We start from the raw sequence: 230686 nt of genomic DNA on the forward strand, positions 1-230686 counted from the left end.
CAACTAGCTAATGCGCCGCAGGCCCATCTATAAGCCACAGATTGCTCCGTGTTTCATGACTCTCTCATGCGAGAAAACCAGTTATCCGGTCTTAGCTATCGTTTCCGATAGTTATCCCAGTCTTATAGGCAGGTTGCCTACGTGTTACTCACCCGTCCGCCGCTAAGCACCGAAGTGCTCCGCTCGACTTGCATGTATTAGGCACGCCGCCAGCGTTCGTCCTGAGCCAGGATCAAACTCTCCATAATAGAAAAGCTGATTGTACTCATTGACTTGCTAGCGAGATTTTGCAATCTCATTTATAGTCGATTACTCGACTGTGCTTACTCACTCGTTGTTCAGTTTTCAAAGATCAAGAACTCTTGTCCTATCCGCTCTCTTTCGAAAGCCGGAAGTTCAATATACCATACTAACTTTAGTTTTGCAACTTGTTTTTCTCAAGTTACTCGTTATTCCCGCATGTCTCAGCGGCAACTTTTATAAGATAACATAGATGCCGCTTCCGAGTCAACCCATATGACAACTGTATTTTCCTTCCACCTATAACAAGGTCAGTTTTAATCCAACAAGCAGAAGAACACCCGGTACACCTAGCACCGTTACTGTTCCTAGTGTAGCTGTATTAATCGGCAAATCCACCTGTGTATAGGTGCTCAGCAAATTTAAAGCATATAGCAGGAAGGCTGCTACAACAACATTTAACGTCAGACCAGACAATAATCTGCCAGCCCCTCTGTTACGCAATACGGTAACCAGCAGCAATAGTGAGGATAGTATGAGTAATCCCCATACCGCATATTTAATATACACGTCTACACCTCCAGTAATCGATCAGTGTCAATCATGCTCAGATTTAGCCTTTTAGCCTGCTTGATGAGCATTTCAAATCTCTTCTCAGCCGCCTCCATCGCATAGATGGCATAGTCAATCTGATCCTTGTCCAAGGCAAACTCAAAATGCGCCTGAGCTGCCACCCAATTCGCATGTGCCGAACGGATCTCTTGCAGCAGCAATTGCTTGTCCCGCAGAAGTTCCTCTTTTGCCCCTTTTTTCGTCTGTGGATTCTTCCTTCCGTGCATACCTAACAGAGCTGGTCTCATCAGCAAACCTCCATGACCCCAAATACGGGTTAATCTACCCTTATGCTTATGGGGGAAATAGAGCAAATAGAACTATGCACTTCTTTTCGCGAAACAAAAAAAGAGAGCTCTGCAGCTCCCTTTTGCATGATTAACGGGTATTTATAATTCCCTGCGGCCTTCCATGGCTTTGGACAGTGTTACTTCATCGGCATATTCCAAATCTCCGCCAACAGGCAGTCCGTGCGCGATACGCGTAACCTTCAGGCCAAACGGCTTCACTAACCGAGACAGGTACATGGCTGTAGCTTCACCTTCAATATTCGGGTTCGTGGCCAAAATTAATTCCTGTACGGTTTCATCCCCTAACCGCTTGAGTAACTCGGCGATATGAATTTGATCGGGTCCGATCCCTTCCATAGGGGAAATTGCCCCATGCAGGACATGATAATAGCCTTCGAATTCTTTGGTGCGTTCCAAAGCAACCAAGTCCTTAGGCTCCTGTACGACGCAAATGACAGAACCATCCCTGTTCTTATCTTGACAGATCCGGCAAGGATCGACATCGGTAATGTTGCAGCAGACGGAACAGTAGTGGAGGTTTCTTTTTACGTTGACGAGCGCCTTCGCAAAATCAATCACATCTTCTTCTTTCATACGAAGTACATGAAAAGCAAGGCGTCCCGCCGTCTTGGGGCCTACCCCCGGCAGGCGGGAGAAAGCGTCGATTAACTTAGAAATCGGTTCGGGGTAGTACAAAGGAAGTTCTCCCTCATCTTTCAGAATCGTAGCTCATGGTTGTGATTAGAACAAACCAGGGATGTTCATGCCACCTGTGAATTTGCCCATATCTTTGTTCGCGATTTCTTCCGCTTTGGTCATCGCGTCATTGACAGCTGTAAGCACAAGGTCTTGCAGCATTTCAACATCATCCGGATCAACCGCTTCAGGCTTGATTGTGATGCTTTGTACTTTCTTGTGTCCATTCACTGTACAAGTAACAACGCCGCCGCCAGCTGTGCCTTCAATGATTTTCGTGCCCAGTTCTTCTTGAGCCTTCATCATTTGCTCTTGCATTTTCTTCACTTGTTTCATCATTTGGTTCATGTTATTCATTTTGTTTGCTCCTTTGTATTTAGTTTAGTCTTCTTTAATGGTCACTAAATCTTCGCCAAACAGTTGAATTGCTTCTGAGATCCACTCCTCTTTGGGAGGAGATCCCGGGCTGCCTTCTTCCGCCACAAGCTCCAGAACTTCAGGCGCGCTGGTAGTCGCATCACTCTTGGCGTCGTCCCACTCCTTGCGCATAACCGTAAGCAAGCGCATGGACTTGCCGAATACTGAGCTGAGCACTTGCTCGATAATGAGTTTGTTCTCCGGTTTCTCTGTGGTGTTACGGTGCATTTCATTCTTGAACGCAACCAATACCACATCATCGAGCATCGAGACCAGATCACCGTTCACAAACCAAGCATGGACAGTAATCTTTTTCTCCTTGACCAGACCCAGTACTTGACTCCATTTCATTAGAGCTGCCTTGGTATCCGGACCTTCCGAGGCCTTCAGGTACCCATCGAGCTTAATCCCTGACTTCTTGGACGGCGCAGAGGCCACCGGCATTTTGGGAGCTGGTTTCGTTTCAACGGCCGCACCCGATACTCCCGATTTTAACAGTCCTGCTATCTGATCTTCAAGTTGTTTGAGCTTCTGGGTCATTTGAGCAAAAAGATCGCCTTGCGGCATCCGGCTTCCCGGATCTGCCCCTGCGCTGACAGCCGTATGTCCTTCGCCGCTATGACCGCCGCACATTTTCATAATTGAAATCTCGAGCAGGGTTTGGGGCTGGACGGAATACTTCATCTCACTCTGATAGTGATTCAGTATTTCTATCATGCCCATCATTTCGTTTGGCGTAAAATGGCTGGCAATTTCACTGAGCTCGCGCATATCGAACACGCGTTCTGTAATGACCGGCGAATTCGGCACCATACGAACCATGAGCAAATCGCGGAAATAATTAATCAAATTCTCGATGCATTTGTCTGCGCTTTTACCTTCCTGCATGAACGTATCAATTAGCTCTAGCGCGGCGCCAAGGTTCTTGTCTTTGATACAAAGCACGAGCTTCTTGAATTGATCGGAAGCCACCCCGCCGGTGATGGACAATATGTCCGAGAGCTGCACTTCCCCTGTTGCAAAGGAGGTCGCTTGATCCAGAAGGCTGAGCGCATCGCGCATCCCGCCATCGGACAATCTCGCAATATAATGGAGCGCTTCCTCGTTAATGGAAATCTGCTCCTGATCACAAATATATTTCAGCCGCTGCACCTGATCATCCATCGAAACACGGCGAAAATCAAAGCGCTGACAGCGAGAAATAATCGTTGCCGGAATCTTATGCGGCTCCGTCGTCGCTAGTATGAACATCACATGGGCCGGCGGCTCTTCAAGTGTTTTGAGCAGTGCGTTGAAAGCCTCTGTAGTCAGCATGTGCACTTCATCGATGATATAGACCTTCTGTCTGACTTCGGTAGGAGCATACTTGACTTTATCCCGAATATCCCGAATTTCTTCAACACCGCGGTTAGAAGCAGCGTCAATCTCAACGACATCCATGACAGCGCCATCCGTGATGCGTTCACAGGCAGAGCAAGCATTGCACGGCTCTTCAGCTGGACCGTTTAAGCAGTTAACTGCTTTGGCTAATATTTTGGCCGTACTTGTCTTCCCTGTTCCCCGTGGTCCGTTGAACAAATAAGCATGGGTAAGGCGATTTTCTCGCAAAGAATTCTGCAGTGTCTGCGTGATATGTTTCTGACCGACAACCTCACGAAACGTCTGAGACCTCCACGTTCGATATAGAGCAATATGTGCCATAGTGTTCCTCTCCATTAATCCCTGCGTGGAATGCTGAATCCATTATACTATATCGCAACAGGGGATGAAATAGAGGATCAAACATGGAATCCAGATCTGATGCGGATAGACAAAATAAAAAACGCCTCAAAAGAAGGCGTCCAAGTTCAAAGTCATATGAGATTACATTATAAACCGTGCACCTGTTATTGATAAAGTGATACAAGCGAACTCTTATCGTTAGCTCAAGTCAGGCAGCCCCTCGGCACATGAAACATCTCACTTACGGCTGCTTCCTTCCAGACCTGACCGGGTTCATGAGCATTCATTGCGAAGGACCCAACTCTCAACACCACGTGTAAGAGCCAGACCTCACATCACAGTACCGCTAACAGGAATTCAACCCCGCTACAGCGGATTGCGAGTTACAGGGCACCGCTACCTCCCCGTCTAGCACAGTAAAAATAGTATAGCTGATTCACCTGTAAATAGCAACTAAGGGGGAAAATATACCTGATCGCCTTGATCACCTCGACATTTTCACCGTTGTTTTGTAACGCGGCATATTGGTATCAAAAGCGTTTTGCACTTGAGAGCGAAGCTCTTCAACTTGTGCCGCCGTCAAGTTCGGCTTTGCTTTTATTTTCACACGAGCATTAGGTCCGTTGATGGCAATATTGGACTTCTCGATTCCTTGAAACTGTGCGAGCACATTTTTCATTAAATTCGAATCATCCTCGTAGTGATGATACGTAGGATTCAGCGGGTCGTTTGGATTCACATTGGTGATGCCCAAATACCCGTCCCGCTTGTAATTTTGCGCTTTATAATTGCCCGTATCCGTCTGCGGCGGGTTTTTGTTACTCGAATTGATGCCGCACCCGGCCAAGCTCATGGTAAGCAGGATGGCTAAGGTTATTCTTCGCATACCTTTGAACATAAAAACACCTCCCATTGGACTCTAAGTCTAAACTTAGGATGACCAAGGGAGGACGTCTTATGCTGATTGGCAGCAAAGTAATTGATACCAATTAGATTCCGTATTTCTTTTTGAACTTGTCGACACGGCCGCCTACATCGATAAACTTTTGTTTACCAGTGTAGAAAGGATGGCAATTGGAGCAAATCTCAACGCGAAGATTTTGCTTGATTGAACCCGTTTCGAACACATTACCACAAGCGCAAGTCACTGTGGTTGCATGATAAGTAGGATGAATACCTGCTTTCATGTTGGTTCACCTCTTTCCGCCCTGAATCATTTGCTGAATCAGAGTTAATGGACGTACCTTAGGTACTTTTGCATTGTAGCATATTCGCAAGTTCGAATGCAATGGAAAAACGAGTGGAAACCCCTAACTTAGAGAACCATTGTCGTATTTCTGTCGCTGGCGTAGAACTTTGGCGTATGCGAGTAAGATCCAAGCACAACATCCGGCAATTCCTGCTCGAAAATCTCAATCATTTGCTTCATGCCAAGCAGCTCGCCCCGAGCCTTAGGGATAATCCCCAAATAACTTTCAGGGTCAATATTCAGGTTGCGCAATTGAATTAATTTTAATCCCGTTCTTCGCACGAATTCGATCATAGCCTCAATCTCTTCTTCCCGATCCGTTACTCCAGGGAAAACAAGATAATTGATGGAAGTAATGACACCTTTGTCCGTTGCATAGCGAAGAGATTTCTCTACATTTTTCAGCGTATAAGCTCTAGGCTTGTAATAGGCGTTGTAGTGATCGTCCAAAGCACTGATCGTACTCACACGCATCAGGTCAAGCCCGGCGTCTACGATGCCACGGATATGGTCTGTCAGCCCTGCATTCGTGTTGATGTTGATGTAGCCCATCTTCGTTTGCTCACGAACCTGCTTGATAGCCGGAATAATAAGCGCCGCTTGTGTACTAGGCTCACCTTCACACCCTTGTCCGAAGGAGATGATGCTATCAGGCGTGCGTAGATGCTCCAGCATGATTTGCGTGATCTCTTCGATCTGAGGCTTAAAATTCATACGCGTCTGCGGAGCCACAAAGCCGCTCTCATCCGGTTGTTCCGATATACATCCGAAGCAGCCTGCGTTACAGGAATAGGAGACCGGAACAGCGCCTTCCCAACGCTGCAGGAAGGTATTCGAAGCGGTCAGGCACTCATAACCGAGTGCGCAGTTGGATAAGTGCGCGTACAAGCGGTTTTCCGGATACTTGGCCGTCAAGGTTTTGACCTGGGACTCCAGCTCCGTCACATCGCAATGAATCGGATTCCAGAAGTAGGGATTATCCGATAGTCGAGCAGCTACATAGAAGGCATCATCCTTCCATACAACAGCCGTATAACCGAACAGCGGCAGCGCCTTGGTCTTGTCGGATTTGACGTAACCAGGAAGCAGCAGGCGGGTAAACCCCTGCGGCAACAGTGCACCCACAGCATGATAATCGCCTGGCACCAGCTTCATATCGCCAGTCTCAGCATCTATGCCTACTGGCCGTGTAAAAGGAAGACTGACAAGCGTCGCCCCTTCGGGCAGCGGAATCAATTCGTCTTCCATAATTTCTGTTATCATTTCAGCATTTCGACCAAGCGCCAAAAAATCCGGGTGGTCAAAAACGTTTCCTTGTGAGTCTGAATAAACCAAATTCATAACGGTACTCCTCTTTATGCGTTAACGCATCTTCCGCATCTCCTTAAGATGCTGAGTTTTTCACTTTTCCTTTGCTTGCCCCTGTTGACGTTGAAGCGCCTGTCGATGGAGAAGCCAAAGAATCCAGGAACTCTTGATTCGTTTTCGTTTCGGCAAGTTTTTTGATGAAGGACTCGGTGTATTCGTGCGAATCGTTCATGCCTTTGCGGAGCGCCCATACCTTCTCGAGTTCGTCTTTGCTCAGCAACGCCTCTTCGCGGCGCGTACCGGATCTGCGAATATCGATAGCAGGGAAAATACGGCGTTCCGCCATTTTACGATCCAGATGCAGCTCAAGATTACCTGTCCCTTTAAATTCCTCGTAGATGACGTCGTCCATACGCGAACCCGTCTCCACAAGTGCTGTAGCGAGAATTGTTAAGCTGCCGCCTTCCTCGATATTACGGGCAGCACCGAAGAAACGCTTCGGACGATGAAATGCGCCAGGATCAATACCACCGGATAGTGTCCGGCCTGTTGGCGGAACTACAAGGTTGTAAGCCCTAGCCAAACGAGTGATGCTGTCCAGCAAAATAACAACGTCTTTCTTATGTTCAACTAAACGCATAGCGCGTTCCAGGACTAATTCAGCAACTTTAATATGATTCTCAGGCAGCTCGTCAAAAGTAGAAGCAACAACTTCTCCTTTCACAGAACGCTGCATGTCCGTAACTTCCTCCGGACGCTCATCGATCAACAGAACGAAAAGCTCAATGTCAGGGTAGTTCGTAGAAATACTGTTGGCAATTTCTTTGAGCAGCAATGTTTTACCTGCTTTGGGAGGCGCAACAATCAATCCACGCTGGCCTAAACCTACAGGCGCAAGCAAATCCATGATGCGCATGGAAACTTTGTTAGGCTCTGTTTCAAGCGTAATACGCGTATCCGGATAGAGTGGCGTCAAGGCCGGGAAATGAAGCCGCTCAGCAGCTGTTTCCGGTTTCTCGCCATTAACCGCTTCAACCTGAAGAAGCCCGAAATAGCGCTCATTCTCTTTAGGAGGACGGCATTTGCCTGAAACAATATCCCCGGAGCGCAAATCAAATTTGCGAATCTGGGAAGCAGAAATATAAATGTCTTCTGAGCTTGGAAGATAGTTAATTGGACGCAAGAAACCAAAGCCCTCTTGAAGGATTTCGAGGACACCTTGCATAAACATTAGACCACTTTCAGCAGCTTGTGCACGTAAAATTGCAAAGATGAGTTCTTTTTTCTTCAGCGTACCGTAATATGGAATCTGATGTTTCTTAGCTAGTTTATATAATTCAGTAAGCTTGAGTACTTCAAGCTCAGCAAGCTGCATGCTCATGATTCAACCACCAAACTATTAAATTTTCAATTGGATTCTAGCATTGCCTGTTGTCTGGAACTTTATTCCTTACTCCTCGCTCTCGCGCCAAACCTCGGCACCCAGTGAAGATAAATTGAAGACTAAGTTCTCATACCCACGGTCAATAAACTCTACCCCGGACACCTCAGTGATACCGCCAGTTCTTACGCTAAGACCGGCAAGCACTAGGGATGCTCCTGCTCGCAAATCCGTTGCCCGAACCTTCGCCGAGCTAAGCTCGGAGCCTTCGATAATGGCGGAGCGCCCCTCGACCTTCATCTTAGCGCCCATCCGCACGAGCTCAGGAATGTGCTTGAAACGATTGCTGTAAACATGATCCGTTAGTATACTAACTCCTCTAGCTTGGCACAATAGGCTTGCCATTGGAGATTGCAAATCTGTTGCAAACCCTGGGTAAATTAATGCTTTTACATCGACGCTAGAATACTCAGGCTGACCTACTACACGAATGGATTCATCCATCTCATAGATATGTACACCCATTTCTTGAAGTTTCGCTGTTAATGCTTCCATATGTTTAGGAATGACGTTATCTACAGTCACATCGCCGCGCGTAGCAGCTGCTGCAATCATATACGTTCCCGCTTGAATCCGGTCAGGAATGATGGAATGGCGGCAGCCATGCATCTCCGTTACCCCTTCGATCCGAATGGTATCGGTACCAGCACCCTTGATTCTTGCACCCATCGAGTTCAACAATGTAGCTACATCTATAATTTCAGGCTCTTTCGCCGCATTTTCAATAATTGTATTGCCCTTGGCACGTGAAGCCGCCAACATAATGTTGATCGTAGCCCCTACGCTCGCCATATCCAAGTAAATCTTAGCTCCACGCAGCTCTTTGGCCCGAATTCTTAATGCGCCATTCTCATTGCTTACTTCAGCCCCTAAAGCCTCAAAACCTTTGATATGCAAATCGATTGGACGTGGTTCAAAATTGCATCCGCCCGGCAAACCGATATTCGCTTCCCCGAACCTTCCGAGCAGCGCTCCCATCAAATAATAGGAAGCTCTTAACTTCTTAACTTTTCCATTAGGCATTGGAAGAGACTTCATTCTGCTAGGATCGATCGTCATCCGATCTTCGTTCCAGTCGATGGTAGCCCCTAAATCCGTCAAAATTTCTGTATATGTAGCCACATCGCTTAAATGCGGCAGATTATCCAACGTTACCGGCGTTTCAGCAAGAATCGCAGCTGGAATAAGTGCAACCGCACTATTCTTAGCTCCGCTAATTTGAACAGTCCCTCGTAGTGGACGTCCCCCGACCACCATTAATTTCTCCAACATGATTCTCCCCCTAAATCCAGGTGCCTTCCTGTAACGCAAACTCCTCAACCTAAACGCGAATTGCAACCAAAATTGTATCACAATCTACTCAAATGAACATGAACAAATAAAAGGAAAAAAGGATATCCATAAGAAAAACGCTTACAGTCCTAGTAACAACTGAAGACAAAAAATAGAAGAAGGAAACGCCCGCAAGCATGCAAACGGCGGACATTTCGCATCCTCCGTTTGCGTCTTGCGGCATTTCCCACTGCATCTATACAATTATAATTAAGCTTGGTTGCTGCTTCCGAACAATTGAATTTTGGATTTTACAACTTCGACCATTGCGTTACGAGCTGGGGTTAGATATTTACGAGGATCATAAATTTTTGCGTCCTTGTTCAGAACTGCGCGGATCGTTTCTGTGCATGCTACTTGGTTCTCTGTGTTAACATTGATTTTACCAACGCCTGCAGCGATCGATTTACGAATCATTTCGTCAGGAACACCCGAACCACCGTGCAATACAACTGGAACTGGGATTGCTTTGGAAACTTGCTCGATAATGTCAAAATGGATGTTAGGCTCGCCAGCGTACATACCATGTGCTGTACCTACTGCGATTGCCAAACAGTCAACGCCTGTCTCTTCGTAGAAGCGGATAGCTTCTTCAGGTTTTGCAAGGTTAGCGTGCTCTTCGTCTACGGAGATGTCATCCTCAACACCACCGATTGTTCCAAGCTCACCTTCAACGGATACGCCCATTGCACGAGCCGCTTTAACAACTTCTTTCGTCAAACGGATGTTTTCTTCGAAAGAGTAGTGTGAACCGTCGAACATAACGGAGCTGAATCCTGCGCGGATACATTTCATTGCTACTTCAAAGGAGCTGCCGTGATCCAAGTGCAAAGCGATCGGCAGACCGGATTTTTTGGCTGCAGCTTCAGCAATTGCTACTGTAAATTCGATACCCATATATTTCAGTGCGCCTTCGCTAACACCGTAAATGAAAGGGGATTTCAGTTCGATTGCAGCATCCACAATCGCTTGAGCGAACTCAAGGTTGTTCATGTTAAATTGACCCACCGCGAATTTGTTCGCTTTTGCTTTAGGTAAAAACTCATTCATTGAAACCAATGCCATGTTTCTCTTCCTCCTAGAACCTTTTTGTAGTTTTGCGTAGACCGCTCTTGTCATACCTGAGTTATTATAGCACATATACTTTCAAATGATAACCAAGCCCACGCTTCTCAGCCACAAAAAAAGACCCTATGACTAGGATCCCACGGCAAAACCACTGCTTGACTCATTATTTAACTGCATATTAACCGCCATCCGCAACTCATCAATGTCAAAAGGCTTCGTGAAATGCATGATAGCACCCAGGTCCGTCGCTTCTTTAATCATATCCAGCTCACCATAAGCTGTCATCATGATCACTTTGATCGAGGCATCGATTGCTTTAACGTGCTTGAGAATATCTAGGCCATCCATACCGGGAATTTTCATGTCCAGTAATAGTAGGTCCGGCGAAGAATTTTTGACGATTTCTAAAGCCAATTTACCATTAGAGGCTTGATAAGTATCGTATCCTTCGTTGCTAAAAACCTCCATTAGCAGTACGCGAATTCCATTTTGATCATCGACAATCAGTACCTTTTTCTTCATCCGCCTAGTTCCCTCCCGAAAACGAATAACAAATCCCCTGCACTTCACAGATACATAACGTATTCGCTATTCATTTCCGTTTTCCTTCACGAGAGAGAACCAAATTGAAAACTTTTACAAATAAGTTGTTTTACAGGAGGTAGTTCACATAGCGAGTTAGCTACGCGCAATTCCTTGAGCAGCCTTCACGAATTCACGGAATAGCGGCTGTGGACGGTTCGGACGGGATGTGAATTCCGGATGGAACTGTACCGCCAAGAACCAAGGGTGGCCTGGAAGCTCCACCATTTCGACCAAACGGCCGTCCGGGGACGTACCGGAAATGCGCAAACCAGCGGATTCGATCAATTCGCGGTATTCATTGTTGAACTCATACCGGTGACGATGTCTCTCGTAAACAAGTTCATCATTGTAGCATTTCTCCGCCAATGAACCTGGAACAATTTTGCATGGATATAGTCCAAGGCGCATAGTACCGCCCAAATTCTCAATATCCTTCTGTTCTGGAAGAAGATCGATAACCGGATAAGCTGTAGTCGGATTAATCTCGGAGGAATTCGCTCCATCCAAACCTGAAACAGAACGCGCATACTCAATAACAGCCACCTGCATACCCAAGCAAATGCCGAAGAAAGGAATTTTCTTCTCGCGAGCATAACGAATAGCAGATACTTTACCTTCAATACCACGATCGCCGAAACCGCCTGGCACCAAGATACCTTGTACGCCGGAAAGCAGATCATCCACGTTGTGGTCATAAATTTCTTCCGCATTTACCCAACGAATGTTGATCTCGGAGTCGTTATCAATGCCGGCATGTCCAAGCGCTTCAACAATGCTCAAATAAGCATCATGCAAAGCAACATATTTCCCGACAATGGCGATTTCTGTCTTCTTCGTCAAGGATTTCACTTTACGAACAAGACTTTCCCACTCGGTCATGTCCGGTTCATTCGTTTTGAGCTTCAAATGGTTAACGACATAATCGTCAAGTCCTTGTTCGCGAAGCATCATTGGCACTTCGTAAAGTGTTTCTGCATCTTTACACTCGATCACAGCGGCTGGATCAATGTCACAGAATAAGGCAAGCTTACGCTTCATATCTTCTGTCAAAGAATGCTCAGTACGGCAAACAATAACGTGAGGCTGAATGCCTAAGCCGCGCAGTTCTTTCACACTGTGCTGTGTCGGTTTTGTTTTCACTTCACCTGCAGCTTTGATATAAGGAATCAGCGTAACGTGAATATACATCACATTCTCGCGGCCGATATCATTTTTCATTTGACGGATAGCTTCCAAGAAAGGAAGGCTCTCGATATCGCCAACGGTTCCGCCGATTTCAGTAATAACAACGTCGGATTGTGCCTCACGGCCCGCTCGCAATACACGATCTTTGATTTCATTCGTAATGTGTGGAATAACTTGAACCGTACCCCCGAGATATTCCCCTCTACGCTCTTTGGTAATAACGGAAGAGTACACCTTGCCTGAAGTCACGTTCGAGCTTTTGGACAGGTTGATATCGATGAAACGCTCATAATGGCCTAAATCCAAATCCGTTTCAGCTCCGTCATCGGTTACGAAAACTTCACCATGCTGATAAGGACTCATTGTCCCTGGATCCACGTTGATGTACGGATCAAACTTTTGAATCGTAACTTTCAGACCTCTGTTCTTCAGCAATCTTCCTAAGGAAGCTGCAGTAATTCCTTTGCCAAGGGATGAAACTACGCCCCCCGTAACGAAAATGTATTTTGTCACTATGTACGCCTCCTAATAGTTTTTTAGTTGAAAAATTGCAACGTACGCATACGTTTAGTAGTGCCAGATCACCGGCCTGTGTCTTTCTATGCAAAAAGCTTACAGCGTAAGCATTCGCTATCGTTGTCGTGGTGCCACTGCCTCAAATTTAGTGTCTACTAAATGAGGGTTTTCATGAAAATCTGGTGAAAAAAACAGCCTGAAAACAAAAAAAAGTGACACCCGTGAGTAGACGGGGCACTTTTTGAACGCTTGCGCGATTTGTTAAGATTCTTTTAAAGCCCATGCAATAGTTTACTCTGAACGGGCTGCGGCTGTCAAGACAAGTTATTTGTCGTCGTCATCCTCGTCATCCAGATCGGATTCATCCTCATCCAAATCGGAATCTTCGTCGAGATCGTCCTCATCCTCGTCATCAGACTCCTCGATACCTTCTTCGCCAAGATCCTCTTCGATCTCTTCATCCTCAAAGAATTCTGTATCTTCTTCCGCTTCTTCCTCTTCGGATTCCGTACCAAACGCATCGTACTCGTCTTCCTCTGCGTATGTATCTTCTTCCTCCGCGTAGATGTCCTCATCCAGATCGTCGTCTTCATCATTGATGATTCTTGGACGCTTCGCGTTACCAACCGCATCATCCGATTTCTCGACAGGGTACCAACGCTTAAGGCCCCATAGATTTGTACCTACGCAAGCAAAACGTCCATCGATGTTGATTTCCGTATATAGTTGGGCAATCACTTGCATCACATGCTGCTCGGATAACCCTTTAATTTTTGCAATTTCTGCCATCAAGTCACGGTAATAAAACGGCGTATTCGCCGATTTCAATAATTCAAACGCCAAATCCACCATCGGCATTTCGCGTGCTTGTTCTGTGGTGATTTTGAGTGTGTATTCGCTACTCATCTAAGGCACATCCCTTTCGACCGTCTTCTTCACTTCTTCTATCTACCTTATCCAATATCTTCATTAAGTAAAACCTATTTTTTCTAAAATTGCAACTACCCGCAAAAAACCTTTCGGACAGGCCCCCCCTAAAATGAATACAAGCGAAGGTCCCCCTCCGCTTGCGACTGTATCCTAAGGAAGCGGTATGAGCGAGTCACAGCCGTTTCCAGTACCTGAGGAAGAGACACTCCTGCTCGCGCCTCTCTATTTATCCTATGTAAAACCAGCACATCTGACACGGCTTCGCACCCATTTATTTCTATAAAGGCTATCACACGGTCAGAAGGGGTGACCTGTACATAGGATAGGGAGACTCGATTATTAGCTGTCATGGGGGGATGGCACGTATGGATATAGCCACCTTTCTTCATTCGCTTCATGAGGAAATCGGACTCACCAAGCAATCAGGGAAGAAGCATTTGATCCGTTTCTCATCAGCCAAGGACTACTACGCATGCAAATCCGAGCTGAAGCGAATGAGATCCCGCCTGGCCAACCTGTCCAAGGTTCGCACGATCGACATTATTCACGCCTTCTCCTGCACGCTCCGTCCCGACTCGAAACTCAAGCAGTTCACAGGCAATCCGGTCATCGAAGAGGATACCAAAGTTACCGTTCACCAATCGGTCGGAAGCAGAACCCTCATCAAACGTGCAACCACGCTATCTGGCTCCGGCTCCCACACCATCCCCTGGGGCGTTGATCAAATTGGCGCTCCTGAAGTTTGGAGCAAGTCGCTAGGCCAAAACATCCATGTAGGCGTCATCGACACAGGCATCGACTACAATCACCCAGACTTACGCAATTCAATCTCGCGGGGAATCAATTTATTAAATCGCAGCATGCTCCCCTATGATGATAATGGCCACGGCACGCACATTGCAGGCACTATTGCTGCGACTGGCCGCAATTCGGGAATCGTCGGTGTCGCACCCAGATCGATTATTCACCCTGTCAAGGCATTTGACCACAGTGGAAGCGCTTATGTCTCAGACATTATTGCCGGAATCGACTGGTGCGTAAACAATGATCTCGATATTATCAACATGAGCTTCGGCATGAAGTCATACAACCGTGCGCTGGAGCAGGCTGTTTTGAACGCGTATTACAGAGGAAAAGTCATTGTCGCTTCATCCGGTAATGACGGCAAACGGAAAACGATTGATTATCCTGCTCGCTTCTCCCAGGTCGTTTCCGTTGGAGCCACAACACGGCTAGGCCGAATAGCTCCCTTCAGCAATCGCGGCAAACAAATTGACATCTATGCACCAGGTGAACGAGTTTACTCGTCCTGGCTTCACGGCAAATACAATGAGCTTAGCGGCACATCCATGGCCACGGCTCACGTCAGCGGCGTTATCGCGCTGATGCTGGCCATCAAGCCCTTGTCGCCGCAGCAGATCAAAACCGCGCTGCGCCGGTGCGCGCTGGGCATTAACAAGCGCGAAAGCACACGCTGGCAGCCAGGGCACCTGAATGCCAGACGGGCTTTGCGGGCTGCGAGGCAGATCAGAGACTCGCAATGAAAAAGGAGTTAAGCGGCTCATGGCTGCTTAACTCCTTTTTTGGGTGGAGCGGTGAATTACATCCGCTCCGGTGCGGATACGCCGACTACGCGAAGCGTGTTGGCAAGGGTCGTGCGCAGTGCGCCAAGCAAGGCAAGGCGCGCTTGCGTCAAGGCCGCGTCATCCGTGATGACGTAGTGGCCTCTGTAATAGCTATGGAACTGGCTGGCCAGTTCGTAGACATAGCGGATCATCCGATGCGGCGCGTACTGTTCCGCCGCAATCGCGATCTCTTCCGGAAGCTCGCCGATCTTGCGCAGCAAGTCGAACTCCGCTTCCGAGGAAAGCTGGGCAAGGTCAACCTGCTCCAGCGGGAGCACCGCGATGCCTTGCTCCTCCGCCTGGCGGAAGATGGAGCAGATCCGTGCATGTGCGTACTGCACATAGTAAACCGGGTTCTCATTGGACTGAGAAACCGCCAAGTCCATGTCAAAGTCCAGATGCGAGTCCATGCTGCGCATCGCGAAGAAATAACGGATCGGGTCGACGCCGACCTCATCCATGAGATCCTCCATCGTAACCGCTTTGCCGGTACGTTTGGACATTTTGACCTTTTCCCCGTTTTGGAAAAGGCTCACCATTTGCGCGATCAACACGACGAGTCGATCCGCTTCGAAGCCCAGCGCCGTCATGGCCGCTTTCATCCGCGGGATGTAGCCGTGGTGGTCGGCGCCCCAAATGTTGATCAAGCGCTCAAAGCCGCGCCCGAACTTATTACGGTGGTAAGCGATGTCCGGCGTCAGGTACGTGAAGGAGCCGTCATTTTTGATCAAAACGCGGTTCTTGTCGTCACCCAGTGGTGTCGTGTTCAACCAAGTTGCGCCTTCTTCTTCATAGATATGTCCATTGTCGCGCAGTTCTTGTAGAACGGGTGGAATCAAGTTATCTTCATAAATCGACGTCTCGGAGAACCAGTTGTCGAAACGTACACCAAAGCGGCCTAAGTCGCGTTTGATTTTGTCGAGTTCTTTTTTCAAGCCATACGTACGGAAAAAAGCACGGCGCTCATCGTCCGGCAAGCTCAACAGGCGATCTCCCTCTTCTGCGGCAAGATCAGCCGCAAAGCCTTTGATATCTTCCCCGAAGTAGCCGTCTTCCGGCATTTCGGCATCTTGTCCAAGCGCTTGCAAATAGCGAGCTTCAATGGATTTGGCCAGATTCACGACTTGGTTCCCCGCATCGTTGATGTAGTACTCCCGAGATACGTCGTACCCTGCAAGGTCCAGCACGTTACACAGCACATCTCCCACAGCTGCGCCGCGGGCATGTCCGAGATGCAAGGAACCTGTCGGGTTGGCGCTGACAAACTCAACTTGCACTTTCAGCCCTTGACCCACGTTCCTTGCCCCGTAACGTTCACCCTGTGCGAGCACGTCCGCGATAACAGGATAAAGGTAAACCTTGTTCATTTTAAAATTAATAAAGCCCGGTCCGGCAATCTCTGCTTCCGCGATATTCGCTTTATCTTTCTGCAGGTTCGCAATGATCTGTTCGGCGATTTGTCTTGGATTCTGCTTGGCAATACGGGTCAATTGCATCGCAATGTTCGTTGCGAAATCCCCGTGTGTTTTTTCCTTCGGTACTTCCAGAATGATTTCCGGCAACTGCGCGGCATCCACAATGCCAGCAGCAGCAACTGCATCTGCTATCGCTTGCTTCACGATGACTTTGACTTCGTTTAATACGTCCATTCTTCTTACTCCTCCTGAATTAACAACTTAATCCTGTATGTCCCCGCATGCGTGCCGGATGCATATAAATCGTATTTCCATCGCGTGATTCCGATGCCCTGTTCCGCTTCGCTTGTCAGCTCGTGCGTCTCGATTTCGAGTTCCAGGCGACCTTGCGGCGTATGATAAAATCCGAGTCGTTTCTCGCCAGGCACAAACGTTTGCTCCGCTTGTACATCTCCTTGGCGGACGATGCGGATCTGATTCTCTTCCAGCTTAATAAGCGTCACTGTTCGTCCAAGTTCGCTGCGCTCTTCTTCATAGCGGATGTAGGTGTGATTGCCTTTGCGGTACAGGTCTCCCCGCGCCTTCTGCACAGTTGTCTCGCTCCCGCTCCGGCTCTCAATGCGAATGCGCACACGCGCTTTATCCGTCATGATTCGTCATTCTCCTATTCTGCAGGTCCTCTTTGCACCTTATGTCAAGATAAGGCAAGTTAGGTATTAGTTTATATGAAAGGTTCGACGAATTCAATGTATCACTGCGATCAGCGTTCAGGAATGATGTCGAAGACAGCTCTTTCTCATGCCAAAAAGCCCCAAATCTCACGAATACGTGAAATCTGAGGCTTTCCTTGGCGTGCTTTGTCGTTATTAAATGGCTGGAATTGGCATCCCAATGTTTGCCCACTGCTCTTTAGAAGGACCATAGGCTCCGATGACAGGCACGCCTGCTTGGCGCATCAAAATCGTGAGCTGTCCACGGTGATGGATTTCATGCTTAAGGAACGCGAACAGCGTTTCGCCGATTGTCCACTGCTGGCCGAACATGTTCACGACTTCCAGCATTTTTGCGTCTGTTAACTGTGTGCGGGCAGCTTCCAGGATCCCGGCTGTTGTTGAGCGGTAAGCATCCGCTACGGTTGCAGCCTCTGATGGCGGGCTGATGGCGGCAGAAGGCGCATCGAATTTGAGCCCGGCTACGAGCAGCATACCGCGGTCATTGTGCACCAAGTGCCACGCGATAAAACCTAGCGGTCTATAGCCTTCGGCTTGCGGCTGTTGTAGGGAGGCGTCTGTTAAAGCGTCGAGCAGTTGCTGTGTTGTGGCGGATTCGCGTTGGTATTCGTTAATAAAGCTATCTACGGTAGTGAACATAGGAATTACCTCCATGGTTGTGTGATTTCATACTTCATGTACTTAGTATAGTGGAGTGTGACTGACAACAGTATGGCAGTGTTGTGGAGGTCGGCGGAATTATTTTTGGTGGTACTTGGGAGTCCTCTGCGAGCACTACTTCTCGGCTAACGGACTGAGGGGACTCTATTCGCCGCTTTTGGGACAAGTTTAGCTTCTAACGGACTCACGTGCCTTTATTTGCCATGAAATGGCCCAAAACAGCGACAAAAGAGTTAAATAACGGCTCCTCAGTCCGATAGAACCTCAAATTCGCTGAATTTCGCAGAATAACGGCTTCTGAGTCCGTTACAGAACATTGGCTACTTGGGAGGGCTGGCGAATGAGTTGCTATTGGTGGGTTTCATGGTACTTTGACTAGCTGGCTTCTACTGGTGGGTTCCATGGTACTTAACTAGCTTGCACTTATTGGTGGATTTTTGTTACTTTGACCGCCAGTTTCCCCCTGCGAGCACTTTCTATTGGGGTTGGGGTTGTACTTGCACTTGCACTTGCATTTGCATTTGCATTTGCATTTGCATTTGCATTTGCATTTGCACTTGCACTTGCATTTGCACTTGCATTTGCACTCGCACCTGCACTCACAACCCCCACAAACAAAAAAGCCGCCTCCCTCTCACAAGGGATGACGGCTTGTTCGCTTATTTAATCAAATCTTCAACAAATTTAGGCAACACGAATGCTGCTTGGTGTAGGCGTGCTGTATAGTACTTCGTCGGGAATTCCGGAATGGAAGCTTCCTCGACTTGAAGAGGGTCATGCTTTTTGCTGCCCATTGTGAAGGTCCAGAGACCGCTTGGGTACGTTGGGATATTCGCGCTGTATACGCGTACGATCGGGAAGATTTCTTTGACGTCACGGTTAACGGTTTGGATCAGATCTGCTTTGAACCAAGGGTTGTCCGTTTGTGCAACGAAGATTCCGTCTTCTTTTAAAGCATCATAAATGCCTTGGTAGAAACCTTTGGTGAACAATTCAACCGCGGGGCCAACTGGCTCCGTGGAATCGACCATGATAACGTCGTATGTATTTTTGTGATCATGAATGTGCATGTAGCCATCGTTTACGATCACTTCAACGCGCGGGTTGTCCAATTCACCGGCAATGGTAGGCAGGTACTTTTTGGAGTACTCGATTACTTTACCGTCGATGTCGACCAGAACGGCTTTTTTCACTTTCGGGTGCTTCATGATCTCACGGATTACGCCGCCGTCGCCGCCGCCCACAACAAGAACTTGCTCAGGGTTCGGGTGAGTCACAAGTGCAGGGTGAGCAACCATTTCATGGTAAACGAACTCATCTCTTACCGTTGTCATGACCATGCCGTCCAGGGTAAGCATCGTTCCCCACTCTTCGGTTTCGATCATCGACAGATCTTGGAAATCCGTTTGCTCTCTTACGTAAGTCTCTTTTACTTTCGCTGTAATGCCGAAGCTATCTGTCTGTTTCTCTGTGTACCACAAATCCATGTTCATACCTTCTTTCGCTTCTATATTGGATGAATAATTACTGACATTGGTTATCTCTAACAGTGTTCCACCGGTCCAAAATGTCATGCAAAGTCGGCTAAAATTTCCCGTCCCTTCACACGCACAAATTGTATTATAGTTCATTACCCCCAAATTGCAATAATTTCCTAGGCCTTTTCCCGAATTCGCAAAAAATATTTACAATTTATTGAATACGGAAACCCATGCTTTTCCATACTGGTTAATACGTCCTTAGGGCGAAGCAAGAAAGGAGGTAGGAATCGATGTCCGAAAATGAAAACAATCGTCAGCCCTCTTCAGGCACTCCGCAAAAACAAAGGGAGCAAGAGGTGCCTGCGTCCATGCGATGGATGCGCCGTATTAAAAAAATGTTCTCCTTCTTCTTCACTACCTGTGTGTTCATGCTCATTGCTGCGGCCATCTTTTTCGTATATTTACGCTCGCAAACGCTGCCTGTCACGAAGATGCTGCAAACTTCCCAAATGTTTGATACACACGGCGAACTCATCGACACATTCTATTCCGGGCAAAATCGGCAGGTCGTTCCATTAAATGAAATCTCCCCATACCTTATCAAAGCTACACTTGCCGTGGAGGATCAACATTTCTATGATCATTTCGGTGTCGATGTGAAAGCTGTTGCCCGTGCAGCGATTGTCAATGTGAAAGCGATGGCGAAAGTGCAGGGCGCAGGTACCATCACGCAGCAACTGGCGCGAAATTTGTATTTGACGCATGACCGTACCTGGGCGCGTAAAATTAAAGAAACGATGTATGCCGTTCAATTGGAGATGCAGCTAAGCAAGGATGAAATTCTTGCGGATTATTTAAATCAAATTTACTACGGTCATTCGACCTATGGCATAGAAACAGCTTCAGAACTATTCTTCGGCAAACACGCCAGTGAATTGACGTTAGCCGAGAGCGCCTTGATTGCCGGTGTCCCGAAGGGGCCACGTTACTACTCCCCTTATTATGATATGAAAAATGCGCTGGACCGGCAAAAAATCGTGCTCCAAACGATGGTCCGCAGCGGATTCATCACGCAAGATGCCGCAGACGCTGCCGGCAAAGAGAAGCTGACCATCCAACCGCTGACGAAGAAAAAGCCGGCAGCCGCCCCCTATTTCAGAGATTATGTACGGACGCTGGCCACAGAAAAGCTCGGGATCCCTGAGGAGCAATTCGACGAAGGCGGCATTCGCATATACACGACGCTCGACAAGAAAGCGCAGGAAATTGCCGAAAATGTCGTCAACCAACAGTTAATCGGCAAAACAGAGCTGCAGGCAGCTCTCGTCGCCATTGATCCGCGAACCGGTGAGATTAAAGCGATGGTCGGCGGACGCGACTATTCAGAAAATCAATTCAATCGAGCTTTGTCGAATACAAGGCAGCCGGGGTCCTCTTTTAAACCAATTGTGTATATGGTAGCTCTGCAAAATGGGTATACCCCCGTCACACAGGTGAAAAGTGAACCGACGGTGTTCACGTATGACGAAGGGCGGCAACGTTATACGCCGAGAAACTTCAACGATCAATATGTAAACGCGAATATCGATATGCGGCAGGCGATCTCCAAATCCGATAACATCTATGCGGTTCATACGATTCTGGACGTTGGCCCTGCGAAGGTAATTGATCTGGCCCACAAGCTGGGCATTGACTCACCGATGAAGCCTCTGCCTTCACTGGCGCTCGGTTCCTTCCCTGTTAGCCCACTAGAAATGGCGTCCGCTTTCGGAACAATTGCGAATCAGGGTCTGCATAAGGAAGCGACAGCGATTGTGCGGATTGAGGATGCGAATGGTCAAATTTTATATCAAGCAGCCCCGAAAGAGGAGCAGGTAATTGACCCTGCGGTTGCTTATGTGATGACGAGTCTCATGGAGAGTGTGTTCGAGGAAGGCGGTACGGGTAACCGTGTTGCCAGTACCATCAAACGACCGATTGCCGGTAAAACCGGAACGACCGATACGGATGCTTGGCTGGTCGGCTTCACACCGGAGCTCGCTACTGCGGTATGGGTCGGCTATGATAAGGACCGGGACATCTCTACCGTCGAGTCTCATCTGGCATCGCCGATTTTTGCAGAATTCACGGAGCAAACGCTGGAGGCCATTCCCCCCAAGCTTTTCCAAATTCCAGAAGGCGTAGCCAATGTCTATATTGATCCTGTGAGCGGAAAGCTGTCCAACGAGGATTGCCCGAACGCTCATCTTGAGGCTTTTCTCGCCGGCACGGAGCCAACGACTTACTGTACGGGCAAACCCGCCAAACCCGCTTCGGGCGATGATAAAAAGGACGCGCCAAAAGGCCAAAACGGCTCTTGGTGGAACGACCTCAAACGCTGGTGGAACGACTGATTTCCAGCCTCCACGCGGCTTTCCGAGAACACAAAAAGGCAGAACTAAGCGCGTCTTAGTCTGCCTTTTTGCTGTCCTAGTATATGAGGTAACATACACTAGGGTCTAGTATACTCGGTTCACATGAACGTAACAATGGATGACACATAATGTTCATAACTTCCAATTATGGCTTGGTACAATTACGAAAGGGCATCTTTCAGCACTTGATCCGAGCGGTTCCACCATTCTTCGTTATGGCTGATCAGCTGTTTTTTCAAGGCTGCACGCTCGCTGTCGGACAAGCCATCCAGGATGAATTTACGCTTCATGGCTCCATCCATCTTGTTTACATGATCGGCCAGAATCTTCCATCCTCGGCGCGCCTCCGTATCAATCAGCATCTCGCAAGCAGACATGCCGGCATAATACGCTCCCTCTTCGGTGCGGTCGACGGCAACCCATACGATCCACGCCTTGCGTCCGTTCGGCACATCCTCTTTGTTCGTCGAAAATTTAATGCCTTTCTCGATTTTACTCTTGGCATGCAGTGTGCCCTCATCGAGATAGGCTTCATCTCCATCGATAATTACTCCTGATACATTGCTAAGATCGATTGCTCCAGCGCCGAATCCTTTGTGATTGACTTTGGAGCTTACTATATTTAAGGCCAGCTTCTTTTTATCCGCTTCCATCGTTGCACCTTCCACTCATCGTAATGTTAAAATGATACCTTTGCTTTTATTGTAGCTAAAGTAATCCATGAGAACAAGAGCAGAGAACCGGGGCTTGGCCAGCGCCTATTTCAGCCGTGTTAACAAATCTTTTCCACTCACAGAAATATTCCCTAGGTTGTCTACATATACATGCTGTAGATGCTTGTTAGGCGGGGTGAATCTATTGAGTGTTTTATTCAAAAACCGAAAGCTACAATGGTTCGTTGTCATGCTCCTTGCAGCAGGCACTGTCTTGCTGTCTGAAACTTTGCTCCCATCTGCAAGTAAACTGACGGTGCCCGTCGTCTCTAAGGAGGAACCGTCAGCTCCGGCGCCGGACATGCAGCCTGCTGATCGCGGCAAATCTTCGGACAAACAAACGCAGGAACCGCTGAGCTACCGCATTGCGGAGTATCACATGAATGTTGCCTATACGCCGGAAACAAGGCAGCTCAAAGGGCAGCAAGCGTTATCGTGGGAAAATCCGGGAACGGTTCCTGTGCAAGAGATTTATCTGCATTTATATCCGAATGCATTCGCATCTAAGAAAACCACGTTTATGCGGGAGTCCGGCGGCAAGCTAAGGCAGGATGAAGCTACGGCGGATAGTACCGGTTGGATGGACTTGCTTTCCGTAAAAACGGAAGATGGCGAGGACCTTACGCCACGCATGTCGTTTGTACAACCTGATGACGGCAATAAAGACGACCACACGCTGATCAAAATACCGCTGTCAAAGCCGGTGGGAGCCGGCGAACGAGTCACACTCAAGACGGAATTTCTCGTCAAGCTGCCCCAGGCCTTCGCCAGAATGGGCTATGTGGACGACTTCGTGATGGCTGGGCAATGGTTCCCTAAGGTCGCCGCTTATGAACGGGCGGGCACAAGGGGACGTACCGAGCCAGGTTGGAATCTCCACCAATACCATGGGAATTCGGAGTTTTATGCGGATTTCGGCTTGTATGACGTGAAAATTCAAGTGCCGGCGAATTACACGGTTGCCGCGACAGGGTTCCCTGTGAAACCGGCGGTGACGGAGAACGGGACGAAAACGTACCAATTTTATGCCGATGATGTGCATGATTTCGCATGGTCAGCTTCGCCTCACTTCGTGTATGTGGAAGAACCCTTCTCTACGCCGCAAATACCAGGTGTGAAGATCAAGCTCTATCTGGATCCCAATCATCAGGATTTGAAAGACCGTTATATGTACGCTGCCAAAAAAGCGCTATCCCGCTATAGCCAGTGGTACGGATCGTATCCTTACTCGACTTTGTCTATCGTTGTACCTCCTCCCGGAGGCAGCGGCGCAGGCGGAATGGAGTATCCTACGCTCATCACCGCTTGGGGCGCGGACGACAAGACGCCGGATCAGGAATTGGAACGCGTTGTTGTGCACGAGATCGGACACCAATATTTCTATGGCCTCGTGGCGAGCAATGAGTTTGAAGAGGCTTGGCTGGATGAGGGCTTTACCTCCTACGCCGAGGATAAAGTGATGGAGGCCGACTTCGGAGCGACCCCTAATTTGCCGGTCGAGTCCAGCTACATTACTTCTCCGAACGCCCTGCGACAAAACGCATGGGCCTATACCGGACATGATCAATACGCAGAAAATGTGTATACCAGAGGCAAGCTCGTGCTGAAAGCAATCGAGAAACAGGTCGGCACCAAAAACATGGATCGTATCATGCGGACTTATTTTCAAAAATGGCAATTCAAACATCCCTCCACCAAGGACTTTCAAAATGTGGTCGAGGATATAACCAAAACGAAGTGGGACGACTTCTTCAATGAATATGTCTACGGCTCAATGATGGTTGACTATTCGGTTGAAAGCATTCATGTGAAAGCCACTGGCAGCAAAGGAACCGGCCCTTACGAGAGCACGATCCTCATCTCCAAGCGCGGCGGCAATTCACCTGAAGTGCCGATTCAGTTCCATTTCGCCGACGGTACGATGCTCGACAAAACATGGGACGGCAAAGAGAGCAGCATTGAGTACAAATTAACCCACACGACGCCTATAGACTGGGTTCGTATCGATCCGAACTACTCGCTCATTCTGGAGAACAAACACATTAATAACTTTATGCAAGCAGAAGTGGACACCAAGTGGAAACTCCGCCTGAATCTCGGCATTATTCAATTCCTGCAAGCTATTTTCGGGTGGGTGGCCTGGTAGGCGCCCACTCTACAAGGCAAGTTTGCCTTCAGAAAACAACGCTTAGGAGGGACACCGGTGACAACCTATCTCAAATCCGGCTTCAGGGCGGCGCTACGGCAACCCTTCGCTACGATTGTCTTGTTCATCTACCAAATGTGCTGGGGGATGCTTCTATATAAGCTTGTACAAGGGGTGTTAGTGCCCCTCATGCACCGGTTTCCCGGCGGCGACCAGCCGAAGCAAGCACTCCAGCTTTTTCTGGCCGAAAGTCAGTTTCAGTTATTCAAAACGGATCTTAGCCATTCTTACTTGTGGTGGCTGGCCGGCCTGCTCCTGGCGCGCATGTTCCTTACCCCGATGCTGAACGGCGGTGTCTATTATTCGCTCACCCATTCCGATCAAAATGCCGGCTATCGCTTCGTTCGAGGCATCAAGGAGCTCACGCTCCCCTTCTTCGCCGTGTATTTGATTCGAATCGCTTTGTCTCTGCTGCCGCTCATCTGGGTGCTGCCCAAAGCGCAGAAGGTGTTCGCTCACAGCACATCTTATGAACAAGCTTCCCTCGATTTACTGCCTTGGCTGCTTGGAATGCTGGTGTACGGCTTTCTGCTGCATCTGCTCTTCATGTATGTGCAGTTCGCCATCGCGGCACGTCTCGGTATAGTCTCCACGGTTCTAACGTTCATGCGGTACTCTTTTCCGATTATTGGCCTCTCTCTGATACTTTTGCTGAGCTCGGGACTTTTGGCAGGGATCACGGTAACAACGACCTATATCTGGGCAGGTCTGGTAGCGCTAATCATTTATCAACTTTTCCCGCTCTTCCATATTTTCATGCAAATGTGGTCCATTACGTCGCAATTCCAGCTTCTTTCCGCCAAATTAAGCCGTTAAAAAGCAATAAATAAAACCATAAATGGTTTAGATTTGTTCAATCCCCTTGCAAAAGGGGATTTTTTTGTCTGTAAAGCGAACCTTTACACATTTTTTCAGACCCAATTGCACGAAAAAGGAGGAATTTCGATGTTTATGACGAATTTAAGAGACTAGCATTAAAAAACCAAATATTTCATGCCGAATTCCTCATTTCTTGGGGAAACGGGGGAACCATACCGGGTGAATTGATCTTGCAAGACAGGGATCATAGGGAACCTTCAACCGAACCCTCCAGCTAACCTCGTAGGCACCGGAAGGAGACAAGCAGTTGAAAAAGGTTGTTGCTCTTCTTTTTAGTCTTGTTTTGTTTTTGAGTGTAGCTTTAGGGAGTGTGTCTGCGTCAGAATCCACATTGGACTCAACGGTTGACGAATTGATGGGAGTACCGTACCGCGATGCGGGAACGACAACAAGAGGCTTTGATTGCTCTGGTTTCACCGCGTACGTATTCAACAAATTCGGCATTGACCTTCCTCATAGTTCAGCAGCTCAAAATAAAGAGGGCTACTGGATCGACAAAAGTGATCTTCGCAAAGGTGATCTTGTGTTCTTCGACACAGGGGGCAAAGGCATTTCTCACGTTGGTATCTACTTGGGTAACGGTGAATTTATTCATTCCGCATCCAATGAAGGTATCGTGAAAAACAAGCTAAGCGAATCTTATTATGCGAAAAGATACGTATCCGCTAGACGTGTTCTGTGGGATGATATCTACAATCAACTAACTGCTGAATCCAAGTAATTTTCTTGTTTCATCATGAATAAAGCCCAGACAAGCGTTAGCTCGAATGAGCCGCTTCTCAGGGCTTTTATTCATTTCTTGTGGCTATTTTGTAACTTGACATAGCGTGTAAGCCGTCCTATAATTACGGCATCATGTTTCTAGGGTTCCGTGGTGCTGCAGCGCCAGTCTGGTCCGAGAGAAAACACACAGCGAATACGCTGTGATCACGGAGGGGAAAAAGCCCGGGAGTCTTATCGCAACAGCGATACTGCTTCCAGGCTTTTTCTTTTTGCCGCGGTCAGATAGGCATCTTCGCATATTCTTTCTTAAGGAGTGATTCACAGATGGCATGGCTTTACTTGGTCATTGCAGGTGTTTTTGAAGTAGTTTGGGCAATCTCACTAAAGTTCTCCAACGGTTTTACACGGCTGGTTCCGTCCAGCATCACCATTGTCGGTATGATCATCAGTTTTTATTTTCTGGCGGTAGCTACAAAAACTCTTCCCATCGGCACAGCTTACGCGGCTTGGACGGGAATTGGCGCTGTAGGCGCAATTATCATCGGCACCCTATTTCTGAACGAGCCCGTTAGTTTACTGCGTATCCTATTCATGATCCTCATTCTGGTCGGTGTTCTCGGCCTTAAATTCACATCCGGACATTAAGCCAAGCGCTTCCTTCTTTACTATGGTCGATGATTCCTAAGCCACGATGTAGCTAACATACCAGAAGGAGCTGCCGACAAATATTCGCAGGTGCTCCGACAGCGGCTTAAAGATTTCATTCAACTCTTCGTACGAATAGTAGTTTTTAATAATTTCATGCTTGGAGCCATCGGCCAGCTCCCTTCTTTTGTACGTATCTTCGCTATGTTCACTCGTAATCAGCTCGCCGCCTCTTCCCGGGACATACACATTATCCGCAATGAACACGCGGGCTCCCCGACCAAGCCGCTCGTGAAATCCTTGCAGGAACGAATCCAGTCGATTTTTCGGGATATGCGAAAACCAGAAGTTGGCGAGTCCATAGTCAAAATCCCCTTGTACTTCCGAAAGCCGGTAAGCGTCCCCTTCGACGAAAGAGGTATTATGCAGCGGCCAAGATTTAGCTGCAGCAATTTGCAGCACCTCCGGTCGAACGTCCACCCCAACGATGTGTTTGGCTGTCTCCGCCATGAACTGCGTCCAATATCCCGTACCGCAAGCCACCTCCAGGACACGGCTCCCAGCGACCTGCTTCTTCACGATATCCGCCAGCATCGCAAGCTCTTGCTGATAGTCCGCATCTTCGCGGGCATAAATCCGTTCATATTCAGCTGCTCGCGCGCCGTAGTAATCCTGCATGCCTTCTTTCTCTTCATTTAAAAGCCGCTGCCTATCCTTCACCTCGTGAACGATCCGCTGTTTAGCTGCCAATAAGTCGGCGAAAATAGCTCCGCCGTGCGAAGCATAATTCGCGAGAAGACCATGCGTCGCCATCACAATAAGCTGTGTCATCGACAAGCCAGTTTCCTCAGCCATGCGCTCCAGATCGGTCTTCACCTTTTCAGGCAAGTAGACGGAAAGTCTTTTGGTCTTATCATTTTTATCGTCCATGGGGAGATTCCTCCTTTGCATTTTTATTATTTTAACATATATTATGTGTCATTAAAACACATTAATTGTACTTTTCATACTATAAAGGGAATTTAGGCTGCATGAAAAAGGCAACACTAGCCACACACCCTCGCAAATCCCTCTAGTAAACATAGAATACAAAGCAAGTATATTCATATGTTGATAGGAGATGGAGAAATGATTCCCAAACAACGAATGGCTGGAAAACCGAGCAAAATTATTCGGCTCCCCAAGAGCGCAGGCCTGCCAAGAAGCAAAGCCATGCTGCTGTACCGCACACAGCTTAGAAAGTATCATAAACCCGGTTCGGGTCGCTTTCTAAGCCAACGCACGGTTTCGATCGGCACCGACAACTCGTGGTTTAATGCGCAAATCATTCCTCGCGACCCTGCGTGGGTGCCTGTTACTAATGCCAACTACGTTTGGTATTCCGGCAACTTGAACAGTGAGAATGCGATCATTTCGACACGTTTCACGCTTTCTGAACGTAGAGCCATTCTCGGCGCTTCTCTCTTCCTATCTGTCGACAATTATGCCGTTGTCATCATCAACGGCGTGCCGCTCCTCTTTGACGGACCGCAGAATACGCCTTCCTTCTACAATCCGGGGCGCACTTTCGACATTCGCCGATTTGTAAGGCGCGGACGCAATGATGTCGTCATCATCGCCTTTAACCTTGGCGGGCAGCGCACCGCGGAAAACCCTGCCGGCGTTGCCGCCAGGCTCGATTTTCGACTCAGCAACTTGCAGTAAAAGATCATCTGCATACAAGGACAACCGACTTCGTCGTCCTGCTAGGACGAGCGCGTTTGTCAAGGTAGATGCGAAGCTAAAGTATAAAACTTATACTTTCTTATCTACTGAAAAGGCCGGGCCTCCATCCTTAGATGGAACCCGACCTTTTTTTTACATGAACTGTCGTTCGTTCCCGTAACGGCGCTTCAATTGACTCAAGAAGAACTGGAGCGAGAGGAATAACAAGGCAAAGCTGGTTCCTACGCTCAAAATAATCCAAGGATGCAGCCTAATATATCTGGAGCCGTACGCGATAAGGGACAACCATTCGCCCGATGTCGTAATGGTAATGGAGTAGCCGGCGTCGCTGTCGCCAATTGTTTCCGTACCGCCAAGTACGATATTAAAGACGGCCAATTGCCCCAGCAGGAAGAGCACTTGCATGAATTCGCTAAGGAACATGAACGTCATTTCATTCCTCATACAGGGGATTAAATGCCGGACCGTGCGATGAAAAACAGAGCCTCCCATTAAACGCGAAGCTTCAATAAATAATTTATCATTAAAATAACGCGTCCGTTCAGCGATCTGATGCGCTAGGGGAAATACGCCGATGAATGTGACGAGAATGACAAAGGTGGCGGAGAAAAGCATCTTGTAGTGCGCGTCCGCTTTCGCCCACTGATCGAGCCTCAGCCCGAAATACATCCCGGCTAATGGCGGGAATAAAAATACAAACGCAGGCACGGAAGCCACTACCCACTGCATGGCTTTTAGAACACCCCACCCTCGGCCGGTGGTCCCGCTCCACAATCCCCAAGGCAGCGCGATAACAAAACGAAGCAGCGTTAGAACTAAAGTCGTCCCCAGCGTATACTTCAAACCGTTAAGCAGCAGGCTCAACATGTCAAAGCCCCGGTGATCCGTCCCCAACAAGAACGTGCTGTTCGGTGAAAACGGCGGAATGTTGTAGCGTGTTTTCCCATCTTGTTGATACTGAATCATGTTGATTTTGTCCTCCGGCGCGATGCCGTGCGGCTTCAACCATGTACCAAATATCGCAACAAGAAGAATAAGCACAATAAGAGCAATAGAGAGATAGAATGCGATAGATGAACGTTTGATCATTGTGAGGCGACCTCCCCTGTGCGAACGACAAACTTTTTACGCAGCAAGGCATACAGCACGTGAAAAGCCATCGCGAGCAGCACGAGCATCATGCAAATGACGGACATCGATGTGACGCTTTGCATGGCAGGCGAGGTAATGAAGCCGCCCAGGCCGAAAATGCCGCAGATCGCCTCCGCAACCGCCATACTCGCCAGTGCTAGCGTCGTCGCCTTCGGCAGAATCGAGAGCAAGTCGAGCATGACGTTGCGCAATACATGAGAGATCAGCACCTCACCGCGGGTCAATCCTTTGGCTTGTGCGGTAACGACATAATCCTGACCCAGCTCCCTCGCAATCGCGACCCGCATTGTACCGTAAATCGTAACCGATGGGATTAGCGCGATGGTGAGAAATGGGATGAGGAACGGCGTTTTATCACCAACTTGCACGATCAGCAGCACATAATGGCCTAGAAACTTCGTCGCATAGATTGCGCCTAATTGAATAAGAACAATTAAGAAGAAATCGGGTAAGCCCACAAGCAGAGCCTGCGCGCCATCTAGTACAAGACCTAAGCGGCGCCACAATGACGCCGACATCGCCATGAGCATGCTAAGCACAATTGCCAGCAGCAAGCCTGGGATGAAATATGTACAAGTGCGAAGCAGCATATGGGGAAGCTCTCCGATGACAGAGAGTTCATTGCGGTTGTACGGGCTGCGGAATTTACCGAAATCGCCATGGAAAAATCCTTGAATTTGGTCTTTCACAGAATAGCCGTAATACCGCCATGAGATAATGGGACGCTCCAATGGAACCGCTGACGCGCGGTAAATGCCCTTGACCGTCAACGCCTTGCTGACGTATTCCCATGACTCGCCATAGGGAACGGACAACAAGCCCGTTTTGTCATTGAGGACGCGGCTTCCCGGCAGTTGATCGCTAATTTTCTGAATGCTTGTATCCGGTCCGAGCGTGACCCGAATTTGATCTGGCTGGGTAGATAAGAAGGCATTTCGGATGTTGCTCAGAAAGAAGATGCATACCAGTGTAAACACCCCGAGCAGCAGCCACCGAATCGTTGACTTCAAAACTGGTCACCTCATTCTATTATTCACCGTTGGTAGATAACTATTTCATAGTTTACCATGATTCATTTGGGAGTACTATCCATTTATATGGCATTCTTCCTTAGGCGAAGGGAACTACAGGGCCCTATTCTTGCTAAATCAGCTCAATTCAGCTGCTGGAGGGAACTACGGGATTCTATTTCCTCGAGAAAGCCGGAATTTAGGCAGATATCTGTAAAATAGAGGACGGTAGTTCCCCTCCAGTTACGTACATATCGATTCCTGGCAAAATAAAGGACCGGTGTTCCCTTACGCTTGGTGCATGTACCAGTGTTGTATCGGTGTTGTATCGGTGTTGTATCGGTGCTGCAATCGGTGCTGTACCGCTCCGGTCCTTCCCTGCTGCACTAGGTGGCGCCAAAACAAAAAACCTGGCACGCGATCACAAAGATCGCTGCCAGGTTTTTTTCACGAGCTAAACTGCGCTTGATGCAGACGGCTGTAAACGCCGCCCACTGCGATAAGCTCCTCGTGACCGCCTTGCTCCGTGATGCCTTGCTCCGTCACAACGACGATACGGTCGGCATTCTTGATCGTCGCCAGACGGTGGGCGATCACAAGCGTGGTCCGGCCCTGCGACAGCTCAGCGAGCGACTGCTGAATCGCCGCCTCGGTCTCGGTGTCGAGCGCTGACGTCGCCTCATCGAGGATGAGAATCGGCGGATTCTTCAAGAACATCCGCGCGATCGCGAGGCGCTGCTTCTGTCCGCCCGAGAGCTTGACGCCGCGCTCGCCAACGACCGTGTCCAGTCCCTTCGGCTGGGACTGGATGTATCCTTCCAGCTGCGCACGCCGTGCAGCTTCCCAGATCTCGGCATCCGTCGCGCCCAGCTTGCCGTAAGCAATGTTCTCCCGCAGCGTGCCGGAGAACAAGAACACATCCTGCTGCACGATGCCAATTTGCCGGCGCAGCGATTCCAGCTGGATACTTCGTATATCCATGCCGTCTATGGAAATGCTGCCTTCGTTTACATCGTAGAATCTCGGCAGCAAGCTGCAGATCGTTGTTTTGCCTGCACCGGAAGGGCCTACGAACGCAACGGTTTCTCCTGCCCGAATGGTTAAGGAGATATCATTCAAAACCCGGTCTTCCTGCCCGTATCCGAAGGAGACTGAATCAAATGATATTTGGCCGACCAGATGGTCGACTTTCACGGCGTCAGGACGATCCGACACTTCGGCCTCGGTATCCATCACTTCGCAATACCGCTTAAACCCGGCAATACCTTTGGGATAACTCTCAATGACGTTATTAATTTTCTGAATCGGACCCAGAAACACATTGGTCAAAAGAACGAAGGCAATAAATTCCCCATAAGAAATTTGCTTATCAATCACGAACCAAGTTCCGCAAATCAACACGAACACCGTCACCAAACGCATGAGAATATAGCTTAAGGAGACATTCCATGCCATGATTTTATATGAAAGCAGCTTTGTGATCCGAAACCGCCCATTGTTATCCTCAAACAGTTTTTTCTCGTGCGACTCATTCGCAAAAGCCTGAACTACACGAATACCGCCAATGTTATCTTCGACTCTGGCATTAATGTCGGCGAGATCGCCCATCATCCGGCGGAACGTTTTGGTCATTTTTTGATTAAAATACACGGCGATCCAGAGCAGCACAGGCACAATCACAAAAGTTAGCAGTGCCAACTTCACATTAATGCTCAACATCAGTAACAGCGCGCCGATTAGCGTCATTACCGCAATAAACAGATCCTCAGGACCATGATGCGCTACTTCGCCAATCTCCAGCAAATCATTCGCCATACGCGACATTAATTGGCCTGTTTTGTTATTGTCATAGAACCGGAAGGAAAGCTTCTGCAGATGGTCAAACATTTTTTTCCGCATATCCGTCTCAATATTAATCCCCAGCTTATGCCCCCAGTACGTAACGACAAAATTCAACACGGTATTCAGCCCGTAGACGGCAAGCAGCCCTGCACAAGCCCAAAGAATCCAAGCCCAATTCCCGGCAGGCAGCAATTTATCGACCACTTGATTAACGGCTAGCGGAAAACCAAGCTCCAGAAGCCCAGCTACAACCGCGCAGGTAAAATCCAAAATAAATAAGTGCTTATACGGCCTATAGTACGAAAAGAAACGTTTCAACACGTTAGTTCACACCTCCATCGATTATTATACATCAAAGAAAATGAATGAGGAAAAAAATAGGCGGTTACCGGACGACAGCTGTCCACAATTCTCATATATATAGTTGAACAGCATTCTGTGTGTGGAGGAACGGACAATGCTTATCAACACTTTGGACACACGAACCGCGATCTTCCTTGCCGCTATGTGCAGTCAGAGCTACGGGCTGTTTGCGAATGGTCCGGAAAGCGTCATTTTACCACGCAATTATCGGATGGTTGCTTCCTTTACGGCCACCTCGGTTTTTAGCAATAAAGAATTATTCGGTTTTATTGCAGAGTCTGATACGCAAATTGTGATTGTTTTTAGAGGCACGAGCTCGACATCAGACTGGATTTCCGATGCGATAGCCAGACAGACGGCATACCCCTACGCCAAAGACGGAGGCCTTATCCACAAAGGCTTTCTCGACATCTACAATAGCGCACGCAAGCAGATTATAGCCGTCATGTCCAAACTCTCCCCGCGCAAAACCCTTTACCTCACTGGACACAGTCTTGGAGGATGTCTCGCCAATTTGTGCGCCCTCGATCTTACGGCTAACACGAGATTTAAGGAGCCCTCTGTCTATACCTATGGTTCACCGCGCGTTGGAAATCCGGCATTTTCCAGCCTTTTCAACCGCAGAACCGGGCCTCGTTATCGCATATATAATACCAATGACGTCGTCCCGGAGCTTCCGCCTTTCATCTATCGATCTCCCCGAACCGACCAAGTCTACCACTATCTGCATGTCAAAAAAGGCGTCGAGCTCACCTACCAAGCCGGCTCCGTATCCGCGAACCACGCAATTAGCGGCTACTTTGCCGAATTGGCAAAGCTGGATCCCCGCTATGCGGAACAATTGCAAAATCGAACTCCGGGATTTTGTCCGTGATCCTTGATCCATAATTCGAGACCCGTGAACCCGTGACGTACCCGCAAGGTTTAAACAGCACAATAACGGCAAGGATAGAGGTTGATGCTTATTTTCATACAAAAGGGGTGCTCAGCCTTGGTCCTGGTTTATTTCCTTGTTTTAACTTGGTACTGCCTGCATGTGTTAGTTACACTGCCCAAAAAACTGCCGCTCATTACGAATGTGCTGCTCTATATGCTTTTGTCCATCATTGACATTAATCGCATGACATTATTCAGTGTAAGTCTAAACTTGTACCACTTTAGCAAACAAATTCCTGAATTCCTTTCGGTTGTCCTATATCGAGATTTTATCTATTGTTTTACGCTGCTTACTTTTGCCAATGTGTATCTCACAACTTCTAGATTTCTTACAAAAGTGCTTATTTCTCTCTATGCCTTCCTCTTCCTCCTTATGTGCTGCTTCATCCTCAAGTGGACAGGTGCCATAATCCCTCTGACATGGAACGCCTATTATGACAGTATAACGCTGCTGATCATGTTGGTTGTGACGTATGGTCTAGGTCGATGGCTGCTGCACTTCACGCGGAAGGAGCGAAAAGCATGAATGATGAAGTTTATTACGACAACCACTTTAATGCGAATGAGTGGTTTGTTATCGCTATGATCGTTCTCGGGCTGCTAACCGTTGTGATATTGCCAAAAAAATTCACCCCTGTACAAACCCTGTTCACTTTACTGATTGGGATTGTATTTGGTCTTATTTTTGATCATACAATTGGACTGCCTCCCTTTGATCTCTACGATGTCGGAGATGATTCCAATTACCACTGGTTCGATATCTTTTCCTATGCCATGTACGCTCCGTTCGGCTACCTCTTCATTTATCTATACAAATGGCTGGGTCTAAAAGGTTTTTACATTATTCCTTACATAGTAATCTGGTCACTCCTGAGTGTAGGCATCGAATGGCTGAGCTTGTTGGTTGGCGTCTTTCATTACAAAAATGGATACCGGCTCATGTTCTCCTTCCCTATTTACTTGTTTCTGCAGTCGATTCATTACCTGCTGTTTCAGACACTGCTCGTGAATAAAAGCAGCGTAAACGAAAATAAAAATGCGTAAAAAACAAAAGGTCCCCTTCCACTCAACATCGAGCTGGATGGGGATCTTTCTTCATTTTTATACGTTTTCCTTCACAGCAAAATGTTTCTGAATCAATGAAATCTGACCGGCATGGATACCTGTGTGATACATCAAGCGCCCCACCGCTTCCAAAGGCGTCGATGTCCCAATGGCCGTCTCAACGGGGATATGCCATTTTTCCTCCGGTAATTCACGCATAGCTTCAATTAAGTAAGCGTTGGACGCGGCCAGGAGGTCGATCAGTTCCTCCTTGTTCGTAAAGACGGCTTTGCTGGCGGAAGGGCCTCCGCTCGTTTGCAGCTTAAGCCCCTCTGGAAAGCTTCGACCAAAAAACCAGTTGGCGAACATATATTCCACTTCCGCATTATGTCGAAGCATATAGCCAATCGAAGCAGAACCCAATTCAAGGGTCAGGTCGGCCTCCGGCAACTTTCTCATTGAGGCGTGGAAACGGTCTTGAATCGCATTCCAAATCGGTAATACGGTTGCAAAACTCATAGTGATTACACTCCCTTTTTCGAATAAATTATGAGGACTTTGGTTGCTGATGGCCATCTCTTGCTACATGATCAAATTGCTCCGCCGTTAAGTCGATATCATAGGCTTGACCAAAACCTGCCACATACCGGCCCTGCAGAGTTGTCAGTTCAAACAGTGAGAAGTCCAGCGTCTTCAGCATATTGATCGTCGGCTTGCCGAATGCTTCACCGAAGAGTTCAAAAATGTCTTCATGCCCCTCATTGCCGATGTTTGTGGCTTGGCATACAAAGCGCGCCCGTTGTCTGGCGAACAAATTCTCAGTGGAAGTTTCATCTTCAATCAGCATGACATCCACGGAGGGATTGGACTCCATATAGCGGTAATGGTTGGCAATCCGGCTGAGATAGATGTACAACTTGCCCTCTTTTTTAACAAAAGGGGCATACGAAATAAAAGGCTTGCCCTGCTCATCGACTGTGCTCAACATCAGGGATTTCAGGCTGTCGGTAAATTTTAAATACTGAAGTTTCATACTTTCTTTGTCCAATTGTTTCATAAGGAGTTCCTCCGCATTTCTTTAAGTTATGTACGATAAAGCTTACTTTCATTGAGGCAGTTTCACTTCATGTTCCCCACTTAATAGATGATAATGGTTTTCATTATCATTATATTGATAATGAAAACCATTATCAATAGCGAAATGAACTTTTGGTCAATTTATTATTTATCGACGTAATTCGCCCAGATTTCTGGCAAAGGTTTACAAATATCTTGTTTTAATTTACAATTTTCAACAGGAAGATTACTTATTCGACATAAACCTACAGAAGACAAATTTTGATAGGGGCCTTTATACAAATGGAACTTTTAATAAGCGAGAATCGCTGTCAAAGAAATACGATAGCCTTGCGATTATTGCTGCTAAATTTCACGATTATCATCCTTGTCATCACTTTTGCTTACATAAGGCTTGGGTTAACTGCTCCCCATTATTTGTGCATGGCTGCCGCCAATGTCTTGACCCTTTCAACCTATGTCATCTTCTATTCCTATCGCAAGGATTCCGGTTGGATTGGTTATATCCCTATTGGGGGACAGTTTCTCAACACAATGCTACTCATGATGTTTGTGCCTGCCGTAACGAATACTTTTAGCAGTATTTACATCGTTGTTATAGCCGCTGTTTTTATGCGCAGAAAAGTGATGTTTGTCGCCATTTCACTTGTGTTGGCAGCGGACGCCTACTTCTTCTTTTTTGTAGAAGCCAAGAACTTCGTGCTGTCGTCTCAAATCCTTGCAGGCATTCTTACGTGGTCACTGCTCATTATCATCAGCTTGCTCCTGGTTTCCAGCAATAACAGAAAGCTTATGGAACGCTTTTTCACGCTTCAGAAAGATACGCTGGATAAAGCCGAGCAGATCAAGCATATGGCTTCCACGGATCGATTAACGCTACTTCCAAACCGGTTCTCCGCTTATGAATTTTTGGAACAGGCGATCCAGCAAGCAAGTGCTGTTAATGGCCGAGTTTGTGTGATTTGGGTGAATATCGATAACTTCCAAATGATTAATGATTCTGTGGGGTATGCCACAGGCGATCAATACTTGCGTTTTTTTGCCCGTAAAATGGTACATATGTTCACTCCCGGCATGCATGTTTCGAGATCAGGGGGAGATGAGTTTAACCTCATTATGGATGTAGGCGACAAAGATACGGATTTCATAAATACAGTTCATGCCATCTGGAAAGCCTGCCAATCCCCTTTTCAAGTTGCCGGCGTTTCCTTCCCGCTCAAAGTAAGTATGGGGGTCGCCCTGTATCCGGATCATGGGCAAACGGCCGAGCAGCTGCTCAAGTCTGCCGATGTCGCTATGCGTAAGGCCAAAGCCGGCGGGAAGCACCAGTTCCGTATTTTTGATGAAACGATGCGATTAGATCAGCTTTATAAGCGGAAGCTGGAAGATGCGCTGCAGGGCGCATTGGCACAGAATCAGTTTACGCTGCATTTTCAGAAGCAAATTCATGTGCCCAGTGGAGAGGTCAAAGGATATGAGGCTTTACTGCGTTGGCAACAGCCCGATGGGGTGTACATTCCCCCTAGTGAATGGATTCAGCTGGCCGAAGAGACCGGGCTCATTGTGCCGATCGGTTATTGGGTGCTGCAAACAGCTTGCCATACAGCTAGGAAGTGGCAGATTGCCTCGCAGATGTCTTTTACCATATCCGTCAATATCTCTGCGCTTCAATTGATGCAGTATGACTTTGCGGATCAGGTTCTGGCCATATTGGAGGAGACTGGACTGGACCCCCGCCACCTTGTGCTTGAACTTACAGAGACTTTGCTTATTCAATCGCTCGAAACATCGACCAACCACCTCAACCTCCTGAGGGATAAAGGGGTGCGCATTGCGCTCGACGACTTCGGCAAGGGTTTCTCTTCCCTTAGTTATATTAAGCAATTGCCTGCTGATATTATCAAAATTGATAAATCCTTCATTGATCATATTGACGATTCAACCGTAGATCGGGTGATTATGGAGTCGATTATCTCCCTCGTTCAGCGAATTGATAAAGAGGTCGTTGCCGAGGGTGTAGAGAAGCAGGAGCAGCTGCTCATTCTGCAAGCGGTCGGCTGTGATTTTGTACAGGGGTACTATTTCAGCAAACCGCTGCCTGAGCATCAAGCTTTTCATGCACTCGTTCAAGTTTAACGACAGAAAACCGCTCCCAAGTCGGGGGCGGTATTTTTTTATGTGAAGTAACATCTCCCTTATTCGTCAAAAAGTGCCGTAGATAAATACCGCTCCCCGGTATCCGGGAGGATGACCACGATCGTCTTCCCTTTATTCTCTGGCCTTTTGGCGATTTCCGTCGCCGCATAAGCAGCTGCACCGGATGAGATGCCGACCAGCAGACCCTCGGTCTTCGCCAGAGCGCGAGCCGTCGCGAAAGCATCCTCGTCGGATACGCTGAAGACTTCATCGACGAGGGAGGCGTCGTAATTATCCGGCACGAAACCGGCGCCGATGCCTTGAATTTGGTGCGCGCCACGCTGGCCGCCCAGCAGAACCGGTGAATTGGCCGGTTCTACGGCGATGACTTGCACGGATGGGTTCCTTTTCTTCAAAACATCTCCCACACCCGTAATCGTCCCACCCGAACCTACGCCTGCAATAAAAATATCGACATTCCCGTCTGTATCCCGCCAAATTTCCTCTGCCGTCGTCTTTCTGTGTACCTCAGGATTAGCTGGATTGCTGAATTGCTGCGGAATGAAAGCATTCGGCAGCTTCGCTGCGAGCTCCTCTGCTCTCTTCATCGCTCCCATCATTCCTTCTGAAGCAGGCGTAAGCACCACTTCCGCACCTAGCGCTTTCAGTAATTTCGTGCGTTCCATACTGAACGATTCTGGAATTGTAATGATTAAGCGGTATCCTAATGCCGCTGCTGCGAACGCAAGGCCTATCCCTGTATTCCCGCTGGTTGGCTCTATAATAACGGTATCCGGTTTGATTTGGCCGGATTTCTCGGCTTCTTTGATCATGGCGAAACCGATACGATCTTTGACACTTCCGGCCGGATTAAAATACTCCAACTTCGCCATGATCTTGGCTTCAAGAGCCTGCCGTTTATTGTAATTCCAGAGCTCTAGCAGCGGCGTGTTGCCGATTAGCTCTGTCAAATTATTGTATATGGTCGCCATCTCGTATGACCTCGCCTTCTATATATTTATTAAACCCATGAACTTACTCGGATAATAAAAGATAAGAAAAGTATAGCTTGGAAATGGCGAAAAATGAAATCAGTAATGTTGATAAGGGAGTGCGGTATTTTCTTATATATGAGGATTTGGTATACTTATCCAGACGAAGAACGTCCTTATGCCTCGCGGCACTAGGGCGTTTTTTTATTTTATCAGCACTGAGGAGGTTGAGAATATTGGATTTTGAAAGGTTACATGCTTCATTTATTACGAATCACACAGCTTTACGGAGCGGCGAACGAAAGGGGCGGTTAGTGAGGGGACATGCGTATGCGGAGAAGCTTTTTCTGCAGATGGTGTGGATGCCGTTGTTCGGAAATTTCGACAACTTGCACCCAGAGTATGAAATCTACGATTGGAACCGTAAATCTCAGTTTCTCGATTTCGCGTACATGACACCTTTTGGGAAGTTCGGTATTGAATGTGACGGCTTTCAGACCCATGTCAAAGAGATGGACCGCGAGAAGTTCAGCTATGCGCTGAATCGGGAAACTTTCCTGACTGCTTTGGGCTGGAAAATGATGCACTTCTCCTTCGACGATATCCAGAGTCGCCCCGAGATCTGTCGGATGCTTCTACAAATGGTAGTCGGACCTTGCATGCTCCGAAACGACGCCGCTGCTCCAGTACCTGTCATGGAGAAAGAAGTGTTGCGGCTGGCTTGGATGCTCGGCCGGGCGATACGCCCACAGGACGTCATCCAGCAATTCGACGTTGATTTCCGCACTGCGCGCAAGTGGCTGCGTGGCTTGGTCGAGAAGGGATGCTTGTCACCCATTACTACGGGGAATAGCGTCCGTTCCTACGAGCTGAAGGAGGGATCTTGGGAGCATCTGTGATGTCCGGATGCTTCGTAACCCTCTTTGGAGAGAGGTGCATTGGATGAAATCCAATGCAGGGGCTGCTACAGAGGTCGAATGAGCGATTTCATTGGATGAAATCCAGTGGGAGCACCTGATTCGAGGTTAAAAAGGGGAGTTCTGGCTGCCTTCATTGGAAATCATCCAATCGGATGGCTGATTTGAAGGTGAATCTCTGTCTTTCATTGGATTTCATCCAACGGGGGGGGCCTAAATCCCTCTCTCAAACCGCTCACTTAATGTAGCAGTAAAGATCTTATGTTACACTGTGATGAGAAATCATCGCGAATGTTAGGAGAAATTGACGAATGAAACTGGTATCGTGGAATGTGAATGGGCTGCGCGCATGCGTGAATAAAGGCTTCGTAGATTACGTCAAGCAAACGGACGCCGATATTGTCTGTGTTCAGGAGACGAAGTTGCAAGAGGGACAAATTTCCCTCGAACTTGGCGAAGATTACAAGCAGTACTGGAACTACGCCGTTAAAAAAGGCTACTCCGGCACGGCTGTTTTCACGAAGCTCGAGCCGCTTTCCGTACGCTACGGCATGGAGGAAGATGAAGAGCCCGAGGGGCGGATTATCACGCTCGAGTTCGAGGATTTTTATCTGGTGACGGTGTATACCCCGAACGCCAAACGGGATCTTTCCAGGCTGGACTACCGCCTGGAGTGGGAGGACCGCTTCCGCAGCTATCTCGGTCAGCTGGACGCGAAGAAGCCGGTCATTGCCTGCGGCGATTTGAACGTCGCTCACCAGGAGATCGACCTCAAGAACGCCAAAGGCAACCACAACAACTCCGGCTTCACCCTGGAGGAGCGCGGGAAAATGACCGAGCTGCTAGGGGCAGGCTTCATCGACACTTTCCGGCATCTCTACCCGGACCGTACCGACGTCTACAGCTGGTGGTCCAATATGCCCGGCGTGCGAGCGCGGAATGTCGGATGGCGCATCGACTATTTTATCGCTTCTTCGAGGCTGGGCACCAACATCGTCGCTGCCGACATTGACTGTGAAATTTTGGGCAGCGATCATTGCCCTGTTCGTTTGGAAGTAGGCTTTTAACCTCCCCAAAGTGAAAAACCAAAAAGCGCTCTCTCACCATCCGGTGGGAGAACGCTTTTTAGCTAGGAATAATCATATGTTAGGTCACGTCGCTGACGAACGAAGGTTATGATGCATCTATACAAGTAGATCAGAAGCACAAACATCTCAAGCCCCCAAATGATATAGGTCGACGTCTCGCTCACTTCAATTTGCAAATAGTTAAAATCTGCAAACTGTTTGCGCACGAATTGGTCCGCCACCATTTGAGCCACATGATTTACAATCGGCACGAAGTCTTTACCATACCCTTGCTCTGTTATATAATCTTGAACTTCCAGCTTGAGCATATCAACTTCACTCCATGAGAATGCATGCACCCACTTCATAGAGCCATCCGAAGCTGGACTAAAGCTGACGATGAAATCGTTCTTGTTGCCGTTCTTCCATTTATCCTGAAGGGCATAGCCATACGCTTGCGGCAGATCCGTTCCCATATTCACAAAAATGAGATTGACCTGCTTCCACGACTTCATCTCCCCAGGATGATCCGGATCAGGCACCGCTTTGTTCAACTCAGTATTCCATGCTGCCAACGCCGCCAAGGCATTTTGCCTGTTCGGGACATTACCTACGATTCTATCAACATGAAGCACCTCCGAGACGAAACTCGGATATTCAGGCAGATCAGGATAATCTTTCAGATCAATGTCGCTATGTTTAAAAAGACTGTAAGAACCTCTCACCTTATTCACATACAGATGCACGGAGGCTGAAGGTGTCCCAGGAGGAAAATATTTGGCCAACTCGGCTGCCGAATTGGGTGATCTGTCCGTAAACCTGGTCCTTCCGTCCATGGACCTGCTCACCTCAAACCATCCGTTATCCGATGTTTTAAGTTTGTTTACCGCCTCTTGGTGCTCGTAGTGGCCGGGCTCTTTGGTACAACTCTTGCGGCCTCGGCTGTCCGTAGAGCATTCTTCGCTGCCCGCGATCCATTCGTCCCACTCTTCTTTGTGCTCCCAGTCCGTAACCGACCCGGACCAGACCTCCGTATCGACCGTCCTCAGAAAAAAATCACTGGCTACTACTCCCGCGAATAGGATGACTGCGAGCACTGAAGTCAGTACATATCGCCACCATTTGCGGCCCGTTATAAGCTCAATAGCAAAACCCACAATCAGAACGAGGAATAACGCTGCCCAATACGCCATCTGCTACCTCAGCTTCACTTCGTTATCTTTGCCTGTTTGATACGCATCGCTCGTGCGGTCTGAAGTAATAATAAATTTCTCCGCGTCCATCATTTGGAAATGGAAAATCGCATTCATCAGCACATGCTTCCGAATATGCGTGTTGTACTCGCGGACTTGATCGGCAATTTTCTTCTGATTTCGATCAAATTCGGTACGCGTCGATGATATTTCATTTTGCAGCTTCGTGTACAAATCCTTACTCATATGCGGGTTCTGCTCCTGCACCACTTTGAAAAGCACCTGCGTATCCGTGTAACGGCCTGCAATGAGGTCGGTATATACCTTTTTGATATCATCTGCCTGCATATCGGTGACTTGGGCCATTTCCTTAAACCTTTTCCACATGTTATCGTAGTTTGACTTATTCGCGACGTGTTGCGACTTGATTTGTTCATCCAGCGCAATCGCCGTTCCCCGTTGCCCCCATACAACAGCTGCTGTAATGATTGCAATTAACACTAGTAAGCCGATAAAACCAAGGCAACCTACCATGAAAATCCCACTCTTGTTCCTCATCAACAAACCCCTCTGCATATAATTTCCATCTGTTTCTCTTATTCTAGCACATCTGGACGACATAATAGGTCAAGATTTTACAAAATTTATGGGCAGCAGATAGAATTATGGTAATTGCAAAAGCGCCGGAATGTTTTCAGGAAAAGCCGTGACTTGTATATGAAGGTTATAGTCTCCTATTTGAAAATGAAGTCTATCTTTTTCCAGGGTGTACGGGATGTTTTTACCCTCTAAATTATTACTAATTCTGTTCAACACTTGGACATTTGGAGCCCCGAACGTAACTTTCATAGCAGGCTGCAGGGCCGTCATGGCAATAGGAAGCCATTTTCTCTTTTTCGAAACAACAACGACATGTGCGGTTCCCCCAATAGCAAAAGTAAAGTTGTCTTCCACGTTATCCAATTTAAAGTCAAAAAGCTCCACAAACAGCTCTCTGATTGCAAACACGTTGTCAACCGGAAAGCCGATTTCTCTCAAAAACAGGATCTTTAGATAACCGCTAGGAGGAAGGACTCCCTCTTGTACATAGGTATGCGCAAGAATTTCTAACAAATTGCCATCACCGTCCCGAAAATAAACATTTTTACCGGTTTCGAACTCGTCGACAGATCTGCCGTCAGACCATTGCAGAAGCGTTACCCCGGCTTTTTGAAGGAGGTTCACTATGTCATCAAACGCTGTGAAAGGAACCTCAAACGCCATATGAGCAGGACATAACGGCTGGCCGCCCTCTTTAAAAACCAACTTACAGTGTTCTGAAGGTTGAAGGTGTATTTCATCCACAGCTTCGAAACTGATGGGAAATTGGAGCTGGTTGCCATAAAATTGTTTCACGCCCTGAATGGATACGGTATTCAACTCTACTCTAGCAAAATGTGTGATCATGGTAGGCGCACCTCCCTATCTGTTGTGTATGAAACAACATATGCATAAGAATCGCCATGGTAGAGGGCAGTTTCGTCCCATATTTTAGAATGGCTCAGTTAGAGGGACAGCGGCTTCGCCGTTCGCGACGGACGAATAGTGTCGGAATTGGTAAGGGGATAATAATTGACAGTAACCGTGTTCTTATCTAAAATAATATAGACAGACCTGTCTCTTTTTTTCATTAATAGACATTCTTTTTTAACATATAGAAAAATATCTTTGGGTAGGTGAATTTCAGATGGAGAAGAAAGAAACAGCCAAGGAGCGCATTTTGCGAGTTGCCGATGAGTTGTTTTATCGTGAGGGTGTGCGTGCGGTCGGCATCGATCGGATCATTCATGAATCCGGTGTGGCCAAAGCCAGCTTCTATCGAAGCTTCGCGACCAAAGATGAGTTAGTAGCTGCGTACTTAGAGCTGCGTCGCCTCCAGTTTCTAGGGAATATCGAGCATGCACGGAAGGAGCATCCGGAGTCCAAGCTCGAGCAGCTCCTTTTTTTGATGGACTATTTAGCTGAACGTATGAAACGCCCTACGTATCGGGGGTGTTCCTTCATGAATACAATCGTGGAGTTCCCTGAACCTGCGCACCCCAACCATGCCAAAGCACTTGAGAGCAGAAGCGACATTTGGGATGAGGTAACATTATTGGCCGAGGAGGCTGGTCTTCCCAATCCCCGTGACCTCTCCGAGCAGATTCGGATGTTATGGAGCGGCGCCGCTATGGTAGCTTATATAAACAAGGCTGATTTCAAACCAGAGTTGTTCTCTGTTGCAGCTAAGACGCTAATAAACAGCCATCGCGTTGCGGCAGTATGAGGAATCGCGATGGCTTTAGCGTGCGATGACACGGCATGGCGAAAAAAGCCCGACTCCCATTAAAGGGAATCAGGCTTTTTTGTTTGTTCGCTGAGTCTGCTAGGCTTACTCTTATTCCTCACCCGTCGCAATCGGGTTATCTTCCCAACTGATCCAGTCGCTCCAGCTTCCGCTGTAGAGCTTCACGTTGTCAAAACCCGCTTCGCTCAGGCCCAGCACGTTCGGGCAAGCCGTCACGCCGGAGCCGCAATAGACGATGATTTCATCGGCATCGCGCAAGCCGGCAAAATGCTGCTCCTGCTTGGCCGCAGGCAGCCAACCGCCATCAGCACCGAGCACGCCTTTCCAGAAGTAGTTCCGTGCGCCGGGAATGTGACCGGCTACTCTATCAATCGGCTCTTCCAAGCCGAGGTAGCGGCGCTCCTCACGCGAGTCCACAAGTACAACGCCCGGGCGGCCGAGCTTGTCCTTGACCTCATCCATGGAAGCCAGCATGGTGCGCTGCACTTTCGGCGAGAAGGTCCGCGGGTACGTGGCAGGCGCTTCATCTGTAACAGGGTAGCCCGCCGCTTTCCATGCGGTATATCCTTGGTCGAGCACGTACACCTCGGAGTGCCCGAGGAATTTCAGCATCCACCATAGGCGCGAAGCCATGGCTCCGCCTTGATCGTCGTAGGCGACGACGGTTTTGGTACTGTCGATCCCGAGGCTGCCCACGAGGATGGAGAATGCACCGAGATCAGGAAGCGGGTGCCTGCCTCCGTGCGCCATAATGGCACCGGACAGGTCCTTTTCCAAATCCACGTATACAGCTCCCGTTATATGATCTTGTTCATAAAGTTTTCTGCCAGATTCAGGTTGTCCTAACGCAAAACGGCAATCCGCAATGACGATATTGGCATCGCCCAGTTGTCCGAGCAGCCATGATTGACTTACTATATTTTCCACAGATTATGCCACCTTTCCCTACCTGCAATTAATTCCAGTTACCTCTACTTATTTTATCGTAAAAATGTTGCGCACGGAAGTTATGTTTCGGACATACAAAAAAGACCGTCGAGGCGTTAGCCTGACAGTCCGACCAGTCGAGACGACCGGGGGTAACGTTTGCCTGGGAGGAGACAGTCCAAGAGGCCGAGACGACCGAGAGCAACGATTGCCTGAGATCGGCGATAGTTTATGCAATCTCGAGGTGCAGGAGCGGTGACCTTTTGCTGCCTCCATAGAAATAGAGGAACTACGGTCCTCTATTTCTGCAATTCTCGCGCATTCCACTTCCTCAGCGGAACTACAGGGCTCTATTTGCCCCAGCAGCTCCACATTTCCGCCAAATCCGGCCGGCGAAATAGCGGCTCATAGTTCCCCTTCATCCATCAGAGGGGCAACTATCGCGCGAATAGCGGACCGTAGTTCCCTCACCCTCGGCGGCAACCATCCATCCGTCACTGCCCACCAGGCAACAGCCAGACGCAGCAAGCTACAATTAATCCCCGATACCAATCGTGGGATTCACAGAATAGGTGAGCCAATCGCTGCGATCTCCGCCCATTTTATCGTAAAAAGCCTGCGCACGCAGGTTATCCGTAGCCGTGGTCCATGAAAGATTCGCGTAGCCATGTCTGGCCGCATACCCTTTGCAGGCGGCGAAAAGCTTCGCGGCCGCGCCCTGACCGCGTTCCGCTTCAATAACGTAGAGATCGTTCATCACCGCTACTTTGGAGGCACGCAGTGTACTGAAGGTAAAATACAAGGTCGCAAAACCGACCAATTTCCCCTCTTCCGATTCCGCTACAAATTGGATGCCGTCCTTTTGCTCCAACAGATGGTGAATCAATCCGTTCAACTTCTCATCCTCTGGCTGGCGATATTGGTAAAAGTCCACGATATAAGCGATCATTAACGTTTTTAACTGGGAAATATCTTGTATAGCAGCTTCACGAACTGTAACTTGGGCCATGGAAATGACCTCCTCATCCAAATAAAATCGTTATCGTTATTGTATCCAAAATCCCCAAAATTTGTTTCTCACTGCTCCTCCATCTCCTTGCGATACAGCAGGTAAATCATCCAGGCTAACACGAGGCAAAATCCCGCAGCCCAATAGAAAATGGACGCCACATGCATGGATACGCCATAATAAGCAGAGGAATAAAGAATAAACGCAGTCAAAAGAGCAGGAAAAAACACATGATTCCGGGGACGCCACGGTTGATTAGCATGTTTGGCATCATTACGTTCCAGCCGCATCGTGAAACCTAATCGGTTCTTGTTCAAGAGCAATGCCGTCAGGCACGCAAGCAGTGCGGCATAGATTTTCAGAGGACGATACCAGGAATCCAGACTGTCAAAATAATCGTAAACGGGAACATCCGTTACTAGCGCCACCCCGATTAGAACAATGAATAAATAAATCGTATAGCCTACAGCTCCAAGCAATACGATCATGAGTGCATGCAGCTTGCGCAATCGCAATACATAGTGAACACAGATGGCTTCCAGCACGATAGCAAGCATCGGACTCCAAGACTTCGTGTCCACAAGGAACGTAAATAGTTCGACCAAACAGGAGATAACCAAGGTGAAGATGAGCACAAGTGGCCATTTCTTATTCACAGAAATTCGAAATGTATGTAATCCCAGCATGAGCATAGAAAACAGAATACAGGCAGTAAATGGAATATGTAAAAGCCAAAGCCAACCCATGCGATCCTCCAACCAATAAATGAAAAGGTGATAATAATAGTGGTAAAAGCAAGCTTACCCTGGCGAGTTGTACCGTTAACTAACGCGCAATGCGAGGAGTTATGTACGTGGAAATATCCGTCTCCCTACGAGCTGTACAATTGGCCCTCTTGGGAAACCATGCTACGGGAGCAAACCGAATTCGCTGACCCGCACATTCGGGCGGAACAGTACCGAGCCGTCGTCGATGATAGTGGCAGGCTATCCGGCTTCGTCCAGTTCTTCCCGATTGTCGGCGTCACGCGCTTAGGTCTGGGACTCCGTCCGGATCTCTGCGGGAAAGGCAGCGGAATTGGCGTCCAATTCGTGCAGCTCCTGACCCGTGAAGCGCTAAAGCACGCCCCCGGGCAGGAGGTCGACCTTGAAGTGCTTGTCTGGAATGAGCGCGCCATCCGCACTTATGAGCGTGCTGGTTTCACCATCACGGATACCTATGAAAAGCAGACGCCTACAGGCGTATCGAATTTTCACTGCATGGTGTACGACGAGAGCTTATCTAATTAAGCTTCGCCGGAACCCGCAATAACCTCTTCAAATGCTTGATCAAACCTGGCAGCAGATTGAAAATCCAACTCTGTCAAACCGCCTGCATGCCATGAGGTAAGCCGCAAGGTCACCATTTTATAATCAATGGCGATCATGGGATGGTGGTTATCCGCTTCAGCAATACGGGCGACATGATTCACAAAAGAAATGCCCAGCATGAACTCCGCGAAACGGTATTTTCGCAAAATCCATTTATGATCGTCCGTCGTCCAGCCGGTGAGCGCCCCAAGCCTTTGATCAATCTCGCTATTCTCAAGTTTCACGTTCTTCCGCCCCTCCCAGCCTTACTCGTTCTCCCGGATTCCCCTACTAATCCCTCACTTACCCATTACTCAAAATCATAAGCGACCGCCTCGACTTCGCTCTCACCTGCATATGTGCGCAGCAGATCAAGGAACGGCTTCCCGTAATTGCGGTATTTGACCTCGCCGACACCCTTGATTCGCAGCATCGCAGATTCCGAGGTCGGACAGCTTTCACTCATCTCACGCAGCGTGCTGTCGGAGAATATGATATACGGCGGCACTTTCTCGCGTGCGGCAATTTCCCGGCGAAGCAAACGCAGCTGCTCGAACAACGTATTGTCGATAGCAGCCGCTTTAACCGGCTGTTTGCGCACCTTTTGGTACACAGGCAGCTTCCCTTGAAGCACTTCCGCTGCGGGCTGCATTAATCGGACTACCGGGTACTGGCCTTCGGACAGCTGCAAGAACCCCTCCGAGATCAGCACATTAATCAGATCGGAAATTTCTTTTTCCGGCAAATCCCGCATAATGCCATGCGTCGGCAGTTTGTCGAACCGATATTCGACAATTTTCTTCGCTTTCGAGCCCTTCAGGACTGAAGCAACCATCGAAATCCCGAAACGTTCATTCATGCGGCGGATGCAGGAAAAAATTTTCTGCGCTTCAACCGTAATATCCACGGTATCGCGATCGTCTTTGCACGAGCTGCAGTTGCCGCAGGTGTCTTTCACATTCCGCTCATCAAAATAATGCAAAATAACATTCCGCAGACATCTTGGTGAATAGCAGTAATCGATCATCGTCTGCAGCTTTTTGTATTCGTTGGCTTTGCGCTCAGGCGAAAGCTGGTTCTGCTCAATGAGGAACTTCTGCGTCATAATATCCTGTGCGCTGAACAGCAGAATGCACTCGCTCGGCTCCCCGTCACGTCCTGCGCGACCGGCTTCCTGATAATAAGCCTCCATATTTTTCGGCATATTGTAGTGGATGACATAACGCACGTTCGATTTATCGATGCCCATCCCGAAGGCATTCGTGGCAATCATCACCCGAATATCGTCATAGAGAAACGCTTCTTGCATGTAGGAGCGCTCATCGTCGGTTAATCCGGCGTGGTACTTGCCTGCGGCGTAGCCTTTTTTCCGCAATGACTCGTACAGCTCCTCCACATCCTTGCGGGTAGCGGCATAGATAATGCCCGGCTGGTGCGTATGCTCTTTTACATAATTGTGAATGTAATCCCGCTTGTTCTCTCCTCGAAGAATTGTCAGCTCCAGATTATCCCGCGAGAAACCGTTCACAAAGATGCCCGCATCCGACAGGTCGAGCAGCCTTGCAATATCCGCCGTCACTTCGGCTGTCGCTGTAGCGGTAAAGGCCGCGACGATCGGGCGATTCGGGAGCTCGCGAATAAACGGAGCGATCGAGACATAGCTGGGACGGAAGTCATGCCCCCACTGGGACACACAATGCGCCTCGTCAATAGCCACAAAGGGAAGATTCAACGCCGACATCCGCGCGCGAAACCGCTCTGACTCCAGCCGCTCGGGCGCGATATACAGCAGCTTGTATTTGCCCTGCATCGCGCCTTGCATCCTCTGTTCCACTTCTCTGGCTTCCAGAGTGCTATTAATGAACGTCGCAGGAACTCCGAGCACGCCTAGGGCATCCACTTGGTCCTTCATCAAGGAAATCAGCGGAGAGATGACGAGGGTCACGCCCTCCATCAGCATCGCAGGAACCTGATAGCAGATCGATTTACCGCCGCCCGTTGGCATAATGCCAAGCGTATCCTTCCCCTCAAGCAGGTTGGAAATGATATTTTTCTGCCCCTCACGGAATTCCGGGTACCCGTAAACTTGTTGTAAAACCTTCCTTGCCCCATCCAGCATAGCTTTTATACACCTTTCTTTAGCTCACTCAAAAATCAGACCAAATAGATAACGGAAACGAGCTTTTCCCCGTCGTGAACCTTCAACACGTGATTACTCGGATCATGGCGAACCGAGCCTGCACCAACATGCATGACAGGGCTGTTGCCCAATCCATAGAAAATATCGTCAGCCAGCGTACGCAGGCACTCTTCCTGTTCTTCAGGCTCAAGCTCCTCCCAATCGTCCGCACTCATCTCCAGCAGCTCGTAGAAACCATTCACCATCTCAATGCCACGTACAAAATCAGTGACAATATCCTTATATTCTCTTCCGAATTTAATACCCATTGTAAAGTCTCCCTTCGGTAGCTAACCTTCTAGCTTCACTTTATCATATTATAGGTTTGAATGCAGGGTTAACCGTTTTTCCCCCGGATAAAAAATTACCCTTTGGCATAAACTGTGGAAATGGGCAATTTCGGAAAAAATCTGTTACTATGGAAGAAGGAATGTACCGCTCGGAGGGTAGGAAAGCACACATGCTGAAACTGCAGATTCCCAAAAATCGAATGAACTACCTAATCAAGCAAATCCCGCTGCATTTTGATGCTGCCGTACTGGAGCAGGGCTGGGAGTACTATCATAAAGGCCGCGTGGCGGATGTCGATCTGAAGGGCACAAGCATTCAGTCGACGGTTGCAGGCAAGAGACTGCACAACACGACGGTGAACTTAGAGAATTTTCAGGACAGCTCATGCAGCTGCTCCTTCGATGGTTTTTGCCAGCATATCGGTGCTACGTTCTTCAGCTTATACGCTCCCTATGGACGGCCCGAACTGCTTCTGCAACAATTAAAGCAACAAATATTCGCCCGCAAAAAACCTTTGCGAGGCGCCTCCCCGGCACAGGAACGCAAAGAAGCCGCCAAGGCCACTAAACCCGAAGAAACGGCTTTGCCTGCTGATTGGCATCGTTTTTTTGAGGGGAGATTTCATGGGTTCTCGATTTCGCATCAGCACTCCATTGAAACGTTTTATGACTCTGCGTTAGAGTCTTTGCCTGGCTTTGCCGCCGATTGGAAAAGCTCGATGCGCGAGATCTATATGCTTCATATCGTGCTGTTCATGATGCGTAAGATCGAACAATTTTATCAAGAGACCAAAAGCTCTTACTTGTCTTATTATCACGAAAACGGGTGCAAAATCGCCGCAAAAAACTGTGAGGATAAGCTCGCCCAGCTTACACAAGGGATGGATCTGAATGCCTCCTTCGTGGCTGAACCCAAACATATGCTGGCTACGCTCAAAATGCTCGGTGAATTCGCGCTGCAAGGAAAAGACAGCCCGATTGACTGGCTTTTCGTGTATCGATTCATCTGGTGGAAGCTGTCCGCGCAAACAGCCGCGCAGAAAGAGGAGATTCAGCGCCTCGACGCCCTTCTGTCCAAGAAAGATCAGCCTGCTAAGAGAAAAGATGCGCTGATTGCGGCTAGAGCCCATTTTCACATTATTCAGGGAGATACAGACAGTGCCTTCAAGCTGCTGGAACTTTTGGCTCATCCTCATGCTAAGGATTACTTCCTGTACCTGAATTATTATTACAACGATCAGCAGTGGAACGACATGCTAGTCTGGCTCCGCTGGTTGTTCAAATCGATTGCCCAGGCCAATCACGATGATTTCCGGACCTTTTGCCAATACTGGCTTGATACAACCAAGCATTTGGAATCCGACAGCGAATGGGTACAGGTCATGGAGTCTCTGCTGCCTCGCTCTTACTACTATTACACAGCCTATTTGCTGCAGACCAAAAGGTATCGGCAATGGGTGGATTTGCAGCTGGCAAACCGTATTTCGCCTTTAAATCTGTACACGTTGGAGCTAAAAGCAATCGAAGAGCACGATGCCGCTTTGCTGCTCCCTCTGTATCATCAAGCGGCGGAACGTGCGGTTTTGGAGAAAAACAGAGCTTCCTACAAAACAGCTGTCCGGCTTCTAAAGAAGCTGCACAGCTTATACAAACAATTAGGCCAGAACGATCGCTGGGAGCACTATGTGTATCGTTTAGCGGATAAATTCTCACGCTTGCGTGCCTTCCAAGAAGAGCTTAAGAAAGGAAAATGGATTCGATGATCGAAACCAGCGCGCTGACGGTTCATGTAAGCTCCCTCCCCAGCGGCTCCTTGTTTCTATGGGGATCCCGCGAGAACGGCGGTATTTGGGACGCCCTTGATTTGAAAAATATGCTTTTTGCCTGGCACCGTGCTTCCTTCTATGGCACTTTCATGGAACCCAGCGAATGGCAAAATCGCGAAGGCATTGAGCTGCAGCCACTTGAGGCGCTCGAATATTTCAGCGATCCGCAGCCTGTGCAGCATTTGCAGCTTAGCTGGCATCAGGACTCCGCGGATTTCATCCGCTTGGCCCCTGCGGTTCGCGAGGCATTAGCCACCGGAAGCTTCATGCCGGATTACGAGAAATGGAAGGCCGGCGAAATGGGCTGGAAGCTGCAGCTCCCTGAAGAGTTGCAGTCTCTGGAATCACCAGCCGTTTCCCGCTGGATTCATGCGCTTATCCCCGAATGGGTGGACGCAGACGGCATCATGAAAGACAATCTGCGCAAGCTGGAGGCGGCATACCCGCTCATGCGGCGAGGCGAAATCGCCGCCGACCTCTGGCTCGACGAGGAAGACTGGCTCGTCGCCATCGGCTGGCGCCAAGACCGGTCGCCGATGCGCACGTGCCTGCAGCTCGCAGAGCCGGACCTGGCGCATGGCGCAGGCTGGCAGCTGCGGGTGCTGCTGCAGGACCGGCTGGCGCCGGACGTGCTGCGCACGGTGACGCCCACCGGCGAGCCGGTGGCGGGCGAACTGCCGCTGCCGGAGGCGTGGCAGCCGGAGCTGAGCCGCGTCGAACGTGACGCGGCCAAATGGCTGCGCATCCTGCCTTGGCTGGATGCGGGCGAAAGCACCCTCCGTCAAACGTTGACGGAGGAAGAGGCTTGGCGCTTCCTCGCAGAGGGAAGCGTGCGGCTCGTGGAGGCCGGGACCAGTGTGTTCCTCCCGGCCTGGTGGGATCGCATCCGCAAGATGAAGCCGAAGCTGCGCGCGAAGATCAAGTCTTCCGTCGGTTCCGGACGGGAGACGATGTTCGGGCTCACTCAGCTGATGCAGTTCGACTGGAAGCTGGCTGTGGGTGATCTGGAGCTGACCGAAGAAGAATTCCGGCTGCTGCTGGAAGAAAAGCGCAAGCTGATCCAGATTCGCGGCAATTGGATTCAGCTCGATCCGAAGTTCATGGCGCAGGTCGAGCAGATCATGAAGCAGGTGCAGAAGAAGCAGGGCCTCTCCTTCCGCGACGTGCTGGAGCTGCACTTCGCAGGCGATGCCGCCGGGCTGCTGCCTGCGGAAGATGATCCCGATGCGATGCGCTACATCGAGATGGAAGTCGAGCTGAACGAGCAGCTGCGCCACATGGTCGATCAGCTGACTCAAACGGCGGCGATTCCTACCGTGGAACCACCGCCAAGCTTCCAAGGCTCGCTGCGCCACTATCAAGTGGACGGCATCTCTTGGCTGTTGTTCTTGCGCCGTTTCGGCCTTGGCGGCTGTTTGGCCGATGATATGGGTCTCGGTAAAACGATCCAGTGGATCACCTACCTGCTCACCGTCAAAGAGACTGAGCAGCCTGCGGCGCCTTCTCTGCTGATCTGTCCTACTTCTGTTCTTGGCAACTGGCAGATGGAGCTGAAGCGTTTTGCCCCTTCACTCAAGGTACATCTGCATTACGGACCTCAACGGTTCAAAGGAGCTGCGTTCACGGAAGCTGTCGGCAAAGTTGATTTAGTGTTAACTTCTTATACGCTGTCCCATCTGGATGAAGCGGAGCTGGGTGAAATCACTTGGAACTCCATCTGTCTGGACGAAGCGCAAAATATAAAAAATGCTTATACCAAGCAAGCCTCGGCGATTCGCCGTTTGAACGCTTTCCATCGCATTGCTTTGACGGGTACTCCGATCGAGAATCGGCTCACGGAATTATGGTCGATCTTCGACTTCGCGAATCCCGGCTATCTGGGCACAGTGCGCGAGTTTACACATCGTTACGTGAATGCGATCGAGAAAACGCGCGATGTTGAGATCATTAATAAGGTTCAAAAATTGATCCGTCCCTTCCTGCTGCGCCGCGAGAAGAAAGATCCCGCGATTCAGCTCGATCTGCCGGAAAAAAACGAGTCCAAAACGTTCATCTCACTGACCGCCGAGCAAGGCTCGTTATACGAAAACTACATCCAGGACATGTTCGACCGGTTGGATACGCTCTCCGCCATGGAGCGGCGCGGACTCATTCTCGCCGCTCTGACGAAGCTCAAGCAGGTGTGCAACCACCCTGCTTTGCTGCTCAAGGAAGGCCTGACCGCTCCATGGAGCGGTCGTTCGAACAAGCTCGAGCGCCTGCTCGAGATGGTGCAGGAGCTGCGCCAAGAAGGCGACAAATGCTTGATTTTCACGCAGTTTGTCGAGACCGGCAACCTGCTGCAGCATGTGCTGCAGCAGGAGCTGGGTGAGACCGTGTTGTTCCTGCATGGCGGAACAACCAAAGCGGGTCGCGATGAGATGATCGCGAACTTCCAGGACAATGCTGAGCGGCCGGCAGAGGAGCAGCGAAATGTGTTTATTCTTTCGCTGAAGGCCGGCGGCATCGGGCTCAATCTGACGGCGGCGAATCATGTGTTCCACTATGATCGCTGGTGGAATCCCGCCGTCGAGAACCAAGCGACGGACCGCGCCTTCCGCATCGGGCAGACGCGCCATGTGCAGGTGCACAAGTTCGTCACGCTCGGCACGCTCGAAGAGCGCATCGACGAGATGATCGAGCGCAAGCTCGGCCTGAGCCAGCAGATCGTCGGCACGGGTGAGAACTGGATCACCGAGCTGTCGACTGACGAGCTGCGCGACTTGTTCTCGCTGCGGCGCGAGTGGGTCGAGGCTTAGAAGGCGCGACTCATTCTCCAGAGGATGCGCGCATTGTTTGTCGCAATATAAGGGAACCATAGGCCACTATTTAGACTAAAATGGAGTTTTCAAAATTTCAGGGGAACTACGTGGCCTTATTTCAGTGAAGTCGGCGCGTTTCTCACCGAAATGGAGCAAATAGAGGAACGTAGTTCCCCTACGTTTGCTCACATGGCTATTTTAGGTAAAATAACGCCCTGTAGTTCCCCTGTACTGCGAGGGGACTCCTATCCACACAAAAAGACCGTCTAGGCCAAAGTGCCAGACGGTCTTTTCTATCTCACCTAGATCAGTAAATCCAAAAACAAATAATACCCATCACCCAGCGCACAGGAATAGGTCTGAATCTGATGCGAGGTATCCAGATCTGTGTATACTTGTGATAAGATCCCCTGCTTTTGCAGGTTCATCATGAGGATGTTGGAGATGAAATAAGGGCGCCACGTCCAGTTCGCCCCGCGATAACTGTCGTCTTTGTTCCATGCATCCTCTTTGCGTATGTAGTTGGATGAAATTTGATAACCATCCTCCATGCAGATGTAGATCCGTATGCAGTTTTCAGTCACAGTTGTCGTCGTATGTTCAATAAGCTGATCCGCGTCTTCTGCCGTTAGAATGCGAATAGCCGATTGAGTGACTGCCTCCAGGCTTTGATGAATGACGGAGAGATGGCGGTTCCGCTGAAATTCCCCTTGGCTGAAGAGGCCCATCTCTTCTTTCAGCATGGGTTTAAACCCATCCTTATGCTGCAAATATGGCTCCGCCTTCGAAAAGAGATAACCCTGCACATATCTAGCACCAACTTGCAATGCGCTGTGCAGCTCTTGCTTCGTTTCAATGCCCTCGACCAGCAGGGAGGCGCCCATTTGAGCCGCCAAGATGGAAAAAGATTGCATCAATGCTTTGTAACCCGCATGAATCGCGCTTTTTTTCAGTATATTAAGATCGATTTTCAATATTTTTGGCTGCAAACTGGCGATGCGATCGAAATTGCTGAACCCGCTGCCTACATCGTCTATCGCGATAATGCAGCCGAATTGCCGATATAACTCTACAATTTGGGTAAGCTCTTGCAGCTTTCCTGTAAATTCTTCTTCGGTAACCTCTATCACGATACGCGCAGGATTGATGTCATATTTCCGCAATAGTTCAATCGTCGGCAGCACGCCTGTGCGCTTATAAGTCCGATAGATCCATGAAGGTTTTAAGTTAATGAATAGTAAACTTTCATCTTGCGTAGAGGCAAGCTGTTCAATAGCCCGCTCTCTTAAGTGTCGATCAATGAGAAGCTGCACATCTTCCGGAATGTCAGGATTTTTGAAAAAAGGCCCCAAGCTTTCGACAATATCCTCCCTAATTCGCCTTCCCAACGTCTCATAGCCGATGATTTCCTGCGTCTGAAGCGAGAGTATAGGCTGGAAGAATGGACGTACTTCATGTCTCAGCGGAATCCTGCTGTCTTTAACCTGCACGGTGTGCGCCCTCCTCCTGTGAAACCTTCATGTAGTTAAATGTCACATAAACTATGTAATGTATAGTATTGTAAACGACATTGTCGCTTCTTGCAATGAATTCATGGAAGAAAACATAACATGATTGATTTTTAGAGGAATATTGTTGAGCCTTGTCGAATTTCAAACGATTCCCATTCATTTTATTCTATGTAGAATTCAGGTGACCTAAGTGGCAATGAAAACATTCACGAGATCGCGAATCTCCATGTTATACGTCATTTTAATCGTGGCATTACTTGCTTTTGTCAGTGTATCGAACTATATTGCTTCCCGTAATATGGAAAGTGAGAGCAATGCGATCGTGAATGATGCCATTCCGATCTCCAAGACCACGAACAGCCTGCTGACCGACCTGATTAATCAGGAAACCAGCATTCGCGGTTTTGAATTAACGGGCAATGAACAATATTTGAACCCCTATACCGCAGGCAAAAAACAGTTGGAAGATGATCTGAACAACATCCGTATTTATGATAAAAAATATCCGACTCTCCAACTCATTATGGATACGCAGGCCATACCGGCGATCACCAATCTGCAGCGCTTTTTTGACAGTCAGTTGGAACTCATTCGCGCAGGCAAAACGGATGAGGCTCGAACCCGGATTAACTCAGGCAAAACGATGATGGATCGTTACCGTGTCATCCACTCCAGTATTGAGAAGACGATTGTACAAATCACAGAAGACGCCTACAACTCCTCTCTCAAAGCTGGCCAAAACTCTCGTACGATTACCATGGTTAGTGGCATTATTGCACTCATTGCAGGTGTGATGTCCATCTTCATCTCCTTCCGGGCTATTCATGCCGAAGAGGAGCTTCGTAAAAGCGAAGAAACCTACCGATATATGGCCGAGAGCCTCGAAACCCAGAACGAGGAAATCATTGCACAACAGGAAGAGCAGCAAGTCACTTTGGCCAAATTGTCCGAAAGAGAACGGGATCTTGAGCTGATTTCTTCTTACCAAGAGAAACTGACCGGTTACGTGGAGCTCAAGGATTTCTTGAAGCACACGCTGCCTGCTCTGCTGAATTCGCTTCTGCAGGATGCGGCTCTCGTTGTTATGAAACGTGACGCCGAGCCTGGCAATGGCGATACTGGCGGCACTGGCAGTACTGGCAATCCCACCTACGAAGTCATCCATTCTATCGGATACCCGAAGGAACATATTCGGGTTCATCAGGACGAGTTATTTGGACCGGCAAGGCGTGTTTTTGAAGAAGGCACGAACCTTGTGCACACTCGGGATGTAACCGGGCATGAGAAGGGCGTCCATGGCGGGATGATGCATGCCGTCGATCATTACGTTCCTCTGCTTGACGACAAACAGACGGTTATCGGCTTCTTGCTCCTAACGAGCTACCAAAGCTCCGTGTTCCAAGAAAACAACCAACGCCTGACGAAGGGCTTGGTCCGTCAGTTCGGCTTGGCCTTTTTCGCTCAAGTGATGAATGACGAGAGAGTGAAGCAAGCCGCTCATTTGGCGGAATTGAACGACGAGCTAATTGCCGAGAAGCTCTTAATTGAAGGGCAGCGCGACTTGATTCAAAATATTTTGGAATCGGCGCACGAAGGTATGATGATGTGTGATTCCGAGGGGACGATCCTTTTCGCGAACCATCGAATGAGCCGCTATTTTGGCTTAAATGCGCGCATCGGCGAGAATTTGGTAGCTGGCTGCCACGAGATTGCAGCTGAAACGCCGAGCTTCTTCGGCGCAGCTTCATCAATCGAAGCGCTGATTAACGGAACGCATACGCATCTGACACAGCGATTTGGCTTTGTATTGGATGATCAGCCTCAGCATGCTGAGCTTTATGCGACTGTCGTCAGTGAAGATACGGAGCAGCAGGGTTATCTCTTCGTTTTCCGTGACCGAACGGAAGAAGAGCGCGTTGATGAAATGAAAAACGAGTTCATTTCCATCGTCTCCCATGAGCTCCGGACTCCTCTGGCGAGCGTGCTTGGCTTCATTGAGATTTTGCTCCATCGTGAGCTGCCGCAGGATAAACAGAAGAAATACATGGAGACCATTTATAAGGAAGCTCATCGCCTCTCGAATTTGATTAATGATTTCCTTGATTTGCAGCGCATGGAGTCCGGGCGGCAGCTATACCACTTCTCCCCGATCAACTTGCTGCCGACCGTTCAGGACATCGTTGATCAGTGGCAGGATAAGCAAAACCACAACATCGTCATCCATCGGCAGGAATCGGAACTATGGGTGCGGGCTGATGCGGATCGGATTCGGCAAGTTTTCCACAACCTGATCAGCAACGCAATTAAGTATTCTCCGGGCGCAGAACGGATCGACATTTATTTATCCGCAACGAACGGCAAAGTTGTTGCTTCCGTGCAGGATTACGGGCTCGGCATCCCTGAGGAAGCGCATGATCAGATGTTCTCCAAGTTCTTCCGTGTCGATAACTCCGACCGACGTCAAATTGGCGGAACCGGCTTAGGGCTAGCCATCGTGAAAGAGATCGTTGAAGGGCACAACGGACAAATTTCTTACGAGTCTCAGATGGGTGCCGGCACTACCTTCCGGATTGAATTCGATCAGTATGAGCTATCTTCCATGGAGGGGAAAATCGTTATTTTCGAAGATGATGATGACCTCGCCAAGCTGATCCAAATTGCGTTGAATAAGCTGGATCTGCCTTCCATCCAATTGCGCTCTGCCGAAGAGGGAATTATCGCTTTGAACCGTTGCAAGGGTGAACCGATTCTGTTCATCGTGGATATCCATCTCGAAGGTGTAAAAAACGGATGGGATTTCATCGCTGACTTATCCAGGCACCCGTTGTACTACCAGACTCCGGTTATTGTCTCTACCGCACTGGATCAACCGCATGATTTCCATGAGAAAGAAATTCAGAAATATCTCAAAAAACCTTTCTCCATGGAGCGTCTAGTCCAAGTAGCGAAAAATTTGCTCGATAATAAGAAAAGCAATGCGTACGTTTTTCCGGCTCAAGACAAAGATTCTCTCTCTACTACTTTGCAGCGCAACGGCATCGACGTGGTTGAGATGAAGGAAAATATGGATATGATTGAGGTCGAAATCAAAAGGCCTTCTAGCTAGCCTGCCATCTCTCCTCCTCCTTGTTGAGGTTGGGGAGATTTTTTTATTGTAAAGCAACAGGGATTTCTCTGCCCGGCAGCCAATATACTAGAGAAACTAAGTCATTTACGCAGGAAGGGTGACCCTGGTGGCAAAGCTTGAACCCGCTTCCAATCCCATGCAGACACGCAGCGTTTGGACACTGTTCTTCTCCTTACCGATATTCGCTTGGGCCATGTACGATTTCGCGAACACCATCTTCTCCTCCAATATCGTGACGGTCTTTTACCCTTTTTATTTAAAAGAAACGTTAGGAAAAAGCGAAGAGTTGAATCAGATAGCCAGTACTTTCATCACGTATTCCAATGCTTTATCCAGCTTTTTTCTCGTCCTGCTTTCGCCTTTATTCGGGGTGTGGATCGATCGCACGGGTAAAAAGAAGGCCTACCTTGTCCCCTTTACGCTCATTGCCGTCGTGGCGACTCTGCTTATGGGCGCTTCGGCCATCTGGCATACCGATCAACAGTGGATGGGGCTTAACACCTCTATTCTAGGTGTGATTTTCTTTTTCATGATCGCCAAATTCTTTTATAATTCCAGCTTAATCTTCTACGACTCCATGATTTCGGATCTGGGCAGCGAGCGTGAAATCCCCATCATTTCCGGTGTAGGCGTAGCCGTTGGTTATGTAGGCACGCTAGTCGGACTTGTCGTTTTCCCTTTAATTAACGGCAATCATTATGAAAACACATTTATTCCTAGTGCGCTTATGTTCTTACTATTCTCCCTGCCGATTATGTTTCTCTACAAAGAGAAACCTTCCAAGCCGGTAAGCGAAAAAAAGACGCTTCTGAGCGGCTACCGCGAGATTTGGGCAACATTCAAGGAGGCGCGAAAATATCAAGCCGCTTTCTTGTTCATGATCGCTTACTTTTTCTTTAATGACGCCATTGCTACAGCCATTGCTGTCATGGCGATTTATGCGAATACGGTGATGGGCTTCACAACGGGGCAATTTATTCTCCTCTACTTGGTTTCTACCGTATCCAGCATTATCGGCTCCTTCCTCTTCGGCTATGTCACCCGCAGTGTCGGGCCTAAAAGAGCCGTCACGATCGTTGCCTTCGTACTTATCGTCGCGATCGCCATCGCGGCCTTAGCGACCAGCCAAAGCCTGTTCTGGGCTGCCGGCAGTCTCTATGGTGTATCAATGGGCGCCATGTGGGTAACGTCCCGAACCATGATCGTGCAGTTGACGCCTGTAGAGAAACGCGGCCAGTTTTTCGGCCTTTTCGCTTTCTCCGGCAAGGTATCCTCGATTGTTGGGCCTGCTCTGTACGGATCCATTACCTTGGCGCTCGCCTCCACAGGGAACTTCGCCAGCCGCGTCGCGCTTGGCTCGCTTCTGCTGCTAGTCGTGATCGGACTCATCGTGCATATGCGGGTTCCGCAGAAATTGCATTCTTCCACATAGTTCGTGTACAATAGCTTTTAATCATAAGCGGAAAGGAGTGGGGAATATGAAGGGTCCTGTGATCGTGCAGCAACAGCATCGTTTCCTATTTCTCATTTCTATTAAACACTAAAGCATTCGTTGCTTTAGTGTTTTTTTTCGCTCTGAAGCCGTCCTGATCTCACGGGCAGCGTTGATTTTGCAACAGCACAAGGATAGGAAGAGAAACCAATTGTCTGATGGGAGGAGAGATCCATATGCGGTACAAACGAGTCCTCATTAAGCTAAGCGGCGGGGCTGTTGCGGGAGAAAGCGAGTTCGGTTTCGATCCGAAACAACTGGATCATATTGCCAATGAAATTATGACGGTTGTTCAGTTAGGTGTCGAAGTGTGTCTTGTGATTGGCGGGGGCAATATCTTCCGCGGCAATATGGGCGAGAGCTGGGGCATTGAGAAAGCAGAGGCCGACAATATCGGAACTCTCGCTACCGTAATCAACAGCTTAATGCTGCGCGGTGTGCTGAAGGCGAAGACCGACGCGGAAGTGCGCGTCATGACAGCCATTCCGATCGCCTCCGTGGCGGAGCCTTTTATCCGGCTTAGAGCCATTCATCATTTGGAAAAAGGGTACATCGTTATTTTCGCAGGGGGTAATGGACAGCCTTTCGTCACGACAGACTACCCATCGGTCCAAAGAGCTATCGAAGTGAACTGCGAAGCGATCCTCGTTGCGAAGCAAGGCGTTGACGGCGTGTTCGACAAGGACCCTAAACATCATAAAGAGGCTCTCCAATACAAATCTCTCCACTACAACGACGTCATCCACCACAATCTGAAGGTCATGGATCAGTCTGCCTTTATTCTGGCGCGGGATTATCACATTCCCATCCATGTATTCAATTTCGACAAACCCGGCTCCATGAAAGAAATATGCGCAGGGCAAAATACAGGTACAATCATCAGCGGCTCCTCGGAGCTTATTTATCAGCAGGGCTAATAGAATTTGTATTTTCGACGAAATAGCGCCCTGTAGTTCCGCTCACCAAGCACTACGAGACGCACAAAAGGATAGAGCACAGTATCTAGCAACTGCCGCTCTATCCTTCTTTATATTTACTCGCTTTGATCTAGCATCAACACATAGTAATCATTCGCATTCTTTGTTCTAAAGCCGCAAGATTCGTACAAACCCAGCGCCTTCTCATTTTCGACCGAAACTTCGAGTTTGATCAACCCCGCCCGATGCTTCATCTTCAGCTCCCCGATAGTCTGACTCAAGATCACACGTCCATAACCCTGGCCCCGACGCTCCGGCAGTACACAAAAGCCGTAGATGAATCCGCTGGCATCCGTCTCAATCATGGCTCCGATTTTACCAATCGGCACTTTCTGTTCTCCGTGCCCAAGCTCTGCGATCCAGGTTTTTTCCTTGTCGCCGGTAATCGTTTGGTTCACGTATTCTCTCGTATCCGCTTCGGGCATATTAAAGCCAGACATGTTCAGTTGAACGAGCAGCTCGGTATCCTCTACATTGGCGGAGCGCAGAGTCAGTAGTTCTTCACCGTTTTGTGCCACTACTTCCGCCCCCTCTTGAAGCTCCATCACGTATTCAGAGAACTGATAGTCCGCACCTAGCTTCGTCAAAAAAGCCTTCCCGCTCGCCGATCCCCGTTCATTGATGAAAATGGCCTTCGGCACCCCTCGGCTTCTGCACGTTTCCAGCGCTGTCTGGACCAATTGCCCAAAGATACCTTGGTTTCGTGCCTCCGGGTGTACCATTCCGCTAATTTCCACTTCCGTGGACAGAAAAGAATATATCGCGAGAAATCCGACAATCCGGTCATCCCGGTAAAATAAAAAGTCATTCGTCACACCCGGCGGACGATCCGATAATGTCCCCCAGTTTAGTTTAATCTCGATATGGTCATGGCGGTTACATGTCTCCCATAGATCCCTAACTTCCTTCAGCTCCTGTGGAGACAGTCCTGCCCTTGCAAATATGCCTTGTTTCAATAGATTGTCCTCCATACCTACTTAGTTGCTTGCCTACTGTCATTATACATGTCTGTTCTTCAGCGTGGTAAGCTAATAAATGATTTTACATAAAGTTTCGTGCACCGTGAACGATTGATCCCTGTTGTTCGTACTATCTAAGAATTCAGGCAGAGAGGGTGACCCTTGACTTGGAAGAGCAAGATTGGCTTGATCGGGCAACGCGGGGAGATCGCACCGCTCTGTCCCAACTGTTACAGCAGCATTATGATTTTGTTTACAAATATTTGTTGAAAATAACGCTCAATCCGTCCATGGCGGAGGACCTGACGCAAGATACCATGATTCGATGCATCGAGAAAATAAACTTATACAACGCAAAATCCAAGTTCTCCTCTTGGCTGATCACGATAGCCACCCGTTTGATGATTGATCAGGCGCGGCGGCGCAAACGCGAAAAGAAGTGGCAGGAGGAACAGCAGGTGCAGGCCCTGCGTCAGATGCAGTGGCACGCCGAAAGCCGGAACGAGGATTGGCCCGATGTGCTGAACACCTTGGCTGAAATGCCTGAGGAAAGCCGCATTCCGGTTATTCTCAAGCATTACTACGGCTACACCTATGAAGAAATCGGTCAAATCCTTGCCATCGCGGAAGGGACTGCCAAATCAAGAGTGCATAACGCTTTGAAACATTTGCGAAAGGAGCTCGTGTAGATGGACGACTTTCAGGACGCTAATCATAAAAAGCCTCAGCTGAGCGGATCTTCAGAAGATCAGACCGACGCTTCTGCTAATGAGGCTGACGTTCTTAGGCTGCAGCAGGGGCTAGACGCGTTAGACGGCTTATTCCCTGCCTCGCGTCCAAACAGCGCTTGGTTCGATCAACAAATCGCAGCCGTACAGAGAAAGCAGCGTTCGCGGCTGCTCGGTGATCTGCTCAAGCTGTGGGGCACCGCCCTGCTGCTGTTCTATCTCCTTTTCATGGTCGCAGCTTCACAGCCGGTTACCTTCATTACCTTCCAAGCTTTGGCGATCATTGCGCCGCTAGCTTGGCTACTCCTCAGAAAGCAGGTGGATTCACATGAAACATGAAAATTGGGATGCACTACCTATATGGGCTTGGATTGGCATCGCCCTTATTCTGCTCGTGCAAAGCACATGGCTATTCGTTGATGCGCGCAAGAGGAGTGCTCGATATCCTTGGTTTTGGGGGATTTGGGGCATCCTTCAGGCACCGACGCCGCTCATCGTGTACTTGTTTGCGGTACGCAAGATTCACCGTACCTTCTCGGGCAAGGGGAATTGAATAGCCTTTAACAGAAGAGCCAGCCCACTTATAGGCTGGCTCTTTTCACTATTACTGCGCCTGCCGGGCATATTCATCCGGCGTCTGGCCGATAATGGACTTGAAATCCTTAATAAAATGCGACTGGTCGTGATATCCCAAATCCATCGACAGCTTGGACCAGTTCGGCCTGACGCTCACATCCGTCATTTCCGCCGCATTCTGAATGCGGGCCAGCTTAATGACCCACTTTGGCGTAACGCCAACGTAGTGGTCGAAAAGCCGCTGCAGCGTCCTTTTGTTCACATGGAAGTGCTCGCAGAGACTGTCTACCTTCGTGATATCCGGCTGCTTGTTAATATAATCAATGATCTCATTGATAAAAGTTACCTGCTCATCTTGTTCCGGCAGCTTAGGCCGGATCATTCGTTCAATCAGCGCTACCATTTGCGGTTCATCCGTCTGCGCAAACATGTCGGTCTCTAACCTTAGCGGATCGGCATCAAATACACTCTGAACGCTCAGCGGGCCCGCCTGCATGCCGGATACCGGCTGCTTGAAGAACGGGTAGAAACCGCCAGGTTTAAATTTTACGCCAAATACACAGCCCTGACCCTCCAAATGGTGGCCGTATTTCTCTTTTCCCGGACCGTAAATCGCCGATTGACCGGGCTCAACCACCAAGTTGACGCAAGGATTCGGAATGACGTGCTGGGTATATGGCTCTTGTCCTCTTAAATCCCACCGAATAATCCAATAATGACGAATTAAAAAAGCCAGATCCTCCGAGGGAGCCACCCTGGAAAGCTGAAATTTCCGTACAGTTTGCTGCAGATTCATAATGCCTAGACTGGGCTTGATAAGGTCTGACATGACGCCGATCACTCCTTGTCGCGTTTTTACAATACTTGGAGCGTACAAACTTCTATCATAAACTTAACACATGCCGAGGGAGTGAGTTTAAGTTGGAATTAAAATACGAATTTTATATTGGTGCAACTTGCAAAGAAGTGTGGGATATTCTGGTGACACCGGAGGGGACGCGTAAAATTCTTTTCGGCAGCGTACTGGAGAGCACGTTCGAGATCGGCTCTGACTTCAGGTACATTGGGCCAGGCAATGACGGTGATGAAACGGTTCATGTCTATGGCACGATTCTCGCCTATGAACCGGAGAAACTTCTCTCCTGCATCGAGCATGCAGGCCCGTCCTATAATCCGAATCATGCGGATTTTCAGTCACGGATGACGTTTACGTTAGAAACAGTCGGCAGCTGTACCAAAATGACGCTCATCAATGATGAATGGACACCAAACCACCCTAGTTTCGAGAGAACGAAAGCAAGCTGGTGGATGATTTTAAGCAATATTAAGACACTAGCGGAGACTGGCAAAACGTTGGACTTCGGTTGGTAAAAAAGCGGCTATCTCAAAGAGTCAACACGCCTTGAGATAGCCTTTTCTCCATTTACAAAGGTAATAGTGCAAGCGATGCTTTCCCCTCAAGCCCCTCAACCATGGCATGCCAAGCCTGCGGTTTATTCGCAAGAACGGCATAGTAACGGCGTAGGAACGTCGCAACCAGCTTCGCGCTGATCTCCTCCGCATCCTCATCCGTCGGAAGGAAGCAAAGATCCAGCTCTTCCACCGCTTCCCCGTTGTTTTCCCATGAAGGATGCACGTACGGGAAATCAATCCGCTTGTAACCGAGATGCGACAAGACTTCTCGCCGTACATAAGGGTCCATCGGCTTTACGCCGCCGAACGGATGCCCTTCGATCCGATATGGATCGTAGATTTCAGCGAACATCCCCAGCATCGGCTTGCCCGACTCAGCCGCCAGAGCCACCAAGTCATTCCAACGTTTACGCGCCAGAAAACGGCCAATGCCAAGTCCTGCTTGACCAATAATCGTGAAGTCCGTCATCGCCACTTGAAAATCGTCATAATAGCGATACTCTGTCGTACCAACGACCTTCCCTTCGTGCACAGCGACGAACACCCGAATACCCGGGTCCTCCAACGGTTCTTTCCACAGGGCATATTCCAGCACCTCTTCCGGTGGAAATACCTCCTTCATCAGATCATGCATTGCACGAAACAAAGGGTTGTCTATACTTGTTATCCGTATGTATTCCATTAGTTCTTCAAGCTCCTTTACGTCCTATTTCGAAATGGATTCCGCCACTCCATCAAAAGCGCATAGTTCAGTGACTCCTCGTCCTGCAAATAATCCGGCACAACCTGCACCGGCGTTCTCCCGCAGCGCAGCAGGAACGTTATCACCGGGTCCTTGCAAACTCCTGCCATGACCGCTTTCACATACTCCTCCACAGTCATCGCTTCAGCCTGCTTATGGTACCCCGGCATGCGCCCGCCTCCAAGCAATCTGCGCAGCCCCAAATGCACAACGACCTCATACATAGACTGCATCATCCACTTGCCAAGACCGAACTTGCGGTATGCGGGCATCACGCAGATATCCACAATATACAGGGTATCGCCGTCTGGCCGGTGCGTACGGATGTAGCCATCGTCGGTTAGCGTCGACCAGCTGTGATCAGCAGCGTGCTCTTCGTCATAATCGACAAGCAATCCCGTGATGGAGCCGACAATACTCCCTTCCACCTCTACACAGAGTGCACCTTGGGGGAATCTGGTAATGTGCTCCATGAGCTGCTCCTCATTCCACCATAACTCCGACGGAAAAGGCGGTGGAAAACTTTCCTGTTGAACGCGAATCAGCGCGTTAATATCCGCTTTTTCATAATTGCGTATAACTGCCTCAATGGGCTTGTCGCCGTCGAAGACGTACAACTTTTTCGCGTATAATTTGTTCGCATTCGTATCCACCATGCTAGGCATACCTCCTCGCCCTGATTAGGACCAATCGGTGTACAGATCTGTCCTGCGGTCACGCCATGTGGTGACAGAGCCTTTTTCGCGGACAAGGGTTAACAAATCCAGATCCAAATCGGCTGTGACCACCATATCACCGTTGATTTCACCTTCGACCATAATCCCTTTTGGCGGGAAAGGCACATCATTCGGAGTAAGCACCGCGGCTTGCCCGAAATTCGCCCTCATGAAATCAACTGTTGGCAGAGCGCCGACCGTACCCGTCGTAACGACGTAGATTTGATTCTCAATTGTTCGTGCATGACAGGTGTAACGCACTCGGTGGAACCCGTGCCGGTCATCCGTACACGAAGGAGCAAACAGCACATCAGCGCCGCGGGCTCTAGCCATTCGGACGATTTCAGGGAATTCTACGTCATAGCAGACGAGTATCGCGATGCGGCCTTTGTCCGTGTCAAAAACCTGCAGGGAATCCCCAGCCCCCATATTCCATTCCTTCACCTCGGTCGGGGTGATATGCAGCTTTTTCTGCTCGCCGACACGTCCGTCCGGATAAAATAAGAAGGCCGTGTTATACAGCTTGCCCTCCTCGGAGGTAATGTGCGTGCCGCCAATGATGTGCATGCCCGTTTGCTTCGCCAGCCCTTGAAAAAGCGTCCGATAAGCCTCTGTAAACGACGGCAGTGCCTCAATCGGCAGCGCTTTGCCATGCTCATCGCCAATGGACATCAACTGTGTCGTGAACAGTTCAGGAAACAGCACAAAATCCGCCTCAAACTCCTGCGCCACCTTCACATAATGTTCCACCTGCGCAGCGAACTCTTCAAAATTGTGTATCGTGTGCAGATGGTACTGCACCGCCGAAACTCGCATTTTCAACGTCATCTCTCCCAACTTGTCTTCATTTCTATAGACCAGGGTTACAAGCTAACAAGCACTCGCCCTTTCACTTTCCCGTCCAAAACCTCTTGCGTCGCCTGGACAACCCCGTCTAATGTCACTTCTTTGTACATCATGCGCTCAAGCAGCTGCGGTTTTAATTCCCCAGCCATCCGCTCCCACAGGGATCTCCGAATCTCGGATGGGCAATACACCGAATCAATGCCCAACAGGTTCACTCCTCGCAGTATAAAAGGAAACACTGTCGCGGCAAACTCACCGCCACCTGTCACTCCACTCAGCGCTACAGACCCGCCGTATTTCATCCGGCTCAACACATAGGCAAGGGATTCGCCTCCTACCGGATCGACGCAGCCCGCCCAATATTCCTTGTCCAGCGGTTTCCTGACGGATGGAGCTAACTCCTCCCGAGGCACTACACGCTCCGCGCCCAATTCGAGCAAATACGCATGATCGGCGGACTTGCCTGTACTGGCTTCCACCTCATAACCGAGCGCGGCCAGCATCGATACACTGTTACTGCCTACACCGCCGGTTGCGCCGCGGACGAGGATAGGCCCCTTCTCCTTGCTCAGCCCGTTCTCCTCCATACGCTGAATCGAAAGCGCTGCTGTAAAGCCCGCCGTTCCCAGGATCATCGCTTCACGATGGGACAGTCCCTTCGGCAAAGGCACCACCCAGTCGGCTGGGACGCGCGCATAGTCGCTAAACCCGCCGTAATGTCCCGTTCCCAGCTCATAGCTGGTCACAAGCACCTCATCGCCCTCGCGAAAGCGCGGGTCTGAAGAAGCCGCAACTGTACCTGCCAGATCGATTCCTGGCACGATGGGGTACTTCCGCACAACGCGACCGTTCGGCGTGCAAGCCAACGCATCTTTATAATTAATACCCGAGTAGCGCACGCGGATCGTCACTTCACCCGGGGGTAAATCTTCTATTCGTAGCTCTTTCACTTGGGTGGAAAAATGCTCCTCCGTCTTCTCCACCACTAACGCCTTAAAGCTATCCATGCTGGTTTAGCCTCCTCGGTCCTCATAGGATTCAATCAAGTGAATTTTCCATCTACTACCCATCTAGTTTACTAAAATCGTGTTCAGTATTCAAAGGTTTCGACGCTTCGATGAAAATTCTAAGGCGGCGGTTGCGCGTGGGGAACTACGGGAGACCTTATTCCGCGAGAATCACCTATTTGTGGGTTCAGGTGGAACTACAGGGCTTTATTCACGCTCCAATCAGCTTAGTTCCACCAAAATTGGCAAAATAGTGGACTGTAGTTCCCCCTCGCCGGCTCCATGCGCTGTTCCCATTGAAATAGCGCATTGTAGTTCATCTACTGCACGCGGAGTGGGAGTGCTCCTCCTCCCACCACAAATCGCAAAAAACTCCCCGGTCCACGTGACCAGGGAGTTCCTCTTATTACTGCTGCTGCGCAAAGCCAGCAGCTATCAAAAACCGTTCAAAAGCCGCTTGCCCGGCTTCATCCCGCTTGAACACGCCGGCGTCGAGCAGCACGTTCATGAACTTGCTGCCGACTTCCTCCTGCAGCACCGCTTTCGCGTTGTCTGCCGTCAGCGCAGCGCCGTGCTTCGCAATCATCGCCTCGATCCAAGCCGCATGCTTATGCAGCGGATGAGAGGCCTCGTCGCGGATTGCGCTGCCGAAGTCGGCTTCGCCTGTGAGGATCTTGGCGATATCCGCCAGCTCCTCCTGCAAACGGCCTGGCAGTACCGCCAGCCCCATTACCTCAATCAAGCCGATGTTCTCCTTCTTGATGTGGTGCAAGTGCTGATGCGGATGGAAGATACCATCCGGATGCTCGGCGCTGGTGCGGTTATTCCGCAGCACCAGATCAAGCTCGTATTCGCCCCGTGCGTTGTTGCGGGCGATTGGGGTGATCGTGTTATGCGGGATCCGCTGTCCGTCCTTCTCGCTGAAGGCGAGGACATCCGCTTCCGCATCGCTGTAGGCGCGCCAGTCTTCGAGCAGCTTGCTCGCCAGCTTGTAGAGCTGCTGCTTGTTATGGCCGCTCAAGCGAATGACCGACATCGGCCATTTCACGATGGCCGCTTTCACGCCAGCGAACTCAGCGTTCGCGAATGTTTGCTCACTTGGAGCTTTCTCCATCGGGAACTGATGGCGTCCGCCCTGGAAGTGGTCGTGGTTCAGAATTGAACCGCCCACGATCGGCAGATCCGCGTTGGAACCGATGAAGTAATGCGGGAATTGATCGATGAAATCGAGCAAACGATAAAACGTATTCGGCGTTGTTTTCATCGGAATATGTTTCTCATGGAAAATAATGCTGTGCTCGTTGTAATACACGTAAGGCGAGTACTGGAAATACCATTTCTCGTTATCCAGCTCTAAGGGAATGAACCGTAGATTTTGCCTTGCCGGGTGATTCACACGTCCTGCATACCCTAAGTTGTCTGCGCAGAGCAAACAGGCTGGGTAGCTGCTTTGCGGCAGCGTTTTGAGCAGGGCAATTTCCTTCGGATCCTTCTCCGGCTTGGAGAGATTGATCGTAATCTCAAGATCACCGTAAGCGGTGCCCGCCAGCCAGTATTCATTTTTCTGAATACGATCCATCCGAATATAATTGGAATCAATCGATTGTTTATAAAAATAATTCGTTGCCGCCTCTACCCCACTGGTCTTCGCCGTGTTCCAGAATTGATTCACAACCTCGGAAGGACGGGGCATAAGCAGCCCCATAATCCGTGCGTCCAACAGATCCCGGTACGTCGCTGTGTTCTCTTCCAGGAGGCCTGCCTCGAAAGCTGCATCCAGCAGATCTTCCAACAGGGATACAGGGCTGCTTAACTTCTCATCCGGTACTTCTCCTGCGTAAGGCTCAGCAAGTCCGAATAAATCAAGCAATGCATTTCGTGAAGTATAGACATCCAATTGCTCGATGAGTCCATTTTGCTTTGCAAACTGAAGGAGCCTCTCTATGGTCAATGCCGTTAACTGCGATGCTTCAACTGTCCGTTCCATGTGCTTCATTCCTTTCTAAACCAGCTTACTCCGCGTAACCGCTCGGGTTATTTTGGTGCCAATTCCATGCGCTCTCAATGATGGATTCCAAAGAATCGCGGCTAGGCTTCCAGCCTAGTTCCGTTCTTGCACGCTCAGAGGAGGCGATCAAGGTAGCAGGGTCACCTGCTCTGCGCGGCTCGATTACTGCTGGGATCGCATGGCCCGTTACTTTGCGGGCGATATCAATCACTTGTTTAACCGAGAAGCCTGTGCCATTGCCCAGGTTATAAATATTGCTTTCTGCTCCGCCGCGGAGCTTCTCTACCGCAAGTACGTGGGCGCTCGCCAAATCGCTAACGTGGATATAGTCGCGCACGCAAGTGCCGTCTTCCGTTGCATAGTCATCGCCATAGATGGAGATATGCGCTCTCTGACCAAGGGCTACTTGCAAAATAATTGGAATCAAGTGCGTCTCCGGGCTGTGATCCTCGCCGATTTTGCCGCCGGCGTGAGCGCCCGCTGCATTAAAATAACGAAGGGATACATATTTGATGCCATGGGCCGTGTCGAACCATTTCATCATTTTTTCCATTGCCAACTTCGTTTCGCCATACGTATTCGTCGGCAGGGTACGATCGCTTTCCAGGATCGGAATGTTCTCAGGCTCGCCGTACGTCGCTGCTGTCGATGAGAACACGATATTTTTCACGCCGTATTGATTCATTTTTTCAAGCAGGCAAAGCGTTCCGTACACGTTATTGTGATAGTATTTGGCAGGATTCGTCATGCTCTCGCCAACTAGCGAATTTGCTGCGAAATGGATGATAGCGTCAATGCTGTTTTCCGAAAAAACAGTATCCAGAAACGCGCTGTCACGCAAATCGCCGACATACAGTTTGCCACCTAGCACGGCATCTCTATGCCCTTGCTGCAAGTTATCGACAATAACAACCTCTTCCCCTTTTTCCAGCAGCTCAGCCACTGCATGCGAACCAATATACCCAGCTCCACCCGTTACTAGAATCGCCATTTACAATACCTCCCCGATTTGTTCGACGCCGTTCCCGATATCACATACATAGAAACTTGGTGTCAATCCTGTTTTTTCCGTATATTCTTTGCCAACTTGATCGATAAATGTTTGTACGCTGTCTTCGTGAACCAAGGAAACTGTACATCCGCCGAAGCCTGCGCCAGTCATACGAGCACCTAGCACACCTGGAACCTTCAGCGCTGCCTCAACCATCGTATCCAGCTCAACGCCTGTTACTTCATAGAGATCACGCAGTGAGTTATGGGAGCCAATCATCAACTGGCCAAAAGCTTCAAGATCATTCTGTTCCAGAACCTCGATCGACTTGAGCACACGATCAATTTCTTCTACAACGTGCTGCGCTCTGCGGCGAACAGTTTCGTCCGGGATCAAGTGTTTGAATTCGTTGAACTGATCCAGGTTTAACTGACCAAGCAATGTGAGGGATGGGAATTGCTTTTGCAAGTAAGTAACCGCCTGCTCACATTGGCTTCTTCTTTCGTTGTAAGCGGAGTCGACGAGGCCTCTGCGTTTGTTCGTGTTTCCGATCACCAGCTTGTAGCTGCCGCTATGGAACGGCACATGGCGGTACTCCAGCGTATCGCACATGAGCAGGATCGCGTGATCCTTTTTCCCATTGGCTACTGCAAATTGGTCCATGATCCCGCAGTTCACGCCAACGAATTGATTCTCTGTTTTTTGCGCCAGAAGGGCGATTTTCACCGTATCAATCGGATACTTCTCAAGCGTCTCCAGGGCGTAGGCCGTCACTACCTCGATGGAAGCCGAAGAGGAAAGTCCAGCGCCGTTCGGAATTTCACCGTGGAACAAAAGATCATAACCTTTCGTAACCGGCATACCTTCTTTGGCTAAGTGGGCAAAGATTCCTTTCGGATAGTTGATCCAGTTATCTTCCTCTTGATAGGTCAAGTCATCTATGGAAATTTGTTTGCGAAGAGCCAGATTGGTCGATGCAAATCCGATGACACGGTCTTGTCTTGGACGGATCAGCAGTGTCGTTCCGAACGTTAATGCAGCAGGGAATACATAACCGCCGTTATAATCCGTATGCTCACCGATCAGGTTAACCCGGCCTGGAGCATGGAACGCTGAAATTGGTGCTGCGGATTCCCCGTAAATTTCAATAAACGTGTCTTTTAAAGCTTGCAAATCTGCCATTCTGGCACCGCCTTTAGTTTTTTATGAGTATGATGTAGGAGCAAGTTTGTAACTTCAGTATAAGAGAAGAATCCAGTGTTGGCTATGGAAGCATGTTATTTCCACATGGAAAAATGTGATTTCACCATTTCTACTTAGATGCTAAGTATGGTAAATTAAAAGGAGCATAAGGACATATCAACGGAGCTGAAGAAAGCCATGCCCAAGCAGGAAAGCTATTATGTCGTTTCGAACCCACTGCCATCCTCAGAGAGCGCTTTGACCGTGCTCTTTGCTGGAGAAAGCCAGACTAAGCCCGTGCATCGGTTAGGCCCTAAAGTGTACGATTACTACTTAATTCACTATGTCATTTCAGGGAGAGGCGTATTTTCCACACAAGGGGAAGAGTATGCGCTAGGCGCCGGAGACAGCTTCATCATCGAGCCGGAGCAGCTTATCAGCTATGTTTCGGATGACAACGATCCGTGGCACTACTGTTGGATTGCCTTTACAGGCGAACAAGCTCCCTCTTTGGTAACTTCAACAGGCATCAATCCCTTGCAGCCTATCCTGCACAACAAACGGAATCGGCATATCCCCGTCTTGTTTCGCCATATTCAGCAAGCTTTGCGAGCCAAGAAAGTGAGTGCACAGCTGAAGTCTATCGGCTATTTACTCCTTCTATTAGGCGAGTACTGCGAAGCTCTCTCCGCGTCCACAACAGCCGGCGTCATAGCAGACGCGGAGAGCGACCGGATCGTGCAGCAGGCCATTCACTACTTGTCCACCCAATATGCCGAGCCAATTACCATTGAAATGATGGCTGAGAGCTTGGGCTATAACCGCGCCTATTTATCTCGCCTCTTCAAGCGCCACACCAAGGTCACGCCCGTGACATTTCTGCTCAAGCTTCGTGTGGATAAAGCACGTCAACTGCTGCGCGAACGGCTGGAACTGACGATTGAGCAGATCGCAGCTTCTGTCGGCTTTTATGATCCGTTATATTTTTCCAAACAATTCCGCCGCTTATACGGCGTTTCTCCGAGTGAGTACCGAAATCAGATCAAATCGCTGTGAAGATGCGTGATTGGTGTCTGTTTAGGGAGCTCGCGGGGGTTCCGGGGGCGAGGGGCGAGGGTCGGGGGTTTGGGGTTTGGGAGGGTGGGTTACGGTTCGGGATTCAAGGGGGCGGCGGCGGTTCGAAATTCGAGGTTCGCGATTGAGAGGTCGCGGTTGCGGGCTGTGTGCGGACTGCGGACTTGCGGATTTGAGGACTTGCAGCACCACAGGCTGCCCGAGCCACTCAAAGGGAACTACAGTCCCTTATTTCACAAGAACCCCCCCCATCATCCGTCCCTGAAAGGAACTACGATCTTTTATTTTGCTGATTTTGGTCGAACCAGCCAGATTCATGCGCGAATAGGACCCTGTAGTTCCGCCCGCCACCTCAAATCGGCTCATTTCGCCGAAATAAGGCCCTCTAGTTCCCTACACACAAAAAAACACCCCTTAGAATCCATAGAATCTACCCCAAGGGGTATTTTCAATGTCTTTTCTAAGAGGTGTTTCATAAGTCTTATCGTTTACCCGGATCGTAAGGCTCGCCAAGAGCCGATGGCGCTTTCGCCCGGCCTACTGCGCCTGCCAGAACCAAGATCGTTAACACATAAGGCAGCATGTAGAGGAACTCCTGCGGGATGTTCTTGGAGAAGTCGAACAACCGCATGAAGTTGTTGAGCGCCTGCGCCATACCGAAGAAAACGGCAGCGCCAAGTGCGCCAAACGGATGCCACTTGCCGAAGATCATCGCAGCCATCGCAATAAAGCCTTGGCCGGAAATCGTACTATGAGAGAAGGTGCTTGTTGTCGTCAATGTGATGGTTGCGCCGCCAAGGCCACCAAGCAGGCCGCTGATCAAAACAGCGATATAACGCACGCGCTTAACCTTAATCCCAACGGTATCTGCGGCACTTGGGTGCTCACCGACGGAGCGAAGGCGCAGACCGAATGGTGTTTTGAACAGCACATAATACGTAACAGCAACGAGAATTAGAGCAATATAGGTTGTCGGATAAGCAGTAAAGAAAGCATATCCGATATAAGGAATTTTCGACAAAAGCGGAAACTCCCATTTTGAAAATACATCATTTAACGTTTCCGTTTGACCAGCGCCATTGAATAACACTTTAACCAGGAACAGCGTGACGCCTGCAGCCAAGAAGTTAATCACGACACCGCTGATAACTTGATTCGCTTTAAAGGTAATGGTCGCTACGGCATGGATGAGCGCGAAGATCAGAGCAAAGAGCATGGCCGTCAGCAAGCCAATCCACGGGGACCAAACGCCCATGTTCGCCTCTTCCGCATAGTAAGCGCCAACCGCGGATGCGAAGGCTCCGGAGACCATAAGCCCTTCAATTCCGATATTCACCACGCCGGAGCGCTCCGAGAAAATACCGCCAAGAGCACCGAAAATCAGCGCTGTCGAGTATACGAGCGTTGTGTTAATAAGTTCACTGAATTTCGTGAAAAACGCGTTAAGCATTGTGAGCAGGTCCATGTTACGACGCCCTCTCTTTCTTGCGTTTGCTATAGAACGGGATGAGCACCCATTTGACGATGCCTTGTGTGGCTACGAAGAATATCACCGAGCCGATAACGATGCGGATAATTTCCGGCGGCACGTCGGCCCCGAAGCTCATTCCCGCCGAGCCGTAGGATAATCCGCCGAACAGCGCGGCCCCTAGGACAATCCCAAGCGGATTGTTAGCGCCCAGCAAGGATACTGCAATCCCATCAAAGCCGTAACCAGGCGAAGCTGCCGCAACGACTTGATAATGAAACACACCGAGAATTTCAAATACGCCGCCAAGGCCGGCAAAAATACCCGAGATAAACATCGCTTTAACAATGTTGCGATTCACGTTCATGCCCGCATACTTCGCAGCATCAATATTATGGCCTACGGCACGCAGTTCATAGCCTTGTCTTGTTTTCCAAAGAATGATATAGAAGACGATGGCCGCGAGGATCGCAATCACGGTGCCCCAGTGAATCCTGGCATGGTTCATTAGTTCCGATAACCAAGTAATGCTAAGCGAAGCCGAGTCCTGAATCATATAAGAACGCTGCTGCTTCGGCTCCAATAAAAATGTATTCACGATATAGTTCGACAGGAATAACGCGATCCAATTGAGCATGATCGTTGTGATAACCTCGTTAACTCCACGTTTTGCTTTCAGGTAACCCGCGATAGCTCCCCAGAGTCCGCCAACAAGCGCTCCGACGATAACGGCCAACGGCGCATGAATAATCCATGGAAGGCCTGTCACTTTCACACCGATAAAAGTAGCCCCCGTCATTCCCATGACGAACTGCCCCTCAGCTCCGATGTTGAATAGGCCTGTCCGGAATGCAAAGGCAACGGATAACCCCGTCAAAATCAAAGGCGTAATCGCACGAATCGATTCCCCGATGTCATACGAATTTCCGAAAACACGGGCGAATAATGCTCCGTAGGCAGCAATCGGATTATAGCCGCCTGCCAGCATGACAAGCGCTCCGAATAACAGCCCGAGCACAATCGCCACGATGGGATTCACCGCAGATTCACTTGTAAAAATACGAGCAACCTTATTCATGAGCCGCTCCTTTCCCTGTGCGCTTACTGCCAGCCATCAGAAGTCCGATCTCTTGATCGTTCGTCTCTTGTGGCAGCACTTCTCCCACAATCTGTCCTTCGTAGATAACGGCAATACGGTCCGATACGTTCATAATTTCATCCAACTCAAAAGAAATCAACAAAACTGCTTTGCCCTTGTTGCGCTGCTCGATCAGTTGACGATGCACGAATTCAATCGCTCCTACGTCCAATCCGCGCGTAGGTTGAGCAGCAATGAGCAGGTTCGGATTCTTGTGTATTTCCCTGGCAATAATTGCTTTCTGTTGGTTTCCTCCCGACAAAGAGCGAGCCTTATTGTAAATGCTTGGCGTCCTTACGTCGAACTGCTTGATCAGCGCTTCCGCATGGCGGTCGATCGCCTCGTAGTTGAGGAAGCCCGCTTTGTTATAGGCAGGATGGAAATAAGTTTCCAACACCATGTTCTCACTCATGGAGAAATCAAGCACGAGTCCATGCTTATGCCTGTCCTCCGGAATATGCGACAAGCCTGCCTCCGAGATCTCTCTCGGCGTATGGTTCGTAATGTCGCTTCCTGTTAGCAGGACCTGCCCGCTATCAATAGATCGCAGACCTGTTAGCGCCTCGATCAATTCACTTTGGCCATTGCCGTCTACACCCGCAATACCCAGAATTTCTCCGGCTCTCACTTCGATATTAAGTTCTTTCAATGCAGCCAGTCCCTGTTGATTCCGAACAACCAGGTTCTTAACCTGGAGAACAGGTTCCCCAAGCTTCACATCTTTTTTATCCACTTTAAAGGAGACATCGCGCCCGACCATTTTCTCAGCCAAAATTTGCGGATTCGCGTCTTTGCTTGCAATGGAATCGATCACTTTCCCGCGGCGAATGATGGTTACGGTATCAGCAATCTCCATGATTTCTTTCAGCTTATGTGTAATGAGAATGATGGATTTGCCCTCTTTCACAAGATTGCGCATGATGACCATCAATTCACTAATTTCTTGCGGCGTCAGTACAGCTGTTGGTTCGTCAAAAATGAGAATATCGGCGCCGCGATACAGCGTTTTCAATATTTCTACGCGCTGCTGCATGCCGACGGAAATATCTTCAATTCTTGCTTTCGGATCAACGCGAAGCCCATATTGTTCAGATAGCTTGCGCACCTTCTCTTGCGCTGTTCTAATATCGACATTGAGCCCTTTTTTCGGCTCCATGCCCAGGATAATGTTCTCCGTTACGGTAAACGGCTGTACAAGCTTAAAATGCTGATGCACCATCCCGATGCCCAGCTCAATCGCCCGATTCGGACTATCAATGGAAACCTCGTTGCCCTGCACTTTTATAAAACCCTCGTCCGGTTGATACAACCCGAACAAAATATTCATCAATGTGGATTTACCCGCACCATTTTCGCCCAGCAAGGCATGGATTTCACCCTTCATCAGCTTCAAGCTGATCGCATCATTCGCCACGATGCCCGGAAACCTCTTCGTAATGTTGTTAAGCTCAACAACAGGGACTATTTCACTCATCAGATCACCCTAAGGATCAATTTTTTTTAAAACCCTCAAAACTAAGAACAAGGCTAGTTATTGTAACTAGCCTTGTTTGAACAAAAGAAACCTATCGTTCGTAACCGCTATGCTTATTATACCCGTATTATGGAGTTTCTGGGACTTTAATTTCGCCGCTGATGATTTTTGCTTTGTACTCGTCAACTTTTTTCAAGATATCCGGAGTTACGTTTTTCTTGGAAGTTTCCGGAAGGCCTACACCGTCATCTTTCAGACCAAGTGTAACGTTTTTGCCACCTTGGAATTTGTTGTCGATAACGTCTTTGGAAACACGAGCAACCGCGTTGTCAACACGCTTCAACATGGAAGTCAGTGTCACTTCATCGCCGAACTCGAGGGATTGGTCTTTATCTACACCGATAACCCAAACTTTTTTACCGTTTTTCACACGGTCTTTTGCTTCGTTGAATACACCGTTACCTGTGGAACCAGCTGCGTGGAAAATGATGTCTGCGCCATCGTTGTAGATGGTTGCTGCCGCTGCTTTACCAAGGTCAGGCTTATCGAACGCGCCTGTATAGTTGATTTGAATTTTCGCATTCGGATTAACTGCTTTCACGCCGGCTACGAAACCAGCCTCAAAGCGTTTGATAACCGGGATGTCGATACCGCCAACGAAACCGATTTTGTTGGATTTTGTCGTAAGACCTGCAACCACACCTACAAGGTAAGAACCTTCTTGCTCGGAGAATGTTACGGATTCTACGTTTGGAGCTTCTACAACGTTATCAATGATCGCTAGTTTTGCATTCGGGTTTTGAGTTGCAACCGTTTTAAGCGCGTCACCCATCAAGAAGCCAATACCCCAAGTCAGGTTATAGCCGTCTTTTACGAATTGGTTCAAGTTCGGCGTGTAGTCTGCATCGCTTTTACTCTCTAGGTTCTTAACGTTTGCGCCAGTTGATTTTTTCAATTGTTGCAAACCTTCCCATGCGCTTTGGTTAAAAGATTTATCATTTACGCCGCCAATGTCTGTGACCATGCCGATTTTGAAATCTTTACCGCTGTTGTTGCTTGGTGCTGCGGATGCTGCGCTACTTGCAGCTGGTGAAGCGGAAGCGGCCGGTTTAGTTTCTTCTTTTTTAGCACCGCAACCTGTCAAAGCAACTGCGGACACAGTGACAGCCATTAACGCTGTTGTGAATACTTTTTTCATCATCTTTACCCCCAAAAATAAATTTAAAATTGTACCTTAAATCCCACATTCTAGGTTGACCAGAATCAGTTAAAATATGTATGTCTGATCATAGACCGAGTGTATCACTTTGGTACTTCAGTGAAAAGCAATCCTACGGCAAATGATCATAATTCGTGATGTTAACCAAGTTGACATGGTCTTTTTGTATAGCCCCACAATATAGGTTTTAAGCCCCAATTATTTATTATACTACCGCCGGTCAATAAAATCTAGATGACCAATTTTAATTTTTTTTGGTCATCAATGTGAGGAATTGTCCCGAGGATAGTGGACTGCTGAACAGTTTTCCTTGCACCTCCGTACATTGCAGAAATTTCAGGTATTCGAATTGCTCTTCCGTTTCGACACCTTTCGCGATTAACTTCAATCCTAATCGGTGGGCCATCCGAACGATAGCAGCTGCAAGCAGTTGATTCTCGTCATCATCGACTAGGTCTCTGATCAGCGTGCTGTCCAGTTTCACACTATCCAGCGGCATACCTTCCATCCCGCTTCGCGTAAATAGGCCCGTACACAAGTCATCCATGGCAATGCGTACGCCAAGCTTTTTCAGCATCGTCAGCTTCTTGCTTGCTTCCTGCACGTTGGAAGACGTGATGCTTTCCGTAAGGTCCAACTCGACCAGGCAAGGATCGATACCCGTTTCTTGCAGCACATCCGCTATATGTGCAATAAAATGATCATCTTTAAACTGTGAAGATTTAATGGTGAACGTCATTCTGATCGGCTCTTGGCCAGCATTCTGCCAGTCTCTCATCTGCCGGCATGCGGCCTGAAACGCCCACTTGCCAATAGGGACCATGAATCCCAGTTCATCGGCAGCCTTCCGCCAATCCATGAGCTTGCTCAGCTGCTTAGACCCCTTCTCCCAGTGGAGGCTGACCTCTGTGCCGATAAGCTTACGGTCTGCGATTTCATATTGCGGCTGATACCGTAATTCGAACTGTTCCTGCTCCAGAGCCAAGCGCAGCTCATTCTCCATGTGAGCTTTGCTCTTCACCATCGTATCAATATCTGAGGCATAAAATTGGAAGCGGTTATTCTCATGGTTTTTGGCCTCGTACATCGCTTCATCCGCACGCTGAAGAAGCTGTTCGGGCTTAGTTCCATCGAGCGGATATAGCGCAATCCCCATACTAGCGGTTATCGTAACGGTTTTTCCATCCAGGATAAAAGGTTCATCCAGCACATTTTGAATGCGTATAGCTACGGCTCTGACGTCTTCCGGCTTGGTAAAAGATTCAAGCAAAATAATAAACTCGTCGCCGCCCTGCCGATACACCGTATCCGAACCACGCAGACAGCCCAGCAATCTCTCCGCAGCCAAACGAATGAGCTGATCGCCAGAGGCATGGCCGTAAGAGTCATTAATCTCTTTGAATCTGTCCATATCGAGAAATACAACTGCCGCAAGCTGGTCATAACGCTGAGCATGAAGAAGCACACGCTTTAAGCGGTCCTCGAACAACCGTCGATTCGGCAAGCCTGTTAATGTATCATGGTAGGCCAAGTAAGCCAGCTGCTTACTCTTCTCCTCCTGTTCGATACTGTTAAGCCGCAAGTGACGGATGCGAATGGCAAAAAAGAAGCAAATGAGTGCTTGAATGAGAACGAACAAGATCATCTTCGGGGTAAATGTAAAAGAAGCAGCAGCAAGTAGATTAGCCGTCAGCAGAAAGAAACCAAGGATGCCCACATAGCGCAGCTCCTGATCTTTCATCTGTTGAATCCACTTTATAAAAAGGCTTCTCATTCGGGGGGAACCTCCATTCCGGTCATCAAAAAAGGCTATTCCATTTGGAATAGCCGTAGGCATACCTGTATCGGTAAACTGCTCCTCTCGGCAGCCCAGCCGTCATCGTTGCGGCGGCAACCTTAGACCCGGAGCTTTGCGTCCTTACCTTTCGGCAAGTTTGCCTTTTACAATATTCAGGTAAACAAAGAAAAAGCAGGACTATTTAACTATATCATAATTTTTTCTACTCTGGCTATTATTAGTTAAATTAGCAAATTAAAAAGTTTAGGATCTTTATTGATCTCGATGTAATCATAGTCCTTGCGGGACAAACGCTCAATAAGGCCCTCATAATCATCTTTATTCTTCAACTCGATGCCGACTAGTGCTGGAGCATCATCCCGATTATTCTTTTTCGTATACTCAAACCGGGTAATATCATCTGTCGGCCCCAAAACTTCCTCCAGAAATTCACGCAAAGCGCCTGCACGCTGAGGGAAATTGAGGATGAAATAGTGTTTCAAGCCCTCGTACACGAGCGATCTTTCTTTGATTTGCTGCATCCGGTCTATGTCATTATTACCACCACTGATGATGCAAACCACGTTTTTGCCGCGAATTTGATCCCGGTAAGCATCAAGCGCCGCAACAGGCAGAGCCCCTGCAGGCTCGATTACGATGGCATTGTTGTTGTAGAGTTCTAGAATCGTCGTGCATTCCTTACCTGAAGGAATAACAACGATATCATCGAGCTTTTCTTTACAAATATCAAAGGTTAACTCGCCTACCTGCTTCACGGCTGCGCCGTCTACAAATTTCTCAATCGTAGACAAGGTCACGACTTTTCCCTGCTTGAGCGACTCCTGCATACTTGCAGCGCCCTCTGGCTCAACGCCAATAATCTTGGTACGAGGAGAAACGCTGTCCACATAAGTCGCCACACCGGCTACAAGACCGCCGCCTCCGATGGTTGCAAAGATAAAGTCAGGCGTATCGGACATCTGATTCATGATTTCCAGACCGACAGTCCCTTGTCCCGCGATCGTGCGAATATCATCGAAGGGGTGAATAAACACCTTGTTCTCTTTGGCGCAGTAGGCTTTGGCGTGATTGGAGGAATCATCGAAAGAATCCCCTGTCAGAATTACTTCTACAAAAGAGCCGCCAAATAATTTCACCTGCGAAATTTTTTGCCTTGGCGTCGTCGTTGGCATGAAAATTTTCCCTTCAATCCCTAACTGCTTACAAGAGTAAGCAACGCCTTGCGCGTGATTGCCGGCGCTTGCGCACACGACTCCCGCTTCGCGTTCTTCCGGCGTCAAGCTTTGGATCACATTGTACGCTCCGCGAATTTTAAAAGAACGAACGACCTGCATATCTTCACGTTTCAAATAAACGTTACATTCATACAAGGTAGAGAGCAGCTCATTGCGTTGCAGAGGCGATGGTTCGATCACCTTGCTGAGCACATGATTGGCCCTAATAATTTCTTCCAAACCTACTTTTCCGGAAACAACCATTTTCTCTTACTTCCTTTCTCTCCAATATGCGTAATAAATTTTAAAGATTATTGTAGCATACTGAGGAGCGCCTGTAAGAAAATATTATTGGAACATTTTATGAATGCTGATGTTTCACTCCAAAATATGGTGGGTATTAACTAGCAAGATACTTATAAGGGAGTGATTGCTATGTCAACACCACCACGAAATATTGAGATTGAAGAACGCCATGTGGAGAAAAAATCGGATTCCAGCTTAGTAGCCTCCACCTTCATCAAGTATGCTGCTTACATTATTATCATCTTCGGAGTTCTATATTTCTTAGTGCACTATGTATTTCCAAAGTTTTAGAACATGAATAAGCGCGTGAAGAAAGGGCTATCTTGCGGGTCTATGACCTGTAAGATAGCCTTTTTTTCAGTGTACACGTTAATGGCCACGCGAATCTCGCGCTATTGGGGAACTGGGGTGACACGAGATTCACATGCCTTTCATCCGGCTTCGCACTACTCACGCCGACTCCATACCCGCTTCCTAGTAGTAGTAATGCGGTTGATCTTGAAGCTCCGCCCGTTTCTGCAAAAAGCGGTAAAATGCGCTTGCCGCTTGGGCTTTTGACACTTCTTGCTGCGGCGCAAACTTGCCATCGTTAAGGGACATAATGTTAAGCCCCACTACAATCGCAGTGGTACCTACTTGCTTAACTTCAGCGGCATCCGCGAATTGGCTGTTGAACACGCCGTCGAATTTCGCCAAGTTTTTGTACCCAAGTGCCTTAACGATCAATTGTGCCATCTCTTCGCGACTTAGCGTAGCCTCTGGGTTGAAATCAGCGCCAACGTCCAGCAAACCGCGGTCAACCGCATTTTCGACATAGGCAAAATAAGGGGAAGCGTTGCTCACATCCGCAAAGGAAGCTTTGCGGTCCGCTCCGTAGTAGATGCCGCCGTTCCCGCCATTCATCGCGATAACCAGCATTTTGACCAGCTCGCCCCGCTTAATCAATTGATCAGGATTAACCTTGCCATCCTGCACATCAAGCGCTTGATAGTCCAGCATCAGCTGAAGCTCGTTCTTAGCCCAGTGATTGTCAATGTCACTGACATTCACTTTATCCAGGGACGTAACCTCACCTGTTTGGCTGTTTCTCCATTTTCCAGTTTGCGCGTCAAGCAGGAAGGGTTCCCGGTTGAGCTTTGGAATAAGCGTGTAGACAAGCTTAGCTTCAAATTTCTCATTTGCGTTGGTGACTGCTGCAGTTGGAGGAATTTCTCCCGCAGCGATCATCAGGTTGTATTTCTCGATAGGTATTACGCCATTGGATCCGCCATATTCGAGCACATAGTTCAGTTTAATGTCGAACTGGGAAAGCCACAGCTCCTTCGCCTTGTCGAGCGCCAGAATCTCCGGCTTTTGCTTCGGATAAGGCATGTCGCTGAGCCCGAATTGATAGTTCATGATTTGGCCTGTCACGCGATCGATGCTGATTGTTACACCCTCACCACCTGCACTAACACCATCAATGACGCGATTAAAGCGAATATCCCAATTCCGCATATGCTTCAGCTGCTCTTCCGAGTAATCCTTGCGGATGGCTGGCTGAGCACCAACTGGTCGGTGTAAGAAGGAATCTGCGCTTTCACGAAATCTACGCTTTTAGCAACAGCATCCTCCAAGGAAACTTTACCTTCGATGTCTTTATTGTTATCAGGGCTGTATGGCACATAGCTGTTAAAATTGGTGATTTCTCCGGTTTTGCTATTTACATTTGCCCAGACTCCGCTTCCAGCTATCTTGCCAGTCGGGTCCTTCTCAGAAACGGTGTTCCAGCTTAAGTTCCAATTCGAGTTGGTTTCCCCGGTTTCAGGGTTCGTCCCTTCATTGTAGGTAGCCTCTTGGAGCTTGTAGTCCGAGGAAAGATTGAACACCGTGATGACTTTCTTCACGGCTTCCTCCTTCGTCAGGTTCAAAGCAGCCGATGGACGTTCAGCCAGCGGTTTGTCCGTTAAAGGCTTGGAATCCTCCGTATGCGGAACCGGGTTCCATACTTCTCCGGTTAGCGCATTCAGCGAAAACGCTCCCATCATGTAAGAAATAATCGGTAATTTCTTGCCTTTAGTACCATATGGAATCTGATAGAGCAGCGAGAGATCTGCTTTATCGTGGAATAATTGAGCAGCTTTTTCTTTCGTAATAGGCCCGGTATTCGCTTGGAAAGTGACGTCATCAGACCAATTGTAATTATAATTCGTTACTTGACCATCGCCATTCACACCGACCGAAATACCATTCGCAGAAAAAGGAACACCGTCAACCGAACGATCGAAGCGGATGTTGTACTGATAATTCCCGTTTAACGGTGTACGGAACGCTTTCTCTTCCGAATCGTCGTAAAGCAGCTCTTTCTGCTTGTCTGGATTCACTTTAGCAATAAAGGCGGAAGCGACATCTTTGGCTGCAGCGAAGTCAACCTTCGGCGGATACGCCGGTTTATGATCCGGATCACTGTCATTCATTGAATAAGCCGTCAGCGTTCCATCCAGGCCATTAATCGATACGTTCAAATAACCGTAGGTCTGATCTTTTACTTTTTTCACATAATTAATGTTCCACGTAGGAGTATTTCTGCCATTCATGCCATAGTAAGCATTTAAGCTAATCGATTGGAAGGTGAAGCCTTCAGGCAGCGTGATATACGCTTTGGCCCGCTCTATCGCTTGTTCTTTCGTAATTTTGGCATCTAACATCTTGTTGTCGACGACGCCAGGATAGGCAGGCACTGCAATTGTCTTGCTGTCTACACTCACTTCATTGGCCCAAACGGCCGGAGCAGCCGTGAGCAGCAAACTTGAAGCTAGTACCAACGTTCCTGCTTGTTTGACTAATTTCAAAGTCCTCTTCCTCCTTTGGGAAATAAAAATTGCCATAATAACCCTTGACGCTGAAGAGAAGGAAAAAGTTGCTTTAAACATACAAAAATTTAAAAATAAAAAACACATCTTCAAGCCCCCTTCAAAGAGGCATGAACATGTGCTGATGTTTTAATTGCCGTTAGGCAGCTTGCTCGTTTTGGCGTTTTCTTGGCTAAGGGTGTGCATGAGATCTTTCATTTCACCTTGCGTCAAATCGCGCCATTTGCCTACCTTTAAGCTCCCCAGATGAATATGCATAATCCGAACGCGCTGCAGGCGCACCACCCGATAACCGAACGCTTCGCACATACGACGAATTTGCCGATTAAGCCCCTGAGTCAGGATGATGCGAAAAACACGATCGCCCACCGGATAAATTTCGCATGGCTTCGTTACCGTGCCCAGAATGCGCACTCCGCTAGCCATTCCCTTTAGAAACATCGGCGTAATGGACTTGTTCACCGTCACGATGTACTCTTTGTCATGATTATTTTCTGCGCGTAAAATCTGGTTCACAATGTCTCCGTTATTCGTTAAAAGGATGAGACCTTCCGAATCCTTATCCAGTCTGCCGATCGGGAAAATACGTTCCGAATGCCCAACAAAGTCAACAATGTTGCCTCTGATATGAGCTTCCGTCGTACTGGTGATTCCTACTGGTTTATTGAGCGCAATATAGACATGTTCCTTCTTCTCGCCAATCGGTTTGCCATCGATTCGAACTTCATCGCCAGGACCTACAACGCTTCCAAGCCCGGCAACCTCGCCGTTGATCGTAATACGTTTCGCTTCTACCCACTTGTCCGCTTCCCGCCTGGAGCAAACTCCTGTCTCGCTAATAAATTTATTGATTCTCATGCTTGGGAAATCCCTTCTATGCCGTAATCCTACTTTTCTGATATCCCCTATTATGATGGATTCCCTAATTTCGTTCAAGTCAGGTGTCACATGGCAAATAGAAAAAGAAAATCGCCCTCCATCCTGTGAACGGGAGCGATCTAACAGTGATCTATTTTTTGGGCATAGCGCGAACGCTACGCACCAATTTGCGTTGTGCCACCGTCAATGGCCGCGTAAAAGCATAGTTGCCTTTCGGCGCAGGGTTAATGGCCGCACCGCTTTTGAAAGTGCCTGTTCCCGCAAGAACGGCTACTCGAATATTGAATGTATTCATTACGCTAGCAATCGGTGTCGAGATAGAACGAGGACCGCTACCTGCGAAGTTCAAAGCCGCTGCAAATTGTCCTCTCATCCATACAGACCCGGAGTCGCCAGGCAGAGAGATGTTCGTAGGAGCCGTGAGGATCGTCTGATTGCGGAACTGCAGCGTAGCGCCACCCAACTCGGGATAAGGTCCGATATTAATTTGAACGCCGATACTCTCCACCGTGCCGATAACAAACCCTGTGGTACGTCCTGATTTAAAGAAACGGTCACCCACACGGTAGCTGAGCAAATGACCTTGCGGATTCACGAATTGCCCTGTATTACTGACCAAATATCTCGGAGTGAGCAAGCTGTTGTTAAAAGGTATCGCCGTTGCAGCATCCATGAAGTTCGGTCCTGTTAGATTAAAAGGAACAAACCGGAATGCTGTACCGACACGATCTGTTACATTGACGCCACCGTCCAGGTTCCCCGGTTGAACAATATTCGCGCCGAATCTGTTCGCTTCAATAAGCACATGGTTGTTGCTCAACATCAACAGTTGGCCATTCTGGATTACGATCAGACCGCAAGTCCCTGTTCCCCGATTCTCTCGGCCAATGCTAACGCCGCCCGGAACGGGACGATGTTTGCCGCGGAATTGCGTGGCTCTGAAACGTTTCACCGGAGGTTTCACAGACCGTGACATCTTTTTCGGTGCCGCTACAGAATTGGGTCTGAAGGGAGCTCCGGCAATATAGCGGACGGGGATGCTAGTGCCGACAACCTTTGCGATGTTTTTACCGATGGCTGTCGTAACCGCGCCTTTGCGCGTGTACACGATAATCGCCGCACCGCTTCCAGGTTTATCCGGGTCGGCATAACCAACACCAGTACCCAGAACACCCGGCATTTGCAGCGTTGCGAAAAGCCTGTCATTTTGCCTTAAAGCCTCATAAAAGGTCGCCATGTGCATTCTCCTTTGTAAGGGGATGCATTCAACTTATGCTAGCCTGTGTGAGTTTGTCTCCTCTACAAACCTATCTTTAAATAAAAAGATGAATTACTCTTAGACGCTTGTACCAAGAGCATTTCTCTATGGAAAGCAAGAAGCGTATAATAGAATTCACAACGTTTGAAACTTGGAGGCTTGTTATGCATTTTCTTCTATTAGGAGCAACAGGAAGAGTCGGAACTCGCGTTTTGGAGCGAGCTTTGGCAGACAATCATAAAGTAACTGCACTGGTACGCAACCCGCAAAAGGTCAACCAGCGCTCAGAACAGCTTACCCTACTGCAAGGTGACGCCTGCAATCCCGATGACATTCGTCGCTCCTTGGAGAGCGTAGACGTTGTCATCAGCTGCCTCAATACCGATGGCGGTACGGTCCTGACGGAGTCTACGCCTCTTCTCATCGAAGCCATGAAGGCGCAAGGCGTAAACAGGGTCGTCACCATCGGCACAGCCGGCATCCTGCAAAGCCAAGAGCACCCCGGCCTGCTGCGCTACGAGACGCCGGATACCAGGCGTTCCTCTACGCGAGCCGCCGAGGAGCATCGCAAGGCCTGGGAGCTGCTGCAAGCCTCCGGTCTCTCTTGGACGGTCGTCTGCCCAACCTACCTGCCAGACGGCGAGGCGCTCGGCACCTACCGTGTCGCGCGCGATTTCCTGCCGGAGGATAGCAAGTCGATCTCCGTGGGCGATACGGCGGATTTTACCTACAGCGTTGCGTGTTCGCAAGAGTATGTTGGCTGCCGCGTAGGATTGGCTTACTAATGGAAAAGAGGCTTTCCCAAAGTCATCCACTGACCGAGGGAGAGCCTCTTTTTGCCTTTTAATAACGTCATCTTCTTTCTTTGGCCAAAGCAGCAATGTTCAGCCATGAGATCACGATACCGACAACGCGGAACACGTACCCCGCAACCGGGATAAAGCTCAAAAACGCCATAATGATGTTAATGACTGTCTTGGTCGTCGTTCCATTATGGGTGAGGATCGCAAAGACCAAGTTCACAAACACGAGCGGAATTACCCAAGTGTACGACCACAGGTAAACGAATGGGATCAAGCCTAGCAAATATCCCACAGCGATCGCGATTTCCGACAGCAGCTGAAGCAAATTCAGTAATCGAAGTGTATCTGTACGCATACAACCCCTCCATTTCAGTGAGGAAATGATTTTATTGCTGTTATTGTAGCATAGGCAGCGCAAAAAAACCGCCCAGGCAACATGGCCTGACGGTTTTTTCTCGATTGCGCCTGAAAAGCCGCCTACAAGCCGCTCCGCACTCCGTCCTCGTCGGCGGCTGCCGTCTCCGGATGGCCCTGCTGCAGCTGGTACATCTGGTAGTAACGCCCGAGGTGCGCCATCAGCTCCTCGTGGTTGCCGCGCTCGACGATTTCGCCATGGTCGAGCACAAGGATCTGGTCGGCGTTTTTGATCGTCGACAGCCTGTGGGCAATGATGAAGGTGGTCCGCCCCTTCGACAGCACCTCGAGTGCCGCCTGAATGACGGCCTCGGTCTCCGTATCGATGGAGGCTGTCGCCTCATCGAGAATCAGGATCGCCGGGTCGAACGCCAACGCCCGAGCGAAAGAGATCAGCTGCCGCTGTCCGGCCGACAGCGTGCTGCCCTTCTCGATCACGGGCTCGTCGATGCCGTGCGGCAGGCTTTGAAACATAGCCGCTGCGCCGACCTCACGCAGCGCCGCCTCGACCCGTTCCCGGGTGATAGACGGATCATCCAACGATACGTTGGATGCAATCGTCCCTGTGAACAGGAACGGATCTTGCAGGACGATGCCCATATGCTGCCTAAGCAGCTGTTTGGGCATCTCGCGCACATCGCGGCCGTCGACCGTGATACGGCCCTTGTTCACATCGTAGAAGCGGAACAGCAGATTCAAGATGGAGCTTTTGCCTGAGCCGGTGTGCCCGACAAGCGCAACGGTCTGCCCTTGTTTGGCCTCGAACGTGATGTCCTTCAACACGTCTTCGCCTTCTTTGTAAGCAAAACGAACATGCTCGAACTTCACGTTGCCCAGATAACGCTCCGATTTCTCAGTCGCCACAGGAATGCCCTGCTCATCCAGCAGTTCAAATACACGATCGGCCGATACAATGGCTCGTTCCAGGTTCGGCAGCTGATTCACGATCCCCACCATGGGGTGGAACATCCGGTTCAAGTAATCAACGAATGCGTATAGCACACCAACCGTAATTAACGAATGTAAGGAGCTTCCCCCGACGTACCAGATGAGACCGAAAAAGAACAAATTCCGCACAACGTTCATCAGGTTATGGGAGGTCAGCGAGTTCAGGCTGAGCAATTTATTTTGATAATGCGTGTATTCCTCGTTCAATTGCTCGAATTCTTCCGTCGTTTCCTTTTGTCTGCGGAAAGCTTGAATGATCGTCATGCCTTGAATCGCCTCATTGATCATCCCGTTAATAGAACCGATCCGTTCACGAATCTCATGATTATAGTGCGAGGCATATTTACGGTAAACGATAATCCACACATAAAGCAGAGGAAGCACCGGCAGCGTGAATAAAGCCAAACGATAGTCTAGTATGAACAAAGCTACAATAATACCAACGATATAAATCGCCCCTGTAAAAAAGTTCGCCAACACCTGAACGTACAGGTCTTTGACAGACTCCGTGTCGTTGGTGATCCGAGAAACAATTTTACCTGCAGGCTGATTGTCAAAATAATTGATTGGCAGCCGCTGAATTTGCGCAAACACATCGCTCCGCATGCGCTGAATGATCCGATTCGCCGCGGACTGCAGCAGATACCGCTGACCATAGGTAAAACCGGCGCCAATGAGAATTAACACGAAGTAGACACCTGCCAGCTTCATCAAACTGAAAAATTCAGGCTCATAAAACGTGTAAAGTTCCTGCATGCTGAGCTTTCTAGCCGGATACTCCGCTTGGTCTGCGCCCTGCGTGATCGTCAACTTCCCATCTTCCGTCAACTTACGGACGCCGTCAAAGACGAGCGGTTGATCCACCCATACAAACTGGGTGCCCACCTGCAGAATCCGAATTTCATGCCCCTTCGGCTCCCCTTCCGCAAAATGATCGCTCCGTTTATAAAAGCCTCCGTTCATCGGAACTGCATTCTCGGTTTTCGTTGCCGATGTAGTCTCGAACCACGGCTTCTCAATACCGAGAATGTGCGTGTCGATCATCTTCTTGGCGATGAAGGGACCTGCCAGCTCCGTCGCAACTGCGACTGATAAGCATAGCAGTGCGATCAGCAGAGGTTTTTTAAACAATGCTGCATATTGAAATAATCGCTTGCTTGTATGTTTCATTAGGGTTTTCACCTTCTTTTCATGAGATCATCGATTTATCCGTTCAACCAACCTGCTGCTCCTCTAACTGCTGACGGTCGTACTGCTCTTTATACCAGCCGCCGAGCGCGAGAAGTTCCTCATGCGTACCTTCTTCCACGATGTACCCTTCATCGAGCACGAGAATCCGATCAGCATGTTGAACCGCAGACAGGCGGTGCGTTGTGATGAGTGTTGTTTTGCCGGCGCGCTCGGAGCGAATCCCGCGGATAATTTCGGCCTCTGTCTTGGCATCCACGGCAGAAAGCGCGTCATCCAGCATGAGGATTTCCGGATCTACATAAAGCGCCCGCGCGATGGATACGCGCTGCTTTTGACCGCCGGATAAAGCCACGCCTCGCTCGCCAACCAAGGTTTCCAAACCTTCCGGCAGGAACTCCACGTCCTTACGGAAAGCGGCCAGTTCAAGCGCTTGAATGAGCTGTTCTTCCGTGCCTTGGCTGGCGCCGAACTTAATGTTTTCCTTCACCGTTTTGGAGAAAAGAATCGGTTCCTGTGGCACATATCCGATCCATCCATGTACAGTGTCGATCGTCAACTGCTCTATCGGCGTATCGGAAATGGCAATCGTGCCTTTGCCAGGCGGATATTCGCGCAGCAGTTGTTTGAGCAGCGTCGTTTTGCCGCTTCCGGTCCGCCCTACAATGCCTAGCGTCTGTCCGCGCTTTAGCTCAAAAGAGATATTAACGAGATTGTCGATAGAAGATGACGGATAACGGAAGGTGACTGCTTGGAAGCTAATCGAATTGGGCAGCAGCATGGTTGTTGCATTCGGTTCGTCTGTGACATCCGGTTTGTAGCCCAGGGTCTCATTCACCCGATCCAGCGAGGCATTGCCGCGCTGCATGATGTTCATGAGTTCTCCGATTGCGAACATCGGCCATATCAACATGCCGAGGAACGTATTGAAGGAAACGAGTTCCCCAAGTGTCAATTCACTATGAAACACCATGTATCCGCCGTAACATAATCCAATTAAATACGAGATGCCGACCAGGATTTTGACCGTTGGTTCGAATAGCGCATCGATAAGTGCGACGGCAATATTTTTACGAAAAACATCGTCTGTCATCGTTTTAAAACTTTGTTCACTAGCTTTTTCCTGTACAAAAGCACGTATGACACGCACGCCGGCGATCGTTTCAAGCACCCGGTCATTCATTTGACCGAAAGCATCTTGAGCGAGAATGAATCTTTCGTGAATACGTCCGCCGTAAATGGTGATCGCAGCAGCCATGAAAGGCAGTGGAAGGATTGAAGCAAGCGTCAGCTTCCAGCTAATGAAGAAGCCCATCATGCTCAGAATAGTCAGCATAAACAACGTGGAGTCTACGAAGGTTAAAATCCCGAAGCCCGCTGTCGTCGACACCGCTTGCAGGTCGTTCGTAGCTCTAGCCATGAGATCGCCCGTGCGGTTGCGTTCATAGAACGTTGGCGTCATGCGCAGCAGCTGCCTCATCAAACGGGAGCGGAGCACGCGCTCCAGGACGAAGGCGCCCCCAAACAGCTGATACAGCCAAACATACGACAAGCCATAGCCGGCTACAATCAGCGTCCCCCAGAAGGCGAGCAGCTGGAACAGCTTGCTGCCTGTTAAAGTCCCCATGTGTATACCATCAATCGCATAGCCGATCAGCTTCGGAGGTATCACATCAATAATGCCGACGATAATGAGCAGCCCAATCGCCAGCGTATATCGCTTCCAATTCATGCGGAAGAACCAGCCTAATTTTTTCAATACGATAAACATTGCTTTCATCACTCCTTTACTTTACTTATCCACGCAAAAAGGCACACCGCACGCAGCGATATGCCTTTTCTTTTCAAAAATCAGAAAAGCGCTCGTTACGAACTTCTTCGTAACCCGCGCTCTTCTTCATTAGCGTATATGAAGCGGTGCAGCCGCCGAACAAACACCATCAAGGCGTTGCAGTATCGGCTAACAGGCGGGTTACTCCGTATGAATTTGTATGGTCGTTATCTTCGTGCTCAAAATGCGCGTTTGGATCCAGAACCAACTTAATCATCTTGAAACCCTCCTTCTCTACCGCAAACCAACTTGCGTCCTTAATCATTTTCCAAAAGTTGTATAACTGCGCTTACAGAGGTGATCTTAACACCCTTTTCAAGCCCCTGTCAATCGGAGAAAAAGACTATAAAAGAACTATCTTTCCCACATAATTTCAGATCAGAATACTTGCTTTTTCCCCTTGTGCGATTGTCACACATGTTTCAAAATCTCGCGGCATATTCATTACATATGAGTTCATATCGCGCAGGGGAGTGGATGGGCATGGTCGATCAAGTGTTTGCCTTGTTAGGATGGATTGCCGCATTCGGAGTCGTAATTGGAGGCGTTGTTGCACTCATTGCCAGGTTCGTTTCGCGCGATTCGACGAAGTACGATATGATTTTTCTGTGGGATAATCGGTATACGCTGGAGGAGTTAGAGTTGGACGAGCCTGTATGAGGATTAGACAAAAACAGGGCTATCTCAACGGGTCTGAATCGGCCTGATGGATAGCCCTGTGTTTATTGTGCTACAGACGATGACGCTGGGCCCTTAGCTCCTTGAGCTCCAGGTCCTTGCCCATTTGGCTCACCTTGCCCGCCAGGTACTTGTCCACCTGGTGCTCCGCCTCCTGGCGCCATGGCCGGGGCATTCATGGGTCTATGTACCATTTGACCGCCAAGATGGCCTGTATAACTGACGAGGATCACCGCCGCGAGCGAGCCGATCAAATACATCGGATGCCGGCCGGTGTCTTTCTTTTTCCAAATAAGCAAGCCAACACGAACGACCGCAAGAACAATCGCTGCAAGCATAGTTAATTTCGCATAGAATTCATGAGGGACAACCAGGGGATTACGCCAAGGAGACGGGCCCGTCATGACAGCGGCAACCGCGCCAAGCGCACCTACCACAAGGCAAAGCATGCCGGCAGAGTGCCACTCCCGTTTTTTCATGATCATCGCAATGATATCAAAAACAAAACTGAAAATAAGAAGTGCGATAGGGACATGCGTCACTATGAAGTGCAGATTTTTCAAGATATAATCCATTAATCTCTCTCCTCACTCATCTATTTTGTTTACACTACAAAGTGTAGTGTTAAATAAATGGAAAGTCAAGCCATGCCAATCAGGGCTCTAAATGAGCCCCATCAGCAGGATAACGATGAGCAGGGATACCGCTATTCGAAGCCGTGGCCACGGTAGTAACAAGGTCATTTGCGGGTCAAGAATATGTTTGATACGAACATTCATGGATGTTTCTGCGAAAGAGGCGTGAGATAAGGATAGATTCGGTGCCGGTGATTGTAGTTTAAGGAGTTTGAGGAGAGCGCTGCCCAAATCGGCAGGTTGATTCATTTGACCAATGGCATACTTATCTGCCCTTAGTTCAATCATAATGGGGTATTTCTTAGCCAGCCATGCAAAGATCGGGATATACCACAGCGCTTTAGACATGATGGAAAGCAGGAAAATAGCGAGCGGATCGCGATGCTTCATATGGCATTTCTCATGGTCGATAACGGCATGAAGCTCTGTAGGGTCCAACATGTCGAGCAACCCCGTCGATAAGATGATTTGCGGCTTCCGAAAGCCTATCGTCATGGCGGTTGGCGCTTTGGAAGAAATAATGCGCAGTTGATGCTCAGCAAGCTGGTACATGCCGCGGTATTGCAAGGTAAGCGTAGCATCCTGGTGTTTGGCAACCAGCTTCTTGGCTTTCATCGCTTGAAAGACTTGACGTGTGATTAGCAAAAGGACCGCGCTAAGGGTATAAAGGATCACAACATTCACCAAATTAAGCGCAATGGGTGCAGGGATATGAAGATTTTTGAATAAGATGACGCACAAATCAAAGATGTTATAGCGTGCATGCCATTTGAAGAGATGCTGTCCCACAAAAAGCAGCATTTGTCCCAAGACAAGCCCCGATAAGGCTAAAGAAGCAGCGTACAGCCATTTCAATCGCTTTTCCATCATCGTTATCGATCCTTTTTCATTTCTTTGATTTTTTGCTCCAATTGGTCGAGCAGACCGGGATCTACTTTATCCAGCGCATCCACCATATGCGTCACCGCCAAGGAGCCGAACTCTTCAATCAGATCAAGCGTGAGCTCTTTGGACTGAGCTTCCATGAAGGCTTCTCTTGTAACAACCGGTTTGTACTGGTACGAGCGGGCAAGCGCCTTTTTCTGCAAAATACCTTTGTCCACCAAGCGGTTCATCACTGTCATGACGGTGTTAAAATTGTTTGCTTTGCTGTCGTTGTCGAGCTTCTGTTGAACATCTTTAATCGTCATTTCTTCGACGCTGTTCCAAAGAATCTCCATGATCTTGGCCTCTAAGGGACCAAAAAAACGGTTAAGCCCGCTTCCTTCATATTTAAAATTTTGCATTTTCATGATAGACACACTCCTTACACTACAAATTGTAGTAGGAGTCGTGCAGCGAAGTCAAGATATGCTGTTAAAAGAGTGGGATTTCACTTTACATTTCGTTAAAAGAGATCTATAATACTTACATATAGTAAGTAATTAATTATTTTAAAGCAAAGGAGCGATTCTTATGCATATACAAATATTTTCGGCTGATCAACAAGGTGTTGGGGCGTTTGACGGCGGCAAATTTATCGAGCAGCGTGCCATTAGCTTTCCGCGTGAGAAAACGGCGGTAGATCGTGTTGGCCCTTTATTCTACTGGGCTTGGGGGCACGCAACCGATGTTGCTGAAATCGGCATGCATCCGCATAAAGCGTTCGAAATCGTCACTTATGTGATTGAAGGTCTCGTGGAGCACCGCGATTCTCTTGGTTCTTTAGAGACTGTTTCTGACGGCGGCGCTCAAGTCATTCAAGCCGGATCCGGCGTCTCACATGCGGAAGCCTTCCGCACCGCTGGCACCGAAGGCATGCAAATCTGGTTCGAGCCTCACCTTAGTCAATCGGTGAAAAAGCCCGCCACCTACAATCAATACGAACATGAGCAATTCCCGGTCGTCCAACAAGATGGCGTGACGGTGAAAAGCGTTATTGGCGGAGAGGCTCCGATTCAGTTGGATACAGACGCTAACATGTTTGACTGGAACCTTGAGCCGGGTGCATCGTTCACGTACTCCCTCCATTCGAATCGGCAGCTTGCTTTCCTCGCTATTCGAGGACAAGGCAGCAGCGAGGCCGCCGCGGACGGCAACGGTCCTCAGGCTTTGTCTCATAAAGATTTCGTCGTTGTCCAAAATGACAAACAAGCGGATGAAGTCCTGCTGTTGAAGGCGGATGACGAGCAGGGTCTGCGTATCATCGCGATTGAGGTTCCGGTAGATCCGGGCTATGCGTTGTACCATAAATAATACGATGATGTTGCAGTCGGTAGGGCTATCTGAGTAGATCAGGAATGATCTGGCGGATGGCCTTTTCAGCTTGGGTGGTGGGGAGTGGCTTAAGTGCTGAGATATCAGGAGTCAGAATGGCTTGGGTGGAGTCGAACTACGATCCCTTATTCTGTGATCATACGCCCCATCAGCTAGCGGATGGGAACTACGGACCTCTATTTTGCCACTTCGCCGCCAAATGTGAGCTTTTCGGGGCAAATAAGGCCCTGTAGTTCCGTCTAACCCTGAGAACTGCCTATTTACCCAAAATAGCGCCCTGCAGTTCCTCCTACGCACAAACTACCGCAGAAAACCAAAGGAGCTACCCCAAGTAGTTGAACTACTTACAGGATAGCTCCCTTGAATGCTATTCCAACGATTGAAGCCTAGCTTCGTCCTCGCTGAGCGATTCAGCAGCTTGCTGCACGGCCGGCGCGTCAGATTGATCGGTTGCCTGATCCAGCGCGTTCTCGGCTTTACCGATAGCGTTCCGGGCCTCTTGCAACGTCTGAGGTGTTGGATGGGACATCGCATGATTCACCGCTTGATGGACATTATCGGCTGAATTTTGCGCGGAAGAAATCGGATTCTGTGACTGTAGACTTGAATCGGTCTTGGTCATCGTTTCAATGAGCCTCCTCAAATTAAAAATCATTACATGGGCTATATTGAGACAATTGGTCACATTTTATACCCTGTATTTCATTTCAACCTGATCTGAAGCGTTCCATCGGAGGAAAGCCGCAAAAATCCAATAGGCCAGACTCGCCCCAAATATGTTCAAAATCAAATCATCCACATCCAAACTCCCCACTCTGAGCAGCATTTGCAACACTTCCAAGCCTACCAACGGGCAACCAAAAAGCAGTAGAAACACCCAGTACCGTCTCGCCACCCTAAACAAATAAGGCAGGATAAACCCATATGGCATGAAGACGCCTACATTACCAAATAAATTGATCACCCATGTCCGCATCGAAAATAAATGAGCATGAAGCATATACATCCCAATGGTCCTGAAAGGAACTATGTTGTAGTTATACTCAAAATTCCCCCCGCTTCGCAGGCTCTCCCGCCCGAATCCCCAAAACATCCAATACAGCAAACAGCCCGTATAACCGATAAAAAGCAGCCACACGAGCCCCCGGATAAGCCTCTTCCTCATGATGATCGCCCTCGCCCTCCCTGCTCTCTTTGCATTCCCCGCCCTGCTCTCCCAATAAAGAACCCTCCCTTCAGTCACGACTGATGAGAGGGTCATTAATTCCCTGCTGATTCCGCAGGCTATTTGTTCACGGCATCCAAAAATTTGAGAGAGCCAAAAGCTTTTTTCAAACGAGCTTCATTAGCCTCTGTTCGAACCGCTTCGTCCATGCGCAGCGTAACGGTATAGGTCATTTGATTTTGGCTGAAAATGTACGTCGTTTCTTTGTAAGGCACCTTGGCGCTCACATAATTAACTTCGTATTTCTTCGCCTTCACGCCGCCAAGCACTGTCGTTTCCTCGTCGGTATAGGCATATTCGCTATCGCTATCGTGACTCTTCTTCTGCGCAGCGTCCTCTTCTTTTACCGCATCCTCATAAGGTGTGATGGTATCTGCGTTGATCGTCAAGTAGCCTCCGGTGAAAAGGAAGGACTTGCTCACTTGGTCTTTGTTGTCGTAGGACTTGCTGCTTGTCCACATTTCAGGAATTTGCAGGGTGTATTTATATTTCTCATTCTTGTAGGTAATGGTACGATTCGGATCCATCAGTTCGTCCAGATCTTGAATGAAACCAAGCTCTTGGTCCATATGGTCTTTATCCACTTCGATCGTGGTGGTTAAGGTGTGCAAGAGATCATTGATCTCAGCCCCCTCCTCCTCCTGCGGATAGCTGACTTCAACCTCATACTTATATTTATCCTTAATGAAAAAGAGGGAGTACCCCGCGGTCCATTTGTTGCCCAGTGTTTCGGCATGAGCTGTCTTTAAAGCTGGAACGCCGGCCAAAGTAAGCTCCTCAGGGGCGCTGATCTTACGATATTTCTGCACATACTGCGCTTCAAGCTGCTTGCGCTCACGATCCGCCCACGCGGCTAACGTTTCGCCGGATGAAGCCGACGTCACCTCAACCTGCAGCGATTGGGAATAATCAGAATTAAAGAAGGAGGAGTTTCCGGTATAACTGCTTTTCTGCCAGCTAGAAGGCAGGGCAAATGATAAGCCATACTCATTCGTGTAGGTCGTATTGCCATTAGAATAGACCGAAATATCTTTGAGCGATTCATCTTGCGCATTAAAGGAAAGCTTAAATGAATCAAGTAAATCATTATAGCTATTTTGTTTAAAATCGTTATTATAGTGATCTTTCATTACAAATAATTGCACTTTATACAGGCGCCCTTGGTGAAGATAACCACGCGTTTGAATGTAGCCGTCATCTCCGGAGCGGCCAACAATTTTGGCAAACGGACCGCCTTCGCGCTTGACATACTGGCGCTCCAGAATCGTGGATGCCGCCATATCACTGTAGTCATCCTCTTCGTTACCGGTCAATTTGTTCAAAAGCGCCGACGGAGACAGCTCATCGCTCTCGTTATCCACTTGGATGGACAAGGAGAACTCCCCTTTGGCATCCACGAAGCTAACCGAGTCACCCTCCTCGGATTGGTGCCCTTTTACCAAACCTGCCGGGTATTTCATCGACCAGCCAAAATGGCTGTCGCCGATCTTGGTTTTACCGCGGTCCGCGTCCAAATCAGACCCCTCCGCGTCTTCTTTCCACTTCGTTTCGGGATGCAGCACTTCGCCAAGCGTAACAGACTTCGTCACGGACGCACCCTCTGACTGAATGGTGATATCCACTTTTTCATCCGGCAAATACTTCTTAATCGCCTCATTGTAGTCGACCAGCGTCTTCACCTTGTTCGCCCCGATGGAAACGACCAGATCGTCCTGCTCAATTCCAGCTGCGGCAGCCGGTGAGTCAGGGTCGACGTAAGCAACACGAAGTCCTGTTGAGCTAGGTAAACCAACGACAGCCTCCCAGCTTTCTTCGAGCTCCAGCCCTAAATAAGGGCGTTCCACTTTCCCATACAGTTGAAAATGCTTCAACACATACTTGACGGTGTCTACCGGAATGGCAAAGCCGAGATTTTCAACCCCGAAATCGGCATATTTCATCGTATTAATACCGATAACCTCACCGTTCATGTTAATCAATGCGCCCCCGCTGTTGCCAGGATTGATCGCCGCATCTGTTTGAATAAGCTGATATTGCGAACTAACCGAGCGGTCAAGTCCGCTGACAATCCCTACGGTAACGGAATTTCGCAAAGCGAAAGAAATCGGCGTCCCAATCGCCGCGACGGTTTCCCCTACTTTAATGTCCGAGGAAGAAGCGAAAGTCGCGGGCGTTAGGCCGGTGGCGTCGATTTTGACTAACGCCAAGTCGCTCTCCTCATCGATATTCGTGGCATGCCCGTTATAAGTAGTGCCGTCCGATGTAACAACGACGATATTTTTCATATCTTTGACTACATGTGCATTCGTCACGATGACGCCATTGGACTCGACGATCACACCTGTGCCATGCGCAAGATTAAAACGATTTTTCTCTAGCGTTTTATCTGAATCGTAGGATGGCTTGCCGATAATCGCAACAACCGACGGCGAGGCTTTCTCAATCACTTTAGGAACCTCGGCATTTATTTCGGCTGCATAAGAAGGTGACGGCCCCTGCAGGGATACAAGCAAGAAGGCGGCCAATAGCGCTGTTGCCCCTTTTTTAGCAACGGTATTCCAATTCCCCATGACGGTCTTCCTCTCTTAACAAAATATGACAGTGACTAGAATCTAGCATATTTGTGATAGAGAGACAATACAAATTTTCCCACATAAAAAGGGGTTTATCGACATTCCGTTATACGCTGCGGGTGGGTGTAGACCGTTAAATGGTCCCTTCGGATGAAGCCGACGACCGTAATCCCTAGGTCCTGCGCCAATCTAAGCGCCAAGTCCGTTGGAGCAGATTTCGACAGCAAAATACCGACTCCGATTTTGGCAACCTTGAGCACCACCTCGGAAGAGACCCTCCCGCTGAAGGCAATCACTTTATCCCGAACGGATATTCGCTGCCTCAGGGCATGACCGTATATTTTATCCAAAGCATTATGCCGTCCGATATCCGACCTGCTCAAAAGCAGCTCATTCGCCGTGCACAATGCTGCATTATGCAGCCCCCCCGTAGCCCGAAAGTCCGCCGACTGCTCCTGCATGAGGTTCATAAGATGAAAACACTGCTGAATCGTAATCTGGAGCTTCGTAGAAACGGTTTTGGCCGTTCGAGCGTCATTGTGAAAATAAAACTGACGGCTTTTGCCGCAGCAGGAGCCGATGAATCGTTTGGACACCATTTGTTTACTTAGCTGGTGCAAGTGCCGCAACTTCACGTGGGCGAAGCCGCGCTCCTCCTCCAAGGTGAGGGACTCGATCTGATCGACGAATCGAATCAAGCCTTCAGAAGCAAGAAAGCCGGTAACCAGATCAACCGAATCCGTTGGTGTGTACACCAGCGTAGCGAATTCCTCGCCATCTACCTTGATCGTCAACGGCGTCTCCGTCGCGATCGTGTCCTCTTGAGGAACAATTTCCGTGCCATTATAGCGGTAAATGTTCCATGTTGTCGTCGAAGAAAGTCCTGGCCCAACCTGATCTTGTTCGTTTTCCATCGTCCTCACCCCGCCTCGATCTCCAGCTCTTCAATCCGCTTCTCGACGTATCGCGTGTCTTTGTGGGCATGGTACGTTTCTGCCTTCTCCACAATAACCGCTGTATTATATTCCGGGATGCCGGCATGCGGCTCGTAAACGCCCTTCGGGATCAAGCTGTTCCCTTCTGGCCAGTGGACTTCGATATTACCGGTTTTGATCTCGGCAAACTTCACCCTGCCGTGCATGCTGCCGAACCGGTTGTAGACCACAATCGCCTCCCCTTCGCTTAGAGCAAGAGGCGCCGCGTCCCCGGGATGGATCAGCACATCGTAACGATCCGCTTCGTTGAACGGATCGATGTCGCTGTAGATCATCGAGTTGAACTGTTTGCCGCGCCGCGTCGTTACGGCAAAGTGACCCTCCGGCTTCCGCAGCTGCGGAAGCTCAATCGGCAGCAGCGCGCCGCGACCATCCGGCGTCGGACAGACGCCGTCCTCGCACAGCCAAGCGCCGCCGTATTGAAACACATCACCGCGCTCACGCAGGTGCTGAATGCCGTTGTAGCTTGGTGCGGCCAGCGCAATCTCCTCGCGGATGGCCGCGGCGCTGCCGCAGCCGAGATGGCGGGCGGCGTCTTCGGGCTTCACGCGGCGGGCCAAATCGGCGTAGATTGCCCACTCCGCGCGGGCTTCGCCGATCCGCGGGCCGGCGATCTCGGGCGAAAAGTACACCATCCGCTCCGTCGAGGTGGACGTGCCTCCCCCGGGCTGCTCGTAGCGCGTCATCGCTGGCAGCACCACCACGGCCTCCCGCGCATCCAGCAGCGTGGAGGTGTTTAGGATGATGTCCTGGTGAACACGGACATCGACAGCGGTTAGCGCTTCACGGACGAATGCCGGATCAGGCATCGTCTCCAGGAAGTTGCCTCCGGATGTGTAAAACAGCCGGAGCTTCCGCTCCTGCTCCTCAGGCAGGAGCGCGTTCTCTAGGGTGACACCAACGATGTCACCCTGCCAGCTCGGCAGCGCGAAGCCCCAGAGCTGCTCGATGCGGCTGCGGTCGGCGGCATTACTGATGTCGCCACCGGGTAAAGAGAAGGGATCCGCGCCCATTTCGCCGGAGCCCTGCACGCCGCTATGGCCGCGGATGGGCATCAGCCCGCAGTGTTCGCGGCCAAGGAAGCCGCGCAGGAGGGCGAGATTCGCCACCTGCGAGATGTTGTCCGTGCCGAAGCGGTGCTGTGTGAGCCCCATGCTCCACACGAAAACCGCGGACGCGGCACGCGCCAGCAGCTGAGCGAACTCGCGCATGCGTTCGCGGGAGAGCCCGGACGACTGCTCAAGCGTCGTCCAGTCCTGCTGCGCCACGTGGTCGCGCAGCTGCTCGTAGCCGTTCGTGTGCGCCTGTACGAACGCGTGGTCGATGGCGGAGCCGGGTGCAGCCTCCTCCATCTCGAACCAGACCTTCATGACGCCGTTCATGAAGGCAATATCTCCGCCGATGTTCACTTGGTACACATCGTCGGCAAGCTTGGTCCCGAATAATGCCGATTCGGGAATCGAAGGGATCCAGTACTGCTCCATAGAGGGCTCATAGTACGGGTTAATAACAATAATCTTCGTCCCTTTGCGCTTGGCCGCATACATATACTTTGTCGAGACCGGCTGATTGTTCGCGGCCACACTGCCCCAGAACACAAGGACGTCCGTTCCGATCCAGTCCTTGTAATTACATGTCGAAGCGCCGACACCGACGGAGCGCTTCAAAGCCGTTTTCGACGGCGAGTGACAGATGCGCGAGGCGTTGTCGATATTGTTCGTACCCAGCAGCCTCGCCACCTTGGCCGCCGCATAATACGACTCGTTCGTGATCCCTCTGGCCGTCAGATAAAAAGCCATCCCCTTCGGGTCAATCGCCCTCGCCTTCGCCGCAATCGTGTCCATCGCCTCATCCCATGTGGCGCGGCTGAATTTCCGCTCCCCCTGCCGCCGTATGAGCGGATAGGGAATACGCCCGAGCTGCCTTAGCTCCGTACTGCTCATGCGGCTCAGCTCGTCGATGTCCGCATGGAGCAGCTCCTCGCGGATCGCCGGCATCGTATTCAGCCGGAGCACGTTCAGCCGTGTCGTGCAGAGATGCGGCCCTGCCAGCGTCTGGTCGTACAGCCCCGACACGCCTAAAGCACAGCCGTCGCATACGCCTTGCGTCAGTATCCGATAGGCATAAGGAAGATTATCCCGGTTCTGCCAAGCAATTTTGGCTGTTTCCCGAATATGCTGCGGCTTTACTTTGCCTAGCCCGAACGGCACTTTGCTGACCCACAGCTTCGGATCGGGTTTGGACGGCAGCGTGATCGGTCCTGTGTGCTTTGTTTTTCCCATTATAAGCAGCTCCTTTATAGCTGGATTGAATTGGTATGATGCAAAAAACCACCGCAAAACACGCCCTGCAAACTTCCTTTTTCGAAAGTTACAAGCGATGTTCTACAGTGGTTAGTCTCCGGCAGGTTCGCTACCAAGTGCCAAGCACTTTTAATATGTATATGCCGCACTCGTGTAATCTAGCTGGCATTCTTTTCTTTAAGTAGTTTTCGGGATCAAGCCCTTTAGTGGGGACTGTTGCTGCTACTGTTGCTCTAGCTCCTGCTGAGTCTAACGGACTGAGCTGCCTCTATTCGCGCCATTTTAGGTGAAAATAGAATCTAACGGACGCCAGCGACGCTATTTACCATGAAATGACCTAAATCGGCCATTATTCAAGTAAATAACGGCTCCTCAGTCCGATAGCCCCTTCTATTTCGTCCAAAAGTCGAAAATAAGTTGTCCGTACGTCCGTTACATTCTGCGAGATCAACCTCAACGGTTCACTGTCAGTCGCCGTGGTTAGATGGTTGGTGTTTCGGCAGCCTACTTCCCACCAAACTTCTTCTCCAAATCTTGATCAAAAACGAATACGGACATCCCCAAGTCCTGCTCAATGTCGATGTCAACGAACAGTTGGACGAATTTCGCGCCGAGCAGTTCTTCCATCTCCACAGGGGGATGGTCGCGATACATCTCTTTGACCATTTCCGTGCGAGCCGTGCGGAGCATTTGTCTGCCATCGCCCGTCTTCGCCATAAACTTCTCCACCGGTGATAGGTTGCCTGCCATTTCGCAGATTGCCCAGCACTTGCAAAATGTCGTCGTGACGCGCTCTGGCCCTTTGCCCATATGCCTTTTGCGATAGGCCTTGACCAGGTTACTGAATTCGGCCTCCATTCGGTTCATCGGCCAGCCACCTTTATGTTTGCTCCTTCAATCATAGCAAGAAAGCGCATACCTGACTAGGGGGAGGTTACGCCTGCGGGCTGCTCTCCTCAATCGCGATCCTCTTCATCCCATCGGCGGGAGTACGCCTTCCGAGTTACCCAGAACGTCGCTCCAAGTATGATAACAAGGGCAATTACGCCCAAAATAATAGCGCCGGTCATTTCCTTCCACTCTCCTTTTATGCCTTATCTATACAATACCTGAAATGTGTGGAGCCGTGCAAAGAGCATTTTACAAGGAGCGAAGTAGTGAAATCGTGTATTGACAGGATCGAAAGACGTATCTAAGATATTAATTAGTCACCTAACAAAAAGGAGGATATCCGTTGTCGCGTCACCATAATCCTGAATCACTCACACATATGATGTCTCATTTGCTGAAAATGCACCGCCGAACGATCGATCAAATCATTCATCCGTATGACGTCTATCCCGGACAACCGCCGTTGCTCCTTGCCCTGTCCGCCGAAGACGGACTCAGTCAGCGCGAACTTGCTGCGCGCATCCACAATAAGCCGGCAACATTGACGGTTATGGTGGACCGCATGGAGAAAACAGGCCTTGTTGAACGCCGTCCAGACCCCACGGATCAGAGGGTTACCCGCGTTTATTTAACCGATAAAGGCAGGGAAGTCACTATCCATGTCAAGGAAGCTATTAAGGCGACTGATGAGCTGACCTTTTCGCATTTTCTGCCTGAGGAAATCCTTCTATTTCGCCGTCTCTTGCTTCAAATGCAGGCGAATTTGCGTCCGAAAGAGGAAGAAAATTAGTTAGCCACCAAACAAAAGAAAGGACTTCTTGCGATGTGGAAACTACGATCATTTGTTAAACCTTACTGGCTGATCACTCTGCTTGCCCCCTTGCTCATGGTGATGGAGGTCTGCATGGATCTGACTCAGCCTCGCCTCATGGCGGCTATTGTAAACCACGGCGTAGCCGAGGGTAATCTCGCGTTGGTTTGGTCAACAGGCTTGCACATGTTAGGCGTTGCTTTTCTCGGCCTTATCGGCGGGGTAGGCTGTACGTTTTTTACTGTGAAAGCCGCACAAAACTTTGGGGCCGACCTAAGGCTCAGCGTTTTTGAGAAGGTGCAATCATTTTCGTTCCGGCAGTTGGATACTTTTTCAACCGGGTCGCTGATTACTCGCTTGACTGGCGATGTGATGCAAATGCTGAACATCCTGCAAATTCTGCTGCGCCAATTTACACGTGAGGCTTCACTGCTTATTGGCAGCATTATCATGGCGATTGTTATTTCGCCAAGGCTTTCTTTGATTTTGCTGGCTGTCGTTCCGATTCAATTTCTTATTTTATTTGTGTTGATGAGACGCTCTACGCCACTTTTTCGGCTGATGCAGGCGAGGCTCGATCGCGTTAACACCGTTATGCAGGAAAGCACCTCAGGCATTCGGGTGATCAAAGCTTTCGTTCGCGCCGCCTTCGAGCGAACCCGCTTCGGCAAAGCGAACACCGCCTTGCTAGACGCAAGCCTCAGCTCCGCCCGCGCTCTGGCGACTAGCGGACCGCTGATGACATTGATTTTGAACATCAGCATTGTTGCGGTTCTATGGTTCGGCGGCGGGCAGACCTGGAGCGGTTCTATGGCGATTGGCGATTTGGCCGCTTTTATCATTTATATCACTCAAGTGCTCTTCTCGCTGGTTTCAATCAGCAATACGCTGATGAATATTTCCCGTGCTCAAGTGTCCGCTGAGCGAATCCGTGAAGTATTGGATACAGAACCGGATATGAACGAACCTGTGCAGGAACGCAGCGAAGTACATACAGAGCGGAATTCACTTGTGGCCGGCTGTGAGTTGGAGTTCGATCAGGTATCCTTCGTGTATGATTCGGCTCCCAATCAGCCTGTCCTTGAGAATATTTCTTTCAAGGCGCTGCCTGGTCAAACGATCGGGATTCTCGGGGCGACCGGCTCCGGTAAATCTACGCTCGTCAGCTTAATTCCACGGCTTTATGACGCAACGAAGGGCCGCATTCTTTTAGGTGGCGTTGATATTAAGGAAATGCCCGTCGAACAGCTTCGCAGTCAAATCGGCATTGTGCTGCAGCAGTCCATCTTGTTTAGCGGGACCATTCGCGAGAACCTTCTTTTCGGCAGGCCGGGGGCTACTGCGGCCGAGATTGAGGAAGCCGCCAAGGCTGCGGAAGCGGATGGCTTCATTCGCCAGTTACCCGAAGGGTACGAGGCGAAGCTGGGACAACGCGGGGTGAATCTGTCCGGCGGCCAGAAACAGCGCATAGCGATTGCGCGAGCTCTGCTCCTGCGCTCACCGCTGCTTGTCCTGGATGACAGCACCAGCGCCATCGATCTTGGCACGGAGAAGCGCATCCAGCGATCCCTGCAGCAGTTGATGGCCGGCAGCACACGCATCATCATCGCGCAGCGCGTCACATCGGTGCTGCACGCCGATCAAATTCTTGTCCTGGATGAGGGCCGCATCGCCGCACGGGGAACTCACGAGGAGCTGCTGGCGACAAGCGCGATCTATCAAGACATTTACCTCTCGCAGCAAGGAAAGGAGACCGCCCTTCATGGCTAAAAAGCAGACACCGGCGCAAAAGCCGCGCGCCAAGCACATCGGTGCAACCCTCCTTCGCATGTGGGGTTATCTTCAGCAGCAGCGCATCGGGCTGATCACGGTTATTATCCTTACTGTTGTCGGCAGCGGTCTTGCACTGCTCGGGCCTTATTTGATAGGCGTCGCGATCGATGACTATATCGTACCGCGAGACCGCAGCGGACTGCTTGGACTCTGCCTTCTTTTGCTTGGCTGTTATTTGTTCAGCGGTGCCGCTACTTGGATTCAATCCTATGTGATGGCAGGGGTATCTCAGCGAACAGTTTGGGAAATGAGACAGGATCTGTTTCGCCACCTGCACAAGCTGCCGATCAGTTATTTTGACAAGACTTCTCACGGTGAACTTATGAGCCGCACGACGAATGACGTCGATAACGTAGCAACTACGCTCAGTCAAAACTTAACGCAGATCATTACAAGTATCGTTATGATTGTCGGTTCTTTTATTATGATGATTACTTTGAATATTTGGCTTACTCTCATTACATTGATTACAGTTCCTATCGTTCTATTCACAACCAAAAAGATTACGCGGCATACCCAACGCCTGTTCAAAGAACAACAGCAGCGGCTCGGCGAGCTCAATGGCTTGATCGAGGAAACCATTTCCGGGCAAAAAGTAGTCAAAACGTTCCGCCGTGAAGCCGCGACGGTCCGCCAGCTGGGTGCGATTAACAAACAGCTCCGCACAGCCGGTACAGGCGCCCAGCAGCTTTCGGGTATGATGGGACCAAGTATGAACATGATCAATCATTTCAGCTTTATTCTGCTGGCTGCCATAGGTGGCTGGATGGTGCTCAAAGGTTGGACGATGGTTGGCGTTATTATCAGCTTTCTCAACTATTCCAGGCAGTTCAGCCGCCCCATCAACGATCTCGCGAATCAGTATAATATGATTCAGTCCGGCATCGCGGGTGCTGAGCGTGTGTTTGAAGTGATGGATCGCGAGACGGAATACGATCCTGGCACAAGTTCCGAGCAGCTAACCGATGTGAAAGGTGAGGTTGTTTTTCAAAACGTCTCCTTCCGCTATACCGACGATGTGCCTACGCTGAACGATGTTACGTTCGCCGCAGAGCCCGGCGATTTGATCGCCCTGGTTGGCCCGACGGGCGCCGGCAAAACGACGATCATCAACCTGCTGACCCGCTTCTACGATGTCGGCGAAGGCTCTATCACCATCGACGGCCGCGATATTCGCAGCCTCGATAAAGACAGTTTGCGCAGCCGCCTAGGCATCGTGCTGCAGGATGTGTACCTTTTCTCGGATACAATCCGAGAAAATATCCGCTTCGGCCGTCTGGACGCGACGGACGAAGAAGTCGAAGCCGCCGCGAAGCTTGCCAACGCGGACGGGTTCATTCGCAAGCTGCCTAATGGCTATGACGCCATGTTGACCGCCGGAGGCGGCAACCTGAGTCAAGGCCAGCGGCAGCTGCTCACGATCGCGCGGGCGATTCTCGCCGACCCCGCGATCCTTGTACTCGACGAAGCGACGAGCTCCGTCGACACGCGCACGGAGCTGCACATCCAGCAGGCGATGGGCGTTCTGATGAAAGGGCGTACGAGCTTCGTGATCGCCCACCGGCTCAGCACGATCCGCGAAGCGAGTGCGATTCTGGTCATCCACGGCGGCGAGATCGTGGAACGGGGCACGCACGAGGAGCTGCTGGCGCTCCGCGGGCATTATTATGAATTGTATGCTAATCAATTCAGCCAGGTTAGCTCGCTTTGAGGAGCCGTTACGGTTGAAGGCTGCCTCCATGGCTGAGGCGGTCAAGCTGTCCGCTATCTCTCTAATTATTTAACGGACCTCATTGACGTTATATTCGTTTATTTCCCTATTTTTCAAACGTAACGGACACCAGAGACGTTAATAGTTACTAAAACAAGCAAAACGCACAATTTTGGTGTGAATAGCGGCTTTGGAGTCCGTTAGAATTTGAAAATGCCCCAAATTCATTGAATAAAGGCTGCTCTGTCCGTTAGAAATGCAAAAAGGGGGTTCCCATTAAACTGGGGCCCTCTTTTTTTTCGTATTTTCAACCGAGATGCTTAATATTTGGTATTATATGGTTTAATAGGGAAACTAAAACTATATCTTTACTCACCATATTTCTAATCGTGAACATCATTAGTTTGATATTCAATTACGTTAAAAGAGCAAAAAAGTAAAACTGCCAACAGCGCGAAAGAAGTGCTAGTATAACGCCCTATTGGGTTGCAGCTGAGTGAATTATTTCCATTCACTTAAGTAGGTGCATCCTAATAGGGCTTTTTTATGCTTTGATTCAGGGCACCCTACCCCTAACACGAATTATCTTCAGCTGTAGTTATCCATCTTAAATCTTAGTTATATCAACACCCTACAGGATTCAGGTACTCTTAGAGATGTAAACACAGTCATTTCTAAGTACATGGGAGGTCACATATTAGATGAAAAAATCACTCAAACAATGGATTGGCGTTGGCACGACGGCTGTTATGGCTGCAACGGTATTAGCAGGCTGCGGAAGTACAGCGAACACGGCTCAGCCATCTACGCAGCCAAGCGCCGGTGCTGCTGCAACCGCTAATGCAAAGCCGTTCGCAGGTAAAACGATCTCGCTCGTCACAGCCAACCACCCTTGGGCAGACGCGATCAAACCTTTGCTGCCGGATTTCGAGAAGGAAACAGGCATCAAAGTGAATGTGGAAAGCTTTTTCGAGGATCAGCTCACACAAAAACTGACGGTTCAGTTCACATCCGGCTCCGCAACGCCTGACGTTTTCATGTACCGACCGCTTCAGGAGGGTAAGCTTTTTTACAAAAACGGCTGGGTACAGCCTTTAGATGACTATGCGCAAAAAGCGAAGGATTACGATTTCAACGATTTCTCCAAATCAGCCATCGGCTCCACAACGGTTGAATCCAAATTAGCGGGCATTCCGATTATTACGGAGCAAGAGATTTTGTACTACCGCAAGGACTTACTGCAAAAGGCCGGCATAGCCGTACCGAAAACATTAGATGAGCTTAATGCTGCGGTGAAAAAACTGCATGATCCGAAAAACGAAATGTATGGATTCGTCGCAAGGGGCCAGCGCTCACCGCTCGTCACGCAGGTGTCGTCCTTCCTGTATTCGGAAGGCGCGGACTTCACGACAAGCGAGAAAGCCAGTATCAATACGCCTGAGGCGATCAAAGCTTTTACCACATACGGTACGCTGCTGAAAGACTATGCGCCTCCAGGTGTGCTTAACATGTCCTGGCCGCAAGCCTTTGGTATTTTCGCACAAGGAAAGGTTGCTTTCTTAACGGATGCCAACTCCTTGTACCAGAACGCCACGGATCCTGCCAAATCTAAAGTAGCTGATCAAGTAGGTTTCGCTGTATTCCCTGGCGGTAAAGCAGGCTCCAAGCCTTACAGCATCACATCTTGGGGACTTGCCATGAATGCCAAATCCGGCAATAAAGATGCGACTTGGGCTTTCATTCAATGGGCAACAAGCAAAGATGTCGTGTTGAAAACGCAGCAAAAAGGCAACCCCGGTGCCCGCGCTTCGGTATGGGATAAACCTGAAGGTACGACCGGATTCCCTGCAGAGCTGGTTCCGATCATCAAGGAAAGCGCCAAAACAGGTGTTGACCACGACCGCCCAACGGTTATCAGTGTAGGTGAGGCTCGTGATGCAGTTGGTGAAATCGTGCAGAAGGTGATGTCCGGCGAAACGAACCTCCAACCGGTTGCCGATAAAGCTAACCAAGCGCTGCAAACAATCATCGATAAAGATAAAACGAGATAAATAGATGTTTGATGGGTGAAAAGGGTCATCTGATGGCCCTTTTTCCTTTCAATCTTTCATACGGCTTCTATACGAAACATCAGAAAGGGTGACTTCAGGTGCAATACAGCTGGTTTAACCGCAACTTAAAATGGATTTATACCCTTCCGGCCGTCATCTTCGTCCTGCTAATGATGCTGTTTCCCATCATCTACACGGTGCGCATCAGCTTTTACGAGTGGAGCATGTCCGCTACGACGCCACCCCTGTGGGTGGGCTTATCCAACTACGCAGCTTTACTAAAAGACGAGCGCTTCTGGCATGCCGCAGGTTCGACGTTTTATTTTACCTTTGCAGCACTCGCCTTGGAGGTTATTCTTGGCATCGCTATCGCTTTACTGCTCTCTAGAGAATTTCGTGGAAAGAACCTCGTCAAAACGGTTTTCCTGCTCCCGATGGTTGCGACACCGGTCGCCATGGGCTTGGTCTGGATGCTGATTTATGAGCCAACAATCGGCGTCGCCAACATGATGCTCAAATCATTAGGGCTAGAACCCTTGCTATGGCTGGCTTCTCCCAATCAGGTCATTCCGTCTCTGGTCATCGTAGATGTCTGGGAATGGACACCGATGATCGCGCTTATCATCATGGCCGGGTTGGCTACACTGCCAACTGACCCCTATGAAGCCGCTGATGTGGACGGCGCAAGTACATGGAGAAAGTTCGTTTCCATCACACTTCCGCTTTTAAGACCAACGATTATTGTGGCAGCTATGCTTCGTTTGATCGACGTTTTGAAAACATTCGACATTATCTACGCAACAACCCAAGGCGGACCGAACTTTGCCTCGGAGACGCTCAATCTGTACGGTTATGTACTCGGCTTCCAATACTTCAAGCTCGGTATGGCGTCGTCCCTGCTTGTCATTTTCTTCGCGCTGGTGATGGGCCTTACGTTATTTATGATTTGGATGCGTAAACGAATGGAGGGAGCAACTTCATGAAGAAAAAAAGAGGTTCACGCTTACTGCAAACCCTGCTCACCTTCATCGTGCTGATTGTTTTTGCATTCCCGTTTGTCTGGATGCTGCTCGCTTCCTTTAAAACACAATCGCAAATTTTGTCGACCGGCCAATTGTTTATTTTCAAACCAACTTTTCATAACTATGTCAGTGTGTTCAAGGAATACGATTTCTTAAAATTCATCTGGAACAGCTTCCTTGTTGCTTTCGGTTCGACGCTGCTGTCCCTTATTCTCGGCCTTCCGGCAGCCTATGCAATTGCAAGACATCACCTGCAAAAGCTCGGACTTCTCATTCTAGTCGCGAGAATCATTCCAGGGATTACGTTCCTGATTCCTTGGTTCATTTTATTTTCCAAAATTCACTTGGTGGACACGTATACAGCCCTCATTTTAAGCCATATGCTCGTCGGTTTACCTTTTATTATCTGGATCATGATCTCCTTCTTCGAGGCTCTGCCAACGGAAATTGAAGAATCCGGCCTTATTGACGGCTGTACGCATCATCAGGTTTTCCTGCGGATTATTCTGCCAATCTCCGGACCTGGCGTGATTACGGCGTCTCTGCTTTCATTTATCTTCTCGTGGAACAATTTCATGTTCTCTGTCATTCTGGCCGGGGACAAAACGAAGACGCTGCCAATCGCCGTATTTAACTTCATGTCTTATTCAGAGATTAACTGGGGCGCTCTTATGGCCGCAGCCTGCATCATTACGCTTCCGGTGCTGATTATCGCCTTAGTCTCGCAGCGCTATGTTGTCAGCGGGCTTTCCGCAGGTGCTGTAAAAGGTTAATTCCGAAGGGGTATCCCTGGATACAATTACGTTAGAGGTTTTTCCCTTCATTTGGAGGACTTCTCTCGTAGGCGTATACTCTAAGGTATAACGCTTAGCGGACCCGGAAGGTGATTTGGCATGCCCTATAAACTTAATATTTTCAGCAAAATCTTAATCATGTTGATCTTACTGCTCATTCCTATCGTGCTGCTGTACAGCTATACGAACCGGATTACGAATAACGTTGTGCAGGATCAGATTCAATCTTCGAATTTAAATCAGCTCTCTTTCTTCATGCATCAGTTGGATGCGGATGTGGAGCGGTTGGCCATGTCCCCCGTCATTCTCGGGAGCGATCCTTATATGAGGGAATACATCAACCGGAGCGATTCACCGGACTATGATGTGCTGAAGGAACAATCGCGAATGATTCAAAAGCTCAGCTTGCAAAGCGTTTCCAGCGGCTGGGTCAATGAACTCACGGTTGCCATACCCAAAGGAAAGCAGGTGCTTTCTTCCAGTATTTTCGTCAACGGCACGGATGTATGGCCTTGGCATCGAGCCATTCAGCGCACTTGGACCTATGAGGTACGGGAGGGCGACAAAGGGATTGGGTCGTTCATCCGGGAAATTAGCGAGCCGATTCGTGCGCAGACGGTGGATCAAGCGAATGTGCTTTATCAGGTAAGGTTCAGCGTACAGAATATGGTGAATCTCATGGACGTGTACAAGCAGGATAAGCGCAGCGACCCTTTTTTGGTGGACGGCAAGAACGCACTGATTGATAACAGCTCTTCCAATCAGCAGATTACGAATGCCATTAGAGAGCGCCTTACCCTGGATGGAGATCTTCCCAACTCCGGTCAAATTCAGTTTGAGATCGATCGCCAGCAGTATTTGATCAGCTATGTGAAATCCACGCAGCTAGGCTGGTATTTAGTTGATTATGTGCCTGTAGAAAAAATACTTTCACCCATTACCATGACGCGCAAATTATTCTACACCACCATCGGACTTCTGCTCGTCATGAGCGTGCTTGCTTCTTTCATGCTGTACCGGAACGTGCAAATACCGATTGGCAAAATGATGCAAAGTGTGCAAAAGGTAAAACGCGGCGATTTATCCGCCCGCATCCACTATAAAGCCAAAAATGAATTTGATTTCCTCATTCAGCGGTTCAATGAAATGGCAGAGCAAATTCAAGTGCTGGTCGAAGATGTCTATGCCGAGAAAATCCGGTCTCGCGAGGCGACCTTGAAGCAGCTGCAATCACAGATTCATCCGCACTTTCTGTATAACTCCTTGTTCTTCATCATTAATTCGGCTGAGATGGAGGATAAGGAATCTGTCGTGGCTATGGCGCAAAATTTGGCCGAATTCTACCGCTATACGACCAGGGTTGAAAAGCAGGCCGTTAAACTGTCAGATGAGCTTGATCTGGTCGGCCATTACCTGAATATTCAGCACCTGCGTATCCATCGTTTGAAATACGATATTTCCGTTCCTGCGGATATGCTGGATGAATGGGTTCCGCGGCTGATCCTCCAGCCTTTGGTGGAGAATGCCATCCTGCACGGCATCGAACGGAGCGTGAAAGGCGATCTTATCACCATAACCGGTGAGCAGGATGAGAATTGGAACCGCGTCATCGTTGAAGATAACGGCGCAGGGCTTAATGAGGCGGGACTGGCCCGGCTGCTGGAACAGCTGCATTCCCCAATGTCGGATGACATTGGCTGCGGCACTTGGAATGTTCACCACCGGCTGTATTACCAGTTCGGAGAAGGATCAGGGCTTACTTTTTATCCCGGTGAAAAAGGAGGCTTGAAGGCTGTGTTAACTTGGAAGCGCGGTGCGCAGATGAACCTTCCGGAAGCTGGTGGGGAGAGCAAACGATGATTCAACTTTTGATTGTCGATGACGAAGCGCATGTCGTAGATCGGCTTCATGCCACGATTGACTGGGCATCCATTGGGATTGAACAAGTATTCAAAGCCTACTCAGGCAAAGAAGCGTTAGAGCTCCTGGAGCAATTCTCCATCGATATTGTCCTTACCGACATTCAGATGCCGGGCATATCGGGCTTGCAGCTCATTGCTGAGATTAACCGCAGATGGCAAAAAACAAAATGCATTCTCTTATCGGGTTACTCCGATTTCAACTATGCCAAGGAAGCGATTCTTCAAGGCACGGAAGATTATCTGCTTAAACCCGTGACCGAACCGGATTTACTGGCTGCTGTCGGGCGGGTCATGGAGAAGCTTCAGAGCGAGTGGCAAGAAGTTTTCTCGAAGCAACGACTCAGCTATACAGTGAAGGAAAACCTCCCTCTGCTGCGAGGGAATTTACTGAGCGACCTTCTTCAGGGGCGCAAACTTACCGAGCAATCTCTCCGGGACAAAATGCAGATGCTGGAGCTTCCGGATTTCCATGAACACCCCTGCGTGCTCATGATGATTCGGCTCGAGTCGGATTTCCTGGAGTACGATATGAGCCGTCTATCCCTTATGGAGTATGCCATCAGCAACATGGTCGAGGAGCTGTTCGCGGAAAAATTCGATAGCTGGCACACGAAAGATGCGCATGATTATTTGATTTTTGTGATGAAAAAGAAGCCGCTGGCCACGGATCAAGAAGACTCCTCCTGGCTCGAGAGAACCGCTTCCGTCCTGCAATCTGCCGTGAAAAATTATTTGAAGGGCAAAATCTCCATCCTGCTGAGCAGTTGGGGGCAATTTCCCAGTGAGGTTACAACGCTGTATAACGCCTCTTTGAGTGCTTTTCGCAAACAAATTGGCAGTGAACATGAGCTGTTGATGCGGCTCGGCGACGAATCCGTTCAGCCGGAGCTTTCCGCGCTGCAAAGACTGTACGAACCTCCTACGCTCAATCATCTTTTGGAAGCCGCCCGTTGGGAGGATACGGAGGATAAGCTCACTTTGATTTTCGATGAAATGGAAGCGAAATTCTCCGAATCTCAGGAGCATTTGCTGGAGGTTTACTTCTCTGTAGCGTCTGCTTTTGCCTATATTGCTCATAAAAATGGCCGGCCTCTGCACCAACTCATCGGCGGTGATTACGACCGGATGACCGAGGGCATCCCGTTTCGTACGGTCAATCAGCTGCGTGAATGGACGATTCGCTCCTTGCATCGGATGAGAGAAGACATGGATCAAGAGCGGAAAGACAGCCGAGTCACCTTGATTAATGACATCAGGTCCTTTATCGATCAGCATCTCGCCAGCGATGTCTCCTTGCAGTCCATTGCCGATCATGTCTTTTTGCACCCCGTGTACGTGTCTAAAATTTATAAGCTGGAAACCGGCGATAACCTCAGTGATTATGTCAATCGCGTACGAATGGATCGAGCCGCCTATCTGCTGAAGAACGGTCACGATAAAATTTACGAAATCGCTACACAGCTTGGGTACCAACGTCCCCACTCCTTTAACCATGCCTTCAAAAAACATTACGGCATGACCCCGCAGGAGTACCGTGATCAATATTCATAGCAAAGGAGGATGTACGCTATGTCGTTGGAAGTTTTGCAGCAGTTGAAAAAATCAAAGGTCATTGCCATCATTCGCGGCATTGAGCCCTCTCAGGCGCAGCCTCTTTTTGAGGCGCTTGAGAGCGGCGGCATCACACTGGCCGAAGTGACACTGAATACGCCAAATGCGCTGCAAATCATCCAGATGATGCGTAAAAAGTATGAGGGCCGCATGGTGATTGGTGCCGGAACCGTGCTGAACGCCGCTTATGCAGATGAAGCCATTCGGGCAGGCGCCCAGTTCCTGATATCCCCGAATGTGGATCAGGGCATGATTGAAAAGGCTTTGGCTAGCGAGGTGCTTCCGATTCCGGGAGCCCTTACTCCAACGGAAATTGTCCAGGCCATGAACTTCGGTGCATCCACGGTGAAATTATTCCCTTGCTCCAGCTTGGGACCTTCTTATCTGAAAGAGATCAAAGGGCCTCTGAACGATGTGAACCTGCTCGCCGTTGGCGGAATTACGAAGGACAATGCTGCCGCTTATCTCGAAGCAGGCGCTTTTTCCGTCGGCGTGGGAGGAAGTTTGGTCTCACTTAGCGAAATTCAAAGAGGGAATTATAAAGCGATTACAACATATGCCGAGCAGCTCATGGCGGCAGTAAACCAGTAAGACATTCTAGGTTATGGGAGAGGAAATTTACCATGAAGATTACGAAGTTAGAACTGTTTAAAGTGCCGCCAAGATGGTTGTTTTTGAAAATCGAAACCGATGAAGGCATTACGGGTTGGGGCGAGCCAATCGTCGAAGGGAAAGCGGATACAGTCGCAGCCGCTGTCATGGAGATGAGCGAGCACATCATCGGCCAAGATCCAATGCGGATTGAAGATATGTTTCAGGTCTTGTACCGCGGCGGTTTCTATCGCGGAGGCCCTATCCTAACAAGCGCGATCTCCGGCATCGAGCAAGCGCTTTGGGACATTAAGGGGAAATTCTACAATGCCCCTATTTATGATTTGCTGGGCGGTGCGTGCCGTGAGCGCACACGTGTGTATTCATGGATCGGCGGCGACCGTCCGAGCGACGTTGGGTTGGCGGCCAAACAGCAGGTGGCCGCGGGGTTTACAGCCGTGAAGATGAATGCCACGGAAGAAATGCATTACATCGACTCGCTCAGCAAAGTGGACGAGGCTATCGCTCGTATTGCCGCTGTCCGCGAAGCCGTCGGCCGAGATGTCGGCATTGGTATCGACTTCCACGGACGCATTCATAAGTCCATGGCCAAAATCCTCGTCAAAGAACTGGAGCCGTACCGGCCGATGTTCATTGAAGAGCCTGTTCTGCCGGAAAATAATGAGGCGCTTCGGGAGATCGCCCGCCACACCTCATGCCCGATCGCAACCGGCGAGCGCATGTACACACGCTGGGGCTTCAAAGATCTGCTCGCGCAAGGTTATGTAGACATTATCCAGCCGGATCTTTCCCATGCGGGAGGCATTCTGGAGACTCGCAAAATCGCCGCGATGGCGGAAGCCTACGACGTTGCAGTGGCGCCGCATTGCCCGCTAGGCCCTATTGCTTTGGCCTCCTGCTTGCAGCTGGACACGTGCTCCCCGAACGCTTTCATTCAGGAGCAAAGCTTGGGTATTCACTACAATCAGGGCAGCGACTTGCTTGATTATTTGAAGAATCCAGCGGTGTTCCAATACGAAGACGGCTTTGTCAAAAACCTGACCGCACCAGGTCTCGGCATCGAAATCAACGAGGACAAAGTTCGTGAAATGGCCGCTATCGGGCACACTTGGAAAAACCCCGTTTGGCGCCAAGCGGATGGTACGGTGGCGGAGTGGTAGGATCGTAGAAAGAATAATGAGGCTGCTCCCGAAGGTCTGTGAGGACCGGTGGGACAGCCTTTTTTTGCGAGTTAGCACGCATGCAGCCACTCTTCTGTAACGGACTCAGCAGCCGTTATTCTGCCAAATTCGGCTGATTTCCCGCGCTAACAGAATCTCAGTCCGTTAGCGACGACAGCTAGCGCTCGCAACACCCTCGAACAAATCAAAAACGGAGCCACGCAAATTTTGCGGGCTCCGTTTTCATCGTAATGATTATTTCAATTCTGTAATAAATCTGTCCATGTCACCATTCGGTGTAGTCACCGATTCGTAGACTCTGATGGACACGTTATTTTGAACTTGGTTTTGAGTCAAATTGCTGAAGCTCAGCGATTGCGAGCCGCTCACCAAGCGATTTGTTCCACTGAAAGGGAACGAACTCGAGCCTAAGGAGCTGCCGGAACCATCCACCAATTCAAATTTCAATTTGGAGAAGTTATTATCTACCAGGACTTCAGGGTCACGTGTAATGTCCAAATCAAGATTTAATTTGTAGGAATAAGATAAGGACGGAGTCGTGATCGTCAGCTGAGATAATGTCCAGCTTTTGAAGTTCAACTTGAATGGATATAAGGAAACATTGTTATGATCATTGTCGCTTTGCGTGCTGACCGTGTAGCTGGCAATGGTGGATTTATAACCCGTTTGGCCTTGCGAAGCTCCTGCAAGGACGCCTTGCACATTCAATTTGTACTGATCACTTTGGTCTGTCGTTGGAATCGTATAGCCATAGCTAACTACAACTCCAGTTCCTGGAGCGATATCCGAAGTACCCAATGTTTGACGGCTTCCCGTATACGTGAAACCATCTTTCCCTGTTAAATCCGCGGCAAGTGCCGGTACTGGAATCGGCTTATCACCTTTATTGACCAGCTTGAACTTCGCTAATCCCGTTTTATTTCCGGTTTCTTCGTTATTCGTCACATGCAATTCTTCCAACGATACAGCCAGATTGGGATTGATGAACTCATTCCCTTGCTCGAATACCATCGGTGTACCAAAGGTATAGTTGCCTCCGGAAGGAACTGTGCTTGTTTCTGTTCCTCCATTAGCCGGAAGTCCGAATCCGATGCGTCCTGTATAGTATTGAAGAGTCGTTGTTTGGCCTTGTTTCAAGAAACTTTCAGGTGTAAGAACATAGAAAGCATTCAATTGCGTACTTGCTTCCGTCGTAACCGCAAAATGGATATATTTCTGTTCTCCCGCATTCAGAGTTATTGGGGATTCCTCAACTCTTTTTCCAATAAAGGATTGCCCATTCGATTTCCCGCTAAGCGTAAAATCCGGAATGGTTTCCGCATAACTTCCCGAATTCTGAACTTTCACTTGTACGATATAGGTTGGCGATTGCCCCGAGAACTGCTTGGACAGACTTGTCGCCGAATATTTCAAAGATGAAGTCACGCCTGGAATGGAGAAGGTCGCTCCCCACTCTCCCATGAGCGAAGCGTCATTGATCACCGCATCATTACCGCGCCATACAATCGATCCAACAGGAGAATCCGCAAGCAGCGTTTCCTGCTTAGGATATACTTTTGTATCCACATCGATCCAAAGAACATCTGTTAAACTTACGTCCGATTTCACATTAATATCGGTCATATAACTTAGTGTCACATCACTCTGAGGCAAAATCGAACGAGCATTGCTTGCGCTTGGCACTAACGTGTAGTCCGTGCCGTCTGACGTTCTGACACGCAATTCGTAATCAGGAACACGTATCGTGGAATTCGACGAATTGGTTAATTTAACGACGGTTCCGACTCTCCAGCCATCCGTTGTTTTTTCCTGCAGGACGCTCTTGACTTGAGCCTGTGAACCTCCTGGAAGACTGTAGGCTTTCAAATCTTCTGCATGGATTTCCGAATGCTGTCCGGAAGATATACTCCCAGGTACAAATTGCTGCTTCGCTGCATAAGAGGAAGTAACCAACAGGTCACGTGTCGCAGGTTGAATTCCCCCGAATGTACCGTCAGTTTGATTGCTGAGCAGGTTCAATTGAATAGCCAACGCGGCATAACCTTTGGCCCAACTTGAGACGGTGTTATCATTAACCCCTGTAGTCCCTTTAGCTTGGGCATCTTTACTTAATCCCCGAATTAGGAAGGCGGCCAGCTGCTCTTTCGTCACTTCGCCTGCCGGGTTGTAGGTGCCTTGGCCAAAGCCGTCGGTAAGGTTAGCAGCTTTCAGCGCTTCGATGTAAGGAAGGGCATAACCATTAGCCGGATCTGAACTGCTCACATCGCTGAAACTGGATACCTGCAAAGTTGAATCTACCTTCAATCCGAAGATTAAAGCCGCCACTTTGGCGAATTGCGCACGGTTCATTTTATCATGAAGGCCAAAAACGCCATTGCTTACTCCATCAAAAATACCTGCTGAAATCATTGCATCAAATTTAGCTTTGGTTCCCGCATCAAGCCCACTTAAATCACTGAAATCCGCTGAGGATTTAGCGCCAGTCGCACCTAGAGCTACAGAGGAAAACAAAGTAACGGCCATAGCTGCGCTCACGATAACGGATAAACTTTTTTTCATTTTCGTACTCCTCTCAAAAGCTGGATATGAATCTGGATATCATAAAATCATTTACTTTTTAACCTCGGTTGGTGCCTTTTTTCTCTGAATAAAGAAAAGGACAAAAGGGATACATATGAAGGCAGGGATTGCAGAAATATAGAACGTATCGGCGATTGACCTGACCAATGACTCTTTTTGCATGATGCCGGCCAGATAGCTAGCCGCAGTTCCTGAGGCTGTTGCCATATCTACCGACCAGGAATAAATGGAGCCTGAAAGCATAGATACCGTATTATTCGCAGTAACCGAATCAACCGGCACATTATCGCTGATGTGTTGATAGTGTTGAATTTGACGATTGCTCATAAGCGCTGTAAAGATGGCAATCCCCAGGGAACCAGCTACTTGACGCACGACGTTAGAAAGTGGCGAAGCATTCCCTACTTGCTGTGGAGAAACCGCACGCATACCCGCTGTGGTTAGTGGCATCATACAAAGCCCAATTCCGATACCACGGATCGTTAATACGGTATTTAGCCAATGGTTAGGCGTATCCGTCGTGAGATGGTGCAGATCCACTGTCGTGACACCTAAGATGGTAAGACCCGTGATACACAAAGGGACAATCCCGAATTTGTCGGCGAGCTTGCCACTGATCGGCATCATAAGCGCCATCGCGATGGACTGCGGCATCATCACAAGCCCGGTCTGCATGGCGGAGAGCCCTTGAATATTTTGCAAATATAAAGGGGTCAAGAACGTACCGCCCATCATACCCATCATAACTAAACTACCCGCAATAACGCTAATGGCAAATTTTAAATTCTTAAAAAGCTTCAAGTCAAGCACAGGCTGTTCGACTCCGAGCTCTACCCAGATCAAGAGTAGTAAACTGAAGAAGGCAACAAACAGCAAACTAATGATGAATAAGGAAGTCCATCCTTGCTGCTGGCCTTTACTTAGCGCCAATAGCAGGCTTCCAAAGAAGACCATGGACAGAATAGCCCCGGTTAAGTCGAATTTCAATCCTTCTCTTCGCGGAGATTCTTTCAGCAAGACCTTCCCAAGTATGACGGCAAGAATCCCGATAGGTACATTGATGAAAAAAAGTAATCTCCAGCTGTAATTCTGGATTAGATATCCGCCGAACGTCGGCCCGAGTGCAGGGGCACACATCGCCGCTACCCCCCACAGGCCAATCGCTGTACCGGTTTTCTCCCGGGGAAACGTGGTATAAATAATGGACATCCCGATTGGCATAATAAATCCGCCGGCAAAACCTTGAATGATTCGGAATAAGATCATTGTACTAGAGCTCCAAGCCAAACCGCAAACTACGGAAAATATGGTAAACCCGGCTACAGAGTAAATAAATATATTTTTATTTCCGAATTTGGCACCGAGAAAGCCGCTCATCGGAATAACCATCGCAGATGCCAAGGTATATCCCGTAATGACCCACTGCATCGTATTAATGTCCGAGCCGAATACGGCAACGAACTTGTTCATAGCTACATTCATTAAGCTGCTGTTCAAAACGGCAACGAAGGTACCCATGACGATGGCGATAAGCGACAGCCACATTTTACCGGAGCCTTCTGATTCTTGTTGTTTCACTGCCGATGCATCGGCCATAGCTGCGCCTCCTATTCGGCTTTTACCTTCGTGCCTTCCGCAATCTTGTCTGCAGGATTCACGACAATTTGTTCATTAGCCTTTAATTTATCCGTAGGCAGCACGTACGACCAATCCTGGTTTTTTTCCTCTGTTTTTACTTCAACGAGGTGGGCTGTGTTGTCGGTTACGGTGAATACATATTCTTTTTGATCTTTTTTAATAATTGCGCTTTTCGGAACTTCCAAACGGCTCTCTTGAGCTGCGTTCAGTTTAACTTCGGCCACCATACCTGCAAAAAGTGAACCGTCTTTATTGTCAACCTTCACTTTGACAGGGAACGTATTGCTATTCGCGTTAGCAACAGGACTTACGAAAGAAATCTCGCCTTTAAAGGTTTGATTCGGCAAATTTTGAATCGCAACATCTACTTGCATGCCCGTTTTCACTTGCGTGATTTGGCTGTCAGACACACTCAGTTCTACTTGAACTTGATCCATGTTCACCAGAGAGAGGATCTGCACGCCCGGTTGAGCGAGTTCACCCACGGAAATGCTTTTTTTGACAATAAGTCCGTCGATTGGCGCGGTAACTGTCGCATTGCTCAAACCGCTGTTAGCAAGCTCTAAACCTGCATTCAAACGGTCAACATCAGCCTGAAGCGCTGAAATCGTATTATCCGTTGGTCCTACTTTAGCCAATTGCAGCTTGGCCTCTGCTCCTTGGAGTTGTGCTTCAGCCGCTTTTTGGGCTCCTTGTGCTTGTTCAGAGGCAGCTTTCGCTTTCTCAAAATCAAGTGTTCCTTTGTCCAAATCTTCTTGCGTTACACCGGAATTACTGTCGTATGAATTTCTTAAACGGTTATAAGTGCTTGTGGCGAGATCGAGTCCTGCTTTGGCTTGCTCCATCGCGGCGGTTGCCTGTTGATAGGCCCCTTGAGCTGCACTAACTGCGCTTTGAAGCCCTTGAATTTCCTGGGAACGGGCACCTGCTTTGGTATCGACAAGTTTCGCCTGCGCTGCAACAAGGGCAGATTCCGCTTGTTTCACTTGCTGCGTCAGATCGCTTGTTTCCAGTTGAACCAGCACATCGCCTTGTTTGACTTTACTACCTTCTTGCACGTTTACGCTGGCAACTTTACCAGCAACTTTGGATACAATTTTAATATCCTGATCCGGAATAACTTTACCGCTTAACCCTGCTGTTGCAGGTTGACCCACTTTAATGACTTGAATCGGTACGGCTGCAGAATCCGCTTGTCCTGAAACTTTGGCGCCACATCCAGGAAGGATCGCAATAGCTGCCAATATGAGAATCGCTGGAACGATTATTTGTTTTCGTATATGCATCGTCGACTAACTCCTCTTGTTTTAGTTGCCCTTCAAATGAATTTTGATTGAAGTGCTGATTCCGGGTGATAATTCAAGCCCCTGATTGTCATCAATCGAAATTTTGATAGGGATACGTTGGGTGACTTTTGTAAAGTTCCCGCTAGTATTCGTAGCAGGCAGCAGCGAAAAGGTCGACGCAGTGGCTTTACTAATTTCTTGCACTTTGCCTAGCAGCACTTTGCCCGGGAAATTGTCCAAATTGATTTCTACGACTTCGCCTTCCTTGACCTTATGAATCTCTGTTTCCTCCACATTGGCCGACACGTACAACTTGTTCGTATCTACGACCATCGCTACCGTTTGACCTGGTGAGGAGACTTCTCCGGCTTTCACCAATGTTTTGATGACAGTTCCTTCAATTGGTGATCGTAGTGCCGCTTGATCGAGGCTGCTTGTGGGCAAATTATTGTTGTCTTGCTGCCCAATGATCTGATCGGCCAACACATGATCTCCTTCGCTAACTTGTAACGAAGTCACTTTTCCGGTAATCCGCGGCATTACTTTGTAGATGTCTCCGGCAAGCCTGGAATCATCCGTAGTTAGGTAGTTTTGGCCTTCATACCAAAAATAACCGCCGATTCCTCCACCGACAACGACCAAAGCGGTCAATATGATATACAACATTACTTTACGCTTCATGATTTCTCCTCAACCTTCTTTTCCAAATGTCTTGTAATCAAATCAAAAGAATTATGAATGGTGACTAATTCTTCTTCTGAGAATCCATTTAAAAACTTAGAATAATTAGCTTCTTGAAAAAAAGAATTTTCTTCAAACCTAGCCAGTTTCTTCTCAGACATATAAATCCAAGTCACGCGGCGATCCACTTCGTCTTTCACACGTTCAAGCCAACCATCGCGTTCAAGCCGATCTATGATACCCGACACGGTACTGTAAGATAAATCAACAGCGTCGACAATCTGCCCAATCGTCTTGGGCTCCTTCTTAATTTGACACAACGTCATGAATTGGGGAGGTGTTAAACCCAAACAATTAATCCTTTTAGCTAACGACTCTTTATGGTATCTCGTCAATTGCCTCAGAAGTTTAGCAATATTGGTTTCAAGATACATCCACACACCTCATTTCAGACGAATAGAATTGAAGAGCGACATTGACTCCCCCAAAAACAAGTTGTATCATAAAACTACATTGTTGTATTATACAACTTTATAGAGGGTTGTCAATCATCATTTTCAGCCTCTTTTCAGATTCAAAATTGGAGTTGGGTATGTTACCATAGTTCATATAGCTAATGAGGTGAAGAAGTATGAAAATAGATTCATTGGAGATTATAGAACTTGAAATGGCCATATTCGTTCGCCGCCTCACGTCCTTGTCATCGGATAAGAAATTCGGAAATATCGATCGCTCTGCTTATCTGTTGCTGCACCAAATATCGGCTCATGGCTGTGCTGGCGTAAAAGCATTGGCGGATATTTTTCAATTGGATATTTCCACCGTCAGTAGACAAGCATCTTCATTAGAGCAGAAGGAATACGTGTACAGAATCCCTGACCCCCAAGACCGAAGAGCATACACTTTGCAAATAACGGATTTGGGCAAACATGAATTAGATGAATATAAAAAGGCAAGGTCGGTTCGATTTAAGGAAGTACTCAAAGAGTGGTCAGATGAAGAATGCCAAACATTCGCACAATTGTTACGAAAATTCAATATTACGATCAATGAAAGTCGTGCCAAAGAGCCCAGCTAGTATTAGTTGGGCCAAAAAAAGAGGTCAACCAGACAGAAAAGATCCGGTGACCTCATACAAAGTGAAACCTTTAAAACAAATCCAGCTGCCTCGGCGCCAGCCCTTCATAATCAAGCCCCAGCATCGCCATCAACTGCTTGGCATTCCCAGCCGCGTGTCCGCCCGAGTTGTTATTGAACACCACACAGACTTCCCGTGTTTGCTCCTGAAGTTGCAGAAGCCAATCCTTCCATTCCAATAATTCCTGTTGATTGTAGTTGTATAAATATCGCACATCGCGCCAATTTGCCTCGTTGTTTTGCACCCATCCGCTGACATTTCGTCCGTGGAATCTTACCATTGTCATATCGGGATGCGTGACCTCTAGCACGGTAGGAACGGAGCCCAATCCCACTTGCGGCTCGTCACAGATGCTATGCATCCAACCTTCGCGCTTCATGAAAGTGAGCGTCTTCTCCTGCATATCCTCCTTGAACCAACTCTGATGGCGGAATTCCAGAGCTACAGGCACATCACCCATTCGCTCTCTCGCATCGCGCAGCACATCCACATTTGCTTTATTGCAATCGAACCAAGGTGGGTACTGGAACAGCACCGTCTTCAGTTTACCAGCTTCTTGAACGGGTCGAATCGATTGCAAGAAAGTCTCAAACATCTCTCCGATCCCACCGGCAAAAGGATTCGCCCCCCGCAAATGCCCCGTCATTCCCTGGTACGCCTTAATGATGAAACCGAATCCTTCCGGTGTCTCTTGATTCCACTTCATGTAGTTGCGTTCTGGCTGAATCGCGTAAAACGAAGTGTCCACCTCCACAACCGGAAAGTGTGCGCCGTACTCCCGCAGCTTCCCTCTGCTGCCGCCCAGCTCGTGATCGCCCCATCCGGCAAGTCCGATATTGATCATTGTAAGTTCCCCTTACATCGCTGATTTTCTTTTATTGTAGCTTTTTGAAGGGGAGTTGGACAACTGAGGGGGCGCCCAGCTAATCCAGCTCGAGAAGAGCTATCATCTCTTCTCCTTTTCTCATTGCCCGCTACGTAGTCGCCTAGAAATTTAAAGCTATCTCTTTATCTTTCATGCGAAGGTAAAGACTAAAATCGAGTACATAAGATATTCATCCAAATCTATTGGTATCTGTGTGATCTGTCCTAGCGTAGTCCTAAATCAGCTGCAGCAAGGCAAGCTTTGATTGATAGTGTCCAATAACAAAGGAAAAAGGGGTGGTCAGCAGCTTGAAAAAAGCTGCTGACCACCCCTTTTTCTAATTTGCTGAATCTATTCAGCCAGTGGATTAGCATGATAGATTTTTAGAAATTAATTAGATATACAAAAAATAAAATTTCCATAAAACGGAACTATTTCCCTATTCTTGGTGTCTATTCTATTGAGATTAAAAATCTACTAATTATTAGGAGGATTGTTGAATGTTTAGAATATTCGTTAAGAAAACAGTATTTATTCTTTAGTTTTATCTGCACAATCAGAACTTATCTAAAAAAAATAGGAGGAATAATTCTATGAATCTTTTATCTCGTGCTTTGTTAAGAACTGGTGGAGTATTGGCCCTTGTATGTGTGTTGGGTTTGTCAGTAACAAATGGCAGTGCATTTGCTCAAAATAAGGTGGACGAAAGATATTCAATCGTAACAGTTGATGGGAAAGAGGTCATTCGTGACTCGGTTGATAGGGTTTACATATCTAGCCCTGTTTTATCGGATGGTACTCAAATAACTTTACACAATTATAAGAGTATCCTCGAAGAATCCGATATAGTCCAGAAGAATATAGAACAAGAAAAAGCAATTACAGCTAAAAGCGGAACAGAAGATTCACTAACTAAAGACTTCTCAGCAGCAAGTCTTATTACGATTCCTTCTTACGATGAAGATTTAGGTTGGCAGGCAACTGGAACTAAAGTTCAAGTTTCAGCATGGGTACAGTGTCCAGCGGGTACAACGGCTTGTACGATTCAATCTACAAACCAGAAGACGATCTCTCACTCTTTTTCTACAAATGTTGAAAGTGGCTGGAAGGAATACATTCGTATTGGTGCGTCTTATCAATTTCAATATCAATTGGCCACTTCGACCTCTTACACATTGCCTATAGACCCAGGCAAAACAGGATATATGTCATTTAGACCTTGGATCAATTACACACGCGGCGTTGTAACTGTAAAGTATTATACAAATGGTTGGTACAGCGGATCGACAACGAGTGGTATGGTATATGCTAACGGACCAGATAAATTATCGAACGGTGAAGCTAATGGTATATATGCAGTTGAATACCCATACTAATAAATGTAAAATGTAACTAATAAGGGAAAGGTTTACACAACATAGTTTGTGTAGATCTTTTTTTCAAAAAAGGAGGTTGGATAATGATTCAGGCATTAAGATGGGTACTAGTCGCTTCCGGATCTTTCTTACTAGGACTAGCTGGATTAGAAAGGATAATTCTATTTTCAGCGGTTTTTAATAAGACACATGCAATGGATAAAGAAGCAATACTCCTCAATATTCCTAAATATTTTTGGAATATAACGAATTATACATTTTACTTCGGCTTGATAATGCTAGTGACAGGTATTGCAGTAGTTGTATATTCGAAAGTTAAAAGCACGCACTAATTAATTTTTTAAACAGAGACTGTCCTGCCTACTGTTGACCAGGGATAGTCTTTTTTATTTAACAAATTAAAAAATGAATCCTACTCAGTATAATTATGAATGATTTGCATTAAAACCAGCAGCTCTAGCATTTTTAAGAAAATCGCCGCTTTATTTCTTAAAGGCCTTGCGGCGTTTTTATGTGAAACTCTTCTCCTAAAACGAAACATCAAACATCTTCATCCAGAATACCGTCAGAACTGCCGACAAAGCATAGGCGAGAAGCGGTTTGACGGAGAACAGCTTGAGCATAGGAAACATGATGATATTAAAAATAATCGACCATCCTAAAGACCAGCCGTATTGATACTCGATTCTACCCGTCAGGGAGTAAATGTACTCCACTCCTCCATAGATGAGCACCCATTGGACATAGTGAAAAAAGACCTTCATCCGGCCCTTCGGGAAATTCGTCAGAAACAGGAGTGCCGTGGCGGGGAAAGTGAGAAAGGTGTAAATCAATTCCGTGAGGCCTGTATCCCCGAACCAGTCGGGAGTCAGCGTCCAGAGCATACGCTCAGCGCATAAATAATTGTATAATAAATTACCTATAGCGAAATACATCATCGTAGGTTGATACTTCTGCCAGTTCCGCCAATCGCCCCATCGATACGAAGCCCAAACACTAAAAATAGCCACAAATAAGTGCATAACGACATATCTCCTTCTCGTTGTATCTATTATACAAACAATTTACAATTATATACAAATAAGTTACAGAATTATACATTATGAGCCTTGCAGCATTCCTGACATAACGCTGTCAGTGAGCTTGCTGTATTGTGGAATAAAAGCGTGTAGGAGGCCTATGCATGACTGAACATACGGATAAAATCTTCAGCCGCCGCGACCTCAACCGGGCCCTCCTGGCCCGGCAGCTGCTGCTGCGGCGATCGGACATGCCGGTCCTCGCGGCGGTCCGGCATCTCGTCGGGCTGCAGGCGCAAGCTCCCAACCCACCCTACGTGGGGTTGTGGACCCGCCTGCAAAGCTTTCACCATGAGCAGCTGTCGCAGCTCATCCTGGATCGAAGCATCGTGCGCATCGCCTTGATGCGCTCGACGATCCACCTCGTCACGGCAGACGACTGCGTGACGCTGCGCCCGATCCTGCAAGCCGTGCAGGATCGCGGCTTGCAAGGCGCGTTCGGCAAGAAGCTTGCCGAACTGGACCTGGACGCGCTTGCCGCCGCCGGGCGAGCGCTGCTGGAGGCACAGCCGCTCACGCTGGGTGAGCTCGGCAAGCGCCTCGGGGCCCAGTGGCCGCAGCGCGACGCCACGGCCTTGGCGCAAGCGGTGCGCTGCCGCTTGCCGCTGGTTCAGGTGCCTCCGCGAGGCATCTGGGGCGCCGCCGGGCAGGCGGCCCACACGACCGCGGAGGCGTGGCTTGGCCGCCCGCTGGCGGAGGCGGCCAGTGTGGAAGCCATGTTGCTGCGCTACTTGGCGGCATTTGGGCCTGCATCCGTGAAGGATATGCAGGTATGGTCCGGGCTGACCCGGCTGCGCGAGGTCATGGAGCGGCTGCGCCCCAGCCTGCTCGTCTTCCGCGACGAGCACGGCAATGAGCTGTTCGATTTGCCGGAGACGCCACGACCGGACGGAACTACGCCTGCTCCCCCGCGCTTCTTGGGGGAGTTCGACAACATGCTGCTGTCCTACGACGACCGCTCCCGCATTATGGCCGAGGAGCTGAAGCAACGTGTGTTTACGGATAACGGCATCATTCGTGCAGCGCTGCTTATTGACGGTTTTGTCAGTGGCATTTGGTCCATTGTGATGCACAAACGAAAAGTGTGCGTGTTAACAATTACGTTATTTCGGGAGATATCTGAGGTCGAACGTGCTAGTGTTGAAGCCGAAGCAGAGGGGCTCTGTGCTTTTCATTTTCCTGAGGCTGAATCCGTGGAAATCTGCTATAACTAAAAAGGCTGCCCCACACGGTCGGAAACAACCTTTGAGACAGCCTTCTGGGCTATATGAGTAGTTATCTTGGGGGTGGAGGGGAACTGTGGTCCACTATTTTCCAATATATACGCAATTATTTGGATGGAAGGGACTACGTTCTGCTATTTTATCAGATTCAACCTAAATGCCGCTTAATCACACCAGATAGCGCCCCGTAGTTCCGTCTCACCTCGAAATGAGCCTCACTGGGCTCAATTAAGACCCTGTACTTCCCCTATACCGCGTTGCTGACCATCATGTCACACATAAAACGCGCAACCGGCCTATTTCGCAGTTTTTTCAGCCCATTTCGCCTTCAATGCGCTTTCAACTTCCGCAAGAATCTGATCGGCTGTCTTACCGTCCGTAGAAATACCCAGCTTCTCAGCACGTTTATTTAATGCTGTGGCTTTTTTCGCATCTTTACCTGCTGAGAGAGCTGTACGAAGCTCTTTCGCTGTTTTGCCGTCTGTTGCAATACCCGCCACTGCAGCTTTCGCCTGCAGTTTCGTCAACTCAGCTGCCTTCAGCGCCTCTCTCAGCTCTTTATTCGTCTTCCCATCCGTGCTAATCCCCAACTTCGTCGCTCTCGCTTGCAGTTTCGTCAACTCGGCTGCTTTCAATGCCTCTCTCAGCTCTTTGTTCGTCTTCCCATCCGTGCTAATCCCCAACTTCGTCGCTCTCGCTTGCAACTTCGTCAACTCCGCCGCCTTCAATGCCTCTCTCAGCTCTTTATTGGTCTTCCCATCTGTGCTGATCCCGAGCTTCGTCGCTTTCGCCTGCAACTTCGTCAACTCCGCCGCCTTCAATGCCTCTCTCAGCTCTTTATTCGTCTTCCCATCCGTGCTGATGCCCAGTTTTGCTGCGGCTTTGTTCAAGCGCTCTGTGTTTTGGGCAGCATTTGCTGTTTTCAGTTCATCTTTGATCTGTTTGTTCGTTTTACCGTCTGTCGATATGCCAAAAGCTTGCGCTTTATCCAGTAATAATTGTTTAAGCGGATGAAACGTGCTGCTCTGCGATTCTGCCGCGAAAGCCGCCACCGGAACGGTTAATGCGATTGCGCCTACCAAAGCTAGTCCTGTTAATTTTTTCAACATAAGTATCACTCCTTGATTGGTCTATGGTTATGTTTACCTTACGAACCCTATCTTAGCGGATAATTATGTCATAAGTTTGTCATGGTGCGCAGCTTAGGCAGCCGGTAAAAATATTTTAAAAACCGTCCCCGCCCCAATCTTCGACTCAACTCGAATGGAGCCTCCGTGGGCTTCAATGATATGTTTACAGATCGTCAGCCCGAGGCCTGCGCCGGAGCGATTGCGGCTTTCATCCGCTTTATAGAAGCGATCAAACAGATGCGGCAGCTTCTCCTCCGCAATGCCCTGGCCGTTATCCCAGACTTCGATCCAGCGCTCATTTCTGACGGTTTTCACCCGAATGCCCGCCTCTGATCCCTCTGGAATATGATTAATCGCGTTATCCAGCAAATTGATGAAAACCTGCCTCAGACGATCGGCATCCCCCTGCACCCTGTAGGAAGTTTCAGCTTCCGAACTCAGCCCGATCCCTTTGGACTTGGCTTTCATCTTCAACTGGGTGACCACGTGGGTAATGACATCGGATACATCCATAGGTTGAAAACTCAACTTCACCTGCTTCTCCTCAAAAGACGATAGCTCCATCAAATCATCCACCAAACTGCTCAGTCGCAGCGTCTCTTGGAGAGAAACTTGAATGAACTCCTTGGCATCCTCCGGCTCCACAACACCGTCTGTTATCCCCTGCAGGGAGGCTCGAATCGTCGTCAGCGGCGTCCGCAGCTCATGTGAAATTTCAGAGAGAAACCTTTTGCGCCCCTCTTCCACCTTCTGCAGCTTGCCTGCCATACGATTCAGCGATCCCGACAGCGATGCAATCTCGTCTTTCCCACGAACGGGGACCCGTCCGCTAAAATCCCCCAAGGCCAGCGCTTCCGCTGTCTTGCTCATGAGCTGAATCGGCTTCACAAAATGCCGTGAAACAAAATACAGCACAGCCATCGCCAGCAGCGCCACCGAGACGGCCGAGATATAGATCGCTCGATTGATATCGTTGATCGTTCCCTGGATATTCTCAATTGGCGTATACAGAAAAATTGCCCCAACCACACGGCTGTCCTGCACCACAGGGCGTCCGACAATCAACATTTTCACCGTACTATTCTGGGTAAAATTGCTTCGCACCGTCACCTGATTCCCTGCCAGCACTTTATCCAGCCATTCCTTGCGTGCCGGGGACTCGCCGATGGACTGGAGTTTGTCCGCATTCACTTTTGGATGCTTGATCAGAGCCACGCTAACGTTGGACGATTTCTCTATCGCACTTATTTGTTTGCGGAAATCCTTCTGCAAGGTGGCCCCATCGAATAGTTCTTTGGCTAACTCATCGACCTGTTCAACTTTCTCCAGCAAAAGTTTTTCGCTGCGGTCATATGTCTTCTGTTTCATGGAATAACCGATCGTTCCTGAAATCGCAAGAATAGACACCACCGTGATGGACATGTAGATAAATAAAAGCTTGCGGTAAAAAGAGTTCAGCATGTCTCAGGCCCCTCGAACTTGTAGCCAATGCCCCACACGGTTCGAATGCTCCAGTCTATTTTTCTTTCCGTATGGGCCGATAGCTTCTGTCTTAGACGTTTTATGTATAAGTCAACGACACGATCTTCCCCCTCAAAATCCCAACCCCAGATCTTGGCGATGAGATCTTCGCGAGTGAATACCTGATTCGGATTGCGCACAAAAAACAGCAGGAGCTCGTACTCCTTCTTAGGCAAAGCGACCAGTTGACCCTCTACGGTGACATCGTGGGACAGAGCGTCTACCTTCAGGCTGCCGACTTCATAAATGTTGGAGGGCGCCGACGCTTCCGTGCGAATCAGCGTTCTGCGAAGTATCGTCGTCACGCGAGCGACCAGCTCGTTCGGGTCAAAGGGCTTGACCAGATAATCGTCTGCCCCCATTTGCAACCCTTCGATTCGCTCCTCCACGTGAGCTCTGGCTGTCAGCATCAAGATCGGTACGTCGCTCATCGCGCGAATCTTCTGGCACACGGACCAGCCGTCCCGCTTCGGCAGCATAATGTCGAGCACGATGAAGTCGGGCTGCAGCTCTTCGAACTGCGTGAGGGCCTGCTCGCCGTCATTTGCGGTCATCACCGCATAGCCGCTTTTTTCTAAGTAAAGCTTCGTAATGCGGCAAATATTCAGATCATCGTCTACCACCAAAACGGTTTTCACAAGGCACACTCCCCTGAAGTTAGGTTCTATGACACCATCATACTGGATATTTGTGAATAAAAAATTTATTATTGGCGGATTGCCACCGCTTCCCCCGTTGCCGAGACGGCTTTTTGGGGCGCCTCACTTCGCTTCCGCCACCTTCTCGCTGCCGAATCGGCCTTTTTGGCTCTCTCGCACCAAATCCAGCCTGTCACGCGTGGGTTTCTCACTCGAGAAGGCTTTTTAGGCCGGCTCACTTCGCTTCCACCACCTTCTCGCTGCCGAGTCGGCCTTTTTGGCTCTCTCGCGCCAAATCCAGCCTGTCACGCGTGGGCTTCTCACTCGAGACGGCTTTTTAGGCCGGCTCACTTCGCTTCCACCACCTTCTCGCTGCCGAGTCGGCCTTTTTGGCTCTCTCGCGCCAAATCCAGCCTGTCACTCGTGGGTTTCTCACTCGAGAAGGCTTTTTGGGGCGACTCACTTCGCTTCCGCCACCTTCTCCCTGCCGAATCGGCCTTTTTGGCTCTCTCGCGCCAAATCCAGCCTGTCACGCGTGGGTTTCTCACTCGAGACGGCTTTTTAGGCCGGCTCACTTCGCTTCCACCACCTTCTCGCTGCCGAATCGGCCTTTTTGGCTCTCTCGCGCCAAATCCAGCCTGTCACGCGTGGGTTTCTCACTCGAGACGGCTTTTTGGGGCGCCTCACTTCGCTTCCGCCACCTTTTCGCTGCCGAGTCGGCCTTTTTGGCTCTCTCGCACCAAATCCAGCCTGTCACGCGTGGGTTTCTCACTCGAGACGGCTTTTTAGACCGGCTCACTTCGCTTCCACCACCTTCTCGCTGCCGAGTCGGCCTTTTTGGCTCTCTCGCGCCAAATCCAGCCTGTCACGCGTGGGTTTCTCACTCGAGACGGCTTTTTGGGGCGGCTCATTTCGCTTCCGCCACCTTTTCGCTGCCGAGTTAGTGTTGCCGAGCACCAAACAAATCAAAAAAAAATCCTAGCCTAAGCTAGGATTTTTAAAATTACACTTCAAAAGAGCTTTTCAGCGAAACAATCAGGTTGAACACCAGTTTGTCGTTAGTTGTATGCTTCGGATCCACGTTGAAATAACCGTGACGGAAGAATTGGAACTTATCATGAGGCTTCGCTTCTTTCATACCCGCTTCCACGAAACCTTGTACGATTTGCAGGGAGTTCGGGTTCAGGTTTTCTAAGAAGGAGGCATTTTCGTCTTCTTGGTCATCCAAGATAAGCGGTTCGTACAAGCGGAACTCCGCAGGTACAGCGCTTTTCGCATCGACCCAGTGAATCGTGCCTTTGACTTTACGGCCTGTAAAGCCGCTGCCGCTTTTCGTTTCGACGTCGTACGTACAGTGGAGCTCGATCACTTTGCCGCTGTCGTCTTTGACGAAATCGTTGCATTTGATGAAGTAAGCATTTTTCAGGCGCACTTCATTGCCGGGAAATAAGCGGAAATATTTGTTCGGCGGATTTTCCATGAAATCCTCTTGCTCGATGTAGATCTCACGGGAGAATGGAATTTGGCGGTTGCCCATTTCCGGGTTCTCCGAGTTATTCTCGGCATCCAGCAGCTCAACGCTATCCTCCGGATAGTTGGTGATGACGACTTTCAGCGGATTGAGAATACCCATCGTGCGGAGCGCCTTCAATTTCAAATCTTCGCGGATAAAATGATCCAGCATTTTCGCATCAACCGTGCTGTTACTGCGGGCAACGCCGATTTCACGGGCAAAAGTGCGAATCGCTTCCGGTGTAAACCCTCTGCGTCGCAGTCCGGAAATGGTTGGCATCCGCGGATCATCCCAACCGTCAACAGCCTTCTCGTCTACGAGTTGTTTCAGCTTTCTTTTACTCATCACAGTGTTCGTGAGGTTCAAACGTGCAAATTCGTACTGTCTCGGCACATTTGGCATTTCGCACTCGCGGATGACCCAGTCGTAGAAAGGTCGTTGATCCTCGAACTCCAAGGTACAGATGGAATGCGTGACACCCTCGATCGCGTCCTCAATCGGATGCGCATACGCGTACATCGGGTAGATGCACCAAGCGTCACCCGTATTGTGGTGGTGAGCATGAACCACACGGTAGATCACCGGATCGCGGAAGTTAATGTTCGGCGAGGACATGTCGATCTTCGCGCGCAGCACGCGCTCGCCATCTTTGAACTCACCGGCGCGCATGCGCTCGAACAAGCTGAGATTTTCTTCCACGCTGCGATCACGGTGCGGACTGTTCGTACCAGGGGCAGTCAAGGTACCGCGACTTTCACGGATTTGATCCGCTGTTTGATCGTCAACGTAAGCCAAACCTTTACGAATCAGAATCACAGCGCGGTTGTACATTTCCTCGAAATAATTCGAAGCAAAAAAGAGACCGTCCCATTTAAATCCGAGCCACTCGACATCAGCTTTAATGGATTCCACATACTCTGTATCTTCCTTAACGGGATTCGTATCGTCAAAGCGGAGGTTCGTTAGCCCTTTGAACTCATCCGCCAATTCAAAATTAAGAACAATTGACTTCGCATGTCCTATATGAAGGTATCCGTTCGGCTCTGGGGGAAAACGGGTGACCACCTGGCTGACTTTGCCTGAATTCAAATCTTCGATTACAATATTCTTAATGAAATTGGACGGGGTGCTCGTTGGAGTCTTCGTTTCCATATTGCGCCAGCCTTTCTCCCAATGGTTAAAGTTTTATTTTCTATCATACACTAAAAGTTACTAAAATATAAAGGAGCCCGAGCGATGGAAACATTCGATCATTATCTGGATAAATACGCAGAACTCGCAATTCGTGTAGGATTAAACGTACAGAAGGACCAAACCGTCGTCATCATGACGCCAATTTCATGTGCAGAATTCGTGCGCAAGCTGACTAAAAAAGCCTATGAGGCAGGCGCGAAAGACGTTGTAATCGACTGGGATGACGATGAAGTAAAAGCGCTGCGCCTTAAACATGCGCCTGAGTCAACACTTCGTGAATACCCGATGTGGCGCGCCAACGGCCTGGAAGAAATGGCGAAAAACGACGCTGCATTTTTGCAAATTTACGCACCGAATTCCGACTTGCTTAAAGATGTAGACCCTGAGCGTGTTGCTATTTCCAGCAAAACAGCAGCTACAGCGCGGGAAGGCTTCCTCAACTACATGCGCAACAATCAAGTCAGTTGGTTGATGGTCTCTTACCCGACGGCCGAATGGTCCGCTAAGGTATTCCCGAATTTGAGCGAAGCTGAGCGTGTTAAGAAGCTTTGGGAGCAAATTTTCAAACTTACTCGCGTGGATAAAGAAGATCCTGTTGCTGCATGGAATGAACACATTGAGACTTTGACAGGTAAACAGAACATGCTGAACAGCAAGAAATATAAGCAGCTTCATTTCAAGGCAGAAGGCACTGATCTGTACATTGAGCTTGCGCCTAAGCACCAATGGGTTGCTGCAGGAAGCGAAACCGAGAAAGGTGTTTTCTTCATTCCAAACATCCCAACGGAAGAAGTGTTCACCATGCCTGCCAAAACAGGCACGAACGGAACGGTGCGCAGCACGCTGCCACTGAGCTATCAAGGTTCTCTTATCGATGGCTTCTCGCTTACTTTCGAGAACGGCAAAGTGGTAAAAGCAACCGCCGAAGTAGGGCAAGAAGTATTAAACAAAATGCTGGATATGGATGAAGGAGCCCGCTATTTGGGGGAAGTGGCACTTGTGCCGTATGATTCGCCGATTTCCAACTCCGGATTGATCTACTACAATACATTATTTGATGAAAATGCCTCCTGCCACATCGCGTTGGGTAATTCGTATCCTTTCACGATTGAAGGCGGAACGTCGATGAGTCTCGAAGAGCTTAACCAGAATGGTTTTAATAAAAGCTTAATCCACGTCGATTTCATGATTGGTTCAGCCGACATGGCTATCGATGGCTTATCGGAAGATGGCACTCGCGAGCCTTTGTTCCGCAATGGCAACTGGGTGTAAGAATAACAAGCCATCCTCTCTCAACAAGAAGACCGCCAAATCTGGAGCATGAGCCCCTTAACTTGGCGGTCTTTCTTCAATGGCTGTGATAGTTTTTGACGACAGCAGACTCTTTTAATACCCATCTGGCTTTCTTCCATTGCCACAAAGAGGTGGCGTAACCAAGCGTATCGGCGTTCGCAATGCCGGTAATACGCTGCACTCCTCTCAAATCACACTTCCCGCTTCCAGCCTTATCAACAGGCTTCAAGAGGCTGTATGCACCCACATCCACGATAATCGGCTTCACAACCTTACCGTCTTTGTACACGCCGAACTGTTCGTAATCGTCTTTCCGGTCTTTGATATCGATGTTAAACGATTTACCGCTCTCTTCGATCTTCATTTTCACCACATAGTTGTTCTTAAAAGTTGCATAAACGCGGAGTGGTGCAGGCAGCGGGATGGCGGTCGGCACATTATCTTTCAGTGAATAGAGGTAAAAGGTCGATAATCCGCCGCTTCCCCCATTTTCCGCGGAAACATAAATCTGAGGCAGCTTCTCGCCGATAAAATCGCAGAACTGCATGTTCGGATTGTATCCGCCTTGCAGAGGGATGACGACTTGCGTTTGCCCAGGGCTCATCACAACAATGAACAGCTGGTCATAATAGGGACTGTTCATGTCCAGCTTCGTACCGGAAAGAGCCACCTGATCCAGCACGCCGTCGCCTGTCACATCGATGTCGCGCGTCTGAATGAGCTGCGCTTGTCTAAGCTGTCCGGGCTGCTGCTGAGACGATGGCGGCGCTGGAAGGTCTTCGTTGTTCACCGCTTGAGCCACAATCGTGCCCTGGCCCCCAAGGGATAGGCACCCCAGAAGCAAGCCTACTACCGCTGTTTGCAGCGCTATTTTAGCGCTTTTTTGAAACATGTGAATCATCAGACTCCCTTTGACTTGGATTTGAATTCGGCTTATTGTTTCAAATTTTTCCAAGTTGTATGCGGGAATCTGGCGTTTTACAGATTAGGAGGCCGACGATATTTCGTTGCCAGCTCAAAGGCATACCCCAAAGCCAATAGCTTCCCTTCACTGAACGCTCCAGCGGAAAACATCACGCCCATTGGCCCCTCAGCGGTATAACCGGCAGGCACGTTGAGCAGCGGATAGCCGGCACGAGCTGCAATGTCATAGCCCTCATCGCCAGGAAAAAACAGCGCATCCAGCTGATGCTCCTCAAGCACATGATCAATGCCGCGAGAACGCGTAAGCTCCTGATATTTGGCTAAATTGCGGTGATATTCATCCTCTGTCAATGTACCGCTCGTTTCATCCGACCAAATCAGTGTATTTTGACCATACACCAACGCCTTCTCTGCATGCTCGTGATTGAACGCAATAACCTCCTGCAAAGTATGTACAGGAACGGAGGCATCGAGCTTGGACAGATAGTCGTTAAGGTCTTTTTTAAATTCATATCGAAGTACGTCCGAATTCCACTCCGCCTGCTCGCATGGAAGCGACACGGGGTCAATCACAACGGCGCCCTGCTCGCGCAGCACTTGGATGGCGTTTTCAGCAATACGTTGCTCTTCCTCGTTCAAATCTTTGTAGAACCATCGAGGAATGCCAATTCTAGCCCCTTGAAGGCTATTTGCGTCCAGAAAGGTTGTATAATCCTTCTCTCTTGGACTGTTCCCTTCGCTGGCAAGACTCAAAGGGTCACGTGCATCCACGCCAGTCAGCGCTCCGAGAAGCAGCGCCGCGTCCATAACTGTCCGTGTCATCGGTCCTGGGGTATCCTGCGAGTGAGAGATGGGAATGATGCCAATACGGCTAAGTAATCCTACCGTAGGCTTCAGACCGACCAAACTGTTATGATGCGCAGGGTTCACGATAGAACCGGACGTTTCCGTCCCGATAGCCGCTGCTGCAAAGCCGGCTGCGGTTGCTGCGCCGGATCCTGAGCTGGACCCGCCAACCTCAAACCGTCCCGGACCGTAAGGGTTCAGGACTTGTCCACCTCTGGAACTATAGCCTGACGGCATCGGTCCGGACATGAAATTGGCCCATTCGGTCATATTCACTTTCCCTAATAACACAGCCCCGGATTCCCGCAGTTTGGCGGCGATAAAAGCATCCTCAGCTGCAAATGATTGCGCTAAGGCCATAGAACCGGCACTCGTATGCATGCGGTCACCCGTATCTATATTATCTTTAAGCAGGATCGGAATGCCGTGCAGCGGGCCTCGGCTTCCCTGCTTTTGACGCTCATCATCAAGCGCTTGTGCGATTTGGAGGGCATCCGGATTGATTTCCAGCACGGCATTGATAATCTTATTACATTTTTCAATTCTTTTTACATAGAAAGCAACCAGATCGACGGCACGAATTTCGCCCGCTTCCATAGCTTCTTGCAATGTTTTGATATCGGCTTCTACAATCCATTTATCCGGTTTTTCAGACAAATTTGATCGCCTCCTGTAAGTTTCGAGACATGACTGCCTAAGTTATACTATACTCTTGGTGTGGGTATTTTTGGAATGCATTCCAGCGGGTATTTTCCGCTCTTCAAATAAGGCAGGTGATCCTCGTGCAAATGATCAAACGAATAACAGACAGCGATATGTTGGGCGGCGATCCTGTATTGATAGACCGCGTTTCCCGCTATTCATCCCGGGGCATTCTCATTGACGGCTTGATGAACATTGCGATGATGTATTTATCAGAATCAGATCTGTACAAACTGCCTGGCGGCGGGATTGAGGACAACGAGCTGCCGAAGGCTGCTTTTTTACGGGAAATCAAGGAAGAGACCGGCTATGAGGCGGAAATTACGCACGAATTAGGCGTTATCGAGGAGCATAAGAACCGCAATCATTTTATGCAGCTTTCCTACTGTTACATTGCCAAAGCGCACCACCCTTCCAGCGCCCCTTCACTAACCGAAAATGAATTGAGGCTGGGGATGTCCGTGGCCTGGATGACACTCGATGAAGCTTTGGACGTGATGGCTGCCTCCCTGCACAAATGTCAGCGTTATTCGGCCAAATTCATGCTTTTACGCGATAGAATCATTCTGGAACATGCCGTTAATTTTTTAACCGGACAAGACCGGGCGAAAGGAACGTATTTTTAATCCGTGAGGTGTTTTTTTGAAAATCGACCGTTTACTAGCGATCACCATGCTGCTGTTGAACCGCCGAAGAATAAGCGCGAAGGAGCTTTCGGAGCGTTTTGAAGTGTCTCTGCGAACCGTTTATCGGGACGTGGAAGCCATTAACCAAGCGGGTATCCCTATCGTGTCATTTGCCGGGTTGAGCGGCGGGTATGAAATTATGGACCAGTACCGATTGGAGCGCCAATTCCTCTCCCTGGAAGAGCTGCAATCCATCATCGTCGGGTTAAAAGGAATTCGTTCCACGGTCGGCGACCAGGAAATCGGCAACCTGCTCGATAAAGTCGGCGCACTTGTAGCGAAGTCGGAACAAAACACCGCCGCCCGATTGGACGACCAGCTCATCATTGATATGAATCCATGGCGACGAGGCGGCGAGGATAAAGAGAAGCTGAATATGCTGCGATCCGCCATTAAGGAATCGAGACAGATCTCCTTTCAATATATCTCTTCACAAAGCGAGCAGTCCATTCGCACAGCGGAGCCTATGAGCATCGTCGCCAAAGGGTTTGGCTGGTACTTGTACGGCTACTGCCTGCTTCGTCAGGATTTTCGGATTTTTCGGCTAAACCGCATGAAGGAAATTGAAGTGCTCCCGGAGACGTTTGAACGCCGCGCTGAGGTGAAGGAACCGTTTCAATATGGTTGGGGCAAAAGAGACCCTTCCACATTGATTAATATGGTTTTGCATGCTCAGCAAAGCATCCAGGCGCAAATTGAGGACTATTTTCAGCCTCAGCAAATCGCTTATCAGACGGATGGCTCTATGATTATTACGGCCAGACAGCCGGACGAACCCTGGCTGCACAGCCTTCTGCTCGGTTATGGGCCTAGTGTGCGAGTTCTCGAACCCGCCCATCTCGCAGTCACCATCAAAGAAAAAGCTAAAAAAATTGTTCAGCTCTATTCCTAACACTGACATTATGCTGTCAGTCATGGTTGTCTATACTTAGGGTATATCCAATCTAAGGAGGCTTTCCTCATGTTTAGATCAATTCAAGATTTCGTGAACGAATGGAAAGAAGAATCTACAGCGACACAACGCGTACTAGACACACTTACAGATGCATCCCTGAAGCAGCAAATCGTGCCGGACTTCCGCACACTCGGACAGCTAGCTTGGCATATCGCCACAACCATCCATGAAATGTTATCTCGCGTAGGACTCGAATTCGAAGCGCCGGAAGGGGATGAGCATGCCCCTGCCTCAGCCAAAACCATAGCCGATGCTTACCGCGCTACATCAGCGGCACTGACAAGTGCCATCCAGTCCCAGTGGACAGATGCCAAGCTTACAGAATCCACCGACATGTACGGCCAAATGTGGCTGAATGCAACAACGTTGCGTATCCTGATCTCACACGAAATCCACCACCGTGGCGAAATGATCGTTTTGATGCGTCAAGCCGGTCTACGCGTTCCGGATATTTACGGACCCACGCGCGAAGATTGGTTGGAAAGAGGCATGCAGCCGTTAGTCTAATTGACAACTCGAGTCTTGTGACCCTCCATGAGCTATAATAGAAAAAAAGCCCAAGGAGTGGTCTCACTTGCACAATCAAACCGTTATCGTTACCGGCGCTAATTCCGGAATGGGACTTGCAACAACCGTGGAGCTCGCCCGTAAGGGGGCTTACGTGATCATGCTGTGCCGCAGTCAGCCAAGAGGCGAGCTGGCGCTTGCCGAAGCCCGCCGCCAGAGCGGGTCAGAGCACATCGAGCTCATGCTTTGCGATCTTGGCTCTCTCGCCAGCATTCGTGCGTTCGCTGAAGCCTTCCTCGCCAAACATCAAGTGCTGGACGTGCTTGTGAACAACGCAGGCGTGGTCACCGTGAAACGGCAAACAACGTCCGACGGTTACGAAGCGATGCTCGGCGTGAACCATCTGGGCCACTTCCTGCTGACCCAGCTGCTGCTCAAAGCCCTGGTTCGCGCCCCGCAGGGGCGGATCGTCAATGTCTCCTCAGGCGCCCACAAGATCGGGCGCTTTGACTTCAACAACCCTCACCTGACCCGAGGGTTCAGTGTTTGGAGAGGCTATTCGCAATCCAAGATTGCGAATATTTGGTTTACACGCCAGCTGGCCAAGCGCCTTGCGGGCACAGCCGTGACGGCGAACGCGCTGCATCCCGGCGCGGTCGGTACAAATATCGGTGTCGATCGGGACACCGGTTTCGGGAAGGCCGTTCACCGCATGCTGCGGCCTTTTTTCCTAACGCCGGCACAGGGCGCGGAGACAGCCATTTATTTGGCGTCCAGTCCGGATGTGTGCTCAGTTAGCGGCGAATATTTTTATAAGAAGAAGATTGTGCCTGTCTCCGAGAAGGCCCGAGATGATGAATTCGCGGAACGATTCTGGGCATGGAGCGAGCGGGAAGTTGGATTAAATCTTGGAAAATAAGGGGAGAATAATCGAGGTTTACGATTCTGATACACGGAGTGTGGCTTCGATTGGACTTCTTTCATAGCCAGGAATCCTTAACTGCGTTTGAATGGATGATGAGAGCTGTTGTGGGCTACTTTTTCCTGCTCATTGCCGCTAAATTGCTCGGACAGCGCTCCATTTCTCAGCTTAGATTCCTGGATTTCATCATTGCATTAATTTTGGGAAATATTATTGCCCACCCTCTCTCAGATGAGCGTTTATCGTTGACCGGCTCTATGATTTCCACCACCGTACTTGTAGTCTTGTACATCTTGACATCCTGGTTAAGCCTGAAGTGGAACGTGCTTAAGCATTTTCTGGATCCGGCGCCTTTGACGTTAATCAAGCACGGGAATATAGTCATGAAAAACTTGCGCAAAGCGCGCATTTCGGTAGACCATCTCTTTTCTGAACTGCGGAAGCAACAGATTGAGGATATTGATAAGGTGGCTCTTGCTTTATGGGAGCCAGGGGGAACGATTTCCGTATTCCTTGAGCCGCAGTACCAACCGGTTACGCCCAAAGACATGCACCTTCCTACCTCCTCCTTCTCATTGGTGAAGCCGATTATTGTTGAAGGTACGATGAATGAGAAACAGCTAACCCAGCAAGGAAAAAACAGAAAATGGCTGGAAGCCCAGATTCATGCTAATCTGGTTGATTGGGACGATGTCGTGCTGGCCACCATGGATGATCAAGCTCAAATACGGGTATATACAGAAGCCGATATGACCGAAAAAAATGAACGAACGACTTCCTGAGAAGCGTCCGTTCATTTTTAATTAATGACTAAAACGTTTCTCGATTCTCTTACTAATCACCATCGAAGCCCCTACGAATAGAACGACATAGATCAGACGGGACGGATTCTCGATAAACCGGTGAATATCATAGCCGATAAAAGAAACCGACATCACCATAACCGCTTTGCCGGCAAGCACAGCAACCAGAAAGGAACGGAATCTCATTCCGACTAACCCTGCCGCCATATTAATGACGACGAACGGTCCTACGGGAAAGAGACTCAGCAGAAACACATAATTAAAAGCCTGCCGGCGAGCCCATACCAGACTTTTCTGCACCTTCGGTTTCTGCGACCACCGCACTAAATAGGGGTGCCCGGCCACTTTTTTCACAATCGCGAACGTCACCAAACAGCCGCCTACGATTCCGATCCATGAGTACAAAAATCCGAGCCATAGCCCGTATACAGCCGCATTTACGCTAATAATGACTAGTGTCGGCAGAGGCGGGATGAATGATTTCATAAAAGGCAGAAGAAGACCCGGCAACGGGCCCAGCGATCTGTATTTATCGACCAGCATGGCCAAGTTCTCTTCCGTCATATAAGACAGAAGCTCTGATAATCCCATTGGGAAACACCTACTTTGCTTGCAAGAATGAATGGCGGAAGCGCCGCCGTCTATAGGCATGATAGCATATTTTACGAGATTGGAGCACGTTTTGGGGCGAGTGCAGACAACGAAAACAGGGCCGTCTCAACATGTCAGGAATGACCAGTTGGATAGCCCCTTTCCAATTCAGGATATTCGGACAAAAAAAGCCCACCGAGCCGTGTAAACGGTTACGATAGACTTTACGTGTTCTTCTCCCTGGCTTTCTTGCGATCAACTACACACTGTTCCCACTTCTCCTCTACTTCCTTGATCATAGGATGCAGCATATCGTACATCGCAGCCAGCAACGAAAATCTTTGGGAAAAATGCTCCAGCGATTCTTTCTGCTCGGAACTGCAAGTTTCGATGTTGGGGATTTCTTGTACGGTTTTCTCCGCCCATTTATGAAATAATTCCAAATCCTGCACGATTTTGCGAACGTGATTCAGACTATAACTTTCAGAAACATAGTAATAATCTCTTCGATCATTACTAGAAGGCATCTTCTTGCACATGCCCATTCTTTCCATATTGCGTATTTGAATGCTTACAGCAGCTTTGGTAACGCCAAGCTGTTCCACAATATCCTGCAAACTAAGAGGACAAGTAGCGAACATAAGCTGTGCGAATATTTTCCCAACAAGCGGACTAAAGCCTTTTTTTTCGTAATTCAGTGACATAAAATCGCTAATTGTTTGCTTCCACTCAGAGAAAGTCTGTTCATGTTGATCCATCGCTACTCTCCTCCTCTGTGAAAAATTAAGATGATAATGATAATTGTAGTCAAAAAAAAACAGCCAGTCAACTTTAATGTCGAAATATTGACAAAAATCGATATTGTGAACATTGTGTAACATTTCACAATCCGGAATTGACAATACCCGTCAGCGGACTTATATTATGATCATTAACAACGTTGTTAACGATAAATACTAACGCAATACAGTTAGTAATATTTTATAGATATACGAGGGAGATGTTTCGAGTGAAGAAACCATTCAAAATTTTATCAACAGGCACACTTGCTGCCGCAATTCTACTTTCAGGCTCTGCTCTTACTGCAGGTAAAGCATTCGCTGACGAAGCTGTTCCAGCAGCAAAATCAACTTTGGAAGCAAATTCATTTGCAAGCCAACTTATCAACTATCACCTTTCTATCCTTGCTAAGGATGCCGCTCAAGCCACAGGCAAAGACGAAGACGATATTAGAGACGCTCTTGCTGTTGGTGACACGCTGCCTGAAGCTACTGGAATTAGCAACGCTGATCTGCTTTCTGATTTAACACCCATCATTACCTTTGATTTACATAAGGCAAGCAGCTACGGCATCATTTCAGCTGACGAATTGTTAGCTAGCGAAGCCGCTGTTGCTGAACAACTGGGGGCCATCTTGGAAACAAAAGGCGATAAGCTTCCTACTGCTGACAGCAACGCAATTCTAGCTCATCTTGTGATGAATCGATTGGACAGCGTCGTACGTGATACAGCCAGCTTTGCAAGAAAAGATCAAAATGACATTTCCGAAGCTCTTCGCCAAGGGAATACACTTGTTCAATCCGCAACATCTTTAGATCCAGGCGAGTTAAAAGATGATTTGCTGGGCTTGCTTAAACAAGATCTGCAATTCCAGGTCTCTACGTACGGAGTGTCTCAAGCTGATGCCGATCGTTTCTACGCCCTAGGCGCAGGTAAACTTTCCGAAATCATGAATACATCCGGCTACAATCCAGATAGCGTGAAATGGGCAGCTAAAGATTTAAGTAAACTTGTTGCTAGTCGCATTAACCATGTTATTACCGACACAGCTTTCTTCGCTAGAAAAGATGAGAAAGACGTTCGTGAGGATTTGCTACAAGGCAAAACACTTGTCGCTTCGGCAGCTAATTTAGATCCAGGCGAACTAAAAGAAAAAATTTCAAATGTCATTCGACAAGATCTTGATTTCGTAGTCGCTATGGGTCAAGCTACTCAAGAAGATGCTAACAAGTCTTATGCAGAAGCAGTTTCCAAAATTGCGGATATCATTAATACACCTGGTTACACGCCTGAGACTGCCGCGGTTCAAGCGGATCTGCAAAAGGTCATTCAAGCTCGTATCGATCGCGTGATCAATGATGCAGCTGTTTTCGGTAAAAAAGAAGAGCGCGATGTTCGCGAGGACCTTCGTCAAGGTAAATCACTTGTTGCCTCTGCAGCAAGATTGGATCCAGGCGAATTCAAAGAAAAAGTTTTGAACCTTCTGAGACAGGATCTTGATTTCCAAGTATCTTTGAATCGCGCAACACAAGCAGATGCTAATAAATATTATTCCGAAGGTGCAGCGAAGCTTACCGACATTATCAACACACCTGGTTACACACCTGAATCTGTTACAACTCAGGCCGATCTAGAAAAGGTCATTCAAACCCGTATCGATCGCGTAATCAACGACACCGCCGTTTTCGGTAAAAGAGAAGAGAAAGACGTGCTTGAGGATCTTCGCCAAGGTAAAACCCTTGCAGCTTCTGCGGCTAACCTAGATCCAGGCGAACTGAAAGAAAAGGTTCTGAAAGTCCTTAGACAAGACCTTGATTTCCAAGTTTCCATGCACCGGGCAACACAAGCAGATGCCGATAAGTACTACTCCGAAGGCGCTTTGAAGCTCTCAGAAATTATCAACACACCTGGTTACACACCAAGCAAAGCGTAATCGTTAATTGAAAAAGAGCTGTCTCATAGGTCAATCCTGACCTTTTGAGACAGCTCTTTTTTTTGCTTCTATTATAGTTGAGCAAATACTCGCCATCTTACATCATCCGCGAGCCGTTGAACTTCCCGCTCGAGCTCAAGCCTCGAGCGGGTTCACCGCCTCATGGAGCAGCTGCTCCAACTCGGCGGTGTAGGCCGCCTGCTGCGCTTCGTTCCAGCCGAAGCGCTCCGCCATGAAGGCGATGGCCGGCGCCTTCCACTGCCGTGCCCACGCGATATCGAAGAAGAGGGCCCCCGTACGGCGGATGAAGAAATCCGCCGGCTTCACAGCCATCTCGCACTCGATCGCGTACACGAGCGAAGCGAGCACAGCGGCGGGCATCTTCCGGCACTCCGCCTCATTCCAGTACTGCGCCACCAAGGCAAACACGGCATCCACATTGGAGCCGTAACGGCGCGCCAGCAGCGCAGCCTCAGGACTCGTCAGCCCAAGCCGCTGGCCTTGGCTGATCTTGCTCTGCAAGAACGACTCCAGCTTCGCGGAGCCGCCAACCTCGCCGCCGGAAATCGGCAGCGTGCGGGTACGGCTCGGCGACAACGCCGTCGCCGAAACCAGGCCCTCCGCCACCAGCATGGCGGCGATCTTGTCTACGACCGTCTCCGCCATTTTGCGGTAGCCGGTCAGCTTGCCCCCGGCCATCGAAATAAGGCCGGAGTCCGACACGAAGATTTCATCGCGGCGCGAAATCTCCGAAGGATCTTTGCCCTCCTGATGGATCAGCGGGCGCAGCCCGGTCCAGCTCGACTCCACGTCCGCTTCCGTCAAACCGAGGGTCGGGAACATCTCATTCGCGGCGCGCAGCACATACGCGCGGTCCGCCACGGTGATTCGGGGATTCACGATATCCCCTTTATAATTCGTATCCGTCGTCCCGACGTAAGTTTTGCCGTCACGCGGAATCGCAAACACCATGCGTCCATCCGGCGTATCAAAATAAATCGCCTGACGCAGCGGGAATTTGCTCTGATCAAACACCAAATGTACCCCTTTGGTCAGATGGAGCGTTTTGCCTTTCTTGGAGTGGTCCATTTCACGCAGCGTATCCACCCAAGGTCCAGCTGCATTCACAATCTTGCTCGCAAATAGCGAGTAGGACGATTTCTCGCCGTCACCACCCAGCTGATCCGCCACCCGAACGCCAACTAATTTGTCGTTTTTCATCAGCAGCTCTTCTACTTTGGCATAATTCACAGCTTGTGCGCCAAGCTCCACAGCCTTTTTCATAACTTCAATTGTCAGACGCGCATCATCCGTGCGATATTCCACATAGTAGCCGCCGCCTCGCAGATCTTTCTTTTTCAATAGCGGTTCATGCCCCAGCGTCTCCTGTGGACGGAACATTTTACGGCGCTCCGCTCGTTTCACTCCCGCTAAGAAATCGTAGACCCTTAAACCAAGAGACGTAGACAGCTTGCCGAACGTGCCCCCTTTATAAAAAGGCAGCAGCATCCACTCCGGCGTCGTGACGTGAGGACCATTTTCATACACAATCGCGCGCTCTTTGCCCACTTCAGCGACAACCTTCACATCCAGCTGTTTCAAATACCGCAGCCCTCCGTGCACAAGCTTCGTCGACCGGCTCGACGTTCCCGCAGCATAATCCTGCATATCAATCAGCGCCGTGCGCAGCCCTCTGCTCTGGGCATCAAGCGCGATGCCTGCGCCAGTAATTCCCCCGCCGATTACGATTAAATCAAAAGTCGTCTCCGACATGTTTTGCAGCATTTCTTGTCTTTTTAACCCGCTAAAGCTATGTGTCACTTCTCGCATCTCCGTCATTACAGTCATCTTAATTATCTCCCTTCGTATATGAAAAATAAAAAGCCGCAACAAACCTAACACGCTATCACGTGCAGGCCGCTGTGGCTTCTCCCTAGTCTCCAACCAAATTATTAACTTGTTATAAGTATATCATAGCATTGCCCAAATTATTTAAAAGCCATCGCGGCTCCAACTGCTTTTTTCCAACCACTGTACAATTGTTCTTGGCGTTCTGCCTCCATCACAGGCTTGAAAGCCTCATCCACCTGCCACTGTGCCGCAATCTCCGCTTGATCTTGCCAAAAACCTACAGCCAGCCCAGCCAAGAAGGCTGCCCCAAGCGCTGTCGTTTCACTGATAACCGGACGCTCCACCGTGACGCCAAGCATGTCGCTTTGGAACTGCATGAGGAAGTTATTCCTCACGGCGCCGCCATCAACCCGCAGCTTCGTGAGCTGAATACCGGAATCGTCTTCCATCGCCTGCAGCACATCTTTCGTCTGATAAGCAAGGGATTCAAGCGTTGCCCGGATAAAATGCTCCTTGGACGTCCCCCGCGTCAATCCGAAAATCGCGCCTCGAACGTCGCTATCCCAATAGGGCGTACCCAAACCAACAAAAGCCGGAACGACATACACGCCGTCCGTCGACTCTACACGCTGGGCATAAGCCTCCGTGTCCTGCGCCATTTTGATCATCCGCAGCCCGTCACGCAGCCACTGAATTGCAGAACCCGCAACGAAAATACTGCCTTCCAGCGCATACTCCACTTTCCCGTTCAGTCCCCAAGCAATCGTGGTCAAAAGCCCGCTGCGCGAAGGAATCGCATGATTGCCTGTGTTCATCAGCATAAAGCAGCCGGTGCCATAGGTGTTCTTGGCCATCCCTTTTTCAAAACATGCCTGCCCGAACAAGGCCGCCTGCTGATCACCCGCCGCACCCGCAATCGGGATCGCCGAGCCGAACAAGAGATTTTCCTGCGTATGGCCGTACACTTCCGAAGAAGAACGCACCTCTGGCAGCATGGAAGCCGGAATGTCCAGATAACCTAACAGCTCTTCATCCCACTTCAGCTCATGGATATTATAGAGCAACGTTCGCGAAGCGTTGGAGTAGTCCGTCACATGCGCCTTGCCGCCGGTCAGCTTCCAAATCAGCCAAGTGTCCATCGTGCCAAACAGTAAATCTCCACGCTCCGCTTTCTCTCGCGCGCCATCCACGTGATCCAGAATCCATTTGATCTTGGTCCCCGAGAAGTAAGCGTCAATTAAAAGCCCCGTGCGCTCGCGAAAAATATCATTAAGCCCTTGCGCCTTAAGCGCTTCGCAAATATCTGCTGTCTGGCGAGACTGCCATACAATGGCATGATACACCGGCATTCCCGTATGCCGATCCCAAACAACCGCCGTTTCACGTTGGTTCGTGATGCCAATACCTGCGATCTCCGCCGGCTGAATGCCGGATTCCGACAAAACCGCCGCGATGACTCCCTGAATCGATAGCCATATTTCATTCGCATCATGCTCTACCCAGCCCGGCTTCGGGAAATGCTGCTTAAACTCCTGCTGGGCCGTGTGCACGATGCTCCCTTTTTGATTAAATAAAATCGCTCTGGAACTTGTCGTTCCCTGATCCAGCGAAAGAATATAGGAAGAGGCTTCTGCCATTGTTCTACCTCCAAAAGTTAGGATCGTTGATGATACTGCTGCCACAGCTCTGTGTTCGACGTCGTCACGGCTGTCGCTCCAGCTCCTAATGCCTGCTCCACATCGCCTACAGAACGAATGAGTCCTCCTGCAAAAATAGGAATACCCGAACGTTCCTTCACTTCCTTAATAATGTGCGGAATAATGCCAGGAAGGACCTCGATGTAATCTGGCTGCGTTCGTTCCAAGAGCGTATAGCTCTTTTCAAGTGCGCTGCTATCCAGAAGAAAAAGGCGCTGAATGGCGATGAGCCCATTCTGTTTCGTCTTCGTGATGACCGTGCCCCGTGTAGAAATGATCCCGGCAGGACGAATGCTCTGACACAGGAACTCCGCTGCATACTCGTCATTTTTCAGCCCTTCAATCAAATCCGCGTGCAGCAGCAGCTTTTTGCCGTTTGCCCGGCCCAGATCCACGATGTTTTTCAACTGTCCAACATGGCTGTCCAGCAGCACAATATAGGTATAAGAAGTTTTTAGCAGCTTCTCTAAATCCTTCATTTTGCGAATCGCCGGTAAAATTCGTTGCTCCTGCAAAGACAAGCTCATCATCTCCGTTCACACGTTCCTATGCACGCCCCTGAGGGATGACAACAAAAAAACTCACCAAAAGATATGCCCATTCCTATGAAAATGGCAATCCCCTGTGAGTCTCCTGTTCTCCGTCACATGTTATTAACTTACTTCCCATTGTACTGACACCTGCTCCACCTGTCAATGAGAACCGCGCCCATTCTAAATCATGTTGATAACGCCTTGCGTACGGCTAAAATGTATTTGGATTGATCGAGAGGATTCACGCCTCGCCGCTTCCGCTCCGCGTGCACATCCGGTGGACTCGGCTGGTAGCCCCCGAACGACGAAGTGATAACCCCCCTGCCTCCGGACATCGCACTAAGCTTCACTGGATAGTCCAGAGAAGTAGCCACGGGCAGCCGGCCTTCAACGACAAATCGATCACCGCTCAGCTGCGGCGGATCAAAACTCGCCCGCATTTGCACCAAATCGCTCAGCACCTTGCCTCCGTAAACCTCTGGAACGGTAATCCGCACTTGCAGCATCGGCTCAAGCAGCGTAGTTCCCGTTTGTACCAAACCCTGCATGAGCCCCATCGGTGTCGCAACAGCAAAATCAAGCGGGTGCGTATGCCATACATGATGCTCACCCTCCACGAGCGTTACCTTGAGATCGGTAACTTCCCAACCGAGCAGCCCTTGTTGCAGCGCTTCCGGCACTCGGCGCTCCACTTCGCTTTGGTACTGCGCCAACAATTGATCGGCGCGTACCTGCGACGAATACACGAGTCCGCTGCCAGGCGCCCCGGGCTCGATGCGGAAGCGCAGTATGGCCCAGCACGGCTTGGGCATCGTATAAGCAATGAAGCCTTCACCTGGCTGAGAAGGCGTTTCTTTGTAGATCACGGAAGGCTGATCGAACCTTGCTTGCAGCCCGAATCGCGAAGCCAGCAGACTGGTCAGAATCTCAAGCTGGATAGCACCCATCACCTTCACATGCAGCTCACGTTCCTCTTGCAGCCATTGGAGATCAAGCAGCGGATCCTCGTCCGTAAGCTCCTGCAGCGCGGCAACGAGTGCTGGGTACTGCGCGTCGCTCTCCGCATGCACCTGCACGGTCAACAGCGGCACGGCAAGCCGTGGAGCCGGCGGCACCGCATCAGGCCGGCCCAGCACGTCGCCGATGCGCACCTGCGTCAAGCCACAGATAGCCGCGATGTCGCCTGCCGCTACATAACCGATATCTTCGGCGCGGCGGCCGTCAATTTTGCGAATCTGGGTCACCTTCTCCTCCACGCCCCGCGTGGCATTGAGCACGGTGTCCCGGTTGCGGATCGCCCCCTCGTAGAGGCGGACGTACGCCATTCTCCCCATGGTCTTGTCCCGCTCGACCTTGAACACCACGGCCGATAGCGGCTGCTCCGCGCTGCCGCTCGGCCCGGGCAAATAATCGAGGATGGCTTCCATCAGCTCCTCGATCCCCAACCCTTTGCTCGATGCTCCAACGAGCAAAGGAAAGGCCTGCCCCTGCCGCGCATAGCGCTGCAGGGTTGCTTTTACATCGCGTGCCGGGATGGGCACGCCTTCGATGTAGCTCGTGAGCAGCTGCTCATCGAGCTCGGACAGCTTTTCGACCGCTGCCGCGAGGTCGAAGCCGGGCGCGCCTGACGCGCCCTTGACCAGCACGTTCTCCGCACCGCGGAACGTGTCTTCGACGCCGAGCGGTGCATAGATCGGCACCGCCATACCCGTGAGCTGCTTCTCTATGTCGCGCAGCACTCTGTCCGCGTCCGCGCCAACGCGGTCCATTTTATTCACATAGAGTAGAGTTGGGATTTGGAGTGACTGCAGCGCATGCCAAATCATCTCGGTCTGTGACTGGACCCCTTCAACGGCAGATACAATCAAAATCGCACCATCCATCACGCGCAGAGAACGCTCCACCTCGGATAGAAAATCTACGTGTCCAGGAGTGTCTACCAGATTAATAGAAGTTTCTTTCCATGTAAAAGTGGTTGTCGCACTGCGCACCGAAATGCCGCGCTCCCGTTCCACATCCATAGAATCCGTTTGCGCCGTGCCGCTATCCACACTGCCTAGGGCGCGGATTCGCCCGCTATGATAAAGCAAATGCTCGGTTGTCGTCGTTTTGCCCGCGTCCACGTGAGCGAAAATGCCCACATTTCTTCGCGGAATAGCTTGATCCTTGCCCATTTCGTCGGTCATTGAAGTGCTCTGCTCCTTCTATTTACCAGCCTTTGTCTCCCTATTATACTTGAAGAACAGACACCTACGTACATTTACCCGTAAACTTTTGAGGAGGTAAGCGGCTATGTTGGATATTGATCCCTCTAACTCTGATTCTAACTCCAATGAACAAAAGCCAACCGTTTCATCGCGTACAACGATCCTGCTGCATCAAAAGCATCCTGCTATCCTGGCGCTTTCTGAGGCTGACCACCGTTTAGCCTGCCTTATTCGCCTGGTTGGCGAGCTGACTTTGACACCGAGTGCCTCCCCTTTCGAATCGCTGGCGATGTCAATTATCTCCCAGCAGCTATCCACCAAAGCGGCAGGTACCATTAAAGCCAGAGTGAAAGAAATCGTTCCCGAATTCACTCCGGAGCTTGTGCTCGCCGCGGATGAGAATGCTATCCGGCAATGCGGAGTCTCTTTTCCCAAGATTCGCTATATTCGCGATCTTAGCATGAAAGTCATAGCCGGAGATCTGCGACTGGACGCCTTGCATGAGCTGGATAACGAGGAGCTTCTGAAGCAGCTTACAAGTGTCAAGGGCATTGGAACTTGGACAGCAGAAATGTTCATGATGTTTGCTTTGTGCCGGCAAGATATCATGTCCGTCGGTGATGCCGGTCTCCAGCGCGCTGCCCGCTGGCTGCACCAATTGGAGGAGCGCAAGGACGGCAACTACTTGGGGCAGATCGCCCCGGCATGGTCCCCGTATCGGACCTTCGCCTCGCTGTATTTATGGCGTGCCGTCGATATGGGCTTCGTAGATTCCGGGCTTTCGGTGGAAGCCTGTCTGGATTCGTCGGTGATTGTGGACGAGACGTGAAGTAGAAGCAGATCAGCTTCATTGGACAATTTCCAATGAAAACACCAATCAAACACCCATATTGCTCATTTCGCTGGACATAATCCAATGAGACTATAAGATCCGGCGTTATAGAAGCTTGATTAACCTACTTCATTGGATTTCGTCCAATAGAATCACAAATTAAGCCTTCATATCACTATGTTCATTGGATTTCATCCAATAGAATCACAACTTTACCAACTTTTATCCTCTTATGCGTGCCAGTTCTGTTTGTAGCGTGATAGAATGGCGCAGGATTGGTAAAGTAGCTAAAAGCAAAGCCTGACGGATCACTTTCTCCGTCAGGCTTTATGATGTCGCTTGCTATGTTGCACTTTCTGCCGTCCGCAGTCCCCTCAAATAAGTCTGAAGCAGCCGCCTCAAGCTCTCATCACGCTCAAGCCCCATGCGGAACCCATTCCTGTGCTCAAGCGACGCGAAGCCATGCACCATACTCCGAAAGCCGCGCACTACATGCAGCGCATCCTCCTCACTGAGTCCATACGGTTCAAGAATCCGCAGTAAAAAGAACACAACATCATTGCCCGCCTCCTTCAACTCCGGATCTTCATAATCAGGCAAGATGGAAATAGCCTCATATAATCCCGGATGTTTCCGGGCAAAATCCACATAAGCAAAACCTACAGCTAACAAAGCATCGTCTTTCGCTTTGCCAATTACCGCATCGACCATGGCGGCTTTGATGAGCATCAGTCCACGCCGCGAAAGCTGCCTCCGCAGGTCTGGCAAGCCTTTAATATGATTATAAAGCGATGGCGTTTTTACGTTTAATTTTGCTGCTAATGCTGCTAATGTCAGCCCCTCGACACCCTGTGTATCTGCCATTTCTACAGCTGCTTGAAGCACGTTTTCTGCGTCTAGTCCTTGTCGTTGCGCCATTGATGTCCCGTCCCTTTTATCTAAATGTTTGCCGCTGTCATCTGAAATTTCTGAGCTGCCTCCGCAATGGCGCGATCAATCACCGCCAGCGGCTGTTCAATCATTACCCCGTGCCCGACCGCAAGAAGGCTTGGAGACAGCTGTCTCAATTTGCGTGCGCTCTCCAGCGACACTTCTTTGTTCCATGTGGCCATGGCCGGGAATGGAAACCAGAACTTCATCAAACCGGAAACTGCCACCCCACCGCGAACTTGAAAAGCATCACCGGCAATCAACGCACGGCTGCGTACATCCAGAAATGCCATCGATCCCGGTGTATGTCCTGGAGCCGAAATAGCTTGAAGCGAGCCTACGCTATCGCCATCTTTTAACAACACATCCGGCTTGGTCTGCACCGACTTCGGAACGTCCCCTTTGATCGGGTAATTCGGCTCACCGGCCTCCAGTTCCTTGCTTCCCACCAGCAGTTTGGCATCTCTTCGCGAAATATACACCTTCGCCTGCGGCAGGACTTTTTTCAAACCATCCAATGCGCCAATATGATCGCCATGTGCGTGCGTAAGCACGATGCGAGTAATGGGTTTCCCGATGCTCTCTGCAGCCTGAAGAATGCCTTTCACACTGAATGGCAAAGCCGCATCAACCAGCGTCAATTCATTCTCTTCCTCCACCAAATAACAATTTACCGGAAAAAATCTCGGCATAAAAGACACCTGATACAAAAAACCTATTTTCGTTACTTTCATTTTGAACGCCTCCCGCTTGTTATCTATATAAGTATAATAACTAATGTCGTTAGTTTTGTAAAGCTGTCTTTGGCCTAAATCTCATTTATTTTTCTAATATGATAAAATAACAGTTATCGCACTACCTAATCATGTAAAAAAGTGAGGATTTCCCATGAACACTGAAACGTTAGAGCTTTTTCGTACATTGACTGAACTCCAGGCAGCTCCTGGCTTCGAACGGGACATCCGTAAGTTTGTCCGTGGTGAAATGGAGAAATACACCGACGAGTTCGTCCAAGATGGCCTCGGCAGCTTGTTCGGTATCCTGCGCGGCGATGAGGCCGGTCCGAAAATCATGGTTGCCGGTCACTTCGACGAGGTTGGCTTCCTGGTTAGCGGCATCACCGAGCACGGCACCATCAAATTCCAGCCCCTCGGCGGCTGGTTCAGTCAAGTGCTGCCCGCCCAGCGCGTGCAGATCATGACCGAGCAAGGGCCGATCATCGGCGTGATCGGCTCGGTGCCCGTGCACTTGCTGGACGAGGCGGCACGCAGCAAGCCCGCAGACATCAAGACGATGTACATTGACATCGGCGCAGAAGATAAAGCCGATGCCCTCGCCATCGGCATCAAGCTCGGGCAGCAGATTGTTCCCATCTGCCCGTTCACGCCCCTGGCCAATCCGAAGCGGATTATGGCCAAAGCTTGGGACAATCGCTACGGCGTAGGCCTCGCGATTGAGCTGCTGAAGGAGCTTCACGGCGGGCCGAAGCTCCCGAATGTCCTGTACGCGGGCGCTACCGTACAGGAAGAGGTTGGCGTGCGCGGTGGACGCACGGCGGCGAATCTCATCCAGCCGGACTTGTTCTACGCGCTGGATGCCAGTGCCGCTGGAGACATGACCGGCGACCGCAATGCTTTTGGGCAGCTGGGACGCGGAGCGCTGCTGCGCATCTTTGACCCTACGATGATTACGCATCGCGGCATGGTTGAGTTCATTCTGGATACGGCGGAGACGCACAAGATCCCGTATCAATATTTTATTTCAGCCGGCGGCACTGACGCCGGACTGGTTCACGTGCAGGGTACAGGCATTCCTTCTGCCGTAATCGGTGTCTGCGCGCGTTATATCCATACTTCCGCGTCGATTCTTCACGTGGATGACTATGCCGCAGCGAAAGAACTGCTCATTAAGCTCGTGCAAGCGAGCGACCGTACGACGTTAAACACGATCCATGCGCAAGCGTAATTCGTGCTCAAGACTATTACCCCGCCCTTCGGCGGGTTTTTTTTATGCAAATGTAGAACTTATGTTCCAATATATGGTATAATTAGCAGAATCATAGGATCATAGAAAGAAGGCCCGTAATGACGTATATCATTCGAGAAGCAAACCCCCAAGATACGAAAGAAATCAGCAATTTTGTTTCCAAGCGGACAGGCAAGATGATTTCCCCTTTGCACATTGAAAATAGGCTGCATTTTATGCGTGACAATCCCGATGAATCCCTCTATGTGTACGAAGAAGAGAACCAAATACTTGGCACTCTAGGGTTTCGTATTCGTCAAGCGGATGATGCCGTTGTGAAGTTTAGCGAAGTCTCCGTGATATCTATGGAAGAAACAGACAGCAGCCAAGCAGCAGCCGATAAGCTGAAAAGCTATGCAGAGCAGCTGGCCCAAGAGCACGCTTGCTCCGGGATGTGGTGGATCACAGGTTCGGAGAACCATGGGGATAGCCGGAAAGCGCAGCAACCGCTTGGGTTTCATGAAACCGGATATCGATTCGTCAAAAGATTCCTCTAAAAAAGTCCGCGAATGAACTACGAAACTTTGAGGAGTGATTATTATGTCAACAGGCTTCAACACAGGAGCCTTTCCTAATCAGGGCAGTGCAGGCCTTTTTATGTTTATTTTTACAATTGTGGCGGTGCTTATTGGCGGCTTTATTTTATTTGTCATTATCAAAGGATTTATCACATGGTCTTCCAATAATTCAGCCCCTATCGAGAACCTGACTTGTAAAGTTGTAGCCAAAAGAATGCAGGTTAGCGGAGGATCCGGAGATTCGAGTGCTAACACGAGCTATTATGCAACCTTTGAATTTGAGGATCGCCAAAGATTAGAATTGCGTGTCGGGCGGGATCAGTTCGGTTATATTGTTGAGGGAGATCAGGGAATACTGACTTACCAAGGAACCAGATTCAAAGGGTTTTCTCGCCATTTATCTTTTCAAGCTTAAGGAGTGTTCAGTATCCAAAAATAATAGATTTACAAAACCTTTACAAAAACTAAGCAATTCGAAGGAAATCAAAGAAAACACGAAAATAGTCAGCAATAATCTCTTTTTAGCAAATATTCTGAATATTTACAATATTATAATAATGGTCTATAGTTGGGTTAGGCTCACTTGAAGGACAAGCCTTACAGCTGGTAAGGACCCCTAAGAGTAGCCAGGATATTCTCAACTTAGGAAGGGGATAGTCCAATGGACAAGGTTAGCGAAACATGCCCACTTTTCCTTCAAACGACGGAAGAAAAGGTGCGGGAACGCGTTACGTTCATCGGGCATGTGGGAATCCAGAAGCGGTAAATGTGATCAGCGTTTATTCGAGGAAAGGATCCTTTATAGTCGTAATTTCAACGGAAGTTGGTTTGATTGGAGTGTGCGTAGGGACAATTGAATACGATGTGTGAAACTTAGAGACCTCCGGTTATCAGTGATAAGCGGAGGTCTCTATTTGTGCTCCTTCTAAGACTCTTGCAACGAGAAGCGAACGATAAACGTCGTCTTTTTCTCCGGTTTACTTTCTACGGTTATCGTACCTGCATGCATATCAATGATCTTTTTCACAATCGATAGTCCTAGTCCGTTGCCTCCTGAGGTTCGATTTCTCGATTTATCCGCTTTGTAGAAACGCTCAAAGATATGAGGCAGGTCTTCCTCAGAAATATTAGCTCCATTATTGGAGATTCGAATAATAACTTCTTTTCGGGTGCTTTCAACATGGACCCCTATGGTACCGCCAACAGGCGTGAATTTGACCGCATTATGAATTAAATTCGTCCACACCTGGCTCAATAAATCTTCATCGGCCAATAGCGTAACGGGTTCCAGATCAATATCCATTTCGATATTTTTCTCTATCCACTGCGGTTCACAGGCAAGAATATGATTGCGGATCTGCTTATCCAGCCGGTAGCTTTTCGGTTCAAAAGGGTGATGCTGTGACTCTAATGACGATAATTTGAGCAAGTTATCACTTAGCTTGGAAAGGCGTGTGCTTTCGGCTTCAATAATTTCCAAATAATGCTTGCGTTCCTCTGACGAGATGCTCTCGTTCTGGAGCGCCCGTGAGAAGCCGCTGATCGAAGTGAGCGGGGATTGAATTTCATGCGACACGTTAGAGATGAATTCCTGCCTCATTTTCTCCAATTGGCCCAGCTCTACCGCCATGTTGTTAATGGAATCAACCAGCTCTACAAAGGGGCCATTGTGCGGATTATTATCAACAGACACATTGAAGTCCCCTCTGGACATACTTTGGATCGCCGCAATCATGGTTTTAAAAAATTTCATCTGCTCGCTGCGGAAGAATCTGCCCAAGCAAGTCATGGTGACGCCCCATAGAAACATGCCGCTGATACAGTTAATAAGCTGAACGATGACTTCGCTTGGGCGCTTATCGATATGGGTGTAAATCCACTCTGTACCGTAAAAGGCAGCCAGCCAGTAAAGAATGATGAGCAGAAAAAAACCTACGGCGAACAAAGTACCGCGTACACGCTGTCCGCGACTTCTGGGGTTTTTCCTCCGCACTTCTTTGTTCATGATGGCAGGACCTCCATCCGGTAGCCTAGCCCCCGTATCGTCGCAATGCGAAAAGCGTGCCTCTCTTCTGGGAACCGTTCGCGAAGCCGATTGATGTGCACATCGATGGTCCGTTCGTTGCCTTCATAATCGAAGCCCCAGATTTGCTCGATCAGCTGGTCGCGCGAAAATGTTTTTCCCGGGTAACTCGCCAGCTTATAAAGCAGCTCAAATTCTTTGAGCGGCAGTGTCAAGCTCTCGGAGCCAACGGTTACCTCGTAGGTTTTTTTGTTCATGCTGAGGTCGCCGACTTGAACCGTTTGGGATGCAGCAATTTTATAACGCTTCAGCAGTGCTTTGACCCGCATCGCAAGCTCGACAGGCTCGAAGGGCTTAACGAGATAGTCATCGGTGCCCAGCTCAAAACCTTTGACCTTCTGCGAGGTTTCGCCCTTGGCGGTTAGCATGAGCAGCGGGATATCATAGTGCTCCCGAAGTTCTTTGCATAATTCCCATCCGTCCATATTCGGCATCATGATATCCATAATGACCATGTCGACTTGGACAGTTTCCAGCAGCTTGAGCGCTTCCGCGCCATCCGAAGCTTCAACCACCTCGAAGCCTTCGTTCAGCATAAAAACGCGAACCAGCTCACGAATATAAGGATCATCATCTACGATCAGGATTGGAGCCATTTTATATCAAGCCTCGCTTCATGTTAGGTCTAATTTTCACTTATTTTAGCATAAAGCACTTTTATAAACTGAATTTAAACCATTGGAGAGACCATTCCTATGTAAGGGCTTTTTTTGGTAAAAAAATTGTGATACATTTTGGAGAAAGTATGTTTTGGGGGGACCTCACCATATGATAACGAATGCGTATACCGAGTTTTCCATGCTTCAAAGCGCTGAAGCCGAAGCTGCTTATCAGCAAGAGGTATGTGCTGAGGGTTATGCCGGCTTTCGCCGCCTGCTGGACGGCTTAACCGAGGCTATTAAAGCAGCCGCAGATGCGGACATCCCTGACCTGGAGCAGGCACTCGCCAAAGCTGGCCGCCTCTTTCCTGAGCCGGTGCAATTCAGCCCGTCGTGGGAACGCATTTGGGTGGAGCTGGAAGCTACCTTAGCAGCGAAGAAGCACGTCCTGACGACCATTTCACCACCGGAACGCACGGGAGAATGGCAGGTCATCATGGATAACCCGAACTTGGTCCAAGAAGTCGTGTGTTACCCCGGACTAGATTTCCATGACGCGGCGTATTTATACGCCTATTTCCGCCCCCAACTGGAAAAGTCGGAATATATCCGCCTTCAGAAGATTCAAACCGTCATTCAAGAGCTTGGCCACTAAGGACGCAGCCGCCATCCATTCATGATTTCAGCTTCGATCTCATCCACTCGCACCAATGCAGGTCTGCATCTACTTTGAGCATAGCTTTTTTTACCAGAACATAATTAGCGAACATAGGGTCATGAAACTCTAATTCCTCAAGCGGTTTCTCACTTTGTCCTTTGACCTTCTCAAAGGACTCCATAAACCGCTCTTTCTTCCCTTTATAATAGCTCGCGCGCTCAACCAACATTTTCAGGGCTTCTTCTTTGTTTACAAGGCCAATGCAGTATATTTTCAGCGCAAATTCATCACGAGTTACCGGCGGGTCTGTAGGCAGCCCGATCCACTCCTGAAGTGCTTTTAATCCGGCTTCTGTTAATGAATATACTTTTTTATCCGGCTTATCTGACTGTACAACGTGTACAAATTCAACATACCCCTTCTGCTCTAGTTGAGCAAGGAGTGGGTATATTTGACTATGCTTAGCTGGCCAAAAAGGCTGAATATGCTGCATAAGCTCATAGCCCGTTCGAGAATCTTTAGATAGCAGGCTGAGCAATCCATAGGAAAGGGTATTCATAGGAACTCCTTGTTATGTCATAATTGACATATGTCTACTTTGGTAGTATGATGATTTTCATTCAAATTATAGAGAATCCGGCGAGTAAGATCAATGGAGAGTGGAGGTATCAAGTGAGTAAGGATGATTTACAGCAAGTTCGTTTCTGGCCGATTATGATTGCCATCTTCTTCGGATCATTCGTTTCGATCTTAAGTATGAGTACAATCAACATTGCTATACCGATTTTGAGTGAACATTTCAATGCTGATTTGAGTAAAATCCAATGGACCATCACCGGATTTATGCTGGCGAGTGGTACAATTGCTCCTATTACCGGTTACTTAGGTGAGCGATTCAGTTATAAGCGACTGTATGCTTTAGCTCTTGTGGGCTTTACTGTTTTTTCATTACTATGTGCAATTTCCTGGGATGCTTCTTCCCTCATTGCTTTCCGTATTATCCAGGGGGCATTCAGCGGTCTCATTATGCCGGCGACGATGACAATCGTGTATCAGGTCATTCCTCGCGACAAGCAGCCTATTGCGATTTCCCTATGGTCGTTATCCGCTATGATGGCCCCTGCCATCGGGCCGACATTGAGCGGCTGGCTTCTGCAGAATTGGAGCTGGCACTGGTTATTCCTTCTTAATGTACCTGTTGGACTTATTGCTATTTTTCTCGTTATCAAACTAATTCCCTTCTATCGTCTTTCTGTACCAAAAAGGTTCGATGCGATCGGTTTAATCACCGTCGTCCTTGGAAGTCTCTCTTTGCTCGTTGCATTCTCTCAAGGCCATGCCTGGGGATGGACTTCGGGTCGCGTCATCGGGTTGTTCGCAGGAGGTATCCTTATGCTTGGCCTCTTCATCTGGAGGGAGCTGAAAGCCGATTCTCCTTTGCTGAATGTTCGCGTCTTGGCTAATGCGCGCTACTCTTTGACACTTATCATTTCTAGTATTGTTACCATCAGCTTATACTCAGGAACTTTCCTGACACCTATTTTCCTGCAAAATATTCAGCATGTAACGCCACTCGATACTGGCTTAATCCTGCTGCCGGCTTCCCTAGCCATGGCGCTCTGTATGCCGATTGTAGGGAAACTATACAGCATTCTGGGTCCGCGTATTCTTCTGTTTGTCGGAATTTCCTTGATTGCGGTAGGCACATTAACACTTAGTTGGTTGAGTGTCGACGTTTCCCGTGGCTATATCTTATTCTGGATGATCGTACGTAACGTCGGGATCGCTTTTGCAACAATGCCAGCCAGCAACGCCGGTATGGAGCAAATTCCGCGCACATTGTCCGGTCATGCAACATCCATGAGCAACTGGGTACGCAACGTTTTTGGTTCTTTCGCTATCGCCCTTTTCACTTCGGTTCTGGCGTCCCAAACCGCAACTCATTCCCGAGAACTCGCAACCAGCGGGATCACGGACAAAGCCGTTATCGGTATGCAGTCCTTTACAATGAGCGTGAACTATGTGTATCTACTGGCTACGTTCATCGTGTTAGTTGCGCTGCCGCTCAGCTTGTTCGTCGGCAAACGTCCGATCGAGAAAGAATCTCCTGCGGCGATTGCTGCGGTGATTAGCCCTAAAGCGGCTAAATGATTGATGAAAAGTCCTCGCCTTTTCTGTGTGTTGCACAGTGAGGTGGGGGCTTTTCGGCGTTATCAGCTGCCTACTTGAATGCATTCAGTGCTGAGACATCCTTTTTGGCTTTGTTGACTCTCGGGTGTGGGGCTACGTTGTATTTTATACAACGATTTAGTGACTTTTATGCACTTAAGCCGCTCCTCATTGCATAAAATACAACAAATTCGCCAAAAAGTGCTGTATATCCATCCTTATGAAGCAAATGGTTGTATTAAATGCAATATAGCATGCTTTAGCAGCATTATTAGGCGTATTTGATTGTATGAAGTGCAATCAAGGGATGGCAAGCATTTGCACATTGACTAGAACGAGCAGCCTGCACTTATGGAGCTGATCCCATATGGATGGATCAGCAACGATTCACTTTAACTTGTTTAACTTCCCTTTCTCGCACCATTCTCTCTAATAAGCACATTTGCTGCATCTTTGTCACTTGGAGTAGCTAGTTCTACATCGGTGGCATAGCACCGATTTCTCTTTAACTTGTTCACCCCCACTTCTCGCACCATTCTCTCTAATAAGCACATCTCTACCCAAACGCAAAAAAAGCCCTCAGCCAAGGAAAATTCCTTAAACTGAAGGCTTCTTTTATTAACCCAGCACCACGCGGTCATCCGACAGCTTGCTGCCGCTGATGTTCTCGAACTCACCGAGCAGCTGCTCCACAGTGAGGTCCTTTTTCCGTTCCTCGCTCACATCGAGGATGATGCGGCCCTTGTCCATCATGATCAGGCGGTTACCTAGACGAATCGCCTGCTCCATGTTGTGCGTGACCATCAGCGTGGTCAGCTTCATTTCGCGCACGATTTCCTCGGTCAATCGTGTGATCAGCTCCGCCCGCGCAGGGTCGAGCGCGGCGGTATGCTCGTCCAGCAGCAGAATCTGCGGCTGGGTGAAGGTCGCCATCAGCAAGCTGAGGGCTTGGCGCTCTCCGCCGGAGAGCAGACCCACCTTCGCGCGCAAGCGATTCTCCAAGCCGATGCCGAGGCGCTGCAGCTGTTCCAGGAACAACGCGCGTCTACGCGCGTTGGTGCCGAAGCTTAGCCCGCGCTTCTTGCCGCGGGTATACGCCATGGCGAGATTCTCCTCGATGGTCATTCGAGGAGCGGTCCCCGCCATGGGATCTTGAAAGACGCGGCCGATCCAACGGCTGCGCTCGTACTCAGGCAGGTGGTGGATCGTCTCACCACTGATCGCCACCTCGCCGGCATCCGGCGTCATCACACCGGAGATGATGTTCATCAGTGTCGATTTGCCGGCGCCGTTACTACCGATGACCGTGACGAAGTCGCCGGGCTTCAGGGTTAAGTTAATGCCGATCAGCGCGATTTTCTCATCGGCTGAACCAGGGTTAAATAGCTTGGAAACATTCGAGAGCTTCAGCATCAGCGGCCACCTCCCTTATTCATTTGCACGGCGCGGGCGATGAGCTCAGCAGAGCGCCGTTTGGCGGTTGCTTTTTGCCGGATAGACCGCTGCACGGATGGCAGGACGAGTGCGATAATAACGATAATCGCAGTGATTAATTTTAAATCAGAAGCATTGAGCCACTCCACGCGCAGAGCCAAAGCAACCACGATACGGTACACAATGGAGCCAAGAACAGCGGCAAGTGTCGCTCGGAACACGCTCTGGGAACCAAAGATCGCTTCCCCGATAATAACTGAAGCCAAACCAATAACAATCATCCCGATGCCCATGGAAATATCCGCAAACCCGGATTGTTGAGCAATCATCGCGCCGGAAAGCGCTACTAATCCATTAGATAAGCTGACACCAAGAATGGTGGTATTATCTGTATTTGCCCCAAAACTGCGAATCATGCGGGCATTATCGCCCGTTGCACGCAGAGACAGTCCCAAATCGGTATGCAGAAACCCATCCAGCAACAGTTTAAATAAAATGACAACAAGGAAACCTACCGCAATCGGAGAGATGGACGTGAACATGGTATCCGAGCCAAGCAGTGAAATGTTCGGTTTGCCCATAATCCGCATATTAATGGAGTACAAGGCAATCATCATCAAGATACCGGACAAAAGGCCGTTAATTTTCCCCTTTGTATGAAGCAATCCTGTACAAGCTCCGGCAGCCAGTCCACCTGCAAAAGCAGCCAAACAAGCGAGCAGTGGAGAATATCCGTGTGAAATCATAATGGCTGCAATTGCGCCGCCAGTCGTGAAACTCCCGTCCACCGTCAAATCAGGGAAATCGAGAATGCGAAAAGTGATGTAGACACCAAGCGCCATCAGGGCATAGAGAAGACCCAGCTCGACAGCACCGCTCATGGAATCCATCATGTTGAAACAACCTCCTAGTTTAAAATAAACAACGCCTAACCTCAGGTAGACGGGAGAAAAAAAGAGATGAACGAAAGTGACGTCCACCCCTTTTGTATCCCAAAATCTTACTGAATAATGTTTTTCTCTTTGTCTTTTACAGCATTTTTCATAGCATCCGTTACTTCAACGCCTTGCGCCTTAGCTGCTTTCAGGTTCAAGATCAGATCCAACTTATCAGGAACAGTTACTTTCATGTCCGCTGGTTTCTTCCCGTTTTTCAAAATTTCCACAGCCATTTGACCAACTTGGTAACCATGATCGTAGTATTTGAAGCCAACCGTTGCAAAAGCTCCTTTTTCCACGGTATCGCGGTCACTGGAGAAGAACGGAATGTGCTTTTCGTTAGCAATTTGAATGATGCCGTCTACACCGCTAACAACCGTGTTGTCGAGTGTAATCAAGAAAGCGTCTGCGCGTCCAACAAGGGATTGAGCCGCTTGTTTGACTTCAGATGTATTCGTTACTGGTGCTTTTATAAGTTTGATGTTGTTTTTCGCCAAAGCTTGTTCAGCATTTTTCGCCATGATCACAGCGTTTGGCTCACCTTCGTTGATAACAAGACCGACTGTTTTTACTTTAGGCATGTTAGCTGCAACGAAATCCATCAATTGTGCGACCGCCATTGGGTTCGTGTCCGATGCACCGGAAACCGTGCCGCCCGGTTTGTCTACATTCGTTACAATTTTAGCTGCAACCGGATCTGTAACAGCCGCAAAGAGAACCGGCGCTTTTTTCACTTGCTGTACAACCGCTTGAGCGGATGGTGTTGCGATACCCAGCACCAGGTCGTTGTCAGCAGAAGCAATTTTTTGCGCGATGGATAAATTGTTCGTTTGATCGCCCTGCGCGTTGTTGAAGTCAACCTTCAGGTTCGTGCCTTCTACGATTCCAGCGTCTTTAAGCGCTGCCAAAAAGCCCTGACGAGTTGCATCCAAAGATGGATGTTCCACGATTTGCGAAATCGCGATTTTGTACGTCTTTGCCGCAGCTGCCGTTGCTGCTGGAGCTGTTGATGCGCCGCCTGCTGCAGGCGTTGTCTCTGTCTTTTGACCACAACCGGCTACGACCATAAGAGCTGCTGATAATACAAGTGATGCAAGTGCTTTCTTTTTCAACCTAATTACCCCTCTCTTTTTTCCCTTTTGGTTGACTTGAACCCATTGCCCGCTCACCACTTTAACGCTTTTGCTCGCCAAAGTGTGTAGACGCTGTTTGGTATCCAAGCTGTGATGCTAATTTACCATAGTTTAATTGGCTGGCGTGTTTCCGTCAATCGTTTTATCCATTCTGTTAATATATGGACGGGATTAGTGCTGATTCTGGTGATAAAAGTCGCGCAGCAGCTCATCCATGACCCGATTTGTCCGCGCGGCCGTCCGTCCTGTACTTGGACTTTTCCCAACGCCTCTAAGCTCATCCACCACCATCCCGATCAAAGGCTGTTGCACATGGGCCGGATTCGGAATTGAAAAATCCTGCACTTGACCGTCCGCTGTTTCCAAGCGAAGATCGCCGCCAAATGTTGAAAACGTGACCTTGCCGAGACTTCCGACAATCTCGTTCACATCACTGCGCTTGTAGCTGTTAAAGCTCCAAATGCCCGTCCCCATCACGCCTGACTCAAACGCATACGCCGTTGTCACGATATCTTCGACTTGCAGCTGTCTGCTCTGATTGCGAGCAAACCCTTTGACCTCGCCAATTGGCCCCAGCAAATAGTCCAAAACATCCAGCGTATGGCTAGCTAAATCGACGAAAAGTCCGCCTCCCGAAAGCTCAGGCTGCAGCCGCCAAGGCAGATCCTGACCCTGGTCTTCTCTGAGCATTTGCAGATAAGTCGTATGGACGAACCGGATTTCCCCCAAAACACCGCTGTCCAGCAGTTCTTTAATTTGATTAAACTTCGGCAAACCCCGGCGATAATAAGCAACGAAAAGCGGTACCCCAGCCTCCTCACACGCGGCGATCATCTCCAGGCACTCCCCGTGATTCCGAGCCATGGGCTTTTCCACATAAACCGGCTTCCCTGCTTTTGCCGCCATCAATGTATATTCATGATGAAAACCAGGCGGCGTGGCGACATATATGGCATTGACATCCGGATCATGAATAAGCGCATTTGCGTCATCATACCATTTAGCAACGCCGTGTCTTCTCGCGTAATCTTCCGCCAACGCGCCATTGCGCCGCATGACGGCCACAAGCTCAGAGCCCGCCACCTTTTGGAGGGCCGGCCCGCTTTTAATTTCAGTCACATCTCCACAACCAATAATTCCCCACCGCACTTTATCCATGAACGTATCCCTCCAGATATCATTTGAATGCTACGTTACTTATTCGACAACCGCGTTCTTCCTCCTTTTGTATAGTGGCACACCATTTTCCATTCTAATTGGCACTATATTTGGACCATTCCCCTTGTTACAATATCGTTAAATTTAAAAAAGCAGGTGAAAAGCAACATGTACATTCCTTCCTATTTTAAAATAAAAGATGACGACATCATGTATGAGGTTATCGAACAAAATGGCTTTGCGACCCTGATTTCCCAGCATGACAACCGCCCGATGGCTACCCACTTGCCGCTTACACTTGATCGCACTAACAAATGCTTGTATGGACATGTTGCTAGTCCGAATCCACAGTGGAGAGATCTTCAGCAGCAGGAGGTCCTGGTCATCTTTCAAGGGCCTCATAGCTATATCTCCCCTTCCTGGTATGAAACCAGCGATTCCGTTCCGACATGGAATTACGTGGCTGTTCATGTATACGGTCAAGCCGAGCTCATCGACGATGAGGATGAAGTGATGGCCTCTATGAGAAGCTTGATTGAAAAATATGAGGAACCCGATAGCCCCTATGATTTAGAATCCGTAGATTCCACCTACTTGTCCGGTCTAAGCAAAGGCATTCAAGGCTTCAAAATCCACATATCGGACATGGAGGGTAAGGCCAAGTTAAGCCAAAATCATCCCGTTCAGCGCCAAGAACTCGTTATTCAGAGGTTGGAAGCTCTCAATCGAGAAAATGAACGGAATATCGCTGCTTTGATGCGAAAAAACCTTTAGCTCAAATAGCGCCTTGTAGTTCCGCTGAGCTGCCTTACTCTCAAGTGCACAAAGGGCTGTTTCAAAAGCAAACTAATCTGCTTTTGAAACAGCCCTTATTAGAAACCTGATCTGCAGCAAGCCGCTGCAGGTTACCCTAATTACCGATGCGAAGGAGCCTCCACGGAAGCCAGCGCCTCCTCAGACACGAAACCCGAATCCGCGGCGAACTGATCCTGCAGTTGAAGCTGCTGCGTAGCAAACTCGCGGTACATGTCATGCGACTCCAGCAGTTCCTGATGCGTTCCGCTGCCGGTCACCACGCCTTTGTCCAGGAAGATGATCTGGTCGGCATCCACCACCGTCGATAAACGATGCGCGATGACCAGCGTCGTCCTTCCTTGCATGAGGTTCTGCAGCGCCTGCTGCACCACAACCTCGGACTTGCTGTCCAAACTGGACGTCGCTTCGTCCAGCATCAAAATCTTCGGATCGCGCAGCAAAGCTCGCGCAATCGCAATCCGCTGCCGCTGTCCGCCAGACAGCTTAATGCCGCGCTCGCCGACTTCCGTTTCATACTGTTGCGGCAGCTCCTCAATAAACGTATCCGCATAGGCCATCTGCGAAGCCCGCTTCAGCTCCTCCAGCGTTACCTCACGCTGCAAGCCATAACAGATATTATCCCGGATCGTGCCTGCAATCAGCGGACTCTCCTGTGAAACATAACCGATCTGGCTGCGCCACGAAATTAGCGAGAACTGATCAATCGGATCAGACCCTAAGGTAACAGAGCCCTTCTGCGGCGTATAGAATCTCTCGAGCAGGGAGAACGTCGTCGTCTTCCCGCTTCCACTCGGTCCTACGATGGCCGTCACTTTGCCGGCTTCCATCGTGAAACTGACATTTTTCAGGACGGACTCCCCTTCTTTGTAGCCATAGGTCACTTGATCGAAATGAATCGGCTGTGAAGCATTCGCTACGGGCACACCTGCATGTGGATTTTCTTCTTCATGATCCAGCACTTTGAGGATAGTATCTGTTGCTCCCATCGCCTTTTGAGCCTGATTAAAAAACTGTGTGATTTGCGTAATCGGCATGACAATTTGGAATAAATAGAGCATGAACGCCACCAGTTGACCCGCGGTTATCGCGCCAGAAGCCACTCGCATACCGCCGTAACCGAACAGAACAACAAACAACATCAGCATAACAAACGTAACAAGCGGTGCCATTAAGGCTTGAATCTTGCCTTCGCGAAGTCCAAATTTAAACAGTCTTTGAATCCCTGAGCTGCCTTCCTGGTACTCTACAGGTTCGGCATTGGCTGCCTTCACCAAGCGGATCTCGGATAGGACACGATTGAGCACAGAAGTGAAACTTGCTGTCTCAGCCTGCATGCCCTTGGAGATTTTGAACATTTGCCGACCCAGTGGAAAAAGGATGAGGAAAGCTATCGGGAATACGCTGAACATGATGAGCGTCATTTTCCAATCCATATACAAGAGCACCGCAATAGAACCGATAATTGAAATAATACCTGTCACGAACCCTGACATATGCTCGGCGATTAGCCCTTTAATCACAGCGGTATCATTGGTCATCCGGGAAATCGTATCGCCCGTCTGATTGTTATCGTAATAGCGAACCGGCAGCACCAGAAGCTTTTTCCATAGTCGCTCACGAATACCGGCCACGACGCTTTGACCCGCGTGATTCAATAAATAAACCGAGACGCCCGAGGCAATTGCCGAACCAACAAAAGCGATCGCCATGCCGCTAATCTGCATCCAATTCAAGTTGTCGAGCGAAAAGCTGTCGACCACATTTTTCGTAAATAACGGTATCACAAGTCCTGCCAATGTTGAAATAATGCTTAATCCTAATGCTATGCCTAGAAGAAGCTTGGGTGGATTCGCCTGCATGATCAAGCGGATGAACCCCCGCCAATTGCTTGCGCTCTGAGGCGCTTCTTTCCTTGTAACCGCCATGTATCTCTACTCCTTTACCCGATCGAATATTCATCCGTCATCTGAATGATTCTTTGCTTTTCAGTATCTCTTTGCAAAATGAATCATACACCTGTATTTTAAACGGAATATAAACAGGAACGAATCGGTCCGGGGATGTAGAGAGGCTGCTCTCACCCTTTATGCCTCCGTAGAAATCTGCCAAACCACACCAAACGGATCTTCCAGGCGGCCGAACATCGTCCCCCAAAACATGCGTTCAAAAGGCATGATCACATGACCACCCTGGGATAACGCCTCGAAAATACGCCTCGCCTCCTCTTCACCTTTAAATTCCAACGTCAAATCCAACCCCTTGCCTCTATCTACCGATTCCGTACCTGCATCCGCCATGAAAAAGCGTAAACCAAGCGCCTGAATCTCCAAATGCATCACTCGCTCCTTCATGGATTCATCAGTCCCCGGCATATCTGCGAACGTACGCAGGCTGACGATCTCTCCGCCAAACGCTTTTACATAAAAGTCCGACTGCTCTCTTGCATTTCTGCTATAAAAATAGGGTGTTAATGTTGCCATGGTTATTCCTCCTATTATGTTTTGATACAAGCTAGAACCTGCTCTGCGCCTTCATTCTTCTAATTTTGTTTTTTGCTGTTTCTTTCTATACAATATAGGGGTAAGACTACATATAGATGATCTCGAGGAGGTAATTCGATGAATACATTTACTTATTATAATCCAACCACGCTGCATTTCGGACAGGGGACACTCGAGAAATTAACTGCGGAGGTACCCAAATACGGTAAGAACGTGCTGCTCGTATACGGCGGCGGAAGCATTAAACTGAACGGCATTTACACCCAAGTTGTTCACCTGCTGAAAGGCATCGATGCTTCAATTTTCGAGCTAAGCGGCGTTGAGCCTAACCCAAGGCTTACAACCGTCCACCGCGGTGTGGAAATGTGCCGGACTCAGAACATCGACTTAATCCTCGCTGTAGGTGGAGGCAGCGTCATCGACTGTGCCAAAGCGATTGCCGTCGGCGCCAAATATGAGGGCAACTTCTGGGATATCGTTACGCGTAAAGCATCCGCAACTGGGGCGCTGCCGCTAGGCACCGTACTGACGATTGCCGCAACGGGCTCGGAGATGAACTCCGGCTCAGTGATTACGAATTGGGAGACCAAAGAAAAGCTCGGCTGGGGCAGCCCATTCTCCTTCCCGAAATTTTCAATCCTGGATCCCGCTCACACAACTTCCTTGCCTGAAAATCAAACCGTATACGGTATGGTCGATATCATGTCACACGTCTTTGAGCAATATTTCCATCATGTCGATAATACACTTCTTCAAGATGGCTTTTGTGAAACCATTCTTCGCACCGTGATCGATACGGCGCCTCGCTTGCTGCAGGATCTCACGGATCTGGAGAACCGTGCGACGATTCTATACAGCGGCACAATGGCACTGAACGGGACGCTTAGCATGGGAGTTCGCGGCGACTGGGCGACGCATAATCTCGAGCATGCGGTGTCAGCCGTCCATGATATCCCGCATGGCGGAGGCCTTGCGATTCTATTCCCGAACTGGATGACCTACACGCTGGATGCTAATGTAGCGCGGTACAAGCAGTTCGCGCAGCGCGTCTTCGGCGTTACAACTACCGGCAAAACGGACCGCCAGGTAGCTGAGGAAGGTATCGCGGAGCTTCGCGGGTTCCTTAACTCCATCGGCGCGCCAAGTCGCCTAGCGGATTACGACATCGACGATTCCACGATCGAGCTGATGGCGGACAAAGCGATGGTGTACGGCGATTTCGGAAACTTCAAGAAGCTTACACGCGAGGATGTCGTTAACATTTACCGGATGTCCCTATAAAAAGGAGCTATCCTTGAGCAGATTCTTTTGCTTGAGGATAGCTCTTTTTTTTAATGGGCAAGCGGCCTGATCACTTATTCCGCCAGCAAAGGGGAACTGCAGGCCGCTATTTATGCTGAATCCGCAAATATCAGCGGTGAAAGGAACTACAGGGTCTTATTTTTCCCCTGATGGACCTTTCCGCCCAAATCCGGCGAAATAGCGGCCCCTAGTTCCCTCCATTCTGCCAAATGGTGGATTCGGGGACAAATAGGGGACTATAGTTCCCACTATCTACCGCAGCACCGTATAGTCGCGCCACTCCTCCGGCAGCAACCGCTGATACAGCGGCTGCAGGTACCGGTCGTCAATCAGCAGCAGCACGCCGCGATCCGTTTCGGAGCGGATAAGCCGGCCGCCGGCCTGCTGCACTTTGTTCATACCGGGGAAGACGTAGGCGTATTCGTAGCCGTTTTTGCCCGTGTCTTCGAGGTAAGCCTTGATCAGATTGCGCTCAGGCCCGAGCTGCGGCAGACCTACGCCAACAACCGCCACGCCGGTCAACCGCTCGCCAACCAAATCGATGCCCTCCGAGAAGATGCCGCCCATCACGGCAAAGCCGACCAGCGTGCCATCACGCCCCGCTTGGAATTCGGCCAAGTACTGCTCCCGCTCCTCTTCCGGCATCTGGACCGTCTGAACCAGGACACGCAGCTGGCTATCCTCTCCCTGCTCACCTACAAGATCCGTAAAAGCCTCATAGACACTACTCATATACGCATATGAGGGGAAAAACACGAAATAGTTACCCGAACGACGAGTCACCATCTGATAAATCGAACGGGCAATCGCCTCCCGGCTTCGCTCCCGATCCTGATAGCGGGTCGACAGCGGCTGGACGAAAACCTCCAGCTGTTCCTTGGCAAAAGGCGAAGGCACGCTCACGGAGTAATCCTCCTCGCCCGCTCCCAGCGTGTCCATGAAAAAGGACAGCGGCGAAAGGGTCGCCGAGAAGAACACATGCGAGCGATAGCCTTTCCCCATCTGTCTGAGCAGATGGGAAGGGTCCAAGCAGAAGAGCTTCACGCTGACCTCGTTACGATCGGACGTGAATAACGTCATATAGCGTTCATCGTACAGCTTGGCAATACGGACGAAATTGTGAGCTGCGAAGTAAGTCTCCAGGAGCAGCGGGCTCGCAGGGGTTCCGCCGCTTGCGGCCAGCTCCTTTTCAGCGCTTGCAAGGAAACCGTCTAGCAGCGCCAAGAGATCCTCCGGCAGCTCCGGTTCCACCAGCATCTGGCGGTCTCCGATTCTTTTGCGCAGCGTAATGAAATATTGGTTGATGGCCTTGGCTGCATCGTGCAGATCAGCGCGAATGCCTTTGAACTCCCGCTGCAGCGCTAGGAACCCGGATTTGGCCAAAGTGCTGCTGTACATTTCCCGCGCCCGGTCAATCAAATTATGCGCTTCATCCACGAGCAAAGTCGTATGCCGCCTCTGCTCCTCGAACAACCTTTTTAAATTGACTCGCGGGTCAAATATGTAATTGTAATCGCAAATGACAGCATCCGCGGCATAAGCGACATCGAGGGAAAATTCAAACGGACAAACACGATGCTTCCGTGCATACGACTCAATGACCGTCCGCGTCATAATCGTCTCCGATTGAAGAAGATCGAGCACAGCGCCGTTAATGCGGTCATAATAACCATCGGCGAATTCACAGTGGTCCTTCGTGCAGCGGACTTCGTCCTTCAGACACACCTTTTCCTTCGCCGTGATGGTCACGACATGCAGCTGAAGGCCATGTGCCTGAAGCAGGCCATACGCTTCCTCCGCCGCCGTGCGGGTGATGGTCTTCGCCGTCAAATAAAAAATCCGCTGCAGCAGCCCCTCGCCAATCGCTTTCACCGACGGAAACAAGGTCGACATGGTCTTCCCGATGCCGGTCGGCGCTTTGGCAAACAGCTTACGCCCTTCGCTGATCGTTTTGTACACCGCTCCTGCCAGTTTCCGCTGGCCTTCACGATAGGCTGGAAATGGAAATGCCAGCTCTTTGATACTGCGATTCCTTCGCTGCTCATGCTCATAAATTGCTTGTGCGTAGGGGTAATACTGCTCCACCACGTCATGCACGAACTGCTCCAACTCGCTGAACGAAGCTTCCTTCACAAATCGGCGCGTATCTTCCGTCTCCACCTGCATATACGTAAGTTGAACCCGCATATGATGAAGCTCGCAATCTTTGGCTACCATATAGGCATAGCACATCGCTTGCGCCCAATGCACGGGATACGAATCTTCTTCGATCTCGCTGATGTCCGAGGAAGTAGACTTGATCTCATCCACCGTCACAGGACCGCCGTCCGTATCTTGAAGAAGACCGTCGCACCGCCCGTCAATTACGAATAGGAGCTCCCGGCAAGCAATTTCAGCGGAAACATACACTTCATGCTGATCCGATTCGCCATATTGCTTCTGCAGTTTTTGGTGTGCCTTCGTGCCTTCAACCAGCGCAGTGCTTGTCCGAAAGCCGGACTCAATACTCCCTCTGCGAAACACATATTCGACCAGAGAGCGCACGGAAATGTTGATCGTTTCAGCCATTCGTCCTTCTCCGTTCTAGAACATTTGTTCTTTATTGTAGCATGCGGACGGACCAAATATCTACTTTTTCAGGAAGGGAGCCCCATGTTCTATTTCAGTAAGATCTTCCTTAAACTGCTGCGAATGAACAACAAGTTCATCTATAGTCTGGCCTTTCTTTTCATCCTTCTATCTGCTATCAGTGCTTATATGCTGGAAAAAGAAACCTTCGGCAGCGTCTTCAATGGACTTTGGTGGGTGATGACAACCGTGACCACCACGGGGTATGGCGACTATGCACCAAAAACCGTGGCCGGCAAGTGCCTCGGCATCTTTCTGTATATTTTCGGAATTGGGCTCATCTCCGTCACGATCAGCAAAGTCGTCGATTCATTATTCGTATACAGACAGCGAAAGGAAGCGGGCAAATTGAGATATCAAGGCGAACAGCATTTCGTAATCATTGATTGGAGCAAAAATGCAGAGCTGGCGATCCAGGAGATTTTGAACACCGATACTTCAACTGAGGTCGTACTGATCGATACCCATGAGAAAACACCGATCGTACATAATAGGGTCCATTATATAAGAGGCAATCCTACCCATATGGAAACTTTGGAGATGGCCAATATGGAAAAAGCCCGCTCCGTCTTCATCTTCGCCAATGAGATCACAGAAGACCAAGCTATGCTGCGCGACCCTTCCTTTGTCGATGGCAAAACACTGCTAGTCGCCACAACCATCGAGCGCAATTACCGCAACGTCCACTCCATCGTCGAGATCAAAAACAGCGAAAATATGCAAAATTTCCAACATGTTAACGTGAATGAATTTATCCTCGGCTCCGAGACCATTTCGCAGCTTGCCGTTCGCTCGGCTTTTTCACCGGGATCGTCAAGGATTGTTTCGCAGCTCTTGACTAGGCAGTCCAGCAGTAGCCTTCAAGTGCTTAGTAAAAGGAGCTCTTGGCGCACATACCGCGACGCTTTTGAGCAGCTGCTCCTTGAGGGGGCGACACTGATCTCCGACCGGGATCAACTGAATATTAACCAGAAGTTAGACCAGCTCATCCCCGAGGATGCGCAGCTTTTCGTCATCTGTGATGCGGAAACCTACGAGCGTCTCTCTAAGCTAAAATAAAACAAATAGGACACCAACCTCTCCGCTCAGCGCAGAAAAATGGTGTCCTCTAACTTTTTCCTTCCGTTCAACCCTTCGGCTTAGCAGCCTGTGCCGGCTGAACCCAACGAAACGGCGTCGTATTCCAAAATAAATCCGGATTCACCTGAACATTATGTGCCCAAAATGTAAAGTGCAAATGCGGTCCCGTCGAGAAACCGGTCGTGCCGACGAGCCCGATAATGTCGCCCTGCTTCACATGGTCGCCTGTTTTCACCCGCAGCTCGGAGAGATGAGCGTACTGCGAAAAAAGCCCCATCCCATGATCGAGATAAATGGAATTGCCGGTCAAATACAGGCTCTCGGCCAGCGCCACGATCCCGTCATTGGTCGCTTTGATCGGTGTGCCCTCCTTCGCGGCCAGATCAACCGCCATATGAGCGCTATCGTACTTCCCGTTCACGTAACGAGTGTACCCATATGGCGTCGTCAAAATCCCCTCGATGGGCTTCACGAACGGCCCGCTGAACAGAAATTCCGGCTCGGACTTGCTTCGCGCCAGATCGATTTTCTTCTGATCGGCGTTGATACGCGCCGTATCCTGCTTCATGCTCTCCATCTCCGACGTGACCTTGAGATACTGCGTCTCAAACTTCTTCGCCACGATGGTGAGTGTCTGATCGCCAATCGGGTATTTGCCGGGCTTCGCACTCATCGAAATCGGCAAATACGTGAAATACCCCGCTCCATATGGCTGGAGCGTATACGTTTTGTTCAGCCAGGTAATCGTCCCTGGTTCATCGTGACGAACAAGCACCGCATCTCCGGGTGCCGCGCTCTCAGGTATGAGCTTCCATTTGGCGCTCATGATCCCTTTCGCCGCTTCCTTCGTGGCGTAAAGATCCTTTTCCTTCGCCAGCTGCTGCAAATGGCCCTTCTCCTTGAGGATGGCTTCCTTGACCTCCGCGGTCATGCCATCCACCCAAGATTGCCCGCCGTCCACGGTGATCAGCAGCGGATTCTTCGCATCCTTGCTGCTGGCGGGCAGCGCCCAACCAATGCGCGGTGTCAGAAACTGCGTTTGCTTCACCGGGAACACGGCCCCGCCTAACGTGGCCGTCGACGGGGCAGGGCTAGAACCATCTCCAGCTTCCAAGCTGAGCAGCTCGGCTAGATTACCGTCGACTGCTGTTTCCGCAGCAGTCACTTCTCCAGCGGCCGGTTGCCACATGCCGCCGCCATCCTCTGTCGCCGCGATTCCATCGGCGTATTTCACCCAGCCATGGTCCAGATCGACCATGCGGAATTCCAATGCCTCTCTAGGCGGAGGCGTGGGCACTGGTGTTGCTGCAGCCGGAGCTTCCTTCCCGGCAACCTTCCAAGATGAGACCGGACCAAACGGCGATTTGCCGATCACGATGACGACACATGCCGCAAGGACACAAGCGCCTACCAGCAGCGGCCATTGCCGGCGTTTTTTTGATTTCACAGCATCTATTCCTCCCTCGCTTGCGATGGGCTAATTTCTTCCAATACGTGTCCATAATAACATAAAAAACCCGAAGACAGCAGGGTCTCCGGGTTTTTGTTATATTAAATTTGAACGCCTTTTTTGAGCGCTTTCTGATCAATGCTCGTGTTATTAACTAAAGGAAGTAACTTGACGCTTCGAACCATAGTGGACTGACACAAGTGGCAAGTCGGAACGTGATCAAATGTAAAATTATCTCGCATCCAGCCTTTACAACCTTCTTGTTCACAAGACCATATTGTCACATTTTCTAGAGGCATCTCTTCAAAGGACTTTTTTCTGGAATACATGATGGACCTCCTCAGCGTTTTACGTAAGTAAACTTCAATAGCTAAATTGAAAAAAGACTGCCATTACAGAGTAAAGGCAGTCTTTTAAATTATATTACAGTTTTACAACGTTTTCTGCTTGTGGTCCGCGGTTGCCTTGAACAACGCTGAACTCAACTTGTTGACCTTCATCCAAAGTTTTGAAACCTTCGCCTTGGATAGCGGAGAAGTGAACGAATACATCGTTGCCGCCTTCAACTTCGATGAAACCGAAACCTTTTTCTGCGTTAAACCATTTTACTGTACCAGTAGCCATGAGAAATACCTCCAAAAATTATTAACATGTTTTTTATTCTTCAAAGAGAAAAAATTCACACATTGCAAAAGGTTCACTAACAAAAATGAAAACCCTTTACAATATGTGAATTCAGGTTCTTTTTGTCGATTGGATTCATCATAACATATCACATTTGAAAACGCAAACTATTTCCAATTCTTACATGCTAATGAAATCGCTTACCCGACCCACTTGATGAATAAATAAGAGAGCGTCCCCAACTTTAGTCTAGGTAGTTACTTGGTCCCCGGACCGTTTGCCGCTTCAGGCAGCGTCTCTATACTGAAGGTATCGTAAACACTTAGGAGGGGCTTCATTTTGTACAACATAAGTATTGGAACTATTCTGGCAGCTTCGTTGCTATTCGTGATATTCACCTGGATCGGGAGTGTGAAAGCTTCTCGACTGCTCTATAGCCGCACCATTGAACGCATGCATCGCAAAACACGCAAGCTATTGTTCTGGGCTTGGTTCCCCGTTATTCCGGCCGCAGCTATTCTTGGGGCTATCGCCTGGATGCAGCAGACCATGCTCACTACCTTTTGGATCGATCGTGCGCTGATCCAAGCACCGCTAATCCTTTTGCCGCTTCTAACTATCTGGTTCATAGCCGTGCCTAAACTGCTCAAGCTGCGCTCGATCACCAAACAGCCACAAGGTGACAAGGAGCAGGAAGCGACAGTTGATTCAACAGCACACTTGAGAGCTGCCGCTCCAGGGCTCATCATTCCTTTTCAAATGACGGCGCTCGCCGCATTAACTTCCTTTTATTTCGCGCTAGTTCCGCCTGTACCTTTCAAATGGCTTGATATTTCCATACCGCTGGCTGTCTTCGTGCTGGCAACGGCAGGACTTTGGTGTAGGCATCAGTTCCGTTACAGGGGGGTAAGTAAGATGGAAGCTTATACGGCTCCGGCCTTTTGGAAACGAGGCTTGGCTATGGTCAGTGTACTCGCCATCCTGGGAGCATCAGGCTATTATCTTTTTAACTATGCCATGGACAAAAGTGAGCTGCCGCCCGAAATCGATATGGCAAGCGGGACACATGATTATGGCGGCGTGATGCCGGTCAATTTGAGTATGCATAATCACCAAAGCGGAATGGCCGCCATGACCACCAATTCAGGCAAAATAACCTCTGTCGCCGACCTATCAGGCCCGCGCGAGGGGATACCGGATCGTCATTTTACACTAACCGCTCAGAAAAAGACCGTCACGCTCAGTTCCGGCAAAACCGTCGATGCCTGGACGTACAACGGGCAAATTCCGGGTCCCGAGCTTCGCATGAAAGAAGGCGAGTTGATCGAGGTTACACTCATTAATCAGGATATTGAGCAAGGCGTTACGGCACATTGGCATGGTCTGGATGTGCCGAATGCCGAAGATGGCGTTGCCGGGGCTACGCAAAATGCGGTCATGCCCGGTGAAACGTATACGTACCGCTTTCGCGCCGAGCAGGTCGGCACGTTCTGGTATCACTCCCATCAGGACTCGCGCGAAGCCGTCAGCATGGGACTCTTCGGGGCTTTGATCGTAGAGCCCAAGACAGAGCCTTTTCAGCCAGTAAAAGACATTACCGTAATGACGCATCGTTGGAAAGGGGCTTCGATTGCCGTTGGCGCCTCGGATCAACTCGAACGCATGGCGATCGCTCCAGGAACGCCTGTCCGAATGCGGCTGATTAACACGGACGATTGGGTGAATCAAAACTACACGCTCGTTGGCACACACTTTGAAGTAGCGGCTATTGATGGAACAGAGCTGAATAAACCAGATGTGTTAACCAATACCCACGTAGTTGTCCCTACAGGCGGGCGGTATGATCTCACATTCATCATGCCTGAACGCCCGGTCTACTTAAATGTAGGAGAGAATCGGAGCGGAGGCATCCTTATGTCTTCCGATGGCAGTGGGGATGTCCCTGAGACTCCGCCTACTTTAGCATTCGATCCTCTTGCCTATGGCAGCCCGACGCCAACCGCTTTCGATGCAAGCAGCCGCTTCGACAGAGAATTTACGTTAATTCTGGACAATAAGCTCGGCATTTTTAACCGCAACTTTGATTTCCTCTATACATTGAATGGTGAGGTATTCCCGAATGCGCCGATGTTTATGGTGAAGGAAGGGGATCTCGTTAAAACAACCTTCATTAACCGAGGGAATGTCGACCACCCGATGCATTTACACGGACATCACGTGCTGGTCCTGTCTCGCAATGGCAAGCCCTCAACCGGCAGCCCTTGGTGGTCAGATACGTTGAACGTACTGCCGGGAGAGACGTATGAGGTCGCCTTTGTAGCTAATAATCCGGGTTTATGGATGGATCACTGCCACAATCTTGTGCATGCTGCTGCAGGCATGTCGATGCACCTCATGTATGAAGGGGTGACGACCCCTTATGCCGTAGGCAGCGGTACACAAAATCATCCCGAGTAAAAAAGAGGGAGGGGATGTAGGGTTCGTGTTAGCATTCATAACATTTCGTTGACAAATGGCCGGCATCCGATTACGCTATAGAAAAGCAGGAACTATACACGAACTGAATAATCTCTTTCGTATAACCTTAATAATCGGATTAAGGGTCTCTACTTAGAAACCGTAAATTTCTAGCTACGAAGAATGTGCGCATTTGCATATTTTTCGCGGCTAGTTTTTTTATGTTCCTGACGTCATACAATAAACAGAAGCAGGAGGTTTATGCCCATGGCGACAATTCTTATTAAGCAGGCAGAAATAGTAACAATGAACCGCGACGGGGATATTTTCGTTGGGGATATTCTCATTGAAGACGACAGGATTAAGGCCATTGGACCTGACTTAGATGTGGACACTGCACAGGTGGATAAGGTGATTGATGCCAAAAACCGAACGGTCATTCCAGGCTTCGTGCAGACTCATATTCATCTATGCCAAACGTTGTTCCGTGGCAAAGGGGACGATTTGGAGCTGATGGATTGGCTGAAACAGCGGATTTGGCCGTTGGAAGCTTCCCACGACGAGGAATCCATTTATTATTCCGCCTTGCTCGGCATCGGCGAGTTGATTCAAAGCGGTACAACGACCATCGTAGATATGGAGACGGTTCATCATACCGACTTCGCCTTCCAAGCCATCGCATCGAGCGGGATCCGCGCTTTGTCCGGCAAAGTGATGATGGATAAGGGAGATGAAGTGCCATTTCCCTTGCAAGAAAAAACATCCGAATCGCTTCAGCAAAGCGTCGATTTGCTTGAAAAGTGGAACGGCCACGACGGCGGCCGCATCCAGTACGCGTTCTCGCCGCGATTCGTCATCTCTTGCACGGAGGAGCTGCTGCGTGAAGTACGCAGCTTATCCGAGCAGTATCAAGTGAAAGTGCATACGCACGCATCCGAGAATTTGGGTGAGATTGAGATTGTGCAGGCCGAGACCGGCATGCGCAATGTCGTATATCTCGACCATTTGGGCTTAGCGAATGAGCGCCTCATTCTGGCGCACTGCATTTGGCTGGATGATGAGGAGAAGCGCATCATCCATGAGCGTGGCGTCCACGTGAGCCACTGCCCCGGCTCGAACCTGAAGCTTGCATCGGGCATTGCCGAGACGCCCGACATGCTGAAGCTCGACATCTCGGTCTCGCTTGGCGCTGATGGCGCACCGTGCAACAATAATCTCGATATGTTCAACGAGATGCGGTTGGCTGCGCTCATTCAGAAGCCCGTGCACGGACCGACGGCGATGAACGCGCAGACGGTCTTCCGCATGGCGACCATCGGCGGCGCCCGTGCGGTCGGTATGGAGCAAGAGATCGGCAGCCTCGAAGTCGGCAAGAAAGCCGACTTGGCGATCCTCGAACTCATCAATTTCCACACGTATCCGTCCTTCGACGTGGATCCGATCTCGCGCATCGTGTACTCTGCGACACGCGCGGATGTGGAGACAACGATCATTAACGGTCGGATCGTCATGGAAAACCGCATCATGCGGACGATCGACAAGGACATTGTCCTGCCTGAGGCAAACCGCTCGATCCAGCGGCTGCTAAAGCGCGCTAATCTGCGCTAACGAGCAAAAGCCAGCCTTCCACCGTATTCCGGTGGGGGCTGGCTTTTTATCCACTACTTACCCCAAAGCAGCTTCCCAGCCTCCAGCTTCGTAAGCTTCGTAACATCGCGCCCTGCGTCTTTCTTCAGAATAGCTTCCTTCTGCGTTTTGGTAGCCGGTTCATTCCGAAGGATCGCATCTAAATTATCATAAGCCACTTTCTTGATCAGTGCAGGATCTCCGATTGCATCCATGACACGATACATCGCCTCGATGGCAGCATCCTCGCTTGCAAGTCCAAAGCCGGAGTCCGTGCTGAGCATAAACTTGTCAGGGAACTGCTTCATAAGAGGCAGGAAATCCTCGATCCGGTTGGAACTTTCCAGATTAAACACGGTAAACCCTGCAAAAAAATCCATATAGATGTTATCATACTTCTCTAATAATTGTTTAATATTCTCAGGTGAATTGTAGGCATTTGCATGACCGAAAATGAAGGTTGTTTTGGGATGCGCAGCCAAGGCTTCCTCCAATTTATCAATCACAAAGCCATTCGGCGGGTCGATATGGATTAGAATCGGCGCTTGATACTCCGCGCACAACTCATAAATTTTCGGTAGAAAGCCGTCCATAGGGTCCTTAGCCTTCCATTGCACTTTCGATACAACGGGAGAATTATACGAAGCGGCAGCAATTTCACCTAGTCCAAAATAACCTTGTTCCAGATTATTCCTCACGATCTCCAAACTAGAAGGATCATGCAGATCAAAGCCTGAGAAATACGGCACGAAGAAATCAGACCTTTCTATATAGGCATCCCAGGCATAGGCATCGGTTCGAATTGCACTTAATTCCGATACATCCCCGAAAAGAATCACGCGATCCATCGCATCCCGCTTCCACATATTTTGCATGCTTATGTACTTCGAATCGCTCGCATCATGGTTATGCGCATCCGAAAGCGGTATAGAGCCATACTGCTGAAGAAGATCGTTGAAGCTTTTTTTTGCAAGCGTGGGCGGTATAGTCTCAACAGGTGTTGCCGCGGTTGTTGCCGCCTGGGAGGTTACAACCTCTGTCGGATTACTTGTGCTTTCCCTGAAATTAAGCGAGCTCAGACTCCAAATCCCGCCCCCAATACAAACGCAAACGCTTACAACAACTAATATACTTGAGCTTTTTTTAGGCATCTTAGACACTCCACTCCTTTAGCCAATCCCGCACAAGAAACCACATGGGTCAAGGGCGAATCCACGTTGATTATGACATTAATTAATTACTTATATTTCAATTATTTTTCCATATGTTGGATTACCGTTATGTATTTTAATTTAAATATCATTCATATGAAATAGGCTGATCCTACTATTTGAAAATATTAATATCCGATAAATATTTTTCTTTTCATAGAAGTATAAAGTAGTTGGTAATCATATACGTCGAAGTACTTATAATGGAAAAGTATGCATAGTAACAGAAAAAAACAATAATTCGAAAAGTACCGTTTTCGTAACACATGCCTGCTCAATCTAAGAGAATATCAAGTATAATGCAGGTATAAATACCTAAATATTTAGATATTTATACCTAGGTGAATATTTGTGTGCTTGCGAGCTGCTCAGGAGGCGAAGAAGATGCAAAAAGTTAACGGTACTCCCTTGAAATGGGGCTGGACAATTCGGAAGAAGCTTATGGCCTTTTGTCTTTTGTTGTTATTGATCCCTACACTTTCCCTATCAATAACCGGTTACTTTAACGCCAAAGATGAAACCGACAGGCTTATTGAGAAAAACCTCGAGAACAGCGTCAAACTGATGGTTCAAAATATCATTCAACTGAATAATCTGGTTAAGAACGGTCAATTAACCAAGCAGCAAGCGGAGGAAGACGCCAAACTTATCATGCTAGGCAGCAAGCAGGCAGATGGGACAAGACCAATTAATCGCAATATTAATTTGGGTGTGAATGGCTACTATTTTGTGCTTAATGACATGGGGGAGCTGCAAGCGCATCCGAGTCTGGAAGGCCAGAACATCTGGGATAAACAGTCGTCGGACGGCATTTATTACATACAGGACATGATTAAACAGGGGCAAAACGGCGGCGGGTTTACGTTTTACAATTGGCCGTTGCCGGGTAGCAGCAAGGAAGCGCTGAAAATCGCCTATGCGCTCAAGGTGCCGGAGTGGAATTGGATTGTTGCGGCGGGATCCTACTACCAGGACTACAATGAAGGGCAGGCTCGCATGTTGCACTCCACGATCACGGTGCTGGTGATCTGCCTTGTGCTCGGAGCGGCGGGAGTTATTTTATTTTCAAACCATATTTCCAAACCGATTAAAAAGATTGCCTCCGAGGCTCGGAAGATGGCGACAGGCGACCTGACTTCGGATGCCTTGCGCATTAAGAACAGGGACGAGATCGGCAAGCTGGCCAGTGATTTTACGACGATGAGTACGAATTTAAAATCGCTGGTGAAGCAAGTGATGCATAGCTCGGATCAAGTTTCCAGTGCCACCCAAACGCTGCAGTCCTCTATTGAGGAAACGACGCAAGCCTCAAGGAACATAGCGGAGTCCACGCAGCAGATTGCTGCCGGCATCGAAACGCAAGCGATGAGCACGGAGCAAAGTTCCAGGGCGATGGAAGAAATGACGCAGGGCATTCTGCGCATTGCTGATACCTCCTCGCAAGCTTATGAAACGTCGATTCAATCGAAGACGGAAGCGGAATATGGCTTCGGGCTGATCGAGCAGTCGATTGCCAAAATGCAGTCCGTGCAGCAAGCGGTCAACAATATCTCCAAGGTGATGGAGACGTTGAATGTGCGCTCCCAGGAAATTAGCGGCATCGTCACTGTGATGTCGGATATCGCCTCACAAACGAGCTTGCTTTCGCTCAATGCGTCCATTGAGGCCGCACGGGCCGGGGAACAGGGCCGTGGGTTTGCCGTTGTTGCGTCCGAGGTGAAAAAGCTGGCGGAAATGTCGAAACATTCGTCCGAGCAGATCAATGAGCTTGTCTTCCAAGTGCAGGCCGACATCGCTTCGGCTTCCAGTTCGACCGTCCAAGGGATCGACGAATTCCAGCAAGGCATGCTTGCTATCGAGCAAACAGGAACAGCATTTGCCAAAATTGTGGAAACGACCCAAGGCGTCGTAGGCCAAATTCAGGAGGCTTCGGCAGCTTCTGAGCAAATGTCGGCAAGCTCCCAAGAGATTACCGCCACGTTGCAGGAACTGGATCGCATTGCCGGGCATTCGGCCAGAAGTTCTGAGGCGATTACCGCTGCCACAGAAGAACAAATTGCCACGATGGATGAGATCGCGCAATACTCCAGCTCTCTGAATCACATGGCGACGACCCTCAAGGAGATGGCACATCGGTTTCATATTAAGGAATAGGCGGTATAGCAAACGTCTTATATACGCGCAGTTCTAAAAAAAGAGCGACTGGAAAATTTTCCAGTCGCTCTCTGTTTAATTGAAACCTCACCTTGCCCGCACGACCCACTCGCAGCTGTTCCTGACGAGTTCCCGATATACGGGATGCTGGAAGGACGCCGCCGCCAGCGACAAACCCGAGCTGGCCAAACCCCTTAGCGGACCTATAGTTCTCTAAACCTCATCTGAGGCTAGAGTAAACAAGTTTCCGATTTCGTTCTTCGACATATACTATTGCATTCATTAAATACAGGGAAGGAGGGACTACAATGGTCCACTTCTCAAAACCCCTCATACAAACTAAGGTCCAAGTAAAGATTAAACAAACCCATAACCCGCAAGTTATCAAAATTGTGCCTGTGGCTGGCCAAGTCGGCGATATTCACGTTAATTCATCTACAAACCGCGTCTATTATGTCTTTGGCGAAAATCTAGTAGGCGTGTTGGACGGTAACACGAATAAAGTGATCGGTAGTGTGCAGACGGGGGATGGCGCTACATTTCTGGCTGTGAACACGCGTACCAACCGAATTTATTCAACAAACTTCCGAGCTGCTAATGTCACTGTTATTAATGGAAAAACAAACAAGGTCATCACCAACGTACCTGTCGGCGAGCGCCCTTTTGGCATTGCTGTTCATCGCATAAGCAACCGCATTTATGTCGCAAATACGAGTGGAACGATAAGCGTGATCGACGGCGTCACCAACCGTATCCTGAAAACCATAAAAGTTGGCGGATCACCTGCCCTTATCGCTATCGACGAACGAACCAATCGGATCTATGTCACTAATGTAATGAAGGACTCCGTTCATGTTATCGACGGCACTACGTTGAGCGTAATTAAAACGATTAAAGTAGGCAAAAATCCAATCATTATGCCGGGTATCATCCCTGAGACAAACCGGATTTATGTAGCTAATAACCTAAGCCGATTTGCCTCTGTGATATCAGGAACAACGCTCGGTAAAAGCAAGCCCATTCAACTCGGAAAACTCCAAAGCGAGCTTGCTGTAAACGCCCTAACGAATCGCATCTATTTAACAAGCGCTCAGCAGGAGGGGAAAGGCAAATTGTTCGTTGTTAGCGGGCTAACCCATACAATTACAGCAACCTTGTCCATTCCCACGTTCTCTTCTCTCCTCGTCAATCCGTTGACGAACCGTTATTATGTTGGAGATACGGACACCCGAAATTTGTTCGTGTATAACGGACTAACGAACCGGCTGCTGGTCAAGCTGCGAACGGGGCAGTCAGCAGGGAGCATGGCCTTGAATAAACGAAGCAACCGGATTTATGTCGGCAATGAAAATTCGATCACTGTCATCCAAGATTACAAATAACAAAAAAGCCCCAAAACCCACAGAAGGTGGGCTTGGAGGCTTTTTTGCGTTTGTGTTATTTATCCTGTTAGTTGCCCCTCAAAGAACCCACTAGACTGTGCTAACTATAAAACTCCCAGAGATTGATGCTGCCCTTCAATAAAAAAATAAATATTTAAAAATTCAAAATATTAAAACTTAAATGACTATTATTGTGAGAGGACCTAAAAACAAACGTTCCATATTATTCTGCTTTTGATTAAGATCCACTCAGGGGAACTAATTTCATAAAAGGAACAAGACAAAACATTGACGTGTTACTATGTGTAAGCCGACAGTCAGGCTTTACAGGGTTTCTATAGTTTTCAGAATTATTAAATAATATTAAAATTTTAAAAATAGTTTATTCAATAAAATTATTTGAGTAACTAAACCACAATAAGGCAGAAAATTAAATCTATTATTAAAAAGCAGCCAAAAATGTGAAATAGTCAGAAAACTACATAAAACGCATGAAATTAAAGCAAAAATACAGAGCAAAAAGAGGGAGGATCACACAAAAATCCATGACGCAAGCTGATCAGAAGGCCGGAATTGCACCGTTGCTTGACGTGACCGAAAAGAAAAACCTTCATATAGACAAGCCATGGCCGAAAAAGCCAACAATCAGGGTGCATGTTTTCCCAGTGTTCGATTGTGAATGATTTGTGTTCATTACTCTCATGTTTCAGGGAGCTGTTAGCTTTTATACTAAGCATAAAGGTGTTCTGACATGAAAGGCGGTTATTCCCGATGAAAGCTGAAACGAGTATTGCTCCACAAAAAGTTCATTCCCGAAAAATAACATCATCCTTCACTTTGAAAGGCCGCTGGGAGTCGCCGTTTGCGGGGTATCTGTTTATTTCCCCGTGGCTCCTTGGGTTTCTGCTGCTTACACTTTGGCCGATGATCCAGTCGATGTATTATTCTTTTACCAAATATACGCTGCTTGACGCTCCGGAATGGATTGGTTTGCGCAATTATGAGCGAATTTTTGCAGATGATGAGATTTTTCGACAGTCTTTGAAAATAACGATTTTGTTTGTCGTATTATCTGTGCCAATTAAGCTGTTTAGCGCGCTGATGGTGGCGATGATGCTCAACAAGAAAATTAAAGGAATTTCGGTCTATCGCACATTCATCTATCTGCCTTCTCTGATTGGAAGCAGCATTGCGGTAGCGATCCTTTGGCAAAACATTTTCGGCATAGACGGCTTTATCAATAAATTTCTTGGCATGCTCGGAATAAACGGCACCAGTTGGATCAGCAACCCCAAGACGGCTTTAGGAACCTTGATTATTCTTGTCGCTTGGCAGTTCGGTTCGTCCATGGTGATTTTCCTGGCCGGCCTTAAACAAATCCCCACCGAATTATATGAAGCATCATCCGTTGACGGCGCTTCGAAAATAAGACAGTTTGTCAGCATTACCCTGCCTATGCTGTCTCCTGTTCTGCTGTTTAACCTTGTGCTGCAGACTATCGGTTCTTTTCAAATGTTTACTCAAGCCTTCATCATTACAAAGGGTGGTCCGATTAACTCCACTTATATGTACGCTTTGTACCTCTATGATCGCGCCTTTTCCCGATATGAGATGGGTTACGCTTCGGCGCTGGCCTGGATACTTCTCGTGGTAATCGCCGTTGTGACGGCAATCATTTTCGCCTCGTCCCGCTACTGGGTATTTTACGAAACAGAAGGAGCGAAAGGTAAATGAGAAACTCACTTATATCTGCTAAATCGTTTAGAACTCATTCCTTATTGGCCATATTCAGCCTACTCATGATCTATCCCATGCTGTGGTGGTTCGGAGCTGCCTTCAAGTCCAATGCAGAAATGAGCTCTCCTTCTCTTCTGCCCAATGAGTGGCTGTGGAGCAACTTCAGCGAAGGATGGGTCGCCATTCCTAAATTTACGTTTACTCATTTCTATCTCAATACATTTGAGTTAATTGCCGGAGTGCTTATTACATCTGTCATTTCCTGCAGTTTGGTTGCGTTCGGCTTCGCGCGGTTGGATTTTCCGCTAAAAAACTTCTGGTTTGCCATCCTGATGGTTACCCTGATGCTGCCAAGCCAAGTGACTTTGGTGCCTCAGTACATCATGTTTAATACTTGGGGATGGGTGAATACGTACCTGCCCTTCTATGTGCCACATGCTTTGGCTGGAGGTATTGGAGGCCCCTTCTTCATCTTCCTGCTGGTGCAGTTCATCCGCGGCATTCCGCGTGAGCTCGACGAGTCGGCCAAGATGGATGGCTGCAACTGGTTCGGCATATACTGGCGAATTGTGCTTCCTCTTACAAAGCCAGCGCTCGTCACGGTCGCTATTTATTGCTTCCTTTGGAACTGGGACGACTTCTTCGGACACCTGCTGTATATTAACTCGGTTAGCAAATACACCGTCGGCCTTGCTTTGAAGCTGTTCGTGGACAGCCAGTCGGCACTGCCTTGGGGACAATTGCTGGCGATGTCGCTTCTATCCATCATCCCTTCACTCATCATCTTTTTTATGGCGCAGCGCCATTTTGTTGACGGCATTGCCTCCGGTGCTGTGAAAGGCTAAAATGAAATAAATATGAAAAAGGTTGCGAAATTGGCAGCCTTTTTCCAGTTTCATAGCATCTTACGAGGGGGATCAGCCTTGTTTACTATGTTCAAGCGTGTCCGCATCGGCCGGCTGTTCTTCGGCAGCTTCGCCGCTTTCATCGCCGTTCTGCTGCTCGTCACCTCATGGATAAGCTACAGCCTCACTTCGCGCGAGCTGGCCAGCAATACCGCTAATTATCAGCAGGATCTATTAAATGAGTTAAATAAACGCCTGGTCATTCAGTTAAACTCGATAGAGCAAATGTCGCTAGCCGCTTCCAGAAACATCGATATTATCGGATACGATCCGCTCGAAAGCGACTTATTTGAGCGCAATCGCCGGAAGCAGGATTTGGAGAATTTGCTGGCGAGCATCACCTACAGCACAACCATGGTGCAGTCGATTTATTTATATACGGAGCGGCCTTTTATGCCGGATTCACAGGGTCCTATTCGCGTCTATAATTTGCAAAAAGTACGGGAAGAAGACTGGTTTCCGGACATTCAAAATAACGATTCCGCTTGGATTAAAGAACGGACGATTCAGACCAACAAAGGTCCGCTCAATGTAATCGGCTATGCCAGAAAACTTTATAACAACTCCGGTATTTACTATGGCATGCTGATGCTGAACGTGAAATCCTCGGAAATTCAGGACCTGATTCGCGGAGAAACGGAAGGCCGAAGCCGGCTGTTATTCGATGCTAGCGGCAGGAAAATGACCTCGATTGGGGATCAAAGCCTGCAAGTTGATGAACTGGATAAATTGAAAGTCGTAACTGAAAAGTCCGGAAGCACGCATCTGTCAACCAAACAGCAAAGCGATTCCCTACTGGTATGGAGCAAATCGCCTTCCAACTGGATGTTGGTCGAGGTCACGCCTTGGAAGAACATCATTAACGGCAGTATCCGTCTGGCACTGATTCTTTTAACGGTAGGGCTTTCCGCTATTATTATTGGATTTTTTGTCACGTTTTTTATTTCCAGACAATTTACCAAGCCCATCCGGTTACTGCTCGCCTTCATGAGCAAGCTACCGGACCGGGGTTTTGCTGCAGACTTGCCTCAAGACTATACCAATGAGTTCGGAAACCTGTTTAACGGTTATCGCAAGCAGATGGAACGCATTGAGGAGCTGCTAGATTCCTTGAAAGCGCAGCATAAACGCCAGCGTGAAGCGGAAATTCAAGCGCTGCAAGCGATGATTAACCCTCATTTTTTATACAATACGTTGGATCAACTAAACTGGCTGGCCATTGATTCAGGCCAAGATAAGATTAGTAAAATTCTCTCCTTGATGGGCAAAATGTTCCGTATCGGCCTATCTAACGGGGAGACGCTCATTCCGATCGCCGATGAGATCACACATGTCGAATGTTATTTGCAAATTCAGCAAATTCGCTGGGGCGACCGATTATCATTCACCATTAACGTCGACGAGTCCGCCAGAGAGCTCTATATTCCGAGGTTAACGCTGCAACCTTTTATTGAGAATGCCATTATTCATGGTTTCCACGGCAGAAAAAAAGGCGAGATCCACGTAAACATACAGTTAATCAATCAAGACATTCAATTCCAGATTGAGGATGACGGTGTCGGGCTGCGTCCCGATTGGAATCAACCGAAGGTAAGAAAGACGGGCGGTTATGGTGTGCGCAACGTGAAGGAGCGGATTGAAGCCTATTTCGGGCCTCCCTACGGCGTTCAAATGACCAGCTCCAAAGGCAATGGCACGCTAGTCACGGTTCTACTGCCACAAATTCAATACAAAGAACAGGTGGAGGAGCGGTATTATGTGGAAAATACTCATCATTGACGATGACTTTCAGGTGCTAGAGGGCATGAAAAAGGCGATTCCTTGGGAGGCCATTGACGCTGAATTCGCAGGCGAGGCCAGCGATGGCGCCGAAGGGCTGGAGATGATCAGCCAAACCCAGCCGGATATCGTTATTACGGACATTTATATGCCTGTGATGAACGGGCTTGAAATGATTGAAAAACTTCGGGAAGCGAACTTTCCAGGAGAGATTATTATCCTGAGCGGGTACACCGATTTCCAATATGCACGGCAAGCCTTGCGTCTTCACGTCAGTGACTATTTATCAAAACCCGTTACCGTAGATGAGCTTCGGACTGTGCTGGAGAAAGTCATTAAAGAGCTAGAAGCCAAAGAGCTGATCAAGATGGAACAAGAAGACATCAGAAAAAAGCTGATGCTCTATGAACCATTCGGGCAGCAGGAATGGCTGAAGTCGGTCATGACCGGGACGTCCCACAAATGGGTTTCCAGCCTAAATCTCCCTCCCGCTGAGCAGCAGCATTGGATTCATCGCCACCACCTTGTCATGGGCATTGAGCTGATGAGCACAATTCGCACGGCAAACCTGTCGCTTATCGATTGGAATCTATTCCGATTTGCGCTGGCTAATATCATTCAGGAAATTTTATCGGAAGATTGGCCTGAATCCGACTTCATCGAGCTTCACAGCCATCATGCTGCGATCATGTTTCATATTGAGCCTTCGGAGCCTGCTGACGCAGCCCTTAACCGTATTCACGCAATCGGCAATCGGATTACTGACTGCGTGCTTATGTATCTTAAACTGAACATCCGGATTGGAATAGGTCAAATGAAAACGGCTTGGCAGGAAATATCCGATTCCACCGAGGAGGCTTTTCTGGATCTGCTCCAGCAAACGATGACTCCGCAGCCAGGCAAATCAACCTCCCTGCCATCGGATTTGGCGATTCGGCCAATCAAGTTTTATCAGGAGCTTGCGGAAGCCATTGTGTATTCGAAGGAAGAGACTGCTTCGCAGATTGTAGACGCCTATATTCATCAATTGCAGCAAACGCCAACGATAACGCCTGCTTACTTACAGTATCTGTGCACAGAGTTATGGACAATCTTCGCCTATTCCCTGTACAGCGTTGGCATTGTGCTGGATGAGTTGTTTCCGGACATGCATCTGCCGTCGGAAATCATGCAAATTCAAACGACAACCCACTTGCAAGAGTGGCTGCGCGCCAAAATTCATATCATCGCTACTAGCCGGCATTGGAATGAGAATTCGAAGCATAAAGAAGCTGTCGATTTCATGATTCAATATGCGCATGACCACTATGCTGAAGAGGTATCCTTGGAAGATATGTCGAAAAAGCTGTACCTATCCCGGAACTATTTGAACCAGATTTTCAAAAAATCAACCGGCGAAACGTTCACCAACTACCTGATTCAGGTTCGAATGAAGAAAGCGCAGGCCCTACTGGCTGAAGGCAAACATCTCATTTATGAAATTTCTGAGAAGGTCGGGTACAAGAACGTCCCTTATTTCAGCTCTATTTTCAAAAAGTATACAGGTATGAGTCCAAGCGAAGTAGGCAAAAGCGGATAACCATCCTTCACCAAACCAAGATTATGTTTTGTGCTTTGTTATTTTGTGATCAAAAGTGAAAGAAGTGTGTTCATTACTATCATTCTTCATTTTTTCCGTTAATCCTATAATGAGATTGTAGGGACGACTAGCCAGCGAGAGGGGATTATCAATGAAAATGCAGATGAGACAATGGGGCATGCTGAGCATGACTGCTTTGATAGCGCTGTCTTTAAGCGCATGCGGTTCTGGGAATAAAGCAAGTACAGCAGGAGGCAGCACAGCTGCAACGACAGCGCCGAACGCCGCAAGCACGCAGCCTGTGAAACTGCGTATTGTATGGTGGGGCTCACAAGCAAGACACGATGCTACGCTAAAAGCACTGGATGCCTATACGAAAAAACATCCGAATGTAACCTTCGAACCGGAATTTTCGGGATTTGACGGATACGCCGATAAGCTTGCTACCCAAGCAGCCGCCAAGAATGCTCCTGATATTATTCAAATGGACCCGGCTTGGCTTTCCGAATATGCGGGCAGGAACCAGCTTGCTGACTTATCCAAAGGCATTCACACCGAAGATATCGACAAGTCGCTCGTAGACTCAGGCAAGTACAAAGATAAACTTTACGCGATCCCGTTAGGCAATAACGCAACCGGCATGATTTACAACAAAAATGCGGTTGATAAACTCGGAATCACGCCACCTAAAAATAACTGGACATGGGATGAATATTTCCAATTCGGTAAAGATGCCAAAGCCAAGCTGGAAAAAGATAAATATGTCTTAATGGATGCAACATCTGACTATACGGTCTACACCGCTTATCAACTGAGCCAAGGCAAAGGCTATCCGATTACGGAAGACGGCAAATTCAACATCGACAAAGACACCTATCTGACTTTTGTTAAAAAATATGCCGAGCTTCGCACAGCTGGTGTCATTCCTCCGGCAGAAATTGCGACCACGGATAAAGAGTCTGACGCAAAACTCGATCTCATGAACAATGACAACGTGTTTATGAAGCGTACTTTCGCTGCTCTGCTACCTGGCTATGAGGCTGTAAAACCTAACGTTTATTCCCTTGTGAATCAACCGAAAGGCGTGCAATCCAGCGGTTGGCTGAAGCCTTCCATGTTCTGGTCTGTAAGCGCGGATTCCAAGTATGCCGAAGAATCCAAGAAATTCATTGACTGGTTCGTGAATGACAGCGAAGCAGCAGATATTCTAACCACAACACGGGGCGTGCCGGTTTCCAAGAAAATGCTCGAGTATTTAACACCGAAGCTCACCCCTGCGGATAAAATGCAAATTGAGCTTATTAAGAACGTAGCTCCTGACGCTCAACCTTTCAATGCCGGAGCTAAAGGCTGGAGCAACTACACAGCGAAGGATTTCAAAACGATCGGCGAGAAAGTTATGTTCGGCAAAGTTACACCGGAAGCTGCATATGATGAGCTTGTGAAAAAGGCGAAAGAGTATCAATAAATTCCCATAGATAGATAAGCACCAAGAAGGGCTGCCCTGAAGTAGATCATCTACTCGAGGGGCAGCCCTTTTGCATGGCACGGACGCCTCCTGAGAGGCGTCTGAGCCTGTCTCTGCTCCGTTTTCTACGCAGTAGCGGATAAGTCTCTCCCAGCCCTCGGAGCGCATCGCAAAATGCCTCTTACGGGCAGCATCTGTGTGGCGGGCCTGTGAGCTGCGGATGCCTAAGGCAAAAAAAAGAACTCTTAACATAATGTTAAGAGTTCTTCTCCGAACTGCTATCTATGCAAGCAAAAGCTTACAGCTTTACAACGTTCTCAGCTTGTGGTCCGCGGTTGCCTTGAACAACGTTGAACTCAACTTGTTGACCTTCGTCTAAAGTTTTGAAGCCTTCGCCTTGGATTGCGGAGAAGTGTACGAATACATCGTTGCCGCCTTCTACTTCGATAAAGCCAAATCCTTTTTCTGCGTTAAACCATTTAACTGTTCCTACTGCCATGGGTAATACCTCCAAAGTTTTAATTAACATGTCTTTTTTCTTGTTTCGAACAAAAAAATTACACATTGGAAAAGGTTTCACAGACTAAAATGATAACCCTTTGCAATAAGCAATTCAGGTTTTACCCCAAAGACTATTAATACTGTACCACACATATTTGGCTAATGCAATTACCCTTCAGAGGCATTTCTTACTAAGGATAAGAGTTCCTCTTTATCCTCTATTTTCAAGGCAATTGTTAGTGCAATTACGACATCATTCGACGGTTGTATTCGACCATTTTCGATGGAATTCAGGATGGAATAACTGACGCCCGCTTTCTCGCCAAGTTTGCGCAGCGTTAGATTTTGCTGTTGTCTCAGCTCTTTCAGCCTGGTATGAAATAACATGCCTCTTCCTCCTCCACTGAAAACTTATTTATCGTTCATTTGTCTGCGAATTTCTGCTCTAATTTTGTCGAAAGGGTCCTGCCAGTCGGGGGGCTTAATGGTTTTGCCAAATTCGTTCTTATGGACTAGACCGTCCGACCACACTTTGGACATGTTGGCGTGATGCACGATGTCAAAAATCGGGCCTGGCTCGACACCCATTTCAACTAAGGTACCCAACACGAAGTACAACTCATCAATCATGGCATCCACTTCATCTTCCAGTGTCGCCGCCTCTTTAAACTCGTCCAGCTCTTCCTGCATCCAAGCTAAGCGTGCTGCCTTGCGGCTCTCCGACAAGCGCTGCGGCGTCGTGCCTACCGGGTGCTCAAAGGTCTGGTGAAACTTTTTCACATCGTCAAAAGCATTTTTCAAATTCATTATCGTTTCCCTGCTCCCTTATGTATGTAGGTTTTCTTTTATATAACACTAAAGGGAGCCATCGGTCAATTACAACCGACGGCCTGTGATGAACCTATTTTTCCAGTAGCTATCATTCATATCCAGCATGACGACGCCGGAGCTCGCCGTGTTGCTCACGAACTTGCCATTCCCGACATAGATGCCCACATGATTGATGCGGCCGGGCTTGGACGTACTGAAGAAGACGAGATCGCCTTCGCGCAGGTTTGCTTTCTTCTTAACAGCTGTCCCCAACTTCGCTTGATCTGTCGAACTCCAAGGGATCGTGATCCCGTTCTTCTTGAAAACCAGCTGTGTAAAAGAAGAACAATCCAGAATCAAACGTGTCGTGTCTCTGACGCCAAATTTGTAACGTACCTTACCAATATAGGATTTTGCCGTGCGTACAACACTACTTGCTTTGCTTGTGCTCGTGCTTGTGGCACTATAGGCTGCAGTTGCAGCAGAATCGCTCGCAGCAGCGAAGGCTGACTGAGGTCCAAATAACATGGTTCCGGACGTTAATAAGGAAAGCGCCAGGCCGATTCCCACGAATGATTTGCTAAGGCGGCTCTTTTTCACTAGTAGCATGATGGGATATCCTCCTTCATGGATCATGGTGATGGGCTTGTTTGGCCCTGGGTCCACCATAACACACATAAAAGGACCGGTATTTACCAGTCCTTTGGGATATCCAAGCGGCGCCTAGCTTTAAGCGCTTTTATTAGAATTTGCTTAAAGTTGGCTGAGTCCCTACCTCTTGACAACACTCACACCGAGTTCGGCGTCTGCTCATTTCGGTATTCAGAGGGGGTCACACCATATTTCTTGCGAAACACCTGCGAGAAATGACGCATGTCCTGATAACCGATCCGATCAGCGACGTCCGCCAATTTCAGCTTAGGGTTCAAAAGCAGCTGCTTCGCCTGTTCCAGACGAAGATGCGTGACATATTCCTTGAATCCCTGGCCGATCTTCTGTTTGAACAACTGACTGAAATAAACCGGATTCAAGTACACGATCGCTGCGACCTTCTCCAGCGACAGGTCGTCATGATAATGCGTGCGAATATATTGCAAAGCCACATCGACCGAGCGGTCGCTGCCGCTCGCATGATGCTCGTAGACCTGCGTCGTTGAAGCTTGACGCATGCGCTGTACTTCGGCTGGCACCGCCTCGAAGCGGTTGATCTGTTCGGAGCTCATAATCTGAAAGGGCACCTTCAAATACTTCACGAGGTGGCTGCGCAGCTCATCCACGAGTGTCGTCAAGAGCGCGGCGTCCGGAAGTGTGACGACGCCGAGCAGGCTTTTGCTGTCGTGGACCGTTACGAAACCTTTGCCGTAGCGCTCAATCAGCTCTTGGAGGACGTTCTCGATAATGAAATTTTCGAGGAAAACGGCCTTATCGCTCTCCATTTTCACCATAATGAGATGGAAATGCGGGTGCTGCTCCATGAAGGGCTTCATATCGATGCGCCCGGTATCCAGCCCTTGCACAAAGCGCTGAAAGACAGCTTCTTGCAAATATTTGCGGTTCGCCTTCAGGAGCTCAGACTCCTCGTTCAGCTCGATTTCGTGAGCGATTTCCTCGCCAAGCTTCCGGATCATCTCGCTGAGCACCTCTTTGCCAATCGGCTTCAGCAAGTAATCCTTGGCTCCGAGCCGCACAGCCTCCTGCGCATACGAAAATTCGGAATAGGCAGAGATGACCACCCATTTCACATTCGGATGCCGGCTCCGGGACATATTCATGAGCTCCAGCCCTGTCATTCCCGGCATGAGAATGTCGGTGAGGACGATTTGTATGCGGTGGCTCCGCAGCAAAGCAATCGCTTGCTCCGCGTTCGCCGCGAGATGAACCTGATGCTCAGGGAAGCGATTGAGCAGCGTGCGTTGGATGCCCTCCCGAATCACCGTTTCATCATCTACGATGAGAATGTCCATGGTTTTACTCTCCTTTCCGAGGAAGCGGCATCGCAATGACGACGGTCGTTCCTTCTCCTTGCTTGCTATGAATGCGAAGTCCATAAATATCTCCGAACATAAGAACGATCCGGCGATGCACGTTGGTAATGCCAATGCCCCGTCTCGTTTGGCCGGATGCACTGGTTGTCTGCGGAGTTTGCAGGGATGCCATAGCTCCGTCAATATCCGATGCGTCCTTGATGAGCTGCTCCTGCATGTTCTGGAGGGCACTCTCTTCGATGCCGACACCGTTATCCTCAATCACAATCCGCAGCTCATGCTCGCTGATCTCCGTGTAGACCCGCAGCACGCCAGGCCGATCAAGCGGCTCCAGCCCGTATTTGACCGCATTCTCAATGATTGGTTGAAGCGTCATTTTGGGAAGGACCACATCCAGACATTCCGGCGCAACGTCCAAAACGGTGCTGACCCTGCCTTCTAAGCGGCTCTCAATGATCGTCATATAATGACGCATTTGATCCAGCTCTTGGCGGAGGGTCGTTTTCGAGGCCTCCTGCCAGTCGCTGCTGTAGCGAAACATATGGGACAAAGCTAAAATAACTTTACCTAAACGGTCATTCTCCCGCTCGTCTAACATCCAATAAATCATATCGAGCGTATTATAGAGAAAATGCGGATTAACTTGAGATTGCAGCGCCTGAAGCTCCGCGTTCTTCTCACTTACGGTGGCGAGCGTGATGCGATCAATCAGCTCATCCATCCGATTCACCATTCGGTTAAAGGAAGACACTAGCGAGTTGATTTCTTCGAACGATTTGACCGTTACTGACCCTTTGAAATTCCCCATCTCCACCTGCTTCATCTCCCGAATCAGCAGCTTAAGCGGTGAGGAAATATTCTGGGAAATAATACTCGCAAGCACCAAGGATAGGAATACCACCGCGAGAATCACGAGGTACAGGTACTCTCTTGTTTTCACAACCTCAGAGTTAATATCACTTTTGGGAGTTAAACCGAAGACGGTCCAATCGGACATCTTCGCTTTGGCGGAAACAATCAGTTGTTCCGTTCGGTCGTCCACGACGATCTCATTGTTTTGCGGGCGCGGCAGGCCTCCGAAAGAAGGCGGACTGTCCTTTTCTCCCGCGGTAGAGGCAATCATATGATCTTCCTTATCGACGATATAAACCTGGCTATTTGGGGAAATCCTCACGTTCGAAAGCGCCGCCAGAATCGGCTGCGGGTTCGTTTCAATGACCAGAACGCCAATCAAGCGATGATCGGTTAGATCGTACAATTTGCGTCCGAATACGAAAACGGAGTCTTGCTGAAACCGGTTGATGATCGAGCCTTTGGACAGACCCAACCAAACCATTTCACCAGAGGAATCCTGCAACTTATGGTACCAGGCCGTACTGGCATAGTCCGCATTAATGACACTGTCAAAGCCGCGTTCATAGTTATAGTTTTTGCCCGCATTCGTAATGATATGAATTCCGAAAATGTCATCTCTGGAATAGTAGGCTGCTCCCATGATATTCGTAATGGTGCGCTCATTAATAATGTTAACCGCTTCATCTTTGCTCGTATCACGATCATGGATTAACCTGAGCATCTCATAATTGCTGTTGAGCGATTTCGTAATGCTGTCATAACCCTGTAGCAGCAATTCAAACAGGCCCACCGTTTGGGAAATATTTTTCTCCGCCAAATCACTGATTTTGCTATGAATAATGTCCGTTGTTTTCTTGTAATAGAGCACGCTTACCACAGTTAAGAGGATCAGCATGCAGGAAATAAAAAGCAAAAACAGCCGGCTATGAATAGAATGAAGGCCCCGTGTCACTTCGAAATCGGTCCCCTTTCGTTAGTCGTTACAGGTTATCATATCACAGGCTGTTTCCTAAACGGCAAAAAGAGAGGGGTGAAGTTAACCCTTCACCGCTCCCGCTACCATACCTTTTGTAATTTTATCGGCTAATAAGAAATAAATGATAATGACCGGCAGCGCACCTAACACGAGAAACGCCCCGATTGCCCCGTAATTTACCGAATATTGACTGACGAAGCTGTTCACCCCGAAAGGCAGCGTTTTGAGCCGCTCGGACGAAATGAATGTCGCCGCAAGAATGTACTCATTCCAAATGTTGATGAACGTCAAGATACATACTGTCATCATTGGAGGAATCGAAATCGGAAGAATAATGCTTCCAAAGATTCGGAAAACCCCCGCGCCGTCTACGACAGCAGATTCTTCAATCTCAGCCGGAATGGATTTCATGAAACCGCTGAGGATAAAGACTGCAATCGGCGTCTGGAACGCGATATAAGGCAAAATGATGGATAGATGCGTGTTCAAAGCATTCAAGTTTTTGAAAATAATCATCAGCGGCAGCAATGTCGCTTGCATCGGAACCATCATCCCGATCAGGAAGATGATCATGACGACTTGGCCGTATTTCCACTTGAACCTTGTAATCGCGAAGGAAACCAAGGAGCTAAGCAAGATAACGCAGACCATTGTAACCGATGTGACGAAAAGACTGTTTTTCAAGTACTGGAAGTAATGCCCCGCTTCTACAGCCGAGGAGAAGTTCTTCCATTGAAGCACTTGCGGGAGGGCGAAAAACCGCCCCGACAAGATTTCCTCATTGGTTTTTAACGAATAAATGAACAACCAAAGCAGTGGATACACTTGTGTAACTACGAGCAACGACAAGAGTGCAATGACCAAAACTTTCAGGATAGAGAAGCTTTTGCGTCTCCGAGTCATTGCAGGCGCAGCTACTGCTGCTTTCCTGACATCTTGCATGGTGACACTCCCCTTCCTTAAGTAAATCTTCTCTCTAGTTTATTAAAGATACCATTGATAATTACAGTTGCAATCAAACATAAGACAACCAAGAATGCAGCGATCGCACTACCATATCCATACTTCATGGATAGGAAGGACATGTTGTACATATGTGTAGAAATGACGTCTGTCGCATGCGCAGGGCCGCCTCCGGTCATAACCATGACCATGTCAAACGCTTGTAAGGAGCCGATAAACGCAAGAACGATCGATATTTTGAAAATCGGAATATTCATAGGGAAAGTGATATACCAGTCAGCTTTAAGGCCTTCCGCTCCATCAATTCGCGCTGCTTCATAAATATCAGCAGGAATGTTCTGAATGCCGGTGAACTGGATCAAAGTGTGGTACCCCAGGTACTGCCACAGGGCCACGAAATACAGAGAGTACATAGCAATCTTCGGATCCGTTAACCAGGATCTCGACCAGCTGTGCAAATTCAACATGTCCAATACTTGATTGAGCATACCGCCCATTGCGGCAGGGTTATAAATGGTTTTCCAGAGCTGTCCGACGATAACAACGGACAAAATAACCGGTAAGAAGTAAGCAGAAACTAGAAAATTCGGCTTTTTGATGAATCGGTTCAAGAGAACGGCTACACCTAAGGCAATTGGAATTTCAACCATTGAAAATACAGCAAACATTAAAGTCCGTTTCACGGACGGCCAAAACACAGGATCATGAAACAACAAGTTACGGAAATTATCCAAACCAACGAATTTTGCACCGCTGATCCCGTTCCAATCCAGCAAACCACTATATAACGATACTAGAATCGGTACAAAAACGAGACAGACATAAATCAACAAACATGGCAGTACAAACATGGCAATCGTCCACTTGGAGACTCTTAACACATTCACTTGGCTCGCCTCCTTCATGAGATATACCAATCGGAATTCACCCTCTACACCTTTGCGGCGCTTAGGATAAATTCCGATTTGGCTGCTAAATGATTATTTATTTACTTTTTGTTCGTATCGTAAGCTGTTTGGTGCTCTTTGCCAACTTCAGCAGGATCTTTCTTCTGAACGAAGAGGTTTTGGATGCTTGCCAAGTGGCCTTGTGCTGTTCCTGGGTTCATTGTGTTATCGAACGCAAGGTCGCCGCCTTTAACTTGTTTGAACATATCCAGAACTTCCATCGCCATATCGGAGTATCCAGCCGCTTTGAAGTCACCATCAACTTTTTGAGCGATACCTACTGCGCCTTTAACCGCGAATGCTTCTTTCGGGAAGTTCAACATGAAGTAGTTCAAGAAATCTTTCGTTTCTTTCAAGTGTTTGCTGTTAGCAGAAACTGCGAACGCGCTTCCTGGTGCAAGCATGAACTCGTCAGGGTTACCTTTGCCTTTAACCGTTGGGAATTTGAATACGCCGACTTTACCGTTAACGGAAGAAGTCTCGATACCGCCTGTTGCCCATGAACCCATGTAGTACATAGCCGCTTTACCTGTTTTGAACAAGTTTTCACCTGCGTTGTAGTCAAAAGAAGTTGCGCCTTCTTGGAATGCGCCAGCTTGAATCAGGTCTTGGAAGCTGCTTACAGCATCCGTGAATGCTGGATCTGCGAATGTTTTCTTGCCGTCAACAACTGCTTGCAGGAAGCCAGGGCCGCCATTTGTGCGAAGCAGCACGTTCATGAACAAGAAGGAACCGGTCCAGGAATCTTTTTCACCGATCGCCATTGGCTGAATGCCTTTGCCTTTCAGTGTTTTTACAGCTGCTACCATATCTTCGAATGTTTTCGGCACTTCTACGCCAGCTTGTTTGAACAAGTCTTTGTTGTAGTAAACGAGACCGATGTTGTTACCATCCGGCAATGCGTAGATATTGTTATTGAATGTGTACCAGTTCAAGATGCCTTCTTGGAACGTGCCTTTCAGGCCGTTTTGCTCAACCATGTCGTTAAGCGGCGCGAACAATCCTGCATCTACGAAAGGTTTCATTTGAGCGGCTGGATTCACGATTGTGATATCCGGAACTTCTTTGGAAGCTGCTTGTGTTTTAAGCTTCAGCTTTTGCTGATCTGTGTTCAGGGAATCAAGTTCGATTTTGATGTTCGGGTTTTTCGTTTGGTAGTCGTTCACGATCTTTTTCAACATGCCGTTTTTCGGATCTGTCGGATCGGGATATATGTTTTGGAACGTAATCGTTACGTTTTCTTTCGTTGTGCTTCCGCCGCTAGGAGCTGCTGATGCGCTTGCGCCCGGTGCCGGTGTCGTTGTGCTGCCGCCTGCTCCACATGCTGTTAAGGAGATAGCCAGTAAGCCTGCTGCTGTTAATTGAAGACCTTTATATTTTTTAATCAATGTGAATCCCCCTCGTTTGTTTGGTGAACTTGATGACCCTATTATCGCTCGAAATTGGCAACCCTTACAATGTGTGAACTTTAGGATTCATGTTTACTTTTTATAGGTTTATGTACCTGAATGTATCCTTTCAAGGGCTTGGGAAAGATCGGCGATAGGGTTTGATGAGCCTTTAGTGGAGCTTGGAAAGAGTTTGAGAAGCGTTTGAAAAAAGCTTGAAAAGATTGAAAGATGTGACTGTCAAAGAGCGTGAAGAGTGGTAAAGCGTGCAGGGCAAGGCTTGCCATAGCCCCGGTATTCAGTAGGATACCCCTTATTGTTGATTGTAGTGACGTACAGAGGCGGTAAGATGTGGTTTGATATCGCAATTTTTGGGGTGCTTGCTCGAACAGTTAATCCGTATTACTGACCAAGAACCGCATATATAACGGTAGATTTTCCCTCTATTTGTCCCGAGACTCCTCATAATGCATGCCGTGAAAATAAAAAACGACCCTCCCACCAAATTGGCAAGGGAGAGTCGTTCTAATAAATAGACTAATAAGCCTTAGGCACCTCAACACGATGAGTTACGCCATCTTCCGTAAAGTAAATATGCGTGTCGAACCCTTGATCGTCCATAAAATAGGACACATACTTCGGCTCGCCGTGCTTAATCGGCACCAGGAGCGTAGCGATCCGGTGGCTGCGCGCAGGCTTCGTCGTCGCCTTAAGATGCCAGTGCAGCGGCAAGCCTTCGATCTCGCTCAGGTCCACGTCCGCGAAGCCCTCATGCTGCGTAAGCTCCAGCTCGCCGGAAGAGCAATAGACGAAGCGACCGTCCATATCGGCTTTGCGGCCTTGGACTTTGAAGGTCTGTCCGTTCAGCTTCATTTCATATAGCGTCTGGAACAGCCAATCCACGGTGCCCGTCTGCGACAGATCGATGTGATCCACGACGACAACATAGGTCCCAAAGAAGTACAGCTCGCGTACGTACCGTTCCAGATAAGGAACGTACTCCTTATACGCTGCTGTGGCATTACTGCGGGAGTAGCCGTAGCCTTTGCGCTGCTCGGCCACTTCAACGAACCCGTTCGCCGCCATGTTCAGCACTTTGTTCTTCTCCGCGTATTGGCCAAGGCCATCGATCAAAATATTATTCGTCGAACGCGTCTGTCTGCGCCAGTTCATGTGCATCGTGGAGCTGAACGCCACATAGTAGCCGCTCTCAATCGCGAGCGGTTCACCATAGGCGTGCAGCAGGAACCCGTTTTGGTCGCCGTGGCTATGGCTGACGGAGCCATATTTGCTGCTCTTTGTAAGCAGCATAATGTGGCGCTCAGGATCCGCCATATTCGAGTGGAAAGCGACCCAACCGATGTCGCGGAACCATTTTACCTGCTCGATGTTCGCATCCGTTGGCACAATAGCTTCCACTTGCGGATAGTCGTGACGGAAAACCATTTCGTCAAAGCGGAAGTCCCACCAGCCGTAGTTGTAAAACTTCATTTCAGAATCGGTATCTGTCTCACGTACTCGCTCAAAATACCACTGATACAGGCCGTTCCCGGTCACACCGGCAAATTGACGGATGTTGAAGCCTGTCTTCAGGCTTACAGGATCTCCCAGCGTGGATTGATCTCCAAAGCTTGCGCGAAGCGTATCCGGGCTGAAAGCGTACAGCGGGAAATCACCTGTTTTCGTAAAAAATGGCCGTTTATAAAAGTTAATACCTGTATATTTTTTCAGCAAGTTCATCGCTTCCGTAACAAAAGCCATCCCGGTTGTCCAATACATCGGACCTTCCGCCCAGCCTCCATCCGGTCCGCCCCAAGGGGAATAGATGCATGCATAGTATTCAAGGGTATAATCCAGCCATTCGCGCGCTTCCGGCTCTTCCTCTAACAAGGCAATGCAGCTCGGAACCAGCACGCTGGACAGCGAACGAACGGCGTGGCTATCAAATGGCACGTGATGAATTTTGGAGTGGTCTATGACATGTGTAGCAATTTGCTGTGCGCGAACAAGCAAAACTTCTCGTACAAGCTTCCGCTCAATCTCCGTTAACTGCCCATGCAGCCAGTCGTAGCCCCATGCGATCGCTCCCGTCATTCGGAAGGAGGCTTCATCGTTGTAATCGCGGCTTGTTGTGCCGTTCGCATCCCAATTGCAGACGTGCAGCAACCACGTTTTGGCGCGGTCCAGCATCTCTTCGTCAGCCAAAATCGTTCCGGCCACCGCCAAATGACGGATGGCATACAGGACTTCTTGCGTGTCCATGTACATTTGACGCCACAGCTTGGCAACACGTTTGTTGCCCGGGTAAGGTTGCGGCTCTGCGATGAGTTCGCGATCCATCCACGGCTTCACAGACTTTTCATAGAAAACGTCGAACCCGCAGTAAGTCGGATCAGCCTCCAACTCGCGTCGGAAAGCATCAATCTCAGCGGACTGAAGCCACAACCGAGGGTGCTGCAAGGAGGTTTCGGCATAGCGGCGATCCCGACTAGGCAGCGGAGTTTCTGGCAGGTCAGCCGGGACTTCAAAGCGTCTCACCTTACTCCAAGCGGTTTGTTCGTCTTTCTCTCCGAGCAAAGCGTAGCGCCAGAAGTAAGTTCCTGCCTCAAAAGCATCATCCGGTGTATATAAATTATAGGGGATCGGCTTGATCGTTTGCGTGTCTGCCTCGGAAAATACGTCCGACTGCGAAATTTGCAGCACGTAACGGTCATTCTCCAGTTGGGCCGGAATCCACGTGAAGCGTGGCGGGTTCTCCAACAGTTCAGTTTGCTCATTCGGCTCGTATTGTACGGTTAATACGCCGCTCTGCGGTTCGTATAATGGCGACAGGGTTGTCATCACGATGCTCCCTTCTTCTATATGAAAATTAAACCTTTATCTTCCGTAAGTTGAATACGTGATGTGCTTTCCGGTTGACCGGGTACGGCAATCTCAATTTCCTGCGTGGAAACACGGGTAATTGAGGCGCTGCTATCGGCCCGATACACGTGGATGAAATCAGCTCTACAGTCATTACGACGGTGCAGGACCGCTGTCAACGGTTGACTCGGGTCGATAGAATCCCCTGGCGTATGTACCGCCAGCAGCTCGTCGCCCGGCTCCGCCAAGGCTGTGTGGAACACGACGGTGTCCTCCCCGAGCGCATAAGACAACTGCACTTGGCCTGTATCCGGCACCAGCCCGCCATTGATCGGCAGCTTCTGTTCAGCCAACGAGGAAGCATCCTTCTCTTGAATCCGAAGTGTGTAAACCTCGTCCCGTTCTTCAAGCGTTCCTGTTAAAGACTGAACAGCCGGGTGCATCCACCATTCCATGCTTCGCGCCCCTTCGGCAAGCTCCACCTGGAACCAATCCAGCAGCCACTCGTCCGTGAGCAGTAGGTGGCGATTCATCGTGCAACCTTCGTAGGCTCCAGTAGATTGCAACCAGGCGTAGACGCACTTCCCGTCACTAGACGCCTCGTAGCGAACACAGCGACCTTCATGCGGCGCTTGAGACATGCCGTCCAGCGACACCGTGTTGTGGCTGGACGTTTCGGCAAACCACGATTTCCGCATATGCGAGCCGTAAGGCACCATGCCAAAATCGGGAGTAAGCGTTTGCGCAGGGTGCATCAACGTTAGATGCAGCTTGTCGTAGTGGCCGTGGGAACCGCCATGCTCGCCGAAATCGGCGAGGAATGACAGCGGGTTCCCCGCCACACGGCCGATGACGAAACCGGCATCCGGCCAGAGCCTTGAAGCCCGCGGAGCCGTAGGAGCCTGTGGGCGCTCGTCTGTGCCATAGAGCAGCGCCTCTAGCTGCTCGCCGCCGGCAGCGCCCAGCTGCCGGTAAGCTTCGCGCAATACCGGCGCGAGGCCGGCAATGCCGTAGATCGCGAGCCCCTGCTCCGCGATCTCAGCGATCTCGCGGGCATAGGGAGCACGCGCGAGCGGCCCGTCATGCAGGGCAGGCAGCGCGCCCTGGTCGTCGGCCAGCTCGGCGAGCGCTTCCAGCATGCCGCGCATGGATTGACCCTCTGCGCCTGTGACGGCGTAGAGGTCAATACCGAAGCGTTGCGCCATCTCCGCAGCGATCAAGTACGCCCGAAGCACGAATACGTGGTAATACGTGCTTCCTTCGAATTCGAACTGATCGGGTTTCACGCCGATCGAGAGATGATGCTTGAAGCCGCCTTGGCCTTCAATCAGCGCTTCCAGCGCCGCTTGTTCGCCGCGCGCGGCGTAGACGCAAGACAATGACGCGTTCAGCCAAGCGGTGTAATTGTTCTCCGCATTGTTCCGCTCATGAATAAGAATGTGCCGGTATTCTTCCATACTCCCGGCAAGCAATCCCAAAAAGACGTCGATAGCCGCCTGCTCCTTCTCATCGAACACAACGCCTTTATCGCGCAGTAACAGGTAAGCGCGAATCAGGGTTGTGGACCAGATCGCTTCCGTGAGCGCTTGATGGAACGCGCGCCCTTTCAGCATCCAGCTCTGCGCTTCCGGATGCACGGGGTAGAGCGGGAACTGCTCGGCGTATTCGACGAGCAGTCTTTTGCTAAGCTGAGCGTAGGAAGCCTCGCCAAGCGCTGCATAGACAGCCGCTGCCTGCAACGCAACGCGTGCCAGCGACTGATGTTTAAACACGAGCCAAGCGCCGCGGTAGGCTTCGCCTTCGATGCTGCAGCCGTGCGGACACGCAAACTCGGATGCGTCGACTTGCCCATCATCGAACACCAGTTCGGTGTGATGATGTGGACAAACATACTGGTGCCACCAGCCACCAGGTTCTTTCGGAATCGACAGGCTGCCGGCTTGCTGCAGCTTGTCGATTTCCTCTTTTAAAATATGGGCGATACGGTCCGATCTAAGCGCGGTACTCATCGCATCATCATCCCGCCGTTGATTTCAATCGTTTCACCTGTTACATAAGAAGCCAAATCAGAAGCAAGGTAAAGTACGGCGCCAGCTACATCATCAGGTGCTCCTTCACGTCCAAGCGGAATGCCGTTAATGGTCGCTGTACGAGCTGCGTCCGTTGTAAATGTCGCGTGGAACATCGTGTTCCCGATAAAGCCTGGGGATACGTTATTCACGGTAATGCCGCTAGCTGCGACTTCTTTCGCCAAGCCTTTGGAGTACGTAAGCACGGCTGCTTTGCTTGCTGCATATACGCTCGAACCTGGTCCGCCGCCGTTATGTGCAGCAACAGATGTCATGTTGACGATACGGCCGTAGCCTTTGGCTTTCATGCCGGCAAGCACTCTTTTGCACATGAACACGGTGCTTTTCAAATTAACATCCATAATGCGGTCGTACATCTCTTCAAACATTTCGGAATTCGGCACACGCTGTACCAGATGACCGGCATTGTTGACTAAAATATCAATGGTGCCACCTAGCGCTTGCTCCACTTCATTAACAAGTCTATCGATCTGCTCGATATTCGTCACATCGGCTTGCACTAACACGGCTTCCCCGCCCGCCGCTTGAATAGCTGCGACAACTTCTTGCCCTTGTGCCACGTTGTTCAGGCAGTTCACGCCAACTTTTGCTCCATTGCTAGCCAAAGCCAGTGCGATCGCGCGTCCGATCCCCGCGTTTGATCCTGTTACCAGTGCAATTTTCCCCGTTAAGTTGATGTTCATATGAATTCCTCCCATGTTTTGTATAAGATATATATGAATGGGAAAATAAGAGCCTCTAGCGACTTCTATTTCCCGTTTACCAACGAAAATTTTGATCGTTCGCCTTGGAGACTAGCCATCTCGATGAGTGTAACGGACTCTAGGAACGTTAAATGAGTCTATTTGCTTCCTTTTTGAATGCTAACGGACATGAGCGACTCTATTTCTTCTTCTGAGCATAGAAATGCCATCATATCAAGCCAATAAGGACTTCTGTGTCCGTTAAAATTGTTCGCGATAGACTTTTGGTCCGATTAAGGTCCTCTGAGTCCGTTAGCTTTTAGATGGGCAAAGACGTGGGGGCCCGGCGGGATTGGCAGCGTGACTCAAGCGTTCCCCAGGCGTTCCTCCTCTGCCTTCAGCCCAACTCGCTTGCCCGTAGATGGGCAGTGGCAAGGCGGGTTTGGCCCGCTTCCATCAGCTCCGCATCTTCGGCCGCGCCGTCTCCGGCATCGTCATCGTCAGGCACGAGCCGCGTCCCCACTCGCTGTCGACCGACAGCCCGTAAGCCTCGCCGAACACCATCTGTATGCGCCGATGCACGTTCATAAGGCCAATGCCGCCTCGCCGAGGCGAGCCGTTCTCTTCCGGCTCCGCCAATCGGTTCTGCTCTAGCTTCTTCCGCAGTTCCTCAAGCCGCTCCGGCTTCATGCCGATGCCATTGTCCTCTACAAAAACTTGGAACAAGCCGTTTTCCTTCTTGGCGTTGATACGGATAAAGTGATGCGGCTCCACGCCGTCCGGAAAAGCATGTTGGAAAATATTTTCAATCAATGGCTGCAGCGTCAGCCGAACCATTTTCTCCAGCAGCAGATATGGCGGGATTGCCACATCAATTTCGAACTCTTTGCCCGTCCTATGCTGCAATACAATCATGTAGTTGCGAACATGGTTCAACTCATTGGCCACTGTAATTTCTTCCAAATTGGTCTGAACGGAATAACGGAGCATGAACGCCATGGCTTCCACCATTTCGGTGATTTCCGTTGAATCCTGAACAATGGCATAACAGTTAATCGTTTCGAGTGTGTTATATAAAAAGTGAGGATTAATTTGCAGCTGCAGCGACTGGTATTCCGCCCGCTGCCGCTCCAACTTCGTCTCCCCTAGCTCCAAGGCATTTTTCTGCTGTTCTAGCTCCGCCTCGTAGACCCGCTCAATCATATCGGATAGGCGCGTCACCATCAGGTTGTAGCTGTGAATAAGTCCGCCGATCTCGTCCGTACGGCCGGATTCATCAATGTACTGCCAATTTCCCTTTTCCGTCTCTCGCATACTGTCTTTCAACCAACGAATCGGAGCAATTATTGAACGCCCGAAACGGGTTGCCAACCACAACGCAATGGCCAGGGTAATCAAACCTACACTGATTGTTGTCGTTCGAATCGTATCAGCTGGTCGCCGCAGCTCGTCAACCGGCATGGAAGCAACCAGATTCCAATCGGAGTAACCCGATTTGCGCGACACAAACATGCGCTCCTCACCGTCATACTTGTAAATGAAGGTCTGGTTGCCGCTTGCCAGCACATGCGAAGCCAAATCGTCCTGCGGCTTGCGCTCGCTCATCGAACGAGGGTAGATGTAGTTTCCAGCATCGTCTATGATGAAAAAGAAACCCTTTTTCCCCAGACTCACCCGATCCCACGTCTTCGCCAGCTCATCCAGCTTAATCTCGATGGCGACGACTCCGCGATTGGCATCCCCGTAAGAAGGTCCTCTTACTTTACGTGCCATCGTCACGACAGAGCCCTGATCCACCTCGCGAATGCTCATATTCAGCAGCGAGATTTTTCCGTCTACCGGCGTCATTTTCATCAAATAATCATACTTTTCTTTCACCAGTACGGGATCAAAATTCAGCAAATTCTGATTCTCATAGATGACTGAGCGCCCATGCTGGCCAACCGCATAAATCATGTTCAACTGTTTATATAACGTCACAACGGAAATGACCGAAATACGTGCAAATTCCTTGATCTTTTCGCTGTAAACATAGTACTCGTACGAATCATCCGGTTTGATTTCCATAAATGCACGCACATCCGAGTTAGAGGAAAACGCATTGCTGAGGAGCTCGTAGGCCTGCAAATAACTATCCGTCTGATAGTTGGCACTGTCGATCATTTGCTCCATGTACTGCTTTACCTGGCCATCGAGCGCTCTGGAAGACTGCACATAGGAGAAAGCGCCAACCGATACGAGGGAGAGCACGATCACAATGAGAAAGTTGGAAAAAATTTGCCGTGACAGCGTCTTGCCTCTCATGTACGAATCCCCATTTGCTGGCGATACTCGGATGGAAGGCAGCCTTCATACTTCTTGAATGTTTTCGTAAAATGCGGGTGGTCAGCATATCCGACTTCCCCCGAAATATCCGTGATGCGCCATTGCGGCTGCTCCAGCAGCTTTTTCGCTTTTTCCATGCGCCTGCGTGTGCGGTACTGCACGAATGTTTCCGATGTACTTTGCTTGAACAATTGGCTAAAATACGATGGGTTGAGTCCGATAAATTCGGCGACTTCCTCTAAGGAAACCTCCTCTGCGAGGTGCGTCTCAATGTATTGCTTCGCTACCTCTACAGGGTCTTTCAGCTTCCCTTTCCGCTTATTCCTCAGCTCATCCAAGTGGCCGTAGACCGCACCGGTGAATCGGAGCCAAGCTTCCTCTTCGCTGTCAGTGCCGGTTAGGGCAAGCTCGCCTTGCATGAGATAAACATCGCGCACATTCAAACGTTGATGCAGCAAGGTATGAATTTCCTGCAAAATATCGAGAAGCCGGTTCAGCTTCAGCTTATAATCTTTGAGCTCTGTATAAATTTCTTCGAGCAAGCTGTCTAATTCCGCCTGGTGCAGCATCCAGACCGCATGCTCCATGCGGCTCGCCCATTGTTCCAGCTTCGTTACGGCAATGAAAGATTCCGAGCTTACTTTGGACTTGGTACGGATCAGCTTCTCCAATACGTTCTGAAACCCTTTGATATTTACAGGCTTCAGCAAATACTCTTTGACACCATAAGAAACACATTTCTGGGCATATTCAAAATCGCTATACCCGGAAATGACGACAACCTGGATGTCCGCATCCATTTCGGCCACGCGGGCGCACAGCTCCAAACCATCCATTTTGGGCATACGAATATCGGTAAACAGGAAGTCAGGTCGATCCTCTTGAATCCTCTGTAAGGCGACAACACCATTCTCAGCCGTTCGCAGGCTTTCGATCGGCAGCTCCGATTGTTCGACTAGCTTTTGTAATCCTTTGCGTATCATCGGTTCGTCATCGACAATGAGGATGCGGTACATGAGGCGGCAGCTCCCTTCTTACCCTTCTGAAATGCCCGCTCCCCACGCGCTGGTTTGCTCGTGAGGAGTCGGTCATGCTCAATTGCTTGAGCTTATTTACGCGGCATCGACACAGTCGTACCGGAATCTTTGCTATTGAACTTCTCTGTAGCTTCCTTGATCACTTCGTTGCCGCCTTTGGACTTCCACTCTTCCAATACTTTCGGCCAGTCGGAGATCGGCTCTTTGCCGTACACCATTTTGACCATGTGAGAAAGAATAACAGGAGGCGCTTGGTCGGACAGCGGTGAAATGTCAGGATTTTTCATTAAGGACTCCAGGCGCGGCTCGAAGTTGATGCCGTCGCGTCCTTCATTTTTCAAAGTCGTATCGTACACGTTCATTAATTTTTTGCCATCTTCTGTCATACTAAGTGTGCCTTTATTATAAGTTGTATCCTGAACCAACCACAAGAAGGATTGGCGGTAACGCTCTTCATCTACACCAGCCGAATCTGTCGGCGATTTGTAGTCGATTTTGCCGTCTACCGTTTTGTACGTGTCGCCTTCGATACCGAATGTGAAGAATTTCTCAGCTTCGTCAGACATCATCCAATCGTAGAATTTGATGATTTGCGCAGCATTTTTCACATTTTTGTTGATGAAGTAAGCACGCGGCGCAGGTCCGTACAAGTAGTGGCCGCCTTTACCGTCCGGTCCTGTCGGGGATGCGATGATTTCGATATCGCCCGTTGGCACCGTCGTTTTCAACTGTGTTTCCCATTGCAGCATTTCATTGGCGTTCATGGACCACATACCTGCTTTACCGGCAAGGATTGTGTTTTTGAATACCGTTGCGTTGATCGTTGCGAATTCTTTGTTGATCAAACCTTCGTCAAACATCGTTTTGTAGGTTTGAAGCGCTTTGGTCATATTCTCTGTGTCGAAAAACTTCGGCAAAATTTGATCGCCGGACTTCTCAAACATGGAGAGGTATGGATAGACGTCATAAGCTCCGAAGAAGGAATCCGCATATTTAAAGTTTTCGCGACCCATGTAAGGGTTCTCAACGCCCATTTCTTTGAACTTGCGAAGTACAGCCATGTACTCATCGACTGTTTTCGGCACGCCTAGACCGGCTTTATCCAGCAAGTCCTTACGAACGAAGATCGCGCGACGGGATGGGTTGGACAAATACTCTGGAATCGCATAGATTTTACCGTTGTATGTTACGTTATCCCAAGCGTCTTTCGGCACTTTTTTCAGCAAATTCGGGCCGTACTGCTTCAGCAAGTCGTCCAGCGGCATGAATACGCCTGCTTTCACGGAACCCGCCATTTCTTTCCCGTTCACACCGCCGCTGCCTTGAACAACATCAGGAATGTCGTTGGTTGCAAACATTTGGATCATTTTTTGTTCATATTCTTTGTGCGGAACAAGCACGATATTCAAATCGGAGTTTGTTAGTTCTTCGAGTTTCTTTACCCATTTGTCTTGGTTGATATCAGGAGACTTCTCCACGTGCCCGAATGCCAGTGTACGCAAGGAGATGGAGAACTTCGTTTTTTCCGCCGGCTTTGCGCTAGCTCCGTTAGCTGCCGCACTGGTTGCCGGTTGTTCTGCTGGCTTGGAAGAGCAAGCTGCCATCGTAGTGGCCAAGAGAACTGCGGCCATCGTCGTGGGAATCCATTTTTTCATTTCTACCCCTCTTTTCATTTCGCTAAAATATGACCTCATACACACTCATTGTAAAAGCGTTTACAATTTGTCGATATGGGCTGTCTTTAGTTCGAATTGTCTTTTTTTTAGAATGTTGTTAAAACTCGCCATCTCATACATGATTTCACAAATGATCCTTATGATTTGACGGAGCCTACCATCATCCCTTTGACGAAATGACGCTGCAAGAACGGGTAAATCAGGATAATCGGGATCGTCGCGATAATAATCGTCGCCATCTTGATCCCCTCCGGATCCATATGAGCCAGTCCGCTAAATTGCGAAGAGTTAGGATCGATGCTGATATCTTCAGATACAATGAGCTGGCGCAGCTTCACTTGAAGCGGCCATAGTGCTGGTTTGTTGATATAGTAAAGCGCGCTTTGATACGTATTCCAGTGGCCTACGGCATAGAAAATCCCAAGGGACGCCATAACCGGCTTGGATAGAGGAAGCACGATGTTCCAGATCATTCTGAGCTCCGAGCAGCCGTCGATCCGGCCGGAGTCAATCAATTCGCTAGGGATCTGCAGGAAGAACGACCTCATCACGAAAAAGTTAAATGCGCTGATCGCACCTGGAATCATAAGAGCCCAAAGCGAGTTCGTCAGATGCAAGTTTTTCATCAAAATAAAGTTAGGAATTAATGGTGCTGTAAATACCATCGTAATTAGAACCATAATCACGACCGCATTGCGTCCGGCATACTCGGGGCGCGACACCGGATAAGCCAGTGAAGCTGTTGCAATCAAGTTGATGAGCGTGCCCACTACCGTAATATACACGGTTACTCCGAAAGAACGCCAGATGGCCGCGTCGCTAAACACATATTGATAGTTGATCGCTGTAAATTGTACTGGCAGGAACAAAACCTTGCCGTTCACGATAGCTTGAGATGAACTGAACGATTGAGCCAGCACGTTTAAGAACGGCAGGAGCATCGCCAATGATAGGAGCGTTAGAAATACGACGTTAAATATGTTAAAAACTTGCCAACCGGCTGTCGGCTTGCGATTCATATAGCGTTCACCTCCGTCTTAATACAAGCTTTCACCCGTTGTTTTTTTGCTGAGCACATTACCTGTTACAATAAAGATGACACCTACTACTGCTTTGAAAAGACCGATGGCCGTTGTATAGCTGAACTGTTGGCCCAATAATCCCGCGGTATAAATGTAGGTATCCAAAATTTCACCATTTTCTTTATTCAGCGGATTCAAGAACACGTATACGCGCTCGAAGCCGAAATCTAAGAACTTACCAATGTGCAGCAGGAACAAAATCATAATGGTTGGCAGCAGCGATGGAAGCGTGATCGAAATGGTTTGTCTCCACCGATTGGCACCGTCCACTTCCGAAGCTTCATATAGATCCGGATTAATTCCCGCAAGAGCTGCCAAATAAATAATCGTGCCGTAACCCGAATCCCGCCAAATCCCTGACGAAATGAGAACCGTGCGGATCCAGGATTCTTCGCCCAAGAAGTAAATCGGTTCAAACCCGAGCCAAGCGATGAAATGGTTCACCGCGCCAGTCGAAGGGGAAAGAATGCCGATGGCGATCCCGCTCACAATAACCCATGACAGGAAGTGAGGCATGTAGACGACCGTCTGAAGAACGCGCTTGTACAGCACAACGCGCAGCTCGTTAAGCAAGAGAGCCAGGATGATTGGCGCAGGGAATGCAAGCACTAAATCGTAGATCCCGATTAAGACGGTATTTTTCAAAATTTTGATAAAATCATAATGGGCAAACATCCGTGTAAAATGTTCAAAACCCACCCATTTGCTGCCGGTGAAGCCGTCAAAAATGTTGTAATCCTGAAAGGCAATAACTGAACCTAGCAGTGGTACATACTTGAAAATAATAAAATATAAAATCCCTGGCACTGATATCAGATACAGCGCCCTATACTTCCAAAACGTTCGCAGAAAGGATTTGCCCTTTTTCGTCTGCGCACGCTTATTCATCTGTTCTACCGCTTGCGCGCCTACCGCCATCATCTAGCCCCCCTCACTATTTCTTCGTCGATGTTATACCCCTATGGTACCTTGCTAAAGCGCTTGCAACAATGGAATGTCTTTTCACCGACTTGTGTTTTTTTTAGGTTGTGGTTGTGGTTGTTGCCTGCTCTACACTGCACAAAATACAATATGGGGCGACTAGAGCAGCTCGTCAGGTGGAAGAAAATTCAACCTTGTTCCTTAAATAAACCGTTCGATGACACCAGTTTCCCCTAGCGTTTCAAGTTATCTTGCCTTTGTTGCACTTCGTGTAACGAAAAGGCTGATTGCTTACGCCTGGGGCATTCTACGTTGCACTTTGAGCGACGAAAGGCTGCTTACGCACACCTGAAGCACTCCATGTTGCACTTTGTGCAACGAAAAGGCAGATAACACACATCTCGAGCTTTCTACGTTGCACTTTGTACAACGATATCGCTAAAATTAGCTACCTTAAGGGCCATTTTGGGTGAAATGGTTGTACTTTGTGCAATGAGAGTAGGGCTTGTGCTGTTTATGCGGCTTCTACGTTGTAGAAAGTGCAGCGTAGATAAGAAACACAGGCGGCTTGAGGGTAACCCCCCGCTAATTCAAGTTCCATTGGATCACTTCCAATGGAAACACGCTTTATCGGCTTAAATCCTCTACTCCATTGGATGAAATCCAATCACCTACATTGCGCTTAATGCAACGATAAGGCTACTTGTTTGCGCCTAGGCTGCCCTACATTGCACTTTGTGCAACGAAAAGGCAGATAACGCACACCTGGAGCTTTCTACGTTGCACTTTGTACAACGATATCGTTAAAATTAGCTACTTTAAGGGCGACTTTGGGTGAAATGGTTGTACTTTGTGCAATGAGAGTAGGGCTTGTGCTGTTTATGCGGCTTCTATGCTGTAGAAAGTGCAACGTAGGTAAGTGGTAGGGGCAAGTTCGAGGGTAAAGCACCATCATCTCCCGCTACTTCAAGTTCCATTGGATCATTTCCAATGGAAACACGCTTTATCGCCTTAAATCCTCCGCTCCATTGGATGAAATCCAATCACTCACTTCAAAATGGCCTCATATCAGCGCCAAATCGAGCCCCCCGTTGGATTTAGTCCAACGAAACGGGTCTAAAAGCACCCAAAATCGCCTTTTCGTTGGATTTCATCCAACGAGGACCAACACACTATGAACGCCCAGCTCGCTGCCGCGGTCCATTCCCCAAATCTCCCCTCACCAACCACAGACCCAACAAAAAAAGCTAACAGCCAAAGTAGAATTTCCACTTTAACCGCCAGCTTTTCAACATTTAGTCCATTTCCAACGTTTTGACGAGGCCTCGCTTCACTTTTATAGGCTTCAAATCCTTGAAGCGGATGAATTTTTTCGTATCTTCACACCAAATGCGGAACTTGAGCGATTCCAAGCTCGTCATCAGCGTAATCGTCTGCACGTTGCGCAGCACAGCGTTTTTGTTATGAACCTTTTCCAAGTAATAGTTCGGAACTCGCGGACTCAGGTGATGAATATGGTGAAACCCGATATTCCCCGTGATCCAGTGCAGCACTCTAGGCAGCTTGTAAAAAGAACTGCCATGCATCGCCGCTTTGACATAATCCCACTCAGGTTCATTTTCAAAATAAGTCTCTTCATAGTTATGCTGCACATAAAACAGCCAAATCCCCATCATGCCCGAAACGAAAAACATTGGACCTTGAATAAGGAGCACCGACTGCCAGCCAATCGCCCAGCACAGCAACGCTAAACTTCCCACGATGCTAACATTCGTGATATACGTATTCATGCGTTCTTTCATTCCCGCACGCTTGCGGTTAAAACGATAATCTATAAGAAAAATGAAGATCGGTCCAATGATGAACATGATCAGCGGATTGCGGTATAGCCGGTAGGTAAGCCTTTTTTTCCATGAGGATTTCTGATATTCATCAACCGTCAACGTCCAAATATCGCCTACACCTCTGCGGTCCAAATTGCCGCTGGATGCATGATGAATGGAGTGCGTGTAACGCCACTGATGATATGGCACGAATGTCAGAATTCCTGTCAACGTACCGACGATTTCATTCGCCCATTTATTTTTGAAAAATGATTTGTGACAGCAATCGTGGAAGATGATAAAAATGCGCACCAAGAAGCCGGAGGCGATAATGTCGATCACAAGCGTAAGCCAGATCGAGACCGAAAGGCTTAAATATGCAAAATACCATAATGCAAAAAAGGGAATTAACGTATTCATAATTTGCCATAGGCTGTGTTTCATATGCGGTCTTTCGTAGGGCGCGATGTCTGAACGCCACCCATTTTTATCATCATGCTTCATTCCGTTTAGAACTCCTTCTCTCCACATCGTGTCGGATCTGATTTGTTGTCACCTGTTGTAGTACGTTGCAGATCAAATTAAGTTCCCTAATACGGAAAGAAATATTACATCGCACTCTCATCATAAGGTTGAAAACGCTTTTTGTAAAAGGCAATATAAGTCAATCGTATTTACATAGCTCGTCTGTTGTGTAGAATGTATACACATAGATGATGCCTAATGAGACATGCCTACGATATGCAAAAAGCTGCCGGAAAGGAACTTTCCAAATGACGATATTAATTATTGAAGACGATTCCAGCATCCAAATGCTGCTCAAATTAAGCCTTGAAGTTGAGGGTTTTCACCCGATCGTAGCCGGCACCGTCGCCTCCGGTCTCGACGTGCTCGCTGCGCAGCCGATTGATTTGATCTTGCTGGATCTGATGCTGCCGGATCAGTCGGGCTTTGAGCTTTTGAAAACGCTGCAACAATCGTATAAAGACATACCTGTTATCGTACTCACAGCGAAAAACGAAATGAACGACAAAATATTAGGCTTCCAGCTCGGCGCCGATGATTATTTGACCAAGCCCTTTGAAACACGGGAGCTAATCATGCGAATTCGGGCGGTTATGCGCCGAATGACCCCGGATGCCACAACACATGCGGTTGATATCCTCCAAGCCGGGGTCATAGAGATCGATCGCAATGAGCGGTCTTTGAAAGTGGCGGGCCAACTCGTCAAAACAACCAGCAAGGAGTTCGACTTCCTCTGGTTGCTGTGTAAAAATCCGAAGAAAGTGTTCACGCGGGAGCACATTTTGGACCAGGTATGGGGGTTCGAATACTACGGACAAACCCGCTCCGTCGATATGATGGTGAACCGGCTCCGCGAGAAAATGAAACCCCACGATCATGTGCTGGCCACGGTTCACGGAATGGGCTACAAGCTGGAGGTTTGAGCCATGAAGCTGCGCAATAAGCTGTTCATTCAGCATACCATTACGATTATCATGCTGCTGGCCGCGATGTATGTAGTCGTCAACTATACGCTAAGCAAAAGTATGATTGAGCGGGATACCCAGACGCTTAGCCAATATTACGACCTCCACCGCATCGAGGCATTAAAAATTGTAAACGATAAAAAAATTAGCATCGAGCAGCTCTTTTCCGGGACGTACGCCCCGCTTATCGCCTCACATCTTGCCGCCAACAGCAACTTCCAAGTCCAGCTGTTTGATCCGGAGGGCACCATAATCGGAGATAGCGGCAATAGAGAAGATTTGGTAAAGCGAAGCGATATCGACGCTGCCCTCGCAGGGCAAACCGCCACCGTCATTACGGAAGGCGAGAACAGCAAGATGCTTATCTATGCCTCTCCTTTCCTTTACGAAGGCAAAATTGTCGGCGGGTTCCGCTACCTGCTCGATTTAAATAAACATGAAGAAACCCTGTCCGCGATGAGGACCTGGTTTATTGGCGTCGCACTAGGCTGCCTGCTTGTCGCTTTGCTCGCGAGCTACTCGTTCTCTTTCTTCATCATGCAACCGCTGCACGCCTTGCAGCAGGCTTTGAAGCTAGTGACCGTAGGCGATTTCAGTCGAAAAATAACCGTACGCAGCCAGGACGAGGTGCGGGAGTTGGCCGATGACTTTAATCGAATGTCCGAGGCGCTGCAAGAGCATATCGAGCTGCTCCATTATGAGCAGAGCAAGCAGAAAAAATTTTACGACAATGTCACACACGAGTTAAAAACGCCGCTAACCTCCATCATCGGTTTCTCCGATCTGATTGATAAAATGGAGCGCATCGATGATATTCGAACATGTAATGTGTACATCCGCAAGGAAAGCACGCGACTGCTGCAAATGGTCGAAGAGCTGCTGCAATCGTCGCTCAAAGGCGATGAGGCTTGGCGGGTGCAGCTTGAGCGTACCGACTTGGCTGCGATCCTGACGGATAGCTTGCGCATTTTGGAGCCTACACTGCATAAATCTGCCATTACGACAGTTGTCCAAGTAGAACCGTGTGAGGTATACATGGATCCAAAACGTACACAGCAGGTTTTGTTCAACGTCATAGAAAATGCTATCAAGCATAGCGACTGCACGCAGCTAAACGTACGGTTGGAGCAGCAGGAATACCGCTGTCTCGTGCGTATTACCGATAACGGCAAAGGCATGGATGAAGAGGAAACACGCACACTGTTCCATCCTTCTGCTGAAAAAGCCGAGCGGCCTGTATCCGCTCACTCCCACGGGCTTGGGCTGCTGCTTTGCAAGCAATTGATGGAGCTGCAAGGTGGCGACATCACCGTTCACAGCCGTGAGGGAAGCGGAACGGAAGTCATTTTGAGCTTCCAAATGGAACCTGTACGCCCTCTAGGCTTGTTACAAAATTGATACAAATCAATGATTTTTCTGAGATAAAAGGAGAGTAATCTACATGCAAGAGGAGAAGAAAGGGCTTTCATGGTTGCGTCTCATCTTATTGCAAATCGTGATCGGTTGTACGCTGATCGGCATTTTTGCTTATGTATTCCGAATCGGCGTCGATGAAGTTCAAACGATTCCGAAGGACCCGAACAGCCGTGACATGTTCGACGGCGTTCCCATGAGCATGAATGTCACGTACCCGGGTATCGGCACCATCTCGATTGATGATCCCAAAGAGTTGATTGCGTGGAAAGCTTCATTCACACGTTTATTAAACGGCAGCGGGCAGCCCACTCGTGCAAACGCTTCACGGCTGCTGCTAACAGGCTCCATGGCCTATTTGGATCAAGAGGATGTGCCTTTTCAAATCGGGACCAGCGGCTTCCGTTTCGGCAGTGACTTGGTGAACTCGCTGGATACTAGCGCGGAGATCCGCAAACTGCAAAATATGCTGATCGACAAAACGCTCACCGCAGAAACCGTCGGCAGTGTGATTGCGAATCCGATCCATCAAGTATTTCGCTTGCAGGACGGCGTTCTTACCGCGTTATCCGAGAGGGATCGGACTGCGCTGACAGCACAGATGCGAACGGCGGTCCGGTTGATCGACTTCAGCCATTTTGACTTCATGGCAGAGCGCCCGAGCGCTCACTATGTTGTACAGCTGAAGGATGAAGCTGCGAGCGGAAAGCATTGGTTGCATATCGATCTCTATGATAACGCTTACTTCATTGTGTTCGATTTGCTGGACGAAACCAACCATAAAGCCTATTTCAAGTTAAGTGACGCCTCCTAACCTATCGAGGGGATGGTTGATGAAATGGCTAGAAAGAAAAGTAACAGCTCCGTTATGATTTTATCCCTTATTGTTGTCGTGCTTGTCGCAGGATTCTTCCTGTACAAGTCCGGTGTTTTTGGTGGGAAAGCGAAAGGTAAAATTACCGTTTATTCCATTTTCCAAGAAGAAGAAGCGCGTAAGATTCTGGATAAATTCAAGGCAGAGACCGGAATCGATTACGACGTTCTTCGCCTCCCGAGCGGTGAAGCCGTGACACGCGTTCAAAATGAAATGGGCAAACCCCAAGCGGACTTCCTCATGGGCGGCCCGGCAGATTCGCACGAAGTATTGAAAAAAGCAGGCGCACTGGAGAATTACATTTCTCCGAACGCCAAAGATATTCCAGACAATATGAAAGATAAAGAGGGATCCTGGACTGGTTTTTACCTGAATCCGATTGCTATTGGCATCAACGAGCAGCGTTGGAAAGAGAAATATGCTACCGCGCCTTATCCGCAGACGTTCCAAGAGCTGCTTGACCCTAAATTTAAAGGCGAAATCGGCATGTCCGACCCGGCAACCTCCGGTACCGCTTATACAGCCGTTGCTTCCCTTGCTCAAGTATGGGGCAAAGACAAAATGCTGGACTATGTAGCCAAGCTGCTGCCTAACCTGAAAGAAAGACCGAAATCAGGGATCGAGCCGATTCAAAAAGCGGCTAAAGGAGAGTACACCATCGGCATCACCTTTCTTGGCGACCAGCTAAAAATGAAAAATCAAGGCAGCCCGATTATTTCGATCGTTCCGGAAGCGGCAGGTTATGAAGTTGGCGGACTGGCGATTGTCAAAGGCGGCGCAAACACCGAAGGCGCCAAGAAACTCATGGATTTCATGTTAACGAATGAACCTGGACTTCTTTATACCGAATCGGCTTTTGCAAGCTCTGTGAAACCAACGGTACCGATTCCTAAAGGCGGTATCGACATCAAAACAACCAAATACAACACAAGCTACAGCTTATGGAAAGCTGCCGAGCAGCGCAAAGAGCTGCAGGACGCGCTCAAGAACCTCAAATAAGAAAGCGTTTCCAGGTTATTGGTGCCGCAGATACCCGCATCTTCTGCGGACCAATGCCCATCTAAACCAAGAATGTGGAAGGCGGTCGTGAGCCCCTTATGATTATAGAAAAAAAAGGCATGGGCACCTCGATCAGCAAGCTGGTGAAAGATCCCTCCTCGCTGATCCTCGTACTCATCAGTTTCGCCGTACTCTGTCTCTTCGTCATATATCCGCTTATTTACGTCATTGCCTTGCCGGGAGCAACGGATTGGACGACCTTCTTCAGCAAAAGCCGTTACGGCACCGCCCTGCTGAACACGGTCGTCAGTTCCTCCCTTTCCGCACTAACGGCAACGGTTTGCGGTTTTATTTATGCGTATTCGATTCATTACAGTAACATTGTGGGGAAAAAGTTTTTCCGGTTTATCGCCTTTCTCCCGATTCTCGCGCCTTCTGTCATGACCGGCCTCGCTTTCCTGCTTCTATTCGGCAGAGGCGGCATGGTGTCGCAAACACTCAAAGCTTGGTTCAACGTCGAGCTTGATTTATACGGCTTGCCGGGCCTCTGGATCGTACAAACGATCTCGTATTTCCCGCTTGCCTACATGACCATTACGGGCGTTCTACGCTCCATATCGCCTAATCTGGAAATCGCCGCCCAGAACCTGGGGGCCCGCGGTTTCAAGCTTTTCCGCACCATCACATTCAAATTAGCGCTGCCGGGCGTTATCAACGCGTTCCTGCTCGTGGCGATCAACTGCTTTGCTGATTTCGGAAATCCCAAGCTGATTGGGGGCAACTACTCCCTTCTGGCTGTTGAAATTTACGGAGAAATCATTAATAACGAGCCTGGCCTCGCATCCGTAATGGGCGTCATTCTCGTGATTCCCGCCCTGTTAGTTTTCGTCATTCAAAGCAAACTGCTGTCCAAGGGCTCCTATTCCACGATAACCGGAAAACCCGTTTCTGGACTAAACCGAGTCAAAACGTCCCGCAAGACGGACATCCTTTTGTTTATTTTTAACAGCATTATGGCGCTTTTCATCCTGTCGATGTTCGCTATCACGATCTTGTTCGCGTTCACGAAGAACTTCGGGAGAGACAACACTTTTACACTGAGTCATATCACGAAAATGGTGTTCAACCCGTCCAGCCCCGCTGTTCTTAACAGCTTGGTGCTGTCGCTCATCGCTTCTATTCTAGCCGTCGGCTTCGCCTTAGTTCTGGCTTATGTCGTGGTGCGCAAGCCTTTTCCAGGTAAAAAAATGCTCGATTTCACGGCCGTTCTGCCCATTGCTTTGCCAGGGACATTCGTTGGCTTGGCCTTAATCGTGGCCTTCAGCAACGGGCCCATCATGCTTCAAGGCTCCGCCATCTTAATCATCGTAGCCATGCTGCTTAAACAAATGCCAGTTGGGTATCGGGGACTCACCGCCTCCTTCAAGCAGGTCGACAAATCCATCGAGGAAGCAGCGACCAATCTCGGAGCGGACAGCCGCCGTACACTGACAACCATCGTGTTTCCGATGCTGCAAAAGACCATTGTCGCCAACTTCGTCTACGCTTTTATGAAAAATATGAACACCTTAAGCACCATTGTCTTTCTGATTACGCCCAAATGGGTCGTCGCCGCCGTATCGATCTTCAACTACGCTGAGACCGGGACCTACTACTGGGCAGCCGCTGTTGCCGTCGGATTGATGGGAACTACACTGGCTACGCTCGGTGTAATGAAGCTCATTTTCCGCTCGAAGGTTAAAATATTTGATTTCTAGATGAGGAGTGAGAAATGATGAGTATACAAGTTTTATTGGATTTAAAAAATGTCAGTAAAGTGTTCGGCAGCAACCACGTGCTCAAACAGATCGATTTGCAAATCGAACGGGGAAAGTTCATTACGTTTCTAGGACCTAGCGGATGCGGAAAAACAACACTGCTGCGCTCGATTGCAGGCTTTTATACGATAGATGAGGGTGAAATTAAAATAGACGGCCAGCTCGTCAACGATCTGCCGCCCTATAAACGCGGAACGCCGATGGTGTTCCAGGAGTACGCTTTGTTCCCGCACATGACCGTGTTCGATAATGTTGCATACGGGTTGGATATTCAGAAACGCCCTGAAGCGGAAGTACAAGAACGCGTAAAGACGGCGATGGCCAAAGTGAAGCTAACTGGACTGGAGGAGCGCTACCCGCACGAAATGTCCGGCGGTCAGCAGCAGCGCGTGGCTATGGCCCGTGCACTGGTCATGAACTCCCCGATCATCCTGCTGGATGAGCCGCTCAGTAATCTGGATGCGAAGCTGCGGGAAGAAGTCCGCGTGGAACTGCGCAGCATTCAACAAGAGCTTGGATTAACCGTCATCTACGTCACCCATGACCAACTCGAAGCTTTGTCGATGTCCGACTCCATCGTTGTTTTTAATAAAGGCGCGATTGACCAGTACGGTACGCCGCATGAGATCTACTACAAGCCTCGCACCCCGTATGTCGCCGATTTTATCGGTACAACCAATTTCGTTGATGCTATTGTGCGCGAAGTGACGGGTGGTACGGCCATAGTGGAATATGGCGCGAGCGGCCGCACAGCCAGCGTAACGACAGATGAGGCTATTGTGCCAGGCGAAAAAGTACTGCTTAGCATTCGTCCGGAATCCATGCGGATTAATGCGCGGGAGGCGGGTAGTTTTGCCGTTAGCGGTTTCGTGAAATCATCGATGTTCCTCGGTGAAAAAGAGCGGTATTTCATTATGGATGATAATATGAAAGAATGGATTGTTGATGCGTATGACATCGGATTAACCAGGTTTCAAGGGAATGTCACGATTCATGCCAGTGATGATAAAATTCATTTAATGAAGATAAAGGAATAGGACATAAATACAATTAGCAGCTTGGCTGAAAAGGGAAACTTTGGTTTCCTTTTTTGGCTGTTCAGGAGGGATTTTGCAGCATGTGGAAAAAAAGTTTGCTCGTGCTCCTAGCGGGGGTCGCGATTTTCCTTGGTTTTCGCTTCATCGGGGAAAAGAAAAGCAATCAGCCGCTCAAAGTATATGTGATCTTCCAGGAAGATGCCGGGCGGATTTTGCTCGAAACGTTTAAGGAAAAAACGGACCAGTCCTACGACATCATCCGGATGTCGAGCGGCGAAGCCAGCTACCATCTGCTGACACTGGGTAAAACCGGCATCGATGTAGTCCTCGGCGGTCCTGCCGATCTGCATGAGCAGCTCAAAAACAAAAGCAAATCCCTTCGCTACTCTCCAACAGCTGCAAGCAGCATTCCAGCTACATACAAAGATGCCGCCGGCTACTGGACCGGCATGTACATGGGGGCGCTCGCCATTGGCGTGAACCAGACCGTCTGGCAGCAGGACCCTCAGCTGAAGGGTCTGCCGCTGCCGCAGCGGTACGAAGATCTGCTGCGCCCCGAGCTCAAGGGCAAGATCGAGATTCCCGACCCCGAGACGTCGGGAACCGGCTATACGCTGCTCGCTTCTCTCGCCCAGCAGCGCGGCGACAGCGAAGCGATCGCTCTGATGCAGGCGCTGAAAAAGCAGAGCGCCTCCATGACGTTCGCCGGCAACACAAGCGCGCAGCATCTGGCAGAAGGCGAGATGGCGGCGGCCGTCTCGTTTTTGAGCGACCAGCTGCGCTTCAAAAACTCCGGCTACAACATCTCCTCCTTCATCCCGCCGCAGGCCGGCTGGGAGATTGGAGCCGTGTCGATCCTGAAGGGCGGCAACAACACCGCTGCGGCTAAGCAGCTGGTCGATTTCATGCTGTCCCGCGAGGTGCAGACGGATTACATGAACACCGCCTTCTCTTTTCCAGTGGCGCCGGATATTCCGGTGAACCCGCTCCTTGCGCCAGTGAAGCTGGAGAATCTGCTTGCTAGCTACCGCTTCGATCTAGCTGCTCAGCAGCATGAGAAGCTGCTGAGCGCTTGGCGAACGGCAGAGTAACGGGGGATGAGATGAGCGCCTGTTGGTGCGGAGGTTAGGCACTGTCTGGCCCCTCCTCTATGTTGCGCAAAGTGCATCATGTTGAGAGTTTCGCCGCCCAAGGCTCTCTCTATTGTTGTACTTTGTGCAACAAGATGGGCTCCAGCGGTCCCATGCTCTCCCTTTGTTGTACTTTGTGCAACAAGATGCGCTCTGGCAACTCCCTGCTCCCCCCTATGTTGTACTTTGTGCAACAAAATGGGCCCCAATTGGCCTCTGCCCTTCTCTATGTTGTACTAAGTACAACAATTTCAGCTAAAACAAGCTGTTTTGGGGCTTTTGCGGTCAAATCATTGTATTTTCTACAATGAAGAGCGCGTTTACATGGCATACACCTCATTTATATTGCAGAAAGTGCAACGAGGACTGACGCTGGCCTCCTCAATTGGGGGCTGATCCCGTTCTTGAGTGCCCCTCTTCTCCGTTCCATTGGACGATTTCCAATGAAACCTGCATTTATTGGGGCAAATCCCACTTTTCATTGGATGAATTCCAATGAGGTACCTTCAAACCCTGCTAAATTAGCCCAAAATCGAACACTAGGTTGGATTTCATCCAATGAAAGGTGCTTTTTGACCAGTTAAATCACCCTTTCGTTGGATTTCATCCAACGAGGCGAAACTCCAAAACTTTCCACTCTGCTTCACCACTCTCTAGTCACACCCTACTATTTCACTTAACACTTGCTGCTTTCTGCTTTACATTTACTGCTTACAGCTTATTGCTTACTCACCACTCCTTACTATTCGCTATTTACTACTTATCACATGCTCCTTAACACATTCCACTTTACCCCTTATTACTTACTACTCCCTACTTCCTATCTACTTTTCATTATTCACTTCTCGCTTCTCGCATCTCACTTCTCATTGCTCAGTGCTCACTACTCACTATCTACTACTTAACACTTGCTCCTTAACACATTCCACTTACCCCTTATTACTTATTACTTACTACTCCCTACTTCCTATCTACTTTTCATTATTCACTTCTCACTTCTCACTTCTCACTTCTCATTGCTCAGTGCACACTACTCACTACTCACTTCTCATTGCTCATTTCTCATTTCTCATTTCCCACCACTCACTACTCACTATCTACTACTTATTACACTTACTACTTACCTCCTACTATTTATCACTTATTACTTAACACACTCACCACTCACCAATCAGCCCCATTACCTACTCTACTCACCAATCCACACCTCCTCCTCACCTCACACCAAGTGTTAACCAATGCAAAAAAAAACCGCCAGCCCAAGCAAAGTTTCTGCTCCAAGCTGACAGCTTTATGACTTATCCCTCACCTTGAGGGACGCCTTTTACACATGAACAGGACTAGCTTCCTGCCTCTTCTTCGTGGATTCAAGTCTGCTTGAGCCTACAAACATTGCGGTAATGAAGCCGATGATACCTACGCAAATGCTGAGGATGAAGCCGTGATTAATTGCGGTTGCCAACGCACCTTGCAGGAACTGACGGATTTCAGGCGGAATCGTTCCGCCAGCGTGCATCAGCAGCTCTGGATTCGCCAGGGTGCTGATTCTGTCAGCGGGAATGCCTGCTTTGGCCGCACCATTTGCTATCAGGTGGCCCAAGTTATTGTTGACAATGGTGGACATAATCGACGCACCCATGATTCCGCCAATGCTGCGCCAGAAGCCAACGATGGAAGAGCTGACTCCCATGTATTTAGGGTCGACATTGGCGGCGATCGCACTTTGTGCAACGCTCATTAATGGTCCGACTGCACCAATTCCAAGCAGAATCATAAGAGCAATCATATACCCGCTAGAGGCGGTCGGGCCTACTTTAGTTAGCAGCAATGCAACAACAATCGTCATCGTCATACTAACGAGCAGCAGCGGACGAAAGGCGAATTTGGACTGCAAGAAGCCGAAAAGAACAGCACCGCAAATAAGAGAGGCCATCATTGGCGTAAGCACGCCATTAGAGTTGGTGTGACCTAGCACAGCAACGCTAAAAATAGGAAGATAGGTGATAGCCGAAAACATAAGCACACCTTGGCAGAAGACGATGATGCTGGTTCCTAGCACCATTTTGTTCTTAAAAATGGTGAGTGGAAGGACCGGCTCAGCAGCCCGCTTTTCAACCAGAATAAAGAATACGGCAAAAACCACCGACACAGCGAACAGGCCAATTTCCTGCCACGAGCTCCAAGCGTAATCTTTTCCGCCCCATTCCAGCGCCAGCATGAGAGAAACAGTTGTGATAATGAGAAATAAGGTGCCAAGATAATCAATTTTCGGTTTGCGTTCCGAACGCGTCTCTTTCAAGGCAATGATCAGAACGAGCATAGAAGCCAAGCCGATCGGCACGTTGATATAGAAATTCCATCTCCAACCTAGATGCTCGGCAATAAAGCTCCCCAACTGCGGACCCGCAACGGAAGAAAGACCGAAAATCGCCCCGAAAACACCTGACATTTTAGCAGCATCCTTCGGATCGTTAAAGATTGTATAGATAATCGTGAAACTAATGGGCAAGAGCGCGCCAGAACCGATCCCCTGAATGACTCTGAACAAAATGAGCTGATCCACGCTTTGCGCCATCCCGCATAAGGCTGAACCAACCAGAAACAGGCCGATCCCGATCAGGTAAAACATTTTTCTGCCGAATAAATCCGACATTTTTCCAAACACTAGCATGGTACTCGTCGCCGCCAGCATATACGCGGTAAATACCCAGCTGATTTTATCAAACACGTTGAAATCCTCACTTAGCTTACTGATGCAGGAAGCCACAATTGTATTATCCAAAGATGACATCAATAAGCCTAACGCCATGGCCAAAATAATGAGCTTTTTATTTGAACCTGAACCGTTCATGTTAATCCCTCTCTTCATGCTCTAAATTTCTAAGCCGAATCAGACCTTCCGTAATCATCTCGAGCTTAGCTTCATAATTTTTCATGCCAATTTGAATGCAGATGACTTGCGAAGGATGCATCTTATCCTTGTACAACACACACAAGTCCTTAAGTTGATCTAACTGTCCCATGATTTGGATCTGCGCTTTTTCCAACCATTCGATGACCTTGCTATTACCCACAAATTCGCCAAAAAACAGCCTCATCAGGAAATCCGATTTCACATTCTCCGCTTCAATTGGGCTGTTCAGGTATTCGTTGAACTGTTTCTTCCCTTTCTCTGTGATGGTGTAAACATTTTTGTTCGGCTTCCCATCCTGCAAAATGCTTTCCTTCGTCAGCAACTCATCTTTCTCCATTCGGTGAAGCATGGGATAAATCGTTCCGTAACTCGAGCTATAGAAATAGGAATATAACGTTTCGAATAGTTGTTTTATTTCATAACCAGTTAACGAACGATCCATTAATGTACCTAAAATGACGTCCTGACTGTTCAAGGTGAGATCTCCTCCACAAAAGCTCATATTTGATATTTCGATTGTTAATATATCATACTGATATATGACGTGTCTATATATGTATGACTCAAAAATAAAAAGCTGCCCAAAGTCATCTCTGACCTCAGACAGCTTATTCAAATTCCTACCAGAACAACTCTCCGTGCCCTAATAGCCGGGATAGACCTTCCACAAAGTAATAATCGCCGTAAATCAGCGGCACATCCACATTCTTGCCCTCTGGATAATGGCTCGTGCCATGAAGGATCAGTCCTTCCTCCGTCTCCGAGTCCCACGCGCCGTAGTTCGTGTAGAGAGAGTGTAGGATGCGCTCGCCCGCTTGGCGGTACAGGCTGCTCTCTTGCCCACCGCTAACCTGCTCCGCAATCAAAAGCAAGCCGCAAGCCGCACAAGCGCCTGCCGACGTATCGCGATAAGCCGTTATGCCCTCCGGCAAACGGAAATCCCAATGCGGCACATGATCCTCCGGCAAGTTGGCTATGAAAAAGTGCGCTGCGCGCTTGGCGGCATCCAGATACCGTACATCTCCCGTATGGAGATGACTCAGCGCCATGCCGTAAATCGCCCACGCTGTGCCGCGAGACCAGCCGGAGTCAGGGGCGAAGCCCTGCCCGCCTTTCACTTCGAGCTTCTCGCCCGTGTGCGGATCGAAGACCACGATATGGTTCACAGAACCATCCGGGCGAATGAAGTGCTCTAACGCCATATCGGCATGCCGCACGGCGATGTGCGAGTACCGCGGGTCTCCGGTCGTCCGGGAGGCCCAGTGCAGCAGCGGCAGGTTCATCATGCAATCGATGATGGCCCAGCCGGCATTGTCTTCGCCCTCGTGCCACG

The 230686-nt window shown here is 49.1% G+C and carries 207 protein-coding genes, 1 rRNA gene, 1 other RNA gene and 4 riboswitches (1 of these 213 cut by a window edge); of the genes, 76 read left to right on the forward strand and 133 right to left on the reverse strand.

Annotated features, from left to right (window positions below; translation table 11 throughout):
* The 16 genes from GON05_RS05700 to rpoE form a co-directional block, all read right to left on the reverse strand.
* A 16S ribosomal RNA gene (locus GON05_RS05700) occupies positions 1–248 on the reverse strand; the annotation flags it as partial.
* 292 nt (positions 249–540) lie between these two features.
* Positions 541–810 (reverse strand): pro-sigmaK processing inhibitor BofA family protein, encoded by a 270-nt coding sequence (locus GON05_RS05705; protein WP_309492121.1) that lies wholly within the window; start codon positions 808–810, stop codon positions 541–543.
* 2 nt (positions 811–812) lie between these two features.
* Positions 813–1100 carry a DUF2508 family protein gene (locus tag GON05_RS05710; RefSeq protein ID WP_127457619.1) on the reverse strand — a complete coding sequence of 96 codons (288 nt, stop codon included), beginning with the start codon at positions 1098–1100 and terminating at the stop codon, positions 813–815.
* 141 nt (positions 1101–1241) lie between these two features.
* On the reverse strand, positions 1242–1838 hold the full coding sequence (gene recR, locus GON05_RS05715) for a recombination mediator RecR (protein ID WP_127457620.1): 597 nt from the start codon (positions 1836–1838) through the stop codon (positions 1242–1244).
* Between the two features lie 45 nt (positions 1839–1883).
* Positions 1884–2195 carry a YbaB/EbfC family nucleoid-associated protein gene (locus GON05_RS05720; protein WP_127457621.1) on the reverse strand — a complete coding sequence of 104 codons (312 nt, stop codon included), beginning with the start codon at positions 2193–2195 and terminating at the stop codon, positions 1884–1886.
* A gap of 24 nt (positions 2196–2219) precedes the next feature.
* Entirely contained in the window at positions 2220–3956 is a 1737-nt protein-coding gene (dnaX, locus tag GON05_RS05725; RefSeq protein ID WP_157318254.1) for a DNA polymerase III subunit gamma/tau, read from the reverse strand.
* 174 nt (positions 3957–4130) lie between these two features.
* Positions 4131–4394: signal recognition particle sRNA large type (ffs, locus tag GON05_RS05730), an RNA gene on the reverse strand.
* Positions 4395–4461: 67 nt separating this feature from the next.
* A complete protein-coding gene (locus GON05_RS05735; protein WP_157318255.1) occupies positions 4462–4875 on the reverse strand; it encodes a hypothetical protein in 414 nt (137 codons plus the stop codon).
* 91 nt (positions 4876–4966) lie between these two features.
* Positions 4967–5164 carry a 50S ribosomal protein L31 gene (gene rpmE / locus GON05_RS05740; RefSeq protein ID WP_029197218.1) on the reverse strand — a complete coding sequence of 66 codons (198 nt, stop codon included), beginning with the start codon at positions 5162–5164 and terminating at the stop codon, positions 4967–4969.
* Between the two features lie 128 nt (positions 5165–5292).
* The gene (locus tag GON05_RS05745; protein WP_157318256.1) at positions 5293–6567 is read right to left on the reverse strand and encodes a radical SAM family protein; all 1275 of its coding nucleotides are present in this window, start codon (positions 6565–6567) and stop codon (positions 5293–5295) included.
* A 43-nt stretch (positions 6568–6610) separates the two neighbouring features.
* Positions 6611–7915, reverse strand: a complete 1305-nt coding sequence (gene rho / locus GON05_RS05750) for a transcription termination factor Rho (RefSeq protein ID WP_157318257.1) — start codon at positions 7913–7915, stop codon at positions 6611–6613.
* Between the two features lie 69 nt (positions 7916–7984).
* Positions 7985–9244, reverse strand: coding sequence for a UDP-N-acetylglucosamine 1-carboxyvinyltransferase (locus tag GON05_RS05755; protein WP_127457668.1), 1260 nt, complete (start codon positions 9242–9244; stop codon positions 7985–7987).
* 273 nt (positions 9245–9517) lie between these two features.
* Positions 9518–10372, reverse strand: a complete 855-nt coding sequence (gene fba, locus GON05_RS05760; protein WP_157318258.1) for a class II fructose-1,6-bisphosphate aldolase — start codon at positions 10370–10372, stop codon at positions 9518–9520.
* 132 nt (positions 10373–10504) lie between these two features.
* Complete coding sequence (locus GON05_RS05765) at positions 10505–10897, reverse strand: response regulator (protein ID WP_079418635.1); 393 nt, start codon at positions 10895–10897, stop codon at positions 10505–10507.
* A 156-nt stretch (positions 10898–11053) separates the two neighbouring features.
* Entirely contained in the window at positions 11054–12658 is a 1605-nt protein-coding gene (locus GON05_RS05770) for a CTP synthase (protein ID WP_181646500.1), read from the reverse strand.
* Positions 12659–12985: 327 nt separating this feature from the next.
* On the reverse strand, positions 12986–13567 hold the full coding sequence (gene rpoE, locus GON05_RS05775; protein ID WP_157318259.1) for a DNA-directed RNA polymerase subunit delta: 582 nt from the start codon (positions 13565–13567) through the stop codon (positions 12986–12988).
* A gap of 389 nt (positions 13568–13956) precedes the next feature.
* Here rpoE and GON05_RS05780 point away from each other — a divergent pair, with 389 nt between their 5' ends.
* Positions 13957–15135 carry a S8 family peptidase gene (locus GON05_RS05780; RefSeq protein ID WP_157318260.1) on the forward strand — a complete coding sequence of 393 codons (1179 nt, stop codon included), beginning with the start codon at positions 13957–13959 and terminating at the stop codon, positions 15133–15135.
* A 56-nt stretch (positions 15136–15191) separates the two neighbouring features.
* On the opposite strand, the gene argS is transcribed toward GON05_RS05780, so the two are convergent.
* The 5 genes from argS to speE all read right to left on the reverse strand — a co-directional run bounded on the left by argS (position 15192) and on the right by speE (position 19509).
* On the reverse strand, positions 15192–16865 hold the full coding sequence (gene argS / locus GON05_RS05785; RefSeq protein ID WP_157318261.1) for an arginine--tRNA ligase: 1674 nt from the start codon (positions 16863–16865) through the stop codon (positions 15192–15194).
* Positions 16866–16870: 5 nt separating this feature from the next.
* The gene (locus GON05_RS05790; RefSeq protein ID WP_127457631.1) at positions 16871–17281 is read right to left on the reverse strand and encodes a YwiB family protein; all 411 of its coding nucleotides are present in this window, start codon (positions 17279–17281) and stop codon (positions 16871–16873) included.
* Positions 17282–17497: 216 nt separating this feature from the next.
* Positions 17498–18001 carry a DinB family protein gene (locus GON05_RS05795; RefSeq protein WP_127457632.1) on the reverse strand — a complete coding sequence of 168 codons (504 nt, stop codon included), beginning with the start codon at positions 17999–18001 and terminating at the stop codon, positions 17498–17500.
* A 444-nt stretch (positions 18002–18445) separates the two neighbouring features.
* Positions 18446–18625, reverse strand: a complete 180-nt coding sequence (locus GON05_RS05800; protein WP_185157191.1) for a hypothetical protein — start codon at positions 18623–18625, stop codon at positions 18446–18448.
* A gap of 56 nt (positions 18626–18681) precedes the next feature.
* Positions 18682–19509 (reverse strand): polyamine aminopropyltransferase, encoded by an 828-nt coding sequence (speE, locus tag GON05_RS05805; RefSeq protein ID WP_157318461.1) that lies wholly within the window; start codon positions 19507–19509, stop codon positions 18682–18684.
* 284 nt (positions 19510–19793) lie between these two features.
* Here speE and GON05_RS05810 point away from each other — a divergent pair, with 284 nt between their 5' ends.
* Positions 19794–21896, forward strand: a complete 2103-nt coding sequence (locus GON05_RS05810) for a transglycosylase domain-containing protein (protein ID WP_157318263.1) — start codon at positions 19794–19796, stop codon at positions 21894–21896.
* A 182-nt stretch (positions 21897–22078) separates the two neighbouring features.
* On the opposite strand, the gene GON05_RS05815 is transcribed toward GON05_RS05810, so the two are convergent.
* Entirely contained in the window at positions 22079–22570 is a 492-nt protein-coding gene (locus GON05_RS05815) for a YwhD family protein (RefSeq protein WP_127457635.1), read from the reverse strand.
* Between the two features lie 250 nt (positions 22571–22820).
* On the opposite strand from GON05_RS05815, the gene GON05_RS05820 reads away from it, so the two are divergent.
* The 4 genes from GON05_RS05820 to sugE all read left to right on the forward strand — a co-directional run bounded on the left by GON05_RS05820 (position 22821) and on the right by sugE (position 27083).
* On the forward strand, positions 22821–24776 hold the full coding sequence (locus GON05_RS05820; protein ID WP_157318462.1) for a M1 family metallopeptidase: 1956 nt from the start codon (positions 22821–22823) through the stop codon (positions 24774–24776).
* A gap of 57 nt (positions 24777–24833) precedes the next feature.
* A complete protein-coding gene (locus GON05_RS05825; RefSeq protein ID WP_181646501.1) occupies positions 24834–25652 on the forward strand; it encodes a hypothetical protein in 819 nt (272 codons plus the stop codon).
* A gap of 168 nt (positions 25653–25820) precedes the next feature.
* Positions 25821–25959, forward strand: a riboswitch (cyclic di-AMP (ydaO/yuaA leader).
* A gap of 3 nt (positions 25960–25962) precedes the next feature.
* Entirely contained in the window at positions 25963–26436 is a 474-nt protein-coding gene (locus GON05_RS05830) for a C40 family peptidase (RefSeq protein ID WP_127457637.1), read from the forward strand.
* A 130-nt stretch (positions 26437–26566) separates the two neighbouring features.
* A riboswitch (guanidine-I (ykkC/yxkD leader) is annotated at positions 26567–26669 on the forward strand.
* 93 nt (positions 26670–26762) lie between these two features.
* On the forward strand, positions 26763–27083 hold the full coding sequence (sugE, locus tag GON05_RS05835; RefSeq protein WP_127457638.1) for a quaternary ammonium compound efflux SMR transporter SugE: 321 nt from the start codon (positions 26763–26765) through the stop codon (positions 27081–27083).
* Positions 27084–27119: 36 nt separating this feature from the next.
* Here sugE and GON05_RS05840 read toward each other — a convergent pair whose 3' ends face one another.
* Positions 27120–28013 carry a class I SAM-dependent methyltransferase gene (locus GON05_RS05840; RefSeq protein WP_220138871.1) on the reverse strand — a complete coding sequence of 298 codons (894 nt, stop codon included), beginning with the start codon at positions 28011–28013 and terminating at the stop codon, positions 27120–27122.
* A gap of 198 nt (positions 28014–28211) precedes the next feature.
* On the opposite strand from GON05_RS05840, the gene GON05_RS05845 reads away from it, so the two are divergent.
* Positions 28212–28787 (forward strand): hypothetical protein, encoded by a 576-nt coding sequence (locus tag GON05_RS05845; protein ID WP_157318264.1) that lies wholly within the window; start codon positions 28212–28214, stop codon positions 28785–28787.
* Positions 28788–28940: 153 nt separating this feature from the next.
* Here GON05_RS05845 and GON05_RS05850 read toward each other — a convergent pair whose 3' ends face one another.
* The 4 genes from GON05_RS05850 to GON05_RS05865 all read right to left on the reverse strand — a co-directional run bounded on the left by GON05_RS05850 (position 28941) and on the right by GON05_RS05865 (position 33133).
* The gene (locus GON05_RS05850; protein WP_157318265.1) at positions 28941–29897 is read right to left on the reverse strand and encodes a hypothetical protein; all 957 of its coding nucleotides are present in this window, start codon (positions 29895–29897) and stop codon (positions 28941–28943) included.
* Positions 29894–30970, reverse strand: coding sequence for an ABC transporter permease subunit (locus GON05_RS05855; protein ID WP_157318266.1), 1077 nt, complete (start codon positions 30968–30970; stop codon positions 29894–29896). Before GON05_RS05855 ends, GON05_RS05850 begins: the two co-directional genes overlap by 4 nt.
* Positions 30971–31169: 199 nt before the next feature.
* A complete protein-coding gene (locus tag GON05_RS05860) occupies positions 31170–31370 on the reverse strand; it encodes a hypothetical protein (RefSeq protein WP_157318267.1) in 201 nt (66 codons plus the stop codon).
* Between the two features lie 47 nt (positions 31371–31417).
* Complete coding sequence (locus GON05_RS05865) at positions 31418–33133, reverse strand: ABC transporter ATP-binding protein (RefSeq protein ID WP_181646502.1); 1716 nt, start codon at positions 33131–33133, stop codon at positions 31418–31420.
* A gap of 136 nt (positions 33134–33269) precedes the next feature.
* On the opposite strand from GON05_RS05865, the gene GON05_RS05870 reads away from it, so the two are divergent.
* The 3 genes from GON05_RS05870 to GON05_RS05880 all read left to right on the forward strand — a co-directional run bounded on the left by GON05_RS05870 (position 33270) and on the right by GON05_RS05880 (position 35155).
* The gene (locus tag GON05_RS05870) at positions 33270–34049 is read left to right on the forward strand and encodes a lipase family protein (protein ID WP_157318268.1); all 780 of its coding nucleotides are present in this window, start codon (positions 33270–33272) and stop codon (positions 34047–34049) included.
* 117 nt (positions 34050–34166) lie between these two features.
* On the forward strand, positions 34167–34637 hold the full coding sequence (locus GON05_RS05875) for a hypothetical protein (RefSeq protein WP_157318269.1): 471 nt from the start codon (positions 34167–34169) through the stop codon (positions 34635–34637).
* The gene (locus GON05_RS05880; protein ID WP_157318270.1) at positions 34634–35155 is read left to right on the forward strand and encodes a hypothetical protein; all 522 of its coding nucleotides are present in this window, start codon (positions 34634–34636) and stop codon (positions 35153–35155) included. The genes GON05_RS05875 and GON05_RS05880 overlap by 4 nt, the downstream gene beginning before the upstream one ends.
* A gap of 57 nt (positions 35156–35212) precedes the next feature.
* Here GON05_RS05880 and GON05_RS05885 read toward each other — a convergent pair whose 3' ends face one another.
* A complete protein-coding gene (locus tag GON05_RS05885) occupies positions 35213–35674 on the reverse strand; it encodes a DinB family protein (RefSeq protein WP_157318271.1) in 462 nt (153 codons plus the stop codon).
* A gap of 28 nt (positions 35675–35702) precedes the next feature.
* The gene (locus GON05_RS05890; RefSeq protein WP_157318272.1) at positions 35703–36212 is read right to left on the reverse strand and encodes a HugZ family pyridoxamine 5'-phosphate oxidase; all 510 of its coding nucleotides are present in this window, start codon (positions 36210–36212) and stop codon (positions 35703–35705) included.
* Positions 36213–36514: 302 nt separating this feature from the next.
* Here GON05_RS05890 and GON05_RS05895 point away from each other — a divergent pair, with 302 nt between their 5' ends.
* Positions 36515–38368 (forward strand): putative bifunctional diguanylate cyclase/phosphodiesterase, encoded by a 1854-nt coding sequence (locus GON05_RS05895; RefSeq protein ID WP_157318273.1) that lies wholly within the window; start codon positions 36515–36517, stop codon positions 38366–38368.
* Positions 38369–38427: 59 nt separating this feature from the next.
* On the opposite strand, the gene cysK is transcribed toward GON05_RS05895, so the two are convergent.
* Complete coding sequence (cysK, locus tag GON05_RS05900) at positions 38428–39360, reverse strand: cysteine synthase A (protein WP_157318274.1); 933 nt, start codon at positions 39358–39360, stop codon at positions 38428–38430.
* A gap of 236 nt (positions 39361–39596) precedes the next feature.
* Here cysK and GON05_RS05905 point away from each other — a divergent pair, with 236 nt between their 5' ends.
* Together GON05_RS05905 and GON05_RS05910 are read left to right on the forward strand one after the other, a co-directional pair.
* Entirely contained in the window at positions 39597–40259 is a 663-nt protein-coding gene (locus tag GON05_RS05905; protein WP_157318275.1) for a PDDEXK family nuclease, read from the forward strand.
* Positions 40260–40588: 329 nt separating this feature from the next.
* Positions 40589–41344, forward strand: coding sequence for an exodeoxyribonuclease III (locus GON05_RS05910; RefSeq protein ID WP_157318276.1), 756 nt, complete (start codon positions 40589–40591; stop codon positions 41342–41344).
* A gap of 62 nt (positions 41345–41406) precedes the next feature.
* Here GON05_RS05910 and GON05_RS05915 read toward each other — a convergent pair whose 3' ends face one another.
* From GON05_RS05915 to GON05_RS05925, 3 genes are all read right to left on the reverse strand, one after another.
* Entirely contained in the window at positions 41407–42537 is a 1131-nt protein-coding gene (locus tag GON05_RS05915; protein WP_181646503.1) for a hypothetical protein, read from the reverse strand.
* 3 nt (positions 42538–42540) lie between these two features.
* Positions 42541–43095 (reverse strand): hypothetical protein, encoded by a 555-nt coding sequence (locus GON05_RS05920; RefSeq protein WP_157318277.1) that lies wholly within the window; start codon positions 43093–43095, stop codon positions 42541–42543.
* Between the two features lie 105 nt (positions 43096–43200).
* A complete protein-coding gene (locus tag GON05_RS05925; RefSeq protein WP_157318278.1) occupies positions 43201–43983 on the reverse strand; it encodes a VOC family protein in 783 nt (260 codons plus the stop codon).
* Between the two features lie 280 nt (positions 43984–44263).
* Between GON05_RS05925 and GON05_RS05930 the strand changes: the two genes are divergently transcribed.
* Positions 44264–44842 (forward strand): TetR/AcrR family transcriptional regulator, encoded by a 579-nt coding sequence (locus GON05_RS05930; protein ID WP_157318279.1) that lies wholly within the window; start codon positions 44264–44266, stop codon positions 44840–44842.
* Positions 44843–44953: 111 nt separating this feature from the next.
* Here the strand turns inward: GON05_RS05930 and GON05_RS05935 are convergent, their stop codons facing one another.
* The 3 genes from GON05_RS05935 to GON05_RS05945 all read right to left on the reverse strand — a co-directional run bounded on the left by GON05_RS05935 (position 44954) and on the right by GON05_RS05945 (position 47455).
* Positions 44954–45790 (reverse strand): sulfurtransferase, encoded by an 837-nt coding sequence (locus tag GON05_RS05935; RefSeq protein ID WP_181646504.1) that lies wholly within the window; start codon positions 45788–45790, stop codon positions 44954–44956.
* Positions 45791–46325: 535 nt separating this feature from the next.
* Positions 46326–46799 (reverse strand): GNAT family N-acetyltransferase, encoded by a 474-nt coding sequence (locus GON05_RS05940; protein ID WP_157318280.1) that lies wholly within the window; start codon positions 46797–46799, stop codon positions 46326–46328.
* A 68-nt stretch (positions 46800–46867) separates the two neighbouring features.
* Entirely contained in the window at positions 46868–47455 is a 588-nt protein-coding gene (locus GON05_RS05945) for a hypothetical protein (protein ID WP_157318281.1), read from the reverse strand.
* 117 nt (positions 47456–47572) lie between these two features.
* On the opposite strand from GON05_RS05945, the gene GON05_RS05950 reads away from it, so the two are divergent.
* Entirely contained in the window at positions 47573–48088 is a 516-nt protein-coding gene (locus GON05_RS05950) for a GNAT family N-acetyltransferase (protein WP_397370399.1), read from the forward strand.
* Here the strand turns inward: GON05_RS05950 and GON05_RS05955 are convergent.
* The 3 genes from GON05_RS05955 to GON05_RS05965 form a co-directional block, all read right to left on the reverse strand.
* Positions 48085–48393 (reverse strand): 4a-hydroxytetrahydrobiopterin dehydratase, encoded by a 309-nt coding sequence (locus tag GON05_RS05955; RefSeq protein ID WP_181646506.1) that lies wholly within the window; start codon positions 48391–48393, stop codon positions 48085–48087. The two genes, GON05_RS05950 and GON05_RS05955, sit on opposite strands and share 4 nt — an antisense overlap.
* A gap of 65 nt (positions 48394–48458) precedes the next feature.
* Positions 48459–50267, reverse strand: coding sequence for a DNA helicase RecQ (gene recQ, locus GON05_RS05960; protein WP_157318282.1), 1809 nt, complete (start codon positions 50265–50267; stop codon positions 48459–48461).
* Positions 50268–50302: 35 nt separating this feature from the next.
* Positions 50303–50596 carry a hypothetical protein gene (locus GON05_RS05965; RefSeq protein ID WP_157318283.1) on the reverse strand — a complete coding sequence of 98 codons (294 nt, stop codon included), beginning with the start codon at positions 50594–50596 and terminating at the stop codon, positions 50303–50305.
* Positions 50597–50787: 191 nt separating this feature from the next.
* Between GON05_RS05965 and GON05_RS05970 the strand changes: the two genes are divergently transcribed.
* The gene (locus GON05_RS05970; RefSeq protein ID WP_157318284.1) at positions 50788–52380 is read left to right on the forward strand and encodes an SWIM zinc finger family protein; all 1593 of its coding nucleotides are present in this window, start codon (positions 50788–50790) and stop codon (positions 52378–52380) included.
* Complete coding sequence (locus tag GON05_RS05975; RefSeq protein ID WP_181646507.1) at positions 52368–55241, forward strand: DEAD/DEAH box helicase; 2874 nt, start codon at positions 52368–52370, stop codon at positions 55239–55241. Before GON05_RS05970 ends, GON05_RS05975 begins: the two co-directional genes overlap by 13 nt.
* A gap of 305 nt (positions 55242–55546) precedes the next feature.
* On the opposite strand, the gene GON05_RS05980 is transcribed toward GON05_RS05975, so the two are convergent.
* Positions 55547–56734 (reverse strand): EAL domain-containing protein, encoded by a 1188-nt coding sequence (locus GON05_RS05980; protein WP_157318286.1) that lies wholly within the window; start codon positions 56732–56734, stop codon positions 55547–55549.
* Positions 56735–56951: 217 nt separating this feature from the next.
* On the opposite strand from GON05_RS05980, the gene GON05_RS05985 reads away from it, so the two are divergent.
* The 3 genes from GON05_RS05985 to pyrH all read left to right on the forward strand — a co-directional run bounded on the left by GON05_RS05985 (position 56952) and on the right by pyrH (position 62291).
* On the forward strand, positions 56952–59861 hold the full coding sequence (locus GON05_RS05985) for an ATP-binding protein (RefSeq protein WP_157318287.1): 2910 nt from the start codon (positions 56952–56954) through the stop codon (positions 59859–59861).
* Between the two features lie 157 nt (positions 59862–60018).
* Positions 60019–61314, forward strand: a complete 1296-nt coding sequence (locus GON05_RS05990) for an MFS transporter (protein WP_157318467.1) — start codon at positions 60019–60021, stop codon at positions 61312–61314.
* 236 nt (positions 61315–61550) lie between these two features.
* Positions 61551–62291: a UMP kinase gene (pyrH, locus tag GON05_RS05995; protein ID WP_127456781.1), complete on the forward strand. Its 741-nt coding sequence runs from the start codon at positions 61551–61553 to the stop codon at positions 62289–62291.
* 116 nt (positions 62292–62407) lie between these two features.
* Here the strand turns inward: pyrH and GON05_RS06000 are convergent, their stop codons facing one another.
* Positions 62408–63307: a GNAT family N-acetyltransferase gene (locus GON05_RS06000; RefSeq protein WP_246238870.1), complete on the reverse strand. Its 900-nt coding sequence runs from the start codon at positions 63305–63307 to the stop codon at positions 62408–62410.
* A 170-nt stretch (positions 63308–63477) separates the two neighbouring features.
* On the opposite strand from GON05_RS06000, the gene sigY reads away from it, so the two are divergent.
* Genes sigY through GON05_RS06015 form a run of 3 tightly spaced genes read left to right on the forward strand, consistent with a single transcriptional unit; the run spans position 63478 to position 64591 of the window.
* Positions 63478–63999, forward strand: a complete 522-nt coding sequence (sigY, locus tag GON05_RS06005; protein ID WP_157318289.1) for an RNA polymerase sigma factor SigY — start codon at positions 63478–63480, stop codon at positions 63997–63999.
* Positions 64000–64377, forward strand: coding sequence for a DUF5345 family protein (locus tag GON05_RS06010; RefSeq protein WP_157318290.1), 378 nt, complete (start codon positions 64000–64002; stop codon positions 64375–64377).
* Positions 64367–64591, forward strand: coding sequence for a sigmaY antisigma factor component (locus GON05_RS06015; protein ID WP_127456785.1), 225 nt, complete (start codon positions 64367–64369; stop codon positions 64589–64591). Before GON05_RS06010 ends, GON05_RS06015 begins: the two co-directional genes overlap by 11 nt.
* A 51-nt stretch (positions 64592–64642) precedes the next feature.
* Here GON05_RS06015 and GON05_RS06020 read toward each other — a convergent pair whose 3' ends face one another.
* Entirely contained in the window at positions 64643–65443 is an 801-nt protein-coding gene (locus GON05_RS06020; protein ID WP_157318291.1) for a helix-turn-helix domain-containing protein, read from the reverse strand.
* Positions 65444–65535: 92 nt separating this feature from the next.
* Here GON05_RS06020 and GON05_RS06025 point away from each other — a divergent pair, with 92 nt between their 5' ends.
* Entirely contained in the window at positions 65536–65985 is a 450-nt protein-coding gene (locus tag GON05_RS06025) for an SRPBCC domain-containing protein (RefSeq protein ID WP_157318292.1), read from the forward strand.
* A 52-nt stretch (positions 65986–66037) separates the two neighbouring features.
* Here GON05_RS06025 and GON05_RS06030 read toward each other — a convergent pair whose 3' ends face one another.
* From GON05_RS06030 to GON05_RS06060, 7 genes are all read right to left on the reverse strand, one after another.
* A complete protein-coding gene (locus tag GON05_RS06030; protein WP_157318293.1) occupies positions 66038–66709 on the reverse strand; it encodes a GNAT family N-acetyltransferase in 672 nt (223 codons plus the stop codon).
* A gap of 17 nt (positions 66710–66726) precedes the next feature.
* On the reverse strand, positions 66727–67425 hold the full coding sequence (locus tag GON05_RS06035; protein ID WP_157318294.1) for a GNAT family N-acetyltransferase: 699 nt from the start codon (positions 67423–67425) through the stop codon (positions 66727–66729).
* Between the two features lie 24 nt (positions 67426–67449).
* The gene (locus tag GON05_RS06040) at positions 67450–68307 is read right to left on the reverse strand and encodes a carbon-nitrogen hydrolase family protein (protein ID WP_157318295.1); all 858 of its coding nucleotides are present in this window, start codon (positions 68305–68307) and stop codon (positions 67450–67452) included.
* Positions 68308–68348: 41 nt separating this feature from the next.
* A complete protein-coding gene (locus GON05_RS06045) occupies positions 68349–69338 on the reverse strand; it encodes an acrylyl-CoA reductase family protein (RefSeq protein ID WP_157318296.1) in 990 nt (329 codons plus the stop codon).
* Positions 69339–69744: 406 nt separating this feature from the next.
* Positions 69745–71325, reverse strand: a complete 1581-nt coding sequence (locus GON05_RS06050) for a UDP-glucose--hexose-1-phosphate uridylyltransferase (RefSeq protein WP_181646508.1) — start codon at positions 71323–71325, stop codon at positions 69745–69747.
* Positions 71326–71350: 25 nt separating this feature from the next.
* Positions 71351–72337, reverse strand: coding sequence for a UDP-glucose 4-epimerase GalE (gene galE / locus GON05_RS06055; protein WP_157318298.1), 987 nt, complete (start codon positions 72335–72337; stop codon positions 71351–71353).
* On the reverse strand, positions 72338–73519 hold the full coding sequence (locus tag GON05_RS06060) for a galactokinase (RefSeq protein WP_157318299.1): 1182 nt from the start codon (positions 73517–73519) through the stop codon (positions 72338–72340). It lies immediately after the preceding gene.
* Positions 73520–73717: 198 nt separating this feature from the next.
* Between GON05_RS06060 and GON05_RS06065 the strand changes: the two genes are divergently transcribed.
* Positions 73718–74575, forward strand: coding sequence for an AraC family transcriptional regulator (locus GON05_RS06065; protein ID WP_157318300.1), 858 nt, complete (start codon positions 73718–73720; stop codon positions 74573–74575).
* A 499-nt stretch (positions 74576–75074) separates the two neighbouring features.
* On the opposite strand, the gene GON05_RS06070 is transcribed toward GON05_RS06065, so the two are convergent.
* The 6 genes from GON05_RS06070 to ilvA all read right to left on the reverse strand — a co-directional run bounded on the left by GON05_RS06070 (position 75075) and on the right by ilvA (position 83168).
* Positions 75075–76058, reverse strand: a complete 984-nt coding sequence (locus GON05_RS06070; RefSeq protein WP_127456797.1) for an ABC transporter permease — start codon at positions 76056–76058, stop codon at positions 75075–75077.
* A gap of 1 nt (position 76059) precedes the next feature.
* Positions 76060–77139 (reverse strand): ABC transporter permease, encoded by a 1080-nt coding sequence (locus GON05_RS06075; protein ID WP_157318301.1) that lies wholly within the window; start codon positions 77137–77139, stop codon positions 76060–76062.
* Complete coding sequence (locus GON05_RS06080; protein ID WP_157318302.1) at positions 77132–78673, reverse strand: ABC transporter ATP-binding protein; 1542 nt, start codon at positions 78671–78673, stop codon at positions 77132–77134. The genes GON05_RS06075 and GON05_RS06080 overlap by 8 nt, the downstream gene beginning before the upstream one ends.
* A 127-nt stretch (positions 78674–78800) precedes the next feature.
* Positions 78801–79871, reverse strand: coding sequence for a BMP family lipoprotein (locus tag GON05_RS06085; protein WP_157318303.1), 1071 nt, complete (start codon positions 79869–79871; stop codon positions 78801–78803).
* 265 nt (positions 79872–80136) lie between these two features.
* On the reverse strand, positions 80137–81666 hold the full coding sequence (locus GON05_RS06090; RefSeq protein ID WP_181646509.1) for a putative bifunctional diguanylate cyclase/phosphodiesterase: 1530 nt from the start codon (positions 81664–81666) through the stop codon (positions 80137–80139).
* Positions 81667–81752: 86 nt separating this feature from the next.
* Positions 81753–81841, reverse strand: a riboswitch (cyclic di-GMP riboswitch).
* Positions 81842–81911: 70 nt separating this feature from the next.
* On the reverse strand, positions 81912–83168 hold the full coding sequence (gene ilvA / locus GON05_RS06095) for a threonine ammonia-lyase IlvA (RefSeq protein WP_157318305.1): 1257 nt from the start codon (positions 83166–83168) through the stop codon (positions 81912–81914).
* Between the two features lie 171 nt (positions 83169–83339).
* Here ilvA and GON05_RS38790 point away from each other — a divergent pair, with 171 nt between their 5' ends.
* Positions 83340–83501 (forward strand): hypothetical protein, encoded by a 162-nt coding sequence (locus GON05_RS38790; RefSeq protein WP_181646510.1) that lies wholly within the window; start codon positions 83340–83342, stop codon positions 83499–83501.
* A 183-nt stretch (positions 83502–83684) separates the two neighbouring features.
* Here GON05_RS38790 and GON05_RS06100 read toward each other — a convergent pair whose 3' ends face one another.
* The 4 genes from GON05_RS06100 to GON05_RS06115 all read right to left on the reverse strand — a co-directional run bounded on the left by GON05_RS06100 (position 83685) and on the right by GON05_RS06115 (position 88178).
* Positions 83685–84707 carry an S-layer homology domain-containing protein gene (locus GON05_RS06100; RefSeq protein WP_157318306.1) on the reverse strand — a complete coding sequence of 341 codons (1023 nt, stop codon included), beginning with the start codon at positions 84705–84707 and terminating at the stop codon, positions 83685–83687.
* 5 nt (positions 84708–84712) lie between these two features.
* The gene (locus GON05_RS06105) at positions 84713–86041 is read right to left on the reverse strand and encodes a YcdB/YcdC domain-containing protein (protein WP_157318307.1); all 1329 of its coding nucleotides are present in this window, start codon (positions 86039–86041) and stop codon (positions 84713–84715) included.
* 150 nt (positions 86042–86191) lie between these two features.
* Positions 86192–86920: a 23S rRNA pseudouridine(2604) synthase RluF gene (rluF, locus tag GON05_RS06110; protein WP_157318308.1), complete on the reverse strand. Its 729-nt coding sequence runs from the start codon at positions 86918–86920 to the stop codon at positions 86192–86194.
* Positions 86921–87071: 151 nt separating this feature from the next.
* Positions 87072–88178, reverse strand: a complete 1107-nt coding sequence (locus GON05_RS06115) for a chymotrypsin family serine protease (RefSeq protein ID WP_157318309.1) — start codon at positions 88176–88178, stop codon at positions 87072–87074.
* A 185-nt stretch (positions 88179–88363) separates the two neighbouring features.
* On the opposite strand from GON05_RS06115, the gene GON05_RS06120 reads away from it, so the two are divergent.
* Positions 88364–88984: an NAD(P)-dependent oxidoreductase gene (locus tag GON05_RS06120; RefSeq protein WP_157318468.1), complete on the forward strand. Its 621-nt coding sequence runs from the start codon at positions 88364–88366 to the stop codon at positions 88982–88984.
* Positions 88985–89051: 67 nt separating this feature from the next.
* On the opposite strand, the gene GON05_RS06125 is transcribed toward GON05_RS06120, so the two are convergent.
* The 3 genes from GON05_RS06125 to GON05_RS06135 all read right to left on the reverse strand — a co-directional run bounded on the left by GON05_RS06125 (position 89052) and on the right by GON05_RS06135 (position 93323).
* On the reverse strand, positions 89052–89357 hold the full coding sequence (locus GON05_RS06125; protein WP_157318310.1) for a hypothetical protein: 306 nt from the start codon (positions 89355–89357) through the stop codon (positions 89052–89054).
* Positions 89358–89479: 122 nt separating this feature from the next.
* Complete coding sequence (locus tag GON05_RS06130) at positions 89480–91534, reverse strand: ABC transporter ATP-binding protein (protein ID WP_157318311.1); 2055 nt, start codon at positions 91532–91534, stop codon at positions 89480–89482.
* 43 nt (positions 91535–91577) lie between these two features.
* The gene (locus tag GON05_RS06135; protein WP_157318312.1) at positions 91578–93323 is read right to left on the reverse strand and encodes an ABC transporter ATP-binding protein; all 1746 of its coding nucleotides are present in this window, start codon (positions 93321–93323) and stop codon (positions 91578–91580) included.
* Positions 93324–93833: 510 nt separating this feature from the next.
* Here GON05_RS06135 and GON05_RS06140 point away from each other — a divergent pair.
* The gene (locus GON05_RS06140; protein ID WP_185157192.1) at positions 93834–94043 is read left to right on the forward strand and encodes a hypothetical protein; all 210 of its coding nucleotides are present in this window, start codon (positions 93834–93836) and stop codon (positions 94041–94043) included.
* A gap of 62 nt (positions 94044–94105) precedes the next feature.
* Here the strand turns inward: GON05_RS06140 and GON05_RS06145 are convergent, their stop codons facing one another.
* The 3 genes from GON05_RS06145 to GON05_RS06155 form a co-directional block, all read right to left on the reverse strand.
* The gene (locus GON05_RS06145; RefSeq protein ID WP_157318314.1) at positions 94106–94636 is read right to left on the reverse strand and encodes a DUF2231 domain-containing protein; all 531 of its coding nucleotides are present in this window, start codon (positions 94634–94636) and stop codon (positions 94106–94108) included.
* 87 nt (positions 94637–94723) lie between these two features.
* Positions 94724–95566 (reverse strand): M56 family metallopeptidase, encoded by an 843-nt coding sequence (locus tag GON05_RS06150; RefSeq protein WP_157318315.1) that lies wholly within the window; start codon positions 95564–95566, stop codon positions 94724–94726.
* A 2-nt stretch (positions 95567–95568) separates the two neighbouring features.
* Complete coding sequence (locus GON05_RS06155) at positions 95569–95988, reverse strand: BlaI/MecI/CopY family transcriptional regulator (protein ID WP_157318316.1); 420 nt, start codon at positions 95986–95988, stop codon at positions 95569–95571.
* A gap of 163 nt (positions 95989–96151) precedes the next feature.
* Here GON05_RS06155 and GON05_RS06160 point away from each other — a divergent pair, with 163 nt between their 5' ends.
* The gene (locus GON05_RS06160; RefSeq protein ID WP_157318317.1) at positions 96152–96931 is read left to right on the forward strand and encodes a pirin family protein; all 780 of its coding nucleotides are present in this window, start codon (positions 96152–96154) and stop codon (positions 96929–96931) included.
* 388 nt (positions 96932–97319) lie between these two features.
* Here the strand turns inward: GON05_RS06160 and GON05_RS06165 are convergent, their stop codons facing one another.
* The 7 genes from GON05_RS06165 to GON05_RS06190 form a co-directional block, all read right to left on the reverse strand.
* A complete protein-coding gene (locus GON05_RS06165) occupies positions 97320–97574 on the reverse strand; it encodes a hypothetical protein (protein ID WP_157318318.1) in 255 nt (84 codons plus the stop codon).
* Between the two features lie 66 nt (positions 97575–97640).
* The gene (locus GON05_RS06170; protein WP_246238881.1) at positions 97641–98045 is read right to left on the reverse strand and encodes a VanZ family protein; all 405 of its coding nucleotides are present in this window, start codon (positions 98043–98045) and stop codon (positions 97641–97643) included.
* Positions 97996–98172: a hypothetical protein gene (locus tag GON05_RS39210; protein ID WP_246238896.1), complete on the reverse strand. Its 177-nt coding sequence runs from the start codon at positions 98170–98172 to the stop codon at positions 97996–97998. The genes GON05_RS06170 and GON05_RS39210 overlap by 50 nt, the downstream gene beginning before the upstream one ends.
* Positions 98173–98236: 64 nt before the next feature.
* A complete protein-coding gene (locus GON05_RS06175) occupies positions 98237–100747 on the reverse strand; it encodes a S1C family serine protease (protein WP_157318320.1) in 2511 nt (836 codons plus the stop codon).
* A gap of 95 nt (positions 100748–100842) precedes the next feature.
* Entirely contained in the window at positions 100843–101664 is an 822-nt protein-coding gene (fdhD, locus tag GON05_RS06180) for a formate dehydrogenase accessory sulfurtransferase FdhD (RefSeq protein ID WP_157318321.1), read from the reverse strand.
* A 5-nt stretch (positions 101665–101669) separates the two neighbouring features.
* Complete coding sequence (locus tag GON05_RS06185) at positions 101670–104027, reverse strand: FdhF/YdeP family oxidoreductase (RefSeq protein WP_157318322.1); 2358 nt, start codon at positions 104025–104027, stop codon at positions 101670–101672.
* A 525-nt stretch (positions 104028–104552) separates the two neighbouring features.
* Complete coding sequence (locus GON05_RS06190) at positions 104553–104915, reverse strand: Na-translocating system protein MpsC family protein (RefSeq protein WP_127456818.1); 363 nt, start codon at positions 104913–104915, stop codon at positions 104553–104555.
* A 367-nt stretch (positions 104916–105282) separates the two neighbouring features.
* Between GON05_RS06190 and GON05_RS06195 the strand changes: the two genes are divergently transcribed.
* The 10 genes from GON05_RS06195 to dgoD all read left to right on the forward strand — a co-directional run bounded on the left by GON05_RS06195 (position 105283) and on the right by dgoD (position 118466).
* Positions 105283–105729, forward strand: coding sequence for a MarR family winged helix-turn-helix transcriptional regulator (locus GON05_RS06195; protein ID WP_309492139.1), 447 nt, complete (start codon positions 105283–105285; stop codon positions 105727–105729).
* A 33-nt stretch (positions 105730–105762) separates the two neighbouring features.
* The gene (locus GON05_RS06200; protein WP_157318323.1) at positions 105763–107520 is read left to right on the forward strand and encodes an ABC transporter ATP-binding protein; all 1758 of its coding nucleotides are present in this window, start codon (positions 105763–105765) and stop codon (positions 107518–107520) included.
* Complete coding sequence (locus GON05_RS06205) at positions 107513–109294, forward strand: ABC transporter ATP-binding protein (protein WP_157318324.1); 1782 nt, start codon at positions 107513–107515, stop codon at positions 109292–109294. The genes GON05_RS06200 and GON05_RS06205 overlap by 8 nt, the downstream gene beginning before the upstream one ends.
* A gap of 701 nt (positions 109295–109995) precedes the next feature.
* The gene (locus GON05_RS06210; protein ID WP_157318325.1) at positions 109996–111345 is read left to right on the forward strand and encodes an ABC transporter substrate-binding protein; all 1350 of its coding nucleotides are present in this window, start codon (positions 109996–109998) and stop codon (positions 111343–111345) included.
* 98 nt (positions 111346–111443) lie between these two features.
* Positions 111444–112328, forward strand: coding sequence for a carbohydrate ABC transporter permease (locus GON05_RS06215; RefSeq protein ID WP_181646512.1), 885 nt, complete (start codon positions 111444–111446; stop codon positions 112326–112328).
* Complete coding sequence (locus GON05_RS06220) at positions 112325–113140, forward strand: carbohydrate ABC transporter permease (RefSeq protein WP_157318326.1); 816 nt, start codon at positions 112325–112327, stop codon at positions 113138–113140. Before GON05_RS06215 ends, GON05_RS06220 begins: the two co-directional genes overlap by 4 nt.
* 120 nt (positions 113141–113260) lie before the next feature.
* Entirely contained in the window at positions 113261–115021 is a 1761-nt protein-coding gene (locus GON05_RS06225) for a sensor histidine kinase (RefSeq protein WP_157318327.1), read from the forward strand.
* Positions 115018–116634 carry a response regulator gene (locus GON05_RS06230; protein ID WP_157318328.1) on the forward strand — a complete coding sequence of 539 codons (1617 nt, stop codon included), beginning with the start codon at positions 115018–115020 and terminating at the stop codon, positions 116632–116634. Before GON05_RS06225 ends, GON05_RS06230 begins: the two co-directional genes overlap by 4 nt.
* An 18-nt stretch (positions 116635–116652) precedes the next feature.
* Positions 116653–117285, forward strand: a complete 633-nt coding sequence (locus GON05_RS06235) for a bifunctional 4-hydroxy-2-oxoglutarate aldolase/2-dehydro-3-deoxy-phosphogluconate aldolase (RefSeq protein ID WP_157318329.1) — start codon at positions 116653–116655, stop codon at positions 117283–117285.
* Between the two features lie 32 nt (positions 117286–117317).
* The gene (gene dgoD / locus GON05_RS06240) at positions 117318–118466 is read left to right on the forward strand and encodes a galactonate dehydratase (protein ID WP_157318330.1); all 1149 of its coding nucleotides are present in this window, start codon (positions 117318–117320) and stop codon (positions 118464–118466) included.
* A 255-nt stretch (positions 118467–118721) separates the two neighbouring features.
* Here dgoD and GON05_RS40225 read toward each other — a convergent pair whose 3' ends face one another.
* From GON05_RS40225 to GON05_RS06270, 5 genes are read right to left on the reverse strand one after another with little or no spacing between them, the layout of a single operon-like run.
* Positions 118722–121046 carry an S-layer homology domain-containing protein gene (locus GON05_RS40225; protein WP_246238871.1) on the reverse strand — a complete coding sequence of 775 codons (2325 nt, stop codon included), beginning with the start codon at positions 121044–121046 and terminating at the stop codon, positions 118722–118724.
* Positions 121047–121097: 51 nt separating this feature from the next.
* Complete coding sequence (locus GON05_RS06255) at positions 121098–122663, reverse strand: DHA2 family efflux MFS transporter permease subunit (RefSeq protein ID WP_157318331.1); 1566 nt, start codon at positions 122661–122663, stop codon at positions 121098–121100.
* A gap of 11 nt (positions 122664–122674) precedes the next feature.
* Entirely contained in the window at positions 122675–123991 is a 1317-nt protein-coding gene (locus GON05_RS06260; RefSeq protein ID WP_157318332.1) for an efflux RND transporter periplasmic adaptor subunit, read from the reverse strand.
* A gap of 21 nt (positions 123992–124012) precedes the next feature.
* A complete protein-coding gene (locus GON05_RS06265; RefSeq protein WP_127456831.1) occupies positions 124013–124672 on the reverse strand; it encodes an HlyD family secretion protein in 660 nt (219 codons plus the stop codon).
* Complete coding sequence (locus GON05_RS06270; protein WP_181646513.1) at positions 124669–125106, reverse strand: MarR family winged helix-turn-helix transcriptional regulator; 438 nt, start codon at positions 125104–125106, stop codon at positions 124669–124671. Before GON05_RS06270 ends, GON05_RS06265 begins: the two co-directional genes overlap by 4 nt.
* A 197-nt stretch (positions 125107–125303) precedes the next feature.
* Here GON05_RS06270 and GON05_RS06275 point away from each other — a divergent pair, with 197 nt between their 5' ends.
* Entirely contained in the window at positions 125304–125750 is a 447-nt protein-coding gene (locus tag GON05_RS06275; protein ID WP_127456833.1) for a MarR family winged helix-turn-helix transcriptional regulator, read from the forward strand.
* 70 nt (positions 125751–125820) lie between these two features.
* Here the strand turns inward: GON05_RS06275 and GON05_RS06280 are convergent, their stop codons facing one another.
* Positions 125821–126654 (reverse strand): DUF72 domain-containing protein, encoded by an 834-nt coding sequence (locus GON05_RS06280; protein WP_157318334.1) that lies wholly within the window; start codon positions 126652–126654, stop codon positions 125821–125823.
* A 614-nt stretch (positions 126655–127268) separates the two neighbouring features.
* On the opposite strand from GON05_RS06280, the gene GON05_RS06285 reads away from it, so the two are divergent.
* Together GON05_RS06285 and GON05_RS06290 are read left to right on the forward strand one after the other, a co-directional pair.
* Positions 127269–128051, forward strand: coding sequence for a DUF6060 domain-containing protein (locus GON05_RS06285; RefSeq protein ID WP_157318335.1), 783 nt, complete (start codon positions 127269–127271; stop codon positions 128049–128051).
* 83 nt (positions 128052–128134) lie between these two features.
* The gene (locus GON05_RS06290) at positions 128135–128383 is read left to right on the forward strand and encodes a hypothetical protein (RefSeq protein ID WP_157318336.1); all 249 of its coding nucleotides are present in this window, start codon (positions 128135–128137) and stop codon (positions 128381–128383) included.
* A 195-nt stretch (positions 128384–128578) separates the two neighbouring features.
* Here GON05_RS06290 and GON05_RS06295 read toward each other — a convergent pair whose 3' ends face one another.
* Positions 128579–129073, reverse strand: coding sequence for a CBO0543 family protein (locus tag GON05_RS06295; protein WP_157318337.1), 495 nt, complete (start codon positions 129071–129073; stop codon positions 128579–128581).
* 161 nt (positions 129074–129234) lie between these two features.
* Between GON05_RS06295 and GON05_RS06300 the strand changes: the two genes are divergently transcribed.
* Positions 129235–130344 (forward strand): winged helix DNA-binding domain-containing protein, encoded by a 1110-nt coding sequence (locus GON05_RS06300; RefSeq protein WP_157318338.1) that lies wholly within the window; start codon positions 129235–129237, stop codon positions 130342–130344.
* A 305-nt stretch (positions 130345–130649) separates the two neighbouring features.
* Here the strand turns inward: GON05_RS06300 and GON05_RS06305 are convergent, their stop codons facing one another.
* The 9 genes from GON05_RS06305 to GON05_RS06335 all read right to left on the reverse strand — a co-directional run bounded on the left by GON05_RS06305 (position 130650) and on the right by GON05_RS06335 (position 136307).
* Positions 130650–131462: a hypothetical protein gene (locus GON05_RS06305; RefSeq protein WP_157318339.1), complete on the reverse strand. Its 813-nt coding sequence runs from the start codon at positions 131460–131462 to the stop codon at positions 130650–130652.
* A 93-nt stretch (positions 131463–131555) separates the two neighbouring features.
* On the reverse strand, positions 131556–132944 hold the full coding sequence (locus GON05_RS06310) for a sensor histidine kinase (protein ID WP_157318340.1): 1389 nt from the start codon (positions 132942–132944) through the stop codon (positions 131556–131558).
* On the reverse strand, positions 132938–133642 hold the full coding sequence (locus tag GON05_RS06315; protein WP_181646514.1) for a response regulator transcription factor: 705 nt from the start codon (positions 133640–133642) through the stop codon (positions 132938–132940). Before GON05_RS06315 ends, GON05_RS06310 begins: the two co-directional genes overlap by 7 nt.
* Before the next feature lie 68 nt (positions 133643–133710).
* A complete protein-coding gene (locus GON05_RS06320) occupies positions 133711–133881 on the reverse strand; it encodes a hypothetical protein (RefSeq protein WP_157318341.1) in 171 nt (56 codons plus the stop codon).
* On the reverse strand, positions 133868–133993 hold the full coding sequence (locus GON05_RS39640; protein ID WP_258567618.1) for a hypothetical protein: 126 nt from the start codon (positions 133991–133993) through the stop codon (positions 133868–133870). Before GON05_RS39640 ends, GON05_RS06320 begins: the two co-directional genes overlap by 14 nt.
* Positions 133990–134217 (reverse strand): hypothetical protein, encoded by a 228-nt coding sequence (locus GON05_RS06325; protein WP_157318342.1) that lies wholly within the window; start codon positions 134215–134217, stop codon positions 133990–133992. Before GON05_RS06325 ends, GON05_RS39640 begins: the two co-directional genes overlap by 4 nt.
* Positions 134214–134441 carry a hypothetical protein gene (locus tag GON05_RS06330; RefSeq protein ID WP_157318343.1) on the reverse strand — a complete coding sequence of 76 codons (228 nt, stop codon included), beginning with the start codon at positions 134439–134441 and terminating at the stop codon, positions 134214–134216. The genes GON05_RS06325 and GON05_RS06330 overlap by 4 nt, the downstream gene beginning before the upstream one ends.
* The gene (locus GON05_RS39645) at positions 134428–134553 is read right to left on the reverse strand and encodes a hypothetical protein (RefSeq protein ID WP_258567619.1); all 126 of its coding nucleotides are present in this window, start codon (positions 134551–134553) and stop codon (positions 134428–134430) included. The genes GON05_RS06330 and GON05_RS39645 overlap by 14 nt, the downstream gene beginning before the upstream one ends.
* Before the next feature lie 92 nt (positions 134554–134645).
* On the reverse strand, positions 134646–136307 hold the full coding sequence (locus GON05_RS06335) for a glutamine--tRNA ligase/YqeY domain fusion protein (RefSeq protein ID WP_157318344.1): 1662 nt from the start codon (positions 136305–136307) through the stop codon (positions 134646–134648).
* Between the two features lie 84 nt (positions 136308–136391).
* Between GON05_RS06335 and GON05_RS06340 the strand changes: the two genes are divergently transcribed.
* Entirely contained in the window at positions 136392–137621 is a 1230-nt protein-coding gene (locus tag GON05_RS06340) for an aminopeptidase (RefSeq protein WP_157318345.1), read from the forward strand.
* Positions 137622–137697: 76 nt separating this feature from the next.
* Here the strand turns inward: GON05_RS06340 and GON05_RS06345 are convergent, their stop codons facing one another.
* Both GON05_RS06345 and GON05_RS06350 read right to left on the reverse strand, forming a co-directional pair.
* Positions 137698–138534: a hypothetical protein gene (locus GON05_RS06345; protein WP_157318346.1), complete on the reverse strand. Its 837-nt coding sequence runs from the start codon at positions 138532–138534 to the stop codon at positions 137698–137700.
* 86 nt (positions 138535–138620) lie between these two features.
* A complete protein-coding gene (locus GON05_RS06350) occupies positions 138621–140069 on the reverse strand; it encodes an amidase family protein (protein ID WP_157318347.1) in 1449 nt (482 codons plus the stop codon).
* Between the two features lie 131 nt (positions 140070–140200).
* Here GON05_RS06350 and GON05_RS06355 point away from each other — a divergent pair, with 131 nt between their 5' ends.
* From GON05_RS06355 to GON05_RS06375, 5 genes are all read left to right on the forward strand, one after another.
* Positions 140201–140740, forward strand: coding sequence for an NUDIX hydrolase (locus GON05_RS06355; RefSeq protein WP_157318348.1), 540 nt, complete (start codon positions 140201–140203; stop codon positions 140738–140740).
* A gap of 16 nt (positions 140741–140756) precedes the next feature.
* Positions 140757–141692 carry a helix-turn-helix transcriptional regulator gene (locus GON05_RS06360; protein WP_246238872.1) on the forward strand — a complete coding sequence of 312 codons (936 nt, stop codon included), beginning with the start codon at positions 140757–140759 and terminating at the stop codon, positions 141690–141692.
* Positions 141693–141761: 69 nt separating this feature from the next.
* Positions 141762–142262: a DinB family protein gene (locus tag GON05_RS06365; RefSeq protein WP_157318349.1), complete on the forward strand. Its 501-nt coding sequence runs from the start codon at positions 141762–141764 to the stop codon at positions 142260–142262.
* A 67-nt stretch (positions 142263–142329) separates the two neighbouring features.
* Complete coding sequence (locus GON05_RS06370; protein WP_157318350.1) at positions 142330–143181, forward strand: SDR family oxidoreductase; 852 nt, start codon at positions 142330–142332, stop codon at positions 143179–143181.
* A 50-nt stretch (positions 143182–143231) separates the two neighbouring features.
* The gene (locus tag GON05_RS06375) at positions 143232–143966 is read left to right on the forward strand and encodes a DUF421 domain-containing protein (RefSeq protein WP_157318472.1); all 735 of its coding nucleotides are present in this window, start codon (positions 143232–143234) and stop codon (positions 143964–143966) included.
* A 21-nt stretch (positions 143967–143987) separates the two neighbouring features.
* Here GON05_RS06375 and GON05_RS06380 read toward each other — a convergent pair whose 3' ends face one another.
* Complete coding sequence (locus GON05_RS06380; RefSeq protein ID WP_157318351.1) at positions 143988–144578, reverse strand: TVP38/TMEM64 family protein; 591 nt, start codon at positions 144576–144578, stop codon at positions 143988–143990.
* 224 nt (positions 144579–144802) lie between these two features.
* Positions 144803–145336 carry a GbsR/MarR family transcriptional regulator gene (locus GON05_RS06385; RefSeq protein WP_157318352.1) on the reverse strand — a complete coding sequence of 178 codons (534 nt, stop codon included), beginning with the start codon at positions 145334–145336 and terminating at the stop codon, positions 144803–144805.
* 251 nt (positions 145337–145587) lie between these two features.
* On the opposite strand from GON05_RS06385, the gene GON05_RS06390 reads away from it, so the two are divergent.
* The gene (locus tag GON05_RS06390) at positions 145588–147291 is read left to right on the forward strand and encodes a hypothetical protein (protein WP_157318353.1); all 1704 of its coding nucleotides are present in this window, start codon (positions 145588–145590) and stop codon (positions 147289–147291) included.
* A gap of 135 nt (positions 147292–147426) precedes the next feature.
* On the opposite strand, the gene GON05_RS06395 is transcribed toward GON05_RS06390, so the two are convergent.
* The 4 genes from GON05_RS06395 to GON05_RS06410 form a co-directional block, all read right to left on the reverse strand.
* Positions 147427–149130, reverse strand: coding sequence for a glycerol-3-phosphate dehydrogenase/oxidase (locus GON05_RS06395; protein ID WP_157318473.1), 1704 nt, complete (start codon positions 149128–149130; stop codon positions 147427–147429).
* Between the two features lie 149 nt (positions 149131–149279).
* Positions 149280–150779, reverse strand: a complete 1500-nt coding sequence (glpK, locus tag GON05_RS06400; RefSeq protein WP_157318354.1) for a glycerol kinase GlpK — start codon at positions 150777–150779, stop codon at positions 149280–149282.
* A 17-nt stretch (positions 150780–150796) separates the two neighbouring features.
* The gene (locus GON05_RS06405) at positions 150797–151360 is read right to left on the reverse strand and encodes a glycerol-3-phosphate responsive antiterminator (protein ID WP_157318355.1); all 564 of its coding nucleotides are present in this window, start codon (positions 151358–151360) and stop codon (positions 150797–150799) included.
* A 197-nt stretch (positions 151361–151557) separates the two neighbouring features.
* Positions 151558–153558 (reverse strand): TetM/TetW/TetO/TetS family tetracycline resistance ribosomal protection protein, encoded by a 2001-nt coding sequence (locus GON05_RS06410; RefSeq protein ID WP_309492152.1) that lies wholly within the window; start codon positions 153556–153558, stop codon positions 151558–151560.
* Positions 153559–153664: 106 nt separating this feature from the next.
* On the opposite strand from GON05_RS06410, the gene GON05_RS06415 reads away from it, so the two are divergent.
* Positions 153665–154408: a DNA-3-methyladenine glycosylase family protein gene (locus tag GON05_RS06415; RefSeq protein WP_157318356.1), complete on the forward strand. Its 744-nt coding sequence runs from the start codon at positions 153665–153667 to the stop codon at positions 154406–154408.
* 345 nt (positions 154409–154753) lie between these two features.
* Here GON05_RS06415 and GON05_RS06420 read toward each other — a convergent pair whose 3' ends face one another.
* Together GON05_RS06420 and GON05_RS06425 are read right to left on the reverse strand one after the other, a co-directional pair.
* Positions 154754–155329 carry a TetR/AcrR family transcriptional regulator gene (locus GON05_RS06420; protein ID WP_157318357.1) on the reverse strand — a complete coding sequence of 192 codons (576 nt, stop codon included), beginning with the start codon at positions 155327–155329 and terminating at the stop codon, positions 154754–154756.
* A gap of 20 nt (positions 155330–155349) precedes the next feature.
* On the reverse strand, positions 155350–156075 hold the full coding sequence (locus GON05_RS06425) for an MBL fold metallo-hydrolase (protein ID WP_157318358.1): 726 nt from the start codon (positions 156073–156075) through the stop codon (positions 155350–155352).
* 154 nt (positions 156076–156229) lie between these two features.
* Here GON05_RS06425 and GON05_RS06430 point away from each other — a divergent pair, with 154 nt between their 5' ends.
* From GON05_RS06430 to GON05_RS06440, 3 genes are all read left to right on the forward strand, one after another.
* A complete protein-coding gene (locus tag GON05_RS06430; RefSeq protein ID WP_127458703.1) occupies positions 156230–157306 on the forward strand; it encodes a M42 family metallopeptidase in 1077 nt (358 codons plus the stop codon).
* Positions 157307–157425: 119 nt separating this feature from the next.
* Positions 157426–157863: a GNAT family N-acetyltransferase gene (locus GON05_RS06435; protein ID WP_157318359.1), complete on the forward strand. Its 438-nt coding sequence runs from the start codon at positions 157426–157428 to the stop codon at positions 157861–157863.
* A 43-nt stretch (positions 157864–157906) separates the two neighbouring features.
* A complete protein-coding gene (locus GON05_RS06440; RefSeq protein ID WP_246238873.1) occupies positions 157907–158299 on the forward strand; it encodes a DUF2500 domain-containing protein in 393 nt (130 codons plus the stop codon).
* A 510-nt stretch (positions 158300–158809) separates the two neighbouring features.
* Here GON05_RS06440 and GON05_RS06445 read toward each other — a convergent pair.
* Together GON05_RS06445 and GON05_RS06450 are read right to left on the reverse strand one after the other, a co-directional pair.
* On the reverse strand, positions 158810–159889 hold the full coding sequence (locus tag GON05_RS06445; protein WP_157318360.1) for a sensor histidine kinase: 1080 nt from the start codon (positions 159887–159889) through the stop codon (positions 158810–158812).
* Positions 159886–160563, reverse strand: coding sequence for a response regulator transcription factor (locus GON05_RS06450; RefSeq protein WP_127458700.1), 678 nt, complete (start codon positions 160561–160563; stop codon positions 159886–159888). Before GON05_RS06450 ends, GON05_RS06445 begins: the two co-directional genes overlap by 4 nt.
* A 172-nt stretch (positions 160564–160735) precedes the next feature.
* On the opposite strand from GON05_RS06450, the gene GON05_RS06455 reads away from it, so the two are divergent.
* On the forward strand, positions 160736–161221 hold the full coding sequence (locus GON05_RS06455; RefSeq protein WP_157318361.1) for a hypothetical protein: 486 nt from the start codon (positions 160736–160738) through the stop codon (positions 161219–161221).
* A 19-nt stretch (positions 161222–161240) separates the two neighbouring features.
* Here the strand turns inward: GON05_RS06455 and GON05_RS06460 are convergent, their stop codons facing one another.
* A complete protein-coding gene (locus GON05_RS06460; protein ID WP_157318362.1) occupies positions 161241–161783 on the reverse strand; it encodes a PadR family transcriptional regulator in 543 nt (180 codons plus the stop codon).
* A gap of 155 nt (positions 161784–161938) precedes the next feature.
* On the opposite strand from GON05_RS06460, the gene GON05_RS06465 reads away from it, so the two are divergent.
* Positions 161939–163375 carry a DHA2 family efflux MFS transporter permease subunit gene (locus GON05_RS06465; RefSeq protein ID WP_220138874.1) on the forward strand — a complete coding sequence of 479 codons (1437 nt, stop codon included), beginning with the start codon at positions 161939–161941 and terminating at the stop codon, positions 163373–163375.
* 636 nt (positions 163376–164011) lie between these two features.
* On the opposite strand, the gene GON05_RS06470 is transcribed toward GON05_RS06465, so the two are convergent.
* The 4 genes from GON05_RS06470 to GON05_RS06485 all read right to left on the reverse strand — a co-directional run bounded on the left by GON05_RS06470 (position 164012) and on the right by GON05_RS06485 (position 168056).
* Complete coding sequence (locus tag GON05_RS06470) at positions 164012–164806, reverse strand: ABC transporter ATP-binding protein (RefSeq protein WP_127453829.1); 795 nt, start codon at positions 164804–164806, stop codon at positions 164012–164014.
* Entirely contained in the window at positions 164806–165720 is a 915-nt protein-coding gene (locus tag GON05_RS06475; RefSeq protein ID WP_157318363.1) for an ABC transporter permease, read from the reverse strand. The genes GON05_RS06470 and GON05_RS06475 overlap by 1 nt, the downstream gene beginning before the upstream one ends.
* A gap of 107 nt (positions 165721–165827) precedes the next feature.
* Entirely contained in the window at positions 165828–166877 is a 1050-nt protein-coding gene (locus tag GON05_RS06480; protein WP_127453833.1) for an ABC transporter substrate-binding protein, read from the reverse strand.
* Between the two features lie 192 nt (positions 166878–167069).
* On the reverse strand, positions 167070–168056 hold the full coding sequence (locus tag GON05_RS06485; RefSeq protein ID WP_157318364.1) for a Gfo/Idh/MocA family protein: 987 nt from the start codon (positions 168054–168056) through the stop codon (positions 167070–167072).
* Between the two features lie 168 nt (positions 168057–168224).
* Between GON05_RS06485 and GON05_RS06490 the strand changes: the two genes are divergently transcribed.
* On the forward strand, positions 168225–168830 hold the full coding sequence (locus tag GON05_RS06490) for an FMN-binding negative transcriptional regulator (protein ID WP_157318365.1): 606 nt from the start codon (positions 168225–168227) through the stop codon (positions 168828–168830).
* 140 nt (positions 168831–168970) lie between these two features.
* On the opposite strand, the gene GON05_RS06495 is transcribed toward GON05_RS06490, so the two are convergent.
* Positions 168971–170797 (reverse strand): ABC transporter ATP-binding protein, encoded by a 1827-nt coding sequence (locus GON05_RS06495; RefSeq protein ID WP_157318366.1) that lies wholly within the window; start codon positions 170795–170797, stop codon positions 168971–168973.
* A 159-nt stretch (positions 170798–170956) separates the two neighbouring features.
* On the reverse strand, positions 170957–171352 hold the full coding sequence (locus GON05_RS06500; protein ID WP_157318367.1) for a VOC family protein: 396 nt from the start codon (positions 171350–171352) through the stop codon (positions 170957–170959).
* 138 nt (positions 171353–171490) lie between these two features.
* Here GON05_RS06500 and GON05_RS06505 point away from each other — a divergent pair, with 138 nt between their 5' ends.
* Complete coding sequence (locus GON05_RS06505; RefSeq protein WP_157318368.1) at positions 171491–172654, forward strand: iron-containing alcohol dehydrogenase; 1164 nt, start codon at positions 171491–171493, stop codon at positions 172652–172654.
* Positions 172655–172927: 273 nt separating this feature from the next.
* Here the strand turns inward: GON05_RS06505 and GON05_RS06510 are convergent, their stop codons facing one another.
* Entirely contained in the window at positions 172928–175243 is a 2316-nt protein-coding gene (locus GON05_RS06510; RefSeq protein ID WP_157318369.1) for an ATP-dependent DNA helicase, read from the reverse strand.
* An 84-nt stretch (positions 175244–175327) separates the two neighbouring features.
* Here GON05_RS06510 and GON05_RS06515 point away from each other — a divergent pair, with 84 nt between their 5' ends.
* Positions 175328–176362 carry an ion channel gene (locus GON05_RS06515; RefSeq protein ID WP_157318370.1) on the forward strand — a complete coding sequence of 345 codons (1035 nt, stop codon included), beginning with the start codon at positions 175328–175330 and terminating at the stop codon, positions 176360–176362.
* 67 nt (positions 176363–176429) lie between these two features.
* Here the strand turns inward: GON05_RS06515 and GON05_RS06520 are convergent, their stop codons facing one another.
* The 3 genes from GON05_RS06520 to GON05_RS06530 all read right to left on the reverse strand — a co-directional run bounded on the left by GON05_RS06520 (position 176430) and on the right by GON05_RS06530 (position 178457).
* Positions 176430–177830 (reverse strand): M23 family metallopeptidase, encoded by a 1401-nt coding sequence (locus tag GON05_RS06520; RefSeq protein ID WP_309492158.1) that lies wholly within the window; start codon positions 177828–177830, stop codon positions 176430–176432.
* A 104-nt stretch (positions 177831–177934) separates the two neighbouring features.
* Positions 177935–178162, reverse strand: a complete 228-nt coding sequence (locus GON05_RS06525) for a cold-shock protein (RefSeq protein ID WP_157318371.1) — start codon at positions 178160–178162, stop codon at positions 177935–177937.
* 94 nt (positions 178163–178256) lie between these two features.
* A complete protein-coding gene (locus tag GON05_RS06530) occupies positions 178257–178457 on the reverse strand; it encodes a cold-shock protein (RefSeq protein ID WP_127453854.1) in 201 nt (66 codons plus the stop codon).
* Between the two features lie 339 nt (positions 178458–178796).
* On the opposite strand from GON05_RS06530, the gene GON05_RS06535 reads away from it, so the two are divergent.
* Positions 178797–180914 carry a multicopper oxidase family protein gene (locus tag GON05_RS06535; RefSeq protein ID WP_246238874.1) on the forward strand — a complete coding sequence of 706 codons (2118 nt, stop codon included), beginning with the start codon at positions 178797–178799 and terminating at the stop codon, positions 180912–180914.
* A gap of 97 nt (positions 180915–181011) precedes the next feature.
* Positions 181012–181111: riboswitch (purine riboswitch) on the forward strand.
* Positions 181112–181181: 70 nt separating this feature from the next.
* The gene (locus GON05_RS06540) at positions 181182–182522 is read left to right on the forward strand and encodes a 5'-deoxyadenosine deaminase (protein ID WP_157318372.1); all 1341 of its coding nucleotides are present in this window, start codon (positions 181182–181184) and stop codon (positions 182520–182522) included.
* Positions 182523–182575: 53 nt separating this feature from the next.
* Here the strand turns inward: GON05_RS06540 and GON05_RS06545 are convergent, their stop codons facing one another.
* Complete coding sequence (locus GON05_RS06545; protein ID WP_157318373.1) at positions 182576–183691, reverse strand: amidohydrolase family protein; 1116 nt, start codon at positions 183689–183691, stop codon at positions 182576–182578.
* A gap of 444 nt (positions 183692–184135) precedes the next feature.
* Here GON05_RS06545 and GON05_RS06550 point away from each other — a divergent pair, with 444 nt between their 5' ends.
* The 8 genes from GON05_RS06550 to GON05_RS06585 all read left to right on the forward strand — a co-directional run bounded on the left by GON05_RS06550 (position 184136) and on the right by GON05_RS06585 (position 194755).
* Positions 184136–185905: a methyl-accepting chemotaxis protein gene (locus GON05_RS06550; protein ID WP_157318374.1), complete on the forward strand. Its 1770-nt coding sequence runs from the start codon at positions 184136–184138 to the stop codon at positions 185903–185905.
* 308 nt (positions 185906–186213) lie between these two features.
* Positions 186214–187287 (forward strand): YncE family protein, encoded by a 1074-nt coding sequence (locus GON05_RS06555; RefSeq protein WP_157318375.1) that lies wholly within the window; start codon positions 186214–186216, stop codon positions 187285–187287.
* 491 nt (positions 187288–187778) lie between these two features.
* Positions 187779–187970, forward strand: a complete 192-nt coding sequence (locus GON05_RS06560) for a hypothetical protein (protein WP_157318376.1) — start codon at positions 187779–187781, stop codon at positions 187968–187970.
* Between the two features lie 88 nt (positions 187971–188058).
* Positions 188059–189021 (forward strand): carbohydrate ABC transporter permease, encoded by a 963-nt coding sequence (locus tag GON05_RS06565; RefSeq protein WP_157318377.1) that lies wholly within the window; start codon positions 188059–188061, stop codon positions 189019–189021.
* On the forward strand, positions 189018–189869 hold the full coding sequence (locus tag GON05_RS06570; RefSeq protein ID WP_157318378.1) for a carbohydrate ABC transporter permease: 852 nt from the start codon (positions 189018–189020) through the stop codon (positions 189867–189869). The genes GON05_RS06565 and GON05_RS06570 overlap by 4 nt, the downstream gene beginning before the upstream one ends.
* 87 nt (positions 189870–189956) lie before the next feature.
* Positions 189957–191708 carry a cache domain-containing sensor histidine kinase gene (locus GON05_RS06575; protein ID WP_246238886.1) on the forward strand — a complete coding sequence of 584 codons (1752 nt, stop codon included), beginning with the start codon at positions 189957–189959 and terminating at the stop codon, positions 191706–191708.
* Positions 191686–193287 (forward strand): response regulator transcription factor, encoded by a 1602-nt coding sequence (locus GON05_RS06580; RefSeq protein WP_157318380.1) that lies wholly within the window; start codon positions 191686–191688, stop codon positions 193285–193287. The genes GON05_RS06575 and GON05_RS06580 overlap by 23 nt, the downstream gene beginning before the upstream one ends.
* A 151-nt stretch (positions 193288–193438) precedes the next feature.
* The gene (locus GON05_RS06585) at positions 193439–194755 is read left to right on the forward strand and encodes an ABC transporter substrate-binding protein (RefSeq protein WP_157318381.1); all 1317 of its coding nucleotides are present in this window, start codon (positions 193439–193441) and stop codon (positions 194753–194755) included.
* Positions 194756–195053: 298 nt separating this feature from the next.
* Here the strand turns inward: GON05_RS06585 and GON05_RS06590 are convergent, their stop codons facing one another.
* From GON05_RS06590 to desA, 18 genes are all read right to left on the reverse strand, one after another.
* A complete protein-coding gene (locus GON05_RS06590) occupies positions 195054–195254 on the reverse strand; it encodes a cold-shock protein (RefSeq protein ID WP_126140957.1) in 201 nt (66 codons plus the stop codon).
* A 170-nt stretch (positions 195255–195424) separates the two neighbouring features.
* Positions 195425–195643 (reverse strand): helix-turn-helix domain-containing protein, encoded by a 219-nt coding sequence (locus GON05_RS06595; protein ID WP_157318382.1) that lies wholly within the window; start codon positions 195641–195643, stop codon positions 195425–195427.
* 24 nt (positions 195644–195667) lie between these two features.
* Positions 195668–196063: a pyrophosphohydrolase domain-containing protein gene (locus GON05_RS06600; RefSeq protein WP_157318383.1), complete on the reverse strand. Its 396-nt coding sequence runs from the start codon at positions 196061–196063 to the stop codon at positions 195668–195670.
* A gap of 69 nt (positions 196064–196132) precedes the next feature.
* The gene (locus GON05_RS06605; RefSeq protein ID WP_157318384.1) at positions 196133–196675 is read right to left on the reverse strand and encodes a C40 family peptidase; all 543 of its coding nucleotides are present in this window, start codon (positions 196673–196675) and stop codon (positions 196133–196135) included.
* A 179-nt stretch (positions 196676–196854) separates the two neighbouring features.
* The gene (locus GON05_RS06610; RefSeq protein ID WP_157318385.1) at positions 196855–198030 is read right to left on the reverse strand and encodes a response regulator; all 1176 of its coding nucleotides are present in this window, start codon (positions 198028–198030) and stop codon (positions 196855–196857) included.
* Between the two features lie 4 nt (positions 198031–198034).
* Complete coding sequence (locus GON05_RS06615; RefSeq protein ID WP_157318386.1) at positions 198035–199801, reverse strand: sensor histidine kinase; 1767 nt, start codon at positions 199799–199801, stop codon at positions 198035–198037.
* Between the two features lie 141 nt (positions 199802–199942).
* Entirely contained in the window at positions 199943–200785 is an 843-nt protein-coding gene (locus GON05_RS06620) for a carbohydrate ABC transporter permease (RefSeq protein ID WP_127454106.1), read from the reverse strand.
* A gap of 56 nt (positions 200786–200841) precedes the next feature.
* Positions 200842–201732, reverse strand: a complete 891-nt coding sequence (locus GON05_RS06625) for a carbohydrate ABC transporter permease (protein WP_181646517.1) — start codon at positions 201730–201732, stop codon at positions 200842–200844.
* Between the two features lie 101 nt (positions 201733–201833).
* Positions 201834–203180 carry an extracellular solute-binding protein gene (locus GON05_RS06630; RefSeq protein ID WP_157318388.1) on the reverse strand — a complete coding sequence of 449 codons (1347 nt, stop codon included), beginning with the start codon at positions 203178–203180 and terminating at the stop codon, positions 201834–201836.
* Positions 203181–203717: 537 nt separating this feature from the next.
* Positions 203718–206021: a DUF4962 domain-containing protein gene (locus GON05_RS06635; RefSeq protein WP_157318479.1), complete on the reverse strand. Its 2304-nt coding sequence runs from the start codon at positions 206019–206021 to the stop codon at positions 203718–203720.
* A 17-nt stretch (positions 206022–206038) separates the two neighbouring features.
* The gene (locus GON05_RS06640; RefSeq protein ID WP_157318389.1) at positions 206039–208051 is read right to left on the reverse strand and encodes a heparinase II/III domain-containing protein; all 2013 of its coding nucleotides are present in this window, start codon (positions 208049–208051) and stop codon (positions 206039–206041) included.
* The gene (locus tag GON05_RS06645) at positions 208048–208815 is read right to left on the reverse strand and encodes an SDR family NAD(P)-dependent oxidoreductase (protein ID WP_127453902.1); all 768 of its coding nucleotides are present in this window, start codon (positions 208813–208815) and stop codon (positions 208048–208050) included. Before GON05_RS06645 ends, GON05_RS06640 begins: the two co-directional genes overlap by 4 nt.
* Positions 208816–209271: 456 nt before the next feature.
* The gene (locus tag GON05_RS06650) at positions 209272–211119 is read right to left on the reverse strand and encodes a cache domain-containing sensor histidine kinase (protein ID WP_157318390.1); all 1848 of its coding nucleotides are present in this window, start codon (positions 211117–211119) and stop codon (positions 209272–209274) included.
* Positions 211116–212156, reverse strand: a complete 1041-nt coding sequence (locus GON05_RS06655; RefSeq protein WP_157318391.1) for a response regulator — start codon at positions 212154–212156, stop codon at positions 211116–211118. Before GON05_RS06655 ends, GON05_RS06650 begins: the two co-directional genes overlap by 4 nt.
* Positions 212157–212248: 92 nt before the next feature.
* On the reverse strand, positions 212249–213832 hold the full coding sequence (locus GON05_RS06660) for an extracellular solute-binding protein (RefSeq protein ID WP_127453908.1): 1584 nt from the start codon (positions 213830–213832) through the stop codon (positions 212249–212251).
* A gap of 158 nt (positions 213833–213990) precedes the next feature.
* Positions 213991–214872, reverse strand: coding sequence for a carbohydrate ABC transporter permease (locus GON05_RS06665; protein ID WP_127453910.1), 882 nt, complete (start codon positions 214870–214872; stop codon positions 213991–213993).
* 18 nt (positions 214873–214890) lie between these two features.
* Complete coding sequence (locus GON05_RS06670; protein ID WP_246238890.1) at positions 214891–215823, reverse strand: ABC transporter permease; 933 nt, start codon at positions 215821–215823, stop codon at positions 214891–214893.
* Between the two features lie 1328 nt (positions 215824–217151).
* Entirely contained in the window at positions 217152–218183 is a 1032-nt protein-coding gene (gene desA / locus GON05_RS06675) for a Delta(5) desaturase DesA (RefSeq protein ID WP_157318393.1), read from the reverse strand.
* Positions 218184–218452: 269 nt separating this feature from the next.
* Here desA and GON05_RS06680 point away from each other — a divergent pair, with 269 nt between their 5' ends.
* From GON05_RS06680 to GON05_RS06710, 7 genes are all read left to right on the forward strand, one after another.
* A complete protein-coding gene (locus tag GON05_RS06680; RefSeq protein WP_181646518.1) occupies positions 218453–219127 on the forward strand; it encodes a response regulator transcription factor in 675 nt (224 codons plus the stop codon).
* A 3-nt stretch (positions 219128–219130) separates the two neighbouring features.
* Positions 219131–220567 (forward strand): HAMP domain-containing sensor histidine kinase, encoded by a 1437-nt coding sequence (locus GON05_RS06685; protein ID WP_157318395.1) that lies wholly within the window; start codon positions 219131–219133, stop codon positions 220565–220567.
* A gap of 43 nt (positions 220568–220610) precedes the next feature.
* Complete coding sequence (locus GON05_RS06690) at positions 220611–221396, forward strand: DUF3919 family protein (RefSeq protein WP_157318396.1); 786 nt, start codon at positions 220611–220613, stop codon at positions 221394–221396.
* Positions 221397–221420: 24 nt separating this feature from the next.
* A complete protein-coding gene (locus GON05_RS06695) occupies positions 221421–222455 on the forward strand; it encodes an ABC transporter substrate-binding protein (protein WP_157318397.1) in 1035 nt (344 codons plus the stop codon).
* Positions 222456–222553: 98 nt separating this feature from the next.
* Positions 222554–224212: an ABC transporter permease gene (locus tag GON05_RS06700; protein ID WP_157318398.1), complete on the forward strand. Its 1659-nt coding sequence runs from the start codon at positions 222554–222556 to the stop codon at positions 224210–224212.
* Positions 224213–224229: 17 nt separating this feature from the next.
* Positions 224230–225309, forward strand: a complete 1080-nt coding sequence (locus GON05_RS06705; RefSeq protein WP_220138872.1) for an ABC transporter ATP-binding protein — start codon at positions 224230–224232, stop codon at positions 225307–225309.
* 80 nt (positions 225310–225389) lie between these two features.
* A complete protein-coding gene (locus GON05_RS06710) occupies positions 225390–226400 on the forward strand; it encodes an extracellular solute-binding protein (RefSeq protein WP_157318400.1) in 1011 nt (336 codons plus the stop codon).
* 1363 nt (positions 226401–227763) lie between these two features.
* Here the strand turns inward: GON05_RS06710 and GON05_RS06715 are convergent.
* The 3 genes from GON05_RS06715 to GON05_RS06725 all read right to left on the reverse strand — a co-directional run.
* Positions 227764–229290: a DHA2 family efflux MFS transporter permease subunit gene (locus GON05_RS06715; RefSeq protein ID WP_157318480.1), complete on the reverse strand. Its 1527-nt coding sequence runs from the start codon at positions 229288–229290 to the stop codon at positions 227764–227766.
* A 1-nt stretch (position 229291) separates the two neighbouring features.
* Positions 229292–229828, reverse strand: a complete 537-nt coding sequence (locus GON05_RS06720; protein WP_157318401.1) for a PadR family transcriptional regulator — start codon at positions 229826–229828, stop codon at positions 229292–229294.
* A gap of 145 nt (positions 229829–229973) precedes the next feature.
* Positions 229974–230686: the 3' portion of a glycoside hydrolase family 88 protein gene (locus GON05_RS06725; protein WP_157318402.1), read on the reverse strand. It continues 427 nt past the right edge of the window; the window shows 713 of its 1140 coding nt (coding positions 428–1140); its start codon lies beyond the right edge, outside the window — the gene reads right to left on this strand; the stop codon is at positions 229974–229976.

Source organism: Paenibacillus anseongensis, from assembly GCF_009757995.1.
GTDB lineage: Bacteria > Bacillota > Bacilli > Paenibacillales > NBRC-103111 > Paenibacillus_E > Paenibacillus_E chondroitinus.

What these genes read in the sequence shown, in the direction of transcription:
- GON05_RS05940 (WP_157318280.1), bottom strand. Translation starts at nt 46,799, where the DNA reads ATGGCCCAAGTTACAGTTCGTGAAGCTGCTATACAAGATATTTCCCAG.
- GON05_RS06540 (WP_157318372.1), top strand. Translation starts at nt 181,182, where the DNA reads ATGGCGACAATTCTTATTAAGCAGGCAGAAATAGTAACAATGAACCGC.
- GON05_RS06075 (WP_157318301.1), bottom strand. Translation starts at nt 77,139, where the DNA reads ATGAATAAGGTTGCTCGTATTTTTACAAGTGAATCTGCGGTGAATCCC.
- GON05_RS06100 (WP_157318306.1), bottom strand. Translation starts at nt 84,707, where the DNA reads ATGCGGAATTGGGATATTCGCTTTAATCGCGTCATTGATGGTGTTAGT.
- GON05_RS06185 (WP_157318322.1), bottom strand. Translation starts at nt 104,027, where the DNA reads ATGGGAAAAACAAAGCACACAGGACCGATCACGCTGCCGTCCAAACCC.
- GON05_RS06430 (WP_127458703.1), top strand. Translation starts at nt 156,230, where the DNA reads ATGAACACTGAAACGTTAGAGCTTTTTCGTACATTGACTGAACTCCAG.
- fdhD (WP_157318321.1), bottom strand. Translation starts at nt 101,664, where the DNA reads ATGGAAAACGAACAAGATCAGGTTGGGCCAGGACTTTCTTCGACGACA.
- GON05_RS06425 (WP_157318358.1), bottom strand. Translation starts at nt 156,075, where the DNA reads ATGAAAGTAACGAAAATAGGTTTTTTGTATCAGGTGTCTTTTATGCCG.
- GON05_RS38790 (WP_181646510.1), top strand. Translation starts at nt 83,340, where the DNA reads ATGTCAACACCACCACGAAATATTGAGATTGAAGAACGCCATGTGGAG.
- GON05_RS06475 (WP_157318363.1), bottom strand. Translation starts at nt 165,720, where the DNA reads ATGATGGATTCCATGAGCGGTGCTGTCGAGCTGGGTCTTCTCTATGCC.
- GON05_RS05795 (WP_127457632.1), bottom strand. Translation starts at nt 18,001, where the DNA reads ATGTTCACTACCGTAGATAGCTTTATTAACGAATACCAACGCGAATCC.
- GON05_RS06510 (WP_157318369.1), bottom strand. Translation starts at nt 175,243, where the DNA reads ATGGCTGAAACGATCAACATTTCCGTGCGCTCTCTGGTCGAATATGTG.
- GON05_RS06485 (WP_157318364.1), bottom strand. Translation starts at nt 168,056, where the DNA reads ATGGATAAAGTGCGGTGGGGAATTATTGGTTGTGGAGATGTGACTGAA.
- GON05_RS06260 (WP_157318332.1), bottom strand. Translation starts at nt 123,991, where the DNA reads ATGCATATACGAAAACAAATAATCGTTCCAGCGATTCTCATATTGGCA.
- GON05_RS06130 (WP_157318311.1), bottom strand. Translation starts at nt 91,534, where the DNA reads ATGAAACATACAAGCAAGCGATTATTTCAATATGCAGCATTGTTTAAA.
- galE (WP_157318298.1), bottom strand. Translation starts at nt 72,337, where the DNA reads ATGGCGATTCTAGTAACGGGTGGAGCTGGGTATATTGGTTCGCATGCA.
- GON05_RS05840 (WP_220138871.1), bottom strand. Translation starts at nt 28,013, where the DNA reads ATGGACGATAAAAATGATAAGACCAAAAGACTTTCCGTCTACTTGCCT.
- GON05_RS06070 (WP_127456797.1), bottom strand. Translation starts at nt 76,058, where the DNA reads ATGGACCTGCTCACAATGCTTAACGCGTTTTTCACGAAATTCAGTGAA.
- GON05_RS06165 (WP_157318318.1), bottom strand. Translation starts at nt 97,574, where the DNA reads ATGACCAAGACCGATTCAAGTCTACAGTCACAGAATCCGATTTCTTCC.
- GON05_RS05895 (WP_157318273.1), top strand. Translation starts at nt 36,515, where the DNA reads ATGGAACTTTTAATAAGCGAGAATCGCTGTCAAAGAAATACGATAGCC.
- GON05_RS06435 (WP_157318359.1), top strand. Translation starts at nt 157,426, where the DNA reads ATGACGTATATCATTCGAGAAGCAAACCCCCAAGATACGAAAGAAATC.
- GON05_RS40225 (WP_246238871.1), bottom strand. Translation starts at nt 121,046, where the DNA reads ATGAAAAAAAGTTTATCCGTTATCGTGAGCGCAGCTATGGCCGTTACT.
- dgoD (WP_157318330.1), top strand. Translation starts at nt 117,318, where the DNA reads ATGAAGATTACGAAGTTAGAACTGTTTAAAGTGCCGCCAAGATGGTTG.
- GON05_RS06310 (WP_157318340.1), bottom strand. Translation starts at nt 132,944, where the DNA reads ATGCTGAACTCTTTTTACCGCAAGCTTTTATTTATCTACATGTCCATC.
- GON05_RS05720 (WP_127457621.1), bottom strand. Translation starts at nt 2,195, where the DNA reads ATGAATAACATGAACCAAATGATGAAACAAGTGAAGAAAATGCAAGAG.
- GON05_RS06255 (WP_157318331.1), bottom strand. Translation starts at nt 122,663, where the DNA reads ATGGCCGATGCATCGGCAGTGAAACAACAAGAATCAGAAGGCTCCGGT.
- GON05_RS06115 (WP_157318309.1), bottom strand. Translation starts at nt 88,178, where the DNA reads ATGGCGACCTTTTATGAGGCTTTAAGGCAAAATGACAGGCTTTTCGCA.
- GON05_RS06345 (WP_157318346.1), bottom strand. Translation starts at nt 138,534, where the DNA reads ATGTTTCAAAAAAGCGCTAAAATAGCGCTGCAAACAGCGGTAGTAGGC.
- GON05_RS05990 (WP_157318467.1), top strand. Translation starts at nt 60,019, where the DNA reads ATGCAGACACGCAGCGTTTGGACACTGTTCTTCTCCTTACCGATATTC.
- GON05_RS05965 (WP_157318283.1), bottom strand. Translation starts at nt 50,596, where the DNA reads ATGGGTATTAAATTCGGAAGAGAATATAAGGATATTGTCACTGATTTT.
- GON05_RS05820 (WP_157318462.1), top strand. Translation starts at nt 22,821, where the DNA reads ATGCTCCTTGCAGCAGGCACTGTCTTGCTGTCTGAAACTTTGCTCCCA.
- GON05_RS06015 (WP_127456785.1), top strand. Translation starts at nt 64,367, where the DNA reads ATGAAACATGAAAATTGGGATGCACTACCTATATGGGCTTGGATTGGC.
- GON05_RS06410 (WP_309492152.1), bottom strand. Translation starts at nt 153,558, where the DNA reads ATGACCGACGAAATGGGCAAGGATCAAGCTATTCCGCGAAGAAATGTG.
- GON05_RS05970 (WP_157318284.1), top strand. Translation starts at nt 50,788, where the DNA reads ATGCTGAAACTGCAGATTCCCAAAAATCGAATGAACTACCTAATCAAG.
- GON05_RS06580 (WP_157318380.1), top strand. Translation starts at nt 191,686, where the DNA reads ATGTGGAAAATACTCATCATTGACGATGACTTTCAGGTGCTAGAGGGC.
- GON05_RS06620 (WP_127454106.1), bottom strand. Translation starts at nt 200,785, where the DNA reads ATGACTCGGAGACGCAAAAGCTTCTCTATCCTGAAAGTTTTGGTCATT.
- GON05_RS05780 (WP_157318260.1), top strand. Translation starts at nt 13,957, where the DNA reads ATGGATATAGCCACCTTTCTTCATTCGCTTCATGAGGAAATCGGACTC.
- GON05_RS05810 (WP_157318263.1), top strand. Translation starts at nt 19,794, where the DNA reads ATGTCCGAAAATGAAAACAATCGTCAGCCCTCTTCAGGCACTCCGCAA.
- GON05_RS06590 (WP_126140957.1), bottom strand. Translation starts at nt 195,254, where the DNA reads ATGGCAGTAGGAACAGTTAAATGGTTTAACGCAGAAAAAGGATTTGGC.
- GON05_RS06170 (WP_246238881.1), bottom strand. Translation starts at nt 98,045, where the DNA reads ATGTTTTGGGGATTCGGGCGGGAGAGCCTGCGAAGCGGGGGGAATTTT.
- GON05_RS06155 (WP_157318316.1), bottom strand. Translation starts at nt 95,988, where the DNA reads ATGAAAATGCAAAATTTTAAATATGAAGGAAGCGGGCTTAACCGTTTT.
- GON05_RS06050 (WP_181646508.1), bottom strand. Translation starts at nt 71,325, where the DNA reads ATGGAACGGACAGTTGAAGCATCGCAGTTAACGGCATTGACCATAGAG.
- GON05_RS06525 (WP_157318371.1), bottom strand. Translation starts at nt 178,162, where the DNA reads ATGTATTCCAGAAAAAAGTCCTTTGAAGAGATGCCTCTAGAAAATGTG.
- GON05_RS06200 (WP_157318323.1), top strand. Translation starts at nt 105,763, where the DNA reads ATGTGGAAACTACGATCATTTGTTAAACCTTACTGGCTGATCACTCTG.
- GON05_RS06190 (WP_127456818.1), bottom strand. Translation starts at nt 104,915, where the DNA reads ATGAACCGAATGGAGGCCGAATTCAGTAACCTGGTCAAGGCCTATCGC.
- GON05_RS05815 (WP_127457635.1), bottom strand. Translation starts at nt 22,570, where the DNA reads ATGGAAGCGGATAAAAAGAAGCTGGCCTTAAATATAGTAAGCTCCAAA.
- GON05_RS06615 (WP_157318386.1), bottom strand. Translation starts at nt 199,801, where the DNA reads ATGCTGATCCTCTTAACTGTGGTAAGCGTGCTCTATTACAAGAAAACA.
- GON05_RS05745 (WP_157318256.1), bottom strand. Translation starts at nt 6,567, where the DNA reads ATGAATTTGGTTTATTCAGACTCACAAGGAAACGTTTTTGACCACCCG.
- GON05_RS06605 (WP_157318384.1), bottom strand. Translation starts at nt 196,675, where the DNA reads ATGCTACTAGTGAAAAAGAGCCGCCTTAGCAAATCATTCGTGGGAATC.
- GON05_RS06550 (WP_157318374.1), top strand. Translation starts at nt 184,136, where the DNA reads ATGCAAAAAGTTAACGGTACTCCCTTGAAATGGGGCTGGACAATTCGG.
- GON05_RS06640 (WP_157318389.1), bottom strand. Translation starts at nt 208,051, where the DNA reads ATGAGTACCGCGCTTAGATCGGACCGTATCGCCCATATTTTAAAAGAG.
- fba (WP_157318258.1), bottom strand. Translation starts at nt 10,372, where the DNA reads ATGGCATTGGTTTCAATGAATGAGTTTTTACCTAAAGCAAAAGCGAAC.
- GON05_RS05870 (WP_157318268.1), top strand. Translation starts at nt 33,270, where the DNA reads ATGCTTATCAACACTTTGGACACACGAACCGCGATCTTCCTTGCCGCT.
- GON05_RS06120 (WP_157318468.1), top strand. Translation starts at nt 88,364, where the DNA reads ATGCATTTTCTTCTATTAGGAGCAACAGGAAGAGTCGGAACTCGCGTT.
- GON05_RS05790 (WP_127457631.1), bottom strand. Translation starts at nt 17,281, where the DNA reads ATGACGGATAAAGCGCGTGTGCGCATTCGCATTGAGAGCCGGAGCGGG.
- GON05_RS06210 (WP_157318325.1), top strand. Translation starts at nt 109,996, where the DNA reads ATGAAAAAATCACTCAAACAATGGATTGGCGTTGGCACGACGGCTGTT.
- GON05_RS06700 (WP_157318398.1), top strand. Translation starts at nt 222,554, where the DNA reads ATGATTATAGAAAAAAAAGGCATGGGCACCTCGATCAGCAAGCTGGTG.
- GON05_RS05765 (WP_079418635.1), bottom strand. Translation starts at nt 10,897, where the DNA reads ATGAAGAAAAAGGTACTGATTGTCGATGATCAAAATGGAATTCGCGTA.
- GON05_RS06655 (WP_157318391.1), bottom strand. Translation starts at nt 212,156, where the DNA reads ATGTACCGCATCCTCATTGTCGATGACGAACCGATGATACGCAAAGGA.
- GON05_RS06225 (WP_157318327.1), top strand. Translation starts at nt 113,261, where the DNA reads ATGCCCTATAAACTTAATATTTTCAGCAAAATCTTAATCATGTTGATC.
- GON05_RS06570 (WP_157318378.1), top strand. Translation starts at nt 189,018, where the DNA reads ATGAGAAACTCACTTATATCTGCTAAATCGTTTAGAACTCATTCCTTA.
- GON05_RS05880 (WP_157318270.1), top strand. Translation starts at nt 34,634, where the DNA reads ATGAATGATGAAGTTTATTACGACAACCACTTTAATGCGAATGAGTGG.
- GON05_RS06545 (WP_157318373.1), bottom strand. Translation starts at nt 183,691, where the DNA reads ATGCCTAAAAAAAGCTCAAGTATATTAGTTGTTGTAAGCGTTTGCGTT.
- GON05_RS05885 (WP_157318271.1), bottom strand. Translation starts at nt 35,674, where the DNA reads ATGAGTTTTGCAACCGTATTACCGATTTGGAATGCGATTCAAGACCGT.
- GON05_RS06465 (WP_220138874.1), top strand. Translation starts at nt 161,939, where the DNA reads ATGATTGCCATCTTCTTCGGATCATTCGTTTCGATCTTAAGTATGAGT.
- GON05_RS06645 (WP_127453902.1), bottom strand. Translation starts at nt 208,815, where the DNA reads ATGAACATCAACTTAACGGGGAAAATTGCACTGGTAACAGGATCAAAC.
- GON05_RS06490 (WP_157318365.1), top strand. Translation starts at nt 168,225, where the DNA reads ATGTACATTCCTTCCTATTTTAAAATAAAAGATGACGACATCATGTAT.
- GON05_RS06670 (WP_246238890.1), bottom strand. Translation starts at nt 215,823, where the DNA reads ATGAATAAGCGTGCGCAGACGAAAAAGGGCAAATCCTTTCTGCGAACG.
- GON05_RS06665 (WP_127453910.1), bottom strand. Translation starts at nt 214,872, where the DNA reads ATGAATCGCAAGCCGACAGCCGGTTGGCAAGTTTTTAACATATTTAAC.
- rpmE (WP_029197218.1), bottom strand. Translation starts at nt 5,164, where the DNA reads ATGAAAGCAGGTATTCATCCTACTTATCATGCAACCACAGTGACTTGC.
- GON05_RS06635 (WP_157318479.1), bottom strand. Translation starts at nt 206,021, where the DNA reads ATGACAACCCTGTCGCCATTATACGAACCGCAGAGCGGCGTATTAACC.
- GON05_RS39645 (WP_258567619.1), bottom strand. Translation starts at nt 134,553, where the DNA reads ATGAGCCGCCCCAAAAAGCCGTCTCGAGTGAGAAACCCACGCGTGACA.
- GON05_RS06235 (WP_157318329.1), top strand. Translation starts at nt 116,653, where the DNA reads ATGTCGTTGGAAGTTTTGCAGCAGTTGAAAAAATCAAAGGTCATTGCC.
- GON05_RS06560 (WP_157318376.1), top strand. Translation starts at nt 187,779, where the DNA reads ATGAAATTAAAGCAAAAATACAGAGCAAAAAGAGGGAGGATCACACAA.
- GON05_RS06230 (WP_157318328.1), top strand. Translation starts at nt 115,018, where the DNA reads ATGATTCAACTTTTGATTGTCGATGACGAAGCGCATGTCGTAGATCGG.
- GON05_RS05850 (WP_157318265.1), bottom strand. Translation starts at nt 29,897, where the DNA reads ATGATCAAACGTTCATCTATCGCATTCTATCTCTCTATTGCTCTTATT.
- GON05_RS06365 (WP_157318349.1), top strand. Translation starts at nt 141,762, where the DNA reads ATGTTTAGATCAATTCAAGATTTCGTGAACGAATGGAAAGAAGAATCT.
- GON05_RS06150 (WP_157318315.1), bottom strand. Translation starts at nt 95,566, where the DNA reads ATGATGGAAAAGCGATTGAAATGGCTGTACGCTGCTTCTTTAGCCTTA.
- GON05_RS05985 (WP_157318287.1), top strand. Translation starts at nt 56,952, where the DNA reads ATGAAAACATTCACGAGATCGCGAATCTCCATGTTATACGTCATTTTA.
- GON05_RS06160 (WP_157318317.1), top strand. Translation starts at nt 96,152, where the DNA reads ATGCATATACAAATATTTTCGGCTGATCAACAAGGTGTTGGGGCGTTT.
- GON05_RS05915 (WP_181646503.1), bottom strand. Translation starts at nt 42,537, where the DNA reads ATGGCGTATTGGGCAGCGTTATTCCTCGTTCTGATTGTGGGTTTTGCT.
- GON05_RS06285 (WP_157318335.1), top strand. Translation starts at nt 127,269, where the DNA reads ATGAATCTTTTATCTCGTGCTTTGTTAAGAACTGGTGGAGTATTGGCC.
- GON05_RS06500 (WP_157318367.1), bottom strand. Translation starts at nt 171,352, where the DNA reads ATGGCAACATTAACACCCTATTTTTATAGCAGAAATGCAAGAGAGCAG.
- rluF (WP_157318308.1), bottom strand. Translation starts at nt 86,920, where the DNA reads ATGAGAATCAATAAATTTATTAGCGAGACAGGAGTTTGCTCCAGGCGG.
- GON05_RS06010 (WP_157318290.1), top strand. Translation starts at nt 64,000, where the DNA reads ATGGACGACTTTCAGGACGCTAATCATAAAAAGCCTCAGCTGAGCGGA.
- GON05_RS06145 (WP_157318314.1), bottom strand. Translation starts at nt 94,636, where the DNA reads ATGGATTATATCTTGAAAAATCTGCACTTCATAGTGACGCATGTCCCT.
- GON05_RS05890 (WP_157318272.1), bottom strand. Translation starts at nt 36,212, where the DNA reads ATGAAACAATTGGACAAAGAAAGTATGAAACTTCAGTATTTAAAATTT.
- GON05_RS05735 (WP_157318255.1), bottom strand. Translation starts at nt 4,875, where the DNA reads ATGTTCAAAGGTATGCGAAGAATAACCTTAGCCATCCTGCTTACCATG.
- GON05_RS06505 (WP_157318368.1), top strand. Translation starts at nt 171,491, where the DNA reads ATGAATACATTTACTTATTATAATCCAACCACGCTGCATTTCGGACAG.
- GON05_RS05930 (WP_157318279.1), top strand. Translation starts at nt 44,264, where the DNA reads ATGGAGAAGAAAGAAACAGCCAAGGAGCGCATTTTGCGAGTTGCCGAT.
- dnaX (WP_157318254.1), bottom strand. Translation starts at nt 3,956, where the DNA reads ATGGCACATATTGCTCTATATCGAACGTGGAGGTCTCAGACGTTTCGT.
- GON05_RS06450 (WP_127458700.1), bottom strand. Translation starts at nt 160,563, where the DNA reads ATGGCTCCAATCCTGATCGTAGATGATGATCCTTATATTCGTGAGCTG.
- GON05_RS06600 (WP_157318383.1), bottom strand. Translation starts at nt 196,063, where the DNA reads ATGAATTTGAAAAATGCTTTTGACGATGTGAAAAAGTTTCACCAGACC.
- GON05_RS06280 (WP_157318334.1), bottom strand. Translation starts at nt 126,654, where the DNA reads ATGATCAATATCGGACTTGCCGGATGGGGCGATCACGAGCTGGGCGGC.
- GON05_RS05925 (WP_157318278.1), bottom strand. Translation starts at nt 43,983, where the DNA reads ATGATCACACATTTTGCTAGAGTAGAGTTGAATACCGTATCCATTCAG.
- GON05_RS06705 (WP_220138872.1), top strand. Translation starts at nt 224,230, where the DNA reads ATGAGTATACAAGTTTTATTGGATTTAAAAAATGTCAGTAAAGTGTTC.
- GON05_RS05975 (WP_181646507.1), top strand. Translation starts at nt 52,368, where the DNA reads ATGGATTCGATGATCGAAACCAGCGCGCTGACGGTTCATGTAAGCTCC.
- GON05_RS06515 (WP_157318370.1), top strand. Translation starts at nt 175,328, where the DNA reads ATGTTCTATTTCAGTAAGATCTTCCTTAAACTGCTGCGAATGAACAAC.
- GON05_RS06085 (WP_157318303.1), bottom strand. Translation starts at nt 79,871, where the DNA reads ATGAAAAAAGTATTCACAACAGCGTTAATGGCTGTCACTGTGTCCGCA.
- GON05_RS06385 (WP_157318352.1), bottom strand. Translation starts at nt 145,336, where the DNA reads ATGGATCAACATGAACAGACTTTCTCTGAGTGGAAGCAAACAATTAGC.
- GON05_RS06020 (WP_157318291.1), bottom strand. Translation starts at nt 65,443, where the DNA reads ATGTCAGACCTTATCAAGCCCAGTCTAGGCATTATGAATCTGCAGCAA.
- GON05_RS06305 (WP_157318339.1), bottom strand. Translation starts at nt 131,462, where the DNA reads ATGTTGAAAAAATTAACAGGACTAGCTTTGGTAGGCGCAATCGCATTA.
- GON05_RS06220 (WP_157318326.1), top strand. Translation starts at nt 112,325, where the DNA reads ATGAAGAAAAAAAGAGGTTCACGCTTACTGCAAACCCTGCTCACCTTC.
- GON05_RS05710 (WP_127457619.1), bottom strand. Translation starts at nt 1,100, where the DNA reads ATGAGACCAGCTCTGTTAGGTATGCACGGAAGGAAGAATCCACAGACG.
- sugE (WP_127457638.1), top strand. Translation starts at nt 26,763, where the DNA reads ATGGCATGGCTTTACTTGGTCATTGCAGGTGTTTTTGAAGTAGTTTGG.
- GON05_RS05910 (WP_157318276.1), top strand. Translation starts at nt 40,589, where the DNA reads ATGAAACTGGTATCGTGGAATGTGAATGGGCTGCGCGCATGCGTGAAT.
- GON05_RS06045 (WP_157318296.1), bottom strand. Translation starts at nt 69,338, where the DNA reads ATGGATAGCTTTAAGGCGTTAGTGGTGGAGAAGACGGAGGAGCATTTT.
- GON05_RS06710 (WP_157318400.1), top strand. Translation starts at nt 225,390, where the DNA reads ATGTGGAAAAAAAGTTTGCTCGTGCTCCTAGCGGGGGTCGCGATTTTC.
- GON05_RS06335 (WP_157318344.1), bottom strand. Translation starts at nt 136,307, where the DNA reads ATGGAAACGAAGACTCCAACGAGCACCCCGTCCAATTTCATTAAGAAT.
- GON05_RS05920 (WP_157318277.1), bottom strand. Translation starts at nt 43,095, where the DNA reads ATGAGGAACAAGAGTGGGATTTTCATGGTAGGTTGCCTTGGTTTTATC.
- GON05_RS06715 (WP_157318480.1), bottom strand. Translation starts at nt 229,290, where the DNA reads ATGAACGGTTCAGGTTCAAATAAAAAGCTCATTATTTTGGCCATGGCG.
- GON05_RS06690 (WP_157318396.1), top strand. Translation starts at nt 220,611, where the DNA reads ATGCAAGAGGAGAAGAAAGGGCTTTCATGGTTGCGTCTCATCTTATTG.
- GON05_RS06395 (WP_157318473.1), bottom strand. Translation starts at nt 149,130, where the DNA reads ATGACGGAGATGCGAGAAGTGACACATAGCTTTAGCGGGTTAAAAAGA.
- argS (WP_157318261.1), bottom strand. Translation starts at nt 16,865, where the DNA reads ATGGACGTATTAAACGAAGTCAAAGTCATCGTGAAGCAAGCGATAGCA.
- pyrH (WP_127456781.1), top strand. Translation starts at nt 61,551, where the DNA reads ATGCGGTACAAACGAGTCCTCATTAAGCTAAGCGGCGGGGCTGTTGCG.
- GON05_RS06140 (WP_185157192.1), top strand. Translation starts at nt 93,834, where the DNA reads ATGAGTTCATATCGCGCAGGGGAGTGGATGGGCATGGTCGATCAAGTG.
- GON05_RS06060 (WP_157318299.1), bottom strand. Translation starts at nt 73,519, where the DNA reads ATGGCAGATTTGCAAGCTTTAAAAGACACGTTTATTGAAATTTACGGG.
- desA (WP_157318393.1), bottom strand. Translation starts at nt 218,183, where the DNA reads ATGAAGCATGATGATAAAAATGGGTGGCGTTCAGACATCGCGCCCTAC.
- GON05_RS06340 (WP_157318345.1), top strand. Translation starts at nt 136,392, where the DNA reads ATGGAAACATTCGATCATTATCTGGATAAATACGCAGAACTCGCAATT.
- GON05_RS06300 (WP_157318338.1), top strand. Translation starts at nt 129,235, where the DNA reads ATGACTGAACATACGGATAAAATCTTCAGCCGCCGCGACCTCAACCGG.
- rho (WP_157318257.1), bottom strand. Translation starts at nt 7,915, where the DNA reads ATGAGCATGCAGCTTGCTGAGCTTGAAGTACTCAAGCTTACTGAATTA.
- GON05_RS06680 (WP_181646518.1), top strand. Translation starts at nt 218,453, where the DNA reads ATGACGATATTAATTATTGAAGACGATTCCAGCATCCAAATGCTGCTC.
- GON05_RS06660 (WP_127453908.1), bottom strand. Translation starts at nt 213,832, where the DNA reads ATGAAAAAATGGATTCCCACGACGATGGCCGCAGTTCTCTTGGCCACT.
- GON05_RS05845 (WP_157318264.1), top strand. Translation starts at nt 28,212, where the DNA reads ATGATTCCCAAACAACGAATGGCTGGAAAACCGAGCAAAATTATTCGG.
- GON05_RS06470 (WP_127453829.1), bottom strand. Translation starts at nt 164,806, where the DNA reads ATGCTGAAGCTCTCGAATGTTTCCAAGCTATTTAACCCTGGTTCAGCC.
- GON05_RS06610 (WP_157318385.1), bottom strand. Translation starts at nt 198,030, where the DNA reads ATGGACATTCTCATCGTAGATGATGAAACGGTGATTCGGGAGGGCATC.
- GON05_RS06265 (WP_127456831.1), bottom strand. Translation starts at nt 124,672, where the DNA reads ATGAAGCGTAAAGTAATGTTGTATATCATATTGACCGCTTTGGTCGTT.
- speE (WP_157318461.1), bottom strand. Translation starts at nt 19,509, where the DNA reads ATGGATTTGTGGTACACAGAGAAACAGACAGATAGCTTCGGCATTACA.
- GON05_RS06555 (WP_157318375.1), top strand. Translation starts at nt 186,214, where the DNA reads ATGGTCCACTTCTCAAAACCCCTCATACAAACTAAGGTCCAAGTAAAG.
- GON05_RS06455 (WP_157318361.1), top strand. Translation starts at nt 160,736, where the DNA reads ATGATAACGAATGCGTATACCGAGTTTTCCATGCTTCAAAGCGCTGAA.
- GON05_RS06380 (WP_157318351.1), bottom strand. Translation starts at nt 144,578, where the DNA reads ATGGGATTATCAGAGCTTCTGTCTTATATGACGGAAGAGAACTTGGCC.
- GON05_RS06440 (WP_246238873.1), top strand. Translation starts at nt 157,907, where the DNA reads ATGTCAACAGGCTTCAACACAGGAGCCTTTCCTAATCAGGGCAGTGCA.
- GON05_RS06030 (WP_157318293.1), bottom strand. Translation starts at nt 66,709, where the DNA reads ATGGAATACATACGGATAACAAGTATAGACAACCCTTTGTTTCGTGCA.
- ilvA (WP_157318305.1), bottom strand. Translation starts at nt 83,168, where the DNA reads ATGGTTGTTTCCGGAAAAGTAGGTTTGGAAGAAATTATTAGGGCCAAT.
- GON05_RS06175 (WP_157318320.1), bottom strand. Translation starts at nt 100,747, where the DNA reads ATGGGGAATTGGAATACCGTTGCTAAAAAAGGGGCAACAGCGCTATTG.
- GON05_RS06125 (WP_157318310.1), bottom strand. Translation starts at nt 89,357, where the DNA reads ATGCGTACAGATACACTTCGATTACTGAATTTGCTTCAGCTGCTGTCG.
- glpK (WP_157318354.1), bottom strand. Translation starts at nt 150,779, where the DNA reads ATGGCAGAAGCCTCTTCCTATATTCTTTCGCTGGATCAGGGAACGACA.
- GON05_RS06575 (WP_246238886.1), top strand. Translation starts at nt 189,957, where the DNA reads ATGTTCAAGCGTGTCCGCATCGGCCGGCTGTTCTTCGGCAGCTTCGCC.
- GON05_RS06275 (WP_127456833.1), top strand. Translation starts at nt 125,304, where the DNA reads ATGAAAATAGATTCATTGGAGATTATAGAACTTGAAATGGCCATATTC.
- GON05_RS06035 (WP_157318294.1), bottom strand. Translation starts at nt 67,425, where the DNA reads ATGGTGGATACGAATGCGAACAAATTATACGCGAAAAAGTTGTACGTC.
- GON05_RS06080 (WP_157318302.1), bottom strand. Translation starts at nt 78,673, where the DNA reads ATGAGTGAAATAGTCCCTGTTGTTGAGCTTAACAACATTACGAAGAGG.
- cysK (WP_157318274.1), bottom strand. Translation starts at nt 39,360, where the DNA reads ATGGCGACCATATACAATAATTTGACAGAGCTAATCGGCAACACGCCG.
- GON05_RS06650 (WP_157318390.1), bottom strand. Translation starts at nt 211,119, where the DNA reads ATGAGAGGCAAGACGCTGTCACGGCAAATTTTTTCCAACTTTCTCATT.
- GON05_RS06565 (WP_157318377.1), top strand. Translation starts at nt 188,059, where the DNA reads ATGAAAGCTGAAACGAGTATTGCTCCACAAAAAGTTCATTCCCGAAAA.
- GON05_RS06595 (WP_157318382.1), bottom strand. Translation starts at nt 195,643, where the DNA reads ATGTTATTTCATACCAGGCTGAAAGAGCTGAGACAACAGCAAAATCTA.
- GON05_RS06585 (WP_157318381.1), top strand. Translation starts at nt 193,439, where the DNA reads ATGAAAATGCAGATGAGACAATGGGGCATGCTGAGCATGACTGCTTTG.
- GON05_RS06530 (WP_127453854.1), bottom strand. Translation starts at nt 178,457, where the DNA reads ATGGCTACTGGTACAGTAAAATGGTTTAACGCAGAAAAAGGTTTCGGT.
- GON05_RS06290 (WP_157318336.1), top strand. Translation starts at nt 128,135, where the DNA reads ATGATTCAGGCATTAAGATGGGTACTAGTCGCTTCCGGATCTTTCTTA.
- GON05_RS06090 (WP_181646509.1), bottom strand. Translation starts at nt 81,666, where the DNA reads ATGAGAAGCCTTTTTATAAAGTGGATTCAACAGATGAAAGATCAGGAG.
- GON05_RS06695 (WP_157318397.1), top strand. Translation starts at nt 221,421, where the DNA reads ATGGCTAGAAAGAAAAGTAACAGCTCCGTTATGATTTTATCCCTTATT.
- GON05_RS06420 (WP_157318357.1), bottom strand. Translation starts at nt 155,329, where the DNA reads ATGGCGCAACGACAAGGACTAGACGCAGAAAACGTGCTTCAAGCAGCT.
- GON05_RS06295 (WP_157318337.1), bottom strand. Translation starts at nt 129,073, where the DNA reads ATGCACTTATTTGTGGCTATTTTTAGTGTTTGGGCTTCGTATCGATGG.
- GON05_RS06685 (WP_157318395.1), top strand. Translation starts at nt 219,131, where the DNA reads ATGAAGCTGCGCAATAAGCTGTTCATTCAGCATACCATTACGATTATC.
- GON05_RS06270 (WP_181646513.1), bottom strand. Translation starts at nt 125,106, where the DNA reads ATGTATCTTGAAACCAATATTGCTAAACTTCTGAGGCAATTGACGAGA.
- recQ (WP_157318282.1), bottom strand. Translation starts at nt 50,267, where the DNA reads ATGCTGGATGGGGCAAGGAAGGTTTTACAACAAGTTTACGGGTACCCG.
- GON05_RS06460 (WP_157318362.1), bottom strand. Translation starts at nt 161,783, where the DNA reads ATGAATACCCTTTCCTATGGATTGCTCAGCCTGCTATCTAAAGATTCT.
- rpoE (WP_157318259.1), bottom strand. Translation starts at nt 13,567, where the DNA reads ATGAGTAGCGAATACACACTCAAAATCACCACAGAACAAGCACGCGAA.
- GON05_RS06205 (WP_157318324.1), top strand. Translation starts at nt 107,513, where the DNA reads ATGGCTAAAAAGCAGACACCGGCGCAAAAGCCGCGCGCCAAGCACATC.
- GON05_RS06065 (WP_157318300.1), top strand. Translation starts at nt 73,718, where the DNA reads ATGCCCAAGCAGGAAAGCTATTATGTCGTTTCGAACCCACTGCCATCC.
- GON05_RS06445 (WP_157318360.1), bottom strand. Translation starts at nt 159,889, where the DNA reads ATGAACAAAGAAGTGCGGAGGAAAAACCCCAGAAGTCGCGGACAGCGT.
- GON05_RS06355 (WP_157318348.1), top strand. Translation starts at nt 140,201, where the DNA reads ATGATCAAACGAATAACAGACAGCGATATGTTGGGCGGCGATCCTGTA.
- GON05_RS06495 (WP_157318366.1), bottom strand. Translation starts at nt 170,797, where the DNA reads ATGGCGGTTACAAGGAAAGAAGCGCCTCAGAGCGCAAGCAATTGGCGG.
- GON05_RS06135 (WP_157318312.1), bottom strand. Translation starts at nt 93,323, where the DNA reads ATGTTTATCGTATTGAAAAAATTAGGCTGGTTCTTCCGCATGAATTGG.
- GON05_RS06415 (WP_157318356.1), top strand. Translation starts at nt 153,665, where the DNA reads ATGTTGGATATTGATCCCTCTAACTCTGATTCTAACTCCAATGAACAA.